This window comes from Butyrivibrio sp. MB2005, from assembly GCF_000424285.1.
Taxonomy (GTDB): domain Bacteria; phylum Bacillota; class Clostridia; order Lachnospirales; family Lachnospiraceae; genus Butyrivibrio.
The window spans coordinates 214,838-380,681 of sequence record NZ_KE384157.1 but is presented as its reverse complement, the minus strand read 5'-3'; the positions used below and the strand labels follow the sequence as shown (position 1 = coordinate 380,681).

The following is a 165,844-nucleotide window of genomic DNA, read 5'->3' as shown; positions in this document are numbered from 1 at the left end:
TCATAAAACCGAATAGTACGGTCTTCAACATTTTGACTGGATTATATCTGATTCTGCCAAGCTTATGCTCTGGCACATTTTTCAGATACTTCTCAAGATTCATACCTCCCACGAGTTCGTCAAAAGTAAAAACCGGATCACAGATATCCAAACAATCTGAAATAAAAAATGGTAAAACGCCCTGATTTATAGTATTATAAGAATTGGTTTGATTGTTCATGGTAATATTTTACCATGAAAAAAGAGAAGTAATCGGCTGTTTCCAGCTATTACTTCTCTTTTTTTCATGGGCTTATTATTTCACAGCCCCTTTCATATTAGTCCTTAATTATTTCATCTTAAACTGCTTAGCCTTTGTGTAAAGGGTAGTGTAGGTATAATCATAATGCTTTGCTTCCTGATCATAATATGTGATAAGGATTCTTGTGGGAGCATACTCGCTGTTTCTCTTGGTAATTGCTCTTGTGCTGCGAGGACTTCCGTCTACGTCATCATTAAAGTAACGCTTTCCGTCGCAGTAGTTTGCAAGGTTTCCTACCTTTGAAAGCTTAATTGTGCTGCCGGATTTAACCGTCTTGTAGTAATAGCAGGTATCGCTCTCTTCCTGACCATAGAATTTATCTAAGGCATCGCCGTCACCGTTTAAGTCACATCCGTTGTAAACACCGTTTGCATACTGGTCTGTGCGATTTCCTTCAACGTCTTCCTCATAGCTGGTGTTGTTAAAGTTATCATTGTGGTAACCTTTGCTGGCTTTTCTTCTATATGAACCAACCTGAATCTTAACGATCTTATAGCCCTTGTTGGCCTTTACAACAAGCTTGCCCTTTGTCTTATTTGTATAGTTATAGTCGTATGAAGCAACTGATCTTCCGTAGTTTATATAATTCTTATCGCCATAGGTCTTTTGGATAAGTGATTTTCCACCATAGGAGAAGGTCTTAAATATTGATGAATCGTCTCTTACAACAACATTAACTGAAACATTTCCTGTAACCTGTCCGGCATTGTTGTAGATTTTGAACTTCAGCTTTGCCTTACCCTTCTTTTTAGGAGTAAGAAGAAGATAAATATCAGCTGAAGAACGATTTGAGTTTATATACTCGGCAGAGTTCTGATCAAAGCCATCTCCGGCAGTAGGAATAATAATCTTTTCTCCGGTGCTCTTGTAATAGTAATACTGCTTGTTCTTGGAATCATAACTGATCTGTGCATGTTCATCAGAATAGTTAACGATACTGTTTCTCTTATCAATTTTAGCTGCAACAACTTTTTTCTTGGTTGATTTTACATTTCCAACTCTAACGTCACCACTACAAAGCTTTACACGAATTCTTGTGGGCTCGCCAGCATCAACATATACTGTGCCGCCCATGTTGGCAGTGTCTGAGTATGTGGCAGAGGGTGATACTTCTTTTTTTGTACCTGTAGCACCTGTTACCTCATTCTTATATACCTTCTTTACTATGTAGTAGGTTGTTACATTGTTTTTAATCTGATAGGTCTGATAATAGGTATCTTTCTGATCCTTATACTTTTTGAATTCCTGGTTCCATGCAGCCTTATCGCCGGTCTGATATACCACCTGCTTGTCCAAAGAAATCAGGTAGTCATCATAGGTTTTGTTTGTCTTGGCATGTTCAAATTCCAGTGTTATTGTCGGATACCCTGCAGCACTGACTGTGCTTGGAATTGCGCACGCAATAGACAGCGCAGACGCCAATGCGGCCACGCCGAGTTTGAATAGTTTCCTCATTTTTGTTTCCCTCCAAAACTTTTTCATGTTTGTTATAAAAATAACACAACATACTAACTTTAAGTGTTTAAGCCATTGCTGTCAAGAAATTATCATTGTATCGTTAATAAGTTGGCGGTATGATTACACAGTAGAGGGACGAGGAGGAGAGATTTATCATGAAAACAGTTACAAAAGAAGAAATAAAGAAGTCACTTGCAGAGGTGGGACTTAAGGCCGGGGATAACGTAATGGTCCACACTTCTCTTAGTAAAATCGGTTATGTCTGCGGTGGAGCACAGGCTGTAATAGAAGCTCTTATCGAAACAGTGACTGATGAAGGTACCATTATGATGCCTACGCAGTCCTGGAAAAATCTTGATCCTGAGGTTGATGTTCACTGGGATGTGGATGAAAAGGATTGGGATATCATAAGGGAAAACTGGCCTGCCTACGATAAGGCAATTACTCCAACTAACACCATGGGTGCCGTTGCAGAGATGTTCCGTTCATGGCCGGGGACCATCAGAAGTGATCACCCTGCAAGATCGGTTTCGGCATGGGGTAAAAATGCAAAATATCTCACTGAGAACCACGATCTTTCAAACATCTTCGGTAAGGAATCACCAATAGGGAAGCTCTATAAGCTTGACGGAAAGGTACTTCTCATAGGAGTAGACTACGACAAAAACACCTCCATACACCTTGCGGATGTACGTGCTGAGTATCCCGGAAAACACAACAGCACAGAGCACAGCGCCATCATGGAAAACGGCAAGAGAGTGTGGAAGGCCTACGACACACTTTTTGTGGATGGCGAGGATTTTGTCGATATTGGAGCAGCCTTTGAAAAAGAACATGATGTAAAAAAGGCAGCAGTTGGAGATACGCAGATGCGCTTTATGAACCAGAGGGAACTGGTTGATTTTGCCACAGACTGGATTACCAAAAACAGAAAATGAAAAAAGAGAAGGTGATGACGCTTTATCCTTATCACGAAGCATAATTTTTCCTCACCTTATCATTATACATGAGATGCCATATCTCAAAAGTCGGATACGCATTTTCATAACAAAAAATGATAGATAATATGCCAATCTTTAAGAAGTGAGGCGAATCTGCCTATGCTATCATTAAACGGTATCTATGTCCTTAATCTGGAAAAGGGCAGCAGAAATTTTGAAAAAAGGTTGGGGAAAATCATGAAAATGTTATGGAGACTTAGCCGCGAGGCTATCAGGTACAGAAAGCTTTACATAATCGCTATCTTTTCTACACTGATGCTGACGGCCATTAATCTGGCAGCTCCAAAGCTTTTGTCTGCAATGACAGGTCTTGTGGAAAGAGGGATAGATGAGGATGGACTTCATCAAATCGGTCTTCTTACAGTAGGACTTGTTGTTCTTTATCTTATGCGAATCCTCTTTAGATTCTTAAGTAATTATCTTGCACATAAGGCAGCATGGTACCTTGTGGGTGATCTTAGAACCAAGGTTTATGAAAAGCTTGAGCGCATGCATCTTGGATATTTTCACGATAAGCAGACCGGTGATCTCATGAGCCGCGTGGTAAATGACACCAGAGATTTTGAGCTTTTATATGCTCACATAATCCCTGAGACCATCACCAATTTTGTTACATTTTTTGGCGTTCTTGTAATGCTGCTTACCATCAATTTAAAGCTGGCACTTATAACCTGTGCGCCGATTCCGCTTATTCTTTTATCGGGAGTGATCTTTTCCAAAAAGGTAAGACCCTTCTTTAGAATATCCCAGAAAAAGATGGGTGAGCTTAACGGTAAGCTTCAGGATAACCTTTCGGGAATTCAGGAGATCCAGTCCTTTGGCCGCGAAGAATATGAGACAGAGAGAGTTGATGAGCAGAACTTTGAGCATATAAGAGCAATGCTTCATGCCCTTAAAATAAGTGCGATTTTCCATCCTTCAGTTGAATTTATTTCCTCCATTGGAACCATTCTTGTTGTGGGCTTTGGCGGATATCTGGCATATCGTCAGGAGGTAAGGGTTGAGGATATTGTTGCATTTCTTTTGTACCTCAGTCTATTTTACGGACCTATCACCGGAATGGCGAACCTTCTTGAAAACATGCAGCAGTCCATGGCAGGCGCAGAGCGTGTTATAGCAGTTTTGGATACACCCTGTGAGATCGTTGATAAAAAGGATGCAGTGCCGCTTCAGAACGTCAGCGGAGATATTTGTTTTGATAACGTAAGCTTTTCTTATGGCGATGGAGTGCCTGTTTTAAAGAATGTATCCTTCCATTGTCAGCCCGGAAAAATGCTTGCTCTTGTTGGACCTACAGGTGTAGGAAAAACCACGCTGACACAGCTTATTTCTAGATTCTATGAACCTACAGAGGGACATATTTTCATAGACAGACATGATATAGCAGATGTAACCCTTGATAGTCTTAGGAAAAATATTTCGCCTGTACTTCAGGATACATTTTTATTTAACGGAACAATTGCGGAAAACATTGGATATGCGGTACCGGAAGCAGGTATTGATGAGATCATGGAAGCTGCCAAGGCTGCAAATATTCATGAAGCTATACTTGCAATGCCTGATGGCTACGATACTCTTGTTGGTGAGAGAGGACTCAGACTTTCAGGAGGCCAGAAGCAGAGAGTTGCCATAGCAAGAGCGATTCTTAGAAAATCACCTATAATCATTCTGGATGAAGCTACAGCATCCGTTGATGTGGAGACTGAGCAGCAGATTCAGAAATCCATTTCTCAGATCACAGGCAATCACACCATCATAGCTATTGCGCATCGCCTGTCTACGATCAGAAATGCAGATAAGATTCTTGTAATAGAAAACGGACGCATTACCGAGGAGGGTACACATGAAGAACTTGTGACCCTGGGTGGTAGCTACGCCCGTATGAATTATATTCAGAGTAATGCTTCAGACATTCTTAACGACGCTGAATGATACACTCCTTTGAGTTATTAGTCTAAGCCATGCAGTGAATCCGCTAAGAACCCATACGATTCCTGTGGAGAGCCATATTCCCATCTCGCCCATACCCATGTATTGGGTGATAAGGATGGGAATGGTAAATCTCCCTACGACTTCTATGATTCCATTGAAGAGAGCAAAGAATGCATCTCCAACTCCGGTAAGGACGCCGCGGACCACATAGATAACGCCAAGAGCGATATAGAAGAGACTTGTTATTTTAAGCCCCATTGTTCCAAGAGCTATAACTTCGGACTCTGATACAAAGAGCGCAGTTATTGCTCCGCCAAAAAGCTGCATAGCGATTACCATTACTACAGTGAGGCTTGCCATCATGACAAGTCCTTTTTTATACCCTGTCTGAACGCGGTCATGTCTGCCGGCACCGTAATTCTGACCGCAGAATGTTGCGATTGATGCTCCGAGTGTTGCATAGGGCTGGTGTATCAGCTGCTCAATTCTGCTGGTAGCTGTAAAGGCTGCGACAACCACAGTACCGTAAGAATTGACTATTCGCTGTACAGCCATTGAGGAAATGGCTATAAGGGCAAATTGAAGTGACATCGGTACGCCGAGATGTATAACCTTGTAAGCAAGACCGGGGACGAATACAATGTCCTTCTTTTCAAGTCTGAAGTAGGGGTTTACCTTATAAGCGTAAACTGCACAGCTTGCTGCCGCAATGAACTGGGAGATGATGGTTGCAAGGGCTGCTCCTTTTATTCCCATCTTGAAAAAGTAAACGAAGACAATGTCAAGGCAGACATTTATGATCGCTGACACAATCAGGAAATAAAGCGGCGATTTGGAATCGCCAAGAGCTCGTAGCATTGCGGTTAAATAGTTGTAAGCTGATACAAAGATCAGACCTATGCACATAAAACGAACATACGAGGTCGCATCCTGCAATATAACTTCAGGTGTACTGAGTACCCTTAGCAGAGGACCTGCCGAAATAAAACCTATCGTTCCGAAAATCGCCGGAACAATTATCATTATGATTCCTGTATTTACAATTGTTTTCTTTACTCTGTCATCATCGTGAGCGCCGTAGTATTGTGATACGATTATTCCGCCGCCGCTTCCTATTCCGTTACACAGTGCAAAAAACAGAAAGGTTATGGAAGCAGTTGCACCTACTGCAGCCAGGGCCTGCGCTCCGACAAAACGTCCAACTATGATGGAATCGGCAATATTGTAAATCTGCTGAAAGATATTTCCGATAAGTGCGGGCAATGCAAATAATAATATGTGCCTTACAGGGTTTCCTGTAGTCATATCTGTAGTATAATTTTTCATATAGAATTAAGCTCCATAAATTCAAAAATAACAATATGTAATATAGGCTTGTCAAAAAAATGATTCTTCTTAAGAATTGATGTTTATGTTATCAGTTTTTGTCAAATGATAACTCTATTGATAATAGATGGGACAGAATAATGGATTACAGTAAATACGAAAACTACGAATTTGACAATTCAAGTGCCTTTAATTTATCTACAGGCTTTAAGCAGCGCAGCTATAAAGCGCACTGGCATTCCTACGGAGAGATAATTCTTGTAGGCCCGGGGAAAACCAATATTTTCAAAGTTAATCAGGACACCTACAATCTGGTTGAAGGTGATTTTGTGCTGATATGGCCCATGGAGATGCATGCAATAGTTGATGCGGACAGAGAGAAAGCTCTTGTCATCCAGTTCAGTAACATGTTTATGAATTCTCTTTTCGATCTTCAGAGAATAATGCATTTTTATAGAAATCTACATGTTCTTTGCATTAATTCCCATCCGGAGCTCGTTGCGCAGCTAAGGGTTATAGCTGATGAGATGAAGGAAATCTTTTTATCAGGAGTTTCCAACAGGGAGCTCAGGTGCTGTATGCTTCTTATGAAATTCATGCTGACACTGGATGAACACAGAGAAGAATTTGTTCCCGAGATCAGCGGTAAAGAGTCCCGTGGCTACGAGGATGATGTAATGCGAAGGATGATCAGAGTTACCGAGTACATCAAGAACAACCTGACTGCCGATGATCTGTCGCAGGGAGCCATGGCCCAGATGGCAGGCATAAGCAAGGATTATTTTTCTAGAATATTTAAGAACGTTACCGGAATGAATTACTCCAAGTGGCTTAATACCATAAGGCTTGAGAAAGCCACAGAACTCCTTACACAGAATGATATGACACTGACCAAGATCGCCATGCTTTCCGGATTCCAGAGCATACCCAGCTTTAACAGGGTTTTCCACGAGGAAAAGGGAATGGCTCCCGGTGAATACAGAGCTCTGTTTGTAGGTGATGAAAAGAAGGATTCGGACTGAATATATTTTAGGCCGATTGAATGATGAGTTTGGAATAATCTATGAAAAGAAGACACAAAAGCAGTTTTGCCATAAAAAAAGCCCAATTTAATACAGAGCTTAAGGAAGCAAAAAGAAGATTTCCACAGGAGGCTTTCGACGAATATTTTAAGAGAGAGCATATCACCATATCCTTTGCGGTTTACAGTGAACTTCTTGATATTCTAAAAACCGAGAAGATCTATATTGATGTTCGCGGCGAAAATGGTAAAAACGAAAAGCAGGAGATATCATCTTCTACCATAGAGCGATTTTGCAGGGATTTTCAGAATAGAATAAATGCTGTTTATCTCATGCAGATCATGCCGGAAATGGGGCAGGTCATTCTGGATATTCTTTGGGAATCCGATGATACAGAGATTTTGGAATTCATAACCTCCGTAAGGAAAAAGGTGATCGCCAAGGTCATTATGAAGTACCTTAGAGATTCCAAACGCATAAAGGAGATAGCAGCTTTTTGTAAAAACAATATCTCTGAGCATGTGGTCTTTGAACAGCTTCTTAAAAATCCCAATTATCAAAGGGCTGCAAGGCGTTATAAAAAAACAATGGATGCCAAGAGGCTTCTTTTTGAAACTATTGAGACCTCCACGCCCAATGACTATACGAAGCTTTTTCCTCTTGCAAGACAGGAAAAGAGGAAGTTCATCATTCATATCGGTCCCACCAATTCGGGTAAGACCTATCAGGCTCTTGAAGACCTGAAAAAGTCAGAGAGCGGAATTTATCTTGCGCCTCTAAGGCTTCTTGCCTATGAACAATATGAGAAGATGAACAGAGAGGGTGTACCCTGCTCCATGATCACAGGTGAAGAGCGGATTCTAATGCCGGGATCTTTTCACCAATCATCTACCATTGAGATGCTTGATCTTAGCGAAGAGTGGGATATGGCAGTAATAGACGAAGCACAGATGGCTGCTGACAGACAAAGAGGTGGCTATTGGACTTCAGCAATTCTTGGGGCAAGGGCTAAGACCATACATATCTGCGCATCCGGTGATGCTGAAAACCTTCTTATTCGCATGATAGAGTCCTGCGGTGATGAATATGAGGTTCAGTACCATGAGCGCAAGACTCCTCTTGTAATGGATGAAAGTGCCGCTGATTTTAATTTTCCTTCTGATGTTATAAAGGGCGATGCCCTCATAGTTTTTTCCAGAAAAGATGTACACTCTGTTGCGGCTGAGCTCCAGGATCATGGAGTTAAGTGCAGTATTATTTACGGATCCTTACCCTATGATGTTAGACACAGGGAAGCGCAAAAATTCGCTGACGGTGACACAGATGTGGTAGTTGCTACGGATGCAATCGGTATGGGCATGAATCTTCCTATCAGACGAATTGTTTTCCTGCAGACCATAAAATATGACGGTATAAACGAAAGACCACTGACCTCCTCTGAAGTAAAGCAGATAGGCGGAAGAGCAGGCAGATACGGAAAATATGATACGGGATATGTGACCTCCTACTACGATTATGAGACCATCGAGGGACTTCTTTTTAGCAGAATGATTCCTCTTAGGCAGGTTATGATAAATATCCCTGAGGACTTCCTCCATAAGGATGGAAAAATCTCGGCGATACTTGATACCTGGAATAAGATCCCCGCTGAAAAGTACTACAACAAGGGTGATATATCAGAGAAAATAAGTATTGCAAGAGCCCTTGAAAGTATCAGCGACAACAGGGAGCTTATCAGAAGATTCATAAGGATTCCTATCAACCAGGACAACAGGGATATTTTCGGCGTGTACCTTGAATATTACAAGCTGGTGAATGACGGAATCTCGCCTGATATTCGAAGGACCATGGCTGAATTTGGTGCAGATACTGTGGATGAAGAATCCAAGGATGCTCTGCTGCACCTTGAAATTGGAAGCTCTATATTTGATTTTTTATATGCTTTTACAAGGGCCTTTGGAGATATGGAGGATCTATATAAGATACTTGAGGGGAAGCGTCTTATATCGGAAAAGATATTTACGATTCTTGATAAGCAAAAGCTCAATCTGAAGTCATGCGCATATTGCGGCAAAAAGCTCAAATGGTCCTATCAGTACAATATGTGCCAGGAGTGCTTCAGAAAAAGAAGATATTTAAGAAAACACAGACAATAGCAATATAATCTGCCCGTGAAGTGGTGAAAAGTGAAGAAGGATATAATTTTTTGATTTAATCCTTGTAAAGAGCGTCAAATACATTTAAAATTTAATTATCACTGACGTTTGACATATTTTGGGGTTAAGGGGATTAATGTCGACATTAGATTATGATGCACTGTTAAGAGATGTGATTTTTGATGAGGATTCTCTCAGAAATGCTATTTCAGAGAGCTTTTCCTGCGATGTTTTTGTGTCGGAGAGATATGATAACACCGTTCGTATGGAGGCCTATTCTGACAAAGGATATCTTTTTGGAATTTTCCTTACTACCTATCCTGATGAGAGGGAATGGGATTCTGATATCGTTGGAGGAATTTATCCATACAATCAGCATGTCTGCATAGCAATCAATAAGGGTAAGGGCGATGTGATCGCTGATGCCATGAGATTTTATATTAGGTATGCTAAAAATAATAATGTCGAGATGTTGATAAAATCCTACATGGATGACGATATCTGTTATATCAGGAATAGTAATCCCAAATGGAATGAGTCATTTTACAGGAATCATGCAAGGCAATATATCATATGAATTACAGGGCTACTACTTATGAAATGAGTAGTAGCTTTTTCGTCTTTTGTAATTGTAAAATAGAAATAATAAAACGTGATAATTAAAAATATGAGGGGGAAAACATATGATAATTAACAGCGTTATAAAGAGATCGGATATTATTACATGTTCTTTGTGTAAGGATGCTCCCTGCAGCGGCGCTTGCCCGCATCTTGATCCCGCAAAGGCACTGCTTGGAATCTGGTTCGATAATCAGGATGTGGCATCCCTGGGACTTCCCAAGGAAAATGTCTGCGCAGGGTGTGATGCGCCTTGTGAGAAAGCCTGTATAAACAGCGGAAAAGTCCCAATCAAAAGTATAATGAGTAAGCTTAATGAAAAGGTTCGCCCCATGGCTGAGATAGAGCTTCCGGATAATGAGGACAGGCTTAAGTGCGATATATGCGGAGTTTCTTTGGAAAATCCATTTTTGTTATCATCATCTGTTGTTGCATCCACCTATGATATGTGTGCAAGAGCCTTTGAAGCAGGCTGGGCAGGAGTGTGCTTTAAAACTATATGCTCCCTGGATATTCATGAGGCCTCGCCCCGTTTTTCTGCAATAAAAGGAGATAACGGAAGCATTATAGGTTTTAAAAATATTGAGCAGTTATCGGATCACAGCGTTGCTGAAAACATGGAGATTTTCAGGCGCCTTAAGGAAAAATATCCCACAAAATTTATTCTTGCATCCATCATGGGACAAAATGAAGCAGAGTGGGAATCCCTTGCAAAGCTTTGCGAGGATAATGGCGCTGATGCTATTGAGCTTAATTTTTCCTGCCCCAACATGCAGGAGGACGGCCTTGGTTCTGATATAGGACAGGTGCCGGAACTGGTAGAAAAGTTCACAGCAGCTGCTAAGAGGAGTACCACTATTCCTGTTTTGGCAAAGCTTACTCCCAACGTTGCCACCATGAGTCCTGCTGCAGAAGCGGCTCTTCGAGGCGGCGCAGACGGCATAGCTGCTATCAATACCATTAAAAGTATAGTAGGTGTAAGTCCTTATACCTATGTTTCACAGCCTGCAGTCAGAGGAAAATCAGCTGTTGGCGGTTATAGTGGCAATGCTGTTAAGCCCATTGCTCTGCGGTTTATTGCTGAGATGGGACAGAATCCCTTATTAAAGGATATGCATATCTCAGGTATGGGCGGCATCGAGACCTGGAGAGATGCTTTGGAATTCATATTGATGGGCTCAGGTTCTTTACAGGTCACAACGGCAGTCATGCAGTATGGTTACAGGATAATAGATGACCTTAAGTCGGGACTGAACTACTACCTTGCACAGATGGGTATAAAGTCTGTAAAAGATATAATAGGAGCAGGACTTGAAAGCGTGAGCGATACCACAGATGTCCTTGAGAGAGACAGTGTTCTATTCCCTTCCTTTGACCTTGATAAATGTAACGGCTGCGGAAGGTGTGTCATTTCCTGTAATGATGGCGGACATCAGGCAATTCGTTTTGATGATCGTGTACCAAAGCTTGATGGAAGTAAGTGTGTAGGCTGCCATCTGTGTATGCTGGTTTGTCCCCAGGATGCCATTATGCCTGCTAAGAAGAGAATCAAGAGGTGAGTCTTACATTATTATAGACATGCAAAAAGCCTGGACTTCCAGGCTTTTTGTTGTTCTATCAGGTTGTGGAATTGTCTTAGGTTGTAAGCTGCAGGATCATTGAGAGCATTCTGCGGCAGCATGCATCAAGGACAGGTCGATAATTCCGCCTACATTAAGTATTACGATGGTCTTGCTATAAAGCGTAGTAATGGTCTTTAGGCTTTCAAGTTCATCCTCTGCATCGTAGGCTTGCAGCCAGTCAATATTTAGGAAATCAAAGCCTGCAGCCTTAAGTCCTTCTGTGATGCTGACATTATTTCTGTTATTTACCATGCCTGAGCCTGTTCCACCTTTTACCGTGTATGAAGCGCCACCGCCATAAAGTGCGATCTTTTCACCATCTTTTAGTGGCAATACTCCGTCGTTTTTTAGTAAAACCATACCCTCAGCTGCAGCTTTTCTTGCTATTTTTATAGAGGTAATTTCTCTATCTGTTATTTCAAGTGAAGTTGTTCCTGGATAATTTCGCTGACTCATTTGTAATTCCCCCATATTTGACTTAGTGCGATGCTTATATTTTACCATAGGGCAGGCCAGCAAGCATGCTTTCTGACCTGGGGGATAAGGATGATCCGTGTCGCTACGGTAAGGGGCAAGCGGTTGTATTTTCGCCTATGATACGTGCGAAAATCTCCACCGGAAGGCATGCCCCTTGCCTTCGCTCCCACACCACTGTAGTATACTGTTGTATGTGATTTTTCCATGTTTGAACAGCGTGATTGTAAGAGATAAGATCAGTGTTATTTATGAGGTGATGGTTAATTTTTAAAAATTCACTCTATGAATATGAAAATTCACTTTACGAATTTAAAAATTCACTCTACAGCGTGGTCGAAAATCAAATTTCTACGGGATGGCTTAAAAAAGGTTCTGCACAGAAATGGAAGTGCTATAGGAAGCATGAATTACTGTGACAGGGTGCTTTTACAGAGGAAAGCTCCTGAGATGAGAGTGATCTCCGTAAATTACATCGAAATAGGTTGAAGGCAGGAACTGCGCGGTAATGGGAAGAATTGGAAATTTATGGAATTACATCGTAGAAGCTATTCTATAAGCGCTGCGCGGTAAAAGCGAGTCAGGATTACATCGAAATGACATTAGGACAGGCGCAGCGATGTAATGTAAATGGCTTGGAAAGGCGAAATTACATCGCGGAAGCTATTCTATGAGCGCTGCGCGGTAAAAGCGAGTCAGGATTACATCGAAATGGCATGAGGGCAGGCGCGGCGATGTAATGTAAAGAATTTGAACGAGATCAGTCAATGGTTCCAAAAGGATGAATGAAGACTCAAAATCAAGAGATGGTTGAAATCTCAAAAACAAAGGGATGCGGTCTCGGAAGTTTGGGGCATATGGAAATAATAAATGAACGAAAATGATTTTTATGAACGATACTTAAAACACCTAAGCAGTCAGCAGCTTGAAGCGGTAAAGACCACAGAGGGGCCTGTACTGCTGCTTGCGGTGCCAGGAAGCGGTAAGACTACGGTTCTTGTGAACAGGCTAGGATACATGCTTTATTGCAAGAGGATAGAGCCGGAGCACATTCTGACCCTAACCTATACGGTTGCTGCCACAAAGGACATGGCAGAGCGTTTTAAGTCCATATTTGGAGAAGATGTTTCCACGTCCCTTGAATTCAGGACTATCAACGGAATCTGCGCCAAGATAATTCAGCACTACGGCAGGTTGATTGGCAAAAAGCCCTACGATCTTGTAACAGATGAAAAGCTGACGGGTAAGATTCTCTCAGACATATACCTCAAGGTGGAGGGAGACTACCCCACAGAAAGTGATATCAAGGGTGTAAGGACCCTTATTACGTACTGTAAAAATATGCTGCTGACGGATGATGAAATAAAGAACCTTGAGAGCGACTCTGATATTGATATTTATCCAATTTATGAAGCATATAACTCAGAGCTTAAAAGGCGTGGCCTTATGGACTACGACGATCAGATGGTCTACGCCTACAGAATGCTCAAGGGCTCTCCGGATCTTTTGAAATTCTATCAGGAAAAATACAGATATATCTGCGTCGATGAGGCTCAGGATACATCCAAGGTACAGCACATGATAATAGGCCTGCTGTCAGGGAAAGACGGGAATCTTTTCATGGTGGGAGATGAGGATCAGAGTATATACGGCTTTAGGGCAGCTTACCCCGAAGCGCTCCTTAATTTTGAAAAGGATCATCCTGCGGCAAAGGTCCTTATAATGGATCAGAATTTCAGGTCCAATGCTGCGATAGTGTCGGCTGCAGATACCTTTATCAGGCACAATCAGCTCCGCCATGATAAGCGTATGAGACCTACCAGGGAAAAGGCTCAGGACATAAACTATATCCAGCTAAACAGCAGGCGGAATCAGTACAATTATCTTGCCAAGGTTGCAGCAGATGTAACCTGCCAGACTGCGGTTTTGTACAGGGATAATGAGAGCATAATACCGCTTGTGGATGTCCTAGAGCGGCAGGGTATTTCCTATCGCATAAAAAATGCAGACCTTGCTTTTTTCACCCACAGAGTGGTTCTGGACATAGAGAGTATTCTTAAGTTTTGCATGGATCCGTATGATGAAGATAGCTTTTTAAGAATATATTTTAAATGCCAGACCTATCTGAAAAAAGCTGAGGCTGAGAGATTGTGCAGACTTGCATCAAACGCTGAGATTCCAATCCTCGATGCTGTTGAGGAAACAGAGCTTCTTAACGCCCATGTAAAGGCAAAGTGCAGAGCATTAAGGACCCATCTCTCAAATATGAGATATGAAGAGCCTTTCAAGGCTTTGAATAGAATTGAGAGATTCATGGGCTATGGCGAATATCTTGAGAATAATCACATAGATACAAATAAGCTTTTCATTTTGAAAATGATCGCCGGAAACGAAAATACAATAGATGGCTTTATGAGAAGGCTTTCGGAACTGCAGGATATTTTCAGAGATAAGGAAACTGATTACAGACAGATATTTATACTCTCAACAATCCATTCAAGCAAAGGACTTGAATATGATGCAGTCTATCTGATGGATGCCTGCGACGGAGTTTTTCCAAGTGAAGTAATCAGTACAAAAGCCTTTACCACTCCCCAGGAAGTGCGAGACTTTGAGGAGGAGCGCAGGATTTTCTATGTGGGTATGACAAGAGCCAGAAACAGGCTGAACATCCTTACTTACAATGACGAGGATTCCACTTTTGTAAGAGAGATATCATCAGATCCTGATAAGGCCGGAAATGATGTTAACAAGTCAGGTGAGGGCAGCAGAAATAATAGCCATGAAAAATCCAAAGCTTCCATATCTAAAGCCTCAATCAAAAAGACTCTTAGAACAAATAATTACGCGCAGAAGAAGGCTCCTGCCAAGACCGTAGATGTACCAACAGAGCTTATCATAGGCCAGAGAATATCACAGCCAAGGTATGGTGAGGGCTACGTAACAGACGTGGATCTTGATGAGTTTGACATGCCGCTTAAATTCCATGTGGAATTCGATGACGGGCAGGATAGGATATTTTTGTATCCTTATGCTTTTGAGTCAGGGATGAAGCTAATTTAGAACTCCAACAGGCAGGTAAAGTGTAGTAATATATAGTTATATAAAAGAAAGGTGGCTCCCAGTCAGATGGCAAAGCAGGATCGTTCTGTTTACAAAAAAATATTCTGGATGCTGTTTTCCACTTTGCTGGCAGGGGTTACAGTGTGGGCAATATTTAAGCAGAGCAGAAGTCTGTCCATCGAGCAGCTTTTTAATGTGATGATAGATGGCAAAAAGCCATATCTGATCATATCCATAGCCTGTGCTGCGGCTTACGTGGTACTTGAAGGCGTTGCCATTTGCTCGATACTTAAGGGGATTTCTTATAAAAGAAGTCTTAGAAAGGGAATCCTTTACAGTACATCTGATGTGTACTTTTCAGCAATCACACCATCAGCTACAGGAGGCCAGCCCGCCAGTGCTTATTTCATGCACAAAGATGGAATTCCAGCAGGCGTTGTATCTGCTACGCTTATTCTTAATCTGATGATGTACACGGCTGCGATAGTTTTTCTTGGGATCATTGCAGTGATAATGCATCCCGGTTTTTTCAGGGACTTTGAGACTCTGTCCAGAGTGCTGATAGTTATTGGATTTGTAGTTCTTACCGGACTTACGATTTTTTTCTTTATGGTGCTAAAGAAAAGTGATAATGTTTTTGCTTTTATCAAACGCATTGTCATGTATTTGTGTAAGAAAAAGATTATTCATAACAGCGAGCATGCTCTTAGTAAAATCGAAGATATGCATAAAGATTATAAAAACTGTGCAAAGCTCTTTGCGGGCAAAAATGGGATTCTTCGAAAAGCCTTTGCATGGAATGTTCTTCAGAGAGCATCCCAGATAGCAGTTCCTATGTTTATGCATCTGTGCATTGGTGGTAACAACAGAGATTCTGTTACGCTTTTTGCCAAGCAGTGTCTTATTACGATTGGCTATAATTTTGTTCCGATACCCGGTGCTATGGGTGTTGCGGACTATTTGATGATAGATGGGTTTTCAAATATAATGACCCACGAAGCCGCACTACAGCTTGATATGTTAAGCCGTGGAATAACCTTTTACTTTTGTGTTACAATAAGCGGGCTAGTAACTCTTGGAGGATATTTATGGACAAAGAAAAAAAGATGATAGGCGTATATGACTACACTGTTATTCTCACCTATCTTTCAACTGTTTCCGGAGCAATAGGCATAATCATTACTATGACCGGAATCGGACATCCTTATGGCGGAACGCTTTTTCTTATGATTTCCGGACTTCTGGATGCCTTTGACGGAAGGGTTGCCAGAACTAAAAAGAACAGAAGTGATTTTGAGAAGGAATTTGGTGCTCAGATAGATTCGCTTTCTGATCTGATTTGTTTTGGTGTACTTCCGGCTTCAATCGGAATAGCCCAGCTTCGTGTAAACGGAGCCTTTAAGGATGTAATAAGAGGCAGCATGAATACAGCTAAAGGATGGCTTGTTGTAATTCTTTTATCAATCGCAGCTTTCTACATTCTTTCAGCACTTGTAAGACTTGCGTATTTTAATTCCACAGCGGCAGAGAGAGCAGAGCAGAAGGAAAAGCTTGGGGTAGAATATTTTACCGGACTTCCTGTTACAGCAGCTGCACTTATTTTTCCGCTGACACTTATAATCCATTATTTCACAAGGGCAGACCTTACATTTTTCTATTTCTGGATGCTGTTTCTTGTGGGTATGCTGTTTATCGGTAACTTCAAGATTCCCAAGCCTGGTCTCAAAGTGATTTGCATCGGCGTGGCAATAGGGCTTCTTGAGTTTATAGCTAATATTTTTATTCTTATTGAGAATCTATGAATGGATTAGATTTTTTATACAAAACGAATATTGGCAGAATTATCCTAAAGCCCCTTACACTTAAGCCCCTATCCGAACTTTCCGGACGCATTCTTGATTCGAGGCTATCGATGCTGCTTATTAAGCCTTTTGCAGAAGCCAACGGAATTCGGATAGAGGACTATATTCTTGATGATGTAAGGAGCTTCAACGACTTTTTCTGCAGGAAAATAAAAAGTGAGCTGCGGCCTTTAAGCCCCAGAGAGAATGCTGTTATAGCGCCTTGCGACGGACTGCTTAAAGTAAACAGAATCACAAACGGAATGGTCTTTAGTGTAAAGCAGAGCACCTTTACGATTCGAAGCCTCCTTAGAGACAAAAAGCTGGCTGAAGAATTTGAAGGCGGATACTGCTTTGTATACAGGCTGTGTGTTAATCATTATCACAGATATATCTATTTTACTGACGGTATGAAAAAAGCAGATCGCAGGATACGGGGCTTTTATCACACCGTAAGACCTGTTGCTCTTGAAGAGTTCCCGGTATTTACAGAGAACAGCAGGCAATACTCCATTATTGACTCTAAGGAGCTTGGCCGCTGCGTCCAGATGGAAGTGGGGGCAATGCTGGTTGGCAGAATTGTCAATGAGAAGCCCATTGCAGGAAGAGTTTATCGGGGTGAAGAAAAGGGCCATTTTGAATATGGTGGTTCCACCATTATAGTGCTTGTTCCCAAGGACAAAATAAAACTAAGAGAAGAGATCAAAGTAAAATCCGCAAAGGGCGAAGAGTTCCCCATTAAGATGGGAGAGGTCGTTGCGGAAACAGTTTAAAATTGAATGAGAGGTTTTTATGAATTCTAAGATTATTATTGAAGCTATTGGTTATATTGGTTCAGCGCTGGTGCTTATATCATTTCTTATGGTATCTGTCTACAAGCTGAGAGTTGTAAACTCCATCGGAAGCTTGTTCTGCGTTATTTACGGTCTTATCATCCACGCATTTCCTACAGTAGTAATGAACGTAGCACTTATCGCCATCAACGTTTACTATCTGTCCAAGATGTTAAAGCCCACTGAGAAGAACTACGATCTTGTAAGGGTTAACGGAGATGAGGGACTTACAGGATTCATTATCAACCACTACAAAGAGGACATTGCAAAATGCTTCCCCGGTATCTCAATGAATTTTAAAAGGGCTAACTGTGGCTTCGTTGTATGCCATGAGGGTAAGCCTGTAGGAGTGCTTCTCGGCGAGCTAAAAAACTACGATCTTGACATAATGCTTGATTATTCAATCCCTGAATACAGAGATTTTTCAATAGGCAAGTTCCTTATGGATAACCTGGCACCTGAAGGAATAGACAGACTTATCTATCGCGGCGCTGATGAGAATCACAAGGAATATCTTAAGAAGACCGGCTTTGAACAAAAGGACGGCTACTACGAGAAAAAGCTTTGAAAATTATCTTAATGTGAGGAACAGTGCATGCTTACATTGACTCAGGTTTGCAGGGAATTATCCATCTCTCCTGCCACAGGGCGAAACTGGATAAAGCTTGGTAAAATCAAGGCCGAAGGAAAACGTGGAAAGGCTTACATGTTTTCTGAGGATTATGTGAGATGCCTAAAAGAAGAACTTGCAAACGGCAGCAGGTCTTCTCTAAAAAGCAGACGAAACAAGGTTTTCATTTCAGGAAAAGCCTTGTATCGTGACTATGCTTCTTCTAAATCAGTCAATCTCCCCAAAGTAGAAAACATAATAGAAAAGCTATCCGGAAAGGATGAATTCTCTAAAAGCGCTGAGCTTGTCATGAGAATTCTTCTTACGGACTGTGCATTAAAGCTCACACTGGACAGACTTGGTGCGGCATCTGAAAAGACAGAGGATGCAGGGCAGATAATAAAGAGATACCTTTCAGGTGAGCTTGATATAGGCCTGTACGCAGGTCTTATTGATGCGCTTATAAACGATAGAGGTGCCATGCTTTCTTATCTGTCAGAGCATGATGACCTTCCTTTTGAGGACTTTGTTTTTGAGCATGGAGAGGACATCCTTGGACTTTTATACATATCAGTAAAAAGCATAGGTCTTCGAAAAAAAGAGGGGGCATACTATACTCCCAACGCTGTTGTTAAGCGCCTTTTAGGTCACCTTTTTGAAGCGGCCCTTTTGATGGATGGTCTTGATAAAAAGATTCTGGATCCCTGCTGCGGAAGCGGTAACTTTTTGCTGCAGCTCCCTCCGGGCCTGCCTGTTGAGAATCTGTATGGATGCGACATAGACAGGATAAGCGTCCTTCTTGCAAGGATCAATCTGGCCCTAAAATACAAGAAGGCAGATGAGCGGTTTTGGGCAGAGCACATAACTGAGGCAGACTTTTTGGAAAGCGAAACAGATGGCGAGAGGTTTGATATCATCCTTGGAAACCCGCCTTGGGGCTATAGCTTCACGGATGATAGGAAAGAAGTATTAAGAGAGAATTTTGAATCCGGTAAAACCACTAATCCTGAATCCTGCGATCTGTTCTTGGAGCATGCGGTTAAGAGATTATCGCCGGAAGGCTTACTTTCCTTTGTTCTTCCTGAATCAGTTCTTACGGTAAAAGCACACGCCCCTATAAGAGCATTCCTTTTGAAAAACACAAGACTATCTCAGATGGAGTATTTGGGAGAGGTCTTTGACAGGGTTCAGTGCCCTTCTATAATCCTGCAGATCAGGAAAACTGAAGAAGCTAAGGAACCCCTTGATGAACTCTTTTTCCTAAAGGACAGACCAAAGATTTATGAAGGCGAAAACTGCTTTGTCATTAAGGGCAACAGGATGATAACAGATATCTGTTTTGATTTCCTTGTGCCTGACGAAGAGTATGCTCTTCTTGAAAAGCTGGATAACTTGCCAAGAGCAGAGAGACTAAAGGACAATGCCATCTTTGCGCTGGGTATTGTTACCGGTGCAAACAAGGAGATGCTTCAGACCAGAAAGACCGCCAAAAATGAGATAATTCTAAAGGGCCAGGACGTATTTAAATACAACTTCAGAATCCCAAAGTGCTATATCAATTACGACCCTGATAAATGCCAGCAGGTTGCGAGGACAGAGTATTACAGAGCTGAAGAAAAACTCCTTTATCGCTTCATAGGGAATCGCCTTGTTTTTGCTTATGATGATAATCAGACTCTTTCTCTTAACAGCTGCAATGTTCTTATTCCGAAGATTCCGGAGCTGGATATAAAATACATACTCGCTGTTTTAAACAGCAGGATAGCGGAATACTATTTCAGGAAAAAATTCCGTTCTGTTAAGGTGCTTAGGTCTCATATCGAGCAGATACCTATCCCCGGTGTCAGCACCAGGATCCAGGAAGAAATAGCCGGTCTTGTTGACAGAATAATGCAGGCAGATTCTGAAGAAAAGGTAGTGTTCTATGATGAGCTGGATGCTCGCCTTGCTGAAATATATGACCTTACGGAAGCTGAATATGATATAATAAAAAGTGACCTATCTGACGAAAATGTATTTCTTTTATGACGAAAAAATGTGTTGTAATTTTGTATCATCTCATAAATTGATGATTATCATATATCACAGAGGATTTAAGTATGGACAGAATTAAAGCAAATCTTTTTGAAATACTGGTAAATACCACTCAGGATTGTATTTTTTGGAAGGATACACAGCGTAGATTTGTCGGCGTGAATAAGGCATTTCTGAAATTCTATGGCTTCGATTCTGAAGAAGCTGTTATTGGCAAAACCGACGAGGATATGGGATGGCATCCGGATCCCCTTCCCTTCATGGAAGATGAGCTAAGAGTGCTCAGAGGCGAGAGTACCCATAACGTGCACGGACTGTGTATCGTAAAAGGTGAAGTAAGGACTATTATGGCCACCAAGACTCCTATTTACAGCGGAGATGAGATAATAGGTCTTGTGGGATCTTTTGTGGACATCACTGATGAGCAGCTAAGGATTGCCAAAATCGAGCGCTTAAGCCGCCTCAACGACAGACTTCTTGATAACGAAAAGCGTGCCAACAGGCGCATGTCTGAATTTTTATCCCGCATGAGTAATGAGATAAAAATGCCTATGAATGCTATTTCAGCCCTTTCATTTTTGGGCATGAATCAAACGGATGTAAGTATACTTAAAAGTGATATGCGAAAGATATACACATCCAGTCATTATATTGGCAGCCTTTTAAGTGACCTTCTTGATATTGATAAAATTGACGGAGGTAACCTTAATCTTGAACCTTCTGCCGCTTCTCTTGATGAGATTGTGGACGGAGTTGAAAATATCACCCGTGCACTGGCAGAGGATAAAAATGTAAATCTTATCATAAACAGAAATTATAAGGGTAATCCACAGGTTATGTGCGACCTTGGAAGAACCCAGCAGATGGTCATCAACCTGACTTCAAACGCTGTAAAATTCAGTGACAGGGATGATACTGTAGAACTTACTATCACAGCAGTTCGCACCAAAAAGGGCTATAAGATTACCTTTGTGGTAGTTGATGAAGGCTGTGGAATGAACACATCATTTATGCCAAGTCTGTTCATGCCATTTGCCCGTGAAAAGAGAAATCCCTCCAAGTATGGCGCAGGCACAGGCCTTGGTCTTGCTGTATCAAAGAGACTTGCAGGGCTCATGCATGGAGATATTACGGCAGAAAGTGAAGAAGGACTGGGAAGTACATTTACGGCAGAGATTGAGCTGCCTTTTGTACCTGAAATAGATGAAACCTAAATTTGACAGAAACAGATTGATTGTATCATTAGTCTCAGCAATCGTTCTTTTGATTTTCATGTTTATAGTTATTAAAAACAGACAAAATGCTACGGCCTCTTTTAACGAGACTGCTTTTGTCATGGGCACGGTTTTTCAGGTAAACCTAAGCTCACAAGGGAAAACTGAGGACCCTTCAGCAGAGCTTGTAAATATTGGTAACAGATTAGAAAGAGATACATTATCCTGGAGACTTGATTCATCCGAAGTGGCAGCGATAAATGCATCGGCAGGAGATCCGCAAGGCCATGAGCTTTCCCCGGAGATGGAGGCTGTCCTGACAGAATGTCTTAGGATTTCAGCTGAGAGTGACGGCGCTTTTGATATAACACTGGGGGCACTGACGAAGCTTTGGGATATCGACGGATGGGCTAACGGTGACAATAAAGGCGACTTTGTTCCACCCGCTAAAAGCGAGATTGATGAGGCTTTATCCAATTGCGGCTATGAGAAGCTGCAGATTAAGGATCATCGTATTTATATGCCGGAAGGGATGAGTGTTGATCTTGGTGCTGTCGGAAAGGGTATCTATCTTGACAGCTGCAGGGATTATCTAAGTAGTGGAGATGAGTTAAGAGGTGTGATCCTTGCAGGTGGCAGCGTCCTTACTGCCGGCGAAAAAGAAAACGGCGATGACTGGAATGTGGGAATTACAGATCCATTTAGTGATGGAGAACTTATAGGATATATTCAGGTCGGACCATGGCAAAGCGTATCAACTTCAGGTTCCTACGAGCGTTTTGTAGAATATGAAGGGGAACGCTATCACCATATTCTTGATCCGGCAACAGGATATCCTGCTAAAAAGGGAAATGCCTCTGTTACTATAGTTGCAAAGTCAGGGCTTTTGTCAGATGCCTTATCAACAGCCTGCTTTATGCTGGATTCCGATGCGGCGGTAAGTCTCGCAAAGCGAATGGGGGCTGGGATATGTATTATAACTGATGATGGCTTGGTGAAAGGTGATATTGAACTAATCCATCAAAAATGAATAGATAATTTAACATATTACTCATAAAATGTGCGTAGTTTCGACAATATTTAGTAAAAGTTTATAGAATATTCATAAGTCGCTGAATGCAGATAACATCTGCGTTTAGCGGCTTTTTGTATGTGACGGTTAATTGTATTTCACCAGTAAAAATGGTATATTCGCTTTAACGTAATTTCGTGTATAATTACGATTTTTTACTGAAAGGAACTAGATGTTATGGAGAAAAAAAGAGGATCTTTGTTGTATGTTATAGCAAGCGTTTTTGTTATCGCCGTTGTAACAACAGGTGTGCTGATTGAAGCATTTTCGATTAATAGTACGATAGCAACCAATAATGAGCAGACGGAAGCCTATACGCAAAGACTTCTTGAGGATATTAAGACGGAGCTTACAAATGAGACTCAGGAAGCTATGAGTGTTGCTCAGGTTATGTATGACAGATATCAGGCCGGTGAGATGACCATGGAGGAAGCTCAGAAGGAAGCGGCTGATATTATCAGAGAGATGAAATATAACGATGGAGCAGGCTATTTCTGGGTTGATACAGCAGAAGGTATAAATGTGGTTCTCCTTGGAAGAGATACAGAGGGTCAGTCCAGATGGGATGCAACAGACCCTAACGGAACCAAGTATATTCAGGAGATGATCCGCAACGGTATGCAGGATGGCGGTGGTTTTACACAGCTTATGTTTGCTAAGCCTAATGAGACAGAACCCCTTCCTAAGCTTAATTACACAGCATATTTCCAGCCTTTCAACTGGGTAATGGGTACAGGTGTCTGGATTGATTATATTGACGAGCAGGTTGCTAATTATGAGACCCACGCTAAGGATGCTCTTACAAGCAGTATTATGAAGTCTATCGTACTTCTTGTAATACTTATTGTCATAGGGCTTGTTGCAGCAATCTATATGGCTAAGAGAATTACCACTCCCATTGTCATGGTTACCAATCAGATGGTTCGCATGTCAAACAGTGACTTTACTGAAAATAAAGAGATGGAGAAGGTTCGCAGTCTCAAGAACAAGAATAATGAGATCGGCCTTATTTCTTCAGCTCTTGATCTTATGCATACCAACATCAGAGATCTTATGATGAGAATCTCTGATACCACAGCTTATGTAGCTTCAGCATCTGAGGAGCTTTCAGCCAGCGCTTCGCAGTCTGCACAGGCCAGTGAGATGGTTGCAAATTCCTGTACCAATGTTGCAAATTCCTGCTCCGGTCAGATTACTGCAGTTTCAGGTGCAAGTAATGAGACAAAGAGCTTTGTAAGCAATATGCAGGAGTTTGAGAGTGCTATCGTTCGTTCCAACGATATGATCAAGTCTACCAATGAAGCAGCAGCCAAGGGTGCAGCTGATATGACCAACGCCACCAATATGATGTCTACTATCAAGGATTCTGTAGAGAGTACAGCTGAGGTAGTTGACGGACTTGGTGAGAAGCTTAAAAATATCGATACCTTTGTTGATACGATTTCTGAGATCGCAAGCCAGACCAACCTTCTTTCACTTAATGCCAGCATTGAGGCAGCAAGAGCAGGCGAAATGGGTAAAGGCTTTGCCGTTGTTGCAAGTGAGATCAGTAAGCTTGCAGACGAGTCCAATCAGGCAGCAGCCAACATCACAGCTCTTATTGAAGATATCATGAAGAGCTCCGAGGACGCAGTTGAAGCCATGAGAGAAGGCGCTCAGAAGGTTGTTGATGGAACAGAGACAGTTAATGAAGCGGGCCAGACCTTTAATAATATCGTTGATATGGTTCATGCTATTGCTGATGAATCAAACAAGATGAGCGAGATAGTTGGAGAGCTTTCAAACGGCACAGATACTATTGCAAATAATATCCAGAGAATTGAGGAAATGAGCGTAACCGTAGCTGACGAGACTCAGAATGTTTCCGCAGCATCACAGCAGCAGACCGCTTCAACACACGAAGTTGCTGAGGCATCTGACAAGCTTGCTGAGAATGCACAGGATCTTCAGAATTTCGTTGCTAAGTTTGAACTTTGATCCATAGTGTAATTACAGATTGTAATGCATGGTGTAAAGAAAAAGAATATGAATAAGAGACGAGGTAGAATCGCCAATAAGTTCATGATCACCTTTGGGGTTTTCACATTTGTCATTCTGCTGATTGTAGGTCTGGTTACTTACTATAGTCAGGTTTCCATTTATCAGGAGCAATGTGAGCAAAACCTTCAGAATGTTTGCGCCTATTTGAAGAATCTTATGGAAGAGGAAAAAGAGGATACTCTCCTTTACCAGGATTATCTCATGGCACACTATGAAGAAATGAAGCTCCCGATGGATTTTACTGAGTACAGATCTTACAGGGGTGCTTTTGAAAAACTTTTTGCCGAGAAATATCCCGATAAGACCCTTGGCGTTGATATTCAGATAACTGAATGTGATGATGAGACGCAGCTTTCATATTTTACATACAGACATGCATACTGGACCATAGTCTTTGAAAAAGCCAGAACGGCGATGAATGTTTATACTACGTATTATATTGCTCCGCCCGGAGATCCCTTATACATGACGTATATCATTGATTGCATACGAGAAGCTAAAGAGGATGATCCGAATTATATCAATATCGGTATAACAGTGGAAGAACCGCTTGAACAGCACAAGACCATGTGGGAAGCCTATAATACAGGCGAAAATCCTCATGGATACGATGTTTATGACAATGAACTGGGTCATACCTATGCGTATTATTCGCCGCTTATAATTGACGGAGAAGTAATCGGCGTAGTATCTGCTGAAATAGAAGTAGATACGGTAAATAAAGACATTTTATATAACACCATGCAGCAGCTGGTATTTGTCGCAATAGTACTTATAAGCGGTGTAATGCTTCTGGTGGCATATATAAATGCAAGATATGTAGGCAGACTTTCCAAGCTTGAAAAACGTGTCAAACAGTATTCCGAGACCAAGGATATCAAGGTTGCAAAGGAAATCGAGCAGTCAAGGAACGGTAATGATGAGATCACAACCCTTTCCGAAAAGATTGCCATCATGATCTTTGAGCTTGATAACTATATGAAGAATCTTGTATCGGCTTCGGATGAACTGGGTAAAATGAAGCAGCAGGCGGATATAATGAATGAGCTTGCTTATAAGGATTCACTTACCGGAATCAGAAATAAGCTGGCATACGAGCAGGAAGCTCAAAGGCTTAGCTGGGGTATCGCTGCAGGAAATGCCGAGTTTGCAATTGCCATGATCGATCTTAATTTCTTAAAGAGAATTAACGATACTTACGGGCATGAACAGGGCAATCTGGCTATAAAGAATCTGTGTACTTTGATATGTAAGACCTTCAGACATTCGCCGGTCTTCAGAATAGGCGGAGATGAGTTTTGTGTAGTACTTGAAAAATTAGATTATAATAGCCTTGATAAGCTGATAGCAGATTTCAGCAATGCAATTAAACAGAATGAAGCCAATACAGATGCAGATCCATGGGTTGCCTTCTCAGCGGCTATTGGCTATGCGTGCTTCGATAAAGAGATTGACCGTGATGTTAACAGCGTATTAAAACGTGCGAATAAAGCAATGTATGCCAATAAGAAGGCTATGAAAGCTTCCCGCAATGATTAAGTTCACAATGGAATATGAGTATACAAAAGCAGCTGACCTATGTTGAAGGTCAGCTGCTTTGTTATTTCATATGAAATCCTTATGATTTACTCGTCGTCCTCTTCCTCTTCTTCAAGACCAAGCTCATCCCTGGCTTCACCTATCTGCTGCTCAGCGTTGGCAGCGCCTTCAGCCATGGCTGCTTCAGCGTTTTGCTGGACGGGATCTGCAGGCTGTGCTGCAGCTGCCGGGTCCGCAGCAGGGGCTGCATTAGGGTCAGCTGCGGGAGCCGCATTAGGATCCGCGGCAGGAGCTGCGTTTGGATCTGTGGGCTGAGGCGTTACCTGAATTCCGCGCTCTGCGAGTTGTGCCTGTTCCTGTGCGAGGATCTCCGTTATTGTGGGCTGAGCCATAAACTCAGCTGTATGATGACATGTAACAATAGGTCTTGTTACAGGATTGCCGTTTTCATCAAGCTCTGTCGTGTACTGTGTTTCTGATGCAGTGGCACCGGACTGAGCCTGCAGTGCTGCGGGTTCAGCAGGTGTGAGTTCGAATATACCGCTCACTTTGAAAGGACATGTGTCTGTAGCAGGTACATTATCAAACTGACATATAGTTCCTGCATAGTGTACGTCGCAGCTTTCAGTGGGAACGGTTCCCTCTTCGAAATACTCTGACATCAGGACTCCGTCGCAAAGACCTGCAATAGGTGCTTTTCCTGATCTTGAACATACAGTGGCTGTTATTACAGAGTCAGGCTTTTCGAAAGTGGCAGCAGGAAGGTCTGCGTGGACCTTTTCCATAACTGCTCGCCACAACGTTTTGGCAAGTTTTGCTTCTTCCTTGTTCATATCAACGTTGTTGTCGTAGCCTGCCCAGGTTGTAGCAGTGTAGTAGTTGGTAAAGCCTGCAAACCATACGTCATTCTCATCAGAGGTTGTTCCTGTTTTACCTGCGATGGCAGTGGTTCCAAAGTTAACAGCAGTACCGGTTCCGCTTGTGACAACATCTGTCATTGCGCTGGTGAGAAGATATGCTGTTGAATCCTTAAGGATTCTTGTGGAATCAATCTGTGTGTTATCAAGGATGGTATTGCCATCGTGATCCACAACTTTGGTATAAAGCTTGGGCTTTACATAAACACCACCGTTAGCTATTGCCGCATAAGCTGCATTCAGCTCAAGGTTGGTAACACCGTGTGTGAGTCCGCCAAGAGCGGTGGTCGCCTGGATATCTGAATAAATCTTTCCGCCTATCTCTTCGCTTTCAACAATTGTTGTAAAGCCGAAATTCTTAAGATAATCAAATGCAAGCTGCGGTGTTATGAGGGTTATGGTCTTAACAGCTATGATGTTCATGGAATCCTTTATAGCTGTTCTGACTGTGGTAAGTCCTCTGTAAGCTTCGCCGTACCAGTTACGTACCGGACGACCGCCCTGATAGTTAAAAGGTGCATCGTTTAAAACTGTTGCCAGTGTAAAGCCTGCACTGTCAAGTGCGGGAGCATAAGCAGACAGAACCTTGAAGGTGGAACCTGGCTGACGAACAGTGTCCGTCGCTCTGTTAAGGGTTCTGGAAGCTGTCTTTGCTCCGCGGCCGCCAACCATGGCTACCACATAACCTGTGGCATGATCTTCTATAGTAAGTGATACCTGAGGCTGGGGTGTAAGATTGTAATTCTCACCCTCTACCTTGTCATTTGGACCTACTACAGCAGCCTTGTATTCTTCGATCTTGGCAAGAGCATCCTCTTCTGAACTGAATAGAAGATTGAAGCCCTGGTTCTCCTGCTGGAAGTAGCTCTTCATCATCTCAGAGCTGTAGTTGGTCTTATTGCCCTCGGAATCGGAAACAGTAAGAGCATAATCAAGAAGATACTTGGTTGATTCCGGGTAATTCTCAGGATTACTGAGCTCGCTGTCACAGATAGCCTGGATGGCAGGATCCTGTGTGGAGTAGATCTTAAGCCCTCCGCTGTATAGGAGTGTGTAAGCCTGAGTCTCATTATATCCTGCATTTATAAGGTCGTCGATGAGCTGATTGGTAAGTGCATCAACGAAGTATGAGTTGACGCTGTCATCTGAAGTCTCTTCGTCAACCACCTGGATTCTTGCGTAAACATCATCTGCCATGGCTTCATCATATTCGCCCTGGGTGATGTAACCCTGCTTAAGCATGTTGTTCAGAACCTTATCACGTCTCTGAGCATTGTTGTCAGGATGTGTGATGGGGTTATATCTGCTGGGGTTCTGAGTGATACCTGCGATAACGGCACATTCGGAAAGCGACAGATTTGCAACAGACTTATTAAAATATCTAAGAGATGCTGCCTGAACACCAAGAGTGTTACTTCCAAGGTTGATGGTGTTCATATAGTTAAGGAGGATATCCTCCTTACTCATGGTCTTTTCAAGCTGAATTGCCAGATACTGCTCCTGAATCTTACGCTTTATCTTGGCGATGTCTGAGCTTTCACTTGTCCATCCGGTAAATACGTTGTTCTTCAAAAGCTGCTGGGTGATTGTACTTGCACCCTGCGAGAGATCGCGGCTTGCGAGTCCTACAAAAGCTGCACGGATGATACCCTGGATATCGATACCGTTGTGTTTGTAGAAACGTTCATCCTCGATAGCGACAAATGCATGCTGCAGATTCTCCGGAATCATGTCCCAGGATACAGGGATACGGTTTGAGTCCGTTGAAACGAGCTTCGCCGTCTGATTGCCTTCGGTATCGTATACAAAGGTGGAGTAGCCTGTAGGCGTAACACTGATATTTCCTATCTCCGGGGCAGTATCAATGATGCCTCGAAATACGCCAATGCCTGCTGCGACTCCAATTACACCAAGTCCTATAAAGGCTATAAGCATTAATTCTAATGAAATGAGAGATATCTTTTTCCCCCATTTAGTGGTAGCTGAGAGGAGCTCCTGTTGCTGGTCTCGGATACCCTTTCTGCCAAAATTCATATTATCCTCCGCTAGTCTATTACTTTTTGCTAAAATCATATATGATGTTAGTGATTGACATATTCAATCCATAATATCACACTATTATAACAGATTAGACTTAGACTATCAAAGAATAGGAAATACGATGGAAAACAAAGCAAGTTACCGTGTCGTTACAGCTGAGGGCACAGGCGAAATAGTAGAGAAAAAATCACGATTTATCGGGTCTGTTTTTTCTGTGAATTCAACGGAAGAAGCAGAAGCCAAAATCGCTGAGCTTCAGAAAAAATACTGGGATGCGAGGCATAATTGCTATGCCTTTGTGATTGGCGCAGATTCAGGAATATCAAGGTGCTCTGATAACGGAGAGCCTTCAGGGACTGCCGGGAAACCGATCCTTGAAGTGATAAAAGGCGCAGGAGTTACCAATATTTTAATAGTAGTAACCCGTTATTTTGGAGGAGTGCTTCTTGGAACAGGAGGCCTTGTAAGAGCTTACACACAGGCAGCTCAGGCAGGACTGGCGGCATCTTCTATCGGTGAGATGATATATGGAAGTAAATTCCATCTTACTGCCGACTACAATCTTGTTAACAACATTCAGTATTACTTAAGGCAGGAAGAGATTCCACTCATGAATGAGACCTATACCGACAAGGTGGAGTACGATATCGTGGTACGAGGTGAGGATTCGCAGCGCATAACCGACGGGCTCACTCAGAAAACTGAGGGCAAAATTAATATAGAAAAGACAGAAGAAGGCTATTATCCGTTTTAATTGCGGATGAGCCTTTTTCTTCTTTATTAATACTTTCTTTTCTTTTATTTTCTTGAATATGGAAAAATCACGTGCTATACTATGTGAGTTTTGAAGATAGGTTAATATTTAACGGAGGAATATAATGAAACAGACTAGAAACGATGTCAGAAATGTAGCGATCATAGCTCACGTTGATCATGGTAAGACCACACTTGTAGACGGTCTTCTTCGCCAGAGCGGTGTTTTTCGTGAGGGTCAGGACGTCGTAGAGAGAGTCATGGACTCAGGTGACATCGAGCGTGAACGTGGAATCACGATCATGTCCAAGAATACAGCTATTACATATAAAGATATTAAGATCAATATTATAGATACTCCCGGCCATGCTGATTTTGGCGGCGAGGTAGAGCGTGTACTTAAGATGGTTAACGGCGTTATTCTTGTCGTTGATGCTTTTGAAGGTGCGATGCCCCAGACCAAATTCGTTCTTGGTAAGGCTATGGAGCTTGGACTTCCTGTTATCGTATGTATCAACAAGATCGACAGACCCGAAGCCCGTCCAAACGAAGTTATAGATGAGGTACTTGAGCTTCTTCTTGATCTTGGTGCAGATGATAAGCAGCTTGACTGTCCTTTCGTATTTGCATCAGCCAAGGCAGGAACATCCTCCATGTCTCTTGATGAGCCCGGAAGTGATCTTAAGCCTCTTCTTGATACAATTATCAATTACATTCCTGCTCCTGTGGGCGATCCCGATGCAGGTACACAGATGCTTATCAGTACTATCGATTACAACGAATACGTTGGCCGTATCGGTGTTGGTAAGATTGATAACGGCAGACTTAAGGTTAATCAGGAGGTTGTTATCGTTAACCACCATGAGCCTGACAGATGCATCAAGACTAAGGTAAGCAAGCTCTATGAGTTTGAAGGCCTTGGCAAGGTTGAGGTTCAGGAGGCCGGAATCGGTGCTATCGTTGCAGTTTCCGGTATTGATGATATCAAGATCGGTGATACGCTTTGCGCAGTAGATGAGCAGAATGCTATTCCTTTCCAGAAGATATCTGAGCCCACAATTTCAATGAACTTTATAGTAAATGATTCACCTCTTGCGGGTCAGGAAGGTAAGTATGTAACATCAAGACACCTTCGTGATCGCCTCTATAAGGAGCTTAACACTGACGTTTCACTTAGAGTAGAGGATACAGAGACCACAGAGACCTTCAAGGTTTCAGGACGTGGTGAGCTTCACCTTTCAGTTCTTATTGAGACCATGCGCCGTGAGGGCTATGAGTTTGCTGTAAGTAAGGCTGAGGTTATCTACAAGACTGATGAGAACGGCAAGAAGCTTGAGCCCATGGAGAAGTGCTACATCGATGTTCCTGAAGAATTCTCAGGAAGCGTTATCCAGAAGCTTGGTGAGAGAAAGGGTGAGATGATCAACATGGGACTTGCAAACGGTGGTTATACACGTCTTGAGTTCCTTATCCCTTCAAGAGGACTTATCGGTTACAGAGGTGAGTTCATGACAGATACCAAGGGTAACGGTATCATGAATACTATTTTTGATGGATATGCACCTTATAAGGGGGATATCTCTTATCGTAAGCAGGGTTCACTTATCGCCTTCGAGTCAGGAGAAGCTGTTACATACGGACTTTTCAATGCTCAGGAGCGCGGACAGCTCTTCATCAGCCCTGGAGACAAGGTTTACTCCGGTATGGTAATCGGTTCTTCAGGAAAATCAGAGGATATCGAGGTTAATGTCTGCAAGACCAAGCACCTCACCAACACAAGAACATCTTCTTCTGATGAAGCTTTAAGACTTGTTCCTCCGAGGATCATGTCTCTGGAGCAGAGTATCGACTTCATTGATACTGATGAGCTTTTGGAGGTAACACCTCTTACTCTTCGTATCCGTAAGAAGATTCTTGATCCTACTCTTCGTAAGAGAGCAGGCTTTGCTGCGAAGAACAAGAAATAATCTTTATTCGGAGGATTTCTGCTTCTGAAAATGAAGCGATAAAATTAACATTTGGGGACCGTCTGCACAGGCATGCAGGCGGTCTTTTGACAAACTGACAATATTTATTTTTTGATATAAATGATTTAAAATATTATTATGGATGCAAATAATAAAGACCTTCAGAAATTAAATAATTACCTGAATTCAGAGATGATAAACAGATCCTTGAATGACACAAGAGTCTGCATGCAGTGCGGCAGGCGTCTTTTTCGTGAGAATAAGACGGATTTGTGCCCTATGTGTACCGATCAGGAGCTGTTTTATAAGGTTAAGGACTACATTCGTGAGAATGATGATGTCAAGGATTATGATGTTGCCAAGAAATTCAACATTCCGCTGAGCAAGGTAAACGATTGGATAAAGCAGGGACGCATTCAGTACAAGGACGATAACTCCATGAGGGATGTTATCATGGGCAATTACTGTGAGATTTGCGGAACACCTACTGCGATCGGTAAGCTCTGCCCCAGATGTCTTAAGATGACCAGAAAACAGAATGTCAAAGGTATTGCTACAGAGATAGTCATCAAGAAAGGTAATGACGGCATGAAGTTCCTTGATGACAATTGAAATCGTTTGATTTTTTTTTATTCTTAAAATGAATCAATAGTATAATTGATGTAAATTAATACCGCTAAAACAAATGTCCGCGAGAGGGAGATTTTTCAGATTTTTCTTGCCAAATCTACTCCGCGGACTTAGTATTTGTTATAATAAAGTTGACAACTTAATAAAGAAGAAATGCTAAAAAGTACTTAACTAGTTTATATTATGGCTGGAGTAAGCCAAAAAGAGGGGGTAATTATTATGACAGTTATTGATGAACTTTTTGGAGCACACAAAGAAAAAGGTATTTCTTCAGAAGAAGAACTTAATCTGGAAAAATCAGGCAAGGTTGAGAAAAAGCCTAAGGCTGAGATTTCCGAGGACAATACCATTGCTTTCACAGAAAGAGAAAGATTCTGGGAGGGAATGAAGTAAAGGGAGATATTATGGCTGTATTTAAGGGAGCCGGTGTTGCGATAGCGACACCTTTTAATGGGGATGGATCTGTTAATTATGACGAGTTCGCAAGACTCATCGATTTTCAGATCGACAATGGAACAGATGCCATCATAGTATGCGGTACTACAGGCGAGAGTGCTACCATGACAGAAGAGGAGCATAAGGAAGTAGTAAGATACTGCATAGATTACGTAAATAAGAGAGTTCCGGTTATCGCAGGAGCAGGTTCTAACTGCACTCAGACTGCAGTAGAGCTTTCAGAAGATGCCGCAAAGCATGGAGCTGACGCTGTTTTGTCAGTTACTCCTTACTACAACAAAGCTACACAGGGCGGACTTATCGAGCACTTCACAGCAGTAGCTAAGGCAATCGATATTCCTGTTATCCTCTATAATGTCCCCAGCAGAACAGGCGTGAATATTCAGCCTGAGACAGCTGTTCGAATGTGTAAGGATGTAGATAATATCGTTGGTATCAAGGATGCTACAGGCAACCTTGCTCAGACTGCTAAGATGATGCAGCTTGCAGAGGGATGCATTGATTTATATTCAGGTGAGGACGGACTGGTTGTTCCGATCATGTCACTTGGCGGTATCGGTGTAATCTCTGTATTATCCAACGTAGCACCCAGACAGACACATGATATGTGTATGAAAGCTTTAGAGGGTGATTTTGCCGGAGCACGTGAGATACAGCTTAAGGCACTTCCTCTTGTTGATGCGCTTTTCTCAGAGGTTAATCCTATTCCTGTTAAGGCGGCTCTCGAGATGATAGGTTTTGCAGCAGGACCGCTTCGCCTCCCTCTTACTACTATCACGGAGGCTAATCGCAAGGTACTTGAGGCAGAGCTTAATAAATTTCTTGGGAGGTAAGTTGTGGTAAGAGCAATAATGCACGGCTGCAATGGCCGTATGGGACATGTAATAGTTGATCTTGCAGCAGCTTACGAGGATCTTGAGATTGTTGCAGGTGTGGATGCTTTTGGTGAGAATACCTACAGCTTCCCTGTTTTTGATTCAATCGAGAAATGTGATATAGACGCAGATGTTGTTATAGATTTTTCTACCGCTTCAGCAGTGGATAATCTTCTTGATGTATGCGCAAAAAAGAATATGCCCGTAGTGCTTTGTACTACAGGCCTTTCTGAGGAGCAGCTTGCTCATGTGGATAGTGCATCCAAAGAGGTAGCTGTTCTTAAGTCTGCCAATATGTCGGTTGGCATTAACATGCTGATGAAGGTGCTCTCTGAGATCTCACCTGTTCTTTCTGCAGCAGGCTTTGATATTGAAATCGTTGAGAAACACCACAATCAGAAGCTCGATGCACCCAGCGGAACCGCTATTGCTCTTGCGGACAGCATTAAAGAGGCACTTCCCGAAGAGTTCGAATATGTTTATGACAGAAGCGGCAGAAGAGAGAAGAGACCCAAGAAGGAGATTGGCATATCAGCTGTCCGCGGCGGTACAATCGTCGGGGATCATGATGTTATCTTTGCAGGCACTGATGAGGTTATCACTTTATCTCACAGAGCTTATTCAAGAAGCGTTTTTGCAAAGGGCGCCCTTGAAGCAGCAAGATTTCTTGCCGGTAAGCCTGCCGGAAAATATGACATGGCTGATGTTATAGGTTGATCGTATGAGATTCAGACCTTGTATAGATATACATAATGGCAAAGTAAAGCAGATCGTTGGCGGAAGTCTCTCCGATGCGGGAGACTATGCGTATGAGAATTTCGTATCCGAACAAGATGCTGCTTTTTTTGCGCACTTATATAAAGATAAAAGCCTTACAGGCGGACATATAATCATTCTTAATGCAAAGGACAGCCCTTATTACGAAGCATCTGTAAGTCAGGCTAAGAAGGCTCTTGCAGAGGCGGGCGGGACGATGCAGATAGGCGGAGGAATAACTGCTGGAAATGCCGGAGAGTTCGTTGATGCAGGTGCCAGTCATGTGATCGTAACAAGCTATGTTTTTAAGGGGGGACAGATTAATTATGAGAACCTTAAAAAGCTTGTGACTGCGGTAGGAAAAGATAAGCTTGTGCTTGATCTTAGCTGCCGGGCAAGAGACGGCGAGTATTATATCGTTACCGACAGATGGCAGAAAGAAACCAAGGTACGGGTATGCGAGGAGACTCTTGATGAGCTTTCATCCTATTGCGACGAATTTCTGGTACATGCTGTGGATGTAGAGGGTAAACAGTCAGGAATTGAGACAGTAATAGCGGATATCCTCGGCGACTGGGGAAGGATTCCCGTTACCTATGCTGGTGGTGTTCATGACATTACAGACCTTAAGAATCTTTACAATCACGGTAAAGGAAAGCTTGATGTGACTGTTGGAAGTGCCCTTGAAATATTTGGCGGAAGTCTTTCGTTAGATGCTGTTATTGCAGCTTGTAACGGTACATTTTAATAAAATATTGTAACAATAGTAACTAATAGACTATAATTGTTTGTGAGGTTAACAAAATAAATCAAATAATATCCGATTATGTTAACATGATTTCGAGGGGGATTGGCCATGAGTGAAAACAACAGGCCTAAGAAACATCGGCATAAGAGGCATTATACTTTTATGATAATATCCGGTGATTCCGACGGCAGTAGTGGAAGCTTCCATTTGGGGCATGTTGCGACGCAGGTAATCGCTTTTTCAATATTTGGCATTATCGTTGCGCTTATATGCTTTCTGGTGCATTCTGCAATTACAGTATCATCCTTAAAACAGCAGAATGCCATTCTTTTATCCCAAATTGAGGAGAAAGAAGCTGAGAATAAAGCTATCGAGGCAGAGAGGTCAGAGCTTGAGAGCGAGGTGTCAGACTTAAGTATGGCACTTAACAGGAAGGTAGAAGCTGAGGCTCAGACAGCAGCCGCTGAAGAAGAGGCGAGTATGCCTACATTTCTTCCTGTCTCTAACGGAACAGCATCAATGGTCAGTACACTGGATGATCCTAATTCCACAGAAATAGAGGAGCCCAGTGAGAACACTGATGAAGATGCTGAGGATGAAGGCGATGAGAATGCTGAAGGAGAAGAGGCATCAGAACCTAAGACCGGAGATCCGATTCTGATTATCACAGCTGAACAGGGTGCTACAATAACAGCTGCAGGTTCAGGCACTGTTACATCTGTAGCCGGAGATATAAAATATGGCAACAGCATCACAATAGATCACGGCAACGGCTATGTTTCTATTTACAGGAATGCAGGAGACAGTCTGGTTCATGAAGGAGATGCTGTAACACCTACTACCACACTTATGATAATAGGTGAAGACAATACCAAGATTGGATATCAGATTCAATATAATGGGAAATTTATTGATCCTGAAGATGTGATAGAGATAAACGGCTAAGGAGGAAACATCATGGCACTTTTTAGTAATGGAAAATCAGATTCTGCTGATGCAGGCCTTGATCAGATCACTACAATAATTGCACAGGGTACTGTAATCGACGGACCGCTTACCTCAAAAGAGGGAACAAGAATTGACGGAACCATTAACGGTAATGTATCGGTAAATGGCTCGCTTATCGTAGGTCAGGAAGCCAAGATCGTAGGAGCAGTTACGGCTACCAACCTTTTCCTTGCAGGTGAGATTCAGGGTAACGTTGGCGCACCCACAGGTAAGGTGGAGATAAGCGACACAGGAAAGCTGATTGGCGATCTTTCTGCCAAGGTTCTTGTTATCGATGAGAATGCAGTATTCCAGGGACAGTGCACAATGACTCAGGAAAAGACATCCGCTGAGACAGCAAAGGAACGCGCTTTAGGCGGAAAAGAAGAGTAAGATAAAGTGGCTATAAAATAGGATTTCGCTTGCGAAATTCCTTCGCTAAATAAAAAAGCTCCAGGTCAATCCTGGAGCTTTTTGAATACAAGCGCGTAACCGTCATCGCCGTAATTCAGTGAACGGTTAACTCTGCTGATAGTGGCGGTAGAAGCACCGGTCTTCTCAGCAATTTCAAGATATGTCTTATGCTTTCTGAGCATCGCTGCAACCTCGAATCTCTGTGAAAGAGACATGAGCTCGTTAACTGTGCAAAGATCCTCAAAGAAGCTATAGCATTCATCCTTACTCTCGAGGGACAAAATAGCATCAAAAAGATGATCTACAGCCTCGGTGTGAATTTTCTTATTCATTATTGGCCTCCATACATTTTAGCAGTACAAAGAGATAAAAATTTATGTTATATCGTCAATTTACTTTACTGCTAGAATATTTTAACACAGTAAATTCTTAAAGTAAAGGGATGTATAGAGACGTCTGACAAATTGTGATTTTTTTCGTGAATATTTCAATAATTCCTTTACTTTTAAAAGGCACTGTGATATCCTAATTATGTTGTTTTAATACAACATATCGTCAATCAGTATAGCTGATGGCGGACAGAACTATTTTTTTATTTTTGTGGAGGTAAGATATGAACAAGGGTACAGTTAAGTGGTTCAACAACCAGAAGGGTTACGGCTTCATTTCTGATGAGGCAGGCAATGATGTATTCGTACATTATTCAGGACTCAACATGGAGGGTTTCAAGTCTCTTGACGAGGGCGCTGCAGTTGATTACGACGTAATCCAGGGTGAAAAAGGACCTCAGGCCGTTAACGTAAACAAGCTTTAATTTACGGCCCACATTTTAATCAAGAATACAATGTGCCTTATTCTTAATATATATAGAATCAGCAAGTGTACTAATGATTAAATCAAAACCCATCCTCATGGATGGGTTTTTTGATGTTATAGGCTACGCCAATAACATCAAAAAACAGATCGCACTCGCGCGAAAGGAAAATGTTGCTTTCGCAACCGCGCTCGGCGCCGGAATTTCGCAAGCGAAATTCTATTTTAGGGCATAACATTATAAATATTTACTTTGTATTAAAAAAAACTTATAATATATAGGATTATGACGAAAATATAATCATATTTTTTTAGATTTAAATTTGGAAGTGAGGTACCATTATGGCATTATTACAACAGTGGCGTGATATGGCTTATTCTGAGAAAGCAGATAAGGCCCAGCTGCAGAAACTTTGGACAGATTATTTTCAGAAGGAAAAGGATATATACGCAACCCTTCTTAAGAACCCTGATGAAGTAGTTAAGGGTACAGTTAAGGAGCTTGCTGAGAAATATAGCATCGATATCATGACTATGACTGGTTTCCTTGATGGAATCAATGATTCACTTAAGGAGCAGAACCCCATCGAAGAGATGGATGAGGATACAGAGGTTTCTCTTGATTTTGATAATGAGCTTCTGTACAAGAACATGGTAGCAGCAGGTGCTGACTGGCTTTATGGTCTTGAAGAGTGGAATGATATTTTCACCGAAGAGAGACAGAAAGAACTTTATAAGGAGCAGAAGGCTTCACAGACAGTTCGTAAGGAGAACAAGATTTATCCTAACGATCCCTGCCCTTGTGGAAGTGGTAAGAAGTACAAGAAGTGCCACGGTAAGGGTAAGTTCTAAGTGAGATTACCCTCATCCGTCCGCTGATGCGGACACCTTCCCCCAGAGGGGGAAGGCGTTTTTTATCTTATAGGAAATTCCTACGGATTTCCTATAAGATAAAAAACACTCCGTGTGGATGCGCAGCTCGCGGAATTGAAGTTTATTGCTTCGCAATGTCTTCGTTCCACTTCGGTCGTCGCAGAGCTGATGTCCCCCGGACATCATGCGACGCTCGCGCGCGAGGATTTCGCAAGCGAAATCCTATTTCATTTTTTGTCCTTCCCCCTTTGGGGGAAGGTGCCCGAAGGGCGGATGAGGGTTAAAAATATTAACTGTACCCGGTAGGTACGGAGAAGGAGAGTACTATGACAAAAGAAGAATTTAAAGAAGTGTACAGACATTCACTGGCACACATCCTGGCAAAAGCCGTAATCGAGATTTACGGTAAGGAAACCCAGTATGCAATTGGTCCGCAGGTGGCAGACGGTTGCTACTACGATTTTGTTTTGCCGGGGGCTGTAACTGAGGATGATTTCAAGACCATCGAGGATAAGATGCGTGAGATTATCAAGAGAAGAGAGGACTGGACCAGGAAGGAAGTATCTAAGGCAGAAGCTTTAGAAATTTTCGCTGACCAGAAGTTCAAGAAGGAGCTCATCGAGGATCTTCCTGAGGGAGAGACAATCACCACATACAACACAGGTGATGACTTCATCGATCTTTGCAGAGGACCTCACGTTGAAAACTCTCAGGAGCTTATGAATGTTTCCTATAAGATTAAAGCCGTTTCAGGTGCTTACTGGAGAGGTGATGAGAAGAGAGATTCCATGACAAGAATTTATCTCTATGCATTCCCTTCCAAGGATGAGCTTAAGGCTCACCTTAAGATGATCCAGGAAGCTCTTGAGCGTGATCACAAGAAGATCGGTGCTCAGCTTGATCTTTTCATGTTTGATGAGACAGCTCCCGGAATGCCTTACTGGCTTCCCAGAGGATGGAGAATGTACCAGAAGCTCCTTAAGTTCTCAAGAGATATTCAGGAGAGACATGGTTACACAGAGATCGCAGCTCCTCTTATCGACAACAAGAAGCTTTGGCTTATCAGTGGTCACTGGGCTCACTACATCAACAACATGTTCATCGTACCCGGAATCGCAGGTAACGTTCAGGCAGATACTGTTATCCCTGATGTAGCTGAGAGCATGGATGAGGATGCACCTAAGGCACCTGTTAAGATCGAGAGAGGTTCTGTAATTTATAACAGAGAGGCTATCGATACAATGGGCGCTAAGCCTATGAACTGCCCTAATGCCATGATGACATACAAGAGAACAGTTCATTCTTACAAGGAACTTCCTATCCGCTACAGCGAGTATGATGTTCTTCATAGAAAAGAGAAGTCAGGACAGATGAACGGTCTTTTCCGTGTTCAGGAGTTCAGACAGGATGATGACCATACATTCGTAATGGAATCACAGATCCAGGATGAGATCGCAGATATCATCGCAATCGCAGACGAGATCTACAAGACATTCGGCGTTACATACAGAGCTGAGTTCTCAACACGTCCCGATGATTTCATGGGTGATATCGAGGTTTGGAACAGAGCAGAGACTGCTATTAAGAACATTCTTGATAAGACCTATGGCGAAGGTGGCTATGAGATCAACGAAGGCGATGGAGCTTTCTATGGTCCTAAGATCGACCTTCAGATTAAGGACGCTCTTGGAAGAGAGTGGCAGTGCGGTACAGTACAGCTTGACTATCAGCTTCCTCACAACTTTGGACTTACATACCAGGCTCAGGACGGAAGCCTTGAGATGCCTGTAGTTATCCACAGAGCCATCTACGGTTCACTTGAGAGATTCATTGGTATCATCATCGAGAACTTCAAGGGTGCGTTCCCCTTCTGGCTCAGCCCTTACCAGGTTGGCGTTGTTCCGATCCGTGTCGAGCACAATGAGTATGCTAAGAAGGTAGCAGACCTTCTCTTTGAGAACGGCATCGATGTTGAGGCTGACTACTCCGACAACAACATGAAGGAGAAGATCAAGAAGTTCAAGAACTACAAGGATCCGTACATCATCGTTCTCGGTGATAAGGAAGCTGCTGAGAATACAGTTTCTATCAATGTTCGCGGCTCCAACAAGCAGATTCAGAATGTACCTCTTGAGAAGTTCGTAGAGATGTGCAAGAAGATGAACGCTGAGCATACACTTGAGCTGATTGACAGCATTGAGTAAATAGCCTTCCCCTGGGGAGGAAAATAAAAGCCTTCTCCTCAAAAGAAGAGAAGGTGTCAGCGCAGCTGACGGATGAGGTTTTAATGGATAACAGTACCGATTCAAAAAATATATGGGATTCGGTGCAGAAAACCATAGGCATTCTGCTGTACATTATTTCTGCAGCGATGATAGCTTTTTCGGTTTATCTGTGCTTTAGTCCCGATATATGGTATGACGAGCTTTTCAGCATAGAGTTTGCCATAAGACCTGTACCAGAGATGGTTAATTTAACAGCGGCGGATGTACACCCGCCGCTGTATTATATTATCGTGCATTACGCCATTGAGATTGGAAGCCGTATAGCCCGGGCTGTGGGCTTTACAGGTGGCCTTGGCAGCGAGTTTGGCACGATGTATTTACAGGTTTTAAGTGCGAAATTATCCTGTGTAGTGCCCTATGTGATACTTTTTATCTATGGTATTACCTGTATAAGGAAAAGGCATGGTTTGCTGGCAGGAGGACTGTTTAGTGCAGCTATGATAGCTATGCCGAATCTGGCGGAATATACCGTTGAGATACGTATGTACAGCTGGCTTATTCTGTTTGTAACGGCTATGTGCATTCACACGAAGCCCTTCATTACAGGCGATGTAAATGGCAGGATGGTGAGAGGACTTGATATTAAAAAGGCTTTTCCTGTGTTTATTTACGGCCTTTTGGCGTGCTATACCCAGTACTATGCAGCAATTGCAGTAGCGTCTGTCTATGCCTTTTTGGTGGTTTATTCAATACGCAAAAATGTATGGCAGCTGGGGATAGTATTTATCATAATGAACCTCACCTTTATATGTTATCTTCCGTGGATAAGCGTGGTTTTCTCACAGGCAGGTACTGTATCAGAGAATTATTGGATACTGCCCCTTACCTGGAGAAGCCTTGGCGGTATTGCCAAGTATCTTCTTTTGTCGTCGTTTACCAATGTGATGGTGGGATATGTCTTTGTGGGATTGTTGCTGGTAATGATCCTGCTTGCGGTTTTCCTTGGACGTAAGAATGTGTACATGTGGTTCTTGTTTGCTCCTATAACAGGAATTGTCATTGCGGGTTTTGTGGCATCTATCCTTATCAGGCCCGTATTTGTGTACAGATATATGATGCCCGGTATGGGAGCTTTCTGGTATGGTATCATAATGGTGCTGTTTTCTGACAAGAAATCCGTGGCTACAGGAAAAGATGATAAGTCTGCTATTGATGAAAACAGCGCTGCAAAAGCAGATGGCGATAAAAAGAATGCATTTGGCGGCATCTTAACCTTGGCTGTTCCGTTATTTGCAATTGTTATGTCAGTGGTTATTATTCGTGACTTCTGGGCCTTTAGAGGGAATGAACTCTATAAACGTGTAAATATGGCCGAAACAGGCAGGCTTTTTACAGAGCTTAAGGCAGAGGACGACCTTGCGATTATCACCAATTTTGACCACGTAAACGGGCTTATTTCGTATTATCTTAATCAGTCAGGTAAAGAGATTCCGGTTTACCTCTATGGAGCACAGCCAGAAGCTCTTATAGAGAAGATGATAAAGGGTGTATCTCAAATCGAGAAAGCGACTGAAATCAGACAGCTTATAGAGAACGGTAAGCACGTCATTTTCCTTGGAAGCTTTAATTCCAGGGAGGATATTGTGGCAGACTGGGAGAGTAACTACGGAATATTAAATGAAAATAAGGGCAGCTATCTCATGGAGAGATACTGGTTTGATGTTTTTGATCTGTCACTGGCAGACTGATGGTCTTAAAAGGCGTTTATAGCTGTTTTAACAGTATCAGATCAGAATTAAGGAGAATTTGTTTGATGAAGAAAAAGGGAATGGTATTTGCGCTTATATTTGCTTTTTTGATATGCGCAGTACCTATGCAAACAAAAGCAGATATGAAGGAGCTTCCGGCAGCTCAGTATTGCTCGGTTGTAATTCCTGAAAGCTTCAAGGTGACCGATGTTCCCGGAATGTATGTGAATGAGCATTATCCCTTGGAATCTGCCAATGTCACCTATGGAGTAAAAACACTTCCGGAAGACAGGGTTCTTACCAATGCTCAGAAGGCAGCAGGAGAATCTGAGTCAGCAAGCGAAGTGGACATACGCTATGATGAGCTTACTAAGGATATGTATGATGAGATCATGAAAGAGAACTACGAAGCTCTCTATGGTGATGGCATAGGATATACCATTGAAAACTTTGAGGATATCCAGAAGGACGGTTTCCCCGGATATCATATAATATCTTCATTTACTCCTGAGGGTTCACAGATGATCCATCAGGAAACATTTATCATTCTGTCTCAGAACAGGGTATTTACTGTTGTATATTCAAGAGCAGAGGATGATGACTTTACAGAAGCATTTGCGCAGAGTATGGAGTCCATTCACGTGATTCGTAAGAACCGGTAAAAAAGATTCTCTTGAAGAAAATCAAATAGATTACAAGAAAAGGGATATGACATGGTGCCATATCCCTTAATTTTTCAGGCTTTCTTAGATGGGCAAGTGGCACTTCCGCAGTTACATGTTCCTGAGGAGCAGCCAATGCATTGTCCCTTCTTTTTCTTACCTATTATAAATCTGATATCCAACACAATGAGTGCTACGACGATCAATAAAATAACTATACTTGCTATCATTTCAATACCTCTTTCAAATGAGAATGGTTATCATTTGAAGTTAGTATATGCTAACGAACTTTATTTGTCAAGTGAGCCTGTTCAACGTATGCAGTAGCACTTATTATCTCTTAGTCCAGTTCTTAGGTGAGAAGAGGATGAGCATCGGGAGAAGCTCAAGTCTTCCTGCCAGCATATCAAACATAAGGACGAACTTTGAAAGGTCTGAGTAGGCACCAAAGTTACCTGTAGGACCTACCATTGAAAGACCGGGACCTATGTTATTAAGAGTAGCAGCAACCGCGGTAAAGTTGGTCTCATAATCGAATTCATCGATAGAGATAAGCAGCGTTGAAATAATGAAGATTACAACGTACATGCTAAGGTATGCAGATACTGATTTAACAACGGACTGATCAACGGGATTTCCGTCCATATATACCTTTTTAACTGACTTTGGATGAACGATATAGGTCAGCTCATTTTTCATGGCTCTTATCAGAATAAGGAATCTTGAGAGCTTGAAGCCACCGCCTGTTGAACCTGCGCAGGCACCTGTAAGCATGAGACATGCAAGAAGTGTCCTTGCCAGCTGAGGCCAGGTGTTGAAATCAAGAGTCGCAAAACCTGTTGTTGTCATTACAGAAGCAACTGTAAACAATGAATGATGGAATGACTCAAGAGGAGTTGCTGTAGCCCCCTGCTTATAGATCATATACGCAATAAGTGAAGCGGCTCCAAACATAAGCACCAGATAGAGCTTAACTTCATCATTGTTAAGGGCTTCCTTTGGTCTTTTGGTAATCAGGTAGTAGTATACGCTGAAGTTGATACCACAAATTATCATAAATATGGTGATAACTACCTGTGACGCATAGCCAAAACCGCCAATTCCTGCATTGTTAATACCAAATCCTCCGGTACCAACTGTAGCAAAGGTTGCTGTCAGTGCTTCGTATGCATTCATTCCTGTAAAAAGAAGGCAAACGGTCTGAAGAATGGTAATTCCAAAATAAATTGAATAAAGAATCTTTGCGGTCTCTCTTACCTTGGGAACAAATTTACCAACGGAGGGACCCGGGCTCTCTGCACGCATGATGTGCATACTGTAGCCGCCTGCCATGGGCATGATCGCAAGGATAAATACCAGCACACCCATACCGCCGATCCAGTGTGTGAAGCATCTCCAGAACTGAACACTGTAGTACATCTCTACATCTGAGAGAATGGTTGACCCTGTAGTTGTAAGACCGGATATGGTCTCAAAAAGAGCATCCACATAGCTTTTTGTAACGCCCGTAAACTGGAAGGGCAGGGCACCTATGAGACTTATGGTGATCCATGTAAGTGCTGTGACCACAAAACCTTCTCTGGCATAAATAGCCTGGTTGGTCGGCTTTTTATAAGTTCCCGCAAAGCCGAAAATCAGGCAAGCGGCAATAATTATTGCAAATACCTCTGCGCAGAAGAATTCTCCGTAAATAAATGCAACTATCAGAGGCAATATCATTAAAAGTCCTGTAATCTGCACAACTCTAAAGAGCAGAAAACGTATCATATTGAAGTTCATTTTTATTTCTCCAGAATGTCAGCGATGTCAAGAAGACCAACCTGACTTGTTATTATTATGACGGTATCCTCCGCCTGTATTTCGCTTGAGCCCTTAGGTGAAATGATCTCACCCTTTCTGTTTATAAGAGATACAAGCACGCCCTTTTTAAGGTGCATATCTGAAAGAGGAGTGCCTATAACCGGAGAATTCTCTGGAACGAAGAACTCTAATGCCTCAACTCTTCCGTCATTCATCTTATAAAGTGCCTCGATGCTGTTATTGCCCATGGAATTACTCATTCCGCGGACATACTGCACGATTCTCTGAGCAGTGATGTTCTTGGGATATATGATACTTCCAATCTGCAGTGAGCCTATGATCTCGCCGTAGTTGACGCGGTGAACCTTGGTAATAAGCTTTGCCTTGGGGTTCTGGCTCTTTACATACATGGAAAGCATGATGTTTTCTTCATCAAGACTTGTCATGGCAACAAATGCCTCTGTGCCAACAAGACCTTCTTCCATAAGAGCATCCTTGTCTGTTCCGTCAGCGTTGATGATAAGTGCCTGAGGCAGGAGATCCGAAAGTCTCTTGCATCTGTCAAGATCTCGCTCAAAGAGTTTTACATCAATGCCAAAGGATATAAGCTGGTCTGCCAGATAATATCCTGTAGAACCACCGCCTATGATCATGGCCGAGTGGACTCTTGTGGTAGGAAGACCGATTTTTCTGAAAAACTCTGCGATACTTCTTGATGCGCCCACAATAGTAAGCTCATCATTGGCTCTAAGTACAAAATCACCGTTAGGAATTGATACTTCATCTGCTCTTTGAACAACGGCGATAAGGACTTTACTCTTTATCTCGCCCTGGATTTCCCTAAGAGATTTGTTGCAGATGCGTGATGACTCAGCAACGGTCATGTGTACGATTTCTGCGCGGCCGCCTGCAAAGGTTTCGATGCTGGTAGCAGCAGGGAATTTAAGAAGCTTTGCTGCTTCGTTTGCAGCAAGCTCTTCAGGATTAACAACAAGAGAAAGACCAAGCTCTTCTTTAATAAAGCTGATTTCCTTTTTATAGATAGGATTCTTAACTCTTGCGATGGTGTTGCAGTGACCTGCTTTTCTTGCAATAAGACAGCACAGAAGATTCAGCTCATCATTACCTGTTACAGCAATCATAAGGTCGGCATACTCAATGCCTGCGTCTCTCATGATCATGTAACTGGCACCGTTACCTACTATGCCCATTACGTCGAAGTTATTTACAACGCTTTGAATAACGTCTTTTTTCTGTTCGATGACAGTGACATCATGGCCTTCGCCACTAAGCTGTTCTGTCAGCGCTGCGCCTACGTTTCCGCAGCCTACAATTATAATCTGCATTTATTTGCCTCCAAAAAAGTCGATACGCATTCAATTATACCACTTTCCAAATTATAAAGGAAAAAATAATAGGTCTTTAGAATGCAGAAATAAGCCATTAATGATTTTTTAAGAATGATTTATAGCCCGTTAATTGCTTTTTCAACCCACAAAACCTATACTCTGTGGTAAGTGAGGGGATTTATCTATTTTTAAAAGGAGATTAAACAATAGTGAAAGATTTTCTCTATAGGTTTTTCCGGGGAAGATACGGCGCCTATGGCTCTGACAGAATGACCAGAGTTATGGTTGTGATAGCTGTTATCCTGCTGGTTTTATCCTTCATATCGCCCCTTAGTTTATTGTATTATGTGGCCTTTATAATACTTTTTTATTGTTATTTTCGGATGTTTTCCAAAAATATACCTGCCAGATACAAAGAAAATGAGTTTTTCGTAAAACACACCGATAAGGTGATCGGCTTTTTTACCGGTATAAAAGATAAGTTCACCGGGCATAAGGCGTATCACATATATAAATGCCCCGGATGCGGACAGAAGATCAGAATTCCGCGGGGAAAAGGCAAGGTTGCCATCAGGTGTCCGAAGTGCGGCAGGGAGTTTGTAAAGCGGACGTAATTTGAGGGTGAGATGCTTAAATACTTAGTCGTGTACGCCAGTGAAACAGGGAATACTAAAAAGATAGCGGACGAGATTTTCCAGGCGCTTCCTTCCGATTCAAAGGAGGAACTTAACGTCAGAAGCTGGAATGGCAGACACGACGCAGAGACCTATTTTATCGGGTATTGGGCAAACAGAGGGACCTGCTCCCTGGAAATAATCGATCTTATTACATCACTTCATAATAAAAATGTGGCTTTCTTTGGAACCTGCGGACTTGGAAATGACCAGGCATATTACAGGCAGATAGAACAGATCGGAACTCTGTGGCTGCCTGAGGATAACCATTATCTTGGCGGGTACTTCTGTCAGGGCAGTATGCCGGCGCAGATAAGAGAAAGGTATGAAGAACTTCGCGGCAGATATGACGAAGAAAAGCTGGACAACCTGCTTACGATCTTTGATGAGGGTCGAAGGCACCCGGACAAACAGGATCTGCTAAAAGCAAATGTATTTGCGGATACTGCCATACACAGGATTCCGAGCAGTGATAATTACAAAGGATTCAGAGACATGTTTTAAGGACTTCATCACTTACACTTAATAAGTAATGAAGTCCTTTTTGATGCTTATAACTGATGAGGCGGCACGGAAAGTGCTGCCTCACCGGATATCAGATTATAGGCATTAATTATTCTTAAAATTCAAAACTTCGTCAAAGGCATCCTTGTCGGCATTGATCTTTGCTTCATTACCTGAAGTTGCCATAGATGCGTTTTTAAAGAGCTTTTCTAAGCTTTCAGTAGCCTCAGCCTGCATGCCGGTATTGGAATTTTTCATATCATTTACCGTCTCTAAATAAAGCTCCTCATCAACTCCCAGAATGTCTCTTCTGATTCGTTTGACAGTATCACTCCAGATACCGGTGGCTTTGGTATCTTCACCGTATGCATTCAGAATATAGCCTGTAAAATCGGCCTCATCCAGAGTGGCGGTTTTGAGAAATTCAGGAATCTCTAAAAGCGCTTCAACGGATTCCTTTACGTTAGGATCTGAATATGTATAAGAAGTCAGATCATAGCACCTTGTTGTGGAATAACATCCCGCTGAATAAGCACCCATCCGGAATCTTAGAGTGGGAACTACGTATTTATCACTGGCTGCATAAAGGAAAGGTATGTATGCGCCCCGGAAGTTTTCATCATTTCTGAAATCTGCATCAAGAACAGTATGGTTCTGAGTAGTTTCAACTATTATTCCTGTTCTGAGAGCAGGTACGGGCAGCTCATATTTTTCTGCACTTTCTTCGCTTTCAGGAAGAGCTTCAAAAACCTTTGCTGCGGTCTTTACTACTTCCTCATTTTCTGTCTTGTCTGCTACAGATGAGAAAATGAGATTTGTCTTTGTAAAGGCCTTTTTTCTTACTGATTCAACATCGGCTATAAAAGAATTATAAGCTTCATCATTGTCTAAATTTTTATCAAGTTCAGATATGTAGTCATAGAATCCTGCATCATAAATATCCAGAGAGAATTTTTGTGTGTCGGCAAGAGTGGTCGTTCCGGATGCCTGTGAGTAGGAGTTTGCCAAAGAATACGCATCGGCTTTTGCAATGTTATAGGCTTCACGGTCACGGGAAATGACATACTTGATATCCTGGCTGTCATTTAAATCTGTTTCAGTCATTACATTCATAACAAGATCAAGAGCCTTATCAAAGTCCTCATTTAATCCCTTCCAGAAAATATCCAGCATTGGCCTGTGATTTTTTCCTGCCTCTTCATTGGGGTGTAAGAGGGAAACAGAGAAGTTGTTCAGGTACTCGCTGTCAAGAAGCGAAAGCTCATCGGTACTGTATTTCGAGGTATTAGCTTCAAAGATGAAATTGGTATAAAGCATAAGGGCGCCGATTTCTTTCTTGGTCAGGTTACTGAGATCAAAGTAGATATCATAGCAGCCGCCTTTTGCTGCATCAACGCTTCCAAGATAATATGTGATGCCGTTTTCTTCTCTTTTCTCTAATGATGGTGTTTCATATTCCGGAAGATCCTTAAGATCCATTTGGAAATCGTTATTTGAAAGCTCATTCTGATTCCACTCATTGAATTCTTTGGTCTTTTGTACTAATTCCTGTATTTCTTCATCAGTCATCCTGGCTTTTTTATCTGCCAGGTAATCAAGTAATTTCTGATCAAACTCTTCAGCAAGGCCGGGCTTTGGCACGCAGGCAATAAGAATGCTTCTTGCAGGTGTAAGAACAGATTCTGCAAGCTTTTTAAAGGTCTGTTGCTCCTCATCTGCGATAAGGGCCTCAAGAACTCTTTCATATTGTTTAAAATAGTCAACTCTACCGGTTCTTACCCAATAAACGTTATAGACATCGCTTAATTCTACTCCGACATTTCCTGCATCTCTCATGAAAACAGTGTTAAGTTCTTCTTCCTTAACATCTGCTTCAAAGATTTCCTTCGGAACTCCGTTTTTGGAAATTTCTGAAAGAGTATATTCAGCTATATCCTTAAGAGTCTGCATCTGATCTTCATTGGCGTATTCCATGGAAAACAGAAGCATTGGTTTTGCTGTATCTGTAGCTATTTGGACAAAAACAGGATTAGAAATGCCATCTTCAAGCAGCTTTTTATTCATGCAGGATGAGTTATTATTGATCAGTGACGTTAAAAGATTCCACTGAATAAGTTCATCATCAGTAGCATCTTCCATATCGATGCCATAATAAATGATTCCGCTGTCCTCTACAGAATCACCTTCATAAGCGGGGATATATTCGACCTTTTCAACATATCCGTCCTCTGCATGTGGATCTTCATACTGACTGAGGTCTGTTCCGTTTATTTCATATTTTGACAGATATTCCGTATCCAAAAATTCTAAGAATCTGTCGATATCCAGGTCGCCGTAGAGAGAAATAAGACTATTGTCGAAATGATAGTATCTTTCATAGGTCTCAAGTGTATGTTCGTAGGTCAGATCATCGTAGTGATACTCAGCCATACCGATCATATTGGAGGCTATCTGACCGGGGAACATATTATCAAGAACAAAATTGAGGGAGACATCGCCGGTATCAGTTAAAAAGCCGTAATCCTCAGCATAAACCGTACCATTGATTCCAATGTCACCATCAGGATCATCCAGTTCGAATCTGATAGCTTCTCTGTCAAAAATCTTTTCATTTTCCAAAATATCCGGGGCAACCATACAACTCATGTATGCATCCATCAGGGTCATAAGCTGATCCTGGCTCATGGATGAAACCGGATAGAACGTGACGTTCATACCTGTATGAGCATTTATATAAGTGTTGTAGGATTTATTGGCAAGATCAAAGAACAGATCCTGGGATGGATATTTAGCAGAGGAGGCAATTATAGCATGCTCGAAAACATGGTTCGTATCAGTTTCATCTATATAGGGAGTTTTGTAGGCAATACAAAAAGAAACTTCCGGATCGGAATTTTTGGTGTAGATCAGATCAGCACCGCTTTTTTCATGCTTGAAGGTATAGAGATCAGAACTTAGAAGGCGGCTTGAGTAGATATCATTAAGTTTAAAGCCGTGATAGGTCTCGCCAACGACCATATCGGATGAGGATGTCTTTTCGCTTGAATCTGCAGAAACTTCGGCTTCATCATCAGCACTGGCTTTTGCAGCATCACCCTCTTCAGAGTCGGCTTCACTTTCAGCAACATCGTTAGTATCGGCATCCGCTTCGTTTGTGTCCGCGGATTCCGAGGCAGTTTCTTCAGTACCGCCGGTAGCCCCGTCATTGGCAGGCGAAGTACAGCCGCCTCCCACGACCATAGTGGCTGCAAGTAAAATTGCAAGAATTCGTTTATTCATTTTATATCCTCCAACATCTTTTTGAACCAAATATCGATCATATTGGCTGCAATCAATTATAGAATGAAAAGCCTGAGCCTTGTTTGGTTTAATCAAATGTTTAGCATCTTTTAAGATATTATTTATAGCATGAGAACACCGAGCAGTAGATAAGGCGCCTTATTTTGTTATGGAATATGCCTGTCCTATCTGCTAATATAAATAAAGCAAATAAGAAAAACGTTTTCCGAAGCGAAAATACTGGTAAAACTAACACACAAAGGGAGGAACAAAATATGCCGGCTTGGTTAAAGGATGCAGTTTTTTATGAGATTTATCCCCAGTCATTTTGTGATACAAATGGCGATGGAATAGGTGATATCGAGGGTATCATCACAAAGCTTGATTACGTAAAGAGTCTTGGTGCCAATGCGCTATGGCTTAACCCCATCTATGATTCACCATTTAAGGATGCGGGCTATGACGTAAGAGATTATAAGAAGGTAGCAGAGAGATACGGCACAAACGACGATCTGGTTCGTCTTTTTGAGGAAGCACATAAAAAGGGAATAAAAGTTCTTTTAGACCTGGTTCCGGGACATACATCAGAGGAGCATGAGTGGTTTAAGAAAAGCTGCGAATATGAGCCCAACGATTTATGGAACAGATATATCTGGACAAACGGTGCCTTCTGCGGAATCGGTGGACACCCCTATATCGGCGGCGAGGCTGAGAGAGATGGCTGCTATATGCTGAACTTCTTTAAGTGTCAGCCGGCTCTTAATTACGGCGTTCTTAACCGCACAGAGCCCTGGCAGATGCCAACTGATCACCCTGACTGCATAGCCACAAGGGAAGCCATGAAGGATATCATGCGCTTCTGGCTTGATAAGGGCTGCGATGGCTTCCGCGTAGATATGGCTGATTCTCTTGTAAAAGAGGATGATGAAGTAAAGAGCGCAACAGGTGCTATCTGGCAGAATATCAGAGAAATGCTTGATAAGGACTATCCCGAAGCGGCTCTTGTATCTGAGTGGAGTAATCCCGAGTGCGCCCTTAAATACGGCTTCCATGCTGACTTTTATCTTGATCATCACGGAAATGGTCTTAACGTTCTTTTCAGAGATGGTGAGACAGAGGGCGGAGACCACAGCTATTTTAAAAAGGATGGCGGCGACAGCCCCATGAGATTCCTTGCTGATTATGAGCACAAGTACGAGAACTCCAAAAAGTACGGTTATATCAGCTTCATAACCTGTAACCACGACACACCAAGATGCACCAAGACTATGGACATTGCTGAGCTTAAAGTGGCATATTCCTTTATTTTCACAATGCCCGGAGTTCCGTTCCTTTATTACGGCGACGAGATCGGTATGAGATATCTTGAAAAGGTAAAGACAAAAGAGGGCGGCTTCCAGAGAACAGGCTCCCGTTCGCCCATGCAGTGGGATAAGTCTGCGAAAAACTATGGCTTTTCAGATGCTGATGGCGATAAGCTTTACATTCCTGTAGACGCTTCAGCTGATGCTCCCACAGTAAGTACTGCTGAGGCAGATGCCGACTCGCTTATTCACACAGTTCGTAGTATAATAGCCCTCAGACATGACAGAGAGGACCTTCAGGCAGATGCCGATTTCCGGGTTGTCTATGCAAAAGAAGGCGAGAGGTCCTTTATCTATAAAAGAGGAAGCCTTGTAATTGCAGTTAATCCCGGCGAGAAGGAAGAGAAGGTAAATAGAAAAGACTGCGCCGATATTCTCGCTAAAGAAGGAGAAATAAAGGGCGATCTTATTTATGGAATCGGAACAGCGGATTTAACTGATGATGCCCTTGTACTTGGTCCTCAGTCCTTTGCGATCTTTGAATAATGCGGAGTGCTTTTATGAAATAAAAAAGCAGAGCCTTTTATGGCTCTGCCTCTAATCTTTTATTTAGTCCACCCGCATAACTGTCAGGAATATCGCCACTAAAATGAGCAGCACAAATATGGTGAATATAATGGTAAGGATTTTCGCAAACAGCGAATACTCCTTCCATTCACCATTGAAGAATACAAAGCGAACGAACACAAGCATGAACATCAGCTCAGCTATGATTATGATCGCATCATATATGATATTTATCAGAGTTATTGATGCCATAAAGCACGGGTTTAGCATTTTGTTGCCTTCCTTAATAATGGCTACAGTGCCGTATTCTTAAGCTGATTATAAGCTACAAATGTTATTTCGTTCAATTATGTATCTATGAAAAAAATATTACTAAATCTTAAATAACGGATGTCGGATACAATATATGTTTGATATTTTTAAACGGAAATACAGTTTCATATCATCAAGTACTCTCAAGGTAATAGCTATAGTCACAATGTTTATCGATCATGTGGCGGCAGGAGTTTTGCTCTATATGATAAGGGAAGGCATGTATCCCTTTGGCATGGACAGAGAACAGATCATAGTTGTCTATGACTGGATGAGACATATCGGAAGGCAGTCATTTCCGATATTCTGCTTCCTTCTTGTAGAGGGACTCTTTCACACAAAGAACTTAAGGAAATATGTTCTGAACATGGCCATCTTCAGCATAATCTCAGAGCTGTTCTTTGATATTTTATTCAAGGTGAGAGTGGACGTTGCTAATCCAAATGTCATTCAGCTATTGCAGGAAAACTGGGAAAAGGCAGGAAGTAATACCAACGTCTTTTTCACACTTTTGATAGGGCTTTTGGTCATTTGGATGATGAAGCTTATTGAGGATCGATTCTTTGATGAGAATGAATTTTCATTCCTTGGTTTTACAGTGAACAATCCGCTATATATGCTTCTTTACTACATGCCTGCAGCGGTTGGCGGTATGATAGCCTGGAAGATAGGATCTGATTACACCTTTTGGGGTGTGACTCTCATAGCCATATTTTTTATATTCAGGAATCAGCCGCTTCTTGCAAGTATTTTCGGATATGTTTTTTTATCAAATATGGGAGGAGAAGCCTGGGCCCTTCCGGCCTTCATACTGATCTATTTTTACAACGGCGAAAGAGGCTTTATTAAAGGCAATTACAAGTATGTGGTATACGCATTTTATCCGCTGCATCTGCTGCTTTTATTTATTGTTCGCCTGGCAGTTTTTGGTATTGCAAATTAAAAAAATATCGTGTAAATTATATGTGTCGTACGACTGACGGATTTGTGGAATACCACAGGGGAGTACGATGAATATTGAATTGTCGACCGTCTGGGCAGCCGCTTGATTAGGCATGCTCAGGCGGTTTTTTAGTACATTTTTAAGGAGAGACAATGGTTAATTTAGCAAAAGAACTCAGATCCAATTCATATCCGGGACGCGGAATCGTCATCGGCACAAGCTCAGATGGCAAGTATGCTGTAACTGCATATTTCATCATGGGAAGAAGTGAGAACAGCAGAAATCGTATTTTCGCCACAATGGGTGACGGAATCAGAACAGAGGCCTTTGATCCTGCAAAGCTTGAGGATCCCAGCCTTATCATATATGCACCTGTAAGAGTAAGAGGAAACGACACCATCGTTACTAACGGTGATCAGACAGATACAATTTTCGACCTTATGGAGGCAGGCCAGTCCTTTGAGGAGGCTCTCAGAACAAGAGAGTTTGAGCCCGATGCTCCTAACTACACACCTCGTATTTCAGGTCTTATGCACATCAAGGACGGCGAGTACAATATCTCAATGTCAATCTTAAAGAGCAATCATAACGATCCCTCATGCTGCCTTAGATTTACTTACACCTATGACAAGCCGGTAGCAGGCACAGGTTATTTCATCCACACCTACATGGGAGATGGCAATCCGCTTCCCAGCTACGAAGGCGAGCCTACAGAGGTTGAGATCTCAGGCGACATAGATACATTCACAGACATGGTTTGGGAGTCACTTAACGAAGACAATAAAGTATCACTTTTTGTACGTTATATCGATATCAAGACCGGCCAGTTCAAGACACGTATCGTAAACAAGAATCAGTAATTAAGGGAGGAAATGACAGATGAAAGAACTCGCACTTAAATATGGATGTAACCCCAATCAGAAGCCCTCAAGAGTTTTCATGGAGGACGGTACAGATCTTCCTATAGAGGTACTTAACGGCAAGCCCGGATATATCAATCTTCTTGATGCTTTTAACGGCTGGCAGCTTGTATCAGAGCTTAAAAAGGCTACAGGACTTCCTGCTGCAACGTCCTTTAAACACGTATCTCCTGCAGGAGCTGCTATCGGACTTCCTCTTAACGAGATCGAGAAAAAGATCTACTGGGTAGACGATCTTCCGGAGCTTTCTCCCATGGCAAGCGCATATGCAAGAGCAAGAGGCGCAGACAGAATGTCATCCTTTGGTGATTTCATTTCCCTTTCTGATACCTGCGATGCAGATACAGCACGCCTTATCAAAAGAGAGGTTTCAGACGGAATCATCGCTCCTGACTATACAGATGAAGCTTTAGAGATTCTTAAGGCTAAAAAGAACGGCAACTACGCTGTTATCAAGATCGATCCTTCCTACAAGCCCGCTGCTCTTGAGAAAAAGCAGGTATTTGGCGTGACCTTCGAGCAGGGACACAACGATATTGAGATAAATGATGAGATGCTCGCTGACATCGTTACAGAGAATAAGGACCTTCCCGACAGCGCTAAAAAGGACCTTATCATCTCACTTATCACACTTAAATATACTCAGTCCAATTCTGTATGCTACGTAAAGGGCGGACAGGCAATCGGTATCGGCGCAGGTCAGCAGTCACGTATCCACTGCACAAGACTTGCAGGCAGCAAGGCTGACAACTGGTTCCTCAGACAGGCACCTCAGGTTCTGGAGCTTCCTTTCCTTGATAACATCAAGAGAGCAGACAGAGACAACACCATCGATCTTTACATCGGAACAGATTACATGGATGTTCTCGCAGATGGAAAATGGCAGAATCTTTTCAAGGTAAAACCTGAAGTATTTACAGATGCAGATAAGAAGGCATGGCTTGCTAAAAACACAGACGTAGCCCTTGGTTCAGATGCATTCTTCCCCTTCGGTGATAACATTGAAAGAGCAGCGAGAAGTGGTGTAAAATATGTAGCACAGCCTGGTGGTTCTGTCAGAGATGACAATGTCATTCAGGCAGCTAATGATCATAAGATGGTAATGGCATTTACACACATGAGATTCTTCCATCATTAATGATCAAATACATCCTTTTGGAGGCTATATGCTGCGTTTTGTATTTGGTGCATCAGGAGTTGGTAAAAGCCGCTTTGTGCAGGACTATATCATTGAGAAAAGTATCAGGGAGCCTGATAAAAATTACCTGATAGTTGTTCCCGATCAGTTTACAATGCAGACGCAGATGGATGTCGTAAAGCTCCATCCCAGGCACGGCATCATGAATATAGATGTCCTTAGTTTTTCCAGATTATCCCACAGGATATTTGAGGAAGTGGGCGAGGACAATTTGAAAACCCTTGATGATATGGGTAAAAGTCTGGTGCTAAGACGCGTGTCGCAAAAGCTTGAAGATGAACTTACTGTAATTGGCGGCAATATGCACAAGATGGGATATATAGATGAAGTTAAGTCCACGATCTCCGAGTTTATGCAGTATCGCATAAGCCCGGAGAATCTTGGCTTGTTAATTGAAGCTTCGGATTCTAAGGGTGCTCTCAAGGCTAAGCTCTCTGATCTTCAGCGCCTTTACGCAGGCTTCAAGGATTACATTAAGGGCGATTTTATTGCTCAGGAAGAGACCATGGAGATTCTTTGCAGGTCTCTTAATAAGTCGGGGCTTATTCCCGGCAGTGTCATTGTATTTGACGGCTTTACGGGCTTTACTCCCATACAGTATCAGGTTATAGGAGAGCTCCTAAGACTTTCGTCAGAGGTCATTTTTACCTGCACAATCGGGCAGGAGGATAATCCATACATTTATGATAAAAGCGCCGAGCAGGAGCTGTTTTTATTAAGTAAAAAAACAGTTCATGATATTTTGCGCCTTGAATATGAAAATGAAAAAGCCTTTGATCCCGGCTCTGTCCCTGATTTTGACAGGTGGGCTGATTACCGCTGTGAAGTGGCTGCATCAGATGGGACCGATGTTTTTCTAAAACCCCATGAAAAGAGCAGGCATGCGGATAACCCTGAGCTGTCATTTTTGGAGCAGCACCTTTTCAGATACGGCAAGGTTTCATACCAGGGGAAAACCGGAAGCATCAGGATTTTTGATGCAGATGATGTGAGAAATGAAGTTAGAATGGCTCTTGCAGGTGTATCAAAAAGGATAAAAGAAGAAGACCTTCATTATAGGGATTTTGCCATAGTCTGCGGCGATATCGAGAGATACTCCAAGGTGGTTGAGGAAGAGGCAGCCAGGTCCGGCATCCCTGTTTATATTGATCAGACCGGGAATATCAAGCTTAATCCCCTTATAGAGTTTGTAAAGAGTACTCTTTTAGTTGCAAGCACAGGCTACAGCTATGAGGCTGTTTTCCACTACCTTAGAAGCGGAATCCCTGATTTTACCTATGATGAGATTGACGTTCTTGAAAACTATGTCATGGCACTTGGAATCAGGGGAAGGAAAGCCTGGGAGAGCGAGTTTAAAAGGCTCCCTTCAGTCATAAATAAAAAGCTCAGAAAGCGCGAAGATAAGGATGAGCTTAGAAGTGAATATCTAAAAGGCATAAATACCCTTAGGGAAAGAGTTGTAGCGTCTCTTTCTCCTGTTTTTGATGCTGCAGAGGATAACGCCCTTAGCTATTCCATGGCTGTTTATGAGCTTTTAAAAGGCGCAGGAGCAGCAGCTAAGATGGAAGCCTTTGCGGAGTCCTTTAGAAGCGCAGGGGATGAAATACGTGCCAAGGAATACTCCGTAATCTATAAAAAGGTCATAAATCTCATTGACCAGATAACCATACTTATGGCAGATGAAAAGCTCACTCTGGATGAGTATCTCGAGATCCTTGAAGTGGGCTTTGGCGATATAGAGATCGGTACCATTCCTCAGAGCGTCGACAGAATAGTTGTGGGCGATATTGAGAGAACAAGACTTAAAGAGGTTAAGTATTTGTTTTTCCTTGGTGTAAATGATGACCTTATTCCCAAAGGCGCAGGCACAGGCGGAATTATCTCTGATATTGAGAGACAGTTCCTTGTGGATGCAGGTACAGGAATTGAGATGGCACCTACCCCAAGGCAGCAGATGTATATTCAGAGGCTCTATCTTTACATGAACCTGACAAAGCCGTCAAAGGGGCTGCTTTTGTCCTATTCACATCTTACGCCTGATGGCAAGAGCATAGGGCCTGCTTATATCATAGGGAAAATAAAGGGCTTTTTCCCTGATGTGGAAGAACTTTCATTTACCAAGATAAGCGGCACTGAGATCTTAAGCACCCCTGAAAATGCTCTTGGATATTTTTCAGAGAATGTCCAGAAATATCTGAATGGATATATGGACGAGGCTCAGGAGAGCAGTTTTAAGGCGTTATACGCAGCTCTTGATGAAAAGGGAGTGGCAGATAAAAAAAGAATAAGTAAGATGCTACAGGCAGCAGGCTTTAGCTACAGACACAGACCTCTCTCCGATGCGGTATCTTCAATGATATATGGAAATGTTCTGGTGAATTCGGTATCAAGACTTGAGAAATTTGCCCAGTGCGCCTATGCACATTTCCTCAGGTATGGACTTGGTATTGAGGAAAGAGAAGAGTTTGATTTTGACTACTCCGATCTTGGTAACGTGTTCCACGGCGTTCTGGAGGGCTTTTCAAAGAAGCTTACAGAGCGGAATCTTACCTGGACAAGCTTTGATGAGGACCAGGGAAAAGAGATTCTTGATGAAGTTTTTGACAGCTATGCGGATGAGTACGGCGAAGGTATTTTATCTAGTACCATGAGAGGCGAGGCATCAAAAGCAAGGATAAAGAGGATCCTTTATCGCTCCATTGATACACTGCAATATCAGTTGCAAAAGGGCTCATTTATGCCTAAATACATAGAGTCCACTTTTGACAGCGCAGGAAGTATTGATGCCATAAATGTGAACCTTACAGAGGATGAGAAGGGTAGAATCCTTAAAAAGATGAAGCTCACTGGTAAAATCGACAGAGTTGATACCTATGAGGATGCAGACCACGTCTACGTTAAGGTAATCGATTTTAAGTCAGGTAATAAGAAGGTTGATCTTTGTGCACTGTACTATGGTCTTCAGCTGCAGCTTGTTATGTACATGAATGTGGCTAGAGGAATGGAGGCTGCCGGGCGTCCCGGCAAAGAGATAGTGCCTGCAGCTATCCTTTACTATCACATAAATGACCCGGTTCTTGAGGGTAAGGACTTTTCAGAGCAGCCAAGTGATGAGGAGATCAATGCCATCGTAAGGAAAGAACTAAGACCCAGCGGAATCATTCAGGAGAACAGAGAGATTGTGGATATCCTGGACCATGAGCCCGGGAAAGAATCCGATGTTATACATGTGAAATTCAAAAATGACGGCAGTTTTTCAAAAGGCTCAGAGGTAATGCCGGGAGCTGATTTTGAAGAGGTGTCAGACTATGTGAAAAAGCTTATTAGGAAAAGTGGAAGAAGCATCGTTTCCGGAGATGTGGAGATCAATCCTTACGAGCTTGACGGGAAAAGTGCCTGCACCTATTGCAGCTTCTGCTCAGTGTGCGGCTTTGATGAAGGTATCAGGGGCTATTGCAAGAGAGAGCTTCCAAAGCTTTCAGATGAAGCGGTTTTAGAAAAAATAAAGACAGAAGATATAGAAAACTAAGAGGGATCTAATGGGATTTACCGTAGAACAGCAATCTGTTATAGATGCAAGAAATTCAAACGTCCTTGTTTCTGCTGCGGCAGGAAGCGGCAAGACTACAGTACTTGTCGAGAGGATCATACAAAGAATCACAGGGGATAAGCCTATCGATATCGACAGGCTTCTTGTTGTTACCTTCACCAAGGCAGCAGCATCATCCATGAAGGACAAAATCCTTGAAGCAATATCCAAAAAGCTGGAGGAAGACCCCGGAAATGCTCATCTTCAGAGGCAGGAGACTCTTGTCCACGGAGCACAGATAACAACCATTGATTCCTTCTGTCAGTATGTTATTAGGAACAATTTTAATGAGATCGGCCTTGATCCTTCATACCGCGTAGGTGATGAAGGCGAGATGAAGCTTTTGATGCAGGATGTTCTTGCGGAGCTTTTAGAGGAAAAGTACGCAGAGGGGGACGAAGCATTTCTTAACTGCACCGAGTATTTTTCCACAGGTAAGGACGATACCAGAATAGAGGATTTCATAACGGATCTCTATAACTATGCCATGAGTATGCCTTTTCCTGAGGACTGGCTTCTTCAGAGAAAAAAGGACTATGAGATAGATGAAGCTGATTTTGAGAATGTCTTTTTCGTAAAAGAATGTAAAGAGCTTACTGCAAAGCTTCTTGAAGAGTGCGAGATGAGGCTTCAGATGGCACTTGATATTTCAAATGAGCCTGATGGTCCCCACATGTACGGTGATTATCTGGAAAAAGAGCTGGAGATGGTATCTGCTATAAGGTCTAAGGCAGGCAGCAGCTTTGATGAACTTAGGGCAGCTCTTCTTAATGTGAACTTTGACCGTCTTAAGCCTGTAAAGGATGATTCTGTAAACGCAGATAAAAGGGAAGCCGCCAAGGGTCACAGAGATTATGTGAAAAAGAAGCTTTCTGAGCTAGCGGACAAATTCTTTACCGAAGATAAAAAGACAATTTGCCAGCACATGAATTATGCCAAAGAGCCTGTGGCAGTGCTTGCTGACCTTGCCATAAGCTTTAAGGAGAAATTCGATGCCAAAAAGAGAGAGAAGGGCATCATCGATTTCGGCGATATGGAGCATCTGGCCCTGCAGATTCTTGTAAAGTATGAGGATGGGAAATGCGTGCCCACAAACGCAGCAAGGCAGTATCGTGACTACTATGAAGAAGTCATGATAGATGAGTATCAGGACTCCAACAATGTTCAGGAGATGCTGCTCTCTGTAATATCCGGGGAGGAAACAGGCAATTATAACCGCTTCATGGTAGGTGATGTGAAGCAGAGTATCTACAAGTTCCGCCTTGCAAGACCTGAGATTTTTATGGAGAAAATGGATAGCTATGGCAGCGAAGCTGATGCTAAGGAGCGCAAGATATCCCTTCATAATAACTTTAGAAGCAGACGCGAAGTCTTGGACAGCGTAAACTACATCTTCGAGCAGATAATGGGTAAGGACTTAGGAAAAGTCGGCTATGACGAGGACGCAGCTCTTATTGCAGGGGCATCCTTTGAAAAGCCCGAGAATCCTGAGGAATATGCCACAGAGTATCTGTTTGTGGATGCCGGTGATGAAAAGAAGGATGGCTCAAGGGAGCTTGAAGCCAGAATGATCGCAGCCAGAATCCGTGAGCTAATGGCTGACGGCGTAGTCAGCGCAAAGGACGGAGGCTTTAGGAAGGTTAAATACAGCGACATTGTTATCCTTATGAGAGCCACAAGCGGCTTTGAGGATATTATAAAGAAGGTCTTTGATGAGATGGGAATTCCTGCCTACATCGAGTCCAAGGCAGGCTACTTTTCAGCTACAGAGGTGGCGGTAGTACTGAATCTCCTTAGGGTTATAAGTAATCCTATGCAGGATATTCCTCTTGTAAGCGTCATGAAGTCAGCTATAGGAGGCTTTGATGATGAGGACCTTGCACTTATTAAGGCCTTTGATGTAAGGCGTAAGAAGGATGCTCTCCTTGGCGGCAGCTTTTATGAGATTCTGAAAAGAAGCCTTGAGGAGACACCTGCAGATGCTGATGGATCTGCTAATACTACAGAAGCCGGAGATGCAGCGGTAGGACTCTCAACAAATATCAAAAACAAAATACGTGAATTTGTAGAATTATTAACTAAATTACGGCATCACAGTCAGTTCCTTCCTGTTAACGAGCTTTTAAAAGAGATATATGACATTACAGGATACTATGAGTACTGCGCAGCACTTCCCGGAGGAGAGAGGCGAAGTGCAAATCTTAATATGCTTATTGAGAAAGCCGTTGCCTACGAGAAAACCAGTTATCGCGGAGTCTTCCATTTTGTCAGATATATAGAGCAGCTTGGCAAATACGAGGTGGATTTTGGCGAAGCAGGAACCCTTGATGAGAGCGCTGATGTTGTAAGGCTTATGAGTATTCATAAAAGTAAAGGTCTTGAGTTTCCCATCTGTTTTGTGGCAGGCATGTCCAAGAGCTTCAATTACAGAGATGTCTATGATTCTGTTGTAAGTGATATGGAGCTTGGCATAGGAACCCACGCCATAGACCTTGAAAAGCGCATATTATACAGGACATTGAGAAAACGCATGATGGAGGAGACCATGAAAATGGATATCCTCGGCGAAGAGATGCGAATTCTTTATGTTGCCATGACAAGAGCAAAGGAAAAGCTTATCCTTACAGGCGCTGTGAAGCTTGGCAACCCTGAAAAGCATACGGCAACTGATTTTGGACCAAAGCTTTCTTCACTTTTAAGGTTCAGGAATCGCGAAGCCATAGAAGGTAATCAGCCATACCTTCTTCCGTTTTTCTTAAGGAGTACGGCGGCCTGTTATCAGGATCTTTTGCTGATGGCTCTGGCAAGACATCCTTCCTTTAAGGAGCTGTGCACTCTGGCAGAGACTGACTGCGATGATGTAGATGATAGATGCGGAATTAGTGTTTCCTCAATACGAGGAGATGATAACAGCTACGTTGTGCCCTACAGATTCAGGATATTCACGGCAAATGACCTTGAGGCGGCAGAGCTTTCAGAGGACATAAGCGTGGATATGAAGCTTAAGGATATAGCGGTTCTAAGCGCAGATGAAAAGGCGCTCTCCAAGAAGTTTAAGGAGCAGTTCCTTGAAAAATATGCCTATGAGAATCTTGGCAGGCTTTTTGTAAAAACCACTGTTTCAGAGCTTAAAAAGGCGGCATACATGGAAGAGGATGAGCCGGTCCATGATGCAGTTCCAAAGGCAGCCCTGGGAGATGTCGATGATGAGCTTGTGCCTTCCTTTGTAAAGGCAGCGGATAAGAGTCTTTATGGAGCAGAGAGAGGTACTGTTTACCATAAGATAATGGAGCTTATCTATGATACTAAAGAAGTTGGCACAGATATGTTCCAAGGCGCAGAAGATTCTACAGGTAGTAAAGATGAGAAATTCATAAGCTATGACGAGAGGCAAAAGGCTCTGGATAAATGGATTGAATACCTTGAAGAGACCGGAATGCTGGCGGCCGGTGCAGGAGACTGCGTAAATACAGAGGATATCACTGCATTTTGCAATAGCCAGGTAGGCATTCGTATGAAGGAAGCCATGGAAAAGGGCCTTCTCCACAGAGAGTCACAGTTCATGATGGGAGTTCCTGCGGACCGCATAGATAAAGAGCTTCCTTCGGAAGAGCTTGTGCTTATTCAGGGTATCATCGACGTGTGGTTTGAAGAGGATGACGGCATCGTTCTCCTTGACTATAAAACAGATAAGGTCAGATCCGGTGATGAGCTTGTCAGCAGATACAAGGTTCAGCTTGATTACTATCAGGAAGCTCTTGAGCGCATAACTGATAAGAAGGTAAAAGAGAGGATAATTTACTCCTTTACCCTTGGCGAGACCATTGAAGTTCCCTGATTACCGATCTTCGGAATATTTTTTCAAAAATTAATGAAAGGGATGAAAAAAATATCTAAAAAAGAAATAAAAAAACAGGCACAGAACGTGACAGATTTAACTGTCAATGACAGTTCCATGCGTTTCATGTATTCTTCCCGGAAATAGGCGATAATGAATATAACATCTATTCTTACAAAGACTTTAAAGCGGTGTCATTGTAAGAAAAGTGTTACGGATCGTGACAGCTTATGTGGTTGAAAGGAGTGGTCTTATGAAGGGAAGAAAGAGACGTCTAATCAATATCTTGCTGGCTACTTTACTTGTATTTGCTATTTTTACAAATTCAGCAGCACCTGCAAATGCGGCAAGTATCTTTACTATGGCATCAGCAAAGAAAACTGCATCAATTAAATTTGTAGCCGGAAAAGCAAAAATCAAAATATATTTAGGAGATGCATATAAACTTAATTGCAACCTGAATAATCCTAAATGGTCAACTTCAAATAAAGACGTAATACGCGTTGATGCAGCAAAAAATACTTTATATGCAGTTGGTGTAGGAACAGCGACCGTTACAGCCAAGAAGGGTGGCAAGAAGATATCCCGCAAAGTTGAGGTTCAGGCTCTTAAAGGTATGACTATAAGTAATACTGCGGCTGTTAGTGGCGGCGGAACACCTGTATATCTTACCGTTGGTAGTGAAAACTTCAGTATTCAGAGTATAATTACTTATCATTATAATGGTGGTAAGGGAAAGAAACCCGGAACTATCAGTATATATAAATACAATAAAGACACCCAGAAACGCGGAAAGAAAGTATTCACGGTAAAGGCAAACGGACTTTTTGGTAATACGTATTGGAACGCTACATGCCTTAAGAAGCTAAGTAAAGGCTATTATGTAGTAGAGGATTCCAATCCCAAGACCTGGAGCCAGAACACTGATACTGATGGAGCAGGATTTACCTGGATATACTACACATGTGATTAACTAATAAAAGAATATAAGATTAGAAAACTGCCGGTGAGGTACTTCCTCACCGGCCTTTTTTTATCATATTTTTTCGTATATTACTTATCTTTTTAATGTAATAAGCCGATAAATATATATGTGAGAGTCATTTTGAAATTCACTAAATGTACCTGAAGAATGGTTTCTGAAAGGAGTGGGTTTTATGAGGGGAAGAAAAAGAAGTCTTCTTACAGTTGTTCTTACGGTTTTACTTGTTTTTGTATTCTTTTTAAATAATACAGCGCCTGTAAATGCTGCTTCCAAAGTGGCGTATTCCAAGAAAAAACAGGCAGCTGTCCTTACCTTGAAAAAGACAAAAAAGCCCTATCAGATTTATCTTGGGGCAGCCTATGAGCTAAAATGCAGCCTTAAAAACCCAAAGTGGACATCATCAAAGGCAAAGATATTGAAGGTTGATGCCGCTAAAAATGTTGTTTACGCAGTTGGTGTGGGAACTGCCACGCTTACTGCTAAAGAAGGTGCAAAGAAGATAAAGGCTAAGGTCACGGTTCTTCCTGCCAATTGTTTGTCCAATTTTAATACAAAAACCGTTGATGGCGGTGCAAATCCTGCCATTTTCAATGTCTGTGACGACTATGGAGCAATCCATATTCACAATATCATCACCTATCATTACAATGACGGCGATGGCGAAAAGCCGGGAACTATCAGTATTTATAGATACGATCCTGAAACGGGCAAACGAGGTAAAAAGATTGCAACATATAAAGCAATAGGCCTTTACAGAAATACCTATTGGAATGTGACCTGTAATCTGACTTTGCAGACAGGTTCCTACATGATAGTGGATTCTGACAGTGATACCTGGAGTCAGAACAAGGCTTCAGGCGGTGTGGGGTTTGTTGGAATCTATGGTTCAAAGTAAATAAAATATTTGAATGCCATGCTAAGCCGATGAGGAAAAAACAGCTTCCCATCGGCTTTTTTGCGCCACTTTTTTGTACATTGATGTTTTACTTGCCTAAAGCAAAAAAAAGAGTTTTAATTATTACTATATTTTTAATGTGAAAAAAAGAGGAGGAGCAAAATGGAGAATCTTATAATTCCCAAGGATTACAAATCAGCATTAAACCTCCACGATACGCAGGTAGGCATCAAGACCGTGAAGGATTTCTTTCAGAATACACTTTCTGAGAACCTGAACCTTTTGCGTGTGACAGCACCGCTTTTCGTGGCACCGGAGTCAGGTCTTAATGATAATCTTAACGGCGTTGAGCGTCCTGTAGCTTTTGATATCAGAAATGAAAATGAGCGTGAAGCAGAAATCGTTCACTCTCTTGCTAAATGGAAGAGATTCGCGCTTAAGAAATACGGCTTTAAGGTAGGCGAAGGCCTTTACACAGATATGAATGCCATCAGACGTGATGAGATCCCGGATAACATCCATTCCGTTTTCGTGGATCAGTGGGACTGGGAGAAGGCTATCAATAAGGAAGACCGTAACCTGGATTTCCTTAAGGAAACCGTTCGCACAATCTACAAGGTGCTTCGTAAGACAGAAAAATACATGTCAATTCAGTACGACTATATTGAAGAGATCCTTCCCCATGATATTTTCTTCATCACCTCTCAGGAGCTTGAAGATATGTATCCCGGAAAATCAGTAAAAGAGCGTGAGTACCTTATCACCAAGGAGAAAGGCGCAGTATTTATCATGCAGATAGGTGACGTCCTTGCATCCGGCGAGAAGCATGACGGCCGTGCTCCGGACTACGATGACTGGGCACTGAACGGTGATATTCTTGTTTATTATCCTGTTCTTGATATTGCGCTTGAGCTGTCATCAATGGGTATCAGAGTAGATGAGGATTCCATAAAGTCTCAGCTTGAAAAGGCAGGCTGCACCGAGAGAGCAGAGCTTCCTTTCCAGAAGGCGATCATCAACAAGGAGCTTCCTTACACCATTGGTGGTGGTATCGGACAGTCCAGACTTTGCCTGTTCTTCCTGAGAAAAGCTCATATCGGTGAAGTTCAGTGTTCACTTTGGCCGGATGAGGAAGTAGAAGAAGCTACAAAGAACGGTATCCAAATCCTCTAAGAAAATTGAGTACTTTTTGGAAACTTGTATTGACAATTAAGGCTAAATGGCTTTTAATTAGATTCGAAAAAATAAAAAGCGATATTTGCTAGGGGAGCTATGCTGAGAAGATGTTTTACATCGACCCTCATTACTTGAACCGGATAATACCGGCGTAAGGAAGCGATTCAGGATACAGACACGCAGAAATTCAGCGTGTATCTTAGATGAGCTTAAGACCTCCCTTTGCTATATCAAAAGGGAGGTTTTTGTTATGTCAATATTTTTAAAACAGGTAGAAGATACCTACGAACTTACATCATCAGGCTATGGCTTACTGGTAGCCCTTCTTATCCTTGCGCTTATTGCAGCATGCTTCTTCACAGGAAAAGATCAGAAAAGTCACTTTTCCGCAAAGCAGCTGGTATTTGCAGCAATGTGTGTAACACTTGCCACGATCACATCAATGATCAAGTTTTTCAACCTGCCTATGGGCGGATCTGTTACACTGTTTTCAATGTTTTTCATAACTTTTGTAGGTTACCTCTATGGCGTCAGAGCAGGCCTTACATCAGCTATTGCCTATGGAATCCTTCAGCTTATCTTAGGCCCCTACATTGTAAGCATACCTCAGCTTCTGTGTGACTATATCCTTGCTTTTGGTGCTCTTGGCGTTTCGGGATTCTTTAATAACAAAAAGCACGGCATGGTTCTTGGATACATCGCAGGTATTTTTGGAAGACTTGTCTTCAGCGTTCTTTCCGGTGTGATCTTCTTTGGTCAGTATGCTCCTGAAGGTATGCATCCCTTTGTATATTCACTTGGATACAACGGTATATACATTGGCGCTGAAGGTATCATGACACTGGTTCTTATCAGCATTCCTGCAGTTCATAAGGCTATGAACATGATCAAGGTTATGGCCAATGAGAACGAGGTAAGAGATAAGCTTTCACTGGTATAATGCCGGCGTTGCGGCGTTTTGCCCTATGTTTGGAAGAAGCTAAAAAATTTATCATAGCCATTTAATCTTAAGAATTTCTTAAGAAAACCCTAAGAATTTCTCAAAGATTAATTCAAAAATATGACGTATAATTCTAACAGTTGCAAATCAGCTAAATCGTTTTCGTAACAGTTAGGAGAGAATACGGCAATGAGTAAATTAATCAAGCTTAGTCCCAATCAGGTTAAGGATTTTGTAAGCGCAGCTACTAAGTGCGATTTTGATGTGGACATTTCTTACAATCGATTCACTGTAGATGCAAAATCAATTTTAGGAGTTTTCGGACTGGATTTCAGACAGCCCCTTAAGGTAAGCTATCGTGGTTTTAACGAAGATTTTGAGAACTACCTTTCTGAGCATTCAGTAGCTTGCTAATATATATAATGATATAGAATTGCGAGAGTTTCGAAGAAACGGAGCAATTCGTATATCATATTATGATTTAGGACATCTCCCTGTGGTATTATATTCTACAGGGAGTTTTTTTATACAATTTTATGAAAGAGATTAAGATTTCGGTCAGGGGACTTGTGGAGTTCCTTCTAAGAACCGGTAATATAGACAACAGAATCCATCACGCACCTGATACCGCCATGCAGGAAGGCGGGCGTATCCACAGGATGATACAGAAAAGTCAGGGTGGAGATTATGAGGCAGAGGTTCCTCTGACCTATTCCATAACAAGAGAAAACTATATTTTAAAAATCGATGGCAGAGCTGACGGAATACTAAGGAAGGCCGACAGCCCTGTTCTTGTGGACGAAATTAAGGGTACCTACAGAGATTTAAAGAAAATAAAGACTCCCGACGAGGTTCATATCGCACAGGCTAAGTGCTATGCAGCAATTTACCTAAGAGATAATGATCTTAAAGAGATAAGTGTCCAGATTACCTACTGTAATATTGATACAGAGGAGATAAAGCGGTTTACCTATGACTTTACTGCAGAGGAGATCACAGCCTGGTTTGATGATCTTTTGGAAGCATATCACAGGTGGGCTGACTTCATGGCTACCTGGGAGGATAAGAAAATAGAATCCATCCATCGAATGCAGTTTCCTTTTGAGTACAGAGAGGGCCAAAAGGATCTGGCAGCAGGTGTTTACAGGACTATTTATCACGGCAGGAAGCTGTTTTTGGAGGCACCCACAGGAACTGGTAAGACCATAAGCACTGTGTTCCCTGCAATTAAGGCTGTGGGTGAGCATAAGGCAGAGAGGATTTTTTATCTTACTGCCAAGACTATTACAAGGACAGTTGCAGAAAATACCTTTGATGTACTAAGAAATCAAGAGTCACTTGAATTTAAAACCGTGACATTGACTGCAAAGGATAAGATTTGTGTACTGGATAAGAGCGATTGTAATCCAGTGGCCTGTCCCTGCGCAGAAGGGCATTTTGACAGAATAAATGACTGTATCTACGATCTTCTGACTTCCGAGGATGATTTTAACAGAGATTTGATCATGGAATATGCGGCAAAATATAATGTCTGCCCCTTCGAACTGTCTCTTGATATGAGCCTTTTTGCGGATGCAGTGATCTGCGATTACAATTACGTTTTTGACCCCTTTGTATATCTGAAGCGCTTTTTCTCAGATGGAATAAAGGGGGACAATATCTTCCTTATCGATGAGGCACACAATCTGCTGGACAGAGGCAGAGACATGTACAGCGCAGAGTTGTGGTTCGAAACACTTAATAATACAAGGCTTCTTATTGAGCAGGCACATCCAAAGATTGCCGGACTCATCAAATCCTGCGAGACCGAGATGCAGAAGATCATGGCTTTTACCGATTACTGCGAAGTGCTTGTGGATATCTCTCCACTAATGCAGAAGATTGGAAATATGAGTAAGATCATTTCCAAATGGCTAGAGGATCACGCAGAAGGACAATATAGAGACGATATTCTTGATTTTTATTTTGATATTCTCACTTTTGAGACTATTTATGAACTGTTAGACGACAAGTATGTCATTTACGCAGAATATGAAGATGAGAGCTTTAAAATAAAGCTTTTGTGTGTTGACCCTTCAGAGAACCTGAAGCTTTGCATGGCAAGAGCGAAATCCACAATACTCTTTTCGGCAACACTTCTTCCGATTCAGTATTACAAAAAGCTTCTTGGGGGCACAAAGGAAGACTATGAGATTTACGCTCATTCGGTTTTTGACCCGGGAAAATGCGGACGCATCATTGCAACCGACGTCACCAGTAAATATACCAGAAGAAGTGAATACGAGTATCGTAAAATCGCTAAATATATACACGATATTACAACAGAGAAGAGCGGTAATTATCTGATATTCTTTCCTTCCAGGATTTTTATGGATGATGTGGGAATCATATATGAGAAGGAATTTTTCGATGAAGACACTCAGGAGATCCTTGTTCAGAATGAGATGATGACTGAGGAAGACAGAGAGGAGTTCCTGTCCAGATTCACCCCGGGTAATGACATAGATTTTGGAAGTATCATAAATATGGAAGTTGAAGTGGAGGAGTCAAAAAGTATCCTTGGCTTTTGTGTTATGGGCGGCATTTTCAGTGAGGGCATTGATCTTAAGGAAGACAGCCTTATCGGAGTCATAATAGTCGGAACCGGAATTCCACAGGTTTGCAACGAACGAGAGATCATAAAAGAGTTTTTTGAATCAGATGGCGAGGATGGCTTTGATTATGCCTACAGGTATCCCGGAATGAACAAGGTACTTCAGGCGGCAGGCAGAGTTATAAGGACAGAGAATGACACTGGAATAGTGGCACTTCTTGATGAAAGGTTTGTTCAGAGAGCTTACGCCGATCTTTTCCCCAGAGAGTGGAAGGATATAAAGCTCGTATCGACCAGTACGGTCAAAAACACCGTAAATGCGCTCTGGAGCGGTCTGGATGACAATCTAAACTAGTTTACTATCATAAAAAACAGCCATTTATACACTCAAAAACATAGGTTGGTTTACATAATGATATATGAGATATAAATTATGTAAACTAATGAATTGTATCAATTGTATATATAATTTATCCAAATTTACGGTTTTTAATACAACAGGTGGTATGTGACCATAAAAAATGACACTCGTGTACATGTGGATAACTCTGTGGAAATTGGGGATTAAATGGAAACTGATATTCCGAGAGCCCCATAAAATGGCTTAATACTCTGGTTTACGATATTATGAATATTGAGTTCATAAAAGTGAGATAGTACTAATTTAGTCAATACAACTATGTAAACCTATCTTGTGCTATGACACGCGTGTCACCACATGAAATAGTTCTCGTAAAAGAGCATATTTTTATTAAGGAAATCGCTGTTACATTGACAAAGATTTCTTATTTTAATATTATTGAACAGAATATCTAAACGCATATTAAAGAGGTTATCGAATTATGAGAAAAGAACTCGCAAAGACGTACGACCCCAAAGGGATTGAGGACAGATTATATAAGAAGTGGGAGGATAATAAGTACTTCCACGCTGAGGTGGATGAGACTAAGAAGCCTTTTACAATAGTCATTCCGCCGCCGAATATCACCGGTAAGCTTCACATGGGCCATGCCTTTGATAACACATTGCAGGATATCCTTATCCGCTATAAGAGAATGCAGGGCTACAATGCACTTTGGATGCCCGGAACTGATCATGCTTCTATTGCTACAGAGGTTAAGATCATCGACACTCTTAAGGAAGAAGGCATTGATAAGAGAGATCTTGGAAGAGAGAAATTCCTTGAGCGTGCCTGGGAGTGGAAAAAGGAATACGGCGGAACAATCATTTCCCAGCTTAAGAAGCTTGGTTCTTCCTGTGACTGGGACAGAGAGCGTTTCACAATGGACGAGGGCTGTAATGAGGCCGTTACAGAAGTTTTCTGTAAGATGCATGAGAAAGGCTACATATATAAGGGAAGCAGAATCGTAAACTGGTGCCCTGTATGTAAGACTTCTATTTCTGATGCCGAGGTTGAGTACGAGGAACAGGCAGGCCACTTATGGCACATCAAATATCCTGTAATTGATGAGGATGGAACTGTTTCAAAGACAGAGTTCATAGAATTTGCCACAACACGTCCTGAGACCATGCTTGGTGATACAGCTGTTGCGGTTAATCCCGATGATGACAGATATAAGAGCTTCAAGGGTAAGAAGGTTCTTCTTCCTATAGTAAACAGAGAACTTCCTATCGTTGAAGATAATTATGTAGATATGGAATTCGGTACCGGCGTAGTTAAGATCACTCCCGGCCATGACCCTAACGACTTTGAGGTTGGTAAGAGACATAACCTTGAGGAGATCAACATCCTTAATGATGACGCTACCATCAATGCAAACGGTGGCAAGTTCGAGGGAATGGATCGCTATGCTGCAAGAGAAGCCATCGTTAAGGAACTTGACGAGATGGGCCTTCTTGTTAAGATCGAGGACTATTCTCATAATGTAGGTACACATGACCGTTGCCATACAACAGTTGAGCCTATGATCAAGGCACAGTGGTTCGTTAAGATGGACGAGCTAATTAAGCCTGCATCCAATGCTGTTAAGGATGGCACAATCAAGCTTATTCCTTCCAGAATGGAGAAGACATACTTCAACTGGACTGACAATATCCGTGACTGGTGTATTTCAAGACAGCTCTGGTGGGGACACAGAATCCCCGCATACTACTGCGATAAGTGCGGTGAGACAGTTGTTGCCAAGGAAGCACCCAAGGTTTGCCCTAAGTGCGGACATGAGCATTTCACTCAGGATCCCGATACACTTGATACATGGTTTTCATCAGCTCTTTGGCCTTTTGAGACTCTTGGATGGCCTCATGACACCAAAGAACTTAAATATTTCTTCCCTACAGACGTACTTGTAACAGGTTATGACATTATCTTCTTCTGGGTAATCAGAATGATCTTCTCAAGCTACGAGCAGATGGGAACATATCCTTTCAAGACAGTTCTTTTCCACGGTCTTATCAGAGACTCTCAGGGTAGAAAGATGAGTAAGTCTCTCGGTAACGGAATTGATCCGCTTGAAGTTATTGAGAATTACGGTGCTGATGCTCTCAGACTTACAATCGTTACAGGTAATGCACCCGGTAATGACATGCGTTTCTATAATGAAAGAGTAGAGAACAGCCGTAACTTTGCAAATAAGGTTTGGAACGCATCCAGATTTATCATGATGAACATGGGTGAGGATGCTAAGAGCGCAATTCACCAGCCCATGCCCGAAGGTCTTGAGCCTGTAGATCACTGGATCCTTTCAAGACTTAACAACACTATCCGTGAAGTAACAGAGAACATGGATAAGTTCGAGCTTGGAATCGCAGTTCAGAAGGTTTATGACTTCATCTGGGAAGAGTTCTGCGACTGGTACATCGAGATGGTTAAGCCCCGTCTCTACAATTCTGACGATAAGAAGTCACACGAGGCAGCACTCTGGACACTTCAGACAGTGCTTATTAACAGCCTTAAGCTTCTTCATCCTTATATGCCTTTCGTTACAGAAGAAATCTTCTGCACACTTCAGGACGAGGAGGAGTCAATCATGATCTCCAACTGGCCTGAGTATAAGGAAGAGTGGAACTATGCTTCCGATGAGAAGGCAATTGAGACCATTAAGGAGGCCGTAAGAGGTATCCGTAATGTCCGCACACAGATGAATGTTGCTCCTTCAAGAAAAGCACAGGTATTTGTAGTTTCAGATAATGAGGAAGCTCTTGATATCTTCCGTACAGGTAAGCTTTTCTTTGAGACACTGGGAAGCGCATCCGAGTCAGTATGTCAGAATGACAAGACAGGTATTCCTGAAGATGCAGTTTCAGTAGTTCTTGCAGATGCTACTATTTACATTCCTTTCTCAGATCTTGTTGATATTTCAGCTGAGATCGAGCGTCTTGAGAAGGAGATGAAGAAGCTTGAAGGTGAGCTTAAGAGATCACAGAATATGCTCACTAACGAGAAGTTCCTTTCCAAGGCTCCCGCTGAGAAGATTGAGGAAGAAAAGGCTAAGCAGCAGAAGTACGAGCAGACTTATGCACAGGTGCAGGAGAGACTGGCTCAGCTTAAGAAGTAATAACAGGTGTGGTAATGAAAGACGAGCTTACAAACCGCATCGAAGACATAATGAGTCTTTTAGATGCCGGAGAGAAACCCCGCTTTTATGAGTGCGAGCAGTTTATCGAACTGATACCTGCATTTACCGAGAAACATTCTGTAGAAGAGACCAGGGAATTCCTTGAATACATGGGAAGCCCTGACCTGAATATGAAGATCATTCATGTGGCAGGTACTAACGGAAAAGGTTCTGTTTGCAATTATCTCTCAGAGATTCTGAGGCAGGCAGGCTTTTCCGTGGGAATGTTTACTTCACCGCATCTTGTAAAGCTTACGGAGCGCTTTTGCATTAACGGAAAGCCCATTGAGGATAATACTTTCTGTGATATATTTGCTAAGCTCCTTACGAGCATAAAAGGGTATAAAACGGGAGAATACTTCCCTACATATTTCGAGTTCCTGTTCTTTATGGCTATGGAGCTTTATAGCGAACACCCTGTGGATTTTCTGGTGCTCGAGACAGGACTTGGCGGAAGGCTGGATGCTACCAACAGCATACATGAGCCTATACTTGATGTGATAACTGAGATAGGCATGGACCACATGCAGTATCTTGGAAATACAATTTCGGAGATTGCCGCTGAAAAAGCAGGAATTATACGAAATAACGTTCCTCTTGTTTTCCTTAATAAAAGAGAGAACAGTACAGAGGTAATAGAAAAAAGAGCACAGGAAATGGGAGCTAAGGTTTATCGTGTTGAGCCAAAGTTTCTCTATGATATTGTGCCTACGCCCGATGAATCAGGTAATATTTGCATTGATTTTTCCTATGAATCTCAGTATGATAATTATTGCGGTCTCAGACTGCAAACTATTGCGAAATTTCAGACAGAAAATGCTGCAATATCGATAATGTGTACTCGGGCATTGAGGGATCTTGGAATAAAGATTTCCGAAGATGATATTCGTTTTGGCTTGAAAAAGGCCAAATGGGGTGGAAGAATGGAGCTTATTCTTCCCGGAATATATGTTGATGGTGCCCACAATGTAGATGGAATGGATGCTTTCCTTGAAAGTGCTAAGGAAGTACCCTGCAACAGGTACAGATATTTACTTTTCGGTGCCGTATCAGACAAGCAGTACCATCTTATGATCAGGAAAATACTTGAGAGCAGGTTGTTCGACAGAGTATATATTGCAGTTCTTGATACTTCCAGATCAGCCTCAGAATCACAGCTTCGTGCTGCGATTGCGTCCGAGACATCCAGATTTGAGGATGCCTTGAATATCCGTTTTTCATATTATGACGGTGTAAAGGATGCACTTATGGATATTCTTACGGACAGGGGAGCCGGCGATGTTGTATTTGCTGCCGGATCTTTATATCTTGTTGGGCAGGTCAGAGAGACACTTGGCATTTTGCCCGGCAACTAATTTGTTTTATCAGATGTAAAAGGTATGAGGGAGCTTTAGAAATGATCAATTTTGAAAATGAACTTAAGAAGTTCAGGCCCAGCCTGGAGATAGAGGATGCTGAGGAGATCATCTATAACCAGGATTTGGACGACATGGCAGATGTCCTTGTCAGCCTTCTGAAGGATGCCAAGGCAGAGGAAACAAATCGTCAGATGCGCAGTCGTTCATGATTTAATTAGAAAAGGGGCTTTCTTCTTATTATGAAATGCTATAAATGTGGAGCAGAGCTCACAAGCCGCGAGTATTGTCCTAACTGCGGCGCGGGAGTAAAGGTATATAAGCGCATAATCGCTCTTTCCAACCGCTATTATAATGAGGGATTAGAGAGAGCAGAAGTGCGTAATATGTCAGGGGCCATCGAATCCCTGCATCAAAGTCTAAAACTCAATAAGAGTAACATTCAGGCCAGAAACCTTTTAGGACTGGTCTATTATGAGACCGGTGAAGTCGTTGCTGCCCTTAGTGAATGGGTTATCAGTAAGAACCTTAAGAGCGAGGACAACTCAGCAGATGACTACATGGACATGGTACGTAATGATCCTTCAAGACTCGAAGTTTTCAATCAGACAATAAAAAAATACAATATAGCACTGAACTATTGCCACCAGGACAGCCTGGATATGGCAGTTATTCAGCTAAAAAAAGTACTTTCGATGAACCCCGGTTTTATCAGGGCCCATCTTCTTTTAGCGCTTCTTTATCTGAACAACGGCAGTTATGCCAAGGCCAAAACAGAGGCGGAGAAGAGTCTTAAGCTCGATACCGGCAACGTAATGGCAGCCCGCTATCTCAAGGAAGCTGAGAGCATGATGCTTCCTCAGGATCTTAAGGCTTCAGAGGAGAATAAGAAATCAGGTAATGATATTGTCAGATATACCAGAGACAATGAGACCATCATTCAGCCTGTTAGACAGAATGTCTTTACTAAGAGCGGATCAATATGGGGAATAGTTTTGGGAGTTGTTCTTGGAGTAGCAGCAGCTAATTTCCTTATTTTGCCCGCAAGAATACAGAAAATGAATGCCAATTACAAGACTCAGATCTCAGAAATAAGTGAAGAGTCTGATTCAAAATCAGCCAAGATGGGTGAGTATGAGCAGCAGATAGGAACACTTCAGGCCCAGATTGATGAGCTTCAAAACGAGATAAGCTCATATCAGGGCGCAGATACACCTGCTTCAGTAGGTAATAATCTTATGGAGGCAGCTTCACTGTATCTTGCTGATCAGACCAATATCGAAGGAATTGAGGAGCAGCTTAAGGATGTGGATATCGACAACCTCGGTGATGAAGCATCTACGCAGTTCATGGACCTCTACAATGGTCTTATGACATTTGTGGGAGCTGATCTTTCACAGCGAAGCTATGCTGTGGGCTATGATGCATACAGGAACGGTGATTATGAAACTGCGATTCCTGCACTGATCAAGGCATTCCAGTACGATAACACCAACGTTGATGCGCTGTACAATCTCGGTAACTCTTATTATGAGAGTGGAGATACAGACAATGCTAAGGTCATTTACGACCAGGTAATCAATAACTTTGAGGATACCAGAAGCGCATCATCAGCAGAAACAAAGTTGGCTGAGATAAACAATGCTACAGATTAACGCGAATATGATCAATTTTTCGGATTTATCATTTATATTTAGATTTTTACCGATATTTCTGATTGTGTATTATGCTGTGCCTTACCGCTTCAGGAGTATTTTCCTGTCGGTGGGCTCCCTGGTGTTTTATGCAATTGGAGATATCAGGAGTTTAGGGATATTTGCAGCTGCAATAGTTGTGAATTATTTGTTGTCTCTGCAATGTCTTTCTAAAAATAAGAAGTTCTTATATCTGTCAGTTCTGCTGGATGCGGGAGTTCTTATGGCCTTTAAGCTGCTTGTGCAGTTTGGCCGTGTTAGCGCTCTTCCGCTTGGTATCAGCTTCTTCACATTCAAAATGATCTCATATCAGGTTGACTGCTATAAGGGATTGATCAAAAAAAGGCCGGCGTTCTTTTCAGCACTGGCTTATTTTTCGTTATTCCCCCAGGTTATCTCCGGCCCTATCATGCGCTATGACTACTATGAGAAAAATGAGGCCATATCCGGTAAAAAGGAGATGTTTTTGCTTTTCAGAGACAGGCTCCCCATGTATCTATGCAGAATAGAGAGCGGTTTATTCTGGTTTTCACTGGGATTTGGCATGAAGATACTTATTGCCGATTACATGGCTATGATGTGGAATGAGATCGGAACCATAGGATATGAGAGCATTTCCACACCTCTGGCGTGGCTTGGAGCAGTGTGCTATTCCCTGAATCTGTATTTCGATTTCTGGGGATATTCACTTATGGCTGCAGGTGTAGGTGTGGCTCTTGGATTTCCTTTTGTACAGAACTTCAATCATCCCTACGTGGCAGGAAGCGTCAGCGATTTCTACAGAAGGTGGCATATGACCCTGGGCTCCTGGTTTAAGGATTATGTGTACATTCCATTTGGCGGAAGTAAAAAAGGAACAAAACGTACAGTTTTAAATCTTTTTATTGTATGGCTGTTAACGGGAATATGGCATGGCATTACACCGAACTTCTTTATCTGGAGCGGATCCCTTCTTTTGATGATACTTGCAGAGAAGTTTGTTTTATCTAAGAGCAAGGGACTGATGGCAGTAATTGGAAGAATCAACGTGCTTGTGCTTGTACCCCTTACATGGGTGGTATTTGCGCTTAATTCATTCACGGATATCGCCAACTATTTCGGACGACTTTTCCCCTTTTTCGGAGTCGGAGTTGCAGTGAATCCCGGAGACTTTGCTAAGTTCACGGATAGATATGGTATGTTTATGATTGCAGGACTTGTACTTCTTGTTCCGCTGTTTTTTGAATTTGTTAAGGAAAACAGGAAAAGCCCTGTTATAAAAATATTGGTATTTGCACTCTTTGTTGTGTGTGCATGTATTTCATCTACTAAGGCGGGCAATCCGTTCTTGTATTTTAATTTTTGAGGTAGTGTATTTTGAAAAAACTCTCAAAGTATCTGCTTACTATATTGGTGTTGTTGTTCTACATACTGACAACTGCTGATTCAATATTGGGAAAAGATACTCAGTACGGAGAAATTGAATATGATCCACAGGCAGCCCCAGTGATGTCGCTGACACTTCGTAGTCTCTTTGACGGCAATCAGCCTTATCTTGTGGCTCTTGCAAATAATGTGATGGGTACCGGCAATGGGACGCTGTCACAGAACCCTGAGAGCGAAGCTCAGAATGAGGATGTAGTGACCGCTGATGGATCTGAGCAGCAGATATCAGATGGTTCTGAGCAGACTGATGTAGCTGAAGCAGATGCGCAGCAGACTGAGAATGCAGAACAGCTGACAGAAGAGCAATCTGTAGAGGAACAGCCTTCAGAGGAAGCCATGGGAGAGCAGCAGAATCCCGCAGAGGGTGAGAATCCTGAAGCTACTGAGACTCAGGCAGAGGGCGAGCAGCCAGCAGAGAATCAGGAAGCGCCTGCAGAGGGCGAACAGACGGCAGAGAGCCAGGAAGCACCTGCAGAGGAGGCACCTGTAGAAGAGGTAGAACCTGAACCGCCTGTTTATCAGATTGCATCCGTGGATGATGATTATTTCTGCGATGCGCTCTTTATTGGCGATTCCAGAACAGTTGGACTTTCGGAGTATTGTCAGGAGCTCATGGACAGATCCACCTTCTATGCCAAGATTTCTCTCACTATTTATGATTTTGAGAAAAAGTCCTTTGTAAAACTTGAAGATAATTCTGAAAAAATTACAATTGCACAGGCGCTAGAGCAGAAGAAATTTGGTAAAATATATATTATGCTCGGTCTTAACGAGCTTGGCGGCGGAACACCTGAATCCTTCGGGGAAGCATACGGGAACGTAGTTAACAGAATAAGAGAGCTGCAACCCGATGCGCAGATATATATTCAGGGCATAATGCATGTAACCGCTGCGAAGAGTAATAAAGACAAGGTATTTAAGAATGACCGCATAAATGAGCGCAACCAGGTAATTGCGCAGCTAGCGGACAATCAGCACATTTTTTATATTGATATGAATGAAGCCACTGATGATGAGAACGGAGCACTTACTCAGGATCTTTCATTTGATAACATACATTTGAAAGCAAAATCTTATGCATTATGGTATGATTATTTGAAAAACCATGCTTATGTAATTGCAGATAATGTGGCTACGGAGTAGATAGTAAAATGGTTAGAGAAATGGTTTTTAAGATGGAACGCCCAGGACTTTTGAAGGAGGGCGATGAGATCACGGTGACGGAGGGAGAACTCCCCAGTAATGTGTATTACACCATTGATCCTTCCCTTGCAATGTCAGGGAATTTTCCCTTCAGGGAGAGAATGTCCATGAGACAGGGCGTTGTTCTTAATGTGGAAGAGAATGCCAGGGGATTCTATGTTACAGCAGCATTCGATTCTGAAAAGCAAAAAGAGAATACATAATTTTTTTAACGGAGGTATGAAAAATGCAGAAAATCGTTACAGACAAGGCACCCGCAGCAATCGGACCCTATTCACAGGCTATAAAGGCAGGTAATTTCCTTTATGCTTCAGGACAGATTCCAATCAATCCCGCAACAGGTGAGATTGAAGGAGATGATGTTACAGCTCAGGCTGATCTTGTTTGCAAGAATATTGGGGAGATTTTAAAGGCAGCAGGTACAGACTACGAGCACGTAGTAAAGACAAGCTGCTTCCTTGCTGAGATGGCAGATTTTGGTGCTTTCAATGCAGTATATGAGAAATATTTCACAGGCAAGCCTGCAAGAAGCTGTGTTGCAGTTAAGCAGCTTCCCAAGGACGTATTGTGTGAAGTAGAGGTAATAGCATATCTTGGCGAGGACTAAGTAAATGTTATACAGGAAAATGGCAAAGACCATTATGCTCACCGCAGGTTTAGCCATGCTTTGCGGATGCGGTCCGGCACTTAAGCATGGTAATGTTGACTCTGCGCTTTTGCATATTCAAAACCTTGAATATGATGAGGCCAGGGAGAGCCTTGAAGCTGCGGAGAAGGCTGAAGAGGATGTACATCTCCTTAGCAGGGCAAAGGGAATCCTGTACAGGAACCTCGGTGATTACGATAATGCTGTCACCGAGTTTCTTAAATCTCTGGCATCAACAGATGGAATTGCCAGAGATATGGATTTCGATACGAACTACTATCTTGCGGATACCTATATCAAGCAGGGGAAATATGCCGAGGCCATACAGGTATATGACGCAATTTTAGGACTTCGTAAGAAGGAAAAAGACGCCTATTACATGCGCGGTGTTGCTAAGCTTTACAGCCAGGATCATGATGGAGCGACGATAGATTTTAATAAAGCAATAACAATTTCACCCAAGGATTACGATCTTAGGATCATGATTTACAAGGCACTTTCAGCCAACGGGTACGAGGATGAAGGCGCTGCGATTCTGGAATCATGTCTGAATAATGTTGATCCCAACATGACCAATTATGAAAAGGGACAGATTTCGTATTATCTTGGGAATAATGCGGATGCTCAGAGTTATTTGGAGCTGGCCAGAAATGAGAGAGATGCGCAGAAGGCACCTATTGTGGTTCTGCTTGGTCAAACAGGGGAAAAGCAGGGCGACTATAACTATGCCATCAGCGTTTATAAGACTTTTCTGGCAGAGGATCCCAATCATCCCGACATATACAATCAGCTTGGTTTATGTCAGGTGAAAATGGGGGATTACGATAATGCTGTCAGCTCATTTGAGGCAGGACTTTCACTGGGGAACAGTGAATATCATCAGTCACTTATGCTAAATGAGATAACAGCTTATGAGTATGCCGGCGATTTTGCACAGGCAAAAGCATTAATGGAAAAATACAGGAAGGCGTATCCGGATGATGCGGATGCGATAAGAGAGGAGATATTCCTTTCGACAAGGTAATTTGATTTTGGGTAAGAATGGATATAGAAATTTAGACAGCAGCTACTATATAAGGAGAAAGCCGCGTAAAAAGAAAAATAAGGGGTTATTTGTTCTTTTTGGAATACTGGCAGTTCTGTTTGTGGTTACAGTGGGCGTTGTGGCCTACAAGCTTATCAGTAAAAAAACAAGTGAAGGTCCTGAGGTGGTTTCCATCAAGGAAGAGATACCGGAAGTGGACCTTTCTCCGGAGGAACCGGTAAAGGAACAGGTTGCAGAGGATGAGGAACCGGAAGCGCAACAGGAAGAGGAGCCGGAGCTTTCTCCGGAGGTTGCAAGCTTCTGCAAGGGCTATGAAGTTACGACCAGCGGTTCTGTTTCAAATATTGTAAGTGAAGATGTTATCAGTGAGAATGCGATTCTTATTGATGTGGACAAGGGAGAGGTCATTGCAAAAAAGGCAGCGGATGCCACAATTTCGCCTGCTTCAATGACAAAGATCATGACCATTCTTGTGGCAGCAGAGCATGTGACAGATCTTGATGATACCTTTACTATCACAAGGGATATCACTGATTATTCTTTTTCAAATGATTGCAGTATCGTGGGCTTTGATGTGGATGAAGTGGTTACCGTAAGAGATCTTATGTACGGAACAATACTTCCATCCGGAGCTGATGCGGGAATTGCACTGGCAACCTATGTTGCAGGCTCGCATGAAGCTTTTGTAGATATGATGAACGATAAGCTTGCTGAGCTTGGGCTTGCAGACACAGCACACTTTACCAACTGTGTCGGGATCTATGACGAGAATCACTATTGCACCCTTACGGATATGGCTATGATCCTTAAGGCAGCAGTTGAGAACGATCTTGCAAGAGAGATACTCTCTGCACACACATATACAACCACAGCTACAGAGCAGCATCCGGAAGGAATTACCATCTCCAACTGGTTCCTTAGAAGAATCGAGGATAAGGAGACCAACGGAGAAGTGCTCTGCGCCAAGACCGGTTTCGTTAACCAGTCAGGTTGCTGCGCAGCCAGCTATTCAATCTCCAATTCAGGCGGACACTATATCTGTGTTTCAGCTAATGCCTGGAGCTCCTGGAGATGTATCTATGATCAGGTCGCAATCTACGAACAGTATTTATCATAGAGGTGAATGCCATGGACAATATTCTTTTAAATGGGAAAAAGAACATTGGCGTATTTTTTAACTGTTCCGAGGTAAGATTTCAGAAGAGATTTTGCCGGGCACTTGCCAATACGGCGAGAAAAAAGGATTATAATCTTCTCTTTTTCATTGCATTTGAGGTCATTGATGATGAGAGTGATTTCAATAAGATGAATGAGAAGGTTATTAAATTCGCGCCCATCGAGAGTCTCGATGCGGTGATTATTGCTTATGATACCTTCGACAGACCGGAGATCAGACAGATGCTTGAGGATGAGATACGAAGCAGAGCCACCTGCCCCGTTATCAGCTTCAGAGAAAAATATAAAGATTTTCTCAGCATCTTAAGTAATGCAAATGATGCCATAGTAAATGTGGTCAATCATCTTGCTGATTGTCATAATTGCAAAAATATCATGTTCATGGCGGGTTACCCTGCCCATTACGACAGTAATGAGAGACTTGAAAAATATAAGCTTGCAATGAAGGAAAAGGGACTTCCCATCTACGAGAATTCTATTTTCCATGCAGATATGTGGCGTTTCAAGGGCGAAGAAGCATTCCAGTACTTCTTTTCAGATCCCGAACACATTCCCGATGCAGTAATATGTGCTAACGATTACATGGCAAGAGCACTTTGTACAGTTGCTATTGACCATGGCCTTCGCATACCCGAAGACCTGAAGGTTACAGGTGTTGATGATATTTCTGAGGCTATTGAATATCATCCTACCCTGACAACAGTCAGCGTTGATATTGAAGGAATGGCAGAGTGTACCATTGATCTTGCCGACAAGCTTATCAGGAAGGTCTATGTTAAGACACCTAATTCTGTTCCTGCCAAGATCATGTACAGAGAGAGCTGCGGATGCAATGGTGAAGAAGTAATTGAAACCCATCAGCAGCAGCTCAATCAATACTATGAGAGAGTAAGTCACCTTTTGGGACAGCCTCATAACCAGACCATGCTGCAGATAGATCTAGATAGCAGCAACTCTATTGAGGAGCTTCTTGATACCATACAAAAACACATCAATCTTGTGGTAGATCATAAATCCCTTTTTATATGCCTCTCAGGACATAAGAATGCCAACAATGGACGCATATTTGAAGAAGATATCACAGATGAGGTTGAGCCTGTCTTTGGCTACAGAGACGGAAAGAGAATAAACTTTAACACCAAGGTATTTAATAAAAATAACCTCTTAACCTTTGAAGCCTTCGATGATGACAAGCCAAGAACGCTGTATTTTTCACTGCTCCATGACAGCACCAGATGCTTTGGTTTTGTTGTATCGGAATTTGAAAGCCTCAGTGATACAGTAGATCAGTATTATTTTGACTGGATATTGAAGCTGTCACTTGCATTCAATAAGCTCTATATTGCATCAGAGCTAAGGTGTCTCCTTGCCCAGACACAGCAGAAGAGTATGACTGACTTCATGACTGATATGAGCAACAGACGAAGCTTTGATGTGTGGATGAATAAAAACATCGATGAGTGGATAAAGACCGGCCAGGAGCTGGTATTTATGACTATTGATTTGGACGGACTAAAGAAGATAAATGATGCTTATGGTCATGAAACCGGCGACGAAGCCATTATCATGATCGCAGATGTCATCAAGAAATATTGCCCGGAGAATGGTCATTGTTCCAGAATGGGCGGAGACGAATTCCTTCTTGTTTATCCATACTCTGAGATGAAGCCCAAGAAGATGGCAGCTAAACTGGAGAAGCATATCGAAGAAAAAAGTAAGGATGAATCCGTAAAGTTCGATCTGGAGGTATCAATTGGCTGGTATCAGTCAGTTCTTACCAAGGAATCCGATGTGGAAAGGTGCCTGTCAGAAAGTGATTCAAGAATGTACGAAGTAAAGAAAAAGCATCACGCATCCTAAAATAAAAAAGATTTCGTTCGCGAAATAAGATTAAAAATATCCCGCAGATACTAAGTAACACAAATCAATGTGTTCTGCATAGTACCTGCGGGATTTTTAGTTTTAGTAAAGAACCCAAATGGTTAAGCTACTACATTAAGTTCTGTCGTTCCATCAGTCGTTAAGATCGTCTGTATCAAGTGATCCGTCCTCTGCAGCAAAGCCGATATCCTGCATATTAACGGTACGTCTGCGAAGGCGGGCACGCTCAGATTCCTGATTGATGAAATCCTTTATCTCGCGGCCGTGCTTTATATTTTTCATTACAATGGTCTTGTCGGTAACATCAGAAGTGAAGCAGGTTATGGTTGAAAGACCAAATAACCTCTGAAGAAAAGATCTTTTTAATTCCACGTCGCTTATTCTGTACATGAAGCAGTCATCCTCAGTGATGCTAAGGAATCCAGAAACTATAGTCAGCTCATTGTTGTAAAGCTCATAGTGCTTGAAGGGCCACGGAATTCCGAAAAACAGAAGCCTTCCGTATTCTTTGTATTGAAGATCTCCTTTTGCGAGAATAGAAGCCTGATTCTGTGCTTCGTTAGAAATTTTTGCCATTATAACCTCCCAAAATCCGTTTTGTTTTTTTAATTCGGCTCATCATCTGCAATGCGGATATCAAAATGCAAAAACAGTTGATAGAGTCTGAAGAAAAAACTATAATTTTTATCAGTATAACATAATTATTTACGTTTATCATCGTTTGTGGAGGATGCGTCTTTATGGCGGAAAAACAGGGGCCTTATGATACTATAAGCAAAATCTATGACACTTTTGCGGTTACATCTAAGAGCAGATATTCTTATGTGTATGATATTGAGAAAAACATGGCCAGGTGGTCTGAGAATGCCGTAAAGTATTTCGGATTACCCGGGGAGTTTGTGTACAAGGCAGATCAGGTCTGGGAAGTGCACGTTCATCCCGAGGACAGGGAGACCTACAGAGAACATCTGGCGGTGGCTTTTTCAGGAAACAGGGTTAACCCCAGCTTCGAATATCGTGCCCGCAATAAGAACGGCGAATATGTTGCCTGCTCCTGCAAGGGTGTTGTTATCAAGGATTATTCGGGTAAAGCAGCCTTCTATGCCTGCTCACTAATAAATAAAGGTATCGTTGATACCACAGATCCTATCAGCGGATTGTCCAATCACTACGAGATGCTGAACTACATGCACAGGCTTGAGACTCTCCAGGAAAAATACATTCTGCTTGTTGTAAATGTAATTGATTTTGGTGATATTAACAGGCTTTACGGCTACATGTTCGGAAACAGAATGCTGAAATCCATGGCTGAATATCTCCAGTCCGAGGTTGGAGAAAAGGGGCATGTTTACAGAGGAGACGGTACTATTCTCGGAGTATGTACCACCAAGATGACTCTTGAAGAGATAAAGCTTCTCTATCAGAGAATGCGCCAGTATGTAAGGCAGAGCATCAAGGTAGGAACCAGCAGCGTATCTGCTGAGCTTGGAGGCGGCGTTATTGTGGCTGATGAACCGGGAGTTGATGTACACGCGGTTTACACAAGTGCCAAGTACGCCCTTGATTATTCCAAGAGAAGAAAACATGGAAATCTGATCATTTTCCATAATAACGAGCTTGATAACAATAAGAGCACCATTGAACTTGTGGCAGCTGTTAGAGAGTCGGTTCTTGATCACTGCAAGGGCTTTTATCTGAACTATCAGCCTATAATTGCCAAAAAGGATGGAAGGCTTACGGGAGCTGAGGTTCTCCTTAGATGGAACATGCAGCCCTACGGCGATGTTTCTCCAAGTGAATTCATCCCATGGCTTGAGCAGGATGAATCCTTCTATGCTCTTGGCACATGGGTTCTCGACAGAGCCATGAAGGACGGACTTGAGATATTAAAGGATCATCCGGATTTTTATCTCAGCATTAATCTAGCCTATATGCAGCTAGAGCGAAGCGATTTCAGAACTACCATAGTAGAGCTTCTAAGGAGCAACAGATTCCCCGGAACAGCTCTGTGTATTGAGCTTTCAAATGTGACAAGGGATATTAACTTTGACTATTTAAAGAGCCAGGTCATTTTCCTTAAGTCCTGCGGAATCAGAATAGCTCTTGATGTAAGCGACTTTACGACACTGGATCTTGCAACGTCTCTGCCTCTTAATATCATTAAGTTGGGGCAGGAGATCACAGAGAATATTACCAAGAACCCTCTTAGCAGACACATGGCTGAAGCAATCACCGGTTTTGCGGTCAACATGAATATGAGTGTGTGCGCGACGGGTATCGGTAACGAGGACACAGCAGAGCGCATCCTTGATTATCCTGTGGATGATTATCAGGGCTATTATTACGCAATGCCTGTTGCCTTGGATGAATTTAAGAAGCTGGAAATCTATAACAAATAATTAAGACTCCCTTATTCAATAGTGAATAGGGGAGCCTTTTATATAGTCTCAAAACATTATCTTAAGGAGTGGCTTCTGGCTGACCACTGGGAATAGGCAGATCGTAGAGAACAGGATTACCGTAGGGATTATAAGTACTGGTGATACCTGCCGCCTCGTTGAATACATCTGCAAGAGCACGGCCGTCGTTTATATGAAGCTCATGACGGTACCAGCCCCCTGACATTTTTACGAATAAAAAGCCGTCATGCCTTGTGCTTGTTCGTCTTGTAAAAGCAACCTTGGCATCAAGATAAACAGCAAGGTCTGTTCCATCGTAAATATATGCTGCGGGAACATACCAACCATTATATTTTCTTGTAAAAACATGATTGTTGTAAGAAACAGTGGTATTACCGTCTGCGTCCGTACCTACCGTGACCTGAACTGAATTGTCATTTCCATCTACAGGCTCTAAGGTTGTAGCCTTTGCGCTAATTGGGAATAAAAAAATGATCATGGATAAAAAGAATGCAGCTATGGCATATTTGATCATCGAATTTATGCTGACTAAAGGTCTGTTCATATCTAAATCCCCCTTGAAGTTTAACTTGCGAAAAACTTATATAAATGTTTTTCGGCATAAAACAGGGTACTTTTAACCTCTTATGATAAATTCTCCAACAGGAGTATCCTTAAGTAATGCCTCAAGCTTTTCCCTTGCTTCATTTCTGGAATCTGCAACAATTTCTATACCAAAACCGTAAGTCTTCTTTTTCTCATAGCCATCTGCCTTTGCTGCGAATTCCTTCTGGATGATATCCAGAGAATGGCGCTGGCGCACCTCGACTATATCTTTGGCTGCAAAGGTGCGATACTTCTCGCTTTCTTCAGGAGTCTGAGCATACTTGTTTATAATGTTCATGGTGGATGCGATGCTCAGATAGTCCTCCGCCATATACTCTTCAAAGCTTTTCCAGTGAGGCATCTCCTCATAGGAATGGCCCATTCTGCTGTCCAGATAATCCTCAAGGGATATATCCTGTTCTTCAAGCCAGCTGAGGGCATACCACTTCCAGATATTTTCACGCATATCAAAAATCTCTTTTTCATTGATGGTCTGCATCCGTCTGAACAGATCATCAACGATAAGAGCTATGGACGCTTCGTTTGTGTTATTTATATTTATGACTTTTCCTGCGTAGGTTGCGCCTTCAGAAGCATTCTCAAGGCTTAACGAAAATGTAGAATCGTCGACTTTTGCCATCTGAATGGCATAGTCACCTAAGCGGGCAACACAAAGACTGCGTTCATTCAGTACATTGTCCCGCTGCTGCGTAAAGGTATGTATCATGAATTCCGGTTTGATGTAGGTAAACATGCTACTTCCAACCCTTCCTCACAGTTAATCACAATAATTATATCATATCCACTGTTTTCGCAAGGTATGACCATATCGATTTTAGAGAATATTAATTTTTCAATCATTATGGAAAAATAAAACATTTGTAAAAATATCGTAAAATAGTCTTTTCATATACGAGCTGATGATATAATTGTGGTTACACGAAGGGGGATTCTGGATATGAAGAAACTATTCTTTGTCTTTATTCCATGTTTTGTATTAACGCTCTGTTTTAGTCTTATATCAGTAAAAGCGGATGGCTTTGATGCTGATTACTATGCAAGAAAATATCCGGATGTGGTCCAGGCGCTGGGTAGTGATCCAGCAGTCCTCTACAATCATTATCAGAATTTCGGAGTTAAGGAAGGAAGATTCCAGAATCAGCAGGAAGAGATAGCAAGCTGTCAGGGACAGATTTCAAAAGGTGTGCCGGTGCAGCAACCGCAGTCTCAGCCCCAGAGCGGTGCAACGTATATAGATGTTGATCTTGCAGCCCAGATGGTAAATTATTTTGTAAATGGACAGGTAGTTCTTTCGTCTCCCTGCGTTACAGGAAATACCAGTCTTGGCCGCGGAACACCTGCAGGCAATTATGCGATTACCGCAGAGGTTCCGGGAAAATATCTCACAGGTCCCACATGGCATGTATGGGTAGACAGGTGGATGCCCTTTAATGGAAGCATAGGTCTTCATGATGCCACATGGCGCAGCAGCTTTGGTGGAGATATCTATCAGACAAACGGGTCCCACGGATGTGTGAATCTTCCTCATGATGCAGCAGTTGCACTTTACGATATGGCAAGTGTTGGAACCGCGGTAATTGTTCACTGAGGCATAGATTAGTAATAGTGAAGATCTTAGGAAACTAAAATAAATCAGATTACCCCAAGGTAGTTAAGAAATGCTACTTTGGGGTTCTTTTTTCTGTTATAATTGTTGCGTGATTTAGTAAATTGATAATTGTTTTTATATTTATAATGTTCGACATTTTTTTTATAGAGTTGACCGGTATTTGCGGGGGTAAACGTGATGAAACGAAATGTGAAAGGAATAGCTTTAGCTATGGGACTAATGGTATTTCTGGCATCGCTCTTTGGATGCGGTCTGCAAAAGCCTTCTGAAGATGAAGCAAAGGTTAAAGATGAACGACTTCAGAACATAGAGCTTGAATACTATGATCACAGAGCGGGATCCAGCACTATGATCGGCGGGGGCTCTTACGACACTGTAAGGGAAATTGACGATAGGTGGGTTATACAGAGTTTTAACTGTGAGGCTGCAGGGGAACCTATGACCGTTACCACCTATGCCGTTCTTGTTGATAAGCTGATAGCCTTTGATGAATTTATCAGGGAAAAGGATGTTGTTTCTTTGGAACAGCGAAGTGACAGCGACAATTTTATTACTGACTATTCGCCATGGCAGTATGCCATTTGTTTTAAGAAAACATCACCGGATGACGAGCGTCGTTCGATGTTTTATCTTGATGAATACAAAGAATATTCCGACGAAGACTATGCTCTTTTAGAGGAGCTTGATAAGAAATTTGAAGAAATGAAGGGCAGTATTTTAGGGGAAGAGACAAGAGAGAATTACTAAAAGGCTTTTAGCCACCAGGGGATTATGGGTATTGTATTCCTCATCATGGTCGGCGTCTTCGCAGACAGAGAGACAGGTATGATAGTTAAATAAACTTACATATTAGCTATGAACTAATTAAAACGGGGCTGCCAGGCGCGGCCCCGTTTTTACGTGGTCATGTTTTCATACATACAGATATTAAGGTTTACATGGTACAATATTTAATATAAAATCTTAATTCGGCTCAATCATTTTATGCTAAGCCATTCGTTATAAACATACATTTCATGAAAGACGAGGTAATAATGTCAGCTACAGAAAACAAGATGGGTGTCCTTCCCATTAAGAAACTTATAATCACTATGTCCCTGCCTATGATGGCATCCATGCTGGTGCAGGCTCTTTACAATGTTGTGGACAGCATCTTTGTTGCAAGAATTGATGAGGCGGCTCTTACTGCGGTAACTCTTGCGTTTCCGCTCCAGAACTTCATGATTGCTCTTGGTTCAGGTACAGGCGTAGGTATGAATGCACTGCTTTCGAGATCCCTTGGAGAAAAGAAATTCGACAGATCTGACGCAGCGGCAAACACAACTATACTTCTTACATTAATGAACTATCTCGTGTTCTTTATTATTGGTGTATTTTTCGTTGAACCCTTTATCCGTACTCAGACAAACGATCCGCTTATCATCGAGTATGCAGTTCAGTACCTTAGGATCATCTGCCTCTGCTCCGCAGGTATTTTCTTCCAGATGACCTTTGAGAGAATGCTTCAGTCAACGGGACGCACCGTTTTCAGTATGGCATCTCAGATGACAGGCGCAGTTATCAATATTATCTTTGATCCTATCATGATCTTTGGACTTTTCGGATTCCCCAGAATGGGAGTTGCAGGTGCGGCAGTTGCCACAGTTATGGGACAGATCGTTGCGGCATCTGTGGGACTTTTCTGTAACCTCAAAAAGAATCCTGATATTAGCATCAAGCCAAAGCTCATTTTCTCACCCAAAGCTGACATTGTTAAAGAGATATATTTTGTAGGTGTTCCTTCAATTCTTATGATGTCCATCGGTTCTATCATGACCTATGCAATGAACCTGATACTCATAGGATTCTCCACCACGGCAGCGGCTGTATTTGGCGTGTACTTTAAGCTTCAGAGCTTTTTCTTCATGCCGATATTTGGTCTGAACAACGGGCTTATTCCTGTTCTTGCCTATAACTATGGCGCAGGCTACAAAAAGAGAATTGAAGAGGCTCTCAGGTTTGCAATCACTCTTGCCCTTGGAATAATGTTAGTAGGTACACTTAGCTTCCAAATTTTTCCAAAGGTTCTCCTGGCACTGTTCAACGCTTCAGCAGAAATGGATGTAATCGGTGTTCCGGCCCTTAGGATAATAAGCCTTAGCTTCCCTCTTGCAGGCATTTGTATCGCCCTTGGTTCAGTATTCCAGGCTTTTTCAGAAAGTATTTATTCATTGATCGTCTCAGTGGGACGTCAGTTGGTGGTGCTTATTCCCGTGGCATGGCTTCTTTCACTTACAGGCAATGTTAACGCTGTATGGTGGGCATTCCCCATCGCAGAGATTGCATCCCTTGGGCTTTCTACTGTATTTTTTAAAAAGGTGTACGGCAAAAAGGTTGCACCTCTTGCAGATTAAAACACTACCGGAGGAAAAATGCATTTTCAGTTTTCAACACTGGCTTTTATCTTTATATTATTTGTGATTTTTCATATCTGTCCGAAAAAGCTTCGCAGCTATCTGCTGCTGGCAGGAAGCGTTCTGTTCATTTACTGGCAGGGACATGGCTTTTGCCTGTTCGTGCTTCTTGCTATGACGGCATTTACCTGGATTATGGGGCTTCTTATTTCGGATGCGGACAAAAATAAAGCACTTAAGATCATCGGAGGCATGGGAGTTGCTGCTCTTGCTCTGGTGCTTTTTGGATGGAAATATTTCCCTTTTCTTGGGGAATTATTCCACTCAGAAAAGCTCTCAGGTATCTTTAAATATGCAGCGCCTATAGGTCTCTCTTTTTATACCTTCCAGGCTATCAGCTATCTCGCAGACATCACTATGGGTAAGAGAAAAGCTCAGAAGAATCCATTTACGTTTGCTCTTTACATGGCATGGTTCCCTAAGTGGATAAGCGGCCCTATAGAAAGAGAGCAGCCCTTTAGTGAGCAGATAGATAACTGCGAAAAGGCAAAGATATTTGATAAGGAAAGAGCACTGAAAGCTCTTACATATCTTACCTGGGGACTTTTCATGAAAATGGTTCTTGCAGACAGAATCGGCGGCGTTGTGGATATCGTCTTCGAGGACCCTGCAAGCTACGGTGCTGTGACGCTGATTTTTACTTCAATTCTCTATACCATGCAGATTTACTGTGACTTTGCAGGATACACCAACATAATGATGGGTATCTCAGTAATGTTTGGTATAGATATCACACAGAATTTCAAGACCCCTTACCTTACAGAGAATATCGTAGAGTTCTGGAGAAGCTGGCATATTTCTCTCAGCAATTTCCTTAAGGACTATGTGTATATTACTCTTGGAGGAAACAGGAAAGGTGCTGTTCGTAAGATATTCAATGTCATGATGGTATTCTTCGTAAGCGGTATCTGGCATGGTGTGGGAGTGACCTTTATAATCTGGGGACTTCTTCACGGCGTGTTCAATGTTCTTGCAGGTTACCTTAGAAAATCATCTGCCGCATTCCTTGTAAAAGGTATGAGCGGAAGAATTGTGAATTTCCTTCTGGTGTCCTTTGCATGGATTTTCTTCCGTGCAAGCAGCATGGAGAATGCAACGGCATTTGTAAAGGGAATGCTTCCCTTTGCCAATCCTGCAGCGCTGACAGAAGGGCTGAAATTTAAAGAAGAGCTTCTTCTTGGAATGGGAAGCTTTGAGTGGTGGCTTCTTGCTATCTGCATGATGGCACTTATTGTTATGGATGTGATCGCTTACAGGAAAGACACCATCCCGCCTGAAGTGATCCGTCTTGACTTTGGCCTTATAAAAAGAGCAGTGTTCTTTACTGTATTTATCATCGTGATACTTATTTTTGGAAAATACGGATCCGGCGAAGAGATAAGAAGCTTCGTATATATGCAGTTCTGATCCAGACGTGCAGCTGACCGGCTGCAATAATGAAAAAACAATCAAAAACGGCAAAAAAGGATAAAAATGAGATCATTTATTGCTACAATTATTAGTATAATAGTTATAATAACTGCCATATCTGTGTCCGATACTATATTAAAGGAGCGTTCGGAGGCAGGTATCATTCAGGGAAGCGCATTGTATCATCAGCCTGAGGATACAATTGATGTTGCCATGATAGGTTCAAGCCATGTTCACTGCGGAATCAATACAGCATGTCTGTTCAATGATTACGGCATAACGGCCTATGACTATTCATCAGCTGAACAGCCCCTGTGGTGCTCATATTATTACATAAAGGAGTTTTGCAAAAATCAAAACCCCAAGGTAATAGTCCTTGATTTTTTCACTCCTGCAATTTATCAGGATGATTATGAAGATAAGTATTACTTCATGGATGACACCCTTTATGGCATGAAGTTTTCCATGAACAAGCTCAGGATGATGAATGTGGCGCTTGATGGTAATCTTGAACTTATTGATAAATATTTCCCTGCGTATTTCGGATATCATGACAGATACTCGCAGCTAAAAGCAGAGGATGTAAAGGAAGCCTTTGAGTTCGATTATGAGGCCTTCAAGGGATATAGCCCAAGATTCCACAATCAGTCCTTCCAAAGTCCTGTTTTGCGACTTGATGAAGTGAAGGCACCATCTGATAAATCCGTGGAATACCTGAATAAGATAATCGAATACACCGGGGGAAAGGGCATACAGCTCTATATAACAAGTATTCCCTATGCCATAAATGACGGCAATGAAGTTATGGAGAACGAAGAGGATCTCAGATATAACTGGCTTGAAAAATACGTTCTTGAACTTCAGGCAAAGGGCGTAAGTCACGTTTATTACGATTACACATTCAAGCATCCGGAGGATTTCGGAATTGACTATGAAGGTGGCTCGGATTTTTCTGACGGAAGCTCTCATTTGAATTATTATGGAAGTACAAAATATACCAAGTTTCTTGGACAGGATTTAAGAAGACTCTATGGTGAAGAATTACTCCCTGATCATAGAGGCGATGAGCGATACGCAAGTTATGACAGACATGTTCTTTTTGTTAAAAAGCAGGTAGAAGATGAAGGCTGGGAATGGAGGTAAAGCTTATGGCTACTGACAGACTGGTTTTAAAACTCGAAGGCAGGATTGATTCAGGTAATGCTCACGAGTGGGAGGAGAAGCTTATCCCACTCCTTAAAAACAGTGGAGGCAGGAGGACTGTTTTTGATGCATCAGATCTGGAGTACATATCCAGTGCGGGACTTCGCGTCCTTATGAAAATCCGCAAGTTAATTGATGATGAGCTGACTATCATTGAGGTTTCACCTGATGTCTACAGCATTTTTGAGACTACAGGTTTTACTGAGATTATAGATATTAAGAAAAAATACAGAGTAATTTCATTAGACGGCTGTGAGCAGATCGGCAAGGGCTTCTATGGCACCGTCTATCGTATTGATCAGGATACAATTGTCAAAATGTATGATTCTCCTGATGCTATTCCCATGATTGAAAATGAAAAGAAGATGGCAAAGATGGCTTTCGTAAAGGGTATTCCCACAGCCATTTCCTTTGACATAGTTAAGTCGGAAGACGGACGCTACGGTTCAGTCTTTGAACTTTTAAAATCAAAAAGCTTCAACGACATTATCATTGAAGAACCACAGAGGCTTGATGAGATAGAAAAAAAGCTGGCAGAGCTGGCAAAGGTAGTACATGGAACCCTGATGGAGCCCGGGATCTTGCCGCTTGCCAAAAACACATTCCTTCGCTATATGGACCAGATAGAAGAACATCTTGATAAGGAAACTGCCGATAAGTGCCGCGCCATGATAGAAGAGATGCCTGATGATATGCACGTTATTCATGGTGATTATCACATGAAAAATGTGATGATCTCAGATGATGAACCAATGCTTATCGATATGGATACCCTCTCAACAGGGCAGGCGATATTTGACCTTCAGGGACTTTTCGTATGTTATTGTGCCTATGCGGAAGATGAGCCCGGCAATTCAGAGGAATTCCTTGGCATAACACAGGATACGGCAGATCATATCTGGGAGCATACCATAAGATATTATTTTGAAGGCGTAAGTGATGATAAGCTTTCCGTGATCTTTGATAAGATAAAGCTTCTTGGATATATTCGATTTCTTGGACAGATTGTAGCCGGCATTTCTAATAAAAAGGAGCTTACAGCCATCAGAATAGAACATACCGCAGCACATATTAAGGAGCTGGCGGCTAAATATGATGACTTTGATCTTGCACTGTGAATTCACCTGGGAGGGGAAGATGAGTAAAGACGTATTTTTAAGGCAGCATAAGTTGGCACTACTTCTTGTTCTGTGGCGCATCCCCGGAGTTATTACATCATTTCTCGCAGCTATAGCCAGTAATTCCATGATTGTCTGGATGGAGTTTATTGAAAATGTAAGCATTGTAGCTCCGGGAATTCTTCTGCTGATCATTTCAGCGAAGCTGATGAAAAATCTAAAATTCATGTTCAATTACGGAATAGGGAAAATCGAGGCGATAACTGCCCAGACCTGTGAAATCTTTGATCTTGCAGGTCTTGGATGTGTGCTTTTATTTGCTGTTCGCAAACTGATCTATCCCGGAGGGGAGAGGAATCTTGAGCTGGCTCTTATTATCAGTGCCGTCGGACTTCTCATAGACCTTTTTATTTTGTATAGAGAAAAGCTGTTAACGGAAAAGGACCACAGCCGTATAGTTCATACTGCTTTCCTTAGTGCCAAAAAAGAATTCGTATTTGACTTTATCACAATCTTTACGCTCATTATCGGAATAATTTTCCATAATACCAAGTGGATAGTTTATTTTTCACCCATTGTATGTATCATACTGATAGTTCCTTTTTCTATTGAAATCGGGCATCACCTGAGCAGCGCTGTGCAAGAACTTATAGACCTTACTCTGGATGAAGAAAGCCAGCTTTTAATAATAAAAGTTCTCAATGAGTTCTATGATTCCTATGAGCTTTTGGGAGATATAAAGAGCAGGGTCAACGGCAGTTATAAAAATATCGATATTTCATTACAGTTTCATCCCGATATGACCTATAAAGAAATAAGAGATATATCAACAAAAATCAAAAAGCGGATAGATGAAGAGATAGGAAAATGCAATGTAAATATTAACATTATCTAAATTCCGTTTTAAAACGAACTAATGTGATGTAAAATTATATATAGGCTTTTGTTTTTCTGAGGAAAAACAGAATTCTATGATTATTTTTCATTGAGAGGAGAGGACAAAATGACAATAAATAAGGACGTAAATGGAAAGGCATTAACTATCTCACTTGAAGGAAGACTTGATACTACTACAGCACCCGGCCTCGAAGAAGAGATCAATGGTTCTCTTGAGAATATCGAGGAGCTCACATTTGATTTTGCAAAGCTTGAATACATTTCTTCCGCAGGACTTCGCGTTCTTCTGTCTGCTCAGAAAAAGATGAACAAACAGGGTAAGATGGTTGTAAAGAATGTAAGTGAAGAAGTCAGCGAGATTTTCGAAGTAACCGGTTTTTCAGATATCCTTACTATCGAATGATTATAATGAAAGATATGGAAAAGGACATATGAAAAAATTAGAGATAGAAGCTGATGTTAATCAACTTAATGATGTTATGGCTTTTATAGAGGAAACCCTCGATGAAGCAGGAGCAGCCCCTAAGACTGCTATGCAGGTAAATCTTGCAGTAGAGGAGATATTTGTTAATATCGCCCACTATGCTTATGCTCCGGGGAAGGGCAATGCTGCTATTCTGGTGGATGTAGATAAGGAAGCCGGTGAATTATCTGTTCAATTCAGAGACACCGGTGTGCCTTATAATCCTCTCGAGAAGGAGGACCCCGATCTTACGATTCCTGTTGCGGAGAGACAGATCGGAGGTCTTGGTATTTTTATGACCAAGAAGGTCATGGATGATGTAATTTACGAGCATAAGGATGGGCAAAATATCCTGACTTTGAAGAAGAAATTATAATTATCTGTCCAAAATGTGGAAAATTCGATTTATGCGAGTATAATCAAATATTACTTGTTATAATCTGTATGAAAAACCATTACTGTGTCTATAATTGATCCCACTATAGGAAAACATACGGGAATAACAGCAGATGCTGCGAATGCTGCCATTGTAAGAGGCGGTGTTCGAATGCTGTCCAAAAAGAAACACCTGCAGCTAATGGAGAATCTTCGAACTGACAGCACTAATAGTTATGACCGGAGGCCAATAATTAATGTTTTCAAAAAATGGAAAATGTAAAGTCAACATAACAGTTTTTGGTGAGATAGCGATTATTTTCATAATCGGAACTATCCTTATCAGCGTATTGTCAGGCATTGCATTTTTCAGCAATTCCAGAGCAAATATACTCTCACAGAAGCTGAAGCAGACAGACGATATCCTCGATGACTTTGTGCCATATTTAGAGAGATACAAATCCTTCTACTATCTGTGCGAGTATATGCTGGATAATGCAGATACTCTGGATATCGAGTACGACAAAAATGAAAAGACCAATGAAAAGCATAAGGAACTGGTATACAGGCATCCCGGAATGGTGCTTACCGAGGTGACGGAAGAAGAGTTTAAGGAACTTCCTCCGGAAGATCAAAGGCTCTTTGCAGAGGTGGTATATAACAGATTTCAGATGAGAGCTAATGATATTATAAGGGCTTATGATGTCAGCTACATTTATCTTGCTATTGCAAATGATAACTATGATAACGCTGTGTTTATTTTCAGTGGTTCAGACGGCAAGGCTCCAAGAGGAAACAAGTACGGCGATGCCTATATAATTGGAACACCTGCCACTATCAATGAAGATCAGAAGCAGGCTCTTCTGGATGCCAAAAACGATGAGTATAAGCTTGCAAATTCCACGGGCTTTATTGACAGATATGAGTTCCTTGACAAGATTAAAAACGGTGAGTTGTTCGCAGGTATATCTCTCACCTATTCGGATGTAAGGCAGGAGATAATAGAAAGTGCCATCAGAGGTACAGGAAGCGTCATAACGTTCATGATATTTTTCTCCATAATATGTCTCGTATTTGTTCATTTCTGGATTTCAAATCCCATCAGGGAAGTTCAGAAAAGTGTAGAGGCTTATGAAGAAAACAAGGACAGCGCCGAAATAGAAAGACGCCTTTCGGGATTTGACATGGTGAACGAGTTTGGTGCACTGTCCAGAAGCTTTACTCAGATGGCAAAGGCTATAGATGAATATATCGATGAAGTTCAGACCATCACTAAAGAGAAGGAGAGGATCGGTGCGGAGCTTAGCGTTGCCTCCAGAATTCAGGAGGATATGCTTCCAAGGATATTCCCGCCGTTCCCTGAACGCAAAGAATTTGATGTTTATGCCAGTATGAAGCCTGCAAAAGAAGTCGGCGGTGATTTCTATGATTTCTTCCTTATTGATGATGAACACATAGCACTTGTCATGGCAGATGTATCCGGCAAGGGTGTACCTGCTGCGCTTTTCATGGTGATAGCAAAGACACTTATAAAGACAAGGGCTTTGGCAGGCGGAACGCCTTCTCAGATACTTTATGATGTGAACAATCAGCTGACTGAAGGCAATGATGCGGATTTCTTTGTTACAGTATGGCTTGCAATTTTAAATGTCAGAACAGGCAAAGGACTTGCCTCCAACGCGGGTCATGAACATCCCATAATCAGAAGAAGTGGCGGGAAATTTGCGCCTGTGATCTATAAACACTCCATGCCCATTGGAATGCTTGAAAACATTAAGTTTGAGGAGCATGAATTTGAGATGAGCAAAGGGGATACCTTGTTCGTTTACACAGACGGTGTTGCGGAGGCTACAAATGTATCCAAGGAGCTTTTTGGAATAGAGAGAACAACAGATGCCCTGAATAAGTGCAAAGTAGACGAGCCAAAAGAAATCATCAATACCGTAATAAATGAAATAAAAGACTTTGTAGGAAGTGCAGAGCAGTTCGACGATATCACTATGCTCACATTCTGCTATAGAGGTGATAATTAATTACAAAACCCACGCTGTTTTTTGCGTGGGTTTTTCTTTTCTGATACATATAAATAAGTATAAGAGATTAGAAACTTAGCATTGCGGTAAGCTCCGCATCCAGATTATCTAAGACTTTAGACATATGAAAACCGTCCACCAAAGCGTGATGGGCCATAATGGTGAAGGGTATGGTAACAACCTCATATTCGGTTACCTGGCCATCCACAAGGGCAAGCTTCTTCTCGGTTTTATACTTTCCCCAACCGAGATTGGGAATTGAAAAATCCCTTGACGTAATCGGAAGATTGGCCTGGGTATAGTAAAACCAAGGGGTGCTGGTAGTAAAAAGCAGACTTTCCGGATCACCCTCCTCGGCCAGATGTTTGGCATGAAGTGATTTTTCATGACGAATCTTACTTTCTTCAAGATACACATCAAAAGGTTGATTGGTATTAACCATACAGAACCTGTAGGTCTCATCGGGAAGCGCCACGGTGTATGAAGGGTTACAGTAATCATACTCAATGATTCCTTTATCTTTAATCCTTCTTCGGAATTCGGGAACACTGTTAGCAGCTCTTGCAGCTGCATAGACAAAGCTTAAGTGAAATGGATATCCCTTTTCCTTGATATGGCGAAGCCACTTGGTGATATCTACTTCAAAGGTACCTGTGATATGCGGGTATTCACATGCAAGAAAGCGCTGGAAATGCTCTTTTCTAGGATAGGAATCAAGATCAATAGTTTTATAGTTGTTCATAGCAGACCCTCTCAAAAGAAATTATTTTTAGAAATTATACCATAACGGGTGAGGAAATATCGAGGCCTGAAGCTTATGAATGGAGGTAAAAGATGGCTCTTAAAATTGAGAATTTGAAAGAAATCATTGATAACATTAAACTTGGTGCAGATGCGTTTCATGGATCAGAGTGTGGCAAAGTTTACCAGGAGGCCTATTCAAAGCTTTTTCCAATCTATGATGCTAACTGGATCGAGTTTAAATCTAAAGAGCTCACCGATAAGGATGTCCGTGATTTAGGTATAGATGAAATACTTAGGGATTTTAATGGAAAACTTGACGCTGCGGCTGAGAAGGATGAGATTTATGCCGGATCCATTTATGATTCAATAAATGAGACTACCAAGAATAGCATCAATGAGTTCTGGACCGGAGAGGTGATAACTCACAGGGCGAAGTTTGGCACTCTTAATGGAATTGCAGCAAATCTGGTCATTTATCCAACTCGTGAAGGTGCTGATTTAGAGCTTAATGATGCGGAAAAAAAGACAATGGAACCTAATGGTGACAAAAACTGCGTCGACTATCACACTGCAACAAGAAAGAATGAGATCAAAAAACAAAATACTTCACCTGAAGTATATGATGAGATAGCAAAAAAATATAATTTGCCCGGTATCCTTAGTGCTGAACAAAAGTACAGAAAAACCATGCATTTGTTTAACAGACAGATGGCTCTTGGAAAGGTTCCGGATAATTTTGAGAATCAGTACAGAGAAATTCTGCTAAAGAACATAAGCGACTATAAAGCTGAAATTGAAAAAAGTCAGAATGTACCCTTTGAGGAAAAGGATTTAGCATTAACCGGAGGAAGTAGGAATTATTTCGATCAGATTTTTCATGGAGCAAATGATAGGGGATTTCTGTCTGCCCGTGATGAACTGACTCCGAATGAAAAGTATTTAAAGGCAGGACTGCCTTTATCAGGAATGGATGAATTTCTCGCATATAATGCCAATGTGAACAGTGTGGGAAGCTTTATTGATAGTATAAAGAAAAATACTGTCGGTGCAGAGTCTTTTGTCAAAGCTTATGATGAACTTCAGAAGTCTTTGGATAGACTCAATAACGGTGTTTTTGATACTGAGGAGAAAAGACGGGAATTTTACTCCGACATCATTGGTAAGCATGATGCCATGGTGACAGCATATCAGGAATGCAAGGGTAAGGTAAAGGGCAAGGAAAATGTGACTGAGGCGATGGCCAATGTCGGTTTAAGCTCATTTACCGGTGTTGAAAACACAATAAACAAATATAACACAACGCTTAGACCATATCTGGAAAAACCGGGCTATGCAACAGTTAAGGCCCACAAAGACGCAGGTGAAAAGAGATATGAAGCGTTTAAAGATGAGATGAAACGTATACATGATGAGCTTAAACGCCGTAAGGACAGCCTTGAAAGTACTTATAAGAATCGCAAAAGAGAAGATAATTCTGTAGAGTATAATGCAATGAAGGATGCCCTTGATGAAGCAGTAGCTGCAACGGATTTAAACAATAAAAATGGTTATACTCCTAAGGAGGCCATAGATAAGATTAATGAACTTAATTTGGCAGCTAAGGCTTATAGGAATAAAGATAATCTGTTTCGTGGCTGGAGCTATGGAAATGGTCATACGAGACTTACTAATTCCAGACAGATTGCAGATTTTACTGATAACTGTGGTATCGAGAGACTCATTAATTATGCCGACGAAGGAATGATGATGGGTAAGTATCAGGTAATTGGTGACCAGATAAAGGAACGTGAGAGAGACATAAATAATCGCGGGATGAAGTTTAATGAGTCCTATGCACCAAAGCCTGTGCCGAAAAATATTGTAAATGATCAGCCACAGAATAATATCATCAACGAGCCCGTTCAGAACCCTGCTCCCAAAAAAGAAGAGAAAATAGAAAAGGCTGAACCTGCAAGGAAAAGAGCTGTTTCTGTTACAAATATGAAAGACCTTCAGGATAAGCTTGCTCCCAAGAAGGAAAAGGATACCGTCAAGAAACATTCTGAAATTGTAGAGCAGAAGAAGGTAATGGAAAACGGAAACGAAGTAGCAAAAGAAGGAAAACGACAAAGAAGTAATAGCTTTGGTTAATTGTAAAATGGTAGTATAATAATATATGTGAGAGCCCTTTTCTCATTGGAAAGGGCTCTTAAACAATATATATAGTCATAATAATCATTTAAAGTTTTTGAGGGGGAACTAAAATGAAGAATGGCGGAGGTGGACTGGGCGTTAAGATATGCTCATTCATCGTAGACAAGAGGAATCTTTTTTTCCTTATCTATGCGATTTTGTGCATTTTTTCCGTGATAGCAAGGGGATGGGTAGGCGTAGAAAATGATCTTGCATTTTACCTGCCTTCTGACAGTGAGACCAGAAGGGGCCTCGATCTCATGGAAGAACAGTTTGTCACCTATGGCAGTGTAAAAGTAATGGTGGCGAATATCTCTTATGAGCAGGGGCTTAAGATTCAGAAAGATATCGAAGCTATCGACGGAGTCTTTTCCTGCGATTTTGATGATAAAAGTGCCCATTACAATAATGGTTCTGCGCTGTTTAGCATCACCTTTGATTATGATGAAAAAGAAGAACAGTGCCTTGTTTTATTGGATCAGGTAAAAGAGTATTTTTCCGGATATGATTCATATATATCCACTACCTTAGGCGATATTCAGGCTGAGCTTATCGACAAGGAAATGAATGTCATATCCGTGCTTGTAGTCATTATAGTTGTGGTAGTACTTGTTCTGACATCCCAGGCTTATGCTGAGGTTCCGGTGCTGCTCCTTACCTTTGGCTCTGCAGCCCTTGTGCAGATGGGCACCAATTTCCTTTTTGGTACTATCTCATTCGTATCCAATTCAGTCACAATAGTGCTTCAGCTGGCACTTTCAGTTGACTATGCAGTCATTTTCCTAAACAGATATAAAGAAGAAAAGGCAAAGCGTGATAATCGTGAAGCCTGTATCGTGGCTTTATCAAAAGCTATTCCCGAGATCACCGGCAGCTCGCTTACCACAATGGGCGGCCTTATTGCCATGCTGTTCATGCAGTTTGGAATAGGTAAGGATCTTGGTATGGTTCTAATAAAGGCTATCATACTTAGCCTTTTGTCAGTATTCCTTTTAATGCCCGGCATCATTATGCTTTTTGCGGGGCTTATGGAGAAAACCCAGCACAAAAACTTTATTCCTGAAATTCCCTTTGTAGGTAAATTTGCATATCTTACAAGGTATCTTATTGCGCCTGCATTCCTGGTGCTGATCATTTTCGCTCAGAAAATATCGTCAGGTACTCCCTATGTGTATGGCTACAGCCAGATAACACCACCCATTATCAACGATGTGCAGATAGCTGAAAACATGCAGAAGGAAACCTTTACGGCGGATAACATGATGGCATTGGTTTTCCCTGCAGGAGACTATGATAAGGAAAAAGCGCTCATTAGTGAGCTTGAGGAAAATAAGAACGTAACCTCCGTTACAGGTCTTGCCAATACCGAGGCTCTTGGGGGCTACACCCTTACCGATAAATTAACTCCAAGACAGTTCTCGGAGCTTTTGAATATCGACTATGAGATGGCAGAGCTTGTTTATGCTGCCTATGCTCTGAATGATTCTGATTATGCCAAGGTTGTAAACGGGCTTGTTAACTACAGAGTGCCCCTTATAGACATGTTCCTGTATGTATATCAGGAGGTAAATGAGGGCTATGTGACCTTAAGTGATGAGCTTATGGACAAGCTAAGTGATGCGAACAGAATGATGAACTTTGGCAAAAAGCAGCTTCAGGGTGAAGAATATTCAAGAATACTTGTTTATACAAGTCTTCCCCAGGAGTCCGATGAGACCTTTGCTTTTATATCTGAGCTCCATGATATTACGGAAAAATATTATGACGAAGACAAAATCTATGTTGTCGGAGAATCTGTAAGTCAGCTTGATCTTAAAAAATGCTTTGCAAGAGACAATACTGTTACCAGTGTAATTTCGATACTTGCAGTTCTTGTGGTCCTTCTTTTTACCTTTAAATCCGCTGGAATGCCGGTTCTTCTTATTGCAGTTATTCAGGGATGTATCTGGATCAATTTCTCGATTCCTGCTTTGCAGCATGATAACCTGTTTTTCCTTGGCTATCTGATCGTAAGTTCCATTCAGATGGGTGCCAATATCGATTATGCAATTGTTATTGCAGGCAGATATACAGAGCTTAGAGGTACAAGAGGTAAGAGAGAAGCCATCATTGAGACAATGAATGTGTCCTTCCCTACGATCATTACCTCCGGAACAATGCTTGCAGTTGCAGGTATGCTCATCGGTAACATGACATCTGACTGTGCTATTTACGGCATAGGAAAATGTCTTGGAAGAGGTACAATAATCTCTATTTTTGTAACTATGTTCGTTCTTCCCCAGATCCTTCTTGTGGGAGATAAGATCATTGAGCTTACTGCTTTTGTTATGAATAAACCTATGCAGACAAGGCAGCTCTCAGGAATTATGCGAATTGACGGCTTTGTAAGGGGCAAAATAGACGGTAACGTAACAGGTGTTGTAAACGCAGTGGTTCGCGGAAATGTCAGCGCCTTCGTTGATAATGCTGAAGTGACCATGCTTGATGAAAATGAGATAAACGATGCCAATGACAGCGAAGCATCAGGACAGGAGGGCATGTGATATGAAAAAGAGAATTGTTGCAGCCCTACTTGCGATCACCATTATGAGTGCTTCTCCCATCGCTGTTTTTGCTGAAACAGTCGAAAATCAGGAAGAATTAGATACAGAAAACTCCAAAGAAAATCAGGATGAATCAGAAAGTTCTGAAGAAAATCAGGAAGCTGCCGGTGATGATAAGGGCGAAGCTATAGAAAACCTCTACACCACAGGTACTCAGGAGGATGCCGAGAATAATGTCGAGGATGTTGATCAGGATATCAGAGAAGAGATTCAGGCGCTGATACCTGAGACCATCGAGGAGATCAGCATTGGAAGTGCAGAAGAATTACTTGATTTTGCTTCAAAATGCGCCCTTGATACCTGGTCTGTAAATAAGAAGGTTATTCTGACAGATGATATAAGTTTTGGCGGCAAAGAGTTTAGCGGCATTCCAACCTTTGGCGGTATTTTTGACGGGCAGGGACACAGCATATCCGGTGTGCAGATTACAAGCGGCCTGTCCTATGCGGGACTTTTTGTCCATGTTCAGAAGACAGGTGTCATCAGGAACCTGAATTTTATCGGCTCTGTGATCCCGGAAGGAAATACAACGATCATTGGAGGAATAGCAGGAGATAATAGCGGAAATATAAGCAATTGTTCCTTTAACGGAGTAGTTAAAGGAAATGACTATATAGGCGGCGTTGCAGGTATCAATGAGCTTACAGGTAAAATCGATCACTGCACCGGCGATGGCTATATAAGCGGCGTCCATTTTACAGGCGGAATAGCAGGATTAAATGAAGGAGACATTGAGAACTGTACAAACAAAGCCTTTGTAAATACCACCAATACCGACACTGAGATCACAATCGATTCCTTTGAGAAGCTGACAAGCTTTATCAACCTGATCAAAGACGGCATTGGCCATGAGAGAGATGTTGCAAAGGAGAGCGTCACTGTCTATGACACAGGCGGAATAGCAGGACAATCCATAGGAATCATCTCCCGCTGCATCAATGACGGAGAGATAGGCTATGACCATGTGGGCTACAACGTGGGAGGTATTGCAGGAAGACAGTCGGGCTATCTTTTGAAATGTTCCAACAACGGACTCATCAAAGGAAGAAAAGATATAGGCGGAATCGTCGGTCAGGCCGAGCCTTACATAACAGTTGACTTAAGCTCTGATATTGCAGCTCAGCTTCAGGAGTCTGTATCAAAGCTCCATGACTGTGTCACCACTACTTTGCAGGATGCCAAGTCACAGTCTAATACAATATCCGAAAGACTTGCCGTAATACAGAAATTCACTGCAGGTGCAGTGGAGGATACCAGATACATTGCTGCAGGTGTTGTTGATTTTGCAAATGGTGTATCCGCAGGTGCAACAGAAGCCTTTTCAAGAGTTGACTATGTGCTTGAAGAAACATCAAGACAGGACGGAACCTTTGATAAGGTCAGCGAAGGCATGGAAGAAATAGGCGAATCCTCGATGGATATAGCTGACGTAGGCGATGATGTAGATATTGAAATGTATATCGAGAATGAGGATGAGCTCAGGCAGTACACCGAGGCAAAAGAAATTCTTGAATCCGCAACGGCCCAGTACACAGAGCTAAGGAAAAGATCCCAAAGGGTTTTCTACAACCTTGCTATTGCAAACAACAAAGCCCTTTTTGATACGGCAGCGGATGTTCAATATCGCTATGCCAATGATTCGGTAGAAACAGATTTTGGTTCCTGGAGTGAAAGTGACATCGGAACAGGACTTAATTCTGACATGGACGGTTTCTGGGAACATTCGGATGGAAGAGCATTTCCTCAGGATAAAAATGAGGAGGACAGCAATCTCCATAAGATGGCACAGGTCAAGGCAGACGCTGATGGAATCAGATATGCAACTGATAACTATGTCAATCCCATAACCGGTGAGAAGGGCAATTATGCTGATGACATAGCAACTGCAACAGCGACGATTCTTGGCATCTATGAAAAACATTTGCCTGAGATGACAGATGATGTGAGAAGCGATGCCCAGAGTGCCATGAATAACTTAGACGAAGCTACGGATGCCTTTGCATCAGCCAGCGATCAGACAAAAGACATTCTTGCTGAGGTGGCCGGAAGAGGTTCTATAGGCTTCCCTCAGTTTTCTCCGGAATATAAAGCCAGAACCGCAAGCCTTGCAGATAATATGCAGGGGATGAACGACAACTTCGGATTATTGAACAGTGAAGTCAATAACGCAACCGGTGTACTGGTGGACGACCTCCAGGATATCAATGATCAGTTCACAAATATTCTGGGGCTTTATACAGATGCCATAGACGGAGTTTTAGAAAAAGATTACACGGAAGTATATACTGATACATCCTACGAAGCAGTAAATGATACAACTGATGCCACAATAGATTCCTGCCTGAATTACGGAGAATGCAAGGGAGATATAAGTGTTTCCGGAATAGCAGGGACCATGGCAATAGATTATGACTTTGATCAGGAGGGCGTAATAACCGGCCTTAAGAACAATTCGATTCTGGCTTCATATATCACAAGATGTGTTCTTAGGGGCAATAAGAATTACGGTGACATTACATCTCTTAAGAATAATGCAGGCGGTGTCTGCGGACTTCAGGAGATGGGTACCATCTATAATTGCGGAAGCTTTTCAAAGGTGGCATCAACCTCAGGAGAATATGTAGGCGGAGTTGCAGGCTCATCCCTTTCACACATAGTAAAGTCCTATGCAAGAGGCGAGCTGGACGGAGATAACTATGTAGGCGGAATCGCCGGAAATGCCATGCATTTGCAGGAATGCCTTAGCATAGTAACTGTTGGCGAAGCCAAAAACTGGTATGGAGCTATCGCAGGTCATGTAGATGATAAGGGTGAAGTCAGGGATAACTTTTTTGTAAGTGATGACCTTGCAGGAATTGACAGAGTAAGCTATTCCCTTAAGGCGGAGCCTGTAAACTACAAAGTCGCCATGGGAATCAAGGATATTCCCTATGAGTTTGAGACTCTTAATATCAATTTCATTTTAGAGGATGAGGACCTTGAGGATGGCAGCAAAAAGGTAGGGCAGATCGTTAAAAAGTATGGCGAATCCATTTCGCTCCCTGAGTATCCCAAGGTGGATGAAAAGGAAGGCTTCTATGTAACCTGGGATATCGACGGAGTAGAGAGAATTGTAAATGATATCACTATAACCGCCAGGTATAACCGCTACAGGACAACCATAGCCCAGGATAGCGAAACCGAAGGCTTCTATCAGTCAGAACTTTTGGTAGATGGCATGTTCAAGGATAACGAGAAGCTATCTGTGGAGAGAACCGTTACCTACGATCCATACTTAGATTCATCCGAGGAAGAGCATTACTATGAGACTCTGAAGGTGAAAATTCCCTATGATGGCTCCGATGTCCATCAGATCAGATTTAAACCACTGTACGAATATGCACAGGTAGCCGATCTATTACCTGTAGATGCTTTGAAGGAATTTGATCTATATCTTCTTGATGGAGATAAGAGCACGCTTCTTGAGAAAAAAGGCCAGATGGGTGGCTATTCTCTTTATGAGGTTAAGGGTAATGAATTTGTTCTTGCCATGGGAGCAGCCAATATAGATAAGGTCTCCATCTGGTTTACCAGAATACTGGGCGGCATTATCATAGCTTTGGTGGTTCTTATAATACTGATCATCATTGTAATCTGGAGAAACAAAGGTAAACTTCCCAAGTTCCTCGGCGGAGTCAAGACCAAAGTCTCCAAGAAGATTGAGAGTAAAGAGCAGATTTTCTATGACGATTCTCAGGATGATGAACTTAAAAAAGAGCTGGAGGAATACAAGGAGAAGTTTCTTAAGAAGATAGATAATAAGGAGGAAAAGACAGAAGAAAAGACAGAGGATAAGGCAGTAGTTGAGGAGACACTTTCTGAAAACAAGGAAGAGAACGAGGTAGTTGAGGAAACACCTTCTGAAAGTAATGATGAAGTAAAAGAGGATTCGGAAGAATCCGATAATAAAGAAAGCGAGGAGTAAAAATGGAATTTGATATTCAATACTTGTTATTATTACAGAATTTGAGAAATGCTACCGGCGGTATTTTTGATGAGTTTTTTAATGCCATATCAAAATTCGCTGTGGATGTTTTACCATTTCTGCCCTTTGTGGTCTTTTGGGGAGTAGATAAAGCATGGGGATATTTTTTCCTGACTACGCATTGGTTCAGCGAACTTGTTAACGGCGTCATCAAGCTGACGGTTTGTGCCTATCGTCCCTGGATCCGCTCTGAACTTATTGAGCCTGCAGGGGACTCCAAGGTTGCGGCAACAGGTTATTCTTTCCCGAGTGGACATACAAAGTCCGCAACAACACTTTATGGCGATGTCTTTGTATGGCAAAAGGATAAGCGCAAATGGCTTGCAATTACCAGCGCCGTACTTATCGTCCTGACAGGATTTTCAAGGAATTTCCTTGGGGTTCATACACCTCAGGATGTAATTGTAGCAGCCCTTGAATCAATACTTATAATCTTCATTGTGTACAAAGTGGCTAAGAGAGTTGAAGGCGATGAGAAAACCTTAGACATTCTCACACTGCTTGGTGTTGTTTTTGTTGTGGCAGCCCTTATATATATTCAGGTAAAACCTTACCCCATGGACTATGATGCAGCGGGAGCGCTTCTCGTTGATCCGTCCAAGATGATGAATGACTGCTTCAAGGCAGCAGGAGCTTTCCTTGGATTCCTGATAGGAAGCTATGTGGACAGACATTATATTCACTACGAGATTCCTGTTGGCGCCAAGAACCTTCCAATGCTGGTTTGCGTCGGTGTTGCCATAACATTTGGATGGAAAGAGTATTTTGGACCTGCCACCGTTGGAGCTGCCTTTGGCGGACATTGGGGCAACTTTATCGCAAGGCTCATAATGCTTCTGTTTGCCATGATCTGCTGGCCTTTGGTAATTCAAAAGGAGGCAAAAAATTAAAAAAAATTTAATAAATTATTTTCTTGTTGGACATCTGATGGACAAGACATTTTATACTTATTTTAGAAATTGATTTTCTTGTGAGAAATAATTGTCAAATTAGATCTGGGGGGATAGTGATTATGACAATGGAAAGACTTGAAAACTTCGTACTGCTTTTAATGGTAGTAGGAATGATCGGAATGCTTTATGTAATCTTTTGATTCATACATAATGTTTCGATTGAGGGATTCACGGCAGCCTTAAATGGCTGCCGTTTTTCATGTTTTTTGAAAAAAGGGAAAATTAATCAATATTTTATAACCTACAATCTCAAAATCCTTGATAATATCTGCAATTTTTAGTAAAATCCTTGTGTAGTGCGTAGTAATGGATAAAAATTTATCATTCTATAGTAAACACTAACAATAAGGAGGTACTTATGATTTACTCAACAGAGGTAAAAAATATGTGTCCCGTAACACAAGGGGTACATCATGGTGCTGCTCCCATTCCTGAAGAAGCAAAATGGGTTCAGTCCAAAGAGATTAAGGACATTTCCGGTTATACACATGGTATTGGCTGGTGTGCTCCTCAGCAGGGTGGCTGTAAGCTTTCCCTTAATGTTAAGGATGGAATCATCCAGGAGGCACTTGTAGAGACTATCGGATGTTCCGGTATGACTCATTCAGCAGCTATGGCAGCTGAAATTCTTCCCGGTCTTACAGTTCTTGAAGCGCTCAATACAGACCTTGTATGTGACGCTATCAACACAGCTATGAGAGAGCTGTTCCTTCAGATTGTATATGGTAGAACACAGTCTGCATTCTCAGAGGATGGACTTCAGATTGGTGCCGGTCTTGAGGACCTTGGTAAGGGATCACGTTCAATGGTTGGTACTACATATGGAACACTTGATAAGGGACCTCGTTATCTTGAGCTTACAGATGGTTACATCACAGACCTTGCTCTTGATGAGAACGACGAGATCATCGGATACAAGTATGTTAACTTCGGAAAGATGATGGACTTCATCAAGGCCGGCGACGATGCTAACACAGCTATGGAAAAGGCTAAGGGTCAGTATGGTCGTGTTGCTGATGCAGCTAGATTCATCGATCCCAGAAAACAGTGATATAGGTAAGGAGGAAAAAATAATGGCTTTATTTGAATCATATGAAAGAAGAGAGCCCCAGATCCTGGCTTGCCTTAAGGAGTATGGAATCTCTTCCATCGAAGAATGTAAAGATATTACAATGGCAGCAGGCATTGATGTTTACAGCCTCATCGAAGGCATTCAGCCTATCTGCTTTGAAAATGCTAAGTGGGCTTACACAGTAGGCGCTGCTATCGCAATCAAGAAGGGCTGCCGCAAGGCTTCCGAGGCTGCTGCAGCTATCGGTATCGGCCTTCAGGCTTTCTGCATCCCCGGTTCTGTTGCTGACCGCCGTAAGGTAGGTATCGGCCATGGTAACCTTGGTAAGATGCTTCTTGAAGAGGACACAGAGTGCTTCGCATTCCTTGCTGGTCACGAGTCATTCGCAGCAGCTGAGGGTGCTATCGGTATCGCAGAGAAGGCTAACAAGGTTCGTACAAAGCCTCTTCGCGTTATCCTTAACGGTCTTGGAAAAGACGCAGCACAGATCATTTCCCGTATCAACGGCTTTACATATGTAGAGACCAAGTACAACTACTTCACAGGTGAGGTAGAGGAAGTATTCAGAAAGTGCTATTCAAAGGATGCAAATTCACCTCGTGCAAAGGTTAACTGCTACGGCGCTAACGATGTACAGGAAGGTGTTGCTATCATGTGGAAGGAGAACGTTGACGTATCTATCACAGGTAACTCAACCAATCCTACAAGATTCCAGCATCCCGTTGCAGGTACATACAAGAAGGAGCGTACTGAGGCTGGTAAGAAGTACTTCTCAGTTGCTTCAGGTGGTGGTACCGGACGTACACTTCATCCCGATAACATGGCAGCAGGTCCTGCTTCCTACGGTATGACAGATACTATGGGTCGTATGCACTCAGACGCTCAGTTCGCAGGTTCTTCTTCAGTTCCCGCTCACGTTGAGATGATGGGTCTTATCGGCGCTGGTAACAACCCGATGGTAGGTATGACTGTTTCTACAGCCGTTTCCATCGAGGAAGCTGCAAAGGCTGGTAAGTTCTGATCTTCCTAATGAAGGATGTTATAGAGCCCTCACTCCTGTTGGAGTGAGGGCTTTTTCTGTTTGGTTGAGTCATCTTAGGGTATTGGGGATTGTCATAAGAACAGGCAAGTGACTATTTCTTTGACTCATTTCGCGGGCTCTGCCCGCACCCGTCCTCGCCGGAAGGCAGGCCAGCAAGCATGCTTGCTGACCTGGGGGTTAGGATAATCCGAGAACCTTATGCCAAGGAACTTTCGCGGCATAACCTCGCGCGAGTAGTTCAATAGAACATGGAATGCTAGGAATGCTGAGGACTTCTGCGGCGCATCACTGCTCGGAGGCGCTGTGGTATTCCACGGTTTCCTTGACAACGGTTCCGCTCCGAAATTACAGTGGAGGCCTTTAAATAAGTGCGCTGCTAAGAGTGCTAAAGGCGGGATTACATCGCAGAAGCTATTATTTGGATGCATCGCGGTAATTGAAATCTTGGATTACATCGAAGTAGCTTGATTATGGGCTACGCGATGTAATTGAAGAAATTTGAAAGGCTGAATTACATCGGAGGAGCTGTTGGATGGATGATACGATGTAATTTAATAACATGATTACATCGGAGGAGCTTCAGGACAGGCTATGCGATGTAATGTAAGGCGACGAGAAGATTCAAATTACATCGACATGATTCGAAAATGGGTGTTTCGATGAAATTGGATATATTGTTTACATCGACATGGCTTGAAAATAGGCGCAGCGCAGCTTTGATGAGAATAGTTGCTTCGATATGGCTTAGTGACAGGCGCTGCGCAGCTTTCGATAACTTGAATCTCGGTCAAATCTCATTGTGGTTTTTCATCTTAGTAGATATTCTATTCTGTAGACAAAATGATCATGAGGAATCCCTTGCCACAACGGGAGTGTGGGTTTTTTTATTCTTCCAAGCAAGACAAATTCTAAAATCTTTCGAAAGAAAGTACGAAAAGCAGCCCATTTATGCACGCTTTGTGATACAATATAAAATGCATTAAAGTTTTGTTATTGATTCGGGGGTAATTTCATGATTTTTAAGAAAAGGATAGTAGCTGGCATTATGGCTGCATCACTTATTTTCACATCATTACCGGGAGTAAGTGCGAGCGCAGCGACCAAGCTGACTTATAAAGATCTCTATGTTAAGACCATTACATTTGAGAAGAATGCAGTTCTGCCTACATCGGATGCTTCATCATCCGCATCATCGGCGACTACACCTGACGCATCTGGAGCAGCATCAAGCGGTGCATCAGCTCAGACAGGATTTGCGGATCCTACTAATGGAACAGGCGCAGCATCTACAGATGTAGAGCAGCCGGAGATACAGAATGAGACCATTAAGGTTATGAATGGAATGCAGTTCGTCATTTCCACAACCAGATATGGCAAGCTTGTTAACACAAAAAAGAACAGCAAGAACTTCAAGTACAAATCTTCTAATAAGAAGATTGCCAAGGTTGATAAGAATGGTAAGGTAACCACTCTTAAGACAGGTAAGTGTGATATCACAATCACCAACAAATCAGATAAAGAACAGTTCATTCTTCACCTCAACGTTGTTAAGCATGTAAAGGTTAAGAGCATCAAGCTTAATAAGACAGAGAAGAATTTCAAGAAGACAGGTAAGACCTTCACTCTTAAGGCTACGATCAAGTACACCTCCAAGAAGACCGGTGATGTTCCGGTTTGCTGGAAGTCTTCTAATACCAATGTGGCCAAGGTTGATGAGTATGGTAAGGTTAAAATTGTAGGCTATGGACTTGCGTATATTACATGCAGTGCAGGTTCCAATAAAAAATCAGCCAACTGTAAGATAAAGGTCATTGATCCCAAGAATCCCAGCAGAGGATTTGGTGGTGATGGCGAAGGCGGAACAACAGGCGGAAGACCTACCTACAACACAGGTAAGGTAGTAGATATTTCCAGTCATAACGTTGTTTCAGATTGGGAGAAGCTCAGAGAGAATGCAGATGCTGTAATCATCCGTATCGGATACAGAGGCTACGGCTCAGGCAGCATCGTTCAGGATAGCAGCTTCGCAAGCAATGTTTACAACGCACAGCAGTACGGAATTCCTTACGCAGTATACTTCTTTACCACAGCTGTTTCAGAAGCTGAGGGACGTGAAGAGGCTGATTGGATCGCTAACAGAGTAGGCGGAATGAATCTCTGCTTCCCTGTATTTATCGATACCGAGTATTGTAACGGCGAGCACAACGGACGAAGTGATGGATTGTCACAGGGTGCAAGAACTGCAGCAGTTGGCGGTGCTTGCTCACAGCTCCAGGGAAGAGGCCTTGAGGCAGGTGTATACGGTTCCACATGGTGGCTTAATAACCGCGTAGACATGGGCAGCCTTCCTTATAATGTATGGGTTGCACAGTATGGTTCAACCTGTACATATGGCGGAGGAAAGCTCCTTTGGCAGTACACATCATCAGCTCCCGGCTATGGTGTAAAGACAGGCGGACGTGAGTGCTGCGACGTATCCTACTGGTACGACTAATAAAACCGGGCATAGCAGACAAGTCATAAAAAGCACAGTATGTGAAAAAGTTAATATGAAAATCTAAGCCTCAGGTACATCGGTACCTGAGGCTATATTAAAGGTTAAAGGGGAATTACATGAATCAGGATTTGTTGGGGAACATTTATAACGACTTTTTTGGACCGGGGTCAGGCGGAGATGGTAAGCCTCCCGTATTTGATGATCCAAATAAAGAAAAGGAGATTAAAGAGCGCGTAGAGAAGGACTTTAAAAATGAGAAGGACAGCTCCGGTGTTAACGGACCGGAATTATCCTTTGGTGATGAAGGTAAGTCAGCACCGGATAAAAATCCGGATATACTTTCAGGGGAGAAAAAACATTATCAGGATGCTGATGAAGCCTTAAGAGAAGCAAGAGCACTGTTTAACTCAACGCATTTTGCTAAGAACATTACTGAAGGGAATGATACAGGAGCTTTAACACCCCAGAACGACCAGACTCCTCAGTCCGGCGCACCGCAGATGCAGATGGCAACTTCAGCTCCTGTAGAGCCAAAGCCCCAGGAGCCTGAGACAGATCCCATGGATGATTTAAATGCTCTTATCGGTCTTGCCTCTATCAAACATGATGTTAAGGAACTTACAGATTTTGCCAAGGTTCAAAAGCTTCGTAAAGACGAAGGTATGAAGGCTGTTCCTGTTTCACTTCACCTTGTATTTACAGGTAATCCCGGAACAGGTAAGACCACAGTAGCAAGAATCATTTCCAGAATCTACAAGCAGATAGGCGTTCTTTCCAAGGGACAGCTTGTTGAGGTTGACAGATCAGGACTTGTTGCAGGCTATGTTGGACAGACAGCTCTTAAGACTCAGGAAAAAATCAACGAAGCTCTCGGCGGCGTTCTTTTCATAGACGAAGCTTATTCACTTTCTCAGGAGAATGACGCTTTCGGTCAGGAAGCAATTGATACGATTCTTAAAGCAATGGAGGATCACAGAGATGATCTCGTTGTAATCGTTGCCGGCTACACAGAGCCCATGGAGAAGTTCATCAACAGCAATCCCGGCTTAAAGTCCAGATTCAATAAGTACATTGAATTCCCGGATTATTCAATCGATGAGCTTGAAGCTATCTTCAACATGAACTGCAAAAAGTACGAGTACGAAGTGGAAGAGGATACAGCTAAGCACATCCGCGAGATGATCACAGCAAGGAAGCTTGAGAGAACTGAGAACTTCGCAAACGCTAGAGAAGTGCGAAATCTCTTCGAGGAGATCGTAACCAATCAGGCCAGAAGAATTGCAGAGATCGAGTCACCTACAGCAGACGACATCAGACTTATCAAATCTGAGGACCTTATGGAAAAAACAGAGGATGAGACTAAGAAAGATGAAGAACCTGCTGAGGAGACTGCAGAAAATAAAGAAGCAGCCGAAACCACTAACGAATCAATAGAGACTGAAGTGTCAGAGGAGACAGCTGCCGATGTAGAATCTGCTTCAGAAGCAGAGGATGTACAAAACGAAGAATCCGCTTCAGACAGTTCCGAACTTGAAGACGTGCTTCCCGAGGAACTTGCCGACGATAGTGATGGTGGGTCCGAGGAGGAAGACCATCAGGACAGTGGCGATTCTGATCTTGCCACCGAATAAAATAGCGATCAATGTAACAGATCCATCAAATCCCATTCGAACAAATTTGAATGGGATTTTTTTTAGCAATCTTTCACTGATAATAACAGGAAGAGCATCATAAGGTGCAACTCCCATATCGGCATTCATGTAGAAAGACGCTGCGATTACAAAACACAAAAGAGCAAGTGCAAATACGATTGCTCTGTAGGGCCATGTGGTAAAAATATACTCAGGTATTATCTGTTTCCAAAGCCATCCAAAGAACTGAGCTATATATCCGATGAAAACCATGTTTGCTACAGTTCCGGGACCTATAAGGTTCCTTGCATACAGGATTACAAGAATGAAAAGAACCAGATTAAGTCCAAGCTGCCATGTTCCAAGACCGATGCCAAGTCTGTTTGAAAGGGTTACGTTCATGAATGTACAGGGGTCAGTTCCAAGATCAACCTTTATAAGGAATGAGAGGAAAAATCCCATGAGAAAAACTCCAATCGACATAACCGCAAGTTTCTTTTTAAATAACGGATCCTTAGTAAATCTATCTAACAAAGCCATACTGAACCTTCTTTCATACTTGATGTTCACAGCAAACCCGGCACTTCCACAGCCCCGCTTTTGCATGCGACTTTTCTAATTTAGAGCATTTTGAAAATATTGTAAAGTACTAATACTTCCTATACCGGAATTCTTATTTTTGTTATGGGAAGTAATTGTAAAGTATTAGTTAAAGAGTCTTAAAAAACAATTAAATCATTCACAAGGGTTATATGCGCTGCGATTTTTATAGTATTATACAATTACAGATAATAAGGGGAATTTCGATGAATATTTATTTATGTGGCGTTAATGAAACGCTGTCAGAGGCTATAGATAATATCAATAAAAACGATAAAGAAGGCAGAACTTTTGCCTTAGACGAAGAGAAGGACAGGTGCTACGTGGGAGATGAGAAATTCAGGGAAGCGCCTGTGATAATCAATTATCACAACACTTATTATGCACCTACGTTAGTATCTGCAAATTGAGGGGAATATGCTTAGAAACGAAGAAATAGATCAATTGACAGGACTGTCAAATCTGTATTCATTCAGGGCAAAAGCGCAGAAAATGATAGACGATCCGGAGCTTAGGAAGAAGGATCTGGTTATCATCTATTTTGATGTGGAAAATTTTAAAGCCTACAATGCCAAATTCGGTTTTGAGGCAGGAGATCGCTTTTTACAGAATATGTCAAAAAGCATCAAGAAGATTTTTCAGGAGCTTTTGGTTGCAAGATTTTCAGATGATCATTTCGTTGTACTGGCCTATGCTAACTCCATAGAGGCCAGAATTAATGATGTCTACAGAAGAGTCAAGGGCTACAATCCCGATGCAGACGTACAGATGAAGGCCGGAGTCTACGAGCTTGAATACGACGACTCTGATATAAGTATGGCATGCGACAAGGCAAGGATGGCTTGTGCCAGCATTAAAAACAGCTATGATGTCATCGTTCGCGTCTATGACAAAGAGATAGGCAACAGAATAAACCTCGCTAACTACATCATGCATAACGTAAATGAAGCGATACTCAAAGGCTATATAAAGGTGTACTATCAGCCCGTCGTAAGAGTATTAAGCGGTAAAATATGCGGTTTTGAAGCTCTTGCAAGATGGATAGATCCTGAGCATGGATTTCTTATGCCCAGTGTGTTCATTCCTATTCTGGAGGATGCACATCTTATCTACAAGCTTGATGCCTTTGTGGTAAGGCAGGTCTGCGAGGATATTAAAGAGTTTACAGGGCAGGGATATAAAGCATTTCCTGTTTCTGTCAATTTTTCCCGTGCGGATTTCCATCAAAGGGATATGTACCGCGTAGTTAATGACGCGGTTACAAGTAATGATATTCCCAAAAGTCTTATTCATATCGAGATTACGGAAAGCGCTCTTGGAGATGAATCCGGCATTCTTAAGGGTACCATGGACAAATTCAGACAAGGCGGATATCAGGTCTGGATGGATGATTTTGGCAGCGGATATTCTTCATTCAATCTGCTTAAGGACTACGAATTTGATGTCCTTAAATTCGATATGAAATTCCTTCAGGATTTCGCATCAAAACCCAGAGAGACTGCGATTTGGGAAAATATAATAAACATGGCGGAAGAAATCGGCATACAGACTCTGGCTGAGGGCGTTGAGACCCTCGAAACCTGGGACTTTTTAAAGCGCGTTGGATGTGAAAAGGCGCAGGGGTATTTCTTTGGAAGACCCATGAGCAAAGAAGAGGTGGTTGATTATCTTGATGAGTACGGCGAAAAGGCATTAGGAGACAGTTCTGCGGAACCAAGATATCAGGACCTTCTAAATGATGATAATGCGATTTTGCTGGAAGAAGATACTACTGAAACTCTCGAAGAACAAAAAGCAAGTCTGGCAGAGGAACTGTATATGTCCAATTCAGAGATGTACACAAAGCTTGCAGCCAAAGGCTTTGCCGCGCTTTTGGAATACAATTCCTATTCTCAGTTCCAGAAGTATTCATTTTTCATAGTGGCTGATCTGACAAACGATAAGCTTTTAAACCTGCATCTTAGTAAGCAGAGGAAGATTCTCGATAAGCGCTATCGTTCTGAAGATTCCTATGAAGACATGATCGATGAGATTGTAAGAGATACAGTTATTCAGGAAGAGAAAGGTGATGTCTCTACATTCTTTAACAGAGACAGGCTTGTTCTTGCTTATCACAGCGGAATATCAAGCGATGATATTGAATTTCACAGAATCGCCAATGTAAAGGTTGCACCCAGATGGACTCATACCACCTATGAGATAGTGGAGGAAGATGGAAAGCTTGTTGCTTACTTCCTGTCCTTCGATATAGATGAATACAAAAAGTCCAAGGAACTGGTAACGCAGATGGCGGAAAGAGACACCCTTACAGGTCTCTATAACAGGCATACTGCGGTTCCGCTTATCAGAAACAGACTCTACAGACGTCAAAAGGGTAAGGCAGCGATGATCATGATGGATGTAGATGAATTCAGAGATATCAATGACAGGTTTGGACATCTTGCGGGAGATGAGGTCCTAAGGAGAATAGCCGCAAGGCTTGATGAAATTTTTGGAAGAGATGGAATAGTCTGCCATATCGATCAGGACGAGTTCCTTGTGTTCGTGGAAGATGTGGAGGAGAGTGATCTTAAAAACAGAATAGACAGATTCAGCGGTAATGTTTTTGAAGTCAGGTTCCACAACGATCTGATTCCATTTACTGTGTCCTGCGGTTATGTAATTCATCCCGATCATGGAAGAGGATATCATGATCTTTACAGAAAGGCAGATGCAGCCCTTTGCAATGCCAAGAGCCATGGTAACGGTCTTTCACAAAAGTATGATGAGGGTTAAAGCAAAGAGGAAATAAAGAGAATGTCAGAGGCAAGAAAAGAGAGCATAAAAAGGCATTTTGTTTTATTTATAATGCTGACGCTCTGTACGGTAATCACGATTAAAAACAATATCCATATTGATAGCGGCGATGACATGACGACATTTCAGTATTTTGCTGTGTATCTCTTCAAGTTTTCACCTATAATTGTGCTGTCTGCAACTGAAGGTGTTATTCCTTCTATTATTTCATGTCTGATTCTTTTCGTTTCAAAAACAATGGTAAATCAAGAACTTGCCTTTACAACGGCAATCTATATAGTGGGTGGAGCAGTGACCTACTATTGCACTATGGCAGGGATGTTTGCCAAAAAGCGCAAGGCTCTCATTATGATGTTTGTTTATATGGCTCTCTATGGAAGCGTATGGGGCGGCGTACTTGGAATATTGGCAGGCAGGGGATTTATGGAATTTCTGCCATCAAGAAGTATTTTTTATTTCCTGAATGAGTTTCCGGAAGCCTTCGTTGCTGTAGCTATCATATATATTACTTTTGGCATTGCGCCTAATAAGGTTAAGGGGTTGTTCTTCTGTGGCGTTTTCTATAGATCGGATGTGGATCCCTTTAGTAAAAAAATCGCGGATATTCGCAACTCTAAGCTGAGCCGTGCGGTAAGTATGACCATTTCCATACAGGCAATAGTACTTGGTATCTGCGCTGCAGTTTATGCCAACACTCTTATACCCGGTATGCAGAGAACCGCCAATGGTGCGGAGAGTCCTGAGGTCACAGCTATTATTCAGGATATAGACTGGAACAGCGTCAGCAATGCCATCATATTGGAGCAGCACGTAAGTGATATAGAAAAGGTCAGAAACCTGAATTACGGAGTGTTTGTTTTTACCGGGCAGACGCTGATTTTTGATACGAAGCTCATCATGCTGATTCTGATAGTAATTATTCCCATGAGTGTAATTGCCAATCAGTTTGCTCAAAGCAGAATCTCGCAGCCAATACAGAGGGTGGCGGATGCTGTCGGAGCCTTTTATGAATTTGGGGCGTCGAAGCTTGATGATAATCTAAACAGACTGCAAAATCTGAACATTACAACCGGGGATGAGATTGAGTACATGTACCGGACCTTCGTAAAAACGGCGGAGACCATGGTCCAGTATGTAAAAATGATCCAGGCACAAAGGACTTTGGCTGACGAGCTGAGAGCGCAGCAGATGGCCAATGAGGCAAAAACCAATTTCCTATCCAGTATGTCCCATGAGATAAGGACGCCTATCAACGCCATGCTGGGCTTTAACGAGATGATTCTAAGGGAGAGTAAGGATCCTGAGATCACCAAGTATGCGTCAAATGTTAATAATTCCGGCAAACATCTGCTGGGGCTTGTTAATGATATTTTGGATTTCTCCAGAATAGAAGCGGGTAAGACAGAGATCATTCCTGTTGAGTATGACCTCAGTTCCATGATAAATGACCTTATAAATACCACCAAGGTAAGGATGAAGGGTAAAAATCTTGAGCTGAAAACTAATATTTCAACGGAGCTCCCGCTGATACTTATGGGTGATGAGATCAGAATAAAGCAGTGTGCAATGAATCTTCTGACCAATGCCATAAAGTATACCAATGAAGGCAGCATCACTTTTTCTGTTGATCACAGGAAGGTTGATGATGAAACAATATCCCTGAGAATCAGGGTTAAGGACACAGGAATCGGTATCAAAAAAGAGGATATGGAAAGACTCTTTGCTCCCTTTGAGAGAATCGAGGAGAGTAAAAACAGGACCATCGAGGGTACCGGCCTTGGAATGAATATCGTCAAAAAGCTTCTGGCACTTATGGATTCAAGACTTCTTGTCAGCAGCCAGTATGGCCAGGGAAGTGAGTTTTCCTTCAGTGTAAAGCAGAAGGTTCTTAACTGGAATCCCATCGGTGATTTTGCAGCCACCTATGAGGAGACACTTATGGGGCAGGCTACTTACCACGAGAGCTTCCATGCACCTGATGCAAGAATACTTGTTGTTGATGATACCCTTGCCAATCTTACGGTTATCCAGGGACTGCTTAAGTCCACCCAGGTAAAGGTGGATCTTGCTGAAAGTGGCTACGAGGCTTTGGAAAAGGTCTGTGCGAATAAGTACAATATTATTTTCATGGATCACAGAATGCCCAAGATGGACGGAATCGAAACTCTTCATGCCATGAATGAAATGGAAGAGAACATAAATAAGGATGTTCCTGTTTATGCTCTGACCGCCAACGTAATAAGCGGTGCCAGAGAGATGTATCTAAAGGAAGGCTTTGCCGGATACCTGCCAAAACCTGTAGATTCCGCAAGACTTGAAGATACCATAATGAAAAATCTTCCTGAAGAGCTGATCATAAGACCGGGAGAAGGCGGATTTGAAGACATCATTGTTGAGGAGGGAATCAGCAGTGAGGATATGGAAGCTATCGAGATCATGACCAAGCTTGAGGGGATTGATTTTGAAACAGGATCCACCAATTGCGGTGGCCCTTCAGCTCTTAAGAAAGTGGCTACGGACTTTGTTCTTTCAATTGAATCTAAATCCAAATCCATCGAGGATGCATGGAAGTTTGAGGATTATGAGAATTACACCACCTATGTTCACGGACTAAAGAGCAGTGCAAGGGTAATAGGAGCAACGGAGCTTTCTAACCTGGCTGCATACCTTGAACAGTGTGGAAATAAAAAAGATATCGACGAGATAACAAGGCGCACTCCTGAACTGCTTGAGCATTACAGGGCATACAGTGAATACTTAAAGCCCCTTAATACAGCAGATGAAAATAATGAGGAAGAGCTCAAAAAGCCTCTCATCGAACCTGATGAACTTAAGGGTGCATTAAAGAGTCTTAGGGAATTCGTCGAAGGTAACTATTTTGACAGTGCAGATGATGTGGTTTCCATGATGGACGACTATCGGATGCCTGATGATTTTAAGGATACTTACAAAGAGATCAAAAGACTTCTCTCTGCTGTTGACAGAGACGGTCTGTTAAAGCTATTGTAAGAAAGATGTTTGTAAGAAAAGAAGGTGTGAGTATGGATATGAGTATGGATAAAAGAGTACTTCTTATTGGATCACCTAAAAGCTTTATGGTTAATGCCATAGCAAGAGGCTTACAAAACGAAGACTATGAAGTTGTGCAGTGCGAGTTTTCAGCAGGTGCGATCAATAATATAGAGGATAAGCCACAGCTCTATGTTTTATATCTTGGCGACCTGGATTATTCTGATCCGGAAATGAATGGTCTTTCTGTACTGAGATTTTTGGATGATGCCATAGACAAGGAGCATTTCTTCTTATATGAAGTCGGTAACACCGATGAGCTTGCCTATGCAGAGAAGGTATTGTCCAAGATAAAGGTTACAGAGACTTACCTAAGACCCCTTGATGTCAAGATGCTTGCAGGCGATCTTGATATGGCGGTTGAGAACTGCAGACTTGGTGAGGATCAGAAAAAGAAGATTCTGGTTGTGGACGACGACGGCACCATGCTTAGAATGATAAGAACCTGGCTCTCAGTTAAGTATAGGGTTTATATGGCAAGCTCAGGCAAAATAGCCCTCACCTTCCTTCAGAACAACAAGGTGGATCTGGTGCTTTTGGATTATATGATGCCACAGATGGATGGCCCGGAGGTCCTTAAGCAGATAAGGGCCAACAGTGAAACGGCTGACATTCCGGTTATGTTCCTTACATCCAAGAGTGATAAGGAAAGTGTTATAACCGTTGCATCACTAAGACCTGAGAAATATCTATTAAAAACGATGCCTAAGGCAAAGCTTATTCGCGCAATAGACGAATTTTTCTTCGGACCCTATGCGTGAGTACAGCTTACTTTAACTAAATATATTGGAGGAGAACACGTATGATAAAAAGACTTGCAGATGGCATTAAAAGGATGCAGGCACCTATTGTGGTGGGCCTTGATCCCAAGACAGATTTTATTCCGAAAAGGATCCTTGATAAGGCTTTGGCAGAGCATGGAAACACAGCGGAAGCTGTAGCGGAGAGCTTCTTTGAATTCAATAAGGAAATAGTGGATCATATCTATGACCTTGTTCCCGCAGTGAAGCCCCAGGTAGCGATGTATGAGCAGTACGGACTTCCGGGACTTGTTGCTTATCAGAAGACCATCGATTATTGCCATGAAAAAGGGCTTCTCGTAATTGCCGATGTAAAAAGAGGCGATATCGGTTCCACATCTGAGTCATACGCCCTTGCACATCTTGGAGCATCAAAGGTTGGCGATACTCTGGTTAAGGGCTTTGATGCTGATTTTGCAACAGTTAATCCCTATCTTGGTTCAGACGGTGTAAAGCCTTTTATAAATGTATGTAACGAGTTCGATAAGGGGATATTCGTACTTGTTAAGACTTCCAATCCCAGCAGCGGAGAGTTACAGGACAAAATCTGTGACGGCAAGCCTCTCTATGAGACAGTAGGTGCTTTGGTTGAGAGCTGGGGTCAGGAATCCATGGACGGCGATTACAGTAATGTAGGCGCTGTTGTAGGTGCTACATATCCTGAGATGGGTAAGGTACTTAGAGATGTTATGCCCCACGCCTTCATCCTTGTTCCCGGCTACGGAGCACAGGGTGGAAAAGGTTCAGACCTTGTTCATTTCTTTGATAAGGACGGACTTGGCGCAATCGTTAATTCCTCAAGAGGAATCATCGCAGCATGGAAAAATGAGAAGTACGGCGATCCTTCTAAGGAGCTTATTGGCGAAGCAGCTAGACTTGCGGTTCTCGATATGAAGGAAGATATAAACAGCGCACTTGGCTGATAATGTACGAATACTTTATACAGCTGATTTATGTTATAATTTTGTGTGCTTATAAATAGAAATTTTTCAAAGGAGTTTTGTTAAAAATGGAAAGCTACAAAGAAGAATTTATCAATTTTATGGTGGACAGCAATGTTCTTAAGTTTGGAGAATTTACACTTAAGAGCGGACGTAAATCCCCGTTTTTCATGAATGCAGGTGCCTATGTAACAGGCTCACAGCTTAGAAAACTGGGTGAATACTATGCAAGAGCAATTCATGACACCTATGGTCTTGAGTTTGACGTCCTTTTTGGACCCGCTTATAAAGGAATACCGCTGACAGTAGTTACCTGTGTGGCTATCAGCGAATTATACGGAAGAGAGATCAGATACTGTTCTAACAGAAAAGAAATAAAGGACCACGGCGATAAGGGAATCCTGCTTGGAACCAAGCTGCGTGATGGCGACAGAGTTCTTATCATCGAGGATGTTACTACATCCGGTAAGTCCATCGAAGAGACTGTTCCGATTATCCGCGAGCAGGCTGACGTTGATATCGTAGGTCTTATGGTGTCTCTTAACCGTCAGGAGAAGGGACAGGATTCTGACATGAGCGCTCTTTCAGAGATCCGTGAGCGTTATGGATTTGAGGCAAATGCAATCGTTACCATGCAGGAAGTGGTTGAGTGTCTCTACAACAAGCCGATAGACGGAGAGGTTATCCTTACCAAGGATATCAAGAAGGCTATCGATGAGTATTATAAGGAGTACGGAGCAGCTGACGTTAAGTTTGGCTGATGATGTTTATGGAGGAGTCAAGGAAAAGGAAAAAGATTAGATTAAAGCTGCCGGTCAGGCGAAGAGACCGCTATGTTTTCACGGATAAAAAACATCCGGAAAAAGGCGTCTTTTCGGCGGCGCTTGGTCTGATCTCCCTTGTGACGATCATCTATGCGGTGGTTCTGTCATTTAGAAACGGAGGTCAGGCTCAGGCGAAATCTGCGGTGGCTGTTCTGATCTGCATAATATATGCAATAGTGGGGCTTGTACTGGGAATAATGTCCAGAATGGAGCGAGATATTTTCAGATTCTTCCCGCATCTAGGTATTATACTTAATTCTATCTCACTTCTTTTTATGGGCGTGTTACTGTTTCTTGCATTTATGTGAGGTGCAAATATGAACAGAAGCCAAAAGGATGAGGAAAACCAAAGATCGATACAGCTGGTACTGCTTTTATGCTACCTGATGTATACGATTGGTCTTGCCATTGCTGCAGTTACAAGAGGCTGGGAGATGTGGACTATCCCCGTTATGTTTTTGGGTGTGGCCATCTCCTGGAGCCTTTATTCCACTGGGCATTTTGAGTTCAGGTTTCGTATTTATATCTACGCAGGTTTTATTTCACTTGCGACTTTCTTCTATGGTACGCATTCTGATGCATTGTACCATTCTGCTTTGATAATAGTTCTGGCTATGTTGCTTTTTTCTCTTACAGAGGATAAGGCATCACTTCGAATTCTATTCGTGACATATTTAATGCTAATTGCATATCATCTTCTCCTTATAATTCTGAAAAGGGAAGACAGTGGTAATTTCTTTTCATCCATAACACTGTTAAATTTGCTGGCTGTGATGGTATCCAACAGAGTTGCAGGTTATGTGTGTGAAATCTTAAGTGCATCCCGCGGTGTGTCGGATGATCTGGAGAGACAGCTTGGTGAAATGAAGCAGAAGTCCGAGGACTTCATGGCTAATGTGTCCCATGAGTTGAGAACCCCCATCAACGTTGTTATTGGTCTGTCATCAATTCTGATAAAGGATGAGAAGGTTGACCGAAAAAAAGCAGACCTTAATGCCATTCAGAACGCAGGTCGAAGACTATTTGGACGAATCGAAGATATTCTTGACTATACTGAGATAGATACGGACAGTATCACTATTTCTGATGATGAATATCATATTTCTTCCATAATCAACGACGTAGTCACAGAGTACAGGGAGACTTATGGACAGACTGCCCCTGAGCTGGTGGTAGATATGTGTGCCAATATTCCTGCGAGAATGGCAGGAGATGCACTAAAAATTAAGAGAATCATAAGACACGTCGTAACCAATGCAGCCAAGTTCACTGATGAAAACGGCTGTATCTTCCTCAAGGTTTTCACAAGGAAAAAGAATTATGGTGTAAATCTGTGTATCGAAGTAACTGATACAGGTATCGGTATGTCGGAGGAGGAACTGCGACGGGTAACCGCGGCTGCCTATCAGGCTGATTCCGGAAGAAGCAGAAGAGTAGAAGGTATCGGTCTTGGACTATCCATCGTCTACGGTTTTGTCAAGGAAATGGGCGGCTTTGTCCATATAAAGAGTGAAAAGAAAAAGGGAACCAAAGTCAGCATCAGTATTCCTCAGAAGGTTATTGATGATAAGCCAAGCGTAGTAGTGGACAGATCTGCCAAGATTACAGCGGCATGCTATCTGAAAACTTCCAAATACAGAAGCCCTGCAATTCGTGAATATTATATTGCAATGCTAAGATCCTCATTTAACGATCTGGGTATGCCCTTTAACTTTGTAACAGAGCTTGATGCTCTTAAGTCCTTAGTTGATACCGGCAATATCACTCATATTTTCACGGCGGAGGAAGAATACTCAGAGCAGAAAAAATATATTGAGTTTATTGGCAGAGATATAGATATAGTTGTTTCTGTATCCCCTGACTTTAGAATTCCAAGAGATAGCAATGCAACCTTTGTCAGAAAGCCTGTATTTAGTCACTCTCTTGTAAGTGCCATAAACAGAAAGCTGGCCCTTTGGGAGTTTGATCCTGAGGTCAGCGGCAAGAGGCTTACCTTCGAGGGCGTTAAGGCTCTTGTAGTCGATGATGAAGAGATGAACCTTATTGTTGCAAAGGGTATACTTGCAGGCTATGGCATGGATGTAACCCTTGTACGCGGCGGAATGGAAGCCCTTCATGAGTGTGAAAAAACAAGATTTGATGTTATTTTCATGGATCACATGATGCCGGATGTTGATGGTGTTGAAGCAATGAAGCTCATCAGAAAACATTACGGAACTGATGACCATACTATGATAATAGCCTTCACTGCAAACGCAGTAAGCGGTGTCAGAGAGATGTTCATGAAGGAAGGCTTTGATGAATTCATCGCTAAGCCCATTGAAAGTTCTGAACTGGAGCGTGTTCTTAAGAAAATTCTGCCCTCTACCATGTGGCAGTACAAGGCAATTGAACAAAGTGAAGACTATGAATATTCCTTCTCGGATATCGATACAAGTATCGCTGAGAGATTCACAGTCCTTGATGCTTCAGAAGGTATCAGACTCTGCAGAGGCAACGAGGGCTTCTTTGGTGAGGTTCTTGAAGAGTTCATGCGGGATTCTGAGGAGGTTATGGCAGAGCTTCAGGCATGTTATGAGAAGAAAGACTGGACTAATTACAGAATCATCCTGAATGGTCTTAAGCTGTCAGCCAGAATAATCGGAGCTGAGGAATTATCAAGAGAAGCCCAGGAGATTGAGAGGGCTGCCGCTGAGAAGTGGGATGCATATATTATCGCAAACCATGATTCAATTGAGAAAAGAATAGAAGAAGTCAATGCAGACATATCCAGAGTATATGGAGGTAATGCATCATGATTATACAAAGGCTTTTTAACAACGTAGAAGACCATAACAAAAGCCTCCAGGAGAGAGTGTTTGTCATACTTACCTTTATAGGAATGTTATCGGTATTCCTGCTGATTTTTATCGGAATGATCATGGGTGACAGTATACTGAACACTCTGGCTTTGATTGCATGCTTTTTTGGATTTTTAGGTGTAATAATTTTCTCTATTAAGAAAAGACGTGTACAGACAGGTGCCACCATAATCGGTCTGGTTCTTATCGTTTTTCTGCTGCCCCTTTCATTTATTTATGGCGGCGGAATCTATGGCGGATCACCTCTTTGGTTCATCTTTGGTTTTGCCTTTATCGGAATGACTGTTGCCGGCAGAAGAAAATATGTGCTTATGGCCATAGGCGCAGTAGCTATGACGGCATCCTATTATCTTGCTTACATGTATCCTGAATATGTTGCAAGTCACACGATTTTAGCGGCACATATGGATTCTCTTATAAGTAATCTTATTATAAGTATTCTGCTTGTAGTAATGATCCTTTTTGAAAACAGAGTCTACATTGCAGAGAATAAGCTTATTGAGAGACAAAAGGAAGAAATTCAAAAGCTCTCACAGTCCAAGAGTAATTTCTTCTCCACTGTGAGCCACGAGATCAGAACGCCCATTGATACCATGGTAGGCTTCAATGAGCTTATTATTCGTGACTCCGATTCTGAGGAGATTACTGAGAACGCACTGAATATTAAAAGTGCAGGAAGACTGCTTCTCAATCTTGTTAATGATGTCCTTGATGTAGCCAAGCTCGAATCAGGCAAAATGGAAATCGTGCCTAATGAATATGATGTTGTAAACATGCTGGCTGAGACCATCAACATGACCTACGAGGAGGCTCATGAAAAGCGGCTTCAATTCTTTGTGGACATAGATCCCCTCACTCCGAAGGTTCTTATCGGTGATGATATCAGAATAGAGCAGATTCTTATCAATCTGATAAATAACGCCATTAAATATACCAATGAAGGAAGTATCACCTTATCGCTTCGTACCAAGACTGCAAACTCCGGCGAGATAATGCTTGTCTTTTCCGTTGAAGATACAGGTATCGGCATCAAAAAGGATGCCATTGCTCATGTATTCGATGAGTTTAAGAGAGTAAATGAAAACGGCGCCAAGGATGTAATGGGTACGGGACTTGGACTTACCATTGTGAAGATGCTTACTGATCAGATGAATGGTGAGATTCAGGTGAACAGTATCTATACGAAGGGATCAAACTTTGTTGTTACCATTCCCCAGGAGGTTGTTAAGAGTGAATCTATAGGCGAGGTAACTCTTGAAGATCTGAGACATAAGAAGCTGGCAACTGAGTATAAGCAGAGCTTTGAAGCTCCGGGTGCGAGAATCCTTATAGTAGATGATAATCAGATGAACCGCGTAGTCACAAAAAGGCTCCTTCGCGATACCAAGATGGAGATTGATGAAGCAGGAAGCGGTCAGGAATGTCTTGAAAAATGTGCCAATATCCAGTACGAATGCATTTTCATGGATCAGGTAATGCCTGAGATGGACGGTACAGAGTGCCTTAGACAGATAAAGCAGCAGATGGGTGGTATGAACAGAGAAACTCCCGTAGTTGTAATTACTGCCTTTACTTCCGGTGATGATCAGGCCAAATTCCGTATGGCAGGCTTTGACGGTTATCTTTTGAAGCCTATCAATGGTGAGATGCTTGAGAATACGCTCCTTAGAATTCTTCCTGCCGACCTTATCAGAAGAACAAGGCCTACAGACCCGGATGCAGCTGTAAGCAAAAAGGGAAGTCTGCATAAGGATAAGCTTCCTATCCTTATTACAACTGAGAGTATCTGCGACCTTCCTGCTGAGATTGTTGAGAAGATGAGACTGCCAATAATTCCTTTTTCTATCAGGAATAAAAACGGCTCCTTCATAGATGGTGTCGAGACAGAGACTGAAGGTGTACTTGAATATATTTCTGAAAACGGAAATGAGGATCTTTTTGCAGAAAATCCATCTGTTCAGGAATATGAGGAATTCTTTGCTTCAAGACTTGATGAAGCAGATAATGTAATTCATATCAGCATGTCCGGAAAAGCCGGAGGTGCTTATCATGTTGCCATGGAGGCAGCAGCTTCCTTCGACAGGGTTCACATCGTGGATTCTGAGTCACTTTCCTGCGGCATGGGACTTTTGGTGCTTGAAGCTCAGAACCTTGTCCAGACAGGAATAAGTCCTGCAGAATGCGTACGTCAGCTGGATAAGATAAAGAAGAGAATACATACGAGTTTCCTTATAAACAATATTGATTACCTCGTTAAGCTTGGAAGAATCAATCCAAGGATGAAGGGGATGAGCCGCATATTTATGCTTAAACCGGGCATTCTTTTCAGAGACGGAAGAGGAACTCTGCTAAGAATGTTTATGGGTGCTTCAGGCAAGACCAAGAGGCGCTATATCGGCATGCAGTTTGATACCGGCAGAAGCATTGATAAGAGAAGATTGTTCATAACCCACACGGGTTTGTCTGCAAATGAGCTGGATGACATTATCAGATGGGTTGGGGATGAGATGGTTTTTGATGATGTTATTGTGCAGAAAGAGTCGGCTGCCAGTGCTGCAATCCATGGCCAGGGCGCCTTTGGAATTATCTTCATGTATGAAGACGAATAAGGTTGAAAGTCGTCTGTATATTGTGGTATAAAAGTTAGGGTAAAAAACAATAATTTCGGAGGAGAAACTATGGCAAAAGTTGGGATAGTCATGGGCTCTGATTCAGATATGCCTGTTATGTCAAAAGCAGCGCAGATTCTGGATGAGCTCGGTATTTCTTATGAAATGAACATCATTTCTGCACACAGAGAGCCTGATGAGTTTTTTGAGTATGCAAAAAGCGCAGAATCCAAGGGCTTTAAAGTAATCATCGCGGGAGCCGGTATGGCGGCGCATCTTCCCGGTATGTGTGCAGCTATTTTTCCCATGCCAGTTATCGGAATTCCTATGCACACCACATCTTTGGGTGGAAGGGATTCTTTATACAGTATTGTACAGATGCCTACCGGTATTCCGGTTGCAACTGTTGCAATTAACGGAGGAGCCAATGCAGGACTTCTTGCTGCCAAGATTCTTGCTACATCTGATGATGAGCTCCTTGCGAAACTCAAGGATTATTCAAACGGATTGAAGGAACAGGTCGTTAAAAAGGACGCCCACCTTCAGGAAGTTGGATATAAGAACTATTAATTAAATATTGAAGAACCAAATCGGAGGAAAACATGTCAGAGCTGAACTACAAAAATGCAGGGGTGGATATCGAAGCTGGTTACAAATCAGTGGATATGATCAAAGGATTTGTAAAGGAGACCATGAGACCGGAAGTACTTGGAGGTCTTGGTGGATTTTCCGGAGCTTTTTCCCTTTCAAATATTAAGAACATGAAGGATCCCGTTCTTTTATCGGGAACAGATGGCGTAGGAACCAAGATTAAGCTGGCATTTTTGCTGGATAAGCATGACACTATCGGAATTGACGCTGTTGCAATGTGTGTAAACGACGTTATCTGTGCAGGTGGTGAGCCACTGTTTTTCCTTGATTACATAGCATGCGGTAAGAACTATCCCGAGAAGATAGCTCAGATCGTAAAGGGTGTGGCAGAGGGCTGTAAGCAGTCTGAATGCGCACTTGTAGGCGGTGAGACCGCTGAGCATCCCGGTCTTATGCCCGAGGATGAATATGACCTTGCAGGCTTTGCTGTAGGTGTTGTTGATAAGGCAGATATGATCGACGGAAGCACCATTAAGGCAGGCGATACACTTATCGGTGTTGCCAGCAGCGGAGTTCACAGCAACGGTTTTTCTCTTGTTCGTAAGGTTTTCGATATGACTAAGGAAAGCCTTGAGACATATTATGATGAGCTCGGAACTACTCTTGGTGAGGCACTTCTTGCTCCCACAAGAATCTACGTGAAGATGCTCAAGCAGATCAAAAAGGATGGCATTACCGTTAAGGGCTGCAGCCATATCACAGGCGGCGGTTTCTACGAGAACATTCCGAGAATGCTTCCCGATGGCGTAAGAGCTGTTGTTAAGAAGGACAGCTACGAGGTTCCTGCACTTTTCAAGCTCATGCAGAAAAAGGGCGATCTCGATGAGGACATGATGTACAACACCTACAATATGGGTCTTGGTATGGTACTTGCTGTTGACCCGGCAGATGCAGAGGCTACACTTGCAGCAATCGAGGCTTCAGGCGAGAAGGGATTCATCGTAGGTAGCGTAGAGGCAGGAGATAAGGGAGTTACATTATGCTGAGAATAGCTGTACTTGTTTCCGGCGGTGGTACTAACCTCCAGGCGATTATAGACGCCATTGATAATGGAACGATTACAAACACCGAGATATCCATGGTGTTTAGCAATAACAGAAATGCTTTTGCCCTTGAAAGAGCAGCAAAGCATGGCATTAAGACGAAGGTACTTGTACCTAAGGAATTTAACAGCAGGGATGAATTTAACGAAGCTTTCTATGAGCTTCTTGTAAAAGAGAATCCTGACCTTATTGTACTTGCCGGCTGTCTTGTGGTAATACCTGAGAAAATAGTTAAAGCTTTCCAGGGCAGGATTATCAATATACATCCTTCACTCATACCTTCATTTTGCGGAACAGGCTTCTATGGCCTTAAGGTTCACGAGAAAGTTCTTGAGAGAGGTGTCAGAGTCTCCGGTGCCACGGTTCACTTCGTGGATGAGGGCACAGATACAGGTCCCATTATCCTTCAGAAGGCTGTTTACATCAGACCGGATGATACTGCTAAGACGCTTCAGCAGCGCATTATGGAACAGGCTGAATGGAAGATACTTCCAAGAGCCATTGATCTTATAGCAAACCATAAGGTCAGGGTTGAAGACAATAAAGTGATTATTGAAGGATATGATACTGATTGGTTGATATAATTCTCATCCGGATGCCTTCGTCCTTTTTTAGGGGAGAAGGTGCCTAAAGGGCGGATGAGGGGTAAGGAGCGAAGATGAAAGTTTTGATTGTTGGCGGAGGCGGCCGTGAACACGCCATAGCAGAAGCTGTTTCCAGAAGTAAGCACCTTGATAAGCTTTACTGCGCACCCGGTAATGCCGGAATTGCAGAGTATGCAGAGTGTGTTCCGATTACTCCCATGGAATTTGATAAGCTGGTTGCATTTGCTAAAGAAAAGCAGATTGACCTTACTATAATCGGAATGGACGATCCCCTTGTTGGCGGTATCGTAGATGCTTTTGAGGCAGAGGGACTTAGAGTATTCGGACCTCGTAAGAACGCAGCAATCCTTGAAGGAAGCAAAGCTTTTTCCAAGGACCTTATGAAAAAATATAACATTCCCACAGCTGCTTATGAGACCTTTGAGGATCCTAAAGAAGCTCTTGAATACCTTAAAACAGCAAAATTCCCTATTGTTCTTAAGGCTGACGGACTTGCCCTGGGAAAGGGCGTTCTTATCTGTGAGACCTTAGAGGATGCTGTAGCAGGTGTTCGCGAGATTATGCAGGATAAGAAGTTCGGTGATGCGGGCAAGAAGATGGTCATCGAAGAATTCATGACAGGCCGTGAGGTTTCAGTGCTGTCATTTGTTGACGGCAAGACCATAAAGCTCATGAGCTCAGCTCAGGACCACAAGCGAGCAGGAGATGGCGATACAGGTCTTAATACCGGCGGAATGGGTAACTTCTCACCCAGTCCCTTCTATACAGATGAGGTTGATGCTTTTTGTAAGGAGCATATCTATCAGAAAACTGTTGACGCCATGCGCGCAGAGGGCAGAGAGTTTAAAGGTGTAATTTTCTTCGGTCTTATGCTCACAGATGATGGTCCCAAGGTTCTTGAGTATAATGCGAGATTCGGCGATCCCGAAGCTCAGGTTGTTCTTCCAAGACTTGAAACCGATATGATTGAAGTCTGCGAAGCTGTAATCGATGGCAAGCTTGATGAGATTGATCTCAGATTTGAGGATAAGGCTGCGGTTTGCGTAGTTCTTGCATCCGAAGGATATCCTGTAAAGTATGAAAAAGGTAAAGAGATAACAGGTCTTGAGAACTTCAAGGGCAAGGATGGATATTACTGCTTCCATGCAGGCTCTAAGTTTGAAGGCGACAAGATCGTTACCAACGGGGGAAGAGTTCTTGGCATTACAGCTAAGGGAGATACTTTGGCAGAAGCCAGGAAAAAGGCTTACGAAGCTACAGAGTGGGTAAGCTTTGAGAATAAATATATGCGTCATGATATTGGCAAGGCCATAGATGAGGCATAAGATAAAAAACCACTAATTTTAGAAGAATCAGGGCATTATACTCCAAGATATGGTATAATCCTTGTAGATTAATGAAGTTAGTGCAGGAGGTTGAAGGTATGATTAAGAGAAAAATGGGGAATATGGCTAGGTCCATGGCCATAATCTTTTCAGTGTGCACTTTGTTTGCAGCGTCACCGATCAGTGCTCTTGCAGCTACAGGAACGGTAACATCATCAAATGTTAAGGTTCGTGCGGAGGCAAGCACAGCATCTGAGCAGGTTTCAAGCCTTGATTCAGGTGATAAGGTAGATATTATAGAAGAGACTACTGATTCTCAAGGATATGTTTGGTACAGAATTTATGTAAATGGTAATGAATACGGATACGTTAGAAGTGATCTTGTTTCCAAGTCCGGTTCAGTCAGCAGCTCAGAGAACAAGAGCACAGCATCTCTTCCCGAGACGCAGGTTACAGCTACAGAGTCACAGCCTGCTACAGTTACAGTTGCAAGCGCCAATGTAAGAGGCGGTGCAGGTACAGGATATGATACAGTAGGCACTGTGAAGAACGGCGACACCGTAACGATCACAGGTGAAGCAAACGGCACAGATAATAAGAAATGGTATCAGATAAGCTTTGGCGATAGCGGAAGAACAGGTTTTGTAAGATCTGATCTTTTACAGATCGGCGCAGCAGCTCCTGCTGAAGAAACAGCAGAGGGTGAAGGCGGCGAGGTAGCAGAAGGCGAAGGCGGTGAAGTTGTTGAAGGCGCTGAGGGCGCTGAGGGCACTGAAGGTGCAGAGGGCGAAGCAGCAGAGCAGCCCGCTGAAGAGCCTGACAATTCCGGCATTTCAATTGATACAGTAGGTAACGGTGAGTTTTCACTTGCATATAAGGATGACGGCACAGGTACAGATGCTTGGTATCTCTATGACAACGTAGAAGGTACACAGGTTAAGCTCAATGACCTTCTGAATTATGCTACAGAGGGACAGCAGACAGGTGCTCTTAAGAAGCAGGCTAACAGCCTGAAGGTTGCACTGGTAGTTATGGCTGTAATCATTGCCCTGATGGTTCTTGCAATCCTTCTCCTTATCTTCAGACTTCGTGATTATATGTATTACGATGATGAAGAGCAGGTTGAGAGTGCCGGCAATAAGAGAAAGAGTCAGTATGATGATCTTCCCAAGAAGGAAGACAAGGCTCGTGCATCAAGAGTATCTCCCGAGCGTGAGAGCAAGGGCAGAACAGTAGCAGACAGCAGAAGACCTTCTACTCCTGTTACTCCTTCCCGCGAGAGAAAGAGCGCTCCCATGGGAACAGCTGATTCACTTAACTTTGGTGATAAGCCTGAGAGAAGAGAGCGTCCCGCTGACAGGAAGCCCGTGCAGCCTGCAGCAAGACCTGCAGAGGATGAGCCTGTAAAGAGCCGTCCCGCACAGAACGGCAGGAAGCCTCGTAACTTCCTTTTAGAGGATGACGATTTTGAATTCGAGTTCCTTGACCTCGATGATGATGACAAATAAATCATGATATGATAGGCCGACCGGTTTTCGCTAACCGGTCGGTTTTTTATCATACGCGCGAGGATTTCGCAAGCGAAATCCTATTTTATTTTAATTGACTTTATAGCCTTGTCTGTTATACTTGATATATCACAGCAACGGAAGGAGGCATCATGATAATACAGATTGATTTTAACAGTGATGAAGCTATCTATGTTCAGCTCTGCAATCAGATTATTTTGGGCATTGCCACGTCTCAGTTCCGTGAGGGAGATCAGCTTCCCAGCGTACGTCAGCTTGCAGATACCATTGGAATAAATATGCATACGGTTAACAAGGCTTACTCGATTTTGCAGCAGGAAGGCTTTGTGAAGATTGACAGGAGAAGAGGTGCCATTATTGCAACTTCTCTGAACAAGCTTGAGGCCCTGAGGGAGGCACATGATATGCTCAGTGTCGTTCTTGCCAGAGCTACGTGTAAGGGAGTTTCAAGACAGGAGATACATGAACTGATTGACGAGATATATGCAGATTACGGTGACATTTAATATTTGACAGGAGGGTATTCAGATTGAATAAGGAATACACAGAGAAGGCCGAATATGCTTTAAAACAGGCCAGGAAAACAGCCAGAAGCCTGAAGCTCAATTATGTGGGTACAGAGCACCTTTTACTGGGACTTATCCGCACTGAGGACTGCGTGGCTTCAAGAATACTTATTGATAATGGCATAAACGAAGACAAGATGATGGATATCATCAAGGATTTGATCGTAGAGGGCGGCAATCTTACCGTTCTCGATAAAGAAGGCTTTTCACCAAGGGCTGAGAGTGTCCTTGAGGAAGCTCACAGACAGGCAGATCGTTTTCATGCTGAGAAGACAGGAACAGAGCACATTCTTCTGGCTCTTATTAAGGAAGGCGAGAATGTGGCGGTGCGTCTTATCGGCACACTTAACGTATCCATTCAGAAGGTTTATGCTGAGACTCTTGCTGCCATGGGCGAGGACGCAGCTCTTGTAAAAGAGGACCTTGGAAGAAAACAGAATGGCAAAAAGAAGGCATCAACCCTTGAGCAGTACAGCAGAGATCTTACGGCTCTTGCCGCAGCAGATAAGCTTGATCCCATTATCGGAAGAGAGAATGAGATTCAACGTGTGATTCAGATTCTTAGCCGCAGAACCAAGAATAATCCATGTCTTATCGGTGAACCAGGCGTAGGTAAAACTGCGGTTGTAGAGGGCCTTGCCCAGAGAATAGTAAGGGGAGATGTCCCTTTTACAGTACAGAATAAGAGACTTCTTACACTGGATCTGTCAGGAATGATCGCAGGTTCCAAGTACAGAGGTGAGTTCGAGGAGAGAATCAAGAAGGTCATCAGAGAGGTTATTGATGATGGCAACATTATTCTTTTCGTAGATGAGATGCATACACTTATCGGAGCGGGCGGCGCAGAAGGTGCTATTGATGCTTCCAATATTTTAAAGCCCTCCCTTGCAAGAGGAGAGATTCAGATGATCGGTGCCACCACCATCACTGAGTACCGCAAATATGTTGAGAAGGATGCGGCTCTTGAGAGACGTTTCCAGCCCGTTAACGTCGAGGAACCCGACAGGGATGAGACTCTTGCCATCATGAACGGTATCGTTCACAAGTATGAAGAGCATCATCATGTAAAGGTTACACCTGAGGCAGTTCAGGCAGCTGTTGACCTCAGCAGCAGATATATAAACGACAGAAACCTTCCCGATAAGGCAATTGACCTTATTGATGAAGCATGCTCAGCAGTGCGCCTTAGACTTACAGGCTCGCCTTCCGGACTTCGCGAGATGGAAGCTGAGATCCGTGCAATGGATACCAAGGTTGAGGAGCTTCTTGCTCAGGAAGACTTTGCCGGAGCAGGCAGAGTTCACAGAGAGCAGGAAGAGCTCATCAAGAAATATAACCGCAAGAAAGCAAAGGAATCCAAGAGAGAGAAAAACGCAGACTTTGTGGTTAATGAGAATGACATTGCAGAAGTAGTTGCAATGTGGACCAAGATTCCTGTTAAGAAGATTGCAGAGAAGGAATCAGACAGACTGCTTAAGCTGGAGAACATACTTCATCAGAGAGTAATTGGTCAGGAGGATGCGGTTGTTGCTGTATCCAAGGCTATCAGAAGAGGACGTGTGGGGCTTCAGGATCCAAACAGACCAATCGGTTCATTCCTTTTCCTTGGACCTACAGGTGTAGGTAAGACTGAGCTGTCCAAGGCTCTTGCCGAGGCTATGTTTGGCGATGAGAATGCACTTATCAGAGTAGATATGTCAGAGTACATGGAAGGTCATTCCGTATCCAAGATGATCGGATCACCTCCGGGATATGTTGGATATGATGAGGGTGGTCAGCTCAGCGAGAAGGTCAGAAGACATCCTTATTCCGTAATCCTTTTTGATGAGATAGAGAAAGCTCATCCCGATGTTTTCAATGTACTTTTGCAGGTACTTGACGATGGTCATATAACAGATGCCAAGGGCAGAAAGGTCAGCTTCAAGAATACGATTCTCATCATGACCTCCAACGTAGGTGCTCAGAGGATCGTAGAGCCCAAGAAGCTTGGTTTTGATTCCGCTTCCGATGAGAAGAAGGACTATGAGACCATGAAGAGCGGCGTTATGGAAGAGGTTAAGAAACTTTTCAAGCCTGAATTCATTAACCGTATCGATGAGATCATGGTATTCCATCCTCTTAATGAGAAGGAGATGATGGAGATCGTCACACTTCTTAGCAAGAACCTCAGCAAGAGATGTAAGGAGCAACTTGGAATCAATCTGACCATGCAGCCTGCTGTTAAGCAGTTCCTTGTAAAGAAGTATTCAGATCCCAAGATGGGTGCAAGACCCCTTAAGAGAGCCATCCAGTCCGTTATCGAGGATGCTATGGCGGAAGAGCTTCTTAGAGGAAATATCAAGCGCGACCATGACGTGACTATAGGACTTAAGGATAACAAGGTTACTTTTACCCAGAAGGCACCGGCAGGAAAGAGTGCGACAGCCAAAACCACAGCTGCTAAAACCACTACCCGTAAGCCTGCTGCAAAGAAAACTACTGCAAGAAAATCAGTGTCCAAAAAGTCGAAATGATTCATAAATATTTAATAAAAATATAGGTACTAATGCCTTATAATAGAAGAAGATTAACCATCACTTTTTTTACATAAACAGGAGGTATAAAATGGCTGTCGTAGAACAGTTACTTAGGGCAGAATCAGATGGAACCATCAGCTTTGGTAATTACGAACTTCCGGAGAAGAAAAAGCTTGAGGACTTCAAATTTGATGGTAATATTTTGAAGGTCAAGACTTATAAGGACATTACCAAGCTTGAGCAAAATGACATGTTCCTTTACGAATCTGTTCCCGGAACCGCGGTTACAGGATTTAAGGAGAGTGAGAAAGGAATCACTTTTGAGGTAGATGGTCCGGGAGATGCCCAGATCACCGTGGGCCTTGAGGAAAACGCAGAGTACCACGTAATTGTAGATGGGAAAAACATTGGACCTATGAAGACCGGGGTTGGCGGTAAACTGAACTTCAGTGTTGCACTGGGTCAGGCACCTGTTAAGGTTGATATTCACAAGTAAATATTTTGGAGGCTGCATTTTTGATGCAGTCTCTTTTTTTGGAAACGCATTGCGCTTAGACTGCGCTTTAGCTAAAATTTTAAATAACGGTTAACTGAAGTAGATTAAAGGAAGAATATGGCAACTAAAGTAAAATCAGTTTTTTATTGTCAGAGCTGTGGGTATGAATCCTCCAAGTGGATGGGACAGTGCCCCGGTTGTAAAGAATGGAATACCTTCGTGGAGGAGGTTATAAAGCCCTCCGTAACAGGGAAGACTTCTAAGGCAAGTTCGGCTCGCGGACTCGGAGCAGGTGATAACGTAAATAAACCCATGAAGCTGTCTGAAATCACACTGAATGAAGAAGACAGATATGATACTCATATAGGAGAGTTAAACAGAGTTCTCGGAGGAGGTCTGGTTAAGGGATCTCTTACTCTTGTTGGCGGTGACCCCGGAATAGGTAAGTCAACCCTTCTGCTTCAGACAGCGAGACTTCTTGCTGCGGATAAGAGGAAGGTTCTGTACATATCAGGTGAGGAATCACTTCAGCAGATAAAGCTTCGTGCCAATAGGATCGGTGAGTTTACAGATAATATGGAGCTTCTGTGCGAGACAGATCTTGGCACAATCGAAGAGACCATAAGAAGGCATGCACCTGAAGTTGTTATCATTGATTCCATTCAGACTATGTTCAATGAGAATGTATCATCGGCTCCAGGTAGCGTATCACAGGTCAGAGAGTCCACAGGCGTACTTATGAGAATTGGAAAGCAGCTTGGCATTTCAATTTTCATAGTAGGTCATGTAACAAAAGAAGGAACGGTTGCAGGGCCCAGAGTCCTGGAGCACATGGTTGATACTGTTCTTTATTTCGAGGGTGACAGACACGCTTCCTATAGAATACTCAGAGCAGTGAAAAACAGATTCGGTTCCACTAATGAGATCGGTGTTTTTGAGATGCGAAGCGAGGGCCTTGTTGAGGTTGAGAATCCTTCCGAGTTCATGCTTGAAGGAAAACCTGAGAATGCCAGCGGCTCAGTTGTTACCTGCTCCGTAGAGGGCACAAGACCTATTCTTATAGAGATTCAGGCCCTTGTAAGCCATACCAATTTTAATTTTCCAAGAAGACAGGCTAACGGCACGGACTATAATAAGGTAAATCTTCTCATGGCCGTTATGGAAAAGCGCGTAGGCCTTGAGCTATCATCCTATGACTGCTACATAAATCTTGCAGGCGGCATGAAGCTGATAGAGCCTGCCCTTGATCTTTCCATGTGCATGGCAATAGTATCAAGCTTCAGAAACAGACCGATTCCTGATGATGTCATAGCCTTTGGAGAGGTAGGTTTATCAGGAGAGGTGCGCTCCGTAAATATGCCTGATGTCCGCATATCAGAGGCGCAGCGCCTTGGCTTTAAGACCTGCATAGTCCCCAAGGCAGTTGCAGATAAATACAAAAAGTCCTTCAAAGGAATAGAACTCATCGGCGTTTCCTCAGTCCAGGAAGCCGTTTCAATGATTAAATGAATCAAAACTTCCCACACTGGAAGGGCCACGGGCGTTCCTTCCAGTGTGGGAAGTTTTTTAAATGACATATAATTTCTTGACATTTTCACTGTACTACTTTAAAGTATCAAATAACAATTATTGTATACATGTATTTTATGTATACAGTGTTGAAAAAGTCGTATAATTCAATACGATTTAGACGAGGAGGATTACATTATGAAGAAGATGAAGAGTTTTATCAGCATGATGGCTGCAGCAGCTATGCTTGCAGGAACACTTGCAGGCTGTGGCAACTCAGGTGCGGACACTGCTACTACAGCAGGTGAGAGCACAGCAACAGAGGCTACTGAAGGCGCAGCAAGCGGAGCTACATTTAAGTTTGGTTCTATCGGACCTCTTACAGGTGGCGCAGCTGCTTACGGTAACGCAGTAGCAAATTCCATCGAGCTTGCAGTTGCAGAGATCAATGCTAATGGCGGTATTAACGGATATCAGGTTGAGTGCAGAGGCGAGGATGACGAGCTTAATGCAGAGAAATCAGTTAATGCTTACAACACACTTAAGGACTGGGGTATGCAGTTCCTTATCGGTTCCACAACAAGTGCATGCTCACTTGCAGTAAGTGAGAATACACATGAGGACAATATGTTCCAGCTTACACCTTCAGCATCAGCTGCTGATTGCGTAGCTTATGACAACGTTTTCCGTGTATGCTTCTCAGATCCTAACCAGGGACTTGCATCAGCACAGTACATCGGTGCTCACAAGCTGGCTTCTAAAGTAGGTATCATCTATGACAGCTCTGATGTTTACTCATCAGGTATCTACCAGACATTCGCACAGGAAGCTCCCAACCAGGGCTTTGAAGTAGTTTCAGCTGAGGCGTTTACAGCAGATTCCAAGACAGACTTCTCTGTACAGCTTCAGAAGGCTAAGGATGCAGGCGCTGAGCTTTTATTCCTTCCTATCTACTACACAGAGGCTTCACTTATCCTTACACAGGCTAACACAATGGGTTATGCTCCTACATTCTTCGGTGTAGACGGTATGGATGGTATCCTTACAGTTGAGAACTTCGACACATCACTTGCAGAGGGTCTTATGCTTCTTACTCCTTTCGCAGCTGATGCAACAGATGATCTTACAGTTAACTACGTAAAGAACTATCAGGATAAATTCGGTGAGACACCCAACCAGTTCGGTGCAGATGCTTACGATGCAGTATATGTAATCAAGCAGTGTCTTGAAGAGACAGGTGCTACACCTGATATGAGCGTTAGCGATCTTTGCGAGAGCTTAAAGAGCACAATCGTTACAATCACAGCTTCAGGTCTTACATCAGACACAATGACATGGGATGCAAGCGGTGAGCCTAACAAAGAGCCTAAGGCTGTTGTTATCAAGGACGGTGCTTACGTAACAGCTGAGTAATCCATGATATACGAATTGCTCCATGACTATCGTCATTTTGACAATTATCATGGTATAATATAATATCGCAAGGTTGCGAGGAATGCTGTCAAAGGCATTCCTCGTTCTTTTAAGAAATTTCTTTAGTGTTGGAGGAGTATATGAGTTTTTTAGTTTACCTCATCAATGGCCTGAGTCTGGGCAGTATATATGCGATTATTGCCCTTGGCTACACTATGGTATACGGAATTGCCAAGATGCTGAATTTCGCACACGGTGATTTCATCATGGTGGGCTGTTATGTTATATTCACAATCTGTTCTACGCTCAGCGGTAATACTTTTGTTGGAATTATCGCAGCCGTGATTTTGTGTACACTGCTTGGTGTCACCACAGAGAAAGTAGCATACAAGCCGCTTCGAGGCGCAGCATCTCCTCTGGCTGTTCTTATTACTGCTATCGGTGTCAGTTATTTCCTTGAAAATCTGGCCCTTCTTATTTTCGGAGCAGATATCAAATCATTTTCATCAGTGGTTGCATGGCAGGGACTTTCCTTTGCAGGTGGCGATCTGAAAATCCAGGGTGTAACCATAGTTACCATTCTTACCAGTGTGGTAATTCTTATCGTTCTTCAGCTTTTTATTCACAAAACAAAGGAAGGGCAGGCAATGCTTGCAGTTGCTGAGGATAAGGGCGCTGCAATGCTCATGGGAATCAATGTAAACAAGACTATTTCCCTGACCTTCGCAATCGGTTCAGCTCTTGCAGCTATAGCAGGTGCGCTTTTGTGTTCTGCATATCCTTCACTTTCACCTTATCTTGGTGCTATGCCCGGTATCAAGGCATTCGTCGCAGCCGTATTTGGTGGTATCGGATCAATACCCGGAGCCATGATCGGCGGACTTGTTCTTGGAATAGTAGAAATTCTCAGCAGAACCTACATCTCATCACAGCTTTCAGATGCCATTGTGTTCGGTATTTTGATCGTTGTATTACTTGTAAAACCTACAGGCTTATTAGGTAAGAAAATTCAAGAAAAAGTATAACTCTTGGTGAGGTTCTTTCGAACCCAGAGTTTACTTTTGTTCTGGCGAGCGTAGCGAGAGCAGAACTTCATTGGAGGAAATAATGGCAGAAAAGAAGCGAATAAAGAGTAATTTAATAACATACGGAATCGTGATCGGTTTGTATCTGGTCATGGAGATTCTTATGAAGACTGGTAATCTGTCCAGTCATTTAAAGGGACTATTGGTGCCCATGACCTATTATGCGATCATCGCTGTGGCTCTTAACCTTTGCGTAGGTATTCTTGGAGAGCTCAGTATCGGTCATTGCGGCTTTATGTGTATAGGCGCTTTTGCAAGCTCCATTTTTTCAAAGCTTACACAGAACGCACTTCCCACACCCGTTAGATTTTTCATGGCATTTGTTGTGGGAATCGCTGTGGCAGCGCTGTTTGGATTTTTGATCGGTATCCCTGTACTTAGACTTAAGGGAGACTATCTTGCAATCGTTACCCTGGCTTTTGGTGAGATCATTAAAAACGTTATCAATGCTATTTATTTTGGCGTTGATTCAAAGGGAGCACACATTTCTCTTAATAACGTTATGGATCTTGGAATGGAACCTGATGGTCAGGTAATAATTAACGGAGCTATGGGCATCACAGGTACTCCAAGAGATGCTAATTTTACCATAGCTATAGTTGTGCTTTTACTTGCGCTTTTCGTGGTACTTAATCTGATGAATTCAAGAGATGGCCGTGCAATCATGGCTGTCCGCGACAACAGCATTGCAGCTGAGTCAGCAGGCATCAACGTAACCCGTTACAAGATGATGGCCTTCACAATTTCAGCAGCAATAGCAGGTGCAGCCGGAGTTCTTTTCTCACATAACATTACTTCACTTACGGCTACATCACAGTACTTTGGTTACAACGCATCCATCATGATTTTGGTGTATGTGGTACTTGGCGGAATCGGAAATATCAGAGGCTCTGTAATCGCAGCAGCAATTTTATATCTGCTTCCTGAGATGCTCAGAGGCCTTAATACATACAGAATGCTTATCTACTCAATTGTTCTTATAGTAATGATGCTCTTTAACTGGGCACCTGCTGCAGTTGATTGGAGAAACAGGGTAAAACACAAATTTATTAAGAGGAATGCGTAATATGACATTACTTCAGGTTAATAATTTAAGTATTGCATTTGGCGGACTTCGTGCCGTAGATGACTTTAGTCTGGAAATTGAAAAGGGAGAGCTGTACGGACTTATCGGACCAAACGGTGCCGGCAAGACCACGGTGTTCAACCTTTTAACAGGCGTTTATAAGCCCAACGAAGGTATCATCCGCCTTGATGGTGAAGACATCACCAGGAAAAATACAATAGAGATCAATCATGCAGGCATTGCCAGAACCTTCCAGAATATCCGTCTTTTCCATCAGATGTCTGTTATCGACAATGTAAAGGTGGGACTGACAGAGCGCTTTAAGTACAGCGGAATAGAAGGCGTGCTTCACGTTGGTAGATATAAGGCCATGGAAAAAGCTATGGATGAGGAAGCCATGAAGCTTCTCAAGGTATTTGACCTTGACTCTGAGAGAGATGTACTTGCAAGTAATCTCCCCTATGGTAAACAGAGAAAGCTTGAGATAGCAAGAGCAATGGCAACATCACCAAAGCTCCTTCTTCTCGATGAGCCTGCAGCGGGTATGAACCCCAACGAGACAGCAGAGCTTATGGATACCATCGCACTTGTCCGCAAGGAGTTCGATATGACGATCCTTCTTATCGAGCACGATATGAAGCTTGTATCAGGTATCTGTGAGAAACTGACAGTTCTTAACTTTGGTCGTGTCCTTAAACAGGGCGAGACAAAAGAGGTTCTTGACGACCCGGAAGTTATTAAGGCTTATTTAGGAGAAGACTAAGCCTGGCGAAGTATTTTCGAGCCCGGTATGAACGTGTACCGCTGATCAGAACTTCCTTATAAATAAAAATATTGAGGAGCAAATATGGCATTACTTGATGTTAAAAATCTAAGCGTAAATTATGGCGTTATCAAGGCGCTTAAAGGAATATCTTTTCATGTGGATAAGGGTGAAATCGTTGCACTTATCGGTGCAAACGGAGCCGGCAAGACCACAACACTACACACACTTTCAGGACTTTTAAAGCCCTCAGAGGGTGAGATTTTTTATAAAGATAATAATCTTGTTACCACACCGGGACATAAGATCGTATCCCTTGGTATGGCGCAGGTTCCGGAGGGAAGACGAGTTTTCGCGGATATGACTGTTCTTCAGAATCTTAAGATGGGTGCATATACCAGAGATAATGCGGATGAGTTCCAGAAGACACTTGAGATGGTATACAAGAGATTCCCAAGACTGGAAGAGAGAAAGGATCAGCTTTCAGGAACTCTTTCAGGCGGTGAGCAGCAAATGCTTGCAATGGGTAGAGCACTTATGTCACATCCTGATATAATATTAATGGATGAGCCCTCAATGGGACTTTCACCTATTTTTGTTAATGAGATTTTCAGTATCATCGAGGATGTGAACAAGGATGGAGTTACGGTCCTGCTGGTTGAGCAGAACGCCAAAAAGGCACTTACCATTGCTGACAGGGCTTACGTTCTTGAGACAGGAAGCATTGTCAAAGAAGGTAAGGCAAGCGACCTTTTGAATGATGAATCCATTAAGAAAGCATACCTTGGTGAATAAGAATTCATAATTAAAATACTAAAAGCCTTCGCCCTAAAAAGGGGGAAGGTGTCAGCGAAGCTGACGGATGAGGGTATAGGAGGATATTTCCAAATGAGAAATATAGTCATTACTATAGCGAGACAGTACGGAAGCGGCGGAAGAACCGTCGGTAAGATGCTGGCTGATGAGCTTGGTATCCATTATTATGACAAGGAGCTTTCCAAGGTTGCCTCGGAGCTTAGTGGAATTAACGAGAGCTATTTTGTGGATGCTGATGAGAAGGTTAAAAGAAGCTGGAAGAGTAAGCTTGTTTCCACAATATATGACGGTAGTCTGAAAAAGCCCGGTGACTCTGATCTAACATCAGATGAGAATATTTTCAGTAATCAGGCAAAGGCCATCAAATATCTTGCTGAAAAGGGTGAGCCCTGTGTTATAGTGGGCAGATGCGCAGATTTTGTTTTAAAGGATTATAACAATGCGCTGAGGGTTTTTGTCCATGCAGATCATGACTTCCTTATGAGAGAAGCCGGCAAGGTTCAGAGTCTTACAGGAAAAGATTTAGAGAAATACATTGCCCAGATCGACAAGGCAAGAGCAGACTATTACGAGTATCATACGGGAAAAGTCTGGACTGATGCCCTGAACTACGATCTGTGTCTTGACAGTGGTAAGCTTGGTTTTGCCAAGTGCGTGGAAGCCATAAAGGCCTACGCAAAAGTCAGATTTGGAGAAGACTGCTTACTCTAAGATATTGTTTTTGTATTTTGATATTTCTTCAATGTACATTTTTCCAATATCACTTATGATGGCATTTTTTCTGGATATGTAGCCGATGGTCATCTTTTCATCTACGTTCAGTTTGATGGCGCAGTAGTCATCACCGTTAAGGTCTTCACAGATGATACCGGAGCAGAGGGTGTAACCGTTAAGCCCCTTTATCAGGTTAAGCATGGTTGCCCTGTCATTTGCTCTGATCGATCTGTGATAGTGCCTTGTACTGAGGACTTCCTCAGAATAATATGCAGAATTATGTTCCCCCTGGTTGAAAGAAAGGCAAGGGTACTTATCGAGCTCTTCCAGCTCAATCATTTCACCTGACTTTAGCTTTTCTTTTGCCAGGGGATTTTCTTTGCTCAGATATGCATAAATGTGGCAGTCAAAAAGCGGAGTGAAGGCCACATTTTCTTCGGAAAATACTTTACTTAGAACCTTTTCATTAAAATCATTCAGGTATAAAATACCAAGTTCACTGTTCTGATTTTTTACGTTCTTTATTACGTCATAGGTTTTTGTTTCCTTTATTTCAAATTCATATTCATCACAGCCATATTCTTTTACAAGCTCAATGAAAGCATTCGTCGCGAAGGTGTAATGCTGAGTAGAGACGCTGAAGGATTGCTTCACACCCTTTTTCGAGATGAACTTGGCATTAAGAATATCGTACTGTTCAACAACGGATTTTGCATAGCCGATGAACTCTTCACCTTTTGCAGTGAGAGTTACACCGGTCTTTGATCTAATAAAAATATCAAATCCAAGCTCGCTTTCTAAGGAGTGCATGGCTCCTGTCAGACTGGGCTGTGATATGAACAGCTTTTTTGCTGCGTCGTTTAATGAATTTTCCCTTGAAATTGCAATGGCATAATATAACTGGTTGAGTGTCAATGTTGTAAGCCTTTCGTTTTCAAAATGTTTTGAGTAATTGTTCTAAGCTGTAAACGACCTGGAAAATCAAAATAATCCCTTACTGAAATATCTGTCGCCTCTGTCAGGGAATACAGTAACAATGTTACCTTCATCTATTTCTTCCGCAAGTTTAAGCGCTGCTGTGAGAGCAGCACCTGAGGATGAACCTGCAAGGATACCTTCCTGCTTTGCCAGCCTTCTGGAGGTCTCAAAGGCCTCTTTATCAGTGATTTTTATAACCTTATCTACAAGAGTGATGTCCATGGTATCAGCAATAAAATCATTTCCTATACCTTCGATATCATAGTCAGCATGCTCGCCGCCACCAATGATGGAACCCACAGGATCTGCAAGAACACCCTTTATATCGGGATTTTGTTCCTTAAGATATTTAGTAATTCCTGAGAAGGTTCCGCCGCTTCCTGCACCTGCTACAAAGTAATCAATCTGACCATCCATTTGACGATAGATCTCGGGACCTGTTGTTTCGTAATGAGCAAGAGGATTGGCAGGGTTTTGGAACTGCTTAAGTGAGATCGCACCGGGAATACTTTTTATAATCTCGTCTGCCTTTTTATCTGCGCCAAGCATTCCTTCTTCTCTTGGTGTGTGTACAATCTCTGCGCCAAGAGCCTCCATTACCTTTAACTTTTCTGCTGAGAATTTTTCAGGTACTGCAAATATAATACGGTAGCCCTTATTTAGTGCTGCGATGGCGATACCAATTCCCGTATTACCTGCTGTGGCATCTACAATTGTTCCGCCAGGTTTTAGTATTCCGCGCTTTTCAGCGTCCCTTATCATATACTGTCCAACTCTGTCCTTTACGCTGCCTGCAGGGTTGTAGAGCTCTAACTTTGCAAAAATATTAACGCCTTCCTTTACTCCTAAATGAGTGAGTTTCATGATCGGTGTGTTACCTATAAGCTCATGAACATTCATGTATACATCCATTGTCTTCTCCTCCTGATATTTGTCTGACTGACTTTATAAGCCGCTGCTTCGATTACTTTGATGCTTCAATTGCCTGTTTAAGATCAGCAATGATATCGTCTACGTTTTCAATTCCTACTGACAATCTGATAAGCTCATCAACGATACCTACCTGCTGTCTGATCTCATAGGGTATTGCTGCGTGAGTCATGGAAGCGGGATGGCATACCAGAGACTCCACGCCCCCAAGGGATTCAGCAAGAGTTACAAGCTTAAGGGCCTTTACGAATTTTCTGTAGTCATAGCCTTTATTAAGTACAAAGGAGATCATTGCTCCCGGGCCATCTGCCTGTTTTTTCTGAATCTCATAACCGGGATCTGACTTAAGACCCGGATAGTAGACTTTTTCTACATAGCCGCTTTCTGAAAGCCACTCAGCGATCTTTTGTGCATTTGCAACGTGTCTGTCCATGCGTACCCCAAGGGTTTTGATTCCTCTTATCATAAGGAAGCTGTCCCAGGGAGCAAGAACGCCGCCGATGGCATTTTGCAGATAGTAGAGCCTTTCGGAAAGTGCCTTGTCATTTACTACTACAAAGCCTGAAATTGTATCGCTGTGGCCGCCAAGGTACTTGGTTCCGCTGTGGATTACGATGTCAGCACCAAGGTCGATGGGCCTTTGAAGATAGGGTGTAAGGAAAGTGTTATCCACTATAAGAAGCTTGTCATTCTTTTTAGCGATCTCAGAAACTGCTTTGATATCTGTAATAGTAAGAAGAGGATTTGCAGGGCTCTCAACGTAGATAGCCTTTACCTCGGGAGATATAGCATTTTCAATCTCACTAAGATCAGAAGTATTTACGATTTCATAGGTGATTCCAAAGTTTTTGAATACATTATCAAGTATTCGGAAGGTTCCGCCATAGATATTGTCTGAAACAATAAGCTTATCACCGGATTTAAACAGTGAAAGAACTGTATTTATAGCGGCAAGTCCTGAAGCAAAAGCAAGACCGTACTGACCATGCTCAAGATCTGCTACAAGCTTTTCAAGGGCTGCTCTTGTGGGATTACCTGTTCTTGAGTATTCCCAGCCTCTGTTTTCTCCAATGCCGTCCTGCTTATATGTAGAAGTCTGATAAACAGGTACATTAACTGCTCCTGTTGTTTCATCCCCATCAATACCGCCGTGAATTAAAAGTGACTCGATTTTGTAGCTCATAATTTTCTCCTCCATTAACAAATATTTTGCGAAAAGCGTTTCACATAATTAACCTATCGGATTAGTAGTTAATAAGTTTATACCTTCTAAGCAGCGTATCTGTCAATGAATCTGCAAAAGGGAAAAGTTATCGCTGTTTATAATCTCTGCTTATTTCAAGCTAAAACCTTTAACAGGTTGCAGATTATAGAGAATACCTATAGCTCTCTATAACAATCACATATTATACAGGTAGGTAAATGGTCGATATAATCACTTTCAATATCAAACGGCACAAATAAGCAGCACAGGAGAGGCGCTTTTGAAGTGACCAGATAGGTAGGAGGAGAGGAAAAATGTCTACAATAAACATTTTGGAGCCAAGTGTTCAGATACGTGAAAAAAGACTTGGAACTATAAATGCATTTACGGGACCTGCTTCAGAAATCGTACAAAGATCAGAAGACGGCAGTCTTAAGGATGCTAAAAGAAAGTTTTCACAGTGTCTTGGATGTAACGCACAGCAGGCGTTCTGTCAGCTGGCAATGATAAAAGATGTAGTAGTAATAAATCATGCACCTATCGGGTGCGCAGGGGAATTCTCAGATTTCAATTTTACCTACAGAGTAGAACAGGAAAAGAGAGACTTACCTGAAGATATAGGTAGATATTTTTCTACCAATATTCAGGAAAAGGATACAGTTTTCGGAGCAACCAAAAAGCTTGAGGAAACGATCCACACCGCTTATGAAAGAATTCATCCCAGGGCGATTTTCATTACAACCTCCTGTGCATCAGGAATAATTGGTGAGGATATCGAGTCCGTTGCGGATAAGGCATCAAAGGAGCTGGGCATTCCGGTAGTTACCTGTTCCTGTGAGGGCTTCAGATCAAAGGTATGGACAACAGGCTTTGATGCGGCTTATCACACAGTTCTTAGAGGAATTGTAAAGCCTCCCACCAAAAAGACAAAGAAGATTAACGTGGTTAACTTCTGGGGAAGTCACGTATTTGATGAAATCTTTGAAAGGTTCGGATATGAAGCACAGTACATTATGCCTTTTGCTTCTATAGAAGAGCTTGAACACTGTAGTGAGGCAGCAGCCACAATTCATATTTGTCCCTCCCTTTCGACATATATGGGCGCTGGCCTCTCACAGTTATACGGAGTTCCTGAGATTACAGCACCTCCGGCATACGGAATAGATGGCACAGACGGTTGGCTCAGAGCGTTAGGAAAAGTACTCGGCAAAGAAGATGTAGCGGAAGAGCTGATCAAAGAAGGGCATGAAAAATACGTACCGGAAATAGACAAGCTTAAGGAACGCTTCAAAGGTAAAAGAGCCTACGTTACAGCAGGAGCGGCCCACGGTCAGGCTCTTATCCATCTCCTTAGAGAGCTTGGATTTGATGTAGTGGGAGCCAGCGTTTTCCATCATGATCCCGTATATGACAGCGGCGACAGAAATATGGATGTTCTGGCTCATGCAGTAAAAACCTACGGTGATGTAAAAGATTACAGAGTCTGCAACAAGCAGAGCTGCGAGCTGGTAAATGCTCTTATCAGAAGTAAGCCTGATTTCATCATGGCAAGACATGGCGGAATGACACTTTGGGGAGCAAAGCTTGGAATTCCCACTCTTCTTATAGGAGATGAACAGTTCGGTATAGGCTACAAGGGAGCTCTGAACTACGCAAGAAGAATTGATGAAACTCTGGATTCCATAGAGTTTATAAAGAATTTTTCCAAGCATGCATCCAATCCATATACAGAGTGGTGGCTGACTCAGGAACCCGGTTACTTCCAGGGCGGAGGCAGCGGCGGATGCAGACCGGCTGCGAAGGTAGTTTAATACCGGCTTAAAAATCTATTTTCGGGAGGAGATGAAAAAATGTCAGGAACGATAGAACAGCCAAGATTTACCTGCGGTCTGGGATCAATACAGAGCGTGGTGGCTATAAAAAAAGGAGTACCGATACTTCATTCAGGTCCCGGCTGCGGCGGCCAGATCACAAGACTTATAGGTCAGGGCGAAGGCTATGCAGGCGGATCCACAGCACCCTGCACCAACGCAGAGGAAGCGGATGTTGTATTTGGCGGAGAAAAGAAACTCCGCAGCGTTATAGAAAATTCCTTCAAGGTAATCGATGGTGATTTATATGTAGTTGTCACAGGTTGTACAGCTGCGATCACCGGTGATGATGTAGCAGCAGTAACCGGAGAATTCCAGCTTGATGACAAGCCAATCGTATATGTTGAGGAAGGCGGCTTTAAGAGTAACAACTATGCAAGCCATGAAAGACTTGTAAACGCCATCATTGATCAGTACGTCGATAAATTCAAGGAGAGCGATGAAAAAATTCCGCACCTTGTAAATGTATTCGCATCAATTCCATATCAGGATCCCTATTGGAGCGGCAATCTTGAGGGAATAAAAAAAGTACTTGAGGACATCGGACTTAAGGTAAATATCCTGTTTGGTAACGAGTCCGGCGGCGTGGAGGAATGGAAGACAATTCCAAACGCAGAGTTCAACATCGTAGTAGGACCCTGGGTGGGAATCAAAATCGCAAAGCACCTTAAGGTTAAATACAAACAGCCTTACATCCAGTTCCCTTACCTGCCTATCGGAGCAATCGAGACTTCAAGGTTCCTTCGAAGTGTTGCAGCTTTTGCAGAGCTTGATAACGAGAAGGTTGAAAGCTACATAAAGTCAGAGGAAGCAAAGTATTATTCCCACATTGAAAAGATGGCAGATTTCATGCTGGAGTTCAGATATGGAATTCCCAGAAGAGTTTATTCAATTGCAGACAGCTCTTACTCACTAGGTTTTTCAAAATTTCTGCTTAACGAACTGGGAATCATCCCGGGACCTCAGTACATAGTTGATGATATCCCGGAAAAATATCAGGACTATGTAAGAGAGCAGTTTGAGAATTTATCAGAGCTTCAAAGGAAGAGAGATATCGAAGTAGTCTTTGATCCTGATGCCGGCAAGAACCAGCAACGACTTGAAGAGGATGCAAAGAACTACGAGGATAAGAGAATTCTTATTCTTGGAAGCTCATGGGATAAGAATCTGGCAGACAAAATTAAGGCTGACCTTCTTATCATCTCAGTTCCTGTGCAGCACAGACTGATCATGAACTGCGGATATACAGGCTATGCAGGAGGCCTTCGCGCAATAGAGGATATCTACGACAGAGTTCTTGCAACATACAGATGATGAATAACAAAAGAAACAAATCACAAGAACAAGGCTAATTAAATAATAAACGAAGATGCCCAACTCAAAGCCTTCTCCCTTCCAGGGAGAAGGTGGCACGAAGTGCCGGATGAGGGTCAAAGAGGAGAGTATGAAATGAGACAAATAGCTATCTACGGAAAAGGTGGAATAGGAAAATCAACAACAACCCAGAACCTTACAGCAGGCCTTGCAGAGCTTGGTAAAAATGTCATGGTTGTAGGCTGTGATCCCAAGGCTGATTCAACAAGACTTCTTCTTAACGGTCTTGCGCAGAAGACAGTTCTTGATACCCTTCGCGAGGAGGGTGAGGTGGATGATCTTGACCTCATCATGAAAACAGGCTTTGGCGGAATAAGATGCGTTGAGTCAGGCGGCCCTGAGCCCGGCGTAGGCTGTGCAGGCCGAGGAATCATCACATCAATCGGAATGCTTGAGGATCTTGGTGCATACACAGAGGATCTTGATTATGTTTTCTATGACGTTCTTGGAGACGTTGTATGCGGCGGCTTCGCAATGCCCATAAGAGAAGGAAAAGCAAAGGAAATCTATATCGTAGCTTCAGGTGAGATGATGGCTCTTTATGCGGCTAACAATATCTGCAAGGGTATTCAGAAGTATGCTCTTAAGGGCGGCGTAAGACTTGGCGGAATCATTTGCAATAGCAGAAATGTAGACAGAGAGCATGATCTTCTTAATGCATTTGCTAGGGAACTTGGAAGCCAGCTCATCTATTTTGTACCCAGAGATAACGAGGTTCAGCGTGCGGAGATCAACAGAAAGACTGTTATCGACCACAATCCTACTCATCCTCAGGCAAGGGAGTACAGACATCTTGCAGAAGCAATCGAAGCAAACGAGCAGTTCGTAATTCCAAAGCCCATGACTCAGGAAAGACTTGAAGAAATCCTTATCGAGTTTGGTCTTATGGAGAATCTTAAGGATAGCTACGCGATATAAAAAGGTACAGAAGGTTGGTGATTTAAATGATTATCAGAACGGCATTCGCCACCAGCGACGGAGTAAGTGTAGACAGACATTTCGGCGCTGCGGAGAGATTTGACATATATGAAATTAATACTGAAGCAGACGACTACAAAAGAGTTGAGATCAGACAGGTAGAGAGAGCCTGTCTTGATCACAAGCATCATGACGAGCGAATGGATGCCGTGACAGAGACAATTGAGGATTGCCATGCAGTATTTGCTGAATGCAGCGGAAACGGTGCAAGAACAGTGCTTGAGAGAAAGCAGGTTCAGGCAATAGATGTGGACAGACCTGTAGTTATGATTCTTGATAATATCCTTCACGGAAGGGTTAAGCTCATTGATTCAAGATACACAGAGGTAGTAAAGCCAAGGAAAAATCAGAATTTCCAGCATCTTCAGAAAAAGCATCCCTGCATGAGCGGAGGGGCAAACATGACAGCAGGAAGAATCCATCTTCCCGTCAGTCCTTCCTGCAACATTCAGTGCAAATTCTGCACTCGCCGTTTTGATAAGTCACTTATACGACCCGGCGTCAGCTCACTGGTATTAAAGCCCCAGGAGGCAGTGGAAACAATTAAGAGAGCAAAGGAATTATGCCCTGAGCTTTCTGTTGTTGGAATCGCAGGCCCCGGTGATACGCTGGCAACTGATTCAGCCCTTGAAACCTTTGCTTTAGTTAAGAAGGAATATCCGGAGCTTATAAGCTGCCTTTCAACCAATGGCTTCTGCCTTCACAAAAAGGTGGACAGAATTGCAGAGATCGGAATCGAGACCATTACAGTTACCGTCAATGCCATCGATCCTGAGATTGAGGCTCAGATCAACGAGTTTGTTATCGATGAAAACGGCGTAAAGCATGAGGGTATCGAGGGAGCAGAGCTTCTTATAAAGAATCAGCTTGAAGGAATAAAGAGAGCTGTAGAGCTTGGAATAGTTGTTAAGATCAACAGCGTCATGGTTCCCGGTATCAACAGCTCACATATAGAAGAGGTTGCCAAAAAGGTATCTGAACTTGGTGCTTCAATTCTTAATATTATTCCTCTTATTCCGCAGAACGGAATGGCTGATATACCGGCACCTACCTGCCACGAGCTTGAAGAGGTAAGACAGAGAGCAGGAAGATACATTGAAGTTTTCAGACACTGCCAGCACTGCAGAGCAGATGCTCTTGGAATTCCCGGTTCAGGAAAAGACCTTCACACAGAGCTTTATAAAGGTAGAACAGAGGAGGTGGCTGAGACCTTCAGTCACGGTTAAATGATTTATATACTAATTGAAAAAGAGACATGGCTTTGACTAATAGCCAATTATGACTTAAAGGGGAAATGCCCGGAAAATCCGGTCATGTAAAACAGATATGAGTTATGTCGAAATAGAAAATTTACAAAAAACATATATCGTTCGGGGAGAAGATTTAGAGGTTCTAAAGGGCATAGATTTGGAGGTCGAGCAGGGAGAGATTTATGGCATCATCGGTTTTAGCGGCGCAGGCAAATCTACCCTTGCAAGATGCATCAACAGGCTTGAAACACCAAATGGCGGTTCCATAAAGGTTGGAGGAGTGGACATTCTTTCACTTGATAAAAAACAGCTCCTTGAGGAGAGAAGAAAAATCGGAATGGTTTTCCAGAATTTCAATCTTTTCGATTCAAGAACCGTGTATAGGAATATCGCCTATCCCTTGGAGGTCAGTGGTTTTCCGAAAAACAAAATTAAGGAAAGAGTTCTTGAAACCGCAGAGCTTGTGGGACTATCCGACAAGCTGGATGCATATCCCGGAGGCTTATCCGGCGGACAAAAGCAGAGAGTTGGAATAGCAAGGGCACTTGTTAATAAGCCTGAGCTCCTTCTTTCAGATGAAGCCACATCGGCCCTGGATCCACAGACTACAATCCAGATCCTTGATCTTTTAAAGGAAATAAATAAAAAGGCAGGCATAACGATCCTGATGATAACCCACGAGCTTGACGCCATCAGATACAGCTGTAACAGAATGGCCGTTTTAGAGGAAGGAAAGATCATCGAGAAGGGAACCGTTGCAGGAATTTTCAATAATCCCAAGAGCAGGACAGGTGAACTGTTCGCCAAGGTATTTAATGAGTTCCAGAATATCAGCCTGTCGGAGGGAGCCGGAATATGAGTTTACTTGATTCATCTTTATGGGATGTTATCAAAGCTTCCTTCAATCCTGATATTTGGAAGGAGCTTGTAACACCTGTCGGAGAGACAATTTACATGACGGTCATATCGTCGCTTATAGTTTTGATCTTTGGAATACTACTTGGGATTTTTCTTACTATTACAAGCCCTGATGGACTGCTTCCGCTGACGGCGCCTTATGTGACCGCAGGATGGATCATTAACGTCCTTCGTTCACTACCACAGATGGTAATGATAATACTGATGATACCTGTAGCAAGACTAATCTTTGGAAAATCCTACGGCACCAACGCATGTATCATCGCCATATCAGCCAGCTGTATTCCTATGTATGCACGAATTGTTGAGAGCTCGCTTTTGGAAATAGGAAAGGGAAAAATTGAGGCAGCCAAATCCATAGGAAGCACGAATTTTCAGATAATCACCAAGGTGATCATCCCCGAAACATTGCCCGGTCTCATAAGAGGCTTCACGGTGGCGGTCATTTCCGTCATTTCCATGACAGCCCTGGCCGGAATGTTCGGGGCAGGGGGAATCGGCGACATAGCCGTAAGATTCGGATACCAGAGATTCCAGCATGACAGGCTCTTCACCTGCGTATACATTCTTGTAATCCTTGTTCAGCTGACACAGGGGATTGGAAATCTCGTATCAAACAGAATACTTAAAACCAGAAATCTACTTTAGGTTCTTCCGCTTTTTTAAGCGATAAGAATAGATACTAAACGCTAAGCACATTTAAGGAGGAAAAACACATGAAAAAAAGGACACTATCTATCATTCTCACAACAGTAACAGCTTTATCAGTTCTTGCAGGCTGCGGAAAAAGCGCAGGTGATAAGGCAGAGGCTGCAGCAACTGTAGCTGAAGATCAGGCTGATGCAACTGAGGAAGTATCAGATGAGGCTGTAGCAACAACAGATGCTCCCGAGGGAGAAACCGTGGTACTTAAGGGTATCGTAGATCTGGTACCTCACTCAGAAATCATCGAGTATGTTAAGCCCAAGCTTGCTGAGCAGGGAATCGAGATTGATCTTGTTGCTACGGCAGCAGATTCAACAACCAATGAGAAGCTAAACGCAGGGGAGATAGATTTTAACTATTTCCAGCATGATCCCTATCTTCAGTCAGAGATTGAAGCAAACGGATATGATCTTGTGGATGCAGGCGATATCCATGTTGAGCCTATCACAGCTTATTCCGATAAGTACACATCCAAGGATGAGATCGAGGAAGGCGACGTTGTAGCTATTCCTAACGATGCTACAAATGAGTATCGTGCTCTTAGAATCTTAGAGCAGAACGGATTCATCAAGCTTGCTGACGGCGTTCAGGATTCACTTAGCGCTTCCGTTTCAGATATTGAAGAGTACACAGTTCAGCTTGAAATTGTAGAGCTTGATTCAGCTCAGATCATCCCTACCAAGGATGACTATGACTTCTTTATCACAAACACAAACAAGGCTCTGGAAGCAGGCATTGATTCAGCAAGGCTTTTCAGTGAAGGTGCAGACAGCCCATATGCTAACATCATCGCTGTAAGAACTGAGAATAAGGACAACCCGGCAATCAAGGCACTGGTGGCAGCGCTTCTTGATGAGGATACCCAGAAGTTCATTGAGGATAAGTATAATGGCGCAGTTATCCCTGTTAAGTGATAACCTCAGATTATCGCGCGAAAACTAATACTTATAACCAGCAATCAGTTTTACTTGTTTTTGTTAAACTTTTTACTGTGCTACTATAATATCAACAAAAAGAACGAAGCCACGTAAGGCAAATACTTAAGATATTGGAGGAGAAAGAAAATGGCACAGATTAAAGAAAGCGCACTTGAACTTATTGGTAAGACACCACTTCTTAAATTAAATGGATATAGTAAAAATGCAGGAGTTACAAATGCAACAATCTTAGCAAAGCTTGAGTACTTAAATCCTGCAGGATCAGTTAAGGACAGAATCGCCCTTGCAATGATCGAAGAAGCAGAAAAGAGTGGAAAGCTTAAGCCCGGCGCAACAATTATAGAGCCCACATCAGGTAACACAGGAATCGGACTTGCAGCAGTAGCAGCAGCTAAGGGCTACAAGGCAATCCTTACACTTCCTGATACCATGAGTGTTGAGAGAAGAAATCTTCTTAAGGCATACGGCGCAGAGCTGGTACTTACAGAAGGCGCTAAGGGAATGAAGGGAGCAATTGCAAAGGCTGAGGAGCTTGAGAAGGAGATCGAAGGATCAATCATCCTTGGACAGTTTGTGAATCCCGCAAACCCTGCTGTACATAAAGCAACAACAGGCCCCGAGATTTGGGAGCAGACAGACGGTAAGGTTGATGTGTTCATCGCAGGCGTTGGTACCGGCGGAACAATCACAGGTGTAGGCGAATACCTTAAGGAGCAGAATCCTAATGTTAAGGTTATCGCAGTTGAGCCCGCATCAAGCCCCGTTCTTTCACAGGGTACTTCAGGAGCTCATAAGATTCAGGGTATCGGCGCAGGCTTCGTACCGGATGTTCTTAACACCAAGGTATACGACGAAGTAATCGCTATTGAAAACGAAGATGCTTTCGAAGAAGGCAGAAGATTCGCACACTCCGAAGGTATTCTTGTTGGCATCTCATCCGGTGCAGCCCTTAAGGCAGCAAGAATCCTTTCAGAGAGAGAAGAGTTTAAGGGAAAGAACATAGTAGTTCTCCTTCCCGACTCAGGAGACAGATATCTGTCTACACCGCTTTTTGCAAACTAAGCAAACTTACCAAGATAACATACAGACATCTCATACTGCCAAAGAGATGTTTTTGCCAAAGCTCAGTATGCCACTGAGTAAATCTAAATAATCCTTCCTACTACAATAAGCTGTAATGTGGTATCATGTTTGAAACGAACTATCATTGGGGGAGCCTCAACATGACCATATTACAGCTTAAATATGTTATTGCAATAGATGAAGAATGCTCCATGCGAAAAGCTGCTGACAGACTCTATGTTTCGCAGCCGGGACTTTCCAGTGCAGTCAGAGATCTTGAGAGTGAGCTGGGCATTCAGATTTTTGAAAGAGTACATAACGGCGTCGTGACTACCGCAGCCGGAGCCTCTTTTATTGCCTACGCAAGAAGTGCGGTTGAGCAGTTTGAGAAGGTCGAGAATAAGTATCTTAGCGGCAAGGGACACAAGCCTACATTTTCCGTATCAATGCAGCATTACACGATCGCTGTTAATGCATTTATCGAGACCGTCAGAGAGTATGACCTTGAGGAGTATCAGTTTTCCATCAGAGAGACCCAGACCGGCGAGGTTATAGAAGATATCAAGACCTTGAAAAGTGAAGTTGGGGTAATCGCCCTCAGCGACTTTAATAAGAGCACTTTTAAAAAGGTTTTTGCAGACGCATCATTAGAATTCCACGAGTTATTCACTAGAAATACCTATGTTTATTTAAGAAAAGATCATCCTCTTGCAGACAGAGATGAGCTGTCCTTGGAGGATCTTCAGGATTATCCCTGCATGGTTTTTGATCAGGGTGACAATACCTCCTTCTATTACAGAGAAGAGGCCCTTGCAACCTATGATTACAAGAAGGTTATCAGTACCAACGAGAGAGCCACATCCGTTGAGCTTATGCTTGGACTTGACGGCTACGCAGTAGGTGCTGCCATGCTTGGAGACAGTCTAAATTCCGCAGATTTAAAAGCTGTAAAGCTTAAGGAAGAGGAGACCCTGACCTTTGGTTATATTACAAGGAAGGGAACTACCTTAAGCAAAATGGCGCAGACTTTTGTAGATAAACTGGAAAGCGTTAAATAGGAAAAGTTGTATCAAATGAGCCATGGAAAGCTGAGCTATAATTAACTGTATTATTGTAGGTATACTCATGGCTGAATTACGGGGGGAAAATGGAAAACCACTTTTTATTCCCGTAAGGAAGGCAAAGATTATAGCCTGGATTACGTGGGTGAGTAGGGAAAACAATATTTACCCCCGTAAGAAAGTTATGGAATATGGCTTAGATTACGTGGGTGAGTAGGGAAAACAATATTTACCCCCGTAAGAAAGTCATGGAATATGGCCTGGACTACGTGGGTGAGTAGGGAAAACAATATTTACCCCCGTAAGAAAGTCATAATATGATCTAGATTACGTGGATGAAGTAGGAAAAAGTATTTGGACCCGTAATAAAGGCAACGAAAAATATATACGAGGGGGAAGTATTATGAGGAAAAGAATATTTGCAGGTGCACTGGTTGTTATGACGGCAGCAGCGATGGCTATGTCAGGGTGTGGTGCTAAAGGTAATTCAGAAGAAAATTCAACCGGACTTATTCAGGAGAAATTGCAGGATATCAGTGAGGAAAATGCTGATGAAGCTGCGAGCAGTGAATCAGAGAACGCAACTTCTGAGGCATCTGAAACAGACGCTGATAGTGAGAAAAATGCTGAGACAGCAGGCACTGAAGATCAGAACGCAACAGAAACTAATGACACTTCTGAGGCATCAGATGCAGCCAGCGAAGAAACAGGAAGTTCCTCTGGCGATAAGCTTGCATCAAGCACCATAACCGATGATGATTTGTATGCCATCTTGGATAATGTTGCATCTACTACCGGCGCAGCATCAGGTGATATCAGATACAACTGCATCGATGATTTTGATGGGGATGGAACCTTTGAGGGCTTTGTTTTTGCAGGCTCTGAGCCCGATGACATGAACTGGTGTGAAGGGACCGTTTACTTTGCAAGCAGTGACAAATGCGATGAGGTTTTCAAGGGAACACTTTATTACAACGATAATGAAAGTGTTTTCAGATATATGGACTGCGGAAGCAGAAGATTTGCACTTTTTAATGAAGCCTATGTAACTGCTCTTGTTTCCCATATCTATTATGTTGATGGGAATAAGCCCGTAGAGTCCGCTATTTCAGGAATTGGTGATTTCTATGTGGGAGAAGATCCAACTGAGATAAATATGACACTTAGTGCCTACGACAATTTCTGTGATTTTACAGAGGGCGATGAATCATCATACATGTGGACAGGTCATACCTGGAAGCCCTATTACTTCCACTATGATGAGAGCAGCAAGGACTACAAGGAGTACGGAGCTGTCAGCATTTCTGAGGATGAGCTGGCTGAGATAGTGGGAACCGATCTGGCATCTGAGATAAAGGCAGAGGGTTATCAGGTTGATAACATCTATAAGAGAGAAAACGGCCTTGTTAATGTGAACTACTCAAAGGTTGTAAATAATGATGATGGCACCTTAAGTGTCACCTATAAAAATGCCACCTATGATGAGAAGGCAGGAAAATACGCTGATCCCTGGGGCGAGGGAGGGGGCACCTGGCAGGAATCTGACTACGGCGGAATCTATGAGATATCAGTGAAGCCGTGAGCTGTTATGTATTAAAAGGCACATCGTGGTAATTCACGTTTGCAGACGACACTGCGATATCAGTGTCTTATGAGGAGGGAAAATGTACAAAGGGAGAAATCTTTTTCTTAAAAGAATTCTGGCATTAGCTATGGCAGGTTCACTTGTGCTGACTTTTGGCTGCGGAAAAAATGAGTCTAAGCAGTCAGGCGCAGGAACTGATGACCGGGCTCAGCAGAGTGCTGAAAGCACAGACGATGGAACCGGGGCACCCACAAAAAAGAGTGATGAAGATGCAGGCGCATCGAACAGCGCTGATAACACAGATGCATCAGACGAATCAGATTCCAGTGCCGGTGAAGCTTCTGCTGAAGATGCATCTGCTTCTGATTCTGAGAGCGATTCTGCTTCATCCACAGAACAATTGGAAAGCATTGACTATACCTTCAAGAATTTTCCCATGGAGCTTTCCAGGGATTATACCGGTATAGCCAGTGGCAATTACTATACAATTACCCTTGAAAAAAATGTAAAAGACAAATATCCAAAGCTTCAGGAAGCACTGGATAATACAAGCGATGCCCTAAAGGCAGACGTAAGCAGCTTTTTCTCTGATAATATAGCTGATATAAATGACGTTTTCGAAAATGGATGGGGCGTGGGCTTTGAAAGTGACCATGATATGTATCCCGTCAGATCCGACAGCAAAGTAGTCTCATTTTTAATGTCAGATTACACATACATGGCAGGAGCTCACGGCGTCACAGGCTTTACAGGCTACAATTTTGATCCCGTAACAGGTGAGAGCATTCAGTTTGAAGATGTTGTGAAAAAGACCGACGGACTTCCTGAGGTTATCGTAGATGAGCTTATAAAACAAAATGATGATCTTAAGGATTATTTTGGCGAGCTGGGTACTGATAAGGAGAATCTAATTTCCGGAATCCCTGATAGATATAAAAATAATGCGAGAATGCTGGCTTGGGTCATTGATTATGATGGAATCGTGCTGAATTTTGAAGATTATGCCATGGGCAGCTATGCTATAGGAACCCAGTCGGTTAAGCTTAAGTTTGCTGATTATCCTGAGTTTTTTACAGATACCTATAATAACTACGAAGGCGTAGAAATTCCTGTTATTGCGGAGATTGCAAGAGAGCTTAAGGAAGAGGATAAGGAAATCATTGATGCTTCCACTATAGCACCTACGGAGAAAAAAGTTCTTAAGCGCGAAGAGGATATACTGTTTGAGGAAAGCGGCGGTGAAGACTGGTGGTATCACGCAACAGTACATAATCCCGGTTGGAGTGCATGGTGCGCTGAGGGCATAGATACTGATCCCGGAACTCCTTCTTTTGAGCTGAAGGAACTTTCATCCTACACCACAGACTGGATAGATGAAGACAAATGGGCTGCGGAAAAGGGAATAAGACTTCCAAATACTTTGCCCTATACAGATGATACCTACAACTACAGTGCTATCAATAATGCTGAAGGCGGCGAGCTTTCCTTGACTGTATACAATCATGTGGACCAGACTTTGTGCGGTATTTTCTATTTTGATGAATTTATAACTCCGCCGGATCAGGGTACAGGCTTGTTCGCGGACTTCACTGAGCCCGGAATTGATTATGCGGAAGTAAAGGATGGCATTCTTTACGTGGCTTTGGGACACAGAACCTATGCTGCAGCGAATCCGCATAAATCCTACATTGTGGCAATAGACACCACCACCGGCGAAACACTTTGGAGAAGTGAAGATCAGGTTTGCGGATCCCACAATTTTGTTTTTGAAGGTGACAGTATTATCTGCGGCTATGGCTTTACTGATGAACCTGACTACATTTATATCCTTAACAAGAAAAACGGTAAGACTCAGAAGCAGATCAAGGTTAAGTCTGCGCCTTACTATTTTGTTCCGCAGGAGGATCAGCTATACGTTATAACTTACAATACTGAGTATTTGTATTCGATTAAAAAATAAAAAAGATGAGTGCCGGCATTAAATCACAGAGATAGGTTTAGTGCCGGGCTCTGTGTAAATTAGAGGCGCTTTTTACTTAATGAAGTTTTTGAGGGGAATATTATGAATAAGAAAAAGGCAGTGCTGATAAGGATAGGAATACTGGCTGTTGCTATTTATCTGTTAAATGGCTGTACCAATACTGCAAAAAACAGTGGGCAGCAGTCTGAGCAAAATGATGGGACGCAGTCAGACGTAGTGACAGAAGACAGAGATGCTATCTCAGATCAGGACTCAGCCAGCGACAGTTCTTCGGAGAACGAAGAATCTGCAACAACTGATGATGCAGGTGATGAGAGCATGGAAACTGATAGTGCAAATTCAGATGGCACAGACAATGAAGCTTCAAATTCATCAGGCGCAGAGACTGTAAGCCTTAAGACATCTAATGACATCAACGCATTTGTCGCAGGCGAGTGGACAATGCTGAATAATGATACCGGTAAAGATTTTGCAACCATCACTTTCAAAGAAAATGGTGATCTTAACTTTACCAGACTCTCCGATGGTGTAAGCTGCGATGGCCACATTACTTTTGAAAAGAGCGATGCAGAGGGAGAGAACCCTGATAAATACACTATTCATTTAGATAAGATAGGAGATTTTCTTCCGGAATCAGACCAGGGTATTGATGACAGTGCTGATACCAGCGGTCTTTTCCATATAGGTATCGCAGAGGGAAAAGATTATTTATATCTCACAGAGCTTGGAAACGGAGATACCTGGATTTCCATAAGTGTATTTAACACCAGCGATTATGCTGATTTTGATAACTGGTCCTCGGACTGGCTTTTTTACAGAGAAAATGATAAAGCAGGTGACTTCGAACCGGAGAAGGGTGAGGAATTTTATGCCTTTGCCTGGGGGAGAGGTCAGGATGGTAAAAAGGTTGAACTTCAGAGGATGGAGCCCTACGAATTTGATACCTTTGAGGAATACACTGACAGAGCCTTCAGGGGTGCATATTTTGGCGAGGTGGACGACCTCAGTGTAAGAAGCTATGAGATAGATGGCGATGCCGGCACAGAGTACTTTTTTAACGAGAAGAGATTCGAAAACAGACCTCTCTACGTTTATCATGTAACCACTGATTCTCAGGGAAAAATATCGGGGATTGAAGAGGTGGACAGAAGCTATTTTGGAATGTACGAGCTGGCTAATTTAGAGCATGAGTACAGCTTTGATTCTACGACATTTTACTACGGCGCAGCATCCTTCAAGATTCAGGATATTGTTCCCGCATCCACGGCTATAACCGGGTGCCAGAAGGTGGGCGATTTCATAATGGTTGAGTGCCATGTGAATCCACACTACAGCTGCTATGCATTCTACAGCATTTACAGAGGGGAGTTTGTTTTCGATATTTTAGGAGCAAACCTCACCTGGAAGGACGACGACCTTTCAACTTTAATCTATTCAAGATATAACGAGATATTTGATGTTTGGGGCAACTTTGTAGGAAGCGTTCAGGAAGGAGAAGTTTACGGTCTTGAGTTTGGAGATGGAGATATTATAAAGGCTAACTGCTGGATCATAAACGGAGAGCAGGAAGAAGAGTTTACTGAAGAATTCGAGTACGAGCTTGTGGATAAGCCCATGTTTGACTATTTCAGATTCCTTCTTAGTTATGACAAGAGCAGCTTGTGGAGAGAGTTTAGGCAGGAAGCTGCTGAAGATGATGGAGCATTTGTGATAGTTAATGCACCTGATTTTATAAAGGAACTGATACCTGAGCCGGACACCTATGTGGAAGGTGCTTTGGATGAGCTTACGGTAGTTCCACTTTCTGACTATGCAAAGGTGGGCCTTGAAGACGCAGAACAGGGTGAAACTGGTAGCAGCAATGGAAACAGTGCAGTGCAGGAATTTTCCAAAAACAATCCCATGAGCTACATAGTAACCGTTCCTGAAGGAATGCCTGTTACAAATCTTATTGTAAGATATAAATCTGGAAAAGAAGTAATCTGGCCTATAGGACAGATTACAGGCAGAACACCGCAAAGATCAACATTTGTAAAGTAGGAAGCTAAAAGAAAACCGTCGCCAATTGTAAAATACAATCCGGCGACGGTTTTATAATTCATATAATCTTTTATCGCTCCTTGCCCCAGAAGAACAGCCCCAGCATTCCCGGACCTACATGCGCTCCTGAGAAGGGCTCGTGCTGACAAATCGTGATGTTGGCAGCAGGGTTAACTTCCTTGACCATTTCAGCCAGCTGATTGGCATCATCAAGGCAATCGCCGTGGGAGATGCATACAGTCTGATCATCAGTATCCATTCTCTTTTCAGAGTATTTACGGAGGATAGCCTTTACGGCATTCTTGCGGCCTCGTACTTTATCGCAGGAGATGATATGTCCTATGCTGTCACCAAACAGAATAGGTTTGATATTAAGTATGGTACCGATCTGTGCGGTAACGCCACTTACGCGTCCTGTGTTTTTAAGGAAGTTGAGGTCATCAACTGTGAAATACTGGCAGGCGTGAGGTACAGCTTCATCGAGTATTTTTGCGGCCTCTCTGCAGTCCACACCGTCTTTGCTTAGCTTTGCTGCTTTAAGTGCCAGAATTCCATTACCAAAACCACATCCGTGAGAATCAACGATATGGATGAAACAGTCAGGATATTCCTCCATCAGCTCATCGGCTGCTGCGATAGCGGCATTGTAGGTTCCGCTGATTCCTGAGCTCATGGCTATGTAGATTATCTCACCGCCATCCTTGGCGATGGGAGTAAAGTGATCTAGAAACAGAGCAGTATTAAGGAGGCTTGTTTTGATCTTATCGCCGTTTTTCAGACCTTCATAGTAGGCGTGACCATCAAAGTCCTCAATGTCTCCTGTATAAGTAACTAATTCATCATTAACAAGGTAACTGCATGGTAAAAGAGTTATACCATCTAAAAGCTGTTTTGGAAGATTTGCACATCCGTCTGCAAATACATAAAAACTCACGGCTTTTTCCTCCGAATGTCATTAATTTATCCTTTGATAGTTTATCACATTCGAGGTGTGGCCTGCACAAAAAAGTTGAAAATATATTCAATTTTCAGAGCGCCGGGTTAATGATTTTTTATCTTGCAAATTCCCTGAGTCATGGTGCCCATGGGACAAAAAGCGCACCATGTTCGCGGACGATAAAGAGCCATTACAACAAGACCGATGAGGGTTGATGTCAGCAT

At 42.6% G+C, this 165,844-nt stretch carries 131 protein-coding genes, 1 pseudogene and 2 riboswitches (1 of these 134 only partly in view); of the genes and pseudogenes, 110 read left to right on the top strand and 22 right to left on the bottom strand.

Annotated features, from left to right (window positions below; translation table 11 throughout):
* Window positions 1-220, bottom strand: a pseudogene (locus G610_RS24045) (IS1182 family transposase); the annotation flags it as partial.
* A 108-nt stretch (window positions 221-328) separates the two neighbouring features.
* Window positions 329-1,756: a hypothetical protein gene (locus tag G610_RS0116650; protein WP_026525672.1), complete on the bottom strand. Its 1,428-nt coding sequence runs from the start codon at window positions 1,754-1,756 to the stop codon at window positions 329-331.
* 158 nt (window positions 1,757-1,914) lie between these two features.
* On the opposite strand from G610_RS0116650, the gene G610_RS0116645 reads away from it, so the two are divergent.
* Window positions 1,915-2,697 carry an aminoglycoside N(3)-acetyltransferase gene (locus G610_RS0116645; RefSeq protein WP_026525671.1) on the top strand — a complete coding sequence of 261 codons (783 nt, stop codon included), beginning with the start codon at window positions 1,915-1,917 and terminating at the stop codon, window positions 2,695-2,697.
* A 240-nt stretch (window positions 2,698-2,937) separates the two neighbouring features.
* On the top strand, window positions 2,938-4,692 hold the full coding sequence (locus tag G610_RS0116640; protein ID WP_026525670.1) for an ABC transporter ATP-binding protein: 1,755 nt from the start codon (window positions 2,938-2,940) through the stop codon (window positions 4,690-4,692).
* On the opposite strand, the gene G610_RS21430 is transcribed toward G610_RS0116640, so the two are convergent.
* Window positions 4,666-6,018 (bottom strand): MATE family efflux transporter, encoded by a 1,353-nt coding sequence (locus G610_RS21430; RefSeq protein ID WP_051198078.1) that lies wholly within the window; start codon window positions 6,016-6,018, stop codon window positions 4,666-4,668. The genes G610_RS0116640 and G610_RS21430 overlap by 27 nt on opposite strands.
* A gap of 140 nt (window positions 6,019-6,158) precedes the next feature.
* Between G610_RS21430 and G610_RS0116630 the strand changes: the two genes are divergently transcribed.
* The 4 genes from G610_RS0116630 to preA all read left to right on the top strand — a co-directional run bounded on the left by G610_RS0116630 (window position 6,159) and on the right by preA (window position 11,373).
* Window positions 6,159-7,040: a helix-turn-helix domain-containing protein gene (locus tag G610_RS0116630; protein ID WP_026525669.1), complete on the top strand. Its 882-nt coding sequence runs from the start codon at window positions 6,159-6,161 to the stop codon at window positions 7,038-7,040.
* A 41-nt stretch (window positions 7,041-7,081) separates the two neighbouring features.
* Entirely contained in the window at window positions 7,082-9,196 is a 2,115-nt protein-coding gene (locus tag G610_RS21425) for a helicase-related protein (RefSeq protein WP_051198077.1), read from the top strand.
* Between the two features lie 136 nt (window positions 9,197-9,332).
* Window positions 9,333-9,773, top strand: a complete 441-nt coding sequence (locus G610_RS0116620) for a hypothetical protein (protein ID WP_026525668.1) — start codon at window positions 9,333-9,335, stop codon at window positions 9,771-9,773.
* Between the two features lie 106 nt (window positions 9,774-9,879).
* Entirely contained in the window at window positions 9,880-11,373 is a 1,494-nt protein-coding gene (preA, locus tag G610_RS0116615) for an NAD-dependent dihydropyrimidine dehydrogenase subunit PreA (protein ID WP_026525667.1), read from the top strand.
* A 96-nt stretch (window positions 11,374-11,469) separates the two neighbouring features.
* On the opposite strand, the gene G610_RS0116610 is transcribed toward preA, so the two are convergent.
* Window positions 11,470-11,892 carry a glycoside hydrolase family 3 C-terminal domain-containing protein gene (locus G610_RS0116610; protein ID WP_026525666.1) on the bottom strand — a complete coding sequence of 141 codons (423 nt, stop codon included), beginning with the start codon at window positions 11,890-11,892 and terminating at the stop codon, window positions 11,470-11,472.
* Window positions 11,893-12,780: 888 nt separating this feature from the next.
* On the opposite strand from G610_RS0116610, the gene G610_RS0116600 reads away from it, so the two are divergent.
* The 10 genes from G610_RS0116600 to G610_RS0116555 all read left to right on the top strand — a co-directional run bounded on the left by G610_RS0116600 (window position 12,781) and on the right by G610_RS0116555 (window position 26,156).
* Entirely contained in the window at window positions 12,781-14,973 is a 2,193-nt protein-coding gene (locus G610_RS0116600) for an ATP-dependent helicase (RefSeq protein ID WP_026525664.1), read from the top strand.
* A 66-nt stretch (window positions 14,974-15,039) separates the two neighbouring features.
* Window positions 15,040-16,083 (top strand): lysylphosphatidylglycerol synthase transmembrane domain-containing protein, encoded by a 1,044-nt coding sequence (locus G610_RS0116595; RefSeq protein WP_026525663.1) that lies wholly within the window; start codon window positions 15,040-15,042, stop codon window positions 16,081-16,083.
* Window positions 16,062-16,775, top strand: coding sequence for a CDP-alcohol phosphatidyltransferase family protein (locus G610_RS0116590; RefSeq protein WP_242829671.1), 714 nt, complete (start codon window positions 16,062-16,064; stop codon window positions 16,773-16,775). Before G610_RS0116595 ends, G610_RS0116590 begins: the two co-directional genes overlap by 22 nt.
* Entirely contained in the window at window positions 16,772-17,587 is an 816-nt protein-coding gene (locus tag G610_RS0116585) for a phosphatidylserine decarboxylase (protein WP_026525661.1), read from the top strand. The genes G610_RS0116590 and G610_RS0116585 overlap by 4 nt, the downstream gene beginning before the upstream one ends.
* 19 nt (window positions 17,588-17,606) lie before the next feature.
* Window positions 17,607-18,215 (top strand): hypothetical protein, encoded by a 609-nt coding sequence (locus G610_RS0116580; protein WP_026525660.1) that lies wholly within the window; start codon window positions 17,607-17,609, stop codon window positions 18,213-18,215.
* A gap of 27 nt (window positions 18,216-18,242) precedes the next feature.
* Entirely contained in the window at window positions 18,243-20,285 is a 2,043-nt protein-coding gene (locus G610_RS21420; protein ID WP_051198076.1) for a TaqI-like C-terminal specificity domain-containing protein, read from the top strand.
* A 71-nt stretch (window positions 20,286-20,356) separates the two neighbouring features.
* Entirely contained in the window at window positions 20,357-21,505 is a 1,149-nt protein-coding gene (locus G610_RS0116570) for a PAS domain-containing sensor histidine kinase (RefSeq protein ID WP_026525659.1), read from the top strand.
* Window positions 21,495-22,535 carry an FAD:protein FMN transferase gene (locus tag G610_RS21415; protein ID WP_051198075.1) on the top strand — a complete coding sequence of 347 codons (1,041 nt, stop codon included), beginning with the start codon at window positions 21,495-21,497 and terminating at the stop codon, window positions 22,533-22,535. Before G610_RS0116570 ends, G610_RS21415 begins: the two co-directional genes overlap by 11 nt.
* Window positions 22,536-22,754: 219 nt before the next feature.
* On the top strand, window positions 22,755-24,554 hold the full coding sequence (locus G610_RS0116560; RefSeq protein WP_026525658.1) for a methyl-accepting chemotaxis protein: 1,800 nt from the start codon (window positions 22,755-22,757) through the stop codon (window positions 24,552-24,554).
* Between the two features lie 48 nt (window positions 24,555-24,602).
* Window positions 24,603-26,156 carry a GGDEF domain-containing protein gene (locus G610_RS0116555; RefSeq protein ID WP_196809862.1) on the top strand — a complete coding sequence of 518 codons (1,554 nt, stop codon included), beginning with the start codon at window positions 24,603-24,605 and terminating at the stop codon, window positions 26,154-26,156.
* An 86-nt stretch (window positions 26,157-26,242) separates the two neighbouring features.
* On the opposite strand, the gene G610_RS21410 is transcribed toward G610_RS0116555, so the two are convergent.
* On the bottom strand, window positions 26,243-29,107 hold the full coding sequence (locus G610_RS21410; RefSeq protein WP_081667563.1) for a transglycosylase domain-containing protein: 2,865 nt from the start codon (window positions 29,105-29,107) through the stop codon (window positions 26,243-26,245).
* Window positions 29,108-29,234: 127 nt separating this feature from the next.
* Between G610_RS21410 and G610_RS0116545 the strand changes: the two genes are divergently transcribed.
* From G610_RS0116545 to G610_RS21400, 9 genes are all read left to right on the top strand, one after another.
* Window positions 29,235-29,867, top strand: coding sequence for a YigZ family protein (locus G610_RS0116545; RefSeq protein WP_026525656.1), 633 nt, complete (start codon window positions 29,235-29,237; stop codon window positions 29,865-29,867).
* Between the two features lie 124 nt (window positions 29,868-29,991).
* A complete protein-coding gene (typA, locus tag G610_RS0116540; RefSeq protein ID WP_026525655.1) occupies window positions 29,992-31,833 on the top strand; it encodes a translational GTPase TypA in 1,842 nt (613 codons plus the stop codon).
* A gap of 138 nt (window positions 31,834-31,971) precedes the next feature.
* Window positions 31,972-32,445 carry a hypothetical protein gene (locus tag G610_RS21405; RefSeq protein ID WP_051198074.1) on the top strand — a complete coding sequence of 158 codons (474 nt, stop codon included), beginning with the start codon at window positions 31,972-31,974 and terminating at the stop codon, window positions 32,443-32,445.
* A gap of 237 nt (window positions 32,446-32,682) precedes the next feature.
* On the top strand, window positions 32,683-32,856 hold the full coding sequence (locus G610_RS23220; protein ID WP_155831055.1) for a hypothetical protein: 174 nt from the start codon (window positions 32,683-32,685) through the stop codon (window positions 32,854-32,856).
* A gap of 11 nt (window positions 32,857-32,867) precedes the next feature.
* Entirely contained in the window at window positions 32,868-33,752 is an 885-nt protein-coding gene (dapA, locus tag G610_RS0116525) for a 4-hydroxy-tetrahydrodipicolinate synthase (RefSeq protein ID WP_026525654.1), read from the top strand.
* Between the two features lie 3 nt (window positions 33,753-33,755).
* On the top strand, window positions 33,756-34,511 hold the full coding sequence (gene dapB / locus G610_RS0116520) for a 4-hydroxy-tetrahydrodipicolinate reductase (RefSeq protein ID WP_026525653.1): 756 nt from the start codon (window positions 33,756-33,758) through the stop codon (window positions 34,509-34,511).
* A gap of 4 nt (window positions 34,512-34,515) precedes the next feature.
* A complete protein-coding gene (gene hisA, locus G610_RS0116515) occupies window positions 34,516-35,298 on the top strand; it encodes a phosphoribosylformimino-5-aminoimidazole carboxamide ribotide isomerase (RefSeq protein ID WP_026525652.1) in 783 nt (260 codons plus the stop codon).
* Window positions 35,299-35,406: 108 nt separating this feature from the next.
* Window positions 35,407-36,243: a peptidoglycan DD-metalloendopeptidase family protein gene (locus G610_RS0116510; protein WP_026525651.1), complete on the top strand. Its 837-nt coding sequence runs from the start codon at window positions 35,407-35,409 to the stop codon at window positions 36,241-36,243.
* A 12-nt stretch (window positions 36,244-36,255) separates the two neighbouring features.
* The gene (locus G610_RS21400; RefSeq protein WP_051198073.1) at window positions 36,256-36,678 is read left to right on the top strand and encodes a bactofilin family protein; all 423 of its coding nucleotides are present in this window, start codon (window positions 36,256-36,258) and stop codon (window positions 36,676-36,678) included.
* A gap of 65 nt (window positions 36,679-36,743) precedes the next feature.
* Here the strand turns inward: G610_RS21400 and G610_RS0116500 are convergent, their stop codons facing one another.
* On the bottom strand, window positions 36,744-37,031 hold the full coding sequence (locus tag G610_RS0116500) for a YerC/YecD family TrpR-related protein (protein WP_026495157.1): 288 nt from the start codon (window positions 37,029-37,031) through the stop codon (window positions 36,744-36,746).
* Between the two features lie 281 nt (window positions 37,032-37,312).
* On the opposite strand from G610_RS0116500, the gene G610_RS0116495 reads away from it, so the two are divergent.
* From G610_RS0116495 to G610_RS0116470, 5 genes are all read left to right on the top strand, one after another.
* Window positions 37,313-37,513: a cold-shock protein gene (locus tag G610_RS0116495; protein ID WP_022761586.1), complete on the top strand. Its 201-nt coding sequence runs from the start codon at window positions 37,313-37,315 to the stop codon at window positions 37,511-37,513.
* A 341-nt stretch (window positions 37,514-37,854) separates the two neighbouring features.
* Window positions 37,855-38,364 carry an SEC-C metal-binding domain-containing protein gene (locus G610_RS0116485; RefSeq protein ID WP_026495156.1) on the top strand — a complete coding sequence of 170 codons (510 nt, stop codon included), beginning with the start codon at window positions 37,855-37,857 and terminating at the stop codon, window positions 38,362-38,364.
* 347 nt (window positions 38,365-38,711) lie between these two features.
* On the top strand, window positions 38,712-40,589 hold the full coding sequence (locus G610_RS0116480) for a threonine--tRNA ligase (protein ID WP_026525650.1): 1,878 nt from the start codon (window positions 38,712-38,714) through the stop codon (window positions 40,587-40,589).
* Window positions 40,590-40,672: 83 nt separating this feature from the next.
* Window positions 40,673-42,358: a glycosyltransferase family 39 protein gene (locus G610_RS0116475; protein WP_026525649.1), complete on the top strand. Its 1,686-nt coding sequence runs from the start codon at window positions 40,673-40,675 to the stop codon at window positions 42,356-42,358.
* A gap of 62 nt (window positions 42,359-42,420) precedes the next feature.
* Entirely contained in the window at window positions 42,421-43,020 is a 600-nt protein-coding gene (locus G610_RS0116470) for a hypothetical protein (RefSeq protein WP_196809861.1), read from the top strand.
* 74 nt (window positions 43,021-43,094) lie between these two features.
* On the opposite strand, the gene G610_RS23215 is transcribed toward G610_RS0116470, so the two are convergent.
* The 3 genes from G610_RS23215 to trkA all read right to left on the bottom strand — a co-directional run bounded on the left by G610_RS23215 (window position 43,095) and on the right by trkA (window position 46,166).
* Window positions 43,095-43,250, bottom strand: coding sequence for a FeoB-associated Cys-rich membrane protein (locus G610_RS23215; protein ID WP_155831054.1), 156 nt, complete (start codon window positions 43,248-43,250; stop codon window positions 43,095-43,097).
* A gap of 103 nt (window positions 43,251-43,353) precedes the next feature.
* A complete protein-coding gene (locus G610_RS0116460) occupies window positions 43,354-44,799 on the bottom strand; it encodes a TrkH family potassium uptake protein (RefSeq protein WP_026525646.1) in 1,446 nt (481 codons plus the stop codon).
* A gap of 2 nt (window positions 44,800-44,801) precedes the next feature.
* On the bottom strand, window positions 44,802-46,166 hold the full coding sequence (gene trkA, locus G610_RS0116455; protein WP_026525645.1) for a Trk system potassium transporter TrkA: 1,365 nt from the start codon (window positions 46,164-46,166) through the stop codon (window positions 44,802-44,804).
* Window positions 46,167-46,378: 212 nt separating this feature from the next.
* Here trkA and G610_RS0116450 point away from each other — a divergent pair, with 212 nt between their 5' ends.
* Window positions 46,379-46,783, top strand: a complete 405-nt coding sequence (locus G610_RS0116450; RefSeq protein WP_026525644.1) for a hypothetical protein — start codon at window positions 46,379-46,381, stop codon at window positions 46,781-46,783.
* A 12-nt stretch (window positions 46,784-46,795) separates the two neighbouring features.
* Window positions 46,796-47,347 carry a flavodoxin family protein BilS gene (bilS, locus tag G610_RS0116445; RefSeq protein WP_026525643.1) on the top strand — a complete coding sequence of 184 codons (552 nt, stop codon included), beginning with the start codon at window positions 46,796-46,798 and terminating at the stop codon, window positions 47,345-47,347.
* Between the two features lie 105 nt (window positions 47,348-47,452).
* Here the strand turns inward: bilS and G610_RS0116440 are convergent, their stop codons facing one another.
* The gene (locus G610_RS0116440; protein ID WP_026525642.1) at window positions 47,453-50,626 is read right to left on the bottom strand and encodes an insulinase family protein; all 3,174 of its coding nucleotides are present in this window, start codon (window positions 50,624-50,626) and stop codon (window positions 47,453-47,455) included.
* A gap of 275 nt (window positions 50,627-50,901) precedes the next feature.
* Between G610_RS0116440 and G610_RS0116435 the strand changes: the two genes are divergently transcribed.
* Window positions 50,902-52,476 (top strand): alpha-amylase family glycosyl hydrolase, encoded by a 1,575-nt coding sequence (locus G610_RS0116435; RefSeq protein WP_026525641.1) that lies wholly within the window; start codon window positions 50,902-50,904, stop codon window positions 52,474-52,476.
* Window positions 52,477-52,539: 63 nt separating this feature from the next.
* On the opposite strand, the gene G610_RS0116430 is transcribed toward G610_RS0116435, so the two are convergent.
* Complete coding sequence (locus tag G610_RS0116430) at window positions 52,540-52,767, bottom strand: hypothetical protein (protein ID WP_026525640.1); 228 nt, start codon at window positions 52,765-52,767, stop codon at window positions 52,540-52,542.
* Between the two features lie 136 nt (window positions 52,768-52,903).
* Here G610_RS0116430 and G610_RS0116425 point away from each other — a divergent pair, with 136 nt between their 5' ends.
* The 22 genes from G610_RS0116425 to G610_RS0116320 all read left to right on the top strand — a co-directional run bounded on the left by G610_RS0116425 (window position 52,904) and on the right by G610_RS0116320 (window position 83,865).
* Window positions 52,904-53,752, top strand: a complete 849-nt coding sequence (locus tag G610_RS0116425) for a TraX family protein (protein WP_081667561.1) — start codon at window positions 52,904-52,906, stop codon at window positions 53,750-53,752.
* 19 nt (window positions 53,753-53,771) lie between these two features.
* Window positions 53,772-53,855: riboswitch (ZMP/ZTP riboswitch) on the top strand.
* A 49-nt stretch (window positions 53,856-53,904) separates the two neighbouring features.
* Entirely contained in the window at window positions 53,905-54,612 is a 708-nt protein-coding gene (locus G610_RS0116420) for an IMP cyclohydrolase (protein WP_026525638.1), read from the top strand.
* Window positions 54,613-54,631: 19 nt separating this feature from the next.
* A complete protein-coding gene (locus G610_RS0116415; RefSeq protein ID WP_026525637.1) occupies window positions 54,632-55,810 on the top strand; it encodes a phosphoribosylaminoimidazolecarboxamide formyltransferase in 1,179 nt (392 codons plus the stop codon).
* Window positions 55,811-55,838: 28 nt separating this feature from the next.
* The gene (locus G610_RS0116410) at window positions 55,839-59,399 is read left to right on the top strand and encodes a PD-(D/E)XK nuclease family protein (RefSeq protein WP_035797784.1); all 3,561 of its coding nucleotides are present in this window, start codon (window positions 55,839-55,841) and stop codon (window positions 59,397-59,399) included.
* A gap of 10 nt (window positions 59,400-59,409) precedes the next feature.
* Entirely contained in the window at window positions 59,410-63,297 is a 3,888-nt protein-coding gene (gene addA / locus G610_RS0116405; RefSeq protein ID WP_026525635.1) for a helicase-exonuclease AddAB subunit AddA, read from the top strand.
* A 253-nt stretch (window positions 63,298-63,550) separates the two neighbouring features.
* A complete protein-coding gene (locus tag G610_RS0116400; RefSeq protein WP_026525634.1) occupies window positions 63,551-64,270 on the top strand; it encodes a hypothetical protein in 720 nt (239 codons plus the stop codon).
* Window positions 64,271-64,454: 184 nt separating this feature from the next.
* Window positions 64,455-65,177 carry a hypothetical protein gene (locus G610_RS0116395; RefSeq protein ID WP_026525633.1) on the top strand — a complete coding sequence of 241 codons (723 nt, stop codon included), beginning with the start codon at window positions 64,455-64,457 and terminating at the stop codon, window positions 65,175-65,177.
* 162 nt (window positions 65,178-65,339) lie between these two features.
* Complete coding sequence (asnA, locus tag G610_RS0116390; RefSeq protein WP_026525632.1) at window positions 65,340-66,350, top strand: aspartate--ammonia ligase; 1,011 nt, start codon at window positions 65,340-65,342, stop codon at window positions 66,348-66,350.
* 80 nt (window positions 66,351-66,430) lie between these two features.
* Window positions 66,431-66,528, top strand: a riboswitch (TPP riboswitch).
* A 75-nt stretch (window positions 66,529-66,603) separates the two neighbouring features.
* Window positions 66,604-67,293 carry an energy-coupled thiamine transporter ThiT gene (gene thiT / locus G610_RS0116385; RefSeq protein ID WP_026525631.1) on the top strand — a complete coding sequence of 230 codons (690 nt, stop codon included), beginning with the start codon at window positions 66,604-66,606 and terminating at the stop codon, window positions 67,291-67,293.
* A gap of 189 nt (window positions 67,294-67,482) precedes the next feature.
* The gene (locus G610_RS0116380; RefSeq protein ID WP_026525630.1) at window positions 67,483-67,707 is read left to right on the top strand and encodes an HPr family phosphocarrier protein; all 225 of its coding nucleotides are present in this window, start codon (window positions 67,483-67,485) and stop codon (window positions 67,705-67,707) included.
* A 122-nt stretch (window positions 67,708-67,829) separates the two neighbouring features.
* Complete coding sequence (locus tag G610_RS0116375; protein ID WP_026525629.1) at window positions 67,830-70,241, top strand: ATP-dependent DNA helicase; 2,412 nt, start codon at window positions 67,830-67,832, stop codon at window positions 70,239-70,241.
* A 487-nt stretch (window positions 70,242-70,728) separates the two neighbouring features.
* On the top strand, window positions 70,729-73,401 hold the full coding sequence (locus tag G610_RS0116370; protein ID WP_026525628.1) for a valine--tRNA ligase: 2,673 nt from the start codon (window positions 70,729-70,731) through the stop codon (window positions 73,399-73,401).
* Window positions 73,402-73,415: 14 nt separating this feature from the next.
* Window positions 73,416-74,816: a bifunctional folylpolyglutamate synthase/dihydrofolate synthase gene (locus G610_RS0116365; RefSeq protein WP_051198072.1), complete on the top strand. Its 1,401-nt coding sequence runs from the start codon at window positions 73,416-73,418 to the stop codon at window positions 74,814-74,816.
* A gap of 41 nt (window positions 74,817-74,857) precedes the next feature.
* Window positions 74,858-75,028, top strand: coding sequence for a hypothetical protein (locus tag G610_RS23355; protein ID WP_035797783.1), 171 nt, complete (start codon window positions 74,858-74,860; stop codon window positions 75,026-75,028).
* A gap of 30 nt (window positions 75,029-75,058) precedes the next feature.
* Window positions 75,059-76,471 carry a tetratricopeptide repeat protein gene (locus tag G610_RS0116355; RefSeq protein ID WP_026525626.1) on the top strand — a complete coding sequence of 471 codons (1,413 nt, stop codon included), beginning with the start codon at window positions 75,059-75,061 and terminating at the stop codon, window positions 76,469-76,471.
* A 121-nt stretch (window positions 76,472-76,592) separates the two neighbouring features.
* Window positions 76,593-77,855 (top strand): MBOAT family O-acyltransferase, encoded by a 1,263-nt coding sequence (locus G610_RS0116350; protein ID WP_051198071.1) that lies wholly within the window; start codon window positions 76,593-76,595, stop codon window positions 77,853-77,855.
* 11 nt (window positions 77,856-77,866) lie between these two features.
* Complete coding sequence (locus G610_RS22440; RefSeq protein WP_051198070.1) at window positions 77,867-79,078, top strand: GDSL-type esterase/lipase family protein; 1,212 nt, start codon at window positions 77,867-77,869, stop codon at window positions 79,076-79,078.
* An 8-nt stretch (window positions 79,079-79,086) separates the two neighbouring features.
* Entirely contained in the window at window positions 79,087-79,341 is a 255-nt protein-coding gene (locus tag G610_RS0116340) for a hypothetical protein (RefSeq protein WP_026525624.1), read from the top strand.
* Window positions 79,342-79,364: 23 nt separating this feature from the next.
* Window positions 79,365-79,745 carry a RidA family protein gene (locus tag G610_RS0116335; RefSeq protein ID WP_026525623.1) on the top strand — a complete coding sequence of 127 codons (381 nt, stop codon included), beginning with the start codon at window positions 79,365-79,367 and terminating at the stop codon, window positions 79,743-79,745.
* A 4-nt stretch (window positions 79,746-79,749) separates the two neighbouring features.
* Entirely contained in the window at window positions 79,750-80,808 is a 1,059-nt protein-coding gene (locus tag G610_RS0116330; protein WP_026525622.1) for a tetratricopeptide repeat protein, read from the top strand.
* Window positions 80,809-80,815: 7 nt separating this feature from the next.
* The gene (locus G610_RS0116325; protein WP_155831053.1) at window positions 80,816-81,946 is read left to right on the top strand and encodes a D-alanyl-D-alanine carboxypeptidase family protein; all 1,131 of its coding nucleotides are present in this window, start codon (window positions 80,816-80,818) and stop codon (window positions 81,944-81,946) included.
* A gap of 11 nt (window positions 81,947-81,957) precedes the next feature.
* Window positions 81,958-83,865: a substrate-binding and GGDEF domain-containing protein gene (locus tag G610_RS0116320; RefSeq protein WP_026525620.1), complete on the top strand. Its 1,908-nt coding sequence runs from the start codon at window positions 81,958-81,960 to the stop codon at window positions 83,863-83,865.
* A 153-nt stretch (window positions 83,866-84,018) separates the two neighbouring features.
* Here the strand turns inward: G610_RS0116320 and G610_RS21380 are convergent, their stop codons facing one another.
* Entirely contained in the window at window positions 84,019-84,462 is a 444-nt protein-coding gene (locus G610_RS21380) for a PH domain-containing protein (protein ID WP_035797782.1), read from the bottom strand.
* A gap of 164 nt (window positions 84,463-84,626) precedes the next feature.
* Here G610_RS21380 and G610_RS0116310 point away from each other — a divergent pair, with 164 nt between their 5' ends.
* The gene (locus tag G610_RS0116310) at window positions 84,627-86,285 is read left to right on the top strand and encodes a sensor domain-containing phosphodiesterase (RefSeq protein ID WP_026525619.1); all 1,659 of its coding nucleotides are present in this window, start codon (window positions 84,627-84,629) and stop codon (window positions 86,283-86,285) included.
* A 61-nt stretch (window positions 86,286-86,346) separates the two neighbouring features.
* On the opposite strand, the gene G610_RS0116305 is transcribed toward G610_RS0116310, so the two are convergent.
* Both G610_RS0116305 and G610_RS0116300 read right to left on the bottom strand, forming a co-directional pair.
* Complete coding sequence (locus G610_RS0116305) at window positions 86,347-86,850, bottom strand: hypothetical protein (protein ID WP_026525618.1); 504 nt, start codon at window positions 86,848-86,850, stop codon at window positions 86,347-86,349.
* A 72-nt stretch (window positions 86,851-86,922) separates the two neighbouring features.
* The gene (locus G610_RS0116300; RefSeq protein WP_026525617.1) at window positions 86,923-87,645 is read right to left on the bottom strand and encodes a hypothetical protein; all 723 of its coding nucleotides are present in this window, start codon (window positions 87,643-87,645) and stop codon (window positions 86,923-86,925) included.
* 204 nt (window positions 87,646-87,849) lie between these two features.
* On the opposite strand from G610_RS0116300, the gene G610_RS0116295 reads away from it, so the two are divergent.
* The 9 genes from G610_RS0116295 to G610_RS0116255 all read left to right on the top strand — a co-directional run bounded on the left by G610_RS0116295 (window position 87,850) and on the right by G610_RS0116255 (window position 96,441).
* Window positions 87,850-88,500 (top strand): L,D-transpeptidase, encoded by a 651-nt coding sequence (locus tag G610_RS0116295; RefSeq protein WP_026525616.1) that lies wholly within the window; start codon window positions 87,850-87,852, stop codon window positions 88,498-88,500.
* Between the two features lie 198 nt (window positions 88,501-88,698).
* Window positions 88,699-89,268, top strand: coding sequence for a hypothetical protein (locus G610_RS0116290; protein WP_026525615.1), 570 nt, complete (start codon window positions 88,699-88,701; stop codon window positions 89,266-89,268).
* Window positions 89,269-89,555: 287 nt separating this feature from the next.
* Window positions 89,556-90,914 (top strand): MATE family efflux transporter, encoded by a 1,359-nt coding sequence (locus tag G610_RS0116285; protein ID WP_242829670.1) that lies wholly within the window; start codon window positions 89,556-89,558, stop codon window positions 90,912-90,914.
* A gap of 18 nt (window positions 90,915-90,932) precedes the next feature.
* Window positions 90,933-92,381: an MBOAT family O-acyltransferase gene (locus tag G610_RS0116280; protein WP_026525613.1), complete on the top strand. Its 1,449-nt coding sequence runs from the start codon at window positions 90,933-90,935 to the stop codon at window positions 92,379-92,381.
* A gap of 66 nt (window positions 92,382-92,447) precedes the next feature.
* A complete protein-coding gene (locus tag G610_RS0116275) occupies window positions 92,448-93,527 on the top strand; it encodes a hypothetical protein (protein ID WP_026525612.1) in 1,080 nt (359 codons plus the stop codon).
* Window positions 93,528-93,532: 5 nt separating this feature from the next.
* The gene (locus G610_RS22435) at window positions 93,533-94,705 is read left to right on the top strand and encodes an anti-sigma factor antagonist (protein ID WP_196809860.1); all 1,173 of its coding nucleotides are present in this window, start codon (window positions 93,533-93,535) and stop codon (window positions 94,703-94,705) included.
* A gap of 19 nt (window positions 94,706-94,724) precedes the next feature.
* Entirely contained in the window at window positions 94,725-95,600 is an 876-nt protein-coding gene (locus tag G610_RS0116265; protein WP_026495113.1) for a cation transporter, read from the top strand.
* Window positions 95,601-95,708: 108 nt separating this feature from the next.
* Complete coding sequence (locus G610_RS0116260; RefSeq protein ID WP_026525611.1) at window positions 95,709-96,005, top strand: STAS domain-containing protein; 297 nt, start codon at window positions 95,709-95,711, stop codon at window positions 96,003-96,005.
* Window positions 96,006-96,033: 28 nt separating this feature from the next.
* Entirely contained in the window at window positions 96,034-96,441 is a 408-nt protein-coding gene (locus G610_RS0116255) for an ATP-binding protein (protein WP_026525610.1), read from the top strand.
* A 50-nt stretch (window positions 96,442-96,491) separates the two neighbouring features.
* Here G610_RS0116255 and G610_RS23735 read toward each other — a convergent pair whose 3' ends face one another.
* The gene (locus tag G610_RS23735) at window positions 96,492-96,623 is read right to left on the bottom strand and encodes a hypothetical protein (RefSeq protein ID WP_256379790.1); all 132 of its coding nucleotides are present in this window, start codon (window positions 96,621-96,623) and stop codon (window positions 96,492-96,494) included.
* A gap of 74 nt (window positions 96,624-96,697) precedes the next feature.
* Here G610_RS23735 and G610_RS22430 point away from each other — a divergent pair, with 74 nt between their 5' ends.
* On the top strand, window positions 96,698-98,473 hold the full coding sequence (locus G610_RS22430; RefSeq protein WP_051198067.1) for a PP2C family protein-serine/threonine phosphatase: 1,776 nt from the start codon (window positions 96,698-96,700) through the stop codon (window positions 98,471-98,473).
* Between the two features lie 67 nt (window positions 98,474-98,540).
* Here the strand turns inward: G610_RS22430 and G610_RS21360 are convergent, their stop codons facing one another.
* The gene (locus G610_RS21360) at window positions 98,541-99,215 is read right to left on the bottom strand and encodes a CatA-like O-acetyltransferase (RefSeq protein WP_035797778.1); all 675 of its coding nucleotides are present in this window, start codon (window positions 99,213-99,215) and stop codon (window positions 98,541-98,543) included.
* A gap of 92 nt (window positions 99,216-99,307) precedes the next feature.
* Here G610_RS21360 and G610_RS0116235 point away from each other — a divergent pair, with 92 nt between their 5' ends.
* The 8 genes from G610_RS0116235 (at window position 99,308) to G610_RS22425 (ending at window position 115,211) form a co-directional block, all read left to right on the top strand.
* Window positions 99,308-101,347 carry a hypothetical protein gene (locus G610_RS0116235; protein ID WP_026525609.1) on the top strand — a complete coding sequence of 680 codons (2,040 nt, stop codon included), beginning with the start codon at window positions 99,308-99,310 and terminating at the stop codon, window positions 101,345-101,347.
* A 113-nt stretch (window positions 101,348-101,460) separates the two neighbouring features.
* Complete coding sequence (locus G610_RS0116230; protein WP_026525608.1) at window positions 101,461-103,932, top strand: MMPL family transporter; 2,472 nt, start codon at window positions 101,461-101,463, stop codon at window positions 103,930-103,932.
* Window position 103,933: 1 nt separating this feature from the next.
* On the top strand, window positions 103,934-107,956 hold the full coding sequence (locus G610_RS0116225) for a hypothetical protein (RefSeq protein ID WP_026525607.1): 4,023 nt from the start codon (window positions 103,934-103,936) through the stop codon (window positions 107,954-107,956).
* Between the two features lie 2 nt (window positions 107,957-107,958).
* Entirely contained in the window at window positions 107,959-108,906 is a 948-nt protein-coding gene (locus G610_RS0116220) for a phosphatase PAP2 family protein (RefSeq protein ID WP_026525606.1), read from the top strand.
* Between the two features lie 421 nt (window positions 108,907-109,327).
* A complete protein-coding gene (locus G610_RS0116210; RefSeq protein ID WP_026525605.1) occupies window positions 109,328-110,020 on the top strand; it encodes an iron-sulfur cluster assembly scaffold protein in 693 nt (230 codons plus the stop codon).
* A 22-nt stretch (window positions 110,021-110,042) separates the two neighbouring features.
* Complete coding sequence (locus G610_RS0116205) at window positions 110,043-111,062, top strand: GGGtGRT protein (protein WP_026495090.1); 1,020 nt, start codon at window positions 110,043-110,045, stop codon at window positions 111,060-111,062.
* 1,033 nt (window positions 111,063-112,095) lie between these two features.
* A complete protein-coding gene (locus tag G610_RS0116190; protein ID WP_026525603.1) occupies window positions 112,096-113,577 on the top strand; it encodes a GH25 family lysozyme in 1,482 nt (493 codons plus the stop codon).
* 119 nt (window positions 113,578-113,696) lie between these two features.
* Window positions 113,697-115,211, top strand: coding sequence for an AAA family ATPase (locus G610_RS22425; protein ID WP_081667555.1), 1,515 nt, complete (start codon window positions 113,697-113,699; stop codon window positions 115,209-115,211).
* Here the strand turns inward: G610_RS22425 and G610_RS23210 are convergent.
* The gene (locus G610_RS23210) at window positions 115,095-115,751 is read right to left on the bottom strand and encodes a YczE/YyaS/YitT family protein (RefSeq protein ID WP_026525602.1); all 657 of its coding nucleotides are present in this window, start codon (window positions 115,749-115,751) and stop codon (window positions 115,095-115,097) included. The two genes, G610_RS22425 and G610_RS23210, sit on opposite strands and share 117 nt — an antisense overlap.
* A 266-nt stretch (window positions 115,752-116,017) precedes the next feature.
* Here G610_RS23210 and G610_RS0116175 point away from each other — a divergent pair, with 266 nt between their 5' ends.
* The 24 genes from G610_RS0116175 (at window position 116,018) to G610_RS0116060 (ending at window position 145,805) form a co-directional block, all read left to right on the top strand.
* Window positions 116,018-116,221: a hypothetical protein gene (locus tag G610_RS0116175; protein ID WP_026525601.1), complete on the top strand. Its 204-nt coding sequence runs from the start codon at window positions 116,018-116,020 to the stop codon at window positions 116,219-116,221.
* A gap of 7 nt (window positions 116,222-116,228) precedes the next feature.
* The gene (locus G610_RS22420; RefSeq protein WP_051198066.1) at window positions 116,229-118,586 is read left to right on the top strand and encodes a sensor domain-containing diguanylate cyclase; all 2,358 of its coding nucleotides are present in this window, start codon (window positions 116,229-116,231) and stop codon (window positions 118,584-118,586) included.
* A gap of 21 nt (window positions 118,587-118,607) precedes the next feature.
* Entirely contained in the window at window positions 118,608-121,616 is a 3,009-nt protein-coding gene (locus G610_RS22415) for an ATP-binding protein (RefSeq protein ID WP_051198065.1), read from the top strand.
* Between the two features lie 32 nt (window positions 121,617-121,648).
* The gene (locus tag G610_RS0116160) at window positions 121,649-122,437 is read left to right on the top strand and encodes a response regulator (RefSeq protein WP_242829669.1); all 789 of its coding nucleotides are present in this window, start codon (window positions 121,649-121,651) and stop codon (window positions 122,435-122,437) included.
* A 41-nt stretch (window positions 122,438-122,478) separates the two neighbouring features.
* The gene (gene pyrF / locus G610_RS0116155) at window positions 122,479-123,399 is read left to right on the top strand and encodes an orotidine-5'-phosphate decarboxylase (RefSeq protein ID WP_026525599.1); all 921 of its coding nucleotides are present in this window, start codon (window positions 122,479-122,481) and stop codon (window positions 123,397-123,399) included.
* An 86-nt stretch (window positions 123,400-123,485) separates the two neighbouring features.
* Complete coding sequence (pyrE, locus tag G610_RS0116150; protein ID WP_026525598.1) at window positions 123,486-124,178, top strand: orotate phosphoribosyltransferase; 693 nt, start codon at window positions 123,486-123,488, stop codon at window positions 124,176-124,178.
* 8 nt (window positions 124,179-124,186) lie between these two features.
* Complete coding sequence (locus G610_RS0116145) at window positions 124,187-124,549, top strand: DUF6142 family protein (RefSeq protein ID WP_051198081.1); 363 nt, start codon at window positions 124,187-124,189, stop codon at window positions 124,547-124,549.
* Between the two features lie 9 nt (window positions 124,550-124,558).
* Window positions 124,559-127,039 carry a hybrid sensor histidine kinase/response regulator gene (locus tag G610_RS0116140; protein WP_026525596.1) on the top strand — a complete coding sequence of 827 codons (2,481 nt, stop codon included), beginning with the start codon at window positions 124,559-124,561 and terminating at the stop codon, window positions 127,037-127,039.
* Complete coding sequence (locus G610_RS21340; RefSeq protein WP_051198064.1) at window positions 127,036-129,711, top strand: DegV family protein; 2,676 nt, start codon at window positions 127,036-127,038, stop codon at window positions 129,709-129,711. The genes G610_RS0116140 and G610_RS21340 overlap by 4 nt, the downstream gene beginning before the upstream one ends.
* 69 nt (window positions 129,712-129,780) lie before the next feature.
* Entirely contained in the window at window positions 129,781-130,281 is a 501-nt protein-coding gene (gene purE / locus G610_RS0116130; protein WP_026525595.1) for a 5-(carboxyamino)imidazole ribonucleotide mutase, read from the top strand.
* Between the two features lie 41 nt (window positions 130,282-130,322).
* Window positions 130,323-131,348 (top strand): phosphoribosylformylglycinamidine cyclo-ligase, encoded by a 1,026-nt coding sequence (purM, locus tag G610_RS0116125; RefSeq protein WP_026525594.1) that lies wholly within the window; start codon window positions 130,323-130,325, stop codon window positions 131,346-131,348.
* Window positions 131,342-131,989, top strand: a complete 648-nt coding sequence (purN, locus tag G610_RS0116120) for a phosphoribosylglycinamide formyltransferase (protein ID WP_026525593.1) — start codon at window positions 131,342-131,344, stop codon at window positions 131,987-131,989. Before purM ends, purN begins: the two co-directional genes overlap by 7 nt.
* A 74-nt stretch (window positions 131,990-132,063) precedes the next feature.
* Window positions 132,064-133,335: a phosphoribosylamine--glycine ligase gene (gene purD, locus G610_RS0116115; protein WP_026525592.1), complete on the top strand. Its 1,272-nt coding sequence runs from the start codon at window positions 132,064-132,066 to the stop codon at window positions 133,333-133,335.
* Window positions 133,336-133,433: 98 nt separating this feature from the next.
* On the top strand, window positions 133,434-134,843 hold the full coding sequence (locus tag G610_RS0116110; protein ID WP_026525591.1) for an SH3 domain-containing protein: 1,410 nt from the start codon (window positions 133,434-133,436) through the stop codon (window positions 134,841-134,843).
* Window positions 134,844-134,995: 152 nt separating this feature from the next.
* Complete coding sequence (locus G610_RS0116105) at window positions 134,996-135,370, top strand: GntR family transcriptional regulator (protein ID WP_026495074.1); 375 nt, start codon at window positions 134,996-134,998, stop codon at window positions 135,368-135,370.
* 23 nt (window positions 135,371-135,393) lie between these two features.
* Window positions 135,394-137,943 carry an ATP-dependent Clp protease ATP-binding subunit gene (locus G610_RS0116100; RefSeq protein WP_026525590.1) on the top strand — a complete coding sequence of 850 codons (2,550 nt, stop codon included), beginning with the start codon at window positions 135,394-135,396 and terminating at the stop codon, window positions 137,941-137,943.
* Window positions 137,944-138,034: 91 nt separating this feature from the next.
* On the top strand, window positions 138,035-138,442 hold the full coding sequence (locus tag G610_RS0116095) for a hypothetical protein (protein WP_026495072.1): 408 nt from the start codon (window positions 138,035-138,037) through the stop codon (window positions 138,440-138,442).
* 117 nt (window positions 138,443-138,559) lie between these two features.
* A complete protein-coding gene (radA, locus tag G610_RS0116090; protein ID WP_026525589.1) occupies window positions 138,560-139,951 on the top strand; it encodes a DNA repair protein RadA in 1,392 nt (463 codons plus the stop codon).
* Between the two features lie 198 nt (window positions 139,952-140,149).
* Window positions 140,150-141,364, top strand: coding sequence for an ABC transporter substrate-binding protein (locus G610_RS0116085; RefSeq protein WP_026525588.1), 1,215 nt, complete (start codon window positions 140,150-140,152; stop codon window positions 141,362-141,364).
* 140 nt (window positions 141,365-141,504) lie between these two features.
* Window positions 141,505-142,389, top strand: coding sequence for a branched-chain amino acid ABC transporter permease (locus G610_RS0116080; RefSeq protein ID WP_026525587.1), 885 nt, complete (start codon window positions 141,505-141,507; stop codon window positions 142,387-142,389).
* A gap of 82 nt (window positions 142,390-142,471) precedes the next feature.
* Window positions 142,472-143,515, top strand: coding sequence for a branched-chain amino acid ABC transporter permease (locus G610_RS0116075; protein ID WP_035797775.1), 1,044 nt, complete (start codon window positions 142,472-142,474; stop codon window positions 143,513-143,515).
* A gap of 1 nt (window position 143,516) precedes the next feature.
* Complete coding sequence (locus tag G610_RS0116070; protein WP_026525585.1) at window positions 143,517-144,278, top strand: ABC transporter ATP-binding protein; 762 nt, start codon at window positions 143,517-143,519, stop codon at window positions 144,276-144,278.
* Between the two features lie 84 nt (window positions 144,279-144,362).
* Window positions 144,363-145,073: an ABC transporter ATP-binding protein gene (locus G610_RS0116065; RefSeq protein ID WP_026525584.1), complete on the top strand. Its 711-nt coding sequence runs from the start codon at window positions 144,363-144,365 to the stop codon at window positions 145,071-145,073.
* A gap of 93 nt (window positions 145,074-145,166) precedes the next feature.
* Entirely contained in the window at window positions 145,167-145,805 is a 639-nt protein-coding gene (locus G610_RS0116060) for a cytidylate kinase-like family protein (protein ID WP_026525583.1), read from the top strand.
* On the opposite strand, the gene G610_RS0116055 is transcribed toward G610_RS0116060, so the two are convergent.
* From G610_RS0116055 to G610_RS0116045, 3 genes are all read right to left on the bottom strand, one after another.
* Window positions 145,797-146,723, bottom strand: coding sequence for a LysR family transcriptional regulator (locus tag G610_RS0116055; protein ID WP_026525582.1), 927 nt, complete (start codon window positions 146,721-146,723; stop codon window positions 145,797-145,799). The genes G610_RS0116060 and G610_RS0116055 overlap by 9 nt on opposite strands.
* Before the next feature lie 66 nt (window positions 146,724-146,789).
* On the bottom strand, window positions 146,790-147,698 hold the full coding sequence (locus G610_RS0116050) for a PLP-dependent cysteine synthase family protein (protein ID WP_026525581.1): 909 nt from the start codon (window positions 147,696-147,698) through the stop codon (window positions 146,790-146,792).
* A gap of 52 nt (window positions 147,699-147,750) precedes the next feature.
* Window positions 147,751-148,899 carry a trans-sulfuration enzyme family protein gene (locus G610_RS0116045; RefSeq protein ID WP_026525580.1) on the bottom strand — a complete coding sequence of 383 codons (1,149 nt, stop codon included), beginning with the start codon at window positions 148,897-148,899 and terminating at the stop codon, window positions 147,751-147,753.
* Window positions 148,900-149,234: 335 nt separating this feature from the next.
* On the opposite strand from G610_RS0116045, the gene G610_RS0116040 reads away from it, so the two are divergent.
* From G610_RS0116040 to G610_RS0115980, 12 genes are all read left to right on the top strand, one after another.
* Window positions 149,235-150,731, top strand: coding sequence for a nitrogenase component 1 (locus G610_RS0116040; RefSeq protein ID WP_026525579.1), 1,497 nt, complete (start codon window positions 149,235-149,237; stop codon window positions 150,729-150,731).
* A 39-nt stretch (window positions 150,732-150,770) separates the two neighbouring features.
* Window positions 150,771-152,105 (top strand): nitrogenase component 1, encoded by a 1,335-nt coding sequence (locus G610_RS0116035; RefSeq protein ID WP_026525578.1) that lies wholly within the window; start codon window positions 150,771-150,773, stop codon window positions 152,103-152,105.
* 135 nt (window positions 152,106-152,240) lie between these two features.
* Window positions 152,241-153,083, top strand: a complete 843-nt coding sequence (nifH, locus tag G610_RS0116030; RefSeq protein ID WP_026525577.1) for a nitrogenase iron protein — start codon at window positions 152,241-152,243, stop codon at window positions 153,081-153,083.
* A gap of 26 nt (window positions 153,084-153,109) precedes the next feature.
* Entirely contained in the window at window positions 153,110-154,369 is a 1,260-nt protein-coding gene (locus G610_RS0116025) for a radical SAM protein (RefSeq protein ID WP_081667549.1), read from the top strand.
* Window positions 154,370-154,469: 100 nt separating this feature from the next.
* On the top strand, window positions 154,470-155,252 hold the full coding sequence (locus tag G610_RS0116020; protein ID WP_026525575.1) for a methionine ABC transporter ATP-binding protein: 783 nt from the start codon (window positions 154,470-154,472) through the stop codon (window positions 155,250-155,252).
* Window positions 155,249-155,959: a methionine ABC transporter permease gene (locus G610_RS0116015; RefSeq protein WP_026525574.1), complete on the top strand. Its 711-nt coding sequence runs from the start codon at window positions 155,249-155,251 to the stop codon at window positions 155,957-155,959. Before G610_RS0116020 ends, G610_RS0116015 begins: the two co-directional genes overlap by 4 nt.
* Window positions 155,960-156,027: 68 nt before the next feature.
* On the top strand, window positions 156,028-156,930 hold the full coding sequence (locus G610_RS0116010) for a MetQ/NlpA family ABC transporter substrate-binding protein (RefSeq protein ID WP_026525573.1): 903 nt from the start codon (window positions 156,028-156,030) through the stop codon (window positions 156,928-156,930).
* A gap of 150 nt (window positions 156,931-157,080) precedes the next feature.
* Window positions 157,081-158,016, top strand: a complete 936-nt coding sequence (gene cysK / locus G610_RS0116005) for a cysteine synthase A (RefSeq protein WP_026525572.1) — start codon at window positions 157,081-157,083, stop codon at window positions 158,014-158,016.
* A 161-nt stretch (window positions 158,017-158,177) separates the two neighbouring features.
* Window positions 158,178-159,074 (top strand): LysR family transcriptional regulator, encoded by an 897-nt coding sequence (locus G610_RS0116000; RefSeq protein WP_026525571.1) that lies wholly within the window; start codon window positions 158,178-158,180, stop codon window positions 159,072-159,074.
* Between the two features lie 406 nt (window positions 159,075-159,480).
* Window positions 159,481-160,659 carry a hypothetical protein gene (locus G610_RS0115990; protein WP_026525570.1) on the top strand — a complete coding sequence of 393 codons (1,179 nt, stop codon included), beginning with the start codon at window positions 159,481-159,483 and terminating at the stop codon, window positions 160,657-160,659.
* Window positions 160,660-160,741: 82 nt separating this feature from the next.
* A complete protein-coding gene (locus G610_RS0115985) occupies window positions 160,742-162,622 on the top strand; it encodes a hypothetical protein (RefSeq protein ID WP_026525569.1) in 1,881 nt (626 codons plus the stop codon).
* 102 nt (window positions 162,623-162,724) lie between these two features.
* A complete protein-coding gene (locus G610_RS0115980; RefSeq protein WP_026525568.1) occupies window positions 162,725-164,683 on the top strand; it encodes a hypothetical protein in 1,959 nt (652 codons plus the stop codon).
* A 70-nt stretch (window positions 164,684-164,753) separates the two neighbouring features.
* On the opposite strand, the gene G610_RS21335 is transcribed toward G610_RS0115980, so the two are convergent.
* Together G610_RS21335 and G610_RS0115970 are read right to left on the bottom strand one after the other, a co-directional pair.
* Complete coding sequence (locus tag G610_RS21335; RefSeq protein WP_051198063.1) at window positions 164,754-165,617, bottom strand: DegV family protein; 864 nt, start codon at window positions 165,615-165,617, stop codon at window positions 164,754-164,756.
* A gap of 107 nt (window positions 165,618-165,724) precedes the next feature.
* Window positions 165,725-165,844 carry the 3' end of a 4Fe-4S binding protein gene (locus G610_RS0115970; protein ID WP_026525567.1) on the bottom strand. Its footprint extends 450 nt past the window's final position, so 120 of the gene's 570 nt are visible here — the last part of the coding sequence; its start codon lies off the right edge, out of view; its stop codon occupies window positions 165,725-165,727.

Coding starts and splice junctions, on each gene's coding strand:
- G610_RS0116510 (WP_026525651.1), top strand. CDS start 35,407: ATGAGTGAAAACAACAGGCCTAAGAAACATCGGCATAAGAGGCATTAT.
- G610_RS0116050 (WP_026525581.1), bottom strand. CDS start 147,698: ATGGATGTATACATGAATGTTCATGAGCTTATAGGTAACACACCGATC.
- G610_RS0116110 (WP_026525591.1), top strand. CDS start 133,434: ATGATTAAGAGAAAAATGGGGAATATGGCTAGGTCCATGGCCATAATC.
- G610_RS22425 (WP_081667555.1), top strand. CDS start 113,697: ATGAATCAGGATTTGTTGGGGAACATTTATAACGACTTTTTTGGACCG.
- G610_RS0116075 (WP_035797775.1), top strand. CDS start 142,472: ATGGCAGAAAAGAAGCGAATAAAGAGTAATTTAATAACATACGGAATC.
- purN (WP_026525593.1), top strand. CDS start 131,342: ATGCTGAGAATAGCTGTACTTGTTTCCGGCGGTGGTACTAACCTCCAG.
- G610_RS0116430 (WP_026525640.1), bottom strand. CDS start 52,767: ATGCTAAACCCGTGCTTTATGGCATCAATAACTCTGATAAATATCATA.
- G610_RS0116545 (WP_026525656.1), top strand. CDS start 29,235: ATGGAAAACAAAGCAAGTTACCGTGTCGTTACAGCTGAGGGCACAGGC.
- G610_RS0116595 (WP_026525663.1), top strand. CDS start 15,040: ATGGCAAAGCAGGATCGTTCTGTTTACAAAAAAATATTCTGGATGCTG.
- G610_RS0116640 (WP_026525670.1), top strand. CDS start 2,938: ATGAAAATGTTATGGAGACTTAGCCGCGAGGCTATCAGGTACAGAAAG.
- G610_RS0116175 (WP_026525601.1), top strand. CDS start 116,018: ATGAATATTTATTTATGTGGCGTTAATGAAACGCTGTCAGAGGCTATA.
- G610_RS0116415 (WP_026525637.1), top strand. CDS start 54,632: ATGAAAGAACTCGCACTTAAATATGGATGTAACCCCAATCAGAAGCCC.
- G610_RS0116585 (WP_026525661.1), top strand. CDS start 16,772: ATGAATGGATTAGATTTTTTATACAAAACGAATATTGGCAGAATTATC.
- G610_RS23355 (WP_035797783.1), top strand. CDS start 74,858: ATGATCAATTTTGAAAATGAACTTAAGAAGTTCAGGCCCAGCCTGGAG.
- G610_RS21425 (WP_051198077.1), top strand. CDS start 7,082: ATGAAAAGAAGACACAAAAGCAGTTTTGCCATAAAAAAAGCCCAATTT.
- G610_RS23215 (WP_155831054.1), bottom strand. CDS start 43,250: ATGATAGCAAGTATAGTTATTTTATTGATCGTCGTAGCACTCATTGTG.
- G610_RS0116650 (WP_026525672.1), bottom strand. CDS start 1,756: ATGAGGAAACTATTCAAACTCGGCGTGGCCGCATTGGCGTCTGCGCTG.
- G610_RS0116035 (WP_026525578.1), top strand. CDS start 150,771: ATGTCAGGAACGATAGAACAGCCAAGATTTACCTGCGGTCTGGGATCA.
- G610_RS22415 (WP_051198065.1), top strand. CDS start 118,608: ATGTCAGAGGCAAGAAAAGAGAGCATAAAAAGGCATTTTGTTTTATTT.
- G610_RS0116410 (WP_035797784.1), top strand. CDS start 55,839: ATGCTGCGTTTTGTATTTGGTGCATCAGGAGTTGGTAAAAGCCGCTTT.
- dapA (WP_026525654.1), top strand. CDS start 32,868: ATGGCTGTATTTAAGGGAGCCGGTGTTGCGATAGCGACACCTTTTAAT.
- G610_RS0116400 (WP_026525634.1), top strand. CDS start 63,551: ATGAAGGGAAGAAAGAGACGTCTAATCAATATCTTGCTGGCTACTTTA.
- G610_RS0116555 (WP_196809862.1), top strand. CDS start 24,603: ATGAATAAGAGACGAGGTAGAATCGCCAATAAGTTCATGATCACCTTT.
- G610_RS0116295 (WP_026525616.1), top strand. CDS start 87,850: ATGAAGAAACTATTCTTTGTCTTTATTCCATGTTTTGTATTAACGCTC.
- G610_RS0116305 (WP_026525618.1), bottom strand. CDS start 86,850: ATGAACAGACCTTTAGTCAGCATAAATTCGATGATCAAATATGCCATA.
- G610_RS0116320 (WP_026525620.1), top strand. CDS start 81,958: ATGGACAATATTCTTTTAAATGGGAAAAAGAACATTGGCGTATTTTTT.
- G610_RS21415 (WP_051198075.1), top strand. CDS start 21,495: ATGAAACCTAAATTTGACAGAAACAGATTGATTGTATCATTAGTCTCA.
- G610_RS0116395 (WP_026525633.1), top strand. CDS start 64,455: ATGAGGGGAAGAAAAAGAAGTCTTCTTACAGTTGTTCTTACGGTTTTA.
- G610_RS21400 (WP_051198073.1), top strand. CDS start 36,256: ATGGCACTTTTTAGTAATGGAAAATCAGATTCTGCTGATGCAGGCCTT.
- G610_RS0116355 (WP_026525626.1), top strand. CDS start 75,059: ATGAAATGCTATAAATGTGGAGCAGAGCTCACAAGCCGCGAGTATTGT.
- G610_RS0116420 (WP_026525638.1), top strand. CDS start 53,905: ATGGTTAATTTAGCAAAAGAACTCAGATCCAATTCATATCCGGGACGC.
- G610_RS0116630 (WP_026525669.1), top strand. CDS start 6,159: ATGGATTACAGTAAATACGAAAACTACGAATTTGACAATTCAAGTGCC.
- G610_RS0115980 (WP_026525568.1), top strand. CDS start 162,725: ATGAATAAGAAAAAGGCAGTGCTGATAAGGATAGGAATACTGGCTGTT.
- G610_RS0116280 (WP_026525613.1), top strand. CDS start 90,933: ATGCATTTTCAGTTTTCAACACTGGCTTTTATCTTTATATTATTTGTG.
- G610_RS0116010 (WP_026525573.1), top strand. CDS start 156,028: ATGAAAAAAAGGACACTATCTATCATTCTCACAACAGTAACAGCTTTA.
- G610_RS0115985 (WP_026525569.1), top strand. CDS start 160,742: ATGTACAAAGGGAGAAATCTTTTTCTTAAAAGAATTCTGGCATTAGCT.
- G610_RS23210 (WP_026525602.1), bottom strand. CDS start 115,751: ATGGCTTTGTTAGATAGATTTACTAAGGATCCGTTATTTAAAAAGAAA.
- thiT (WP_026525631.1), top strand. CDS start 66,604: ATGTCAATATTTTTAAAACAGGTAGAAGATACCTACGAACTTACATCA.
- G610_RS0116085 (WP_026525588.1), top strand. CDS start 140,150: ATGAAGAAGATGAAGAGTTTTATCAGCATGATGGCTGCAGCAGCTATG.
- G610_RS0116235 (WP_026525609.1), top strand. CDS start 99,308: ATGGCTCTTAAAATTGAGAATTTGAAAGAAATCATTGATAACATTAAA.
- G610_RS0116340 (WP_026525624.1), top strand. CDS start 79,087: ATGGTTAGAGAAATGGTTTTTAAGATGGAACGCCCAGGACTTTTGAAG.
- G610_RS0116570 (WP_026525659.1), top strand. CDS start 20,357: ATGGACAGAATTAAAGCAAATCTTTTTGAAATACTGGTAAATACCACT.
- G610_RS22420 (WP_051198066.1), top strand. CDS start 116,229: ATGCTTAGAAACGAAGAAATAGATCAATTGACAGGACTGTCAAATCTG.
- G610_RS0116095 (WP_026495072.1), top strand. CDS start 138,035: ATGGCTGTCGTAGAACAGTTACTTAGGGCAGAATCAGATGGAACCATC.
- preA (WP_026525667.1), top strand. CDS start 9,880: ATGATAATTAACAGCGTTATAAAGAGATCGGATATTATTACATGTTCT.
- G610_RS0116645 (WP_026525671.1), top strand. CDS start 1,915: ATGAAAACAGTTACAAAAGAAGAAATAAAGAAGTCACTTGCAGAGGTG.
- G610_RS0116375 (WP_026525629.1), top strand. CDS start 67,830: ATGAAAGAGATTAAGATTTCGGTCAGGGGACTTGTGGAGTTCCTTCTA.
- G610_RS0116370 (WP_026525628.1), top strand. CDS start 70,729: ATGAGAAAAGAACTCGCAAAGACGTACGACCCCAAAGGGATTGAGGAC.
- G610_RS0116225 (WP_026525607.1), top strand. CDS start 103,934: ATGAAAAAGAGAATTGTTGCAGCCCTACTTGCGATCACCATTATGAGT.
- G610_RS0116620 (WP_026525668.1), top strand. CDS start 9,333: ATGTCGACATTAGATTATGATGCACTGTTAAGAGATGTGATTTTTGAT.
- G610_RS0116290 (WP_026525615.1), top strand. CDS start 88,699: ATGAAACGAAATGTGAAAGGAATAGCTTTAGCTATGGGACTAATGGTA.
- G610_RS0116260 (WP_026525611.1), top strand. CDS start 95,709: ATGACAATAAATAAGGACGTAAATGGAAAGGCATTAACTATCTCACTT.
- G610_RS0116480 (WP_026525650.1), top strand. CDS start 38,712: ATGACAAAAGAAGAATTTAAAGAAGTGTACAGACATTCACTGGCACAC.
- G610_RS21340 (WP_051198064.1), top strand. CDS start 127,036: ATGATTATACAAAGGCTTTTTAACAACGTAGAAGACCATAACAAAAGC.
- G610_RS0116365 (WP_051198072.1), top strand. CDS start 73,416: ATGAAAGACGAGCTTACAAACCGCATCGAAGACATAATGAGTCTTTTA.
- G610_RS0116285 (WP_242829670.1), top strand. CDS start 89,556: ATGTCAGCTACAGAAAACAAGATGGGTGTCCTTCCCATTAAGAAACTT.
- G610_RS0116610 (WP_026525666.1), bottom strand. CDS start 11,892: ATGAGTCAGCGAAATTATCCAGGAACAACTTCACTTGAAATAACAGAT.
- G610_RS0116335 (WP_026525623.1), top strand. CDS start 79,365: ATGCAGAAAATCGTTACAGACAAGGCACCCGCAGCAATCGGACCCTAT.
- G610_RS0116000 (WP_026525571.1), top strand. CDS start 158,178: ATGACCATATTACAGCTTAAATATGTTATTGCAATAGATGAAGAATGC.
- pyrF (WP_026525599.1), top strand. CDS start 122,479: ATGATAAAAAGACTTGCAGATGGCATTAAAAGGATGCAGGCACCTATT.
- G610_RS0116580 (WP_026525660.1), top strand. CDS start 17,607: ATGAATTCTAAGATTATTATTGAAGCTATTGGTTATATTGGTTCAGCG.
- G610_RS0116020 (WP_026525575.1), top strand. CDS start 154,470: ATGAGTTATGTCGAAATAGAAAATTTACAAAAAACATATATCGTTCGG.
- G610_RS0116265 (WP_026495113.1), top strand. CDS start 94,725: ATGAGTAAAGACGTATTTTTAAGGCAGCATAAGTTGGCACTACTTCTT.
- G610_RS0116080 (WP_026525587.1), top strand. CDS start 141,505: ATGAGTTTTTTAGTTTACCTCATCAATGGCCTGAGTCTGGGCAGTATA.
- G610_RS22435 (WP_196809860.1), top strand. CDS start 93,533: ATGGCTACTGACAGACTGGTTTTAAAACTCGAAGGCAGGATTGATTCA.
- G610_RS0116560 (WP_026525658.1), top strand. CDS start 22,755: ATGGAGAAAAAAAGAGGATCTTTGTTGTATGTTATAGCAAGCGTTTTT.
- G610_RS0115990 (WP_026525570.1), top strand. CDS start 159,481: ATGAGGAAAAGAATATTTGCAGGTGCACTGGTTGTTATGACGGCAGCA.
- G610_RS0116145 (WP_051198081.1), top strand. CDS start 124,187: ATGGAGGAGTCAAGGAAAAGGAAAAAGATTAGATTAAAGCTGCCGGTC.
- G610_RS0116045 (WP_026525580.1), bottom strand. CDS start 148,899: ATGAGCTACAAAATCGAGTCACTTTTAATTCACGGCGGTATTGATGGG.
- G610_RS0116255 (WP_026525610.1), top strand. CDS start 96,034: ATGAAAAAATTAGAGATAGAAGCTGATGTTAATCAACTTAATGATGTT.
- G610_RS0116205 (WP_026495090.1), top strand. CDS start 110,043: ATGGCTTTATTTGAATCATATGAAAGAAGAGAGCCCCAGATCCTGGCT.
- G610_RS0116210 (WP_026525605.1), top strand. CDS start 109,328: ATGATTTACTCAACAGAGGTAAAAAATATGTGTCCCGTAACACAAGGG.
- trkA (WP_026525645.1), bottom strand. CDS start 46,166: ATGCAGATTATAATTGTAGGCTGCGGAAACGTAGGCGCAGCGCTGACA.
- G610_RS0116590 (WP_242829671.1), top strand. CDS start 16,062: ATGGACAAAGAAAAAAAGATGATAGGCGTATATGACTACACTGTTATT.
- G610_RS0116230 (WP_026525608.1), top strand. CDS start 101,461: ATGAAGAATGGCGGAGGTGGACTGGGCGTTAAGATATGCTCATTCATC.
- G610_RS21410 (WP_081667563.1), bottom strand. CDS start 29,107: ATGAATTTTGGCAGAAAGGGTATCCGAGACCAGCAACAGGAGCTCCTC.
- G610_RS21380 (WP_035797782.1), bottom strand. CDS start 84,462: ATGGCAAAAATTTCTAACGAAGCACAGAATCAGGCTTCTATTCTCGCA.
- G610_RS21405 (WP_051198074.1), top strand. CDS start 31,972: ATGGATGCAAATAATAAAGACCTTCAGAAATTAAATAATTACCTGAAT.
- G610_RS0116070 (WP_026525585.1), top strand. CDS start 143,517: ATGACATTACTTCAGGTTAATAATTTAAGTATTGCATTTGGCGGACTT.
- purE (WP_026525595.1), top strand. CDS start 129,781: ATGGCAAAAGTTGGGATAGTCATGGGCTCTGATTCAGATATGCCTGTT.
- G610_RS0116475 (WP_026525649.1), top strand. CDS start 40,673: ATGGATAACAGTACCGATTCAAAAAATATATGGGATTCGGTGCAGAAA.
- G610_RS0116060 (WP_026525583.1), top strand. CDS start 145,167: ATGAGAAATATAGTCATTACTATAGCGAGACAGTACGGAAGCGGCGGA.
- G610_RS22430 (WP_051198067.1), top strand. CDS start 96,698: ATGTTTTCAAAAAATGGAAAATGTAAAGTCAACATAACAGTTTTTGGT.
- G610_RS0116440 (WP_026525642.1), bottom strand. CDS start 50,626: ATGAATAAACGAATTCTTGCAATTTTACTTGCAGCCACTATGGTCGTG.
- G610_RS0116425 (WP_081667561.1), top strand. CDS start 52,904: ATGTTTGATATTTTTAAACGGAAATACAGTTTCATATCATCAAGTACT.
- G610_RS0116330 (WP_026525622.1), top strand. CDS start 79,750: ATGTTATACAGGAAAATGGCAAAGACCATTATGCTCACCGCAGGTTTA.
- G610_RS0116275 (WP_026525612.1), top strand. CDS start 92,448: ATGAGATCATTTATTGCTACAATTATTAGTATAATAGTTATAATAACT.
- G610_RS0116105 (WP_026495074.1), top strand. CDS start 134,996: ATGATAATACAGATTGATTTTAACAGTGATGAAGCTATCTATGTTCAG.
- G610_RS23220 (WP_155831055.1), top strand. CDS start 32,683: ATGACAGTTATTGATGAACTTTTTGGAGCACACAAAGAAAAAGGTATT.
- hisA (WP_026525652.1), top strand. CDS start 34,516: ATGAGATTCAGACCTTGTATAGATATACATAATGGCAAAGTAAAGCAG.
- typA (WP_026525655.1), top strand. CDS start 29,992: ATGAAACAGACTAGAAACGATGTCAGAAATGTAGCGATCATAGCTCAC.
- G610_RS0116495 (WP_022761586.1), top strand. CDS start 37,313: ATGAACAAGGGTACAGTTAAGTGGTTCAACAACCAGAAGGGTTACGGC.
- G610_RS21420 (WP_051198076.1), top strand. CDS start 18,243: ATGCTTACATTGACTCAGGTTTGCAGGGAATTATCCATCTCTCCTGCC.
- radA (WP_026525589.1), top strand. CDS start 138,560: ATGGCAACTAAAGTAAAATCAGTTTTTTATTGTCAGAGCTGTGGGTAT.
- G610_RS0116310 (WP_026525619.1), top strand. CDS start 84,627: ATGGCGGAAAAACAGGGGCCTTATGATACTATAAGCAAAATCTATGAC.
- cysK (WP_026525572.1), top strand. CDS start 157,081: ATGGCACAGATTAAAGAAAGCGCACTTGAACTTATTGGTAAGACACCA.
- G610_RS0116015 (WP_026525574.1), top strand. CDS start 155,249: ATGAGTTTACTTGATTCATCTTTATGGGATGTTATCAAAGCTTCCTTC.
- G610_RS0116600 (WP_026525664.1), top strand. CDS start 12,781: ATGAACGAAAATGATTTTTATGAACGATACTTAAAACACCTAAGCAGT.
- purD (WP_026525592.1), top strand. CDS start 132,064: ATGAAAGTTTTGATTGTTGGCGGAGGCGGCCGTGAACACGCCATAGCA.
- addA (WP_026525635.1), top strand. CDS start 59,410: ATGGGATTTACCGTAGAACAGCAATCTGTTATAGATGCAAGAAATTCA.
- nifH (WP_026525577.1), top strand. CDS start 152,241: ATGAGACAAATAGCTATCTACGGAAAAGGTGGAATAGGAAAATCAACA.
- G610_RS0116220 (WP_026525606.1), top strand. CDS start 107,959: ATGGAATTTGATATTCAATACTTGTTATTATTACAGAATTTGAGAAAT.
- asnA (WP_026525632.1), top strand. CDS start 65,340: ATGGAGAATCTTATAATTCCCAAGGATTACAAATCAGCATTAAACCTC.
- G610_RS0116500 (WP_026495157.1), bottom strand. CDS start 37,031: ATGAATAAGAAAATTCACACCGAGGCTGTAGATCATCTTTTTGATGCT.
- G610_RS0116065 (WP_026525584.1), top strand. CDS start 144,363: ATGGCATTACTTGATGTTAAAAATCTAAGCGTAAATTATGGCGTTATC.
- G610_RS0116460 (WP_026525646.1), bottom strand. CDS start 44,799: ATGAACTTCAATATGATACGTTTTCTGCTCTTTAGAGTTGTGCAGATT.
- G610_RS0116040 (WP_026525579.1), top strand. CDS start 149,235: ATGTCTACAATAAACATTTTGGAGCCAAGTGTTCAGATACGTGAAAAA.
- G610_RS0116380 (WP_026525630.1), top strand. CDS start 67,483: ATGAGTAAATTAATCAAGCTTAGTCCCAATCAGGTTAAGGATTTTGTA.
- G610_RS0116160 (WP_242829669.1), top strand. CDS start 121,649: ATGGATATGAGTATGGATAAAAGAGTACTTCTTATTGGATCACCTAAA.
- G610_RS0116435 (WP_026525641.1), top strand. CDS start 50,902: ATGCCGGCTTGGTTAAAGGATGCAGTTTTTTATGAGATTTATCCCCAG.
- G610_RS21360 (WP_035797778.1), bottom strand. CDS start 99,215: ATGAACAACTATAAAACTATTGATCTTGATTCCTATCCTAGAAAAGAG.
- G610_RS0116485 (WP_026495156.1), top strand. CDS start 37,855: ATGGCATTATTACAACAGTGGCGTGATATGGCTTATTCTGAGAAAGCA.
- bilS (WP_026525643.1), top strand. CDS start 46,796: ATGCTTAAATACTTAGTCGTGTACGCCAGTGAAACAGGGAATACTAAA.
- G610_RS0116140 (WP_026525596.1), top strand. CDS start 124,559: ATGAACAGAAGCCAAAAGGATGAGGAAAACCAAAGATCGATACAGCTG.
- G610_RS0116190 (WP_026525603.1), top strand. CDS start 112,096: ATGATTTTTAAGAAAAGGATAGTAGCTGGCATTATGGCTGCATCACTT.
- G610_RS21430 (WP_051198078.1), bottom strand. CDS start 6,018: ATGAAAAATTATACTACAGATATGACTACAGGAAACCCTGTAAGGCAC.
- G610_RS0116300 (WP_026525617.1), bottom strand. CDS start 87,645: ATGTTTACCTACATCAAACCGGAATTCATGATACATACCTTTACGCAG.
- pyrE (WP_026525598.1), top strand. CDS start 123,486: ATGGAAAGCTACAAAGAAGAATTTATCAATTTTATGGTGGACAGCAAT.
- G610_RS0116025 (WP_081667549.1), top strand. CDS start 153,110: ATGATTATCAGAACGGCATTCGCCACCAGCGACGGAGTAAGTGTAGAC.